A 210,817-nucleotide genomic window follows, 5' to 3' on the forward strand; every position below is an offset into this window, starting at 1 on the left:
GGCGACCGCGCCGCCGTCTGCGGAGCAGCGGCCATCACACACCGAGCAGCGGCCATCACACGCTGAACATCGAGCCCGGGTTGAAGAGGTTCTCCGGGTCCAGCGCGCGCTTGATCTCGCGGTGGACCCGCAGGCCGACCGGCCCGATCTCGCGCGCCAGCCACTCGCGCTTGATCTTGCCGACGCCGTGCTCGCCGGTGATCGTGCCGCCGAGCGCCAGCCCCAGGGCCAGGATCTCGTCGAACGCCCGCCGCGCCCGCGCGAACTCGTCCGCCGACGCCGGGTCGTAGACGATCGTGGGGTGCATGTTGCCGTCGCCCGCGTGCCCGACCACGGCGATCCGCAGCCCCACCGACTCGCTGATCCGCTCGCACCCGGCGATCAGGTCCGCGATCTTCGTCCGCGGCACGCACACGTCGTCGGTCAGCCACGCGCCGTAGACCTCCAGCGCGGTCAGCACGGCCCGCCGCGCGGTCAGCAGGTCGCGGCCCTCGCTGCGGTCGTCGGTGGCGTAGACGAGCTCCGCGCCCGCCGCGACGCACGCCTGCTCGATCGCGGCCAGCTCGTGCCGCCCCGCCTCGCCGCCCGAGTCGGACTGGCACAGCAGCAGCGCCGCGCCGGCGTTCAGGTCGGTCTTGAGGTGCTGCTCGACGGCCCGGATGGACGTGCGGTCCATGATCTCCATCAACGACGGCACGACGCCCTCGGTCACCACGCGGCTCACCGCCACGCCCGCCGCCGCCGTGCTGCCGAACGTGGCCACCAGCGTGGCCGGGGCCTGCGGCAGCGGCCGCAGCGCCAGGGTCGCCCTGGTGATCACGCCGAGCGTGCCCTCGCTGCCGACGAACAGCTTGGTCAGGTCGTACCCGGCCACGCCCTTGACGGTCCGACGGCCGGTGCGCAGCAGCTCGCCGTCGGCCAGCACCACGTCCAGCCCGAGCACGGAGTCCGTGGTCACGCCGTACTTCACGCAGCACAGCCCGCCCGCGTTGGTGGACAGGTTGCCGCCGATCGTGCACCAGTCGTAGCTGGACGGGTCGGGCGGGTAGAACAGCCCGTGCTTCTCGACCGCGCCGCGCAGGTCGAGGTTCACCACGCCCGGCTCGACCACGGCCAGCCGGTTGTCCGGGTCGATCTCCACGATCGCGTTCATCTTCGTCATCGCCAGCACCACGCAGCCCTCGACGGCGTTCGCCGCGCCGGACAGCCCGCTGCCCGCGCCGCGCGGCACGATCGGCGTGCGTGCCGCCGCGCAGGCCCGCACGACCGCCTGCACCTGCGCCGCGGACGTCGGCAGCACCACCGCCAGCGGCTGCCCGTAGGGCGCCAACGGCATCATGTCGCGCTGGTAGGCCGCGGTGACGTCGACGTCGGTCAGCACCGCGTCGGCGCCCGCGGCGGAGCGGAGTTCGGCGAGCAAGGCCTCCATCCGTCCACGCTAGCCCCGGGACGGTGATCACTCCAGCCCGTGTTCGCACCCGTGCGAACGGTGACGACGCCGAGGCTTCGGCAACGCGTTATCCCCATGTCGCCCAGGCCGGGCCGCGGTCCCACGTAGGCTGCATGGCGTGGTCTTGTCCGCAACGTCCGAGACTGTCGCATTCGTTCAGCTCGATTCCGCAGGCCCGCTGGCCGTGTGGCTCATCACGCTGAGCTTCATCTTCTTCGAGTGCGCCTTCATCTTCGGCCTGTTCCTGCCCGGCGACTCGCTGCTGTTCGCCGCCGGTGTGGTGCTCGCGTCGCACGACAGCGAGCTGTCCGCCTGGCTGCTGTCGGGGGTCGCGCTCGCCGTGGCCGTCGTCGGCAACCAGATCGGCTACTACATCGGCCGGCACACCGGCACCCGCCTGCTGGCCCGCCGCGGCGGCAAGGTCCTCAACAAGGAGAACCTCGCCAAGGCCCGCGACTTCCTCGACCGACGAGGCTTCTGGGCGATCGTGCTGGCCCGGTGGATCCCCTGGGTGCGCACGCTGGCGCCGATGATCGCCGGCGCGGCGCGGATGGACCCGAAGCGGTTCATGCTCGCCACGACCATCGGGGCCATCGCGTGGGTGCCCACGCTGGTGCTGGCCGGCTACTACGGCGCGGGCCTGCTGACCGCCGTGCCGTGGCTGGAGACGGTGGCGGTCGTCGTCAGCATCGCGTTCTTCGTCTTCGGCACCGCCTACGGCCTGTTCCGGTACCGGCAGGAGATGAAGAAGCCGGTGGACGAAGAGGTGCCCACGACGACGTCGTGACGGGTCACAGCACCTCGTCGAGCACGAGGTCGGCGGCGGACTTGGACGCGTTCACCATGAGCGCGTTCACGTGGTCGGTGCCGTGCAGCACGCGTTCGCGCGCGTCCTCCGCCGTCCGTCCGTACCGGATGTGCCGGTCGATCAGCCGCGCCACCCGCAGGTCCTCGTCGATCATCAGGAACCACGCCTCGTCCAGCACGACCCGCACGCGCTTCCACTTGTCGTACTGCATCAGCAGGTAGTTGCCCTCGGTGACGACCAGCGGCACGGCGGGGTCGACCGGGACCGCGCACGCGATCGGCTCCTCGATCTCGCGGCGGAACTCCGGCGCGTACACCACGTCGGGCCCGCACGCCTTCAGCCGGCCGAGCAGGTCGACGTAGCCGGGGACGTCGAACGTGTCCGGCGCGCCCTTGCGGTCGGCGATGCCGAGCCGGTCCAGCTCGCGCTGCGCCAGGTGGAAGCCGTCCATGCCGACCAGGGCGGCGTCCTCGCCCAGCGCGTCGACCAGCCGGCGCGCCAACGTCGACTTGCCCGAGCCCGGCGCGCCGCCGATGCCGAGGATCTTGCGCTCGCCGGTGTCCACCAGCAGCCGCGCCCGGTCGACCAGCTCGTCGAACCTCACCCGCTGTCCCGCCACCGTCCCAGCTCCTCCACCCAGTCCCACGCGGTGTGGCGCACCCGCACCGCGGCGACCTCGTTCGCCCACCGGACGGCGTCGGGCACCGCCAGGCCCTCGGCGACCGCGACCGCCAGGGCACCGTGCCACACGTCGCCCGCGCCGTTGGTGTCGCGCGCCTCGACAACTCCTACCGGTTGGGAGCCGGTGGCACCACCACGCGACCAGGTGACGGGACGCGGGCCGTGCGTGCGGATCACCAGCGGCACGCCCCTGGCGTGCACCTCGGCGTCCGACAGCTCGAACGCGGCCGAGCACGCGGCCACGTCCACCAGCGGCAGCAGGTCGTCCAGCACGGGTTTCCAGCTGCCCGCGTCCAGCACCACGGGCACGCCGGCGCGGCGCGCGAGCCGGGCCGCCCGCACCGCGAGCGGACCGAGGTGGCCGTCCACCAGCACCACGTCCGACGCCTCCACCAGCGCCGGGTCCACGGCGCCGGCCGCGTCGAACCCGGCGGTGTCGAACCCGGCCGCGTTGCGCGAGATCACGGTCCGCTCGCCGTCGCGCTCGCGCACCGCGACCATGCTCAGCGCCGGACCACCGGTACCGACCGAGCGCACCTCCACCGGGTGCAGCCGGGCCAGGGCGAAGTCGCCGAGCTCGCCGCCCAGCGCGGTCAGCAGCACGGCCCGGTGCCCCAGCGCGGCCACCGCGCGCGCCGCGTTCGCCGCCGGTCCGCCGGGCGACAGGTGCACGCCGAGCGACTGCACCTTCTGGCCGGGCACGGGGAACTCCGCCACCCGCTGGCTCACGTCGACGGTCGTCAGCCCGACACACAGCACCGAAGCCACGGCACGCCCTCCTAGCAGGTAAAGTCTCCACGCAATCGCTTGCGCCAGCCCGAACGGGGACGAGTCCATGGTCACCATGCGGGAGGTCGCCAGTCTCGCCGGCGTCTCCATCACCACGGTCTCACACGTGATCAACGAGACCAGGTCGGTCGCCGCGGCGACCAGGGACCGGGTGCTCAAGGCCGTCGAGGAGACCGGCTACACCGGCGACGCCATCGCGCGCTCGCTCGTCACCGGCGGCACGAAGTCCCTCGGCCTCGCGGTGTCGCTGGTCTCGCACCCGTACTTCGCCGAGCTGATCGCGGCCATCGAGGGCGAGGCCACCAGGGCGGGCTACACGCTGGTGCTCATCGACACCCGGGACACCGCCGAGTCCGAGCGGGCCGCGGTGCGGATGCTGCGCTCGCGGCGGGTGGACGGGGTGCTGCTCACGCCGACGTCCGGCTCGGCCGCGCTGCCCGAGCTGCGCCGGTTGGGCGTGCCGACGGTGCTGGTGGACCGGCTGACCGTGGCCAACGACGTCGACCAGGTCGGCCCGGAGAACGTGCAGGCCACGTCCACGCTGGTGCGGCACTTGGCGGAGCTGGGCCACCGGCGGATCGGGCTGGTGTCCGGCCCGCCCGGGCTCGCGACCACGGACGAGCGGGTGCTCGGCTACCGGCTCGGCCTCGGCCGGGCGGGGCTGGCGTGGGACGAGGACCTCGTGCGGCCGTCGTTGGACCCGTTGCTGGGGCAGGTCTCGGGCGTGGTGGTGAACGACCACCAGGTGCTGATCGACGTGCTGCACACGGCCCGGGCGCGGGGTGTGCGGATCGGCTCGGAGCTGGCGCTGGTGACCTACGACGAGGTGGAGTGGGCCGAGCTGGTCGACCCGCCGCTGACCGCGATGGCGCAGCCCGTGGAGGAGATCGGGCGCACGGCGGTGCGGCTGCTGCTGTCCCGCATCGAGGACCCGGACCGGGCCCCGGAGACGATCCGGCTGCCGCCCGTGCTGCGGCACCGGCAGTCGTGCGGCTGCCACTGACGGCTCGGTTCAGCTCGACGCGGCTTAGCTCGACTCGGCTCGGTTCAGCTCCGTGACGGCGTGATCCCGTCGCGTTCCAGCAGCGCGGCGGCCTCCAGCGCCATCCACCCGCCGAGCTGGACCGACAGGTCGCGCTCCGGGCCGCTGCCCTTGACCGCGGGCTCCGACCACTCCGGGCCGAACAGCGGCCCGCTCACCACCGCGGTCCGGTTAGCCCACACCGCGTTCGCGGAGTCGAACACGAGGTCCGCCGCGCGGGCCGCCTCGGGCCGGTCGAGCCTCAGCGCGGCCTGCGCCAGGTAGCGGGTGAGGATGCCGCTGAAGAGGCCGCCGTCGCCGCCGCCGTGACCGCGCAGCACCCCGTCGGTGGCCAGGTGCTTGTCCACGGCGTCGATGATCCGGGCCGCTTCGTCCTGGTACCGGCCGCCCAGCTCCACGCACGCGCCGAGCACCACGCCCTGGCAGTAGGTGTAGAGGTTCTTCTCGACCTCGCGGACCGTGCCGTCGGGGTGGACGTGCAGCCCGTCCCACAGCAGCCCGGTCTCCGGGTCCGCCAGGTGGTCCTCGACCCAGTCCACGATGGACCGGGCGCGGCCGAGGTCGGCCCGCGCGCCGAGCCGGGCGAACAGGATCGCCGCCGGGCCGTTGGCCGGGACGTTCTTGAAGTCGTCGTCGCGCCGCCACCAGATGCCGCCGCCGCCGTGGTCGGTCCACCCGGAGCGGAGGCGGTCGGCGATCGTGGCGATGGCCTTCGGCCTGGCGATCCCGACTTCCCGCTCGGCGCGCAGCAGCGCCAGGCCGAGCCACGCCACGTCGTCGTAGTAGTCGTTGGTCCAGCCGACCAGGTTGCGCACCCGGATGCCGCGCACGAGCCGCTGCACCAACGCCACCCGCGCGGCCTTCGGCGAGCGGAGCTGGGCGTCGAGGACGCAGTCGAGCAGGTGCGCCTGCCACCAGTAGCCGAACCGGAGGTGCAGCCGGCCCGACCAGTCGGGCGGCCAGGCGACCGCGCCGAGGGCCGTGCCCGGCACTCCCCAGACCCGACGCAGGTGCCGGGACTCGACCGCGCGTTCGGCGACACCGGCGCGCGCGGCGAGGAGCTTCGGTGGTGACGTCACCTCACCAGCCTGCCTACTGAACCGTTCAAGAAGCTCGCCGGAACAGTTCCCAGTGGTAGAGCCCCATGGCCACGCTCGTGGTCAGGTTGTAGCTGGACACCTTCGGCCGCATGGGCAGCGAGACCACCAGGTCGGCCCGCGCCCGCACCTCGGGCGACAACCCGTGCCGCTCCGAGCCGAAGGCCAGCACGGCGTCGTCGGGGATCCGCGCGTCCCGCAGGTCCCGACCGCCGGCGTCGAACGCGATCACGGCGCCCCGGACGTCCTCGACGCCGGCCAACCGCCCGACGGGCAGCGCGAAGTGCAACCCGGCGCTGCCGCGCAGGACGTTCGGGTGCCACGGGTCGACGTCCCCGATCGACGCGACCCCGCCGGCCCCGAGCCCGGCCGCCACCCGGATCACCGCGCCGAAGTTGCCCAGGTTGCGCGGGTTGTCGAGCAGCACCAGCGGCGCGCCCCGCCCCGCCTGCCCCCACTCGACCGCGGGCCGTTCGGCCACCGCCCCGACCCCGGTCGGGTGCGACCGCCCGATCACCCGCTCGAACTCGGCCCGCCCCACCACCTCGGCCCGCTCGAAGACGTCCACGAGGTCGGGCGCGTGCGACCTCGCCAACCCGACCGCGTCGGCCCGGTCGAGCACCACCACGGTCCCCACGGCTCCCCCGAACCGAACCGCGTGCTTGACCGCGTGAAACCCTTCGAGGACCACTCGCTGGACCACGTCACCCCCGGAGTCGAAAGACGCGGGCGATCGTAGTCGGGCCGATCCTGACGGCGTGTCGAGCTTCCGGTGGCCGTGGTCGAACGCGCCGACGCTGCCCGCGTTCGAATTCGGTCAAGCCGCGGCAGACCTGGTCGGACCGGTTCAGCGACAAGCCTCGGTCTGCGTCGGCGAGGTCTGCTCGACGCGGCGTTTGAGGTAGTAGCCGGTCCACGAGGCCAGCACGACGACCGCCACGAGCACCTGCACCAGTCGGGCCGCGGAGTCCGGGTAGAGGACGCCGTCGATGTAGGTGTCGATGAAGCCGCTCACGAGTCTCGGCTGGCCGGCGGCGGCGCGGAGCTCGTTCTCCAGCCAGGTGAGGGGGCAGGCGAGCGGGAACAGCACGATCAGCAGGCCCCAGGTCGCCATCGCCAGGTGGAAGTACAGCACCCGCGGCCACCTCCAGGCCAGGAACCCCCCGACCACGAGGAAGACCAGGACGGCGAAGTGCACCACCATGACGAGTTCGGCCAATGCGCGCGCGACCATAGCGACCTCCCTGCCTGCCAGAGTAGGCGGCCGAGCGATCACGTGCCGCTCGATTTCACGCGGTGGGCACGCCTGTCGGCCGTGGCCTCAGCCCCGGGGCAGCGCCTGCCACGGCACCCGGCCCGCCACGTCCAGCAGCAGGTCGGTCAGGTGGGCGAGCGGCGCTTGCAGCAGTGGTCCCGGCACGGCGGCGGCGAGGTTGTGCTCGTCGAACGCGATCGCCACCCCGTTCGCCCTCGGGTCCTGCAACAACCCCTGCGTGAGACCGGACGCGAGCAGGGCCGAGGCGAACGCGGGGTTGCGGCGGCGCACCTCGTACCGCCCGTCGAACACCGGGTCGCCCGTCGCCACGAACTGCTCGAACAGGCCCCACACGCTGTCCTCGCGCGGGCTGATCAGCACCCACGGCCCCGGCATCGGGCGCGGCACGACCACCACCGTGTAGGTGCGGTACTCCGACGTGACCACGTTGTCCGCGCGGAACACCACCTCCACGGCCAGCACGGGCACACCGCGCCAGTGGCCGACGAGCTGGAACTTCACCCGGCTCCGGTCGGCCTCCAGCATCCGCCCGATCTGCGGCACGCGTTCCTGGAAGCCCTGGTCCTCGGCGACGAACCGCCACCCCAGGGACGCCTCCAGCGCCCGCATCTGCTGCTCCCACTGGTTCACGAACTGCTGGTTCGTGAACGGGTTCCGCTTCCGGCGCGCCAACCCCACCGCGACCCCGACGCCCAGGATCGCCACGATCACCAGCAGCAGGACCAGGGCGCTGGCCATGTCAGGCCAGGCCCAGGTCGGCCAGGTCCAGCAGGTACCGGTACGGCAGCCCGGCCTCCTCGATCACCTCGCGCGCGCCCGTGCCGCGGTCGACGACCGTCGCGACGCCGACCACCGTGGCGCCGTGCTCGCGCAGGGCCTCGACGGCGGTCAGCACGCTGCCGCCGGTGGTGGAGGTGTCCTCGACCGCCAGCACCCGCTGCCCGGCGACCTCGATGCCCTCGATGCGGCGCTGCATGCCGTGCTGCTTGGCCGCCTTGCGCACGACGAACGCGTCCAGCACCTCGCCCGCGTTCGCGGCGGCGTGCATCATCGCGCACGCCACCGGGTCGGCGCCCAACGTCAACCCGCCCGCGGCCACGTAGTCCCAGTCGGCGGTGAGCTGCCGGAGCAGCCTGCCGATCAGGGGTGACGCGGCGTGGTGCAGCGTCGCCCGCCGCAGGTCGATGTAGTAGTCGGCCTCGGCGCCCGAGGACAGCGTCACCTTGCCGTGCACCACGGCCAACTCGCTCACCAACCGCGCCAGCTCGGCCTTCGCCGCGGCGTCCAGGACCACATCAGTTCGCACGGGTGCCAAGAGTGTCATACCGCGCCGTACGCTGGCACACCGTGACCCTTCCCGGCACCGACACGTTGATCATCGAGCAGCCCTGGGGCGTGCTGCGCCACCTGCTGGGCACCAGGTACCGCAGCGACGTCTACGACGGCGGCGGGACGCTGATCGCATCGGTCTCGGAACGCCGGTTCCTCGGGCCGCTGCGGAAGCTGTTGCGCGCCACCGCGTTCTCCGGCCGGACGACGTTCGACCTGGTCCTGGCCGACCGCGGGCGGCAGCTGCTGCTGATCCGCAAGGGCGCCGGCAAGCCGCCGACCCGCGTGACGTGGCCGAACGGCGCGGTGGCGGGTTCCGTGCGGCACGAGGGGCACGGCGCTTACGGGCTGCTCGACGCGGCCGGGCAGCGGCTGTGCCTGCTGCACGAGGTGGCGTCGTTCAGCCCGGGCGCGATCGTGAAGCGGGACGGGCGGCGCGTGCGGCGGGACGTGCTGACCATCCGGCCGGGCACGCCCGACCCGGTCCGTTCGCTGGCCATCGCGGCGGCCGTGGCGTACGACGTGGTGCGCGGGGTCGGGACGAACCACACCAGCGCCGGCGGGTTCGACTTCCCCACGTTGACCTGAACGACCACCGCCCGGTCGGCTCTCACGCCCAGCGCCGACCGACACGCCGTGCCCGCCACCGCAACCTTCCCCACGGGTCTCGCCCACGGGTCTCGCCCACGGCTCCGGTCGGCCACAGCCGGAGCTGCGCAGGCGTCCCCGCCAAGGGGACCCCTGCTTTTATCCTGCCCCAGAGGTCCGACGGTTCGAGGTGGTCAGGCCCGCACCTGTGGACAACTCGGCGGAGCGCCCGGTGGCCGGGCCTGACCTCACCCTCGACTACCAGGCGTCCTCGGTAAACTTGTTCGGTCCGTCGTCGTCATCGTCGTCGCGCCCACCCGGCCGGGGCGAGCCCGCGGAGATGACGTCCTCCGGGTCGTTGCCCTCCTGGATCGCCGTGTAGGCGCGCTGCAAGTCCGGCACACCGGTCTGCAGGGCGCGCTGCACGCCCTCGTCGTCCACGGCCCGCCCGGACGCGATGTCCTCCCAGGACATCTCGCCCGCGTCGACCCGCCGGGCCAGCTCCTTCAGCTCCCGAGGCGCGCCGGGGCCGTGGGCGAACCGCGAGATCTCGGCGAAGTCCGCCTGCGTCAGCCCGCGCGACCGCAGCTGCACGTGGCTCGCCGCCCGCGCGGTCTCCTCGACGTTCGCCGCCCGCTTCTCGACGTCGGCGACCAGCGCGTCCAACCGTGCCTTGTCGTACGGGAACGTCACTGCCCGTCACCCCCGCCGGAACCGGAACCGGACCCGGCCCCGGAACCGGACCCCGAGCTCGCCCCGGCCGGCGCGGGCGCTGTGGGCGGCGGTTGGTTGTAGCGGCCGTTGGCCGCGTGGCCGGCTTTGCCCAGGCCGTACGCGCCCAGCCCGACGCCGATCGCGCCGGACTTCGCCGCGGCCACGCCGTTGTCGTACTTCTCCTTGCCGTCCTGGTACCCGTCGACCACGTCGAGCAGGTCGCTGACGTCGCGCACGTCCTTCAGCTTGGACAGCGCGGTGCCCATGGCGACGATGCCGTCGATCATGCCCTGGACGCCCTCGATCAACGTCTGGATGGCGATGATGATCTTGCGGATGGCGTCGACGATCTGGATCGCGTCGTAGACCATCCACACCGCGCGGCCCCAGCCGACGACCGGGATCCACGCCGTCATGGCGGCTTCCATCAGCTTGCCGACCAGCATGTCCAGCAGCGTCAGCGCCAGGCCGCACGCGGTGCGGCAGGTGCTGGCCGTCGACCGGAACTGGTTGCCGATGATCCGAGCGACCTGCGAGTCCGCCTCGATGGCGATCACCCACATGGTGCCCATGCGCGTCTCGAACGCCTTCGCCGCGTCACCGTCCCAGTGCGACGACAGCTGCTCCGCGCCCGCGTCCACGTTGTGCCGCACGGAGTCGAGCGCCTTGGCGATCCGGTCCCACGCGTTGGCGTTCTCGTCGATCTTCTCGAAGTCGCCGAGCAGCGGCTTGATCAGCGCGTCGAGCAGGTTCTCACCGGTGACCTTCTCGTAGATCCAGTTGACGCCCTGGATCTTCCAGCCGGCCTTCTCGATGAGCTCCTTGGTCGACTGCCGGCCAGGCCGGTTCTCCGCCGCGGCGCCGAGCGCGACCGACGGGTCTTCGACGTCCGCGTACGCGGTCATCGGCCGCCACCCCCGAGCGACGGGGCCTCGGCCACGGAGTGGAGCTGGGAGAGCACCCGGTCGAGGATGCCCATGACCAGCTCCTCGTTCTTCTCGTACATGTCGGCGGCCTTGTTGATGCTCTCCGCCTCCTTGACCATCATCTGGTTCGCGAAGTCGAGGGTCTCCCCGTACAGGGACGCCACGCCGGTCACGATGGGCTGCAGCAGCGAGAGCAGACCGGTGAACCCCGAGGTGTCGCCACCCTTGGAGATCGCGTGGTCCTTGATCGTCATGAAGTGCTGCGCGTTGCGCGTCAGCAACTCGCCGTAACCGCGGAGCTCCGGCGGCTCCACTCTGAACTGCTCGCCCATGGACGGTTCCTCCCTGTTCCAACTAGTGGAGTGGGACGGACCGGACCGGGTTCGGGTTCCCGGCAGTTCTAAGTGCGTCCTCGCCCACCCGCGATGCGGGAGGCCATCCGCCTGACCAGCGCGCGCGGAACCAGGCGGGCGAACAACGTGATGGCCTTGTACTGCACGCCCGGCACGGACAGCTGCTTGCCCGCGCGCAGGTCGGCGAGGCAGTCGTGCACCACCCGGTCGGCGTCGAGGTAGAGCAGGTCGGGCGTCTTCGACATGTCGATCTTCGCCCGCTGGTGGAACTCGGTGCGCACGAACCCCGGGCACAGCGCCAGCACGCGCACGCCCGTGCCCGCCGTGGCCATCGACATGCCCTCGGAGAACGCGGTCACCCACGCCTTGTCCGCGCTGTAGGTCGTGCCGCGGCCGGGCAGGAAGCCCGCCACGCTGGACACGTTGATCACCGCGCCACGCCCGCGCGCCACCATCCCGGGCAGCGCCGCGCGGGTCAGCCGCAGCACGCTCGTCACGTTCACGTCCAGCTGGGACCGCAGTTCGAGCGGGTCGGCGGTGAGGAACTCCGACGAGATCGCGAAGCCCGCGTTGTTGACCAGGAGGTCGATCTCGCGTTCGGCGAGGAGGTCCGCGACCGCGTCCCGGCCCGCGTCGGTGGCCAGGTCGGCGGGCAGCACCTCGGCGGTGATGCCGTGCGCGGCGCGCAGCTTGGCCGCCGTCTCCTCCAGCCGCCGTTCGCCGCGGGCGACGAGCACCAGGTCGTGGCCCTCGGCGGCGAGCCTGCGGGCGAACGCGGCGCCGATGCCCGAGGACGCGCCCGTGACCAGGGCGGTCGGCGGCGTCACGGCTTGCGCCCGAACTGCGGGCGGTGGACCTCGCCACCGGCGTCGGCCTCGGGGTCGGCCTCGAACGGGTCGATCACGTCGGCCAGTTCGCCGAGGTCGCGCAGCAGCCGTTCCAGGCGGGCGGGGGTGGAGTTGGGCGGCGCGGCGGCGAGCACCCAGTCGTCCTCCAGCCAGACGACGGTGACGTCGCCGCCGATCTCCTCGGCGGCGTCGACCAGGTCGGGGGTGATGAGCTTGCGCGCGGCGGGCAGTTCGCTGACGAACGCGTACCGCGAGCCGACCGGCCCGAGCAGGTCGGGCATCTGGTCGCGCTGGAACGGCACGCTGGGCAGCCACAGCTCGATGACCACGGGCAACGCCCGGCGGCAGCGCACGCCGACGAGCACCGAGTTGACCTTGCCGCTGGTCTCGTGGTCGAGCACGTAGACCTGGCGGCGGCCGTCGGCGGTGAAGGTGGAGCCGGCGACGACGTCCTTGGCCACGCCGACGCCGTAGTAGGCGATCGCGCCGCTCTCCCAGCGGGTGGGCAGCACGTGGTCGGTCTCCTCGAACTGCCAGCCGCGCAGCGCCGCCCAGCGGCGGCGTTCGCGGTTTCGCGCGGTTCGCTGTGCCCGGTCGGTCGCGAGCAGGGCGAACCCCGCGACGCCCGCTACCGCGGCGACGGTGAACCAGACCCACGCCGGTATGCCCACGGTGCGAGAGTAGCGGGCGGCGGTGAACAAACGAAGATCACTTGGGGCGTGGGTCGCGCGAACGGATCAAGCTGTTACCCGGATCGCGGGCCGTTCGCGGCGAGTCCCCAGGCCTGCCCGACGGCGACCAGCCACGACTTATCCACAGGCCACGGCGTTGTCCACAGGCACACCCCGGCCCCTCGCCCGGTGTCGGTCCCGGCCGGCAGAGTAAAAATCGGGGATCCCCCGGACGGGGACCTCTGCGGAGCTTGCCCGGCACGCGGGGGGCGCAGAACGGCGGTCCCGGCGCAGAAGGCAGAAGGCAGAAGGCAGAACGCCGGACTCCCGGACTCCCGGACTCCCGGACTCCCGGACTCCCGGACTGAAGGCTAAGCAGCAACGGCCACGCGAGCGCGGCCAGGCGGTGAGGTCGCGGTGAGCCGACGACCAGGCCCGGACAACCCGGCGCGGAACCGGGCCACCACCGCAGGTCCGGACAACCGGCTCATCCGGTTGTCCGGATCTGGTCCTCGCGCCGCGGGTCAGCCGCCCGTCCATCGGCGACGTCCGATCGGAACGGCCGCGGGCGTCAGGCCTTGCCGACGATCAGGCCCGAGTGGTCGTCCAGCACCTCGACCTTCACCGTGTCACCGTCACGCACCTCGCCCGCCAGCAGCTCCTTCGCCAGCTGGTCGCCGATGGACGACTGCACCAACCGCCGCAGCGGCCGGGCACCGTACACCGGGTCGAAGCCGTTCAGCGCCAGCCACTCGCGCGCGGCGGGGGTGACGTCCAAAGTCAGCCGCCGCTGCGCCAGGCGCCGCGCGAGCCGGTCGACCTGGATGTCCACGATGGACGTCAGCTCCTCGGTCGCCAGCGAGTGGAACACCACGACGTCGTCCAGCCGGTTGAGGAACTCCGGCTTGAAGTGCGCCCGCACGACCGACATGACGGCGTCGTCGCGCTGCCGCTCGTCCAGGGCGGCGTCCGCGATGACGTGCGAGCCGAGGTTCGAGGTCAGCACCAGGATCGTGTTGCGGAAGTCGACCGTGCGGCCCTGGCCGTCGGTGAGGCGGCCGTCGTCGAGCACCTGCAGCAGCACGTCGAACACGTCCGGGTGAGCTTTCTCGACCTCGTCCAGCAGCACGACCGAGTACGGGCGGCGGCGGACCGACTCGGTCAGCTGCCCGCCCTGGTCGTAGCCGACGTAGCCGGGGGGCGCGCCGACCAGGCGGGCCACCGAGTGCTTCTCGGAGTACTCGCTCATGTCGATCCGGATCATCGCCCGCTCGTCGTCGAACAGGAACTCCGCCAGCGCCTTGGCCAGCTCCGTCTTGCCGACGCCGGTCGGACCGAGGAACAGGAACGAGCCGGTCGGCCGGTCCGGGTCCGCCACGCCCGCGCGGGTCCGCCGCACCGCGTCCGACACGACCCGCACCGCCTCGGCCTGGCCGACCACGCGCTTGGCCAGCTCGTCCTCCATGCGCAGCAGCTTCGCCGTCTCGCCCTCGAGCAGCCGGCCCGCCGGGATGCCCGTCCACGCGGAGACCACGTCGGCCACGTCGTCCGGCCCGACCTCCTCCTTCAGCATCACGGCGGCGTCCTGCGTGGTGCGGGTGGCCGTCTCCAGCTCCTTCTCCAACGCCGGGATGCGCCCGTACCGCAGCTCGGCGGCCCGGCCCAGGTCACCGTCGCGCTCGGCCCGCTCCGACTCGCCGCGCAGCTGCTCCAGCTGCTCCTTCAGGTCGCGGACCTTCTCGATCGAGCCCTTCTCGTTCTGCCAGCGCGCGGTCAGCCCGGCCAGGTCCTCGCGCTGCTCGGCCAGCTCGGCGCGCAGCGCGGCCAGGCGTTCCACCGAGGCCGCGTCCGACTCCTTGGCCAGCGCCATCTCCTCGATCTCCAGCCGGCGCACCGCGCGTTCGACCTCGTCGATCTCGACCGGCCGGGAGTCGATCTCCATGCGCAGCCGGGACGCGGACTCGTCCACCAGGTCGATGGCCTTGTCCGGGAGGAAGCGGGCGGTGATGTACCGGTCGGACAGGGTGGCGGCGGCGACCAGGGCGGCGTCGGTGATGCGGACGCCGTGGTGCACCTCGTAGCGGTCCTTGAGGCCGCGCAGGATGCCGATCGTGTCCTCGACCGACGGCTCGCCGACGAAGACCTGCTGGAAGCGGCGCTCCAGGGCGGCGTCCTTCTCGATGTGCTCGCGGTACTCGTCCAACGTGGTCGCGCCGACCATGCGCAGCTCGCCGCGGGCCAGCATGGGCTTGATCATGTTGCCGGCGTCCATGGCGGACTCGCCGGTCGCGCCCGCGCCGACGATCGTGTGCAGCTCGTCGATGAACGTGACGACCTGGCCCGCGGAGTCCGTGATCTCCTTGAGCACGGCCTTCAGCCGCTCCTCGAACTCGCCGCGGTACTTCGCGCCCGCCACCATCGAGCCGAGGTCGAGCGCGACGACCTTCTTGCCGCGCAGGCTCTCGGGCACGTCGCCGGCGATGATCCGCTGGGCCAGGCCCTCCACGATGGCGGTCTTGCCCACGCCTGGCTCACCGATCAGCACCGGGTTGTTCTTCGTGCGGCGCGACAGCACCTGCACCACGCGGCGGATCTCGGTGTTGCGGCCGATGACCGGGTCCAGCTCGCCCTTGCGCGCGCGTTCGGTCAGGTCGACGCCGTACTTCTCCAACGCCTTGTAGGTGCTCTCCGGGTCCGGGCTGGTGACCCGCGCCGAGCCGCGGACCTTGCCGAACGCCTCCTTGAGCGCCTCGGGGTGCGCGCCGTGGCGGCGCAGCAGGTCGGCGACCTGGCCGCCGTGGTGGGCGAGGCCGACCAGCAGGTGCTCGGTCGACACGTACTCGTCACCCATCTCGGTGGCGAGTTCCTGCGCCTTGCTCAGCACGCGGGCCGCGTCGCGGGAGAACTGGGGCGCCGACACGGACGACCCGCTGGCCGCCGGCAGCGCCCTGGTCAGCTGTTCCAGCTCCTTGTGCACCTGCTTCGGGTCCGCGCCGACGGCGGACAGCAGGGGCGCGGTCAGGCCGTCGCCCTGGGCCAGGAGCGCGCCGAGGAGGTGGACCGGGACGACGTCGGGGTTGCCCGCGATGGTCGCCGCCTGCACGGCGGCGGACACGGCCTGTTGCGTCTTCGTGGTCGGGTTGAAAGCGTCCATTCCTCACCTCGGTCGGTGTCGTGCGCAGGGGCCGGCGCGTTCCGCACCGACCATCATTCCTCACAACGTCAGAAAAGTTGAGCCAGTTCCGCTCAACCCGGTGGAAGTCGTGTGGTGTGGGCCACGACCGGCGGACGGCCGGAAACCCGCGTGCGCCGCATCGTCCCCGGCGGCGACCATCAGCGCATGACCTCACTCGTGCGCCACATCACCGTCGACTGCCGGGACCCCTACGAGCTGGCCGGCTTCTGGAGCCAGGTGACCGGGCAGCCGCTCACCGACGAGGACTTCCCGGGCGACCCCGAAGTGCTCATCGCGCTGCCCGACGGCCCCGGGCTGCTGTTCATCCGGGTGCCCGAGCCCAAGTCGGTGAAGAACCGGGTCCACCTCGACCTCCAGCCCGACACCACCCGTGACGCCGAGGTGGAGCGGCTGCTCGGGATCGGGGCCGCGCTCGTGTCCGACATGCGCCGTCCCGACGGCAAGGGGTGGGTCGTGCTGGCCGACCCGGAGGGCAACGAGTTCTGCGTTGAACGCAGCGCAGCCGAGCGGTCCGGGCAGGGCTGACGCCCGTCACCCACATGTCGCAGCCGGTTGTCCACACCGGCGCCTGAGTTGTCCACAATCCGCAGGTGGGAATCCACAGGCGACTGCGGCCCACCGCACCGGTGCGCCCGGCCGGCCGCCACCAGGGTGAAACCTCGGCCCCGAACCGCCGGACGACCACCCTGACGATGTCGTGCGGCCCACGTCCGGTGAGGGGTGGTGCGTCTGGCGGTGGGCCGCAAGCGCTGGATTCGGTATACGTGGAAGGGAATGTCCACCCGTTTGCGGGAACGTTGCGCGACCGTCCGTAACTGCACTGCACTCGAAGGTGGCATCAAGGAGTCGACCGGCCAGTTGGCGGGTTAGTGTCCCCTCGTCGGGGATGGAAGCTTGACGAGGACGTAGCGCCCTTGCTGGCGCCGCCAGAAACGTGGAGACTGCGCCCGGACCATGACTGCGAACGCCGTGTTGAGCCCCATCCCGAGCCCGCCACACCGCGAACCTCCTCCTGGTGTCACCGCTATGGTGCGGATGATCCGGGAGAGCTTCGCGGTGGTGGAGCCGCGCGCCGAAGAGGTTGCCAAGTTCTTCTACGGCATGCTCTTCAGCCTCGCGCCGGCGACCCGTGAGATGTTCCCCGTGAACATGGAGGTCCAGCGCAGCCGACTGCTGCGCGCCCTGGTCCACGTCGTGCAGATGGTGGACAGGCCGGACGACCTGATCCCGTTCCTGCGCCAACTCGGGCGTGACCACCGCAAGTTCGGCGTGGTCAACGTGCACTACGAGTCCGTCGGCACGGCGTTGCTGGCGGCGGTGAAGAAGTTCGCCGGGCCCGCGTGGACGCCGAAGGTCGAGATGGCGTGGGCCGAGGCCTACACGATCATGGCGCGGGCGATGCAGGAGGCGGCGGCGGCCGACGACGGCCCGGCCTACTGGCACGCGACCGTGCTCGACCACCAGCGGGTGAGCTGGGACCTGGCGGTCGTGCGGCTGCAACCGGATCACCCGGTCGGGTACCGCGCCGGGCAGTACGTGAGCGTCGAGACGCCGCAGCGCGCGCGGCTGTGGCGGTACTACTCGCCCGCCAACGCGCCTCGTGACGACGGCATCATCGAGTTCCACATCCGCTCGGTCGAGGGCGGGTGGGTCAGCCGGTCGATCGTCGGCCACACCCAGCCGGGTGACGTCTGGCGCCTCGGTCCGCCGATGGGTCGGCTCAGCGTCGACCGGAAGTCCGGGCGGGACGTGCTGATGGTCGCCGGTGGGACCGGGGTCGCGCCGATGCACGCGATCATCGACGAGATGGCGCAGTGGGGCGAGAACCCGCGCGTGCACCTGTTCATGGGTGGGCGGAGCCGCGAGGACCTGTACGACCTGGACAACCTCCAGCGGTTCGCCATGACCAACCCGTGGCTGACCGTCGTGCCGGTGCTGGAGTCGGACCCCGGTGCGCGCGGCGTCGAGCAGGGCACCCTGGCCGACGTGGTCACGCGCTACGGGGCGTGGGAGGACCGGGACGTGCTGGTGTGCGGCTCGCCGTCCATGATCCGGGCCACCGTGTCCCGGATGCTGGTCGCCGGCACCCCGCTCGACCGGATCAAGTACGACCCGTTCACGCTGGACTGACCCTCTTACTGAAACTTCTTCACGTTCGCCGCCGGGCCGCGCGGAACCTTCGGCGGCCCAGCGCGACCAGACACGCCACGACCGGCTCGCGTCCCGTCACGACCGGATTCCGCGGCACGTCCCCTGCCCATCACGACCGATTCCCGGCACGTCAGGGTCGGGCAGGCCGCGCCGCGCCCAACACGGCCGCCAGCGTCTCCGGTCGGCTGGTCTGCGGGCAGTGGCCGCCGTCGACCTCGATCGCCTCGACCCCGAGCCGATCGCGCGCGGCCCGGCGCATCCACGACGGCCGCAGCGTCCGGTCGTCGCGCGGCAGGACGTAGGTCGACGGCAGGTCCGGCACCTCGTGCACCTCGCGGTATGTCGCCGCGGGGTAGAACAGGCGCAGGGTGCCCAGCCCGGCCCGCACACCGGCCAGGTCGCAGTCGTGGAACAGGAAGTACGAGGCCACCACGGGGTCCGCGGTGGGTGGTTCGGTGAGGGAGCGCCACTCCGGGTTGAACATCTCGCCCGTGTCGGCGGCCAGCTCGTCGGCCAGTGACACGGGGCCCGGGATCACCGCGGCGATCCAGGCCAGGTGCGAGGCGCCGAGGGCCCGGGCGATGGCGGGCATCAGCAGGCCGGCGCCGGAGTGGCCCACCAGGATCGGGGCCAGCGCGTCGCCCGCCTGGGCGCGGGCGATCGCGGCGTAGTCGACGGCCCGCAGCTCCGGCCGGTCGGTCGGCAGGTCCACGGCCACGGTGCGGTGGCCGCGTTGGCGGAGCAGGTCCTCCACCGGTCGCCAGGCTGCCGGCGACTGGGTGGTGCCGTGCACGAAGACGTAGTCCACGGGGTCCAGTCTGGCGCGGGTTCGGCGTTCGCGGTGGTCGAGGAGGCCGAGCAGGTTGCGGTGATCGAGGAGGCCGAGCAGGTTGCGGTGATCGAGGAGGCCAGGGAGGTTGCGGTGGCCGAGGAGGAGGTTGGGGAGGCAGGGGATGCAGTGGGGGTGGGGGTCGCGGGGTTCCTCATGCTTAACCGAGGTACGGGAACAGTGTTTCCGTACACTTTGCCGCGATGATCACCCTATTGGGCGACGCAGCACGCGGTCAGCGCTTCGAGTTCGGCTTCCAGACGACCAGCGCCGTCTCGTGCCGCACCGGCACCAGGTCGCGGCGGTAGGACGCGTGCACCGACGCGGCGGCGTGCTCGGCCGCGGCCATGGCGGAGGCCAGTTCCTCGGTCAGCTCCTGGACCCTGGAGCGCAGCGCGCCGACCTCGTTCTCCAGCTCGATGATCCGCTTCACGCCCGCGAGGTTCACGCCCTCCTCCTGCGACAGGCGTTGCACCTCCCGCAGCAGCACGATGTCGCGCATCGAGTACCGGCGCCCACCGCCGGACGTGCGGCCCGGCGACACCAGGCCGAGCCGGTCGTAGGCACGCAGGGTCTGCGCGTGCAGGCCCGACAGCTGGGCCGCCACGGAGATGACGAAGAACGGGGTGTCCTCGTCGGTGCCGGGCGGGAACGGGAAGCTCACACCGACCTCTTCTCCAACAGGGCGTTGAGCTCAGCGCGCGGGTCGTGCTTCGCCGTCGCCGACGCGTAGTGCTCCAACGCCTCCCGGGCAGCGGCGTCCATGTTGTTCGGCACGGCGACGTTCAGCGTGATGAGCAGGTCGCCGACCTGGCCGTCGCGCTTCGCGATGCCCTTGCCCTTGGCCCGCAGCACCCGGCCGCTGGCCGTGCCCGCGGGAACCTTCAACGTCACCTTGCCCTCGAGCGTCGGCACGGTCAACGTCGTGCCCAGCGCGAGCTCGGGGAAGGTCACCGGCACGGTCACGGTCAGGTCGTTGCCCGACCGGCCGAAGATCGGGTGCGGGTTGACGTGCACCAGCACGAACAGGTCGCCGGCGGGCCCGTTGTTGCGCCCCGGCTCGCCCTGCCCGGCCAGCCTGATCCGCTGGCCGTCGTCGACGCCCGACGGGATCCGGATGGTCAGCGTCCGGGTCTTGGTGCTCACGCCGTCGCCCGCGCACTCCGGGCACGGGTCGTCCACGATCCGCCCGGTGCCCCGGCAGTCGGCGCACGGCTCGGAGAACGCGAACGCGCCCTGGCTGCGGGTGACCAACCCGGCGCCGGCGCAGTTCGTGCACGTCCGCGGCGACGTGCCGGGACGTGCGCCGGAACCCGCGCACGTGCCGCAGGTCGCCGGGCTGGACAGCCGCATGGGCACGGTCGCGCCCTTGACGGCCTCGGTGAAGTCGATCCGGACGTCGGTCTCGACGTCATCGCCGCGCCGCGGTCTGGTGGCCGACGCGGACGTGCCGCCCCGGCGGTTGAACAGGCCGCCGAGCAGGTCGCCGAGCCCGCCCATGCCACCGGGCTGCTGGGCGCCCTGGCGGCTGAACAGGTCGCCGACGTCGAACCCGCCGCCGCCCGTGCCGAACCCGCCGGGGAAGCCGCCGCCTCCGGCGAAGAGGCGGCGGGCCTCGTCGTACTGCTTGCGCTTCGCGGTGTCCGACAGCACGCCGTACGCCTCGGACACCGCCTTGAACCGCGCCTCGGCCTTGGCGTCACCGGGGTTGGCGTCGGGGTGGAGCTCCCGCGCCAACTTCCGGTACGCCTTCTTGATCTCGTCGGCCGAGGCGTCGGAGGCGACGCCCAGCTCGCGGTAGAAGTCCTTCTCGATCCAGTCGCGAGCGCTCAACGGACGCCGCCCCCTTCCTCAGTCCTGCTGCTGCTCTTCTACCGGCTTGTCGACGGTCCCGTCGACGACGGGCTGCTCGGCGGCGGGCTCGTGGTCGGTCACGGCGACCAGCGCGGGCCGCAGCACGCGCTCGCCGAACCGGTAGCCGCGGCGGAGCACGGCGGTGACGGTCGGCCCGCTGACGTCCGGCGAGGTGCCGTGCTGCACGGCCTCGTGGACGGACGGGTCGAACTCCTCGCCCTCGTGCCCGAACGGTTCGAGCCCGGTGCCGTGCAGCGCACCGACCAGCTTGTCGGCCACCGCCTTGAACGCGCCGGTGAGGTCGCCGTGCGTGCCGGCCCGCTCGATGTCGTCGAGCACGCCGAGCAGCTCGCCGGCCACCTGCGCCTTGGCCGTGGTGATCACCAGTTCCCGGTCGCGCTCGACGCGCTTGCGGTAGTTGGCGTACTCCGCGGTCAGCCGCTGGAGGTCGGCGGTCCGCTCGTCGAGCTGGGCCTTCAGCTGGACGGACGGGTCGTCGGCCACGGCCGGCTCGGGCGCGGCGTGCTTGCCGCCCTCCGAACCGACTTCCGGACCTGCCTCGGGCGCGTCGGTCGGGCCGGCCGAACCGGTGTCCGACCCGACCGGGGCGTCGACCCGCGACGCCTCGGTCTGCGCGTTGTCGGTCTGCGCGTTCTCGTCCGCCGCGTTCGGCCGCACCTGGCCCGTCTCCGGGTCGACGCGCCTGCGGTCGTGCACCACCACGTGTGGCTGTTCTTCGGGCTGGGTCACTTCTTCTCGTCCTCGTCGACGATCTCCGCGTCCACCACGTCGTCGGCCTTCGGCGCGTCACCGGCGGTGGTGCCGCCGGTGGCGCCCGCGGCGTCGGCCGTGGGTGCGGAGTTGGCGTACAGGGACTGGCCGATGGACTGGGACTCCGTGGCGAGCTTCTCCACCGCGGTGCGGATCTTGGCGATGTCCTCGCCCTTGAGCGCCTCGGTGGTCTCGGCGAGGGCCGCGGAGACCTTGTCCTTGACCTCGGCCGGGAGCTTGTCCTCGTTCTCCTTGAGGACCTTCTCCGTCTGGTAGACGAGCGTCTCGGCCTGGTTGCGGACCTCGGCCTCGTCGCGGCGGCGCTTGTCCTCTTCGGCGTGCGCCTCGGCGTCCTTGATCATCTGCTCGATGTCGTCCTTCGGCAGCGCGGAGCCGCCGGTGATCGTCATCCGCTGCTCCTTGCCCGTGCCCATGTCCTTCGCGGACACGTGCACGATGCCGTTCGCGTCGATGTCGAAGGTGACCTCGATCTGCGGGACGCCGCGCGGCGCGGGCGGCAGGCCGGTCAGCTCGAACATGCCGAGCTTCTTGTTGTCCCGGGCGAACTCGCGCTCACCCTGGAACACCTGGATCTGCACGGACGGCTGGTTGTCGTCGGCCGTGGTGAAGATCTCCGAGCGCTTGGTCGGGATCGTCGTGTTGCGCTCGATGAGCTTGGTCATCACGCCGCCCTTGGTCTCGATGCCCAGGGACAGCGGGGTGACGTCGAGCAGCAGGACGTCCTTGACCTCGCCCTTCAGCACGCCGGCCTGGAGGGCGGCGCCGATCGCGACGACCTCGTCCGGGTTCACGCCCTTGTTGGGCTCACGGCCGCCGGTCAGCTCCTTGACCAGCTCGGCCACCGCGGGCATGCGGGTGGAGCCGCCGACCAGCACCACGTGGTCGATGTCGCCGACGCTGATGCCGGCGTCCTTGATCACGTTGTTGAACGGGGCGCGGGTGCGCTCCAGCAGGTCGTTGGTGATGCGCTGGAACTCGGCGCGCGACAGCGTCTCGTCCATGAACAGCGGGTTCTTGTCCGAGTCCACGGTGATGTAGGGCAGGTTGATGGAGGCGTTGTTCGAGCTGGACAGCTCGATCTTGGCCTTCTCGGCGGCCTCGCGGATGCGCTGCAACGCCATCTTGTCCTTGGTCAGGTCGATGCCGTTGGTCTGCTTGAACCGCTCGACCAGCCAGTCCATGATGCGCTGGTCCCAGTCGTCACCGCCGAGGTGGTTGTCACCGGAGGTGGCCTTGACCTCGACCACGCCCTCGGCGAGTTCGAGCAGCGAGACGTCGAACGTGCCGCCACCGAGGTCGAAGACCAGGATGGTCTGCTCCTTGTCGCCCTTGTCGAGGCCGTAGGCCAGGGCGGCGGAGGTGGGCTCGTTGACGATGCGCAGCACGTTGAGGCCCGCGATCTGGCCGGCCTCCTTGGTGGCCTGGCGCTGCGCGTCCTCGAAGTAGGCGGGGACGGTGATCACCGCGTCGGTGATCTCCTCGCCCAGGTAGGCCTCGGCGTCGCGCTTGAGCTTCATCAGCACGCGCGCGCTGATCTCCTGCGGCGTGTACTTCTTGCCGTCGACGTCGTCGGTCCGCCAGTCCGTGCCGATGTGCCGCTTCACGGACCGGATCGTCCGGTCGACGTTGGTCACCGCCTGGTTCTTGGCGGGCTGACCGGTGAGCACCTCGCCGTTCTTGGCGAAGGCCACGATGGACGGTGTGGTGCGCGACCCCTCGGAGTTGGCGATCACCGTCGGCTCGCCGCCCTCGAGAACCGCGACGACGGAGTTGGTCGTCCCCAGGTCGATGCCGACCGCTCGCGCCATTGGATTCCTCCTGGTAGTGCGTGTGTGAGAGCCCCGCGTTGAGCGGTGCCGACTCAAGTTTAGCCGGCAGTGGTGGACTTGAGCCCACTCGGCTCAATCTTTCTGCCTGTCCAACGGACGGCGGTGGCGCGGTGTTCCCGGCTCAGGGTGATCCGGGACACTCGTCCACTTCGAGCGGGCGCTGACGAGCGTCGGCCCCGGCCGGGCGACGCGTGAGGCGTCACCCGGCCGGGGCCGACGAGTGGTGGAGCGGGGCTAGGCGGCGGACCGCACCGTCACGTCGCCGCTGCCGGCACGCAGGTGCAGCTCGGCGGCGCCGTTCGGGTCGTTCTCGACGTCGATGGTCTTCTCGCCGCTGTCGGCGTCCACGTCGATCTTGTAGGCGCCCCGCGGGACGGTGACCTCCAGGCTGCCGCTGCCCACGTCGGCGCGTACGGACTTGACCGCGGCGACGGCCACCTCCACGTCGCCGGAGTCGGCGTCGATGGTCACCGAGCCGCCCATGGCCGCCAGCCTGGTGCTGCCCGAGCCGACCCGGCCGACGAAGTCGCCGCCGACCGCGGTCGCGTCCAGGTCGCCCGAGCCGTTGTCGATGGTGACCGCGCCCGCCACCTCGCGGACCGTCGTGCTGCCGGAGCCGACCTCGACGTCGACGCTCGCCACCCGTTCGAGGACGACGTCGCCGGAGCTGTTCCGGCCGGTGATCTTGACGTCCCGGGTGGGGACGGTCACCTCGTAGCTCACCGAGCACCGGCTGCCGCAGCCGTCGAGGACCAGGACGGAGCCTTCCAGGCGATGGGAGACGCCACCGGGCTTGTCCGAGCCCTTCGGGTACTCGACGCGCCGGCGGACCTCGGTCCCGGTCGCGCCTTCCGCGCCGCGGACCGTCACGTCGCCCGAGCCGTTCTGCAACCGCACCTCGGTCACCTGCTCGGACACCGAGTGCCGGTCGTCGAAGCCGTTCTGGACGAGCCGCACGCACGACGTGAGCGCCAGCGCCGCGGCCACCGCCACACCGACCGTCAACGCGATCCGCTTAACCACCGCTGCCCCCATCGTCCACCGTCGAACTTCCCGGCTCCCAAGTTAGGCGTGCGCGGCCGGCCGCCCCACCGGGAAGGCCCCCGAGCGGATGCGGGGGCTGTCCCTACCCCTCGGGTCGGCGCGCGTCAGCGACGCGGCGTGTTCCGAGCGTTCAACTCGGGGGTCCTGAACGTAGGACTCGCGCGTTCTGAACGTAGGACTCTCGCGTTCTGAATGTAGGACTCGCGAGGTTTGCGCTGGTCAGGCCAGGGACTCGACGACGGTGCGCAGGGCCGGCGCGGAGCGGGCCGGGTCGACCAGGAAGCGCTGCGAGGCGATGACGTGCGTGTCCGTCATCCGCTCCCACACCATGCCCTGCACCGGCACCTCGGTGATCACCAGCCGGAACGGCCGCACGTACCGCCCGAGCCTGCTCTCCACCCCGCGCACCACCTCGCCGATCGGCAACGCGCCCCGCGACGTCACGTACCGCTGGTCGTACTCGGCCGCGGCCGGCGCGAGCGCCAGCACCGCCGCCCTCAGCGCGGGCCGGACCTGCAACGACGCGCCGGCCGGGTCGGCGGGCGAGCCGCCGGCCAGCTCGGCGCGGGCGTGGTCGAGCACGTCGGCCCACCAGCCGAGCCACTCCTCCGCCGCACCCGCCCGGTCGACCCCCGGCGGCACCACGACCGGCACCGACGGGTCCAGGCCCGGCAGCTCCGGCACGGTCTCGACCGAGAGCGCGAGCGTGTCACGCACGAACAGCGCGGTGTTGACCGTCTGACTCGTCCCGTGCGACACCTGCCACGACTCACGACCGGCGAACCTCATGCCACCAGTGTCCCGCGTGAAGGTCATCCGCCAAGCATCAGAAGGGACACGACGGGCTCCAAGTCCTCCGCCATTGGGGGGAAATCCGCGATCAACGCCTGGATCAGGAGCCCGTCGAGGCCCGCGAGGACCGCCCGGAGCGCCACCGGGTCGCGCGGGCCGGCCACTTCGGCCATGAGCGAGACCCACCGGCGGGCCGCCGCGCGCAGCTCCGGCCGGCGGGCCGCCAACAGGTACAGCTCGTACTCGGCGAGGGTGCGCCCCCGGTGCGCGCCGGCCGCGTCGGCGATGAACCGCGCCACCGCCGCGGGTGTGAGGGGCACCTGGAGGAAGCTCGCGGCCATCTCGTCGGCCGACCACGTGAGCGTGGCGATCAGCAGCTCGTCCAGCGTCGCGTAGTAGTAGGTCGTCGACGTCGTCGGCACGCCCGCCTCGCGCGCCACGGACCGGTGGCTCACCCCGGCCACGCCGTCCCGCTCCACGACCCGCAGCGTCGCGGCCAGGATCTCCCGCCGGCGCCGGTCGCCGCGGACCCGCCTGCCGTCAGGCCGCGGCGCCACTGCCCACCTCGATGGCCACCACGCCCGCGATCACGAGCAGCAGCCCCACCACCATCGTGGCGTTGACCGGCTCCTTGAACACCAGCACGCCGACGCTCGCGACCGCCGCGATCCCGAAGGCGCACCAGATCGCGTACGCCACCCCGATCGGCATCCCCAGTTGCAGCACCTTGCTCAACGCGCCGAACGCGACCACGTACCCCACGATGACCACGATCGACGGGATCGGCTTCGAGAAGCCCTCGGAGAGCTTGAGGAACACGGTGGCGGTGACCTCGCCGATGATCGCCACGGCCAGCACCAGGTACACGAGCACGTCACGGCCCCCAACAAGTTGAACGTCTGTTCCACTAGTCTACCGACCCTATGTGATCGACCACGTCCAAGTGGTTACCGGCCAGTAATCGGGCGTAGGCTGCCCAGCCAGGAGAACGGACGAGAAAGGCCGCCACCACAATGGGAGCCCTCCAGCTCACCCTCGGCGCCATCGGCGTCGCCGTCAGCGTGTTCGCCTGGGGTCTGTTCGTCGCCGGTGTCGTGCGGATGATCAAGATCATCCGTCTCGGTCAGCCGGACTCGACCCGCAACGGGCCGTTCGGGCCACGCCTGCGCACGCTGATCGTCGAGTTCGTCGCCCACACCCGGATGGCCAAGTTCCGCAAGGTCGCGCCCTGGCACTGGATGGTGATGTGGGGCTTCCTGATCGGCTCCGCGGTGCTGTTCGAGGCCTACGGCGAGGTCTTCTACCCGGGCTTCCACTGGCCGGTCATCGGCACCTGGTCGCTGTGGCTGCTGCTGGTCGAGCTGCTCGGCATCGGCACCGTGGTCGGCGGCGTCGCGCTCGCGGTCATCCGCCAGCTCAACCACCCGCGCCGCGCCGACCGGATCTCCCGGTTCGCGGGCTCGGACTTCAAGTCCGCGTACTTCGTCGAAGCGGTCGTGATCATCGAGGGCCTCGGCATCCTCGGCGTGAAGGCGTTCAAGCAGGCCTCCGGCCTGGAGGACCCGCCGCTGTGGACGTCGTTCGTCACCGCGCCGCTGTCGAACATCCTGCCCGCGAGCCCGGACTGGGTCTCGATCATGGCGGTCACCAAGCTGCTGTCCGGCATGATCTGGCTGATCGTGGTGTCGAAGAACCTCACCATGGGCGTGGCGTGGCACCGGTTCAGCGCGTTCTTCAACATCTACTTCAAGCGCGAGGACGACGGCGGTGTCGCGCTCGGCGCGCTGAAGCCGATGATGAGCGGCGGCCAGGTCCTCGACCTGGAGGAAGCAGACCCCGACAAGGACGTCTTCGGCGTCGGCAAGGTCGAGGACTTCTCCTGGAAGGGCTGGTTGGACTTCAGCACCTGCACCGAGTGCGGTCGCTGCCAGTCCCAGTGCCCCGCGTGGAACACCGGCAAGCCGCTGTCGCCGAAGCTCGTCATCACGCAGCTGCGCGACCACGCGTTCGCCAAGGCGCCGTACCTGCTCGCGGGCGGCAGCAAGGACATGGCGGGCGACGAGGTCGGCCTGACCGAGGACAAGTACGAGGACTACAAGAAGCGCCTGGAGTCCATCGACGTGCTGGCGCTGGCCGAGTCGGAGCGCCCGCTGGTCGGCGGCGCGGACGAGCTCGGCGTGATCGACCCCGAGGTGCTGTGGTCCTGCACCACGTGCGGCGCGTGCGTCGAGCAGTGCCCGGTGGACATCGAGCACGTCGACCACATCGTCGACATGCGCCGCTACCAGGTCCTGATCGAGTCGAACTTCCCGTCCGAGCTCGGCGGCATGTTCAAGAACCTGGAGAACAAGGGCAACCCGTGGGGCCAGAACGCCAAGGACCGCTTGGGCTGGATCGAGGGCCTCGACTTCGACGTGCCGGTGTTCGACGGCGAGCTGGGTGACGCCGAGTACCTGTTCTGGGTCGGCTGCGCGGGCGCGTTCGAGGACCGGGCGAAGAAGACGACGCGGGCGGTGGCCGAGCTGCTGCACACCGCGGACGTCAAGTACACCGTGCTCGGGCCGGAGGAGACCTGCACCGGCGACCCGGCGCGGCGCGCGGGCAACGAGTTCCTGTTCCAGATGCTGGCGCAGCAGAACGTCGAGGTGCTCAACACCGTGTTCGACGGGCGCGGGCCGGGTCAGCGCAAGATCGTCGTGACGTGCGCGCACTGCTTCAACACGCTGGCCAACGAGTACCCGCAGGTCGGCGGCCAGTTCGAGGTCGTGCACCACACGCAGCTGCTCAACCGGCTGGTGCGCGAGCGCAGGCTGGTGCCGGTGGCGGAGGTCGCGGAGGACGTCACCTACCACGACCCGTGCTACCTGGGCCGGCACAACAAGGTCTACGAGGCGCCGCGCGAGCTGGTCGGCGCGTCGGGCGCGACGTTGCGCGAGATGCCCCGGCACGAGGAGCGCTCCATGTGCTGCGGCGCCGGCGGCGCTCGCATGTGGATGGAGGAGCGAATCGGCAAGCGCATCAACCTCGACCGCGTGGACGAGGCGCTGGGCACCGCGCCGTCGAAGATCGCGACGGGCTGCCCGTTCTGCCGCGTGATGCTGACCGACGGCGTGACGGCCCGGCAGAACGAGGGCGCGGCGGGCTCGCACGTCGAGGTCGTGGACGTGGCGCAGCTGCTGCTGACGTCCGTGCGCCGGGGCCAGGCCCTGGAGCGCGGCGACGTCCCGACGGACGAGACCCCGACCGGCACCCCGCTGCCGGACGAGGACAAGAGCTCGTCGAACTAGTCGGGTTGTGGACGAACGCCCCTCGGTCCTGTGCGGATCCGAGGGGCGTTCGTCGTGCCGGGGGTCGGTCGCGGTCGGCGACGAGGTCGGTCGCGGTCAGTCGCGGTCGGCGACGCGGTCGTAGGCGAGGTTCAGCAGCCAGCTCGCGAGGGCCACGATGATCGCGCCCCAGAACGCGGGCCAGAAGCCGGTCACGTCGAACGGCAGGCCCAGCTCGCCGGCCAGCCAGCCGGTGAGCCAGAACAGCAGCGCGTTCACGACCAGGCCGATCAGCCCCAGCGTGACCACGTAGAACAGACAGCCGAAGAACTTCACCAGCGGCTTGACCACGGCGTTGACCAGGCCGAACAGCAGCGCGACGCCGATCAGCGTGCCGATCTTCGCGGGTGTCGACGCGCCCGCCTCCAGGTCGATGCCGGGGATGAGCGTGGCGACCCAGACCGCCACCGCCGTCAGCAGCACGTGCACCAAAATGCCCATGCCGCAGGCTAGCGGCAGCGGTGCTCCGTTCGGGTCAGGCGCGACGGCGCCCGCGTGCCGCCAAGAAGGTCAACGCGCCTGCTCCGAGCAGCAGGCCGCCGATCGCCAACCACGGCAGCGGCGTCGCGCCCGTGTCCGCCAACCCGCTGCCGTCACCGGACACGTCCGCCACGGCCGGAGCGCTGGTGGTCGTGGCGGTGGGGACGGTCGTCGTGACCGGGGGCGTGGTCGTCGTCGGCTGTTCCCCGGTCGTGTACTCCAGCGGCACGACCGCGTGGTTGTCCGCGAAGTTCGTCTCCTTGTGCCCGAGGGCCGAGAACGGCCGGATGAGCAGGTGGAACTGCTCGAACGCGGTGTCGTCCAGCCGGTACGTCAGCCGCACGTCGACGGTCTCGCCGACCGCCATCCGGCTGCTCGTCCGGAACTCCTGGCCGGGCGTGACCACGGAGACCCCGTCACCGGCGCCGACGAACTCCGGCGTCGACCCGAACACCACCATCTCCGGGATGTCCGCCGCCTCGCCCCGGTTGGTCACCGGCACGACCAGCGTGACGACGTCGCCCACCGAGTAGGCGTCCTTCGCGGGCTCCAGGCGGGGCGCGCCGGCCACGAAGTCGGCGTCCAGGTGCGTGTAGCGCACGTCCACGCGGGTCGTCTCGCCCGCGCGGACCACGATCTTCTTGGCGTGCGTGGCGGGGTCGACGTCGTGCTCGGCGACCGCGGGCGCGAGCTTCAGCTCCGGGGCGTCGTCGGCGACGATCGCGACCTGGTCGCCGACCGGCACGTCGGTGAACTCGTACTCGCCGCCCACTCCGCGCGTGGCGGGCTTCACGTCCACGCCACCGCGGACCAGCCGCACGGTCGGAGCGCCCGGCACGTCGTCTTCGAACGCCTGCCGCACGCCGTCGCGGTTGGCGTCCTGGAACGAGGACCCGCGCACCGTGCCGCCGCGGAAGCCGAAGTCGAACGTGCCGCCGCCGCTCACGGGGTTGACCGTCGCGGGCGTCGTGGCCTCGTAGAGCTCGGTGTTGTAGTTGTAGATCGCGAGCGGCACGTCGGGCAGGCCCGCGGCCCGGTACCGGCCGTTCGCGTCGGTGCCGTACTGACCGATCGGGTGGGACTTGTCCCTGACGTCGTAGACGTCCACGCCGCGGCCGTTGGCCAGCGGCGGCTCGCCCGGGTCGACCACGCCGTCGGCGTCGCGGTCGAACCACACCAGGCCCTCCAGCGTGACGGTGTTCTCCTCCGCCACCGCGAGCGGGCTCGAGAGCGCGGCCACGGCCGCGGCCGTGAGAAGGGCCGCGAGACGGCCGGTCAGGTTGCGCACCTGGTATTCCCCCCGGGAAGAAAGACCTTGTCACCTCGACGTCGCGAGGGTGGGCGTGATCGTTTCACGAGAGCGGTCACAACCGGCGGATCCCGCCGGCCCGGCTTAACGTCAGGGCATGGCAGCCGATCAGTCGAAGGGCGGCGAGAGCACGGTCACCGTCCTGCTCGCCCTGGCCGTGAACCTCGCCATCGCCGTGATGAAGGCGATCGCCGGCGTGATCACCGGGTCGGCGGCGATGATGGCGGAGGCGGCGCACTCGGTCGCCGACACGTTCACCGAGGCCCTGCTGCTGACGGCGTTGCGCCGGTCGGCCCGACCCGCGGACCGCAGGCACCCGTTCGGGTACGGCAAGGACCGGTACTTCTGGTCGCTGCTCGCCGCCGTGTCCATCTTCGTGTCCGGCGCGGTGTTCGCGTTCTACGAGGGGTTCCGGACCGTGTTCGGCTCGCCGCAGGAGCAGAACAGCCCGGTCGTCGGGTACGTGGTGCTGGCCATCGCGTTCGCGCTGGAGTCGGTGTCGTGGACGCAGGCGATGCGGCAGGTGCGGCGGGAGGCCAAGGCCGAGCACCGGTCGATGCTCGCGTTCCTGCGGGTGTCGGACGACCCGACGGTGAAGACGGTGTTCCTGGAGGACTCGGCCGCGCTGGTCGGGCTGGTGCTCGCGTTCGGCGGGCTCGGGCTGCACCACCTGACCGGGTCGTCGGTGTGGGACGGCGTGGCGTCGTTGGCGATCGGCGTGCTGCTCGCGTTCGCCGCGTACACGTTGGCCGCGACCAACCGGGGGCTGCTGATCGGCAGGCAGGCCGACCCCGTGCTGGTGCGGGCGGTGTGGGCGCGGCTGCGTGCCGCGCCGGAGGTCGAGCAGGTGGTCGACCTGCTGACGATGGCGGTCGGCACGGACCGCGTGCTGGTGTGCGCGCGGCTCGACTTCGACGACTCGTTGGGCGCGGCCGACCTGGAGCGGGCGTGCGTGCGGATCGACGCCGAGCTGCGTGCCGCGCACCGCGAGCTGGACGAGGTGTTCCTGGAGCCCGTGCCGCGCAACGACCCCGAGCTGAGGTCGCGGGTGCTGGCCCGGTACGGGGACCTGGAGCTCTAGCGCTTGGTGTCGGTGCGGTGGAAGTTCAGGTAGGCGCGTGACGGCGTCGGCCCGCGTTGGCCCTGGTAGCGGGAGCCGGCCTGGGCCGAGCCGTACGGGAACTCGGCCGCGCTGCTGAGCCGGAACAGGCACAGCTGGCCGATCTTCATGCCGGGCCAGAGCGTGATGGGGAGGTTGGCGACGTTCGACAGCTCCAGCGTGATGTGGCCGTCGAAGCCGGGGTCGATGAAGCCCGCCGTCGAGTGCGTGAGCAGGCCGAGCCGGCCCAGCGAGGACTTGCCCTCCAGCCGGCCGGCCAGGTCGTCGGGGAGGGTGACGAGCTCGAAGGTCGAGCCGAGCACGAACTCGCCGGGGTGCAGCACGAACGGCTCGCCGTCGGCGGGCTCGACCAGCGAGGTCAGGTCGTCCTGCCGCATCGCGGGGTCGATGTGCGTGTACCGGGTGTTGTTGAAGACGCGGAAGAACCGGTCGAGTCGGACGTCGATGCTGGACGGCTGCACCATGACGTCGTCGAACGGGTCCAGCACCAACCGGCCGGACTCGACCTCTTTGCGCAGATCGCGGTCACTGAGCAGCACGGGCACAGCCTAGGTGACAGCACCCGCCCACCCGCCCACCGGCTGTGTGTATGATCGGGCACGCACAGCGCGCGGGTGTAGTTCATTGGTAGAACGACAGCTTCCCAAGCTGTAGAGGCGGGTTCGATTCCCGTCACCCGCTCAGACAGACGAAGGCCCAGGTCAGCGCCGGTTCAACCGGACAGCCTGGGCCTTCGTCGTGGTCGCGTCAGAGCTGTGCCGTGCGACCAGCGTGCAACAAGCGCCTTCGCTGCCGAGCTGGCACTTCGCCCCACAAGCAAGGGTCGCCATCCGGTCGGTCTGCCCCGCCACAGCCATGTCCTTGGCTACGGACTCGAAGTCCTACAGATGGCGGAAGTGCGGACAAGGCAGTCGAACCTTGATTCACTTGACTAGGCAGCCCTCTACGCCGCGCTCCCCGCTCCGCCCGGCCTCCCCAAGATGATGGCCAGACTGATAACGAGCAGCGGCAGTATGAACGGCAGCACTGCGGCTAGAACAAAGGACACAAGATCAGGGGCCATGTGACGCTCCATTGACGAAGATTCCGGGGTGCGCGAACTTAGCACACCGATCTCCGGGTACGTCAAATAAGGCCGGGTGCCGGCGAACGGATCAATGTTTACACAGATGGACGCACCCAGTGAGGATTTTTCAGCGAGAAGCCATGACACCGCAGACCCAGCACAAGCTCTACCTGCATAAACGTAGAAGAGTGACAGAGGTAACACTCGAATGGCGGAAAGCATTAACAGCGCAAACGCCGTGATCGCCCCACATTATTGCGGCTATATCTAGTCCACGCGGGGGCGCATCGGAGTACGGATCCATTGGTCGTCGGCTCGCGTCCTCCCAGGGAGGCGCTAATGCGCTGACGACTCTCCTGGGGACTCGGGGACGCGTTCCCTGGTGATCAGATCATCCAATCTGGCCGCCAACTCCCGATCCGCTTCGTCGGTCGCGTGTTGGTAGATCAGCGCTGCACGTGGACTGTCGTGCCCCATCCTGGCCATCAGGTCCTTCGTGCTGACCTTGGTACGAGCAGCCAGGGTGTTGCCTGTATGCCTCAGGTCGTGGAAGTGGAGGTGAGGAACCCCGATGGCAGCCACCGCAGCCTTCCATCCGCACCGAGGGTTGAAGTCACCTCGGCGCAGCGGGTTGCCACGCTTTCCGGTGAACACCCAGGCATCTGGAGCCGAGTCGGTGAACTGGTCGAGGTGGTCCAGCAGCTCACGCCGGATCGTGACAGGCACCGTCACTCTGCGCCGACCGGCCCGGGACTTGGGAGGCCCGTAGACCAGCCCTCGACCAGGCAGCTCCACGAACGCCCCGACCACCTTCACCCAGCTTCCATCAGGGGCAACGTCCTCGCGCCTCAGCGCCGTGATCTCGCCCCACCGCAGCGTGCAGAAGGCAGCGAGCAGCACGAACGCTCGGTAGCGCAGGTCAGCCATCCGTGACGCCAGGTCGAACACCTGAGCCACGGTCAGCACCGGCCGTTCGTCCGGATTCTCCGTACCCGCCCCTGCCACCTGGCACGGGTTGCGCGGGATGATCCGATCTTCGTTGGCGGCTGTCATCAGCACCGCTCGCAGGAGCCGGTACGCCTTCGCCGCCATCGACTCCGACACCCCGTCACGCAGCAGATCGGCCCGCCATTTTCTGATCATCGGCGTGTCCAGGTTGCCGAGCTGGACCGTGCCGAGGTGCGGCGTGACGTACTTCCCGAGCAACCACCCGTAGAGCTGAACCGTGCGCGGACGCAGCTTCGGCCGCTCCCTGATCCACGCCTCGGCGTAATCCTTGAGCTGTACTTTCGCCCATTCGGGGTTGGTCCACTCACGGCGAGCGATGGCGCTTTCGACGTGCACCAACCAGCGCTCCGCATCCCGCGCGGTCGGGAACGTGTCCGGAGCCGGGTGCCGCTTGCCGTCCGGCCCGAGGTAGCTGGCTTGAAAGCGCCCCGAGGGCAGCTTGCGCACATTGCCGAACCGCCGCCGGCCTGCCCTGCCCGCCATCAGGCCGCCCGCCACAGGTCGCGCTGCACCGACTCAGCCGTGATCGCCTCGACCTTGCCCGCTTGAACGAACGCCTCCAGGTCCGCCCGCTTGAACCGGACGTGCCGCCCGACCTTGTAGAAGGTGACGCGCCGATCGGCGACCAGGCGTCGGATGAAGCGGACCGAGGTACCGAGGTAGGCGGCAGCCTCCGTCACCGAGTAGTGCTCACGAGCAGTCATGCTGCGTCCTCCTCTGTGTATTGGCGTTGGCGTTGTGCGCGGAGGCGTTCGGCGATGCCGGAGGCCAGTTCGCGTTCGGCGTCGTTGGCGTAGCCGGAGCCGGCATAGGCCCAGTCGTTGACGACGATCACCTCTTCGGCGTCCAGGCCGAGCCGTTCGAGCGTTTCGGCCGCCCGGAAGGCCCGCCGGTCCTCACGGATGCGCTTGAAGGTGGTCGAGTAGTGCTTGGACTTGGTCAGGAAGTGGCCGCGGAAGGCGAGCATGTGTGCCCACTTCCGCAGGTTCAGTTCGTCGTAGAAGTGCAGGTCGCCGAGGTCCCAGGCGGTCTGGATCATGCGCCGGTGGTGGTCGGAGACCTTCAGGTGGTCGATGTCGAGTTGCGACCGGATCGGCCGGTCAGGGGTGTCACGTGCGCCGGTGCCCTTGGTCGCGTATTTGGCGACGTAGCCCGCGAGCTTGCCGTCACTGACCGCCCCGGCGTCGTCTTCGACCTGGTGCGCCGAGGCAGCCCGGATGGGGCGTACGTCGACCTGTTCGCCCCAGACCAGGTCGATCACCGTGCCGTCTGGCCGGAAGGACTCGACCAGGACGGAGCGAGCCGCAGCCCGAACCGCGTGGTCGACCAACTCCACGGTCGCCCACGAGGGCGCCGGGTCGTGCGAGCCGTCAGGGCCGTCGATGCGGATGACGGCGTGGAAGTGGACCAGGCCGCGCCGTTGGTACTCGGCGACCTTGGCGTACGACAGCCGCGCGTGGTCCTTGAACTCCCTCACCGTCAGCCCGGCCGCACGGGCCAGCGCCCGCCTCAGTGCGATGGTGAACCGGTGCCACAGCTTCCCGGCGTGTGCCTGCCACAGCACCGCGCCGACGTAGTCATAGGTGTCCGGGTCGACCGCGCCACCGATGCGAGGGTCGTCGGGGTGGTGAAAGGCCCCGCACCCCGTGCACGGCCGTACCTTGCCGCTGCCGGTCTCTCGCCGGTTGTGGACCGCGCCGAACGATGGGGCGGTCAGGGTAGCGAACACTCGCGGCTTCTCGGCGACGGTCTCGGGGACGCCTTTGCTGCCGCCGGACAGGCCGGCGCGCATGAGGTGGAAGGCGTCGGCCGCGTACCGGTCGGAGCAGGAGGGGCAGACGGAGGCGCGGCGGTTACCGCAGGGGACCATGACGTCGCCGCCGAGGTGGGCGAGGACTTTGGTGCTGTCGAGGTTGTGGAGTTGCCAGGCTCCGAATAGGCGGATCGGTGCGAGGCATCCGCCAGTGGCGGTGACCTTGTCGCGCCAGTCCCGGTAGTCGGCTCGTTGGACCCGGTCGGCAATGCGATCTTCGAGCGTGAAGACCAAGGCTCCTCCTTTCGGTAGTGGTGGTGAGCACGACGAAGCGGGGCATGGCCGGTCGTTCACGGTCATGCCCTACGAAGTTGGTGGTGATTGGTCAGGCTGCGGCGTTGAGCTGGTCGGCGAGAGTGGCCGCGTAGGCGTCGGGGACGTTCACCGCGGCTTGCACGTCGGCCGGGGTGATGGTGCGGCCCTGCTCGCGCACTTCGGCGGCTTTGCCGGCCAGCGCTGCTTGCAGGTGCGCGGGCAGCTTCAACGGGGTCCGGGGCACTTCCCGGACGGCAGGCGCGACGGGTGTCGCAGAGGGCGTCACGGATGCGGTCAACGGCGACCTGGCGACCACTGAGGACGCGGAGGTCGTGGTTCGCGGTTCGGCGTCGGCCATGACGCGGTCACGGGCGGCGTTGCAGCGGTGCTGGATGACCGGCATGACCTCGGCGATCAGGAAGACGACCAGCGGCACGACGATGTGGAGGAAGACCACGCCGTACTCGACCTGGCCGGACGGTGGGCGCAGTGATGACCACACGTTGGTGATCAGGGTTGCGCCGAGCAGGAGCCGTTTGAGCCAGACGACCGGGGCGGCGTCGACGTCCTGGCCGTGGGTCAGCATCTCGGCTTCCCAGCGCAGGAGCGTGACGAGGATGCCCGCCAACGCCGGTTCGACCAGCCACGCGCCCCACCACAGCGCGGCCAACGGGGTCAGGTGTCCGGCAAGGAATTCGTGTACTCCGGTGGTGGTGAAGCCCAGGCCCAGGGCGAGGAAGAACCACATGGAGCGGGTGACCGAGACGCGGAAGCGCTCCAGGCGGACCGCGTGTAGGAGAGGGTCGGAGGTCAGGTCGTGCAGTTGGTGGGACTCGGCGAGACGGGTGCGCAGCCTCTGAACGGTGCGCGTGTCGCCCTGGTCATCGGTCCTGCGCTTCCGGAGCACGGTTCACCTCCTCAGTGCTCCGCCGCTGGTCGGGGGCGATGTCGAACAGGTCGTGGAACTGCATCGGTGTGAGGGCAAGTAGTGCCCCGGCGATGAACGCGGGTCCGGGCTGCAACTCGCCGCTCAACACGCGAGCCACCGTGGAGCGGTTGACGTCCATCGCCTTGGCGAGGGCGTAGTCCGACCTGAAACCGGCAAGCCGAGCGGCCTTGGTGAACACATCGGTACGAAGCTTGATCGTGTACGGCATCGTCGGATCACCTTTCCTCACGCCGCCGTTGTTCCGGAGGCGATCCGGCGACGGGCAGCCACCGCGCGGCCGAGGTGGACCAGACGGGCGACCTCCTCGAAGGTCGCCGACTCGGTCACCGAAGGCGTCAGGTGGAACGTCCCGGCGAGAACCACCGAGCCGCCACGACCGGGGACTCCGTCGAAGTCGGCGACAGCCGCCAAGGCGGTCAGGTCGAACCTCAAGCCCGCCGCGTTCCGGGCTGTGGCCCTCACGATCAGGGTGTGATCCGCGTGCAGAGACCAGGTGAGCGTCACACCGTCCAGGCGGGTCACCCACAGCAGCAGCGCGCCCAACCGGTCAGGCGCGGTGCCGGAGTCGAACTCGACCTGAACCGAACGGGTCACGGTCGAGATGAACACCCGGTCCGGCCGCGGCAAGCCCGCGGATCGCATGAGCGACCGCAGAGTGCGGATGATCCGGTCCAGCGAACGAGAGTTGTTCGAAGGCATGGAGAAGCTCCGTAAGTCAGTAGGTGATGGGGTCAGGCGACGACGCGCAGGCCCGAACCGGAGTCGGCCGGACCGGCCTTGACGAATTCGACCAACTCGTCGATGTCGTGGTCACTGGTGTAGGCCGCGCGGACGCGGCGGGGCGTGCGGGAGCGCGGGTCGACGCGGTAGCCGATACCGGCGCTGGAGGAGTCGGCCGGGATCTCATCGGCGATCGCCCCGCGCTCACGGGCACCCTCACCGAGGACCATGTCGGGGTGCCGCTCAGAGGTCACCCGCAGGCACACCCGGTGCGGAAGCAGGTCGCGGATTGGGAGGACGTCCTTGGACGGTTCCTGCACGTAGACGTCGAGCACGTCGTTGGTGGTGCGGCCCATGGAGGAGATGACGGCGCAGGCGTTGGTGATCTCGTGCGCGTACTCGGAGTTGTAGGACATCAGGAACCCGACCTCATCGAGGATCAGCCAGTCCACCGGATGCTCACGCGACACCGGAACCGAGCGCTTCCCCTTACGCTGCAACCGCTTCTGCTTACGGCCCATGTTGTCCACGAACCGCTCGATCAACTCCGCGCAGTCCTCCGGGGTATCGGCGTAGCGGCCGTCGAGGATCGGCTTGAGCGCGACGAACTCGAACAGCTTCGGGTCACACACCCACGGCCGCACCAGACCGTCACGGATCAACGGCGCGACGGCCCGGAGCTTGGCCATGACGACCGAGTTCTTGCCCGCACCGGTCGCACCCGCCGTCAGGTGGTGCGTCCCGGTCAGCGGCTCACGCCACTCCCCACCCAGTTCGGTCTCCCCCAGGCACAGCGACCGCAGGTCGACCGCGTCCGAGGACTCAGGCATCGCGGGAGCGGGGATGACCCGGTCGAACGGCTCGTCACGCTGGACGATCAACGCGACCTCGCCGGGGCGGCCCTGCTCGACCGCGACCCGTTCGGCCTTGAGCGTCGCCGCCAGCTCCGGCAGCATCGCCGCGAATGCCCGCAGCGCCTGTCCGGGCACCAGGCGAACCCGCACCACGTCGATGGACGGCGACCAGGACCGCACCCGCAGCACACGCGGCACCAGGACTTCCCCGGTCCGGTGGTGCAGGGTGGTCAACCCGCACGAGCCCATCAGGTTCACCCAACGACGACCGGTGTAGGCACCGGCCCACCGACGCCGCCACGCCCGCACCACCGGCGCAGCCCACGCATCGAACGTGTCCGGATGCCCCCGGTACCAAGCCGCCGTACCTACCACCAGGCCACCGACAACGCCACCGGTGAGCTCAGGCCCGACCTCGACCACCGAGGCCCCGAGTCCACCCGGACCAACCACCGCACCGGGATGGCGAACGAACCACCGCGCCGTACGGAACTCCCAACCGGCACCTCTGCGCGAGGTACCCACAGGCAACTTCGACATTTACGACCTCCTCTGGACACGGCGACGGCCGACCACCAGGAGCAGTGATCGGCCGTCGCCTGAACTTGCTGTGCTGGCGCTACTTGCGCCGCCGACGTGCAGATGCCGGTTCGAGCTGTGAACGCGAGTACGACAACGACGTCCGCAGCGCAGCGACCGACTTCACGAAAGCAGTGTGATCACCCCGGAAACCCGCACTCCGATAGGGAATGTCCCGTAACGCCCGCCGCAACTGCACCATCGACTTGTCGAGGCATTCCAGAGCAGTGGTCAGTTCCTGCGACATATCAGACCTTCCACTCGCGAGTCTTCAACTGAGTCTCGTACCGGATCGCCGCATCCTTCAGTGCGGTCAGATGAGCAAGCGATTTAGCCAGCATCTTCGTCAACTGGTCGGGCGGCGTGACCCGCCACGAACCAGGAGGCGCGGGGTTTTCCCGCATCTTCGCGATCAGCTTCTGCAACGGCCCCAACTGATCCGTCACGAAGTCGATCGAGTTCACCAGGTTTCCGTACCGCTCCTCCGCCCTCTTGGCCCTAGCCACTGTCCTCCTCCACCGCTAGCCGGACTGCTTCAAGGACCACCACGCCTGCATGACGTCGAACCCCACCTCACTGGGCAGCAACAGATTCACGCGGGCACGCACCGCACCCGACCGCAAGATCGACTCTTCCGGCACCAGAAAGATCAAGCCCATGTTCCCCAGTCGGTGAATCGCGGCCGTCTCCCATGCAGAAACCGGACGCATCGCGTCCGGGCCCACAACACGAAACACGCGCCTGGAACGAACCGACAGGACATAACCGTCCCCCCGCGAACAAACGCGCCCCAGCACAGTCATGACCTGTCCAAGCTCGTCACCCTCCGGCCGAACTAGCTCAACCTTGACCGGATAGTCGTCAATATCCATGCCCCACCTCCTCAAACGGAAGCCACGGCAACCCCGGAACCGACAGAAGCGACTCCGGGACCACCGAAACTCCCGGCACGTCACGTGAACGCGCCGGATTCAGGCATGGCTCTACCCACTGTGGAATTGACAAAGAACAAGCAGCCCGAGAAAACGGCTTAGACGACGATCTAATCGGGAAAGGCAGAACCGTTCAGCGTCAGGCCGCGCTGCGAACCAGCCGCGCCACCGGCTTCAACCCCGCCGCCTTGAACCACAGACCGGCCGAGGCGATCTTGCGCGGGTCCACGCGGTCCGGGATCTCGTAGGTGTTCACCACCGCGTTGACCAGCTCCACGTACATGCCCTCCTCGAACCCCTCACCGGGGTCACCGGGCAGGTTGACGCGGATCTCCTCACCCTTGCCCGCCTTCCGACCCTCCACCGGCAACGGCTTGGCGAACAACGTCACCACGTACTGCACCTCACCCGACATGCGGTCGACCACCGGCGTCACCGTGCCGTCCTCCGCCTCCCGCATCTTCGCCACCGGAGCCTCCGTGATCATCAACCGGTAGCCGCCGAGCATCACCGGCAAGTCCTGAAGCGCCATGTCGTTCCTCTCAAGTGCCTGTTACGTACTAGTACAGTAGACACTAACACGTACTAGCACGTCACTACTCCATTCGGGTTGTACTAGTGCGAGCTAGTACGGACTAGATACCCTGCTCTCATGGACCAGGGAGCCCCGACGAGTCACCCGTATCAGCAGGTAGCCGCTGACATAGCGAGCAAGATCGCCAGTGGTGCTCTGAAGCCGGGCGAGCGCCTGAAGTCGGTCAGGACGTTGGCCGAGGAGTACGGCACGACGAGCGCAACCGTCCAACGGGCGCTGGGGCTGCTCGATGACGAAGGTTGGGTCAACCGGGTGCCCAACGTGGGGCTGTTCGTCCGGGATCCAGCCGACTCGGCAGGAAGCGCACCCACGATGCGCGATGTCATGACGGCCCTTGACGAGGTGCAGCAGGCGGTAGCCGACCTTCGTCGTCGGGTGGCGTCTCTTGAAGGGACCGGTGGTCCCGAAGACGGTCGACCTGATCGCTGACCTCTCGGATCTCCTCCCGTAGGAGACGGAGGCGGAAGAGGATGAATTCCAGTTCGCCTGGCGTTGTCATGGGGGTAGCAAACGCCAGGTCAGCGGGTGTGTGGCAGTGTGTTCGCAGGGGTGCATACGAACACGAGGGGGTGCGTGGGGGGTGCTCAGGAGGGTGCACGCACCCGCAGCCGAGGTGGACCCATGGGGGTGACACGCGAGCCCAACCGCCTTCTGGGGGACTTGATGCGGGCGGCAAGCGTGAGCAACAAGGGCTTGGCCGCGCGTGTGCGCGAGCTGGCCGCTCGGGACGGGCAGACGATCGCCGCTGACCACGTGTCCGTGAAGCGGTGGCTTGACGGCACCAACCCGAAGGCAGCGACGCAGCAGTACATCGCCCTGGCGCTGGGCTCCAAGTTGGGGCGCCCGGTATCCCTCGAAGAGATCGGCTTCTCCTCGGCGTTGCAGCCGGTCGGACCGGACGCCACAGCGTCTGCGGCCGACTACCCGGCAAGCTCGTCCACCGCCGTCGATTTGCTGGGCCAGCTCACCGCGGCCGACCTTGAGGATCAACCGGGGTTGGCTCGTTCGGGGTGGACCAGCGCGGCGACTCCGGGCGTCATCACGGGATACCTGTTCGGCGACAGCCTCGAAGTCGGTGACGGTCTTCGCTCAGCCGGACCTGCGGCAGCGGCGATTCGGGCAACAGCGGCACACCTGATGGACCTGGACTTCAAGTTCGGCGGCGGTCACGTCAGGCGGATGCTGCTCTTCTACTTCAAGACGGAGATCGCACCGCTACTGCGCCAGCCGCACCCCGGACCGGTCAAACGAGACCTGTTCAGCGCCGCTGCGGAAGTGGCCCAGCTACTGGGCTGGAGCGCTTACGACGCCGGACGGCACGCGGCAGCTCAACGCTACTTCGTGCAGGGACTGCGCCTGGCGCGCGAAGCGGGCGACTCGATCATCGGTGGCCGGCTGCTGGCCAATCTGAGCCACCAGGCGAACTACCTCGGGCACCACGCCGATGCCGTCAAGCTGGCGCGCGCAGCCCAGGCCGCAACCGGGAACAGGGCAACCCCCGCCGTCCGGTCGATGTTCCTGGCGATGGAGGCACGCGCGCTCGCCGGCAGCGGCCAGGCCAAGGAGTTCGCCCGCGTGCTCACGCAGGCCGAACGGTTCTTCGAGCAGCACTCACCGGACAACGAACCCGACTGGATCAAGTACTTCAACGCCGAGGAGCTGGCCGGCGAGGCAGCGCACGGGTTCCGCGACCTCGGCCGAGCTGAAGAGACGCGGCTCTTCGCCGCCCGAGCGATCGCACCGGAGGCGACGCCGCCCAGGACGCGCGCGTTCATCGGGATGGTCACCGCAGCGGGTGCGCTCACGAACGGCAGTGCGGACGAGGCTGTCGCACTGGCGCTCGATGCCGTCGACCTTGCCGGACCGCTCCAGTCCAGCCGCTACGTGAGGTACTTGACGGACTTCTACGACGCGCTGAACAAGGCGCATCCGAAGAATCCACTCGTGACTCACTTTGCCGAGGGCGTGTTGCGCAATTACCCCAACATCACCCTCGGTTCGGCTGTTATGCTCTCGCGCGTCGCGTGATCACTAGAAAGTGTGCCAGTCCCGCGTAGGCTCGCCCGTGCGCAACGTGTTCATCCGACGTTCGTATTCGCGCGCAATGTCCGGCGACTCGTTCACGTTCTGCATCAACCACGTCGTCATCTTGATCTCATTCGTCTGCCGCAGAACGTCGAACCCTTCCCACTCCGTAATGTCAAAGCCGTAGGAATCAGCGAACAGTCGGTACTGTTCGTCAGTCCACCAACCGGCCGTCACGTACTCGGTTGCCGTGACCGCAAGATCCCACTCCGGTTGCCCCCAGGCGAAACGCTCGAAGTCGATGAGTACCGCTTCACTGTCCCTGATCATCAGGTTCTGCACGTGGGCATCACCGTGGATGGCGGTCGGCTGCAACGGGAAGTCCAACTTCTTAATGGAGACGGCAAGCGAGTCCACATGCGCGGTCAGGAAATCACGATCTTCGTCCGAGATCGGCGCACCCTCGATGCGAGGGAGGACGCGGTCCAGGATCGAGGTCACCGGCAGCCTGAAGTCCTCAGGTGCAGACAGGGCGTGCAGACGACGGAGGACCTTGCCCAGCGCTGCGATGTCGCCAGGCCCGCCGTTCCTGCCGTCGATGTAGAACCAGAAAGTGACTGGGTGCCCGAGCACGGAGATCGGCTGTGGGATGTCCACCGCCTTCGCTGCCGGGATGCCCTGGCCGCTCAACCAGTCCGATACCTCGACCTCTTTGTACGCATCCGGCCAGTAGTCGGGTCCACGCGCGATACGGACGACGACGCCAACGTTCGTCAGGTGGAACAATGCGTTCTCGCCGAGTCGCATCGGACGTGCCGACGCGGCGGGCAATTCCGCCAGTTCGCAAGCCTGCGCAAGAATGTTTTCCGCTTGCTTCAGGCTGAAGGCGGGGGAGTTGACTTCGATGCTCATATCGTCCGTCACGTCTCAAGGCTAGGTGGTGTGACCGCAGGGTGCCAGCGGTCCGGAGTGGCTCGATCCACCGATCCGTTGGTGGTGCGTCGGTGAATACGTTTGAGCGATCGCTGCGGGATACAAGTCACCTTCAATTGCTGACCTTGCACGACCTCTGCAAGCGCATCTGCGCAGGACGTTCACGCCAGCAGCAACGGCGCGATGGTCGGCGATCCTCCTTTGACGTGCCGATCCGCGCAAGGACCAACAGGGCCACGGCCGTGCGTTGCACGCAGGCTGTCCGTCCTGCGTCTCCAGGGAGGAGACGTGACCCTGCTGGCAAACGTAAGGTACAGAGTGTATCTACACACCGTCGATACACCGAAAGTGTGGATGCTACCGCGTGATCACCCCGACTAGGGTTCAGCCGTGACAGCAAGGCAGAGCGGCCCCACCAAGCGCAGAAGGCGACTCGGGCAGCTCCTCCGCACGCTCCGGGACGAGCGGTCCGTCAGCGTCGAGGCCGTGATGGAGCGGTTGCACTGCTCGGACGCCACGGTCAGCAGGTTCGAGACCGGCAAGTCGCTGATCAAGCACAGCGACCTTGAGGTCCTGCTGGACTTCCTCTCCGCCGACGACGACACGCGACGCCAGGCGTTCGAGATGTGGGCCGACGCCTCTCAGACCGGCAGGCAGCCCGAGTACCTCAACGCGCTGCCCCGGAAGTTCCGCGCCTACGTCCGCCTGGAGGCCGAGGCGTCCCGCGGCTTGTTCCTGCAACCCCTGCTCGTACCCGGGCTGCTCCAGACCGAGGACTACGCCCGCGCCATCCACACCGCGGACAAGTTCGTCCCACGCGAGGGCATCGAGAAGTCCGTCGCCGCTCGGGTATCCCGTCAGCGCGTCCTGACCGGCCCCGACCCGCTCCAGGTTCACGCAGTTGTGGACGAAGCCGTGATCCGGCGCGTCATCGGCGGTCCGGCGATCATGCGTGCACAACTGGAGCGGCTGCTGGAGCTGGGCGAGCAGCCCAACGTGACGATCCAGATCCTGCCGTTCGGAGTCGGCGCCATCGGCACGATGAGCGGCCCGGTGACCATCTTGGAGTTCCCCGACCCCGAGGACCCGCCGAACGTCTACCTCGAACACCCCGCAGGCGGTGAGTGGGTCGAAGCCCCGTCAGCCGTAGCGGACTTCATCAGCGTGTTTGATGGAGCCGCATCGATCGCTCTGAGTGCGTCGGAGTCGACCGACCTGATCTCTGCGGCCATCGCAGACCTGGGCAGCAAGTGAGGAGTGTGGCCACGATGGACCTGTCCGACATCGTCTGGCGTAAGTCAAGCCGCAGCGGCGGCAATAACGAGTGTGTAGAGCTGGCAGTCACCGAGACCAGCACGGCGTTCCGTGACAGTAAAGCACCAGACGCCAGCGTCCTGGCGTTCCAAGCTGCCGGATACCGACGTTTCCTATCCGCCATCAGGTCGGGAAACTTGGACGTCTGACCTGCGCCACCCTGTCGGCGTGCAGGTCAGACGTACACGTCCGAACAGGTGAACGTATACACAGACGCCAGGGGATCCAATAGAAGGTGAGTAGGTCTGCCCGCTGTTCGACAGCAGGATCGTACAATCCAGATCACTCGTCGACTCGTAGGCGCTGGCCAGGGGGTATGCTGCACGGCCAGCGTCTAGGTGGCCAGTGCTCAGCATCCGCTCGAAGTCGGTGATGACACCGCCAGATACTGGCCGAGCATCCTCCGGCAGTTGATCAGGCACGAGGACGAACGTCCGCTTCTGCCATGAGCAGAGTAGCTTGAGATCATGCGAACCATCAGTCAAAGCGAAGCGGAAGCTATGCGGGACGCGTTGAAGCAGATCGCATCGCATGGAAACCCGGCAGTCGATCAAACAAGCAGCGGTCAATCCGCTGCGCGTCTAGCACGCCAATTACTTGAAGAACTCGGCCTGTTCTACGACTCCGATGTGCAAGGCAATTGACGTCTCGAACGTGAACATAGCCTGCCGTGCCCTGCCACTGCGAAGGGGTCATGCCGAGATGCGAGTACTCGTAGTGACATAAGAGGTCACCCTTGGACGAGGTGTCAGTCAGTGTCGTTGGACGTACCCCAGGTCAGCCTTGACGATCATCGTGGACGGGAGACAGCGGAATGACGTGCCCTGGATCACTCAAATCCCCAGTGGCGTAGGCCAGGTTGTTGCGCGTGGACAAGGTGTTCGGGTGGTCCGAGCCCAACACCCGCTCGGAGTCGGCAAGAGCTGCTTCGAACATCGAAACCGCCCGATCCAAGTCGCCCGAAGACTTGTACGTGGAGGCCAGATTGTTCCGCACGGCCAGCGTCTGAGGGTGGTCTGACCCCAATACCTGCTCGAAGTCGGCGAGAACGGCCTTGAACATCGGAATCGCCCGCTCCAGGTCGCCCGCGGACTGGTAGGCGAAGGCCAGGTGGCTCCGTGAGTTGAGGGTGTGCGGGTGGTCGAGGCCCAACACCCGCTCGGAGTCGGCGAGAGTGCCCTCGAACATCGGGATCGCCCGCTCTAGGTCACCCGCAGACCGATACACGTTGGCCAAATTGTTGCGCGAGGTCAGGGTCTCCGGATGGTCGGACCCCAACACCCGCTCGCGATCAGCGAGGGTCACTTCGTGCAGCGAGATTGCCCGCTCCAGATCACCCACTACCTCGTAGGCTCCGGCTAGATCGTTCCGCGAACTGAGCGTCTCCGGGTGGTCGACCCCCAGCACACGTTCGTAGTCTGCGAGGGCGAGTTCGTACAAGGGGATGGCCCGCTCTAGATCACCCACCTCGTGGTACGTGCCAGCCAGGTTGTTCCGGGAGTTCAGCGTGCGTGGATCGTCATAGCCCACCACTCGTTCGAAGTCGGCGAGAGTCGCCTCGAACAGCGTAAGTGACCGACTTAGATCCCCAATCTCCCGATAGGCGTAGGCCAGGTTGTTCCGCACGGCCAGCGTGCCTGGGTCGTCGTGACCCAGTACTCGCTCGGAGTCGGCAAGGGTGGACTCGAGCAGCTGGACCGCCTGTCTCAGTTCACCGGCCGCTTGGTAGGTGTTGGCCAGGTTGGACCGCGAGGCCAGTGTGTTGGGGTGGTCGCGGCCGAGGAGTCGTTCGAAATTGGCGGTGGCGCGGGATTGGTAGGCGGCGGCGGTGCCAACATTTCCCTGTTTTTCCAGATAGCGGCCCAGGTCGTTCAGGAGCAGGCTGCTGTGCGTGGTGTCCGTATCGGAGGTGGAGTGGTCCAGTAGGGCGCGGGCGTGGGGCAGAACCAGCCGGTAGAAGGGCCAGCTTGTAGGGGACCACGGGTCCAGATGGCTCACGATGCTCGTGAGAATGGTGGTGGCGGTTTCGCGGGCCAGAGCGATGTCGGTGGGCTGCCGGTGCGGGTCGGTCGGGTCGGGGATGCGCGTGACCGCCTGGACCAGGCGGTGCACGCTCACGGTGTCTGCGGTCAGGGCAATCATGTTGTAGGCCGCCAACCGGCCAAGAACCTCCGACAGCTCCGGTTCCCCGACCGCCCCGGCCAGCAGGGCGCGGGGGATGCCATCGGGGGCGAACCACGCCACCAGCCGCAGCACCCGCCCTGCGGCGGGAGTGTCGGCTAGGCGGTCGAGGGTGACGTGCCAGACCCGGGCCATCGTCCGTTGCGCGTCGCCGCCCTCGACCGTCGCGGTGAACATGCGCGCCGGGAACCTCGCCAGAAGATCAAGGTAAGCCGCGGGCGAGATGCAGGTCTGGGCCAGGTAGGCGCCCGCCTGCTCCACCGCCAACGGCAACCACCCCAACTCCTCACACAACGCCTCCGCGCCGTCCAGGTCGGCCCCCGGCCACTCTGACCGCACGATCCGGCCCAGCAGCTCCACGGCCTCGTCGTCGGCGAGCACGTCCAGCGGCACCGTCTCCACACCCCGCCACCCGGAACGCTGCCGGCTGGTGATCAGAATCGTCCCGGTCCGCACCCGACCCAGAAGCTCCGCCACATCATGCGGGGTGGTCACGTTGTCCAGAACCAGCAACCAGCCCTCATGGGTGGCCAACCACCGCACGCCCAACTCGACACGCTGCTCCGACGGCAACACAGCCGCCTCCGGAGCCACCGCAGCCGCCAACTCCGCCAACCCGGTCTCGATCCCTGCCGCCGAGTCCGCGGTCACCCACCACACCGGCGTAAAGCGCCCCGCGTGCAACTCGGCAAACCGCGCGGCCAGCGCGCTCTTACCCACCCCGCCCAGGCCATGCACGGCCGCCACCACCGCGCGACCACTCGGCCTCGTGATGGCGGCCTCCAAGCGCCCCAACTCACCCGACCGGCCCACGAACACACCCGAGCCCATCGGCACACGACCCACACCCGCAACCGCAGGTACCGACTCCATCCGCGGCACCAACGGCGGAGCCCCGACATTGATGTCCCGCCCCGCCTGGTAGAACCGCGCCTCACCCGAGGCCGTACCGGTCTGGGTCACCGGCACCGGCACCGGCACACCATCAACGCCAGAATCCGCCAACACCCACCTCGCACCTCGGACCTCGACAGCACCACCCGCCCAACCAACCGCCACCACAACCGACCCGCCCCCCGACCACAACGCACAACTGCGGACACCACCGATTCGAGATCAGCCGAACATCCGCTCATGCCGCAGAGCGCGTCACCCACGGCTACTCGACAGCCACGACCATCGGTGCCCATGACTCCGGGCTGCTGCGAACTTAATACCGACCTGCACTGTGCCCAGACAGTGCTGGCTAGCGTGTTCAAAGTTTCTTTTCTTGTTCAAGGCGGCCCCTGCGGGGCCGCTGGCCGTTCGTGTCATCGAAGGCTGTTGCGGGTGGGCTTCGGGGATGTCCCGGTCGCGCCAACGTGGGCCTGGCGGCCCACGGGCGCGACACGCGAGGCACCGAAGCCCACCCGCAACAGCCGGAGGCCACGGCCAGCAGGCCCAGAGGGTCACGAGGACAGGCTCGTTCACTCTGCAACGGCGGTACTTCCGAGTGCCAGACTTGGGACGAGCGCCAGGTGGCTAGATTGGTCCGGCCGGTCCGGGCGCTCGGCTGCCGCGCCTGTGGACAGCTCGACGCCTTGACGGCATCGACCAGCCCACAGGCTTGCCGGCGGCAGGCGTCCTACGTTTGGGTTGAGCAACGCCAACGTGCTCGCGCGTTCACACAACCGACCAGCACGATTCGAACCGACCGTTCGTCCTGGTGCCGAGATCTCGACGGCACCACCTTCAGTGGCGTCCACGTGGCCGATGCCTAACCGCGCACGAACGTGTCAGCTGACCGCAATTTGACGGGTTCGACCTCGCGTCCTCCGAGAGAAGATCGCGATCGACCCTTCACCTAGAAGGTCTAATGGCCACTTGAGACGTTGCGTGCGCGCAACCCACACAGTAAGATCAGCGCCTTAAGTTAAGACCACAAAACGTGGAGGTCCATGTGGCCGTTGACGTCGCCGTGCCTGATACGGAGTATGACATCGGCAGCCCTGGGCAAACGGTGCGAGAACTCGAAAAATTTGCGCCACGACTCTTGATGCTTTACTTGTAAATGGTTCGACTTCTGACGGCATCAAAAATGCGCGTTAAATTAGAGATAAAGAGAGCGCTAATGGAAGAGCAGCAAACTAATGTCATCGCTAACCCGGCCAGGGCGGTTTCAGCGGCGACTTTCGCCCAAACACTGGACCGCCTTCGGAACCGGCCCGATGTCACAGAGAAAGAGTTTGCCACTACATGGCTAGAAGAAATGCGATCGCACGAATCCGTTTCGGCAAACGGATGGTATGACCCTCCGCCAAATGGCATTGCCGTCCTGGGTGGATTGGACAGGATTAGCTTCAACTCTCTCCGTGACGAAGGTAACTGGCCTGGATCCCGCGTGATCGATTTCCACAGTGGTGCACTTTACGCTTACTCATCACAAGTGAATACTGTGGACGCTATGCCTGGCGACTTCGCCGCAACTCTCTATTTCGGTGACGACCCAAAGATTCGGAGCCATTTTCGGCGTACATACGCTGCAACTCAGGAAGTTCTAGAAGTAGCGCTTCGTGAGTCCTCTTCTCGAGTCATCTTCGATAGCTCGGTCGCGATCTTCGAAAAGTATGGACTACAGAATTGTGTAGTGAGCTACACCGACACGGTTCCGCTTGATCTGGGGCACACTTACCCGGTAGTCGACGAAGTGGAACTTGGGGCCAACAAGCAGCTAGTCCCGGTAGATCAGGATCGGATTCGTCACGCACGACTCTTTTTGAATGGCGATTCCGATTGGAGTCTCGATTCATGTGCTCAATTCACCATCGAACCACAACTGATCGACGTTGCAAATCCTGATCTTCCGCAGGTGACTTACCACTACGTTGTCATTCCGGGCGAAAGCTCGGTGTTGCGAGAGCAGGACAGCTTGCTTGAAAGTCTAGGTCTCATGCCGTGATGCCGATTGTTGACACCTATGGCAAAGTGACTGTTTCCCTGGCAGGCATATGCACTCTAGCTTGTAGACACTGTTACACGACGGCATCTCAGTTTGCGCGAGACAAGTCTCGGTCGGTTAAGGAAGTCATCACCTCACTTAACGAGATATCTCAGCCTTTCACGACGGTATGTGTCTCGGGCGATACGGACTGTTTCCTGGATGACGCGGCTGGGCTCAACCTTATAGCGAACATTTCTGAGCACTTTCCGCACGTTGACATTATGTTCACTACGCGGTTGGTACCAAGCGAGGTCGTTACAACGGAACTACTCGCGCTGGGGCGAGAGATGGCTGCGCGTTCGCAGTTACTATTGCCAGGCATATCGTTCGTATCGACTCATGTCCCAAACTTTTCCGAGCGGTCGAAAAACATACCGTCAACTTGGGACCGGCTTGAATTACTGCAAAAGTTCGGAGACGGCGGCCTACCCGTGATGCTTGCGCTCCGTCCGACTTTTCCTTTTCATCTTGTGCCGAAGGACGACGTTAGGCAGATTATTCAGAAGGCTTCCCAAGCAGCCGCCGTAGTGCTAGGTGAGGTCATGATTCTTGATGAGGGCCATCAAATGGCTCAGCGCTTGAATATGCCGATGACCGACGAGAGCGACCGGCGGTCGTCAATGACGTTCTTGGATCAGCCCGCGGTGTGGAAGAAGCGTACGTTCCCAGAAGAAGTTCGCTTCGCTGCAACGACTTCAAACTCCTTTGGATTGCCATACTTCCTACGAAGCGGGCCGGCACGGGAATACATCCGTGACCATTGGGACTGGGAACACCATATGATGACGTCTGGCCGGAAACCGGCCATCTCGGACGTAATGACTTCGCCGGATCCATGAGAAATTTTTCGAGTTGAAGTTCACCTCCCAAGGAGAAACGGTGGAGCGTCAAGCGATCTCGTATCTCGGGTGCGCCGAACCGAGTTGGGCAACGGCAGTTTCAGCACGGCAATTGCGGGGGATGTTGACGCTTTCTGCGCTATTGTCTGAAACAGTATATATTTCCGATGTTCATATCGGTGATAATGCGAACTTTCTCCAATCGTATCTAGCAGACAGTAGGCTTGGTCTACATCGGCACGTTCGAAGCCTGAGCGAGGCCGGTATCGTGCGATTTCTGCTGCGCCGGGAATCGATACGTCCAGATGCGAAGGTGTCATCTTTCCCATGCGATAATTTCGCAGACGTTTATCGGTCGTGGCGTGCCCAGGATCCGGATACAGCGTGGATAATCCCACCCCAAGACGATCTCCGCCTGCGTTTTTTGCAGAGCATAGATGAATGGTCTAGCAATGCTCTTGTCAGATATGATTACGGCGCAGTTAAGCGTCTCTACATGGCTACCGTTCGGAATTTTTTCGATGCTGGCCTTCTTGGCCGCTTTGCGGGCGATTTGATCGCAAGCATTCCGAACCTCGAGACGGAGTATGCCGCAGTTCTTAAGAGAGACTGGTTCTCCCTAAGTAACATGTATGACTTCTTCCAGTCTCGTGGAGTCGCAGCATCGCATCCAGTGATGCTAGTTCATGGCCTCATGAATGAGACCTGCTACAACCATGCTTTGGGTTCGCATCTCGTTGGCGCAGACCTAAATAACGTTCCTCTTGAGGAGACGTTCTGGCCGGACATGCAGGAATCCGGAGTGGCTCGCCCAGGCATAGGTGCAGCCAACACCGCCGAACAACTACTCGCCCAAGCCTCGCACATCATAAAAGCACCCGCACTCTCTATTCTAGGATTGCTTACAGGTGAAGAGATATCGTTCATACGGGATTCTTACTCGCGCGGCTACTTTGATCTTCTTCACCTTATGAACGACCCATCTGTACTCGGGAACACCGAGGTGTTGCTCAAACAGTTCGTTCGTACAACCGCAAAGTATTGGGAGAACATCTGTGACTATCTGGCCGAGAATCACGCCGAGGCCACTCGCAGACCACGCCGACTCGCCCTTCTAGCGGGAGCAACGCCACGATCCGTTAGACGCGCTTCTCATAACACTTTTTCCCTTGCCGTGAATGTTGGGATTCCAGTGGCATCAGAAGCATCCGGTCTTCTGGGGCTCGGTCTTCAGGCCAGCCGTATGATTGCCGAAAAACTGAATTTGCGTTTGATTTTTTTCGCTGAGACCGAAGAACTTGCGCAACTCAGATCCGTTATTCCGGGTTCCGCATGGATGACCAAGAGCGCGCCCGCGCTATTTCCTGCGCAAGAAGGTGGAGGCTGAGTTCTCTGCAGTGAGAATAGGAGTGTTTCCTACCGGTGTTGGAAAGCGTCTACATCGCCGCATCTTGGCGAAGATGGACGGGGTTACAGTAGTGCCTGTGCATTTGCCGCGATTGCGTGCGGACTTAGTTTCCGCTGTGGACTGGCGTCTGCCCGCAGATGAAGCACCTTTAGACCTTTGTATTGTCGGATCGCCGCCATTTTGTCACGTGTCGCACGCTTCTACGCTGATCCGACATGGAATTTCGGTTCTTTGCGAGAAGCCTGTAGGTGTTTCCAGTGAGGAAGCTACGCGCCTCCTTGAACTTAGCAAGCATCTCAGCGTGGAGTGCGCGGTAAACTATCAGCTCAGATTTCACCCTTTAGCGCAAGCAGCGTTACGGCAAATTAGTGCCCACGATGTTCGATCTGTTGAAATAGTTTGCGAGTCACCCGCTCGTACAAGTAGGAAAGGTCTTCCTGCTTGGTATTGGCGTACCGATCTCGGCGGCGGAGTTTGGTTCTCGCTGATGAGCCACCTGATCGACTTATGTCAATTCTTTGGGTTGAAAATCGCTGACGTCAAGGTGAAGTCTGCGTCGCCGTCAGTCGGGCGTCATCGCGGAATCGACGCTCTTACTGTCACCGCCAATTGCGTGCAGGATATTTTGGTGACGATCGTCGCGGGAGGACTTGCGGAAGAAAGCCAATTTTCTGTTCGAGTTACGACTGCTCAAGGGTCCGCTATGTACGATTTTCTAAGTGATGGAGATATTCATTTCACCGACGAGTCGCCGTGGCAAGTAGGGTTTCGATCCTGCATGGAATCGGTGTTGTCGAATAATGGATCACTAATTGAGGCCGGGTGTGCCCCGGTCAGTGATGCAGTTGCAGTGCACCGGGTTATCCAAGCAGTCAGGCTAAGTCTAGCTAGGGGAGGGATTGTCCAAGTTGTGAACTAACAAGAAAGATTGAAGGTAGTGGTGACAAGGGAGAAAGGGTAACGCTGGCCAGGTCGGAGGAGTTTCCGCTCGTCAGTGTCATTCTTCGCGGACGGCCTGGTCCGTCGGTGATCTCGACTTGAAGATCACGCCGCACCTCGGTCTGTGGCTACCGGACGGAACCGCGTTGGCGATCTTCACCTACCTCAAGGAGCCTGCATTGACCCGGGACGCCACCAACGTGGCGTTGAGGATCGTGTAGCGCACCGTTGAGCGCTCCATGCCTGGTGCCGTGCCACTGGTCCTCGACGTCAGGCGAGGCAAAGGGTACGCCGTTCCGTCTCGCGGTGGTCTGGCGCGGCTGGATGCGCTCATCACCGCAGAGGCTGCCGGGTACGTCGTGCACTGGCGAATGGCAGCCTGAGGAGAAGGCTCGGGCCTGCTCTGGTGAGCCTCGCGCGCCCGACGATCGTTTTCGTGGCGACGTACGCCCCGTTGATATAGGCAGCTCTGCCGCGGCGGGTTCGAGCGGCTTCGCGGGCGGTTCAGGTCTGTCCTAAAGGGACTTACCTGGGCCGTGCTGGGGCCGTGAGAGGACGATCGACGGTGACAGCGGACGCAAAACGACGCTGACCAACGGAAAGTGTTTCCGCTGGCCAGCGTCGCGTTGGTGCAGGTGATCAGGCTGCGGCCTTGGTCTCCCAGAAGATCTTGTCGATCTTCCGGGTGTCCACACGGCATGCTCTGCGAGACCATTGTCTGTCAGCTCGATGGTGTCCAGGCGACCTAAATCAGCCGCCAATCTCCCAGACCCAGCCACGGTTCGGGCCGCCGCTGCTGTAGGCGGCTGCGATGGAGGTCACCGACTCTGGCACTTCGACCTCGACCGTGCCGGTGTAGCGGGAGTTGGGAAGGATGGTGTTGGAGAGCCTGGCTTCGTAAGAGGTGCACGAGCCTGGCTGGGCTTCGTGGACGAAGCCGTCTGCTCCGAGACCCTTGAGTGAGTATGGGTTGAAGATCATCGGTGCGGCGGCCTCCCCGTCCGGACTGAGTGCGCCGGTCGTGAGCGATACATGCAGCACCAGGGTCTTCCGGCCGGCCGCTGCCGGAGTGCCGTACTGGCCGCACTGAGGTGACACGTCGATCTTGTCGACCGTGAACTTGATGGCGCAGGACTCGATGTTGTTGGTGCAGTCCAAGCCGCCGACCTGGCCGACCTTCTTGGACAGAAAACCCTGGGGCGTCAGCTCCTGAGACGGCGTAGTCGCGGCAGTGGTCGTAGCGCCAGTGCTGCTCGGGGTGGGCGCAGGCGCGGGACTGGTCGCGGTTGGGCCGGTGCAGGCGCTGAGGGCCAAGGCGAGTGCGACGACACCCGGGATGGCTGCGGTGGGACGGCGTCGGATGGTGATCATGGCGTGTGGCTCCTCAACGGCAACCGGAACGGCTTGCAGGTATGGCATCGACTTCATCGGTTGCCATTGCTGAGCGTTAACACTATTCACCCTAAAGGGTGTATGGCGCGAGGATTCTGCCACTCTGGTGGCCGCATGAAGTGACCGATAGTTATGAGCAGCTGGCGACGCCTTGCCCTTTGTGAGTTAACCTCAGGTTTGCTGCATGCTTCCTGACGACCTTCGCGATGGAGTTACCGCCCTTCGCCACTCCTGACATGTAGACATCCACCGTCTGTGACTATTTGCGATAGTTGCTCACGTTCGAGAACGTGTGGATCAAATCCGACCGACTTCCACACGTCTGACCTGTGCGGGCATGATCATGCAGTTAAGCTGTTTTCATGCCGTCCAAGGGGCGCAGCACCATGGGTGCGGGACTACTGTCACTGGCTGCCGGATCGCAGGTAGCGGCAGGCTTCGGTTCGCTGGAGACATCACATCGCGTGATGTGGTCGGTGTCGGTCGTGTTGACGACCTTTCTCGGCGCACGGCTGTCTGCGACGACCACTCGTCTGCCCGCTCTCTCTTCAAAAAGCCCTGACTGCCCTGCGCCCCGCTGGTTCGACGGGGCGCAGGCACCTGCCTAGGGCAACCAGGCCGTGCAACCAGCGTGCAATAAGTGCAGGTAGATAGGGGTCAGCACGGGACACCCTTGACTGTCTTCCGGTCCTGCTCAGAGGCCCAGGCAGGACCAGCCGATCGGGTTCCCAAGCTGTAGAGGCGGGTTCGATTCCCGTCACCCGCTCTCCGCGCCGAAGGCCCAGGTCACCTCGACCTGGGCCTTCGGCGTTCTTGGCCGGGAACTCCGCCGCGCGTGAGGCGACTCGGTGGCCGGGCCGCAATGGCAGGTTTCCCGATCGGGTGATATGGCCGAACCTGTGGTCGAAGCCTCGAACTGATCGACCTCACCCTTCGAAGGAGGGGCACAGCATGGCCAAGGGCGACATCGAGACCTATCACGAAGACGGCCAGTGGAAGAACAAGGTGGAGGGTGGCGAACGCGCGTCCCACACCGCTTCCACCAAGGCGGAAGCCGAGGCGGAGGGCCGCAGGATGGCGATGGAGCGCGGCGTCGAGCACGTGATCAAGAAGATGGACGGCACGATCGGCGAGAAGAACACCTATCCGCGCAGTCGCGACCCCCAGCCTCCGCTGGGCTGAGGCCGGCACCGCCACGAGCGCCGCGCCAGTCCGGTCAGCCGGGCCGGCACGGCGCTCGGCTGTCACGCCGACGGCAGGCAAGGTCCGGGTCGTCGGCGCCCGGTGGGTGGTCCGGGAGGACCGGAGTCCGGGTGATCGTGGCGCCGCACGGTCAGCGCAGGCGTTCGACCCACTCGTCCAGGCGACCGAGGGCGGTGCGCAGGTCGGACAGCAGTTCCAGGGCGTGGGTGTGTGCCGCGGCACGTTCGGCCGGGGTGACCGGGCGGTGGCCCAGGGCTCGCCACACCATCCACGCCGCGCCTCCCAGGTAGACGCGGAGCAGGCCCGCGAACGACGTCGGTGACGCCGGGGGTCGGCGACCGCCGGCGGCTTCGTAGGACGCGATCACGGTGTCGAAAGCGGCACGGTCTTCACCCAGGTGGCTGAAGTAGATCGCGGCGCGGGTCAACTCCCACTCCGCGTACTCCGGGCCCGCGCCGTCCCAGTCCAGCAGCAACGGGCCGGTGGGGGTTTGCAGGACGTTGTCCGGCTTCACGTCGCGGTGCGTGCCGACGGGGGTGAGCCGATCGGCGGCCGTGGCGATCGACCGGGCCTCGGCGACGTCCGGCAGGTAGGCGCGGACGGCGGCGGTGAAGTCGTTCGGCGCCTCGTCCAGCCACTCGCGCCACTCCTCGACCGGGTGCGGCGCCTGGTCCGGGACCGCGTCGACGGTGCGGTGGTGCAGCGAGGCCAGGGTGGCGCCGACCCACGCCGACACGTCCGCGGTCAACGGCCCGCCGTCGTGCCACTCGTGCACCAGGTAGCTGGCGACCTCGTCGCCCACCCGCACGTCGGCCAGCAGCGGCGCGGCCGGTTCGAGCGGGTGCACCGGGCGCGGCATGGGGAAACCGCGCGCGTAGGCGTCGAGCTGGACCTGGGCGGCGACCAGGTAGTCCCGCATCCACCAGTCCTCGCGCGACCGGTTCAGGCGCTTGACCGCCCACGTGCCCCTCGACGTCCGCAGGCGCCACACCAGGTGCGCGCGCCCGCCCGTCACCGGCGTCCACGGCGCGACCACGTCGCCGAGCCCGAACGCCGCCGCCACCGCCCGCTGCCACTCCACGCCACCGGACGCTAGGGCACCCCGGCGCGAAGTCAGGACCCGTTTTCCGACGAACGCCACACCCGCTCGTAACGCTCTTGGTCCCGCGCCGTCCGCTCCTTGCGCACCGCCGCCGCCGCACCCGCCGGGTAGCCGTACTTCGTCATCCGGTGGTCCGTGCTCTCGATCGCGTACGAGACGCCGAAGTACACGCCGACCACCAGCCCCAGCGACCCGCACGCGATCGCCAGCGGCAACGGCGAGCCGAGACCCAGCACCAGCGCCAGCGTGATCGCCACCGTCAGCGGCAGCACCTGGAGGAACATCCGCACGCCGAACCAGACGAGCCACGTCGGCTTGGTCGCCTGCCGGAACACCCACTCCCGGTGCCGCAGGGGCAGCCGGCCGCCGAGCAGGTACCAGACCCGCAGCGGCGCGGACGGGCCGGTCACGTCCGCTCCGTCACGGCGATCACCTTGGTCAGCACGGCGTGCAGGTCGCGCAGCTCGTCCAGCGACATGCCGAGCCGCGCCACCACCGCCGGCGGGATCGCCAACGCCTGCTCGCGCAGCGCCGCGCCCTCCTCCGTCAGCGTCACGGCGAGCTGCCGCTCGTCCGCCGCGGCCCGCGGCCGCGTCACGTACCCGATCGCCTCCAGCCGCTTGAGCAGCGGCGACAGCGTCGCGGGCTCCAGCGCCAGCAACCGGCTCAGCTCCTTCACCGACAGCGGCGCGCGACCCCAGAGCGCCAGCATCACCAGGTACTGCGGGTGGGTCAGCCCCATGGGTTCCAACAGCGGCCGGTAGACGGCGACCACGTTCCTGGACGCGATGGACAACGCGAAGCAGACCTGCCGTTCCAGGGCCAGCGGGTCCTCGACGTTTTGTGTACTAATCATTAGTGTCCACACTATCTCCGGCCGGTCGGTCCGCGCACCGCGACGAGGACCACACCGGTCGTGCCGCCGACGGTCCGGCAAACCGCTGTGCGGGCGCCACGAGAGCGCCCGCACAGCGGAGATGACCCGTCGCACGAGGCGACATGAGGCGATGCGGCAACACGGAGCCCGCTCAGGCGCGCGTGGGCACCTTCTCCTCGTCGTCGGACTGCAGGGAGTCGACCAGGGCCGACCGCTCCGCCGACGGCTCCGGCTTGATGACCAGGCCGATCAGCAGGTACAGCACCAGCGACACCAGCAGCGGCCAGGACACGATCACCGCCTGGGTGACGAACTCGACCTTGTTCTGCTGCAGCACGTACAGCACGGCCCACGTGCCGAGACCGCCGACCACCGAACTGGTCGCCGCGGTCGGCCCGACCTTCTTGAACCACGGCAGCATGCCCAGCATCAGCGGGATCGCGATCGGGCCCATCGTGGCCGCCACCAGGGCGATCACCACCTTGAGCACGAAGCCCTTGGTGTCCGCGGTCAGCGCGATCGTCATGCTCAGCCCGATGAACGCGAACGTGGTGATCCGCGCCAGTTGCAGCTGCGCGGGCTCGCTGAGCCGCTTCACGCCCTTCCACAGCCTGGGCAGCATGTCCCGGGTGATGACCGCGGAGATCACGTTGGCGTCCGAGGACACCATCGCCATGGTGTGCGAGAAGAAGCCCGCCAGCACCAGGCCGATCATGCCCGCGGGCAGCATGAGCTTGCCCATCTCGACGTACGCCTGCTCGGCGTTGGCCTCCATGCCCGGCACGATCAGCGGCGCGGCCCACATCGGGAAGAACAGCACCAGCGGCCACACCAACCACAGCGCGCTGGACAGCAGCGCGGACCGCTTGGCCGCGGCGCCGGACGGCGCGGCCATGTAGCGCTGCGCCAGGTTCCACATGCCGCCGTTGTACTCCAGCGTCTTGATCAGGAACAGCGCCATGAAGAAGATCAACGTGTAGTTGCCGGACAGCGGCTCGGAGTGCGACTCGGGCAGCTCGTCCCAGATCGTCCACATGAAGTCGATGCCGCCGAAGTGCGCGGCGACCGCGACGAACATGGCGATGCCCGCCGCGCCCTGGATGACGAACTGGCCGAAGTCGGTCAGCGCGTCGGCCCACAGGCCGCCCAGCACCGAGTAGACCATCGTGACGGCGCCGACGATCGTGATGCCGAGCCAGATCGGGACGCCCGCGAAGCCCTGGAGCAGCAACGAGACCGCGACCCACTTGGCCGCGATGTCCACGACCTTCAGCGCCGCGCCCGCCCACGCCATGATCTGCTGGGTCGGCACGTTGTAGCGGCGGGCCAGGTACTCCAGCGGCGACTTGACGTCGTGCTTGGAGCGCAGCCGGTTCCACGTGCCCGCCCACAGGAACGCGCCGATGCCCACACCGACACCGATCGTCAGCGCCCACCAGATGTAGACGGTCAGGCCGAGGCGGTAGGCCTCGGCGGCGAAGGCCACGAACATGACGGCGCTGTAACCGGACATGTGGTGCGAGATGCCGGACAGCCACCAGGGCATCTTGCCGCCCGCGGTGAAGAAGTCGGCGATGTTCTTGATGCGCCCGCGTGACCAGTAGCCGATCGCCACCATCACGAAGAAGTACCCACCGACGACGACCCAGTCGAGGGTTTCCATGAGGCCTCCACGAGTGTTCGGCCCACGGGTGGCAGCGCTTGGTCCAGCGGCGGCGGTGCGCGGCGTCCCACATGGGTGTGTGACGTACGTCTTACGAGGCTGTTGCGTCCGGCGGAAGGCCACGGACCGTCATTGAGTCACATTCGTGACTCTAGTTCACATACATGACACGTCGAGACGGTCTCGTCCGGCCGGAAAGAAGTTCCGCAGAACTGCGTCATGCCTGGTCGCCGGCGTGGTCGCACTGATATGCGAACCGGTGTCAACGTGCGTCCGCTCGTGCCAGGCGGGGACCGGCGCACCCCCGGCCCAGTCCCGGGGCCGGGGGTCGCCCTCGTGGACCCCGTGCCGCTGTTCCGGGAAGGACTGGCCGCCGTGGTCCGGCGCACGCCCGTGATGCACTGGGTGGGCGCCACCGGCCACCTGCACACCGCCGTGCGGCTGCACGAGCGGCTGCGCCCCGACGTGCTGGTGGTGGACTCCGCCCTCGACCCGCAGGGCCACCTGGCCACGCTGCTGACCGGCGGCGACCCGTCGCTGGTCGTGGTCTCCCTGGTGCGCGAGCCGCACCGGACGGCGAAGTTCGTGCGCTCGGCGCTGACCGCGGGCGTGCGCGGGATGGTGCCGCGCGAGGGCGGCGTCGACGACGTGTTGCAGGCCATCGCCCGCGCGCACGCCGACCGCGCGTACCTGGACCCGACGCTGGCGCCCCTGGCCGCCGGTTTCACCCCGACCGCCGAGGCCGGCACGCGCCGGTCGCTGTCCCGCCGCGAGTACGAGGTGCTCCAGCTCGTCGCGGACGGCCTGGAGAACCAGGCGGTCGCGAACGAGCTGTACGTCTCGGTGGAGACCGTGCGCACGCACGTGAAGAACATCCTGCGCAAACTCCGCGCCCGCGACCGGACGCACGCCGTCTCCCTCGCCTACCAGGCCGGTCTGCTCTCCGGCGGCGCCGTCCGCCCGGTCTGACGGCGGCGGTCACCCACGGCCGGTCACCTACCACCGTCACCTGCGGTGGTCACCCCGCGGCGATCCGTCCTTCGACGATGAGCCCGAACCTGCGCAGCCGCTCGGCTTCGACGGTCCGGCCCGCTCGACCAGGATGAACTCCGCCGCACGCGCATCACCGTCGCCAGCCGAGGCGCACCCTCGACGACAGGGAACGGCCCAGCTCAGGCGCGTCTGGTTCGCCACAACCCGATGGTCGGCCTTGCCGGGGTTACCGACAGGTAATACCCTGTTGTTACCGGTCAGTAGGGGGACCGCCCCGACCAGCATGGAGTGAGCGACGAGATGGGTCACTACAAGAGCAACGTCCGGGACCTCGAGTTCAACCTGTTCGAGGTCTTCAACGTGCAGGACCACCTCGGCACGGGGCCGTTCGAGCAGTCCGACGAGGACACCGCGCGCGGCGTGCTTGCCGAGCTCAACAACCTGGCGGTCGGCCCGCTGGCGGAGTCCTTCGCCGACGCCGACCGCAACCCCCCGGTCTTCGACCCGAAGACCCACTCGGCCACGCTGCCGGAGTCGTTCAAGAAGTCCTACCAGGCGGTCTGGGACGGCGAGTGGTACCGCCTGTCGCTGCCGAACGAGCTGGGCGGCTTCGGCATCCCGCCGTCGGTCCAGTGGGCGGCCTCCGAGCTGATCCTCGGCGCCAACCCGGCCGTCTACATGTACCTGGCCGGCCCGAACTTCGCCTCGGTCGTCCACAAGAACGGCACCGAGCGGCAGAAGCGCTGGGCCGAGATCATGATCGAGCGCGGCTGGGGCGCCACCATGGTGCTGACCGAGCCGGACGCCGGCTCCGACGTCGGCGCGGGCCGCACGAAGGCCACGCTCCAGGACGACGGCACCTGGCACATCGACGGCGTGAAGCGGTTCATCACCTCCGCCGACCAGGACATGACCGAGAACATCATGCACCTGGTGCTGGCCCGTCCCGAGGGCCCCGGCATCGAGGCGAGGCCCGGCACCAAGGGCCTGTCGCTGTTCCTGGTGCCGAAGTGGCACTTCGACCCGGAGACCGGCGAGTCGACCGGCGAGCGCAACGGCGCCTTCGTCACCAACGTCGAGCACAAGATGGGCCTCAAGGTCTCGACCACGTGCGAGCTGACGTTCGGCCAGCACGGCGTCCCCGCCAAGGGCTGGCTGCTCGGCGAGGTGCACGACGGCATCGCGCAGATGTTCCAGGTCATCGAGTACGCCCGGATGATGGTCGGCACGAAGGCCATCGGCACCCTGTCGACCGGCTACCTCAACGCCCTGGCCTACGCCAAGGAGCGGGTGCAGAGCGCCGACCTGACCCGGATGACGGACAAGACCGCCCCGCGCGTCACCATCACCAACCACCCGGACGTGCGCCGCAGCCTGATGCTGCAGAAGGCGTACGCCGAGGGCCTGCGCGCGGTCTACCTCTACACCGCGACGCAGCAGGACAAGATCGCCCTGGGCGGCCCGGACAAGGAGCTGGCGGAGAAGGTCAACGACCTGCTGCTGCCGATCGTCAAGGGCGTCGGCTCGGAGCGCGCGTACGAGCAGCTGGCGCAGTCGCTCCAGACGCTCGGCGGCTCCGGCTTCCTCCAGGAGTACCCGATCGAGCAGTACATCCGGGACTCGAAGATCGACTCGCTGTACGAGGGCACCACCGCCATCCAGTCGCTGGACTTCTTCTTCCGCAAGATCATCCGGGACAAGGGCCAGGCGCTGGGCTTCCTCAGCGGCGAGATCCAGGGCTTCCTGGACAACGAGGGCGGCAACGGGCGGCTGAAGGAGGAGCGGGCGCTGCTCAAGCGGGCGCTCGAAGACCTCCAGGGCATGCTCGGCGCGCTGGTCGGCTTCCTGACCAGCTCGCAGGAGGACGTCCGCAACCTCTACAAGGTCGGACAGAACACCGTCCGCCTCCTGATGACCGCGGGCGACGTGCTCGTCGGCTGGCTGCTGCTGCGCCAGGCCGACGTGGCGCTGACCAAGCTGGACGGTCAGGTCTCGGCCAAGGACAAGGCGTTCTACGAGGGCAAGGTCGCGGTGGCGTCGTTCTTCGCCAAGTCCGTGCTGCCGGAGCTCACCGCCCGCCGCAAGATCGCCGAGGCCACCGACAACGCCCTGATGGACGTGGACGAGGCGTCGTTCTGACCCGGTCGACCAGCCGGAATTGTCAGACCCTTCGGGCAGGATAAAAGCAGGGGTCCCCTTGGCGGGGACCCCTGCTTTGCCGTTGTGGGCCGGTTTGCCGTGGCGTTGCGGGCACGCTCGCCCGGGGTGGGCGGGGGATCAGGAAATGCCCTTGCGCCACCTCTCCTGCGCCACGCGGCTCCAGCCGCGCTTGTCCCGTGCGCTGTAGCCGCGTTCCCGAGCGACCTCCTCCTGCCAACGCAGGAGCAACCGCCGCAGGTCGTGCCGAGCCCAGTCGTACGCCGGCGTCGGCGGGAGCGACCGCTCCAACTCCGTGAACAGGTCCCGCGCCTGCACGTTCCGGCCCGTCCACCCCAGGCAGTCGGCCAGGAGGGCGGCTGCGCTGATCGTGTCGGGGTGCGCCGCCCCGAGCAAGGCGCGGCTGAGGCCCAGCAGGTGCCCGAGCACACCGCAGGCCTCGGTCAGCTCACCCGCGTAAGCCGCCGCTTGGCCGAGGTGGCGCTGCACCCGCAGGGTCTCCGGGTGGCCCTCGCCGAGCGCGACGCGGTGCTCCGCGTACTGCTGCCGGTACTCGGGCAGCAGCTCGGCCCACTGCTGGTAGGCGGGCCGCGGGTCGTGCGCCGGGTACACCGGCGCGGGGTTGAGGATCACGTCCTGGCCGGCCTGGAAGACGAAGGAGTGCTCGTGGGCGTACGCCGTCTGGCGGACCCGGCTGCCAAAGGGTTGCATGACCGGATGCTGCCGCTGCCCCGGACGCGGCGGTCCGCCGTTGTGCGGACCCGCGGCAGGAGTACCGGGACGAGCTAAGGGCGGCACCGAGGTGCCGCCCTTAAGCCGTTCGTGGGAACGCCGGTCAGCCCTTGTGGGCCTTCGCGGCGGCGAAGCAGTAGGCGCCGAAGCCCAGGAAGCCGACCGCGATGATCGCGAGCGCGAAGACGCCGTACGGCTGCGCGGCGAGCGTGTGCAGCGCCTTGTCCATCCCGCCGGACTCCGACGGGTCGGCGTTGATCGCGGCGAACGCGACCAGGATGCCGATCAGGACGTACGACGCGCCCTTGCCGATCCAGCCGATCCGGCCGAGCCGCTCGACCCACAGCCTGGTGCCGCTGGGCAGCTCGGACATGTTCAGGTCGTCCTCGAAGGACTTCTTGACGCCCTTGCGCGCCACCATCACGCCGAGGCCGATGACGAACGCCGCCACCAGGCCGACCAGGACCTGCCCGAACGGCAGCGCGAGCACGCGCGCGGTCCACGCCTGGGACTGCTCGGTGCCGCTCTTCTGCGACGTGCCGGTCGCGTAGTTGATCGCGGCGATGCCGATGACGGCGCCGGTGATGGCGCGGCCGACCGAGCCGAAGCGCCGGTAGACGCGCTTGCGCTTCTTGGTCACCCACCCGTACCCGCCGGCGGCCATGCTGAGCTGCCACACCGCGAACGCGAACAGGCCGATGGCCAGGACCCACAGCAGGACCGGGCCCAGGGACGTCTGGGCCAGGGCGGAGACGGCGCCCTTCTGGTCCGTCTTCTCCCCGGTGTCACCCAGGACCACTTGCGCCGTCAACGCCGCCAGGAGCACGTGGACGAGCCCGTAACAGACCATCCCGGCACGCCCGAGGAACTGCACGGCGGGATGTCTTCGCACCTCTTGCCCGGTGGTAGCCACGATCGGGTGATACCCAGTCGTGGCTACCGCGAACCGCGAACCGCGGGCCCGCTCAGCCGCCCGGGGGCGGCGGCTCGCACACGATCTTGAACTGCGGGTCGTACCGGACGGTCCGGCTCTCCTGGCGGGACTGGCCGGTGCGCCGGTCGGTGATGGTGCGGGTGTCGGTGACCGAGAAGCCCGGCGCGCCGCCGCTCGGCTGGCAGTCCGGCTTGGTGACCTTGCGCTCCTGCGGCGGGGTCGGGTTGAACTCGGCGCTGGTCGACCCGGTCACGTCGTAGTTCTTGGTGCCCCACAGCACGATCTTGATCGTGGACGGGGTCCAGATCGTCTGGATCGCCACCCCGGTCTCGTCCGGGTTGGTGAACTTGATGTCGATCAGGCTGTTGCCCGCGCCGTCCATGAACACCGTGGCCTCGCGCCCCTTCGGGTACCGCGAGATCCAGTAGCTGTGCTCCTTGTGGCCCGCGTCCTTCATGCCCGCGTGGTAGGCCGCGTTGTAGAGCGTGGTGGCGAACTGCGAGATGCCGCCGCCGACCGCCTTGCCCGGCACGCCGTTCTCGATGATGCCCGCCTCGACGTAGCCCTGCGCGGTGCCGCGCGGACCGGTGTGGCCGTTGAGACTGAACGTCTCGCCCGGCTTCACGATCGCGCCGTTGACCTTCTCGGCCACGACGCGGATGTTGGTGCCGGACGCGGCCACGAAGCCACCGGTCTGGAACTCGCCGATGACCTCCTTGATGCCCATCTTGTTCGCCTGCTCGGTGGTCACCTTCGCGGGCGTGTGCTTGTACTCGGCCTTGATCGCCCGCTCGTTGTCGCGCTTGAGCACGTCGAGGACCGTGGCCAGGGACTTCTCCCAGTCGATGCCGAGGCCGTCGACCGACTCCTTCACCACGGGCCGGCCGCCCTCGAACACGATCTGGGCGTCCTTGCCCTCCTTCTCCGTGTCCTTCAGCTGCGGCCCGGCGTGCTCGACGACCTTGGCGGGGTCGACCTTCGCGGTCAGGCCGCCGTCGTCGGCGGGCTCGAACACCAGCACGGTGGCCAGCTGCTCGGGCGTGAGCGTCGCGTCCTTGCCCTCGCCCTGGATGATCAGCGGCAGCGCGGTGGCGGGCTTGGCGACCTCGGCCAACGCCTTCGCCACGCCCTCCTTGGTGGTCTTGACCGGGGTGGTGGCCACGGGCAGCTCGACCGTGCCGCCGTCGGCCCAGCCGGCGAGCAGCTTCTCCGACGCGCCGGCCACGTCCAGCTTCTGGCCCTGCTTCGGGTCGACCGCGACCGGGGTGGCGCCCTCGAAGCGGATGGCGCCCTCGGCGGGCTCGTGGTCGGTCTCGGCGCGCAGCGCCTCCAGCGCGGCGGACAGCTTGGCCGGGTCGCTGCGCGTGTCGAAGCCGACCTCGCGGGAGGTGAAGAACGAGGTGACGCGGGTGATCGGGGACAGCGGCTGGCTGCCCGCGCGGTCCAGCGTGGCGGTCCAGTCCAGCTCCAGGCCGGCGGCCTCGGGGTCGACCGCGGTCTCGACGTCGCCCGCGCGCGCCTTCACCGGCGCGGCCAGGCGGGGGCCGATCTCGTCGCGCAGCTTCTGCTCGGCCTCGGGGTGGCTCAGGCCGCCGACGTCCACGCCGGCCACGGTCACGCCGCGCGGCACGTTGCCGCCCGAGACGACCAGGTCCAGGCCGTAGAGGACGACCAGCACGCCGAGCACGGCGGCGGCGATCAGACCGCCCTTGCGCAGGCGCTTGCGACGGGCGTCGGCCTCGTCGGCCGCGGTGTCGCCGTCCACCATCACGGGGCCGTAGACGGTGGCCTCCGGCTCCGGGTCGGGCGGCGTCACCGGCGCGGAGAACACCGTGGTGGCCTCCGACGGCGAGGGCGACGAGGCCGACGGGGACGGCCGGCCGAAGCCGCCGGGCGGCGTGGTGATCATCTGGGTCCGCTCGGCGGAGCCCGGTGGGTCCAGGGCGCGCGTCGGGTCACCGTGCGGCGTGATGGCCTGGGTGGCGTCCAGGCCCCTCGGCGGGGTGTGCTGCGCGTTGCGCGCCGGGTGCTGCTGGGTCACGTCGTGGAAGACGCCCGACGGGCCCGTCGCGTTGTCGTGGCCGTTCGACGGCGGCGTCACGTTGCGGACGGTGGCCGAGGTATCCGGTTCCGCGTCCGGCTCCTCCTGCGGCCACGCGGCCTCCGCGGGCGGGCCCCCGGTGATCTTGGTGGTCCGCTCCGAGGCGGTGCCCGACGGGCGGACGGGCTCCATGGCCCTGGTCCGCTCAGCGTCGTACTCCGGTCGCTGGTTCTCCGGCACCGCTCCCCCTCTTGCCACTCGCAAGGTCCTGGGACTGCTTACCCGAGCGCCGTCACGCGTCGATCACGTTTCGGGTGGCGCACAGGTCTCACCGCACTGGTCACAGGTAAAGCCCGGTCCCGTGGTCCGTCCGCTCGGTCGCGGTCGCGTGCACGTCCCGTTCCCGCATGACGAGGTAGGCGCTGCCCTGCACCTCGACCTCGAACTGGTCGTCCGGGTTGAACAGCACCCGGTCGCCGACCTTGACGTGCCGCACGTTCGTGCCGACCCCGAGCACGTCCCCCCAGGCCAGGCGCTTTGCCACCTGGGCGGTCGCCGGGATCACGATGCCACCGCTGCTGCGGCGTTCGCCGTCCTCCGGCGAGATCCGCACCATCACGCGGTCGTGCAGCATCTGGATCTCGAGCTTGACATCGGGCACCAGCAGAGTCTAGATGCCTTCGTCGAGGCCACCCATCATCAGGGGTAGCCGCCGGGGCCCGTCCTTTACCACGCGGATCGGGACGCCCCAGTCCTGGCGGGCCAATGTGCACACCGGGTGCTCGACGGCCGGGTCGTCCGTGCAGCTCGCGGCCTGTGCGACGACGTGCAGGACGCCTTCGTCGAACCCCTCCGCCACGCGCAGCGTGCGGACCAGGTCCGTGCCGACGCCCGCGCCCTCCACCAGCAGCCCGGGCGGCGAGCTGGTGATCTCCAGGCGGGTGGACGGGCCGAACCGGTCGTCCAGCTTCTGGCCGGTCGGCGGGGTGAACACGACGGCGACCTCGACCTCGCCGGACGCGATCACCGACGGCGGGCGGCGCACCTGGTGCGCCTCGCCGGTGACCAGCTTCGCGCCGGGCGCGACCGGGCGTTCCAGGCGGTGCGCGGCGGAGGCGACGACGACCAGCTCGCCGTCGACCAGGACCGCGTCGGACGGCTCGGCGACGTCCGACGCCAGGGTGGTGACCTCGCCGGTCGACGGGTCGTAGCGGCGGATGGCGCCGTTGTAGGTGTCGGCGACGACGACCTGGCCGCCGGGCAGGACGGTGACGCCGAGCGGGTGCTGGAGCAGCGCCTGGTCGGCCTGGCCGTCGCGGTGGCCGAAGTCGAACAGGCCCTTGCCGATCACGGTGCGCACGGTGAGGTCGGCGTCCAGCCGGCGCAGCGCGGAGGTCTCCGAGTCGACCAGCCACAGCCGGTCGCCGTCGGCGGCCAGGCCCGAGGTCTGGGCGAAGAACGCCTCCGCCGCCGGGCCGTCGTGCAGGCCTTCGACGGTGGTGCCGGCGAGGCGTTCGACGCGGCGTTCGCGCGGCTTGAACAGGCCGAGCGTGTGGTTGCCCGCCATGGCGACGACCACGCCGCCCGCGGGCTCCCACCAGGCGACGTCCCACGGGCTGGTGAGGTCGATCGCGTCGGCCGGGCCGTCGGTGTCGCCGTCGCGCCACTGCCGGCCGGTGCCGGCGACGGTGGTGACCTCGCCGGTGACGAGGTCGAGGCCGCGCAGGAGGTGGTTGACCGTGTCGGCGACGACCGCGTGGTAGCCGACCTCGGCGGCGACGTCGTCGGGCAGGAGCGCGATGCCCGCCGGTTCGGAGAAGGTGGGTTCGAGGCCGTCGCGGCGACCGCGCGCGCCGGTGCCGATGCGCCGGATCACGGTCTCGCCGTCGGCTTCGAGCTCGACCAGGCCGTGGTGCGCGGAGTCGCTGACCAGGAGGGTGTTGTCGCCGGTCAGGACGGCTTTCGCGGGGAAGCGGAGCTCGGTCTCGCGGGGCGGCGGTGCGACGTACGGGCCGTCGCCGCGGTGCAGGGTGCCCTTGGCGTCGTGCTCGGCGACGACCTCGGACACGATCTGGCGCAGCGCGTCCAGGTGGCCCTCGCCGGAGGCGACGTGCACGACGTGGCCCTCGGGGTCCACCAGCACCAGCGTGGGCCACGCCTTCACCGCGTAGGCCTGCCACGTCGTCAGCTCGGGGTCGTCCAGCACGGGGTGCTCCACCTCGTACCGCTCGACGGCCGCCGCGAGCGCCGCGGGCTCCGCCTCGTGGACGAACTTGGGCGAGTGCACGCCGACGGTGACCAGGACGTCGGCGAACTCGGCTTCGAGCGGGCGCAGCTCGTCGAGCACGTGCAGGCAGTTGATGCAGCAGAAGGACCAGAAGTCGAGCAGCACCACCTTGCCGCGCAGGTCGGCCAGCCTGATCTCCCGCCCACCCGTGTTGAGCCAACCGCGGCCCACCAGTTCGGGGGCGCGGACACGGGCACGGCGTCGTTGTGCGGTCGTCACGTCCGGAGTCAACACGAGTCGCACACCGACCTATTTCACCGTCCACCGATTGGGACGGGGGTGACGCCGGCTCCGGGTTGGCTAGCCCGGACGGCGGACGGCGCGGGGGCCGAGGACGGTGGCGCCCAGGGCTTCGACCCGGTGGCGCAGGGCGCGGTCGGCGGTGACCACCGTGCACGGGCGGTCCGGCGGGTTGGCGCGGACCACGTCCACGATCGCGTCGTCACCCGAACCGGTGGCGGAGACGACCCGGACGCCGGGCACCGACTCGACGTGCCGCGCCTTGCCCTCGACCACGAGGACCACTTCCAGCGGGCCGGGCAGGTCCGGCAGTCCGTGCTCGGCCACGTCGACCAGGTCGTCGCGCAGGCGGGCGGCGGCGCCGGCGCGGTCGCGCCACCAGCCGTCCGGGACGGAGCCGACGACGTTGGCCGCGTCCACGACCAGGAGCGGGTGCGTCATCGACCCATGCTCTCAGCAAACACCCATGACTCTGTCGTACCCCGATGGCACCATGGAGTGATCCATTGGGGGATAGACATGAGCACGCAGGGGGACATCGTGATGATCAGGCGCGCCCGCAGGACGCCGGACGACACCTGGAACGGCTCGGCCACGACCAAGTAGCCGGACATGGGAAACCCCGCGGTGCTGCCAGGTCGGGGGTCCGACAGCACCGCGGGGTCATCTGGAACATCGATACACGATCGAGGTCTGTTACATCCACCATCGGGTGTGACGGGAGTCACATTGTGACATGACGAAGCCCTGCCGCGCGGGAGGTGCGGCAGGGCTTCGTCGTTCCCCCTTCGCCGGTGCGCGGACGACGGGGCGGCGCACCCGGTGTCGATCGGGTGGTCGTCACGCGCGCCGGAGGAAGGTCCCGCTCAGCGGAGGGTCGTGCCCTGGGCCTGGGCGATCGCCATCAGCTCGTGGCGCATGGCCGGGGTGGGCGCCATGTCGATCGCACGGGCGACAGCCTTGCGGTTGCGAGCCTCGACACGACGAGCGCGGAGCTTCGCAGTGAAGTTCATCGGGGGTTCATCCCTCTCAAAGGTTCTCTCTCGGTGTGTGCCTCAAGTATGCACCCTGGAGCGCGTCGATGCACCCGTTTATCCGGTGAGGTGCCGCACATACCGATGAATCATCGGCAGTTACGGCATATAACCCGACGATTCGCCTGGAGTACACCTGCTGGGCCGGATGCGTCCTGCCGGTGCCGCGCGACCCGGCGAGCACGGGGCCGCGTTCCGGGCGGCCGTTGGTCGGCACCGGGGCGAACGGGGTCGGCGGCGGTAGCGTCGTGCCATGGCTGAGGTGGTGACGAAGGGCGTCGGCAAGGTCGAGCGGACCGCCGACCGCGCCGAGGTGCAGGTGAGCTTCGAGACGCTGGGTTCGACGCGCGACGAGGCGGTGCGGCTGCTGACCGCGCGGATCGCCGACGTGGAGCCCGCGCTCGGCCGGCCGGGCGTCGAGGTGCGGTCGCGGCAGCTCACCGTGCACGACAACTGGGACGGCAGGCGTCGTTCGGGCAGCCGTGCCATGCAGAACTACGTGGTGCGGGTCGACGACGTCACCGGGCTCGACGGTCTGCTGGGCGCGCTGGTGACCGCCGAGCCGACGTGGCTGAACGGCCCGACGTGGCAGCTCAAGGACGACGTGGAGGCCGTCCGCGAGGCGCAGGGCGAGGCCGTGCGCGACGCGCGCCGGCGTGCCGAGGGCTACGCCGAGGCCCTCGGCGCGCGGCTGGGTCCGCTGCACCGGCTGACCGACGGCGACGCCGAGGCGTGGGCCGCCGAGTCGCACCGGATGATGGCGGCCGGGTACGGCGGCGCGCCGGGCGTGCCGCCGCAGATGGACCAGCTCAACCTGGAGGCGCAGCAGATCGTGGTCACGGTCCGCTGCACGGCCGCGTGGACCCTCCTGGACTGACGCCGCGCCGTGTTCCGAGCGTTGAACTCGGGTGTCCTGAACGTGGGACACGGTCGTCCTGAACGTAGGACACGCTCGTTCTGAACGTAGGACACGCGCGTTCCGAACGTAGGACACGCGCGTTCTGAACGTAGGACTCTCGCGGGGTCAGCTGCTGGACTTCGGTTCGGCCAGCTCGACCACGACGGAGCGGTTGCGGGCGGCGGCGTCGGGGATCAGGTCGCCGGCGTCGTCGAGGTCGACGGCCAGCGGCGAGGTGAAGCCCGCGCCCAGCACCTCGGTGAACGCCGCCCGGCTCACGCCCAGCTCCACCAGCGTCGACACCACCCGCTGGCCGCGCCGCCGGGTCAGGTCCACCGCCGCCTCGGCCGACGCCGAGCTGGCCGTGCGGGCGATGACCCGCGCGGTGGTGCGGCCGTCGAACTTCTTCGCCACCTCGGCCAACGCCTCCCGCGCGCCCGGCGCGAGCTCGTCGCTCCACGCCTTGAACAGCACGGAGTTCGGCAGGTGCACCAACCCGTCCTGGTGCACGACCTGGCCGACGTCCACGACCGGCACGTCGGCCCGGCCGATCGACGCGCCACCGGGCACCGGCTCGGTGTCGTGCGCGCAGCTCTTCGCGCCGAACTTCGCGCAGATCCCGAGCCACACCCCGACCAGCGACTCGCGCGCGGCGGGCGGCAGCGGCGGCTGGTCGCCGGCCACCTGGCCGAGCCCGGAGAAGATCACGTCCTTGCCGGTCAGCTCGGGCAGGGTGTCGTCCGGCACCGACGCCACCGCGGCGGCCACGTCGAGGTCCAGCCCGAGCCGGGTCAGGTCGAGCGGGTCGGTGGTCTGCAACCCGCTGCTCTGCAGCACGAGCACCGCCGGTCCCGCCGTCGAGGCCATGTCCGCCAGCACGGACAGCGGGTCGAGGTCGCCGCTGCTGCCACCGAGCTGGCCGAGCTGACCGGTGAGCCGGTTCAGGTTCTGCTCGAAGCCGAGCTCGCGCAGCGCCGAGTCGCTCTCGACCTCGTTGCCGTCTCGGATGGTGAAGTCCTCGTCCGAGTACGCGCTGCCGGAACCCTCACCCTGCCGGTACACGACGACCCTGGTCGCACCCTGGTCGACGGCCTCCGAGAGCCGCTCGACGACGGTCCTGGTGAGTTCGACCCGGGGCTCGTTGGCCGACGCGGTCACCCCGATGCGCACAGTGGTGGCTTCGCGGGGAGCCTCCCCGCAAGCAGCACAAGCCGCCGCCACCACTACGACTGCGGCGAAGAGTCGTGAGTGGTTCATGCATTGGAAACGGAATGGGAACGCGTTGTGTTACCAATAACACCCGTTCGGCCTAACGAAGGCGCTATCGCTCCACGATCGCCGTAACCCCCTGACCACCCGCCGCGCAGATCGAGATCAGCCCGCGACCCGAGCCGCGCTCCGCCAGGAGCTTCGCCAGCGTGGCCACGATCCGCGCGCCGGTGGCGGCGAACGGGTGCCCGGCGGCCAGCGACGAGCCGTTGACGTTCAGCTTGGACCGGTCGATCGGCCCGAGCGGCGCGTCCAGCCCGAGCCTGCCCTTCGCGAAGTCCGCGTCCTCCCACGCCTTCAAGGTCGCCAGCACCTGCGACGCGAACGCCTCGTGGATCTCGTAGAAGTCGAAGTCCGCCAACGACAGCCCCGCCCGGGCCAGCATCCGCGGCACCGCGTACGCGGGCGCCATCAGCAGTCCCTCGCCACCGTGCACGTAGTCGACCGCCGCCGTCTCGGTGAACGTCAGGTAGGCCAGCACGGGCAGGTTGCGCGCCGCCGCCCACTCCTCCGACGCCAGCAGCACGGTCGACGCGCCGTCGCTGAGCGGCGTGGAGTTGCCCGCGGTCATGGTCGCGCCCTCGCCGCGGCCGAACACCGGCTTGAGCTTCCCCAGCTTCTCCACCGACGAGTCCGGCCGCAGGTTCTGGTCCCTGGTCAGGCCGAGGTGCGGCGTGACCAGGTCGTCGAAGAACCCGCGGTCGTACGCGGCGGCGAGGTTGCGGTGGCTGGCGGCGGCCAGTTCGTCCTGGTCCTCGCGCGAGATGCCCCACTCGCGGGCGGTGATCGCCGCGTGCTCGCCCATGGACAGCCCGGTGCGCGGCTCGCCGTTGCGCGGCACGTCCGGCACCACGTGCCCGGGCCGCAGCTTCAGCGCCGCCTTGAGCTTCGCACCCGCGCTCCGCGCCCGGTTGAACTCCAGCAGCACGCCGCGCAGGTCCTCGTTCACGCCGATCGGCGCGTCGCTGGTGGTGTCCACGCCACCGGCCACGCCGACCTCGATCTGCCCGAGCGCGATCTTGTTCGCCACCGCGATCACGGCCTGCAAGCCGGTGCCGCACGCCTGCTGCACGTCGTAGGCGGGCGTCTCGGCGGACAGCCTGCTGCCGAGCACGGCCTCGCGGACCAGGTTGAAGTCGCGGCTGTGCTTGAGCACCGCGCCCGCGACCACCTCGCCGAGCCGTTCGCCCCGCAGGCCGAACCGGCTGACCAGGCCGTCCAGGGTCGCGGTGAGCATGTCCTGGTTCGACGCCGCGGCGTAGGGGCCGTTCGAGCGGGCGAACGGGATGCGGTTGCCGCCGAGGATGGCTACTCGGGCCATGACGTCCTCCAGGGTGTGGCCGATGGGCACTTGAGGTCAATGTTACCTACTCATCAGTAGACTTACTAGCGAGTAGGGAGTGTGATGTCCGCATGGATCGTTACCAGTCGTTCGCCAGGTCCGGCCTCGGGCGGTTCGTCGTGGGCAAGCTCGGTCTGCCCAACCCTCACCCGTTGCGCCGCCACTCGCCCGGCAAGCCCCCGTTGGACGGGCCCGTGCTGATCGGCGGTGGCGGCCGGCTGGCCGACGCCGTCCGCGCGGCGGTCGAGTCCGCCGGCCTCGACCTGGCGCCCGCCCCCGACGCCGCGGGCGGCGGTGCGGCGGACGGCGGGCGGTACGGCGCGCTGGTGTTCGACGCGTCCGGCATCGACTCGGTCGGGCGGCTGCGCGAGCTGCACGAGTTCTTCCAGCCGGTGATCCGGTCCCTCGGGCCGTGCGGCCGGGTGGTCGTCTTCGGCACGCCGCCCGAGCAGGCCGAGTCGCAGATCGCGCAGCGCGCGCTGGAAGGGTTCACGCGCAGCGTCGGCAAGGAGCTCAAGCGCGGCGGCACGGCCCAGTTGGTGTACGTCGAGCCCGGAGGGGAGACCGCGATCGAGTCGACCGCGCGGTTCCTGCTGTCGGGCCGCTCGGCGTACGTGTCCGGGCAGGTGGTGCGGATCGGACCGGCCGACATCGAGGCGCCGGCGGACCGGGACCGGCCGTTGGCCGGGAAGGTCGCGCTGGTCACGGGCGCGGCACGCGGTATCGGCGCGGCGATCACCGAGGTGCTGGGCCGTGACGGCGCGACGGTGGTGTGCCTGGACGTGCCCGCGCAGGGCGACGAGCTGTCCGCGGTGGCCAACCGGGTCGGCGGCACCACGCTCCAGCTCGACATCACCTCGCCGGACGCGCCCGCGCGGATCGTCGAGCACCTCGTGCAGCGGCACGGCGGCGTGGACGTCGTCGTGCACAACGCGGGCATCACGCGTGACCGCACGCTCGGGCGGATGGACGCGGACCGGTGGGACGCCGTGGTCGCGGTGAACCTGGCGTCGCAGGAACGGCTCAACGAAGCCCTGCTCGCCGTCGACGCGGTGCGGCCCGGCGGTCGGGTCGTCGGCGTGTCGTCCATCGCGGGCATCGCGGGCAACGTCGGCCAGACCAACTACGCCACCACCAAGGCGGGGGTGATCGGCATGGTCGACTCGCTGTCGCGCCGGGTCGCGGGCCGGGCCACGGTGAACGCGGTCGCGCCCGGCTTCATCGAGACCAGGATGACCGCCGCGGTGCCGTTGGTCATCCGCGAGGCCGGGCGGCGGATGAACAGCCTGTCGCAGGGCGGCCTGCCAGTGGACGTCGCCGAGACCATCGCGTGGTTCGCGCACCCCGGTTCGGCCGGGGTGACCGGCAACGTCGTGCGGGTGTGCGGCCAGAGCCTGCTGGGGGCGTGATGGCGAACCTGGCCCTGCTCTACGCCAAGGCCGCGCTGACCGGGTTCACCCGGCGCGGGGACGTGCTGCCGCGGTCCTCCGCGGACGTCGAGGTGACCGTCGACCCCGGGCGCCTGGCCCGGTACGCCGAGGTGTGCGGCTTCGGCGTGCGCGACGAGCTGCCGATCACGTACCCGCACGTGCTGGGGTTCGAGTCGCAGATCAGGCTGATGACCGGCCCCGGCTTCCCGTTCCCGCTGCCCGGCCTCGTGCACGTGGCCAACCGGATCAGGCAGCACCGGCCGCTGCGGGCCGCCGAGCCGCTGTCGTTGCACGTCGCGCTGGCCGACCTGCGGCCCCACGAGCGCGGACGGCAGTTCGACGTGGTGACCACCGTGTCGGTGGACGGCGAAGAGGTGTGGGTCGATGTGTCGACTTATCTCCGCAAGGAGGGCGGGGCGGCGAAGGAGCAGGCGCCACGAGCCGAACCTCCCGCGCCGACGGCCCGGTGGCGGCTGCCGGCCGACCTCGGGCGGCGGTACGCGGACGCGTCCGGCGACCGCAACCCCATTCACCTGCACCCGTTGACCGCCAAGGCGTTCGGCTTCCGCCGGGCCATCGCGCACGGGATGTGGTCGAAGGCGCGGTGCCTGGCCGCGCTCGAAGGCCGGCTACCCGACGCGTACGAGGTCGACGTGCGGTTCAAGGCGCCGATCCTGCTGCCGGGCTGGGTCGACTTCTCCACCGCGCCCACCGACGGCGGCCGGCGGTTCGCGCTGTGGTCGGACCGGCCGCACCTGGAAGGCGTGATCAGCGGCTGACGTTGTCGGCCAACGTGCGCAGGAGGGCGCGCAACCGCGCCGTGTCCTCCTCGCCCAGGTTCATCGCCTCGCCCATCGCGGGCGGCACGCCCTTGGCGCGCTCCCGCAGCTCGTCGCCCTCTTCGGTGAGCACGAGCCGGACCGAGCGCTCGTCGTCGGGACGGCGCTCGCGGCGGATCAGGCCCGCCGCCTCCAGCCGCTTGAGCAGCGGGGAGAGGGTGCCGTAGTCGAGCTGGAGCGCGGCGGCGACGTCCTTGACCGGCACCGGGCCGCGTTCCCACAGCACCAGCAGCACCAGGTACTGCGGGTAGGTGAGGCCGAGGTCGTCCAGCAGCGGCCGGTACCGCGCGGTGACCGCCCGCGAGGCCGCGTAGAGCGCGAAGCAGAGCTGGTCGTCCAGGTCCAGGCTGAAGTCCCGCATGTCCGTCCCTCCACTTGTGAGCGAGACCACGATACACCTGCGCCCATTTAGATTGTGCACGATGTAATCGCGAGCTATGTTTTTCTGGTCAGGTTCGACCGCACGACACCAAGGAGCCCGAGATGACCGTCCTGGAACCGGCCGCCGCCGAGTTCGCCGCCGCGACCGCCAACCCGCCGTACCTGTTCGACCTCGGCCCGGTCGAGGGTCGGCAGGCGGTGGACGGCGTGCAGGCCGGCGACATCGCCAAGCCCGAGGTGGACGAGGAGTGGGTGAGCGTCGGCGAGGTGCCCGTCCGGATCGTCCGACCGGCCGGCGCGACCGGCACGCTGCCCGTCGTCCTCTACGTCCACGGCGCCGGCTGGGTGTTCGGCAACGCGAAGACGCACGACCGGCTGGTGCGCGAACTGGCCGTCGGCGTGGGCGCGGCCGTGGTGTTCCCCGACTACAGCCTCTCGCCCGAGGCGCACTACCCCGTGGCGCTGGAGGAGAGCTACGCCGTCGCGCGGTGGATCGTCGCCGAGGGCTCCGCGCGCGGGCTCGACGCGTCGCGCCTGGCCGTGGCGGGCGACTCGGTCGGCGGGAACATGTCGGCGGCGCTGACGCTGCTGGCCAAGGAGCGCGGCGACGTGGCGTTCAAGCAGCAGGTGCTGTTCTACCCGGTGACCGACGCGTCGTTCGACACGCCGTCGTACCACGAGTTCGCCGAGGGCTACTTCCTGCGGCGCGATGCGATGCAGTGGTTCTGGGACCAGTACACGACGTCCGAGGCGCAGCGCGCGGAGATCACCGCGTCACCGCTGCGGGCCACCGCGGAGCAGCTCACCGGCCTGCCGCCGGCGTTGGTGATCACCGCCGAGGCCGACGTGCTGCGCGACGAGGGCGAGGCTTACGCGAACAAGCTGCGCGAGGCAGGCGTGCCGGTGACTGCGGTGCGCTACCAGGGCGTGATCCACGACTTCGTGATGCTGAACGCGCTGCGCGAGACCCACGCCGCCGAAGCCGCGATCGCGCAGGCCGTGGCCGTGCTCAAGAGCGCGTTGGCCTAACGCGGTGGCCTAGCGCGGTTGACCCGGCGCGTCGGCCTGGGCGTCCCCCTCCGGACCGGACCGCCGTGACGGCGGGTGCCACACGTCGCCCGCCACCAGGTCGCCGAACCCCATCCACACCAGGTTCATGAGCCGGGCGGCGACGACGCCGGCCGGCTCCTGGGGGTTGTCGAGCCACCAGTCGGCCAGCGACTCGCCCGCCCCGACCAGTGCCGCGGCCAGCGACTCGGCCTCCTTGTCGCCCGCTCGCGGCACGGTGGTGAAGTCCGACGAGTGCACCAGCAGCGCCGCCACCAGGCTGATCGCCCGGCCGCGCATGTCGGCCAGCTCCTCGGCGAACGGACCGCCCTGCGAGGACGCCTGCCGGTGCAGGACCTGCCAGCTCGCGCGGTTCTCGCCGACGAACCCGAAGAACGCCCGCAACCCGCTCCACAGCTGGACGTCCGGCGGCTCCCCGGCCTCCACGCCGGTCGCGATCGCCTCCATCATCCGCGTCGCCTCACGGCGGATGCAGGTGGCGAACAGCTCCTCCTTGGAACCCAGGTAGGCGTACAGCATCGGCTTGGAGATGCCCGCGACCTCGGAGATCTCGTCCATGGACGCGGCGTGGAAGCCCAAGCGCGAGAAGACGTCCACCGCGGCGTCCATGATCTGCCGCTCGCGCACCGCGCGCGGCAGTCTCTTGGCCCGACCCGAGCGGACCGGTTGCTCTGCGTGCATCGCACCCCCTGGATGGCTGGGGCAAGATTACTCCGAGGGCCTTGCCGCCTTACCTACTGGCCAGTAGGCTTACCTGCCAGTAGGTAGCGGAGGTGTCACATGACCATCGACCTCACCACCGAGGCGGTCGCGAAGCTCGGCCCGCAGGAGCTGATCTCGACGCTCAGGCAGGTCGATCCGGGCGACCCGGCGCTCAAGGACGTCGACATCGACGTCATCGCGCGGGGGATCGACCCGAAGAAGCTGGGCCGCGACGAGTTCGCCGACCTGCTCGACGCGCTGGGCGCGCTGGCCGACGGCGGGGCCGACCTCGACCTGGCCAAGATGGACCCGCAGAACTTCGCGCGGATCATCTCGCGGGCGTCCAAGGAGCAGATCGAGTCCGTCACGTCCCGGCCCGGCCTGCGCGAACGCGTGCTGGACGAGGTGTTCCGCCGCATGGAGGCGCACTTCCGCAGCGAACGCGCGGGCGCCACGCGCGCCGTCGTGCACTTCCGGCTGACCGGCGGCTTCGACGGCGACGACGTGTACGAGGCGATCATCGAGGACGCCGGGTGCACGATCAACAAGGAAGAGACCCGTGACCCCAGGGCCGTCGTGACGTTGGGACCGGTGGAGTTCCTGAAGCTCGCGACCGGCAACGCGTCGGCGCCGGTGCTGTTCATGACCGGCAAGCTGAAGGTCAAGGGCGACCTGGGCTTCGCGGCCGGGTTCATGAGCTTGTTCAACATTCCGAAGGCGTGAGGGGACCATGGGCGGTTTTTCGCTGGAGCTCAACGAGGACCAGGTCGACCTGCGCGAGTGGGTGCACGGCTTCGCGAAGGACGTGATCCGGCCCGCGGCGTCGGAGTGGGACGAGCGCGAGGAGACGCCGTGGCCGGTGATCCAGGAGGCGGCGAAGATCGGGCTGTACGGGTTCGAGTCGCTGGCCACCTGGTTCGCCGACCCCATCGGCCTGTCGCTGCCGATCGCGACCGAGGAGCTGTTCTGGGGTGACGCCGGCATCGCGCTGGCGTTGATGGGCACCGGGTTGGCGGCGGCGGGGATCTTCGCGTCCGGCGCGCCCGAGCAGCTGGCCGAGTGGGTGCCCGAGTGCTTCGGCACCGAGGACGACCCGAAGCTGGCGGCGTTCTGCGCGTCCGAGCCGCAGGCGGGCTCCGACGTGGCGGGCTACCGGACGCGGGCCGTGTACGACGAGGCCACCGACGAGTGGGTGCTCAACGGGCAGAAGGCGTGGGCGACCAACGGCGGCATCGCCAACGTGCACGTCGTGACGGCGGTCGTCGATCCCGCCCTGGGCGCCCGCGGCCAGGCCGGCTTCGTCGTGCCGCCGGGGACGCGCGGGCTGTCGTCGCCGGGGAAGATCCGGAAGCACGGGATGCGGGCGTCGCACACCGCGGACGTGTTCCTGGACGACGTGCGCGTGCCCGGCCGGTGCCTGCTGGGCGGCAAGGAGAAGCTGGACGCCAGGCTGGCCCGCGCCCGTGAGGGGCAGAAGGCCGGTGGGCAGGCGGCGATGGCGACGTTCGAGACGACCCGACCGACCGTCGGCGCGATGGCGGTGGGCGTCGCGCGTGCGGCGTACGAGTACTCGCTGGAGTACGCGAAGGACCGTTCGGCGTTCGGCCGCAAGATCATCGAGAACCAGTCCATCGCGTTCGACCTGGCGAACATGAAGATGGAGATCGACGCCGCCCGCCTGCTGGTCTGGCGTGCCGCCTGGATGGGCCGCAACAACGTCCCGTTCACCGCGGGCGAGGGTTCGATGTCCAAGCTCAAGGCGGGCGAGGTCTCGGTGTGGGCGACGGAGCGCGCGATCCACATCCTGGGCGGGGCCGGTTACACGCGCGAGCACCCGGTGGAGCGGATGCACCGCGACGCGAAGATCTTCACCATCTTCGAGGGGACGTCGGAGATCCAGCGGTTGGTGGTGGCCAGGGCCATTTCGGGGATGTACATCAAGTGAGTTGATCTCCCCAGGTTCGCCTGGGTCGGGGCGGGGTCTTCAGGACGCGGGAGACCCCGTCCGCTGCTTTTCGGGCACGTTCGTGGCTGGAAAGAATTGGTCGACGTTGCACACCGACGTGATCGTGCTGGGTTCCAGCGCGCCGCCGGGTACGTGGCGCCCGAGTGGTCCGATCCGGGCAAGCCGCAGCAATGTCACCTGGACGTGGGGTGAAGGACCTCGGGGTGGCCAAGGCCGAGGTCCTCCGGTTGGGCGGGACGTTGTCGGACGACTCCCACGACGTCTGGTGGGTGTTCGCCGATCCCGCCGGGCACCCGTTCTGCCTGGTGCGGGACTGACGGTCAGCGGCCGGCTTCGGCCAGCCACGCCCGTTCGGCGGTGGTGTCGGGGACCTGCGTCTCCCAGCCGTTGACCGTGGCGATCAGCTGCCAGTAGCGCTCGGCCCTCGGATCGCCGAACTCCTCCAGGCGACGGGACAGCTCCGGGCCGACCGGGAGGTCCAGGGCGGACGCCCACCGGTCGTTGATCCGGGCGACGATCTCCGCCGCCTCCGGCGAACGCGGGTCGATGCCGGCGTCCACCGCTTCACGCGCCCGGGTGAACGCGTGCTGGAACGCCTCCATCTGCGCCTGCGAGTACGGCGCCAGGTCCGCGCCCTCCGCCCGCATCTCCTGGTGCCGCTGCGACATCCTCCTGATCGACGCCCGGAAGTCCGGGTCACGCACCAGGTTCACCAGCTCGATCCACGCCTCCAGCTGCTCCGGCGACGGGTCGTCCGGCAGGTCTACCCGGACCGACCTCATGCGCTCCAGGAACGCCTGGTCCATGTCGAACCCGCCGAACACCTCGTCGAAGAAGTCGTCCAGGATCGCCTGGCGCTCTTCCGCCGACAGCCGCGCGAACTCGTGCACCATCTCCACCTCCCCGTTCCGAGCCACGACCCGCAGCACGGCCCGGCGCAACCGGAGCGTGCGCATCTGCGCGTCGATGGCTTCCGCGTGCGTCCGGGCCACCTCGGCCACGGACACCTCCCGCGCCAGGACCCGTTGCGTGGTGGGCAGGTCGACGCCCAGTTCACGCAGGGTCCGCACGAGCTTCAGCCGCGCCAGCCCGTCGACGTCGTAGGTGCGGAACCCGCCCGCCGTGCGCCCCGCGACGGGGATCACGCCGGAGTCGGAGTAGAACCGGATCGTCCGCGTGGACAGCCCGGTCAACCGCGCCAGTTCGCCGATCGAGTAGTGCGTCACGGGGACCACCTTGAACCTTCCAGTCACTGGAACCTCAAGCTCTTTATCGGCCGGGCCCCGCATCCGGGCTGTCACGTCGACGGGCACGCGGTGCACCACCGCCGACCATATCGTTGACAGAGGTCTCCCCGCGTCCGCTGGCTTTGGAGCAAGGGAGACAATTCATCCGGACAATATGACGGCAGCGCACCCGTCGAGTTGAACCGTCATATCTCCGTGGCATCCGACGACATATCGAGGGTAGCTCGCGCTGAAGAACGCATTGCGTTTCCCGGGATTGCTCGCCCTCATGCTCACCGCGTTGATCCCGACCGGCGCGGCGGGTGCTTCGGCGGCGGAGGAGGCCGCCACCGACACCGTCTACCAGTGCGCACGGTCGGCACCACCGGTCAGGCGCCGGCGCTGGAGGCCGTGACGGGGACGATCATCCCCTGACGCTCCGCTGAACCGGCGGGCGAAGCCGGGGGATGGACGACACCGACGACGGCGCGGCGGGTGGGGATCCGAGTGAATCCCCACCCGCCGCGCCGTCGTCCGGTCATCGTCAGCACGTCACCGTCAGTAGGTCATCGCCACGCCGGGGTCGGCGAGCAGCGCGCCCACGTCGGCCAGGAACTGCGAGCCCTGCTGGCCGTCGACCACGCGGTGGTCGAAGCTGAGGGCCAGTTGGCACACCTTGCGCGGGACGACTTGGCCGTCCACCACCCACGGCATGTCGCGGATCGCGCCGAAGGCCAGGATCGCCGACTCGCCCGGGTTGATGATGGGGGTGCCCGTGTCGACGCCGAAGACGCCGACGTTGGTGATGGTGATCGTGCCGCCCATCATGTCCGCGGGCGTCGTCTTGCCGTCGCGGGCGGTCGTGGCCAGGTTTTCCAGGGCCACGGCCAGCTCGCGCAGCGACATGCGGTCGGCGTCGCGGACCTTCGGCACCACGAGACCGCGCGGCGTCGCGGCGGCGATGCCCAGGTGCACGTAGTCCTTGTAGACGATCTCCTGCGCCGCCTCGTCCCACGTCGCGTTGACGTCGGGCGTGCGGCGGGCGGCCAGCACTACCGCCTTGGCGGCGAACGCCAGCGGCGTGAGCTTGACGTCGCGGAACTGCGGCGCGTTCTTCAGCCGCGCCCGCAGCTCCATCATCGGCGTCACGTCGATGGTCAGGAACTCCGTGACGTGCGGAGCGGTGAACGCGCTGTCCACCATCGCCTGCGCGGTCGCCCTGCGGACGCCCTTGATCGGCACGCGCCGTTCCCGCGACCCGGTGTCGGCGAGAGCCGGGGCCGGGGTCGGGGCCGCCACGGCCTGCTCGACGTCCTCCCGCGTGATCACGCCACCCGGGCCGGAGCCCGACAGCGCGTACAGGTCGACGCCCAGGTCCTTGGCCAGCTTGCGCACCGGCGGCTTGGCCAGCGGCACGTAGCCACCACGCGGAGCCGCCGGTTCCGCGACCGCCGGAGTGGCCACCGGAGCGGGAACGGGGGCGGGCGCGGGGGTGACAGGAGCCGGAGCGGCGGCGACGGGAGCCGGGGCGTCCTTGCGCGCACGGCGCTTCGCCGCACCGGCCCGCGGGCCGTAGCCCACGAGCGTGGCGATCCGGCCGCCCGGCATCTCCTCGCCGATCTTGCCGTTCGACGCCGACGTCGACGCGGGTGCGGACGCGGGTGTCGGCGCGGGCGCCGAGCCGGACGGGTCCACGTCGATCGTGATGATCGGGACGCCGACCTCGACCGTCTGGCCGACCTCGGCCAGCAACTCGGTCACCACGCCGTCCCACGGGCACGGCAGCTCGACGGCCGCCTTGGCGGTCTCGATCTCCAGGATGATCTGGTTGACCTTCACCGCGTCACCCGGCTTCACGTGCCAGGTGAGGATCTCGGCCTCGGTCAGCCCCTCCGCCGTGTCGGGCATGGGGAACTGCTTGAACTGCGGCACAGCTATCCCCTTACCAGGCCAGCGAGCGGTCGACGGCGTGCAGCACCCGGTCGAGGTCGGGGAGGAACTCCTCCTCCAACTTCGACGGCGGGTACGGGGTGTCGAACCCGGTCACCCGCAGCACGGGGGCCTGCAGGGAGTAGAAGCACTCCTGCTGCACCTTGGCCGCGATCTCGCTGGAGATGGACGACTCGCTCGGCGCCTCGGTCACCACGACCAGCCGGCCGGTGCGCCGCACCGACTCGTACACCGGCGCGAGGTCGAGCGGCGACAACGAGCGCAGGTCGACGACCTCCAGCGAACGCCCCTCCTCCTCGGCCGCCGCCGCGGCTTCCAACGACGTGCGCACCATCGGCCCGTACGTCACCAGGGTGACGTCCGAGCCGGTGCGCAGCGTGCGCGAGGCGAACAGCGGTCCGGGCGCGACGGTCGTGTCGACCTCGCCCTTCTCGTAGTAGCGCCGCTTGGGCTCGAAGAACAGCACCGGGTCGTCGCAGTCGATCGCCTGCTGGATCATCCAGTAGGCGTCGGCCGGGTTCGAGCACGCGACGACCTTGAGGCCGGCGGTGTGCGCGAAGTACGACTCGGGCGACTCGGAGTGGTGCTCGACCGCGCCGATGCCGCCGCCGAACGGCACCCGGATCACCATGGGCACCTTGAGCCGGCCCTGGGTGCGGAAGTGCAGCTTGGCGACCTGCGACACGATCTGGTCGAAGCCGGGGAAGATGAACCCGTCGAACTGGATCTCGCACACCGGCCGGTAGCCGCGGATCGCGAGGCCCACGGCGGTGCCGATGATGCCGGACTCGGCCAGCGGGGTGTCCAGCACGCGCTGCTCGCCGAAGTCCTTCTGCAGGCCGTCGGTGATCCGGAAGACGCCGCCGAGCTTGCCGACGTCCTCACCCATCACGATGACCTTGGGGTTGGCCTCCATCGACGCGCGCAGGCCGTTGTTCAACGCCTTCGCGATGGTCAGCGTCTGCACCGCGGGCACGCCCGTGGCGTCGGTGGCGGGTCGGTCCATGGTCGGAGCGGCCATCAGTGCTCACCTCCCGCGAACCCGGCGTGGTAGGCCAGGAACTCGTCGCGTTGCGCCTCCAGGGCGTGGTTGCCCTCGGCGTAGACCTCGCTGAAGATCCGACCCGCGGGCGGGTCGGGCAGGGTGACGCAGTACTCGCGCAGTTCGACCGCGATCCGCTCGGCCTCGGCCTCGATGGACTCGAAGAACGCCTGGTCGGCCCACTGCTGCTTGACCAGGTGCACCTTGACCCGCTCGATCGGGTCCTTCAGCTTCCACAGCTCCAGCTCGTCGGACAGCCGGTAGCGCGACGGGTCGTCGGAGGTGGTGTGCGCGTCCATCCGGTAGGTGAACGCCTCGATCAGGATCGGGCCGTTGCCCTGGCGGCACTCCTCCAGCGCCCAGCGGGTGACCGCGAGGGTGGCCAGCACGTCGTTGCCGTCGACTCGGATGCCGGGGAAGCCGTAGCCGCGCGCCCGCTGGTAGAGCGGCAGGCGGGACTGGCGCTCGGTCGGCTCGGAGATGGCCCACTGGTTGTTCTGGCAGAAGAACACCAGCGGCGCGTCGTAGACGGCGGCCCACACGAAGCCCTCGTGCACGTCGCCCTGGCTGGTCGCGCCGTCGCCGAAGAAGCAGATGGTGGCCTCGCCGTCGGCGTCGCCCACCTTGCCGTCGAACTTCTGGCCCATGGCGTAGCCGGTGGCGTTGAGCACCTGGTTGCCGATGACGATCGTGTACGGGTGGAACCGGGTCTCGACCGGGTCCCACGTGCCGTTGTCGGTGCCCCGGAAGATGCCGAGCAGGTCGGTCGGCTTGACCCCGCGCGTCCACGCGATGCCGTGCTCGCGGTAGCTGGGGAACGCCATGTCCTCCGGCCGCATCGCCCGGCCCGCGCCGATCTGCGCGGCCTCCTGGCCGAGCAGCGGCACCCAGATGCCCAGCTCGCCCTTGCGCTGCAGCGCGTTGGCCTCGCGGTCGACCCGGCGGACCAGGACCATGTCGCGGTACAGCCCGCGCAGCTCCTCGGCCGTGATGTCGATGTCGAAATCCGGGTGCTGGACGCGCTCGCCCTCGGGGGTGAGCAGCTGCACCAGGTCGGCGCCGCCCTCGTCTGTCGCTCGCAAGCCTGCGATCACCTGTTCCGCTGTCGGTGTGGCAGCAGTGGCCGGAGCGGCATCCGGCCCTGGGTGCGTCCATTCTTCGGGGGACGACATGCGCCTTGTCTCCTCGTCTACGAGACCGCCCGGTCGCTTGTGGCGACCCTCGCGGCTGCACCGCCAGTCGCCGTCGCCCCCTGGGTGTCGGGGGTCGGGCAACCGTCGGCGCTGACGGTGTTCTCATCCACATCCTGACATGGCGTCACCCGAGATGGTGAGCCCCATCCCAGTTCGTGACTTCTCGTGCAGGGTTCTGACGTGCGGTAACGGTTGGACGGCCAATCTTCGGCAGTCCGAGTAGAGCGTCCGACTACCGAACGTCCGCGTCCCGGTTACCGTTCGTTAACCACTGTCCGCGGGGCCTCGGACACGCCGGTTCGACCGAACGGCCCACGTCGGCACGCTCGCGTTGGATGGACTACCGACCATCGGCCGGACAGAGCATTTCCACCACGCGAAACTTGCGCGTGCCGCGTTCCCGAAGGCCCGGGTCCGCGACGCCGTGACAGGATCGGGGCGTGGACCGTTCAGCGCTGACCCGTACCGTTCGCGGGCTCTGGGACGACGACATCCTCCCGAGCCTGTCCGCCTTGGTCGCGGTGCCCGCGATCTCCCCGGCCTTCGACCCCGCGTGGGCCTCGCACGGCCACTTGGCCGCCGCGGTGGAGCACGTGCGCGGCTGGCTCGCCGACCGCGACCTGCCCGGCGCGGCGGTCGAGGTCGTCCAGCTGCCCGACCGCACGCCCGTGCTGCTGGTCGACGTGCCCGGCACCGCGCCGACGTCCGACACGGTGCTGCTCTACGGCCACCTGGACAAGCAGCCGCCGGTCGGCGGCTGGGGCGAGGGGCTCGGGCCGTGGACGCCGGTCGTGCGCGACGGGCGGCTCTACGGTCGCGGCGCGGCGGACGACGGCTACTCGGGCTACGCGGCCATCGCCGCGATCGAGGGCGTCCGGCGGTCCGGCGGCACGCACTCGCGGTGCGTCGTGCTGCTGGAGACCGGCGAGGAGTCCGGCAGCCCGGACCTGCCCGCCTACCTGGAGCACCTCAAGCCGCGGCTCGGCGACGTGTCGCTGGTGGTGTGCCTGGACTCGGGCGGCAACGACTACGACCGGATGTGGCTGACCACGTCGTTGCGCGGGTTGGCGCAGGTCACGCTGACCGTGCGGGTGCTGGAGAGCGGACTGCACTCCGGCATGGCGAGCGGGATCGTGCCGTCGTCGTTCCGGATCGCCCGGCAGCTGGTCGACCGGCTGGAGGACTCCGCGACCGGCGAGGTGCTGGTGCGCGAGATGCACGTCGACATCCCGCCCAACCGGGTGGACGAGGTGCGCGACGCGGTGGCCAGCGTGCCCGGCGTGCTGGTCGGCAGCGTGCCGTGGGCGGCGGGGACGCAGCCGATGGGCACCGACGAGGTCGAGCTGGCGCTGAACTCCGGCTGGCGGCCCACGCTGTCGGTCACCGGCGCGTCCGGGCTGCCCGAGCCGGACGACGCGGGCAACGTGCTGCGGCCGTTCACCACCCTGGTGCTGAGCTTCCGGCTGCCGCCGACGGCCGACTCCGCGGCGTCGGTCGAGGCGGTCCGTCGGACGTTGACGACCGACGTGCCGTACGGGGCGGTGGTGGAGCTGACGCGGGTGGAGCACGCGGACGGGTGGAACGCGCCCGAGCTCGCGCCGTGGCTGCGCGAGTCGTTGGACCGGGTCGGCGCGGAGGTGTTCGACGCGCCGTGGCGGACGGTGGCGCTCGGCGGCTCGATCCCGTTCATGGGGCTGCTGCACGAGGCGTACCCGCGGGCGCAGTTCCTGGTCACCGGCGCGGTCGGGCCGGACTCCAACTGCCACGTGCCCGACGAGTGGCTGCACCTGGCGCAGGCCGCCCGGATCACCGAGGCGGTGGCCGTGGTGCTGGACGCGCACGCGCGGCGTTAGCGGCGCCGTCCCCGGGTGTCCACGGAGCGTGACGACGACACCGCCTGACGGGGACGGCAAACACCGGTCAGGACCGTGACCTAACTCGCGGGTAACCGGTTTACTGAACCGATGCCGCACACTGGCCGAGTGAACGAGCACAGCCGGCAAGCCGAGCGGACGCGGTTGGCGGAGTCCGACTCCCCCACCGCACCCTGGCGTCTTTGGGGCCCCTACCTGGCCGGACGTCAGTGGGGCACGGTTCGCGAGGACTACTCGGCGGGCGGCGACGCGTGGACGTCCTTCCCGTTCGACCACGCCCGCTCGCGCGCCTACCGCTGGGGTGAGGACGGCATCGCCGGCATCTGCGACGTGCACGGCTTCCTCAACCTCGCCGTCGCGCTGTGGAACGGCCGCGACCCGATCCTCAAGGAGCGCTACTTCGGGCTCACCAACAACGAGGGCAACCACGGCGAGGACGTCAAAGAGCACTGGTGGGTGACCGACGGCACGCCGACGCACTCGTGGATGCAGGTCGTCTACCGGTACCCGCAGGCCGAGTTCCCCTACGCCGAGCTGCGCGAGCTGGCCGGGCGCGCCGGCCGCAACGAGCGCGAGCCGGAGCTGTCCGACACCGGCGCGCTGGACGAGAACCGGTTCTTCGACGTCCGGGTGAGCTACGCCAAGTCGGGTCCGAAGGACATCTGCGTCGAGCTGACCGCCACCAACCACGGCCCGGACCCGGCGCCGCTGCACCTGCTGCCCCAGTTCTGGTTCCGCAACACGTGGGCGTGGGGCCGCGACGACCGCAGGCCCAGCCTGCGCGCCAGCACCCGCGACGGCTGGCGCCGGATCACCGCCGAGCACGGCGCGCTGGGCCGGTACACGCTGCACGTCGAGGGCACGCCGACGCTGCTGGTCACCGACAACGAGACCAACGAGGTCGAGCTGTTCGGCACCGGGCGCAACCCGACCCGCCACACCAAGGACGGCGTCGACCGGTACGTCGTCGGCCAGGACGCCACCGCGTGCGAGGTCGTCGGGCCGGACGACACCAGCGCCCCCGGCACCAAGGTCGCCGCCTGGTACTCGTTCGACCCGGTCGAGCCGGGCGAGTCGGTCACCGTGCGGCTGCGCCTGGTGGAGGGCGACGGGCACCTCGACGCGTTCGGGCCGAGCTTCCAGGACACCCTGGACCAGCGCAGGGCCGAGGCCGACGAGTTCCACCACACCGGCCTCGACCTCGACCCCAAGCGCGCCGCCGTCATCAGGCGGGCGCTGGCGGGCCTGATGTGGACCAAGCAGCACTACCGCTTCCGCACCGCCGAGTGGCTGGACGGCGACCCGGCGCAGCCCGCCGCGCCCACCTCGCGCAGGAACATGCACGCCCGCAACGCGCACTGGCGGCACTTCGACGTGGCCGACGTGATCTCCATGCCGGACGAGTGGGAGTACCCCTGGTTCGCCGCGTGGGACCTCGCGTTCCACACCGTGCCGTTCGCGAAGGTCGACCCGGCGTTCGCCAAGGAGCAGCTGCTCCTGCTGTGCCGCGAGTGGCTGATGCACCCGAACGGCCAGCTGCCCGCCTACGAGTGGGAGTTCGGCGACGTCAACCCGCCCGTGCACGCGTGGGCGGCGTTGCAGGTCTACCGGTCCGAGGAGGTCAAGGACCGCAAGTTCCTGGCCAAGGTCTTCCACAAGCTGCTGCTGAACTTCTCCTGGTGGGTCAACCGCAAGGACGCCGACGGCAGCTACCTGTTCGAGGGCGGCTTCCTCGGCATGGACAACATCGGCCCGGTGAACCGGTCGGAGCCGATGCTGGGCCAGTGGCGGCTGGAGCAGTCCGACGCCACGTCGTGGATGGCGGCCTACAGCCTGCACCTGATGCAGATCGCGCTGGAGCTGGCGCGGCACGACGACTCGTACGAGGACGTGGCCACGAAGTTCGTGGAGCACTTCCTGAGCATCGCCGAGGCGTCCACGCAGTTCGGCTCCGGCGGGCGCGGCATCTGGGACGAGACGGACGGCTTCTGCTACGACGTGGTGTCACGGCGCCTGCCGGACGGCCACGTCGAGTCGAAGCCGGTGCGGGTGCGCTCGATGGTGGGCCTGATCCCGCTGCTGGCGTGCGCGGTGCTGGAGCCGTGGGTGTTCGAGGAGCTGCCCGACTTCGCACGGCGACTGGAGCATCTGTTGGCCAAGCGGCCGGAGCTCCAGCAGTTCCTCAGCCGCAGCGGCGGCGGCGCGCTGCTCAGCCTGCTGGACGAGCGCAAGCTGCGCCGCGTGCTGAGCCGGATGCTGGACGAGGGCGAGTTCCTCTCGCCGCACGGCATCCGCAGCCTGTCCGCGGCGCACCGCGAGGGCCTGGAGGTGCAGGTCGCGGACCAGGAGCACCGGATGGGCTACGAGCCGGGCGAGTCGCGCACGCCGATGTTCGGCGGCAACTCCAACTGGCGCGGCCCGGTGTGGTTCCCGACCAACGCCCTGCTCGTGGAGGCCCTGCGCACGATCGAGGAGTTCCACGGCGGAAGGTTCCACGTGGAACTTCCCACTCGCAGCACCCGGCACGTGACGGCAGGCCAGGCGGCGGACGAGCTGGTCAGACGCCTGGTGTCGTTGTTCCTGCCCGATCACGACGGGCGCAGGCCCGCGGACGGCAAGCGGATCGAGTCGACCGATTCACCCCTGTGGCGGGAGCACGTCACCTTCAGCGAGTACTTCGACGGCGACACCGGCGAGGGGCTGGGCGCAACCCACCAGACGGGGTGGACCGCGCTGGTGGCCAGCCTGTTGACGGATCGTCGTCAAACGGACGCTCTGGGTGAATCAATTGTGTGACCAAGGCCAAGTCGCTGAACTATTTGCGGCCGTTCGAGGTCTGTGACGCAAGATTCATGCACACCGAAGTTCTGTAACACGCACGTGCTGTGCACCCTGTCACCCAAGTGGCAGTATGCCGAACACTCGACCGACACAGTTACGAGGAGTGACGCCGTGGCCCGTCGTACCAGGCACGCTGCGCTCGCCCTGTTCCCCGTGCTCGCCTTGGCGACCACGATGACGGCGTGCGCGACCAAGGTTGACACCGGCTCGCAGAGCAGCGGGTCGGACGTCTCCCTGGTCCAGAGCGGCAAGCTGGTCACCTGCACCCACCTGTCCTACAAGCCCTTCCAGTACAGCGAGGGCGACAAGACCGTCGGCTTCGACGTCGACCTGGTCGACCTGGTGGCCAAGGAACTGGGCGTCACGCAGGAAATCTTCGACACCCCGTTCGAGAACATCACCTCGGGCACCGTGTTCGCCACCAACGAGTGCGACGTGGCCGCGGCCGGGATGACGATCACCGACGAGCGCAAGCAGGCGATCGACTTCTCCGACCCGTACTTCGACGCCTCCCAGGCGCTGCTGGTGAAGAAGGACTCCCCGGTCAAGGACCTGCCCGACCTCAAGGGCAAGCGCCTCGGCGTCCAGCAGGACACCACCGGCGAGGAGTACGGCAACAAGAACGCCGAGGCCCACGGCTACACCGTCGTGGAGTTCGAGGACCTGCCGCTGCTGGAGACCGCCGTGCGCACCGGCGCGGTGGACGCGGCGATCAACGACAACGGCGTGCTCTACGACTACGTCAAGGAGTTCCCGGACACCGCTGTCACCAGGGAGTTCGACACCGGTGAGAGCTACGGGATCGGCTTGAAGAAGGGCAACACCGCCCTGCAGGCCAAGGTCAACGAGGTGTTGAAGAAGGCCAAGGACAGCGGCGAGTACGACAAGATCTACGAGAAGTGGTTCGGCAAGAAGCCGGAGAAGAAGTGACCGGTTGACCGCGGGGCCGGTGCTCAAGGGCACCGGCCCCGTCCTTGTCCGAGCCCCTTGCGAGGAGCGCCTCAGTGGCCATGTCCAAACGGCAGCGGGCAACCGCCTTCCGCCGCGCGCAGTACGCACTTCTGATCGTCATCGTCCTCGCGGTGGCGTTCTTCGCCGACTGGGACAACATCAGAAGATCGTTCTTCGATGTCGACACCGCGGCGAAGATGTTCCCGTCCGTCATCACCACCGCGCTGGTGAACACGGTCGTCTACAGCGCCTTCGGCTTCGCGATCGGCTTGGGCCTCGGCCTGCTGCTGGCGCTGATGAAGCTGTCCCCGGTGGCGCCCTGGCGGTGGATCGCCACCATCTACATCGAGTTCTTCCGCGGTGTGCCCGCACTGCTGGTGTTCGTCGCGCTGAGCGTCGCGGTGCCGCTCGCGTTCGGGCTGAAGTTCGACATCAACTCCATCTCGGGCCTCGCGCTCGGCATCGTCGGCAGCGCGTACATCGCCGAGACGATCCGCGCGGGCATCCTGGCCGTGCCGAAGGGCCAGGTCGAGGCGGCGAGGTCGCTGGGCATGTCGTCGGGGCGCACCCTGGTGACCGTGGTGATCCCGCAGGCGTTCCGGATCATCCTGCCGCCGCTGACCAACGAGCTGATCATGCTCGTCAAGGACTCGTCGCTGATCAGCGTCGTCGGCCTGACCGCGGCGAACTACGAGCTGACGAAGTTCGGCCGCGAGACGCTGAGCCGGTCGCCGTCGCTGACGCCGCTGCTCATCGCGGGCCTGTGCTACCTGATCATCACCCTGCCGCTGGGCCACCTGTCGCGGAACCTGGAGCGGCGCACCGGTGGCAAGAAGATCAGCACGCCGGAATCGAAGGGGTTGGGGGTGTCGGCGTGAGCGACGTCGTGGTGGAGGTCACCGGGCTGAAGAAGTCGTTCGGCCCGCTGGAGGTGCTCAAGGGCATCGACCTGTCGGTCAACCGCGGTGACGTGGTGTGCATCATCGGGCCGTCCGGCTCGGGCAAGTCCACGATGCTGCGCTGCGTGAACCTGCTGGAGGAGCCGAGCGGCGGCAAGATCGTGGTCCACGGCGTGGAGCTGACCGACCCGGACGTGGACATCGACCGCGCCCGGACGAAGATCGGCATGGTGTTCCAGTCGTTCAACCTGTTCTCGCACCTGAGCGTGCTGAACAACCTCATGGTGGCGCAGCGCAAGGTGCTCAAGCGGGACGCGAAGCAGGCGCAGGAGGTCGCGTTGCGCAACCTGGAGCGGGTCGGGCTGTCGGACAAGGTGAACGCCATGCCGGCCCAGCTCTCCGGTGGCCAGCAGCAGCGCGTGGCGATCGCGCGGGCGCTGTCGATGGACCCGGACGTGATGCTGTTCGACGAGCCGACCTCGGCGCTGGACCCGGAGCTCGTCGGCGACGTGCTCGGGGTGATGCGGCAGTTGGCCGACGAGGGCATGACGATGCTCGTGGTGACGCACGAGATGCAGTTCGCCCGCGAGGTGGCCGACCGGGTGCTGTTCATGGACGGCGGGTACGTGGTCGAGGAGGGCCCGGCCGAGCAGGTCATCGGCGCACCGCGGCACGAGCGCACGCAGTCGTTCCTGGCGCGCGTGCTCGACCCGACCAACCAGGGACCCCGCAGCACCTGATCCCGGTGGCACCTGATCCCGGTGGCGCCCGGGTTCCGGGCACCTGGGTTCCGGTGTGCCGATCCCGCCACGGGCGTCGGTCGGTGCCCCTATTGTCGGTCGCATGGTCGAGGTGGGGGCGCGGGGGCTGGACGTGTTCGACCCCAGCCCGCCGCGCTCCGCCCGGATGGCCGCGGCCGAGGTGCTGCGCGGCGTCGGCGAGCCGGACGGGACGTGGCGGTTACCCAGGCGGCGGGCCGGGATGCCGCCCGTGGTGCGGGTGGCGGACCGGTACCTGACCGGGACGCTGGACCTGCGCGCGGTGGAGTTCCCGTACCTGCTGGAGTTCGTGCGCTGCCGGTTCGAGGAGCCGCCGGACCTGCGGCAGGCCAAGCTGGCCGGGATCGAGTTCGCCGACTGCCGGCTGCCCGGCCTCTCGGCGCGGAACCTGGGCAGCGCCAACGAGGTCTCGCTGGCCGGCAGCACGGTCGAGGGCCTGGTCGACCTGGTCGACGCGGACGTGGCCGGTTCGCTGTCGTTGCGGGACAGCACGTTGGTCCTGCCCGACGGGATCGCCCTGCACGCCGACCGGTTGACGCTGGCGGGCGGGTTGCTGGCGCAGCGGGTCCGGGTCACGGGCGAGCTGCGGATGGCGGGCGCGCACGTCGGCGGGTACTGCAACTTCAGCGGCGGGCAGCTGACCAACCCGCTCGGTCACTCGTTCAACGGCACCGGGCTGCACGTGGGCGGCAACCTGCTGATGAACGGCTGCGCGCTGCGCGGCACCGTGCTGCTCGCGGGCGCGCGGGTCGACTCGGCGCTGACGCTGCGCGGCTCGACCGCCGCCGAGGGCCGGCCCGACGAGGACGCGTTGGACCCGCACTCCGACCCGAACGCCACGCTCGTGTTCGACCGCATCGCGGTGGACGGCGACGTGCAGCTGGACCGGGGCTTCAGCAGCGCGGGCACCGTGCGCATGGTCAACGCCGCGCTCGGCGGCACGCTGTCGCTGTCCGGCGGGAAGTTCGACGCGATGGGCGAGGCGGTCGGCGAGCCGACCGGCTACGGCCGCGCGCTGGCCACGGACACCGCCGAGCCCACGGGGTTCGGGCGCGCGCTGCACCTGGACGGCACGACGGTCGGCGGCGACATCATCGGCCGCCAGGCGACCGTGCGCGGCCAGCTGCGGATGGTCGACCTCCAGGCCAAGGGCAGCCTCATCCTCGACGGGTCCACGTTGGACAACCCGCGGGCGGACGCCGTGCTGGGCAACCGGTCGCGCATCGGCAGCAACTTCGCCGCGCGGGAGGTCGAGGTGACCGGCGGGCTGGAGCTGCGCGCGGTGCACGTCGGCGCGAACCTCGACCTGCGCGGCAGCCGGATCACCAAGCCGGGCCGGTACCGGCACCAGCCGGCGGGCAAGCCGTCGCTGGACGTCGGCGGCGCGGTGATCGGGCGCGACCTGATCTGCGCGCGCGGGGCCAAGGAGTTCGTCGCGCACGGCGGCGTGCGGGCCAGGCGGGCGCAGGTGGGCCGGATGGCCACGTTCGCCGGCGCGGTGCTCGGCGACAAGCTCGACGCGCACGCGTTGAACCTGCTCGGGATGGCGGTGCAGGAGCTGGAGCTGACGCCGATCAGCCCGCCGCGCGGCGACGTGACGCTGCGGCAGGTGCGCTGCACGGTGCTGGACGACAACGAGTACTTCTGGGGCGCGACCGGGCGGATCGACCTGGAGGAGTTCCGCTACGACTCGCTGCGGCACCCGATCGACCTGCGTGACGACGGCGAGGTCGACCGGCGGCTGCGCTGGCTGCGGCAGGCGATGCGACGCGCGTACCGGCCGGGTCCGTACGACCAGTTCGCCGAGATGCTGCGCGCGGGCGGCAACGACGAGCACGCGGCCACCGTGCTGGTGGAGAAGCAGCGCCTGCGGTACCGGGCGGTCGCCGAGGGCCGCCGCTGGCTCGGGCCGCTGGTGCTGCTGTGGAGCTGGCTGCAACGCGCGATGGTCGGCTACGGCTACCGGCCGGCGCGCGCGTTGGCGTGGTTGGTGGTGGCGTGGTTGCTGGGCAGCACCTGGTTCGCCGCCGGGCCGGAGCTGGCCGAGATCAACGCGGACGACGAGCTGTCGTGGAACGCGTGGCTCTACACCATCGACCTGGTGGTGCCGATCGTGGACTTCGGCAACAAGAACCGGTGGAACCCGCCGGGTGCGTCGCAGTGGATCGCGTCCGGGCTGATCGTGACGGGGTGGGTCCTGGCCACGACGGTCGCGGCGGGCGTCACGCGGCTGTTGAAGCGCTGACGGCCGACCCGGGGCGGCCACCGGCCGCCGTGACCACCGCGGACCGTCCTGGACCGTCCTGCCTGGACGCCTCGCGCGACGAGTCCCGCCCGGCTCGGTGGCCGGGCGGGACTCGTCGGCGCCGTTCGGTTGGTGCTCGGCCGGCGGTGACCGGTGGGGCTAGTGGACGGCGATGGGCTTGACCCGGTCGCTGTCCTCGTCCACGTGGTAGTCGTCGCCCTGCGTCTCGTCGCTGCCGTTGAACCACCGGGCCTTCTTGGCGACCAGCGTCACGATGACGGCGACCAGCAGGTTCGCCAGGACGGCGAGCGCGCCGACGTAGATCTGCACGGCCGACCCGGCGAACGGGTGCCAGCCGAACAGGGACAGCTGGCCCAGCGGCAGCGCGGAGCCGGCGAAGTGCGACTTGCCGACGGCCGGGTTGCCGATGTTGTAGAGCAGCCACATGCCCCAGCCCATGCCCACGACCCAGCCCGCGATGAGGCCCCACAGGTGGAACCACCGCGTGTAGAGCGCGATGGCCACGGCCGGCAGCGTCTGCAGGATCATCACGCCGCCGATGAGCTGGAGGTCGATGGAGAACTGCGGGTCGATGAACACGATGAACGCGACCGCGCCGAACTTCACCACCAGCGACGCCAGCTTGGCCTGCTTGGCCTCCTGGGCGGGCGTGGCGTCCTTCTTCAGGTACTCCTTGTAGATGTTGCGCGTCCACAGGTTCGCCGCCGCGATCGACATGATCGCCGCGGGCACCAGGGCGCCGATCGCGATGGCCGCGAACGCCACGCCCGCGAACCAGCCCGGGAACTCCTGGCCGAACAGCACCGGGATGATCGTGTTGGTGTCCGGGCGGCCGGTGGCCTGGTTGGTGATCGGCTTGGCGCCCGCGCTGATGGCGACGAAGCCGAGCATCGCCAGCAGGCCGAGCAGCAGCGAGTACGCGGGCAGCGCGACCATGTTGCGCTTGATCACGTTGCGGCCCCGCGAGGCCAGGATGCCGGTCAGCGAGTGCGGGTACAGGAACAGCGCCAGCGCCGACCCCAGCGCCAGCGTGGCGTACTGGAGCTGGTTGTTGCCGGTGAGGAGGATCCCGTCGGCCTTGTTCTCGGTCGCGGCGTACTTCGCCTGCGCGGTGTCGAAGATCGCGCTCCAGCCGCCGAACTTGGACGGCAGGTAGATCACGGCCACGAGGATCACGATGTAGATCAGCGTGTCCTTGACGAACGCGATCAGCGCGGGCGCGCGCAGGCCCGACTGGTAGGTGTAGAGCGCCAGGATCACGAACGCGATGAACAGCGGCAGGTGCCCGAGGATGCCGGAGCCGTTGAGGCCCATCGTGCGCAGCACGGCCTCCAGGCCGACGAGCTGCAGCGCGATGTACGGCATCGTCGCGATGATGCCGGTGACGGCGACGATCAGGGCGAGCCAGTGCGACCCGTACCGGCCGCGGACGAAGTCCGCCGGCGTCACGTAACCGTGCACTCGGGACACCGACCACATGCGGACCAGCGGCAGGAACACGATCGGGTACAACACGATCGTGTAAGGCAGGGCGTAGAAGCCCAGCGCGCCGGCGCCGAAGACCAGGGCGGGCACGGCGACGAACGTGTACGCGGTGTAGAGGTCGCCGCCGACCAGGAACCAGGTGATCCAGGAGCCGAACTTGCGACCGCCCAGGCCCCACTCGTCCAGGTGCTCGAGGGTGTCGCCGGCCTTCCACTTCGCCGCGAGGAAGCCCAGGACGGTGACCAGCAGGAACAGGGCGGTGAACACCGCCAACTCGGTCCACTTCATTACTTGGCCCCCTCGTCCAGGTCATCCACGCCGAGCAGGTCCGGCTTGCCCTTGACGACGGGCTCGTCCTTGGTCTTGGCGTAGACCAGGCCCACGCAGACGACGCCCACCGGCACCCAGGCGAACTGGTACCAGTAGAAGAACGGCAGCCCCAGCACCCTCGGTTCGTCGAAGTTGAACCAGGGCGTGACGAGCATGAGCAACGGGATCAGCAGCAGCAGGTTCCAGTTGCTCCAGCGGAGGCTGGATTTTCGAGCGGTCGGCATGTGCCCCTCCGTACGGCGGCCCGGTGACGCGGTGTCGCGCATGGTAGGTCGGAGGAGGGACAGTAGTCACCATGTCGGGTGGGTTACCGACGAATGACGTAGTTGGATCGTGACCAACTGCCTAGCGTTCCGCGCGCAGACCGGTGATCAAGTGCTGCTCAGCCCGGTCGAAGTAGGTGAGCAACGCTTCTTCGGCCTGCCGAACCTCGCCCGCGTCGAGCCGGTCCACGATGGACTGGTTCAACGTCAGGTAGTCGCGGTAGAACTCCTCGTGGTCGCCCATCACGTGGAACGCCAGCCGCAGCTCGGCGAGCAGCCGCTTCACCTCCTCATCCAGCCGGGCGCTGCCGGCCAGCGCGGTGACGGCCTGGTGGAACTTGACGTTCGCGGTGCCCACGCCGGTCCAGTCGTCCTGCTCGCGGCAGGCCAGGCCGAGGGCGACGGCGTCGCGGACGGCCCGCCTCGCGTCGTCGTCCACATGGGGCCAGCGCCGGACCGCGCCGCACTCGATGATCCGGCGCGCGGCGTAGAGGTCCACGACGTCGGGCACGTCGGGGCGGCGGACGAACACGCCCTTGCTGTACTCGTGCACGAGCAGGCGTTCGTGGGTGAGCAGGCGGAACGCCTCGCGCAGCGTGTTGCGCGAGACCCGGAGGGCTTCGCCGAGCGCCTTCTCGTTGAGCTGCTGACCGGGCTTGATGTCGCCGTCGAGCACGCTGGTGCGCAGCTTGTCCGCCACGCGCTCGGCGGTGCTGGAGCGGTCGAGGTCGCCGCGGTCCTTGGCGAGGGCGTTCAGCCAGCCGTCCGCCTGAGCTGTGGTCATGGTGGACGAGTCTAGAGCCCGCCCGGTTCAAATGGAGTATTGAAGGATCGTTGAACAATACCTATACAGCGGCGGGCACGGTGGCGGACCGGATGAGCGCGCGAGGTCAGGCCCGCGCGGGCGGGTGCGCCGGAGCGACACCCATCCGGTCGAGCAGCCCGAGGACCGCGTCGATCGCGTTCAGGGTGTGGCCCGGACCGATCCGCCGGGGCAGCGTGCCGAAGACCAACCCCGCCTCGAAGTGCAGCAGGGAGGGCAGCCCGTGCGCCTGGTCGAGCAGGTACTCGACCACCTCGGGGTCGAACACACCGGACACGGCGGCCGGGTCGCTGGTGAACACGGCGAACCGGGCGTCGAAGGGCCCCGGTGGGAACGCGACCCGGTGCCACCGGCCTCCCTCCGCCGCCACCGTCACCGGGACTTCACCGACCAGTTCGCCACCCTGGGCGGAGATGTTCTCCGCCGGCAGCGGACGACCCCAGAAGTCGGTGCCCCCGTGGTTGCGGCGGCTGATCCTCATCGGCACGAGCCGTGCGGTGGCCACCTCGATCCGGTGCTCGTAGTCCGTGCGAGTGCCGTTCTGGGCGACCTTCCTCACCGACGCCTCGCCCACTCGCACCGCCCACCCACCCCGCCGGAACTCCAGCGCGGTCTCGAAGCGCGGACGTGACACCGTGCCGAGTCGGTTGATCAAGCCGTCGGTCTCGCCCCTCATCGGCGCCAGCAGCCCGGCCGACCAGTCCCTCGACCCGGCGGGATCGACCACCCTCCCCCCGAGGGTCCCGGCGAACGCGGTCAGCGTCTCGGCGTGCGCGCGCTCTTCCTTCCGATCACCGCGCCAACGCCACCAGAGCAGCAGGCCGAACAGGGCCGCGATGATGGCCAGGAGCGGTGCGAGTCGAATCCAGTATTCGCCCATGATCAGATGTCCAGGTACCCCTCGGTCCGCTCTGTCGACTGGTCCTCGCCGGTGCCGTCGTACTGGTTCGCCTTGTCGACGGCGCCGTAGTTCCGGATCGGCTTGTCGACACCGGCGTTCGCCTTGCCTCCGATGCCCAACTGCGCCCGCGCCGCGTCGACGGCCGCGGTTCCCAAGGACTTGCCGAACCCGTTCTGCACCCGGTCGCCGATCATGCCGTTGTTCGCCCACAGCTTCGTCAACGGCGACTTGTCACCGAGGTCCTTGCTGATGTTCGCGAAGTCGCTGTTGATCCGCTTGTCGGCCATGGACCGCTGGAAGGCGGCCTTCACGTTCCCGGCCCGCTTGCTCAGGTTGCGCAGGAAGTCGAGGACCTTGGTCAGGAACTGCTTCAGCTTGGCCACGATCCGGGCGACCTTGCTGCCGGTGGTGGCGACCCGCACGCCGGTCGCCGCGCCCGCCGCCGCGGTCGACGCGCCGAAGCTGGGCACGGCCGCCGCCAGAGCGGGGATCCAGATCATGACCAGCCAGGTGATCAGCTCGGTGAGGATCGCCTTGATGAAGTCCTCGACGATGGTCATGATCATGCTGGAGATCTGGAGCGTCTGCGCGATCTCACCTGCCTGACCGGCGACGCCGTCGATGCCGCCGGCGAACTCGCCGAGCTTCGTGCCCGCCGCCTCCGACGCGGGGCCGCCCCAGCTCGTCACCGAGTTCTTCAGGTCCTCGTCGAACTTCTCCCGCAGCTTGGCCACGCCCTGGCCGATGGCGTTGAAGTTCTCCGCCGCCTGGGCCAGCGCGGGACCGTCACCGCTGACGAAGTGGATCGCGTCCTCCAGCGGCTGCACCACGCTGATCAAGAAGTTCAGGCCCTGCCCGACCAGCCAGCCGATCGGGTCGACCGCGATGCTGTACGCGGACGTGCCGATCGCGCCGACCAGCCCGGCCGCCTCCGAGGTCAGTCCCAGTACCTCGGACTCCCCCTTCTCGCCGACCTTGCTCCAGGCGTCCTTGGTCTTGAGGTAGTTGCCGTAGAAGGGGGCGGCTTCCGCCATCTTCTGGCCGGTGTCCTTCTCGCCGACGGTGATCTCGACGCCGCCGGCCCCGGTCTTCACTTCAGCCATGGTGGATTTCCCCCGTCCTACTGGTCGTCGAGCCGGACTTGCAGGCCGTTCAGCAGTTGCTTCACGGCTTCTTCCTGGTCGGCGTAGTCCTGCGCGGCGCCGGTGAACTTGTCCGCGCCCGACTGCAAGCCGTCCTGAAGTGCCTTGAACAGGTCATCGAGGTCGCCGAGCATGTCCGTGTACTGGCTCTTCACGAACAGGCCGACCACGCCCCACGACTTGTCGCCCACGTCGGCCTTGGCCACGAGGCCCGCGATCTCGGCCGCGGTGCCGCGGTGGCCGTCCAGCTTGCCGGCGAACGCCCGCAGTTCCTGGGGGTTGACGTCGAAGCCGCTCATCGCGCGCTCACCGGTCCTCGTCGTCGTAGAGGTTCAGGAAACGGCCGTCGCCCTGCGCGGGGCCGGAGCTCGGGGGAGGTGGCGGCTGGTCGTCGTCGCGCAGGAACCGGCGCTGGGAGAAGTCGTCCGGTTCCTCGGGCGACGGCCGGCGCGGCGGGGCCGGGCGGGCGGGCGGGCCGGGCGGCGGCATCCGGTTCGGCACGGGGCCCGCGGCGGGAGGCGGCGGCGGTGGTGCGGTGTAGGGCGGTGCGGCGGGCAGCGGGGGTGGCGGCGGGGCGGCCTGCTCGGTCATGGCCTTCAGCTCCTGCGGCGTGACGCCGAACAGCTGGGCCTGGGTCTCCAGCACCTGGTCGGTGAGGTGCATGTCGTCGCCGAGCGCGCTCTCCACGATGCCTGCCTGGCGACGTGCGGCCTCGGCGACGGCCTGGCGCAGCGTGGCCATGATCGCGCCGGCGAGCGCGTGCGGCGGTCGGCGCAGGGCGATGTCGCCCAGCCGGATGTCCTTGATCGCGCCGGACGGGCCGGCGACGACGGTCACCGCCCGGTCGGGCGAGGTGGCCACCACCTCCATCGCGGCCAGCTCCTGCCGCATCCGGTCGATGCCGACGACCTGCTGGTCGACCCGGTGCAGCTTGGACTGGAACTGCTCGAACTGGGCGACGAGCTGGTCGAACTCGGCCGACACGACAAGACCTCCGGAAGGACTCGGCGGCACGCGCGGTGCCGGGGTGAGCGGGACTCATAGTGGCAAGTGGACGGCCCGCTTTATGCCCGAACGGGTGAAAAGACTCCCCGAGCAGCCCTCCGGACGTTCGGCGGGTTCCTCACCCCGGTCGTGGTTGGGCAGCCTCTTCGAGTGATCAGACGACTCCGCGCAGTGATGACACTCACACTCGGTCTGTCCCTCATAGGCCTCCCGGCGGTCGCGCACGCGCAGCCCGCGCCGTGCTTCGACGCGAACGCGCCCCTCACCGTCGAGGAGCAGCGGTTGGACGACCGGCTCACGCCGACCGGCCCCGCGGTGGGGCCCGAACTGGTGCGGTTGGCCGGCTTCGAGGACGACGTCAGCCGGTTCACCACCCGGCTGTGCGAGCCGATGTCCCTGTCCCAGGCCCTCTACCACGCGGCCGGCCGCGGGACGGAGCTGTGGCAGGCCGCCGTCCGGCGTGCGCAGTCGCCACAGGCCTGGGACGCCTACGACGACCGGCCGCTGTACTGGGCCCGGCTGCTCGCGACGAAGGCCCTGCGGCAGTGGCGGCCTCAGGGTTGGCAGCTCGACGCCGCCACCCGGGCGAGGCTGGTCGACGTGTTCGACCGCACCTCGCGGGGCGTGGAGCAGGTGCGGTTCGGTGACGGCGTGCGGCGGATCGCGGTCACCGGGTTCGACCCGTTCCAGCTCTTCGGGACGTCCGTGCGGCGGAGCAACCCGTCCGGCGCGTCGGCGTTGCGGCTCGACGGGAAGGTGATCAGCACGCCGTCCGGGCCGGTGGTGGTGGAGGCCGCGGTGCTGCCGGTGCTGTGGGGCGCGTTCGACCGGGGGGTCGTGGAGCGGTTCTACGGCGCCGCGCTCGGTTCCCGGGCCGATGCCCTGGTCACCGTCAGCCAGGGCCGGGACGGGCGGTTCGACGTCGAGCGGTGGGCCGGGCGGTACCGGGGCGTGTACCCGGACAACAACGACGTGTCCGTGCCCGGCGTGGTCCCGGACGCGGCGGGGTGGCCGCAGCCGGCGCACGAGTTCATCGAGACCACGCTGCCGCACCAGCGCATGGTCGACGCCGGGACCTCGCCGTTCCCCGTGTACTACAACCGGACGTTCTGCGAGTGGCCGCTGGGCACGGTCCCGGCCCCCGGCTCGGGCACGGCGGTCTGCCGCTCCGACGAGCCGACGCCCGGCGCGGCGGCGGCGGAGGGCAGCGGTGGCGACTACCTGTCCAACGAGTCGATGTACCGGGCCAACCGGCTGCGGCTGGGGCTGTCGGCCACCACGACCGCGGGCGGCCACCTGCACACGCCCGTGCTCGGCCAACCCGCCGACCCGGCCGCGCTGACCGACGCGGTGTTCGAACACGACCGTCGGGCGATCGTCGACCAGGTGACGGCGCTGGTGTCGGTAATCTGACCCGCGTGAGGGGCTGGCGGGCGGCGGTCGTGGCACTGGTCGCGCTGTCGCTCGCCGCCTGCACGGCCCGGGTGCCGGGCGTGCCGGACGCCGAGGTCGTCCGCCCGTCCCTGACGCCGACCGTCGACCAGCTGCCCCGGGCCGGTCAGTGCACGGACACCGGCCTGGAAGTGGTCGGCTGCGAGGTCGAGCACGAGGCCGAGGTGACCGGGGTCGGCGTCCTGGAGGGCCTGGGCGACGGGTACCCGAACGACCGCGACCTGCGGCGGGCCGCCCTGCCCGCGTGCCGCGCCGCCCTCACCGAGTACCTCGGGAGCCCCGACCACGACGCCACCCGGCTCCAGGCCCACGCGTTCTGGCCGAGCCGGGACGGCTGGGCGAAGGGCGACCGCTGGCGCTTGTGCGCGGTGGTGGAGCTCGAACCGGACGGTTCGAGGGCGCGGCGCAAGACCGGCGCCAAGGACCTCCTCAAGGCGGCCGGGTTCGGCACGGTGCAGCTGTGCGCGACCGCGTCACCGGGCGAGGCCAAGGACGCCGGGATCACCGCCTGCGACCAGCCGCACAAGGCCGAGGCCGTGCCGGGCGTGCTCGCGCTGGGTGATCACCGGGACCCGACGCCGTCCCTCGACCAAGTGAACGCCAAGGCGGCCGAGCACTGCGCGAAGGCCGTGACGAACTACGTCGGCGCGCCGCGCGAGGACGTCTTCGCGTCCTGGCGGGCGTTCGGCAGCCAGGCGTGGTCCGAGGGCTACACGTCGGCGATCTGCTACGCCGAGGCGACGCGCCCGTTCACCGGACGGCTGTGGGGCCTGGGGAAGAACGCCCTCCCCGGCTGAGCCCGGCCGGGGGTCGGTCGTCCCCAGCTGTCCACACCCACCCACAGGCTGTGCACAGTTCCATCCACAACCTGTGGACAACTAGCGCCGACGCCAGGACAACACCACCAGCAGCACGCCGACCAGAACCGGCGCGCCGCTCTCGAACACCGGCCTGAGCACGGGCAAGAACGGCAGAGTACCCACTTCGTGCAGAACCGAACCCGACAACGCGGCCGACCCGGCGGCCAGGGGCGCGGCTGGGGACAGCTTCCCCAGCGACACCAGACCCACCAGCAGGCCCGCGAGTCCCAACGCCACCAGCCCGCGAAGGCGGACCTCGTCGAACTGGTCCAGCGCGTAGCCCCACGCGACCGCCCCGAGCCCGGCGGCGACCGCGCCGAGCAGGAAGCCGGCCACGTGCCACCACGCCGACACCCGCGTGCGCCGCCGCCCGGCCGCCACCCCGACCGGGTGATACCGCACGACCCCCGGAGCCTGCCCCGCCTCCGCCGCCGGCGGGCGGTCGTAGTGCAGTCCGCCGAGGAAATCGTCCTGCTGGGTCACTCTTCCTTGGTACCTCCGGCCGAGCCGGAAATCACTCGGAGCAACCAAAAAGAGACCCGGTGGACGCCGTTGGCCACCGGGTCTCCCGCCATGGGGGTCTTGGGTCGGCGAGGCTCAGCCGAGGCGGAGCTTCAGCGCCGCCAGCTCGTCACGCAGCGAGGTCGGCACCTTCTCGCCGATCTTGGCGAACCACTCCTCGATCATCGGGATCTCGGCGCGCCACTCGTCGGCGTCGAAGTCCAGCGCGGCCTCGACGTCCTCGCGCGGGGCGTCCAGGCCGTCCAGGTCCAGCTCGGCGGCGGTCGGGACGTGGCCGATCGGGGTCTCCACCGCGGCGGCCTTGCCCTCGATGCGCTCGACGGCCCACTTCAGCACCCGCGAGTTCTCGCCGAACCCGGGCCACAGGAACCGCTTGTCCTCGCCCCGGCGGAACCAGTTGACGTAGAAGATCTTCGGCAGCTTGTCCGCGTCGGCCGACTTGCCGGTGTCGATCCAGTGCTGGAAGTAGTCACCGGCGTGGTAGCCGATGAACGGCAGCATCGCCATCGGGTCGCGGCGCACGACGCCGGTCTTGCCGACGGCCGCGGCGGTCGTCTCGCTGGACAGGGTGGCGCCCATGAACACGCCGTGCTGCCAGTCGCGCGACTCCGTGATCAGCGGGATCGTGGTGGCGCGGCGACCGCCGAAGAAGATCGCCGAGATCGGCACGCCCTTCGGGTCCTCCCACTCGGGCGCCTTGATGTCGCACTGGGCGATCGGCGTGCAGTAGCGGGAGTTCGGGTGCGACGACAGCTCCTCGCCGCCGGGCGTCCAGTCCTGCTTCTTCCACGAGGTCAGGTGCGCGGGCGGCTGCTCGCTCATGCCCTCCCACCACACGTCGCCGTCGTCGGTCAGCGCGACGTTGGTGAACAGCGAGTTCCCCTTCTCGATGGTGCGCATCGCGTTGGGGTTGGTGTGGTAGTCGGTGCCGGGCGCGACGCCGAAGAAGCCGTTCTCCGGGTTGACCGCGTACAGCCGGCCGTCCTCGCCGAACCGCATCCACGCGATGTCGTCGCCCAGGGTCTCGACCTTCCAGCCCGGGATGGTCGGCTCCAGCATGGCGAGGTTGGTCTTGCCGCAGGCGCTGGGGAACGCCGCCGCGATGTAGTAGGACTTCCGCTCCGGCGAGGTGAGCTTGAGGATCAGCATGTGCTCGGCCAGCCAGCCCTCGTCGCGCGCCATCGCCGAGGCGATGCGCAGCGAGTAGCACTTCTTGCCCAGCAGCGCGTTGCCGCCGTAACCCGAGCCGAACGACCAGATCATCCGCTCTTCGGGGAACTGCGTGATGTACTTCGTCTCGTTGCAGGGCCACGGGACGTCGGCCTGGCCCGGCTCCAACGGCGCGCCGATCGAGTGCAGCGCCTGGACGAAGTCGGCGTCGTCACCGAATCGGGTGAGCGCCTTCGTGCCCATGCGGGTCATGATGTGCATCGAGACGACCACGTACTCGGAGTCGGTGATCTCCACGCCCAGCATCGGCTTCTCCGCGTCGAGCGGGCCCATGCAGAACGGGATCACGTACATCGTCCGACCGCGCATGCTGCCGCGGTACAGGTCGGTCATCACCGACTTCATCTCGGCGGGGTCCATCCAGTTGTTCGTGGGGCCCGCGTCCTGGGGGTCCACCGAACAGATGAACGTGCGCTCCTCGACCCGCGCCACATCGGTGGGATCCGACGCCGCCCAGAACGAGTTGGGTTTCTTCTTCAGCGGGACGAACGTCCCCGCGGCCACCAGCTTGGCGGTGAGCCGGTCCCACTCCTGCCGGGAACCGTCGGCCCACACCACTTCATCGGGGCAGGTCAGCTCGGCGACCTCGTGGACCCAGGACACCAGGCGCGCGTGGTTGGTCGGTGCGTGGTCGAGACCGGGAATGGTCACTGCCGTCATCTCGTCTCGTCTCCTAGCTGAGCGCCAGCCCACGGTGGACGCCGTTGTCCTGGTGGGACGTCCTCTGCGAATGGCTCCGCCCGCCCGGTGGAGGGCGTGCCGTTTAAGGGATAGACGGAGGTTAGCCGGGTTAATCCCGGGTAACGCACATCCGACCTGTCGGCTGGCTCACAAAACCGATTCTGGAATCGATTCAGCACCCGATCACCACAAATTCGCCTGTGACCTGGGCTTTAGTCGGCGGAATGCAAGGGCGGCCCGGTGCGTCGATCGCCACACCACCGGGTGACCTGGTGGTGAACTGTGAGAGCGCTCTCATGTTCACATGGAGGAATTACCCCGACGAATTGACCGAATTTCTCGACCGTTTCAGAAAGGTGGCCGCAGGGCGCTTTCAGTTGTCCTGTAAGGGATTCGGTCCGTCCAGCCGGCGGTAGTACCGCACCTGCGGGAACGCGGTGGAGCCCGCCCGTTCGCAGGTGCGGCGGGCGGGCGGGCGCGTGGCCGGGATCGCCGCCGGTGTCCGCGGGCGGCCGGCGTTCCCGGCCCAAGTCGGCCCAGGGGTCAGTTCGGGCTGATCCACTGGCCGGTGGCGGAGTCGATGCGGACCACGCCCGAGACCGTGACCTTCTCCTCGGACCAGGCCTCGTCGCCGTCCGGCGTGTACTTGCCGTCCTCGCCGATGCGGCCGTGCTCGACCTCGGTCCACTCGTCGTCACCGGTGTGCCGGGACACCGTGACCTCGCCGTCCTGGGTGATCTCGGTGGCCAGGTCGGCGTTGCCGTCGCCGTCGGCGTCGGTGAAGAGCCAGGTGTCGCCGTCCTCGTCCTTCACCACCGCGGTGTCGGCGCGGCCGTCGCCGTCGGTGTCCTCGGTGGCCGGTCCGACGTTCTGGTCGGCCCCGCCCTCCATGTCGACCACGATGGCCTTGCCGGCGTTCGTGTTGGTCTGCTCGGTCCGGTCGTCCGACGGCTCGACGGCGACCCACTCGCCGGAGTCCTCGTCGAACTCGGCCTGGGAGGTGAGCTCGCCGTCCGAGTCGAACGTGCTCATCAGGTCGGCGTCGCCGTCACCGTCGGTGTCGCTGAACGCGAGGTGACCGCCGTCGTCGGTCTCCACGACCGCGCTCTCCTCGATCCCGTCCTGGTCGAGGTCGAAGGTCGCCTCGGCGGTGTACTCCTCGTCGCCGACCGTGACCTTCAGCTCGCCGTCGGCCGCGCCTGTCTCGTCGATGTACACCGTTCCCACCCTCCTGCGTCCTGTACCGGGTTGGACTCACGCTATGCCTGTTCGGTTCCGCCGGGGAAGTTCCGACCGCGGGAGCGTGAACGGCGCCCCGTCCGGGTAAGCCGGTAGCCCGCGACCTCCGCCACCACCGACCGGGAGCCTCCGTGAACCGCGTCCTCGTCCAGCCCGCGATCGTGCTCGCCTGCGCCGCGCTGTTAACCCTCTCCGCCTGCACGGCCGGCGAGCCCCAGCCGTTCGGGACGACCGACCAGGCCCCGGCCTCCACCACCGCGACCACGGGCACGACGACCACCGAGTCCTCCGCGACCACGTCGAGGACCACGCCCACCACCACGTCGACGTCGGTGCTCACCGAGGTCGAGGTCGCCGGCGAGATGACGATCACGGGCGACGAGGTGACGTGGGTCGACTCGCTCCTCGACGCGTCGGACCAGCAGCACCTGCGCGTGGTGCCGCGCGCCGGCGCCCAGCCCCGCACCGCGTCGCTCGCGCCCGACGCCACCTTCCTCACCCCCGGCGTCGGCACGCCCAGGGTGACCCCGGACGGCCTCGGCGCGGCGCCGACGTCACGCCAGGAGTTCCTGGCCCTGCCGGACGCCTCCAGGTTCGCGCCGAAGCTCTTCCTCGACGGCGGTGAGATCGTCCGGATCGCGACCCGCTACCGGCCCTGAGTCAGGCGCGGTCGCGGACGGCCCTGATGCGGGCCAGCAGCTCGTCCACCTTCGTGCGGCCGGCGGTCAGCTCGGCCAGGCGGCGCGTGACGGCCTGGAGCGCCTTGGCGCGCTCACCGGCTTCCATGCGCAGGGCCTTGTCGACCTCGCGCAGTTCCGACTCGATCGCGTCGACCCGCCTGCCCAGGGCGTCGTCCAACGCCAGCGACAGCTGCTGCTCGGCCTCGATCAGCTGCTCGGCCACCAGCTGGTCCACGGTGGACCGGGCGTCCGCGATGGCGTCCGACAGCCACTGCTTGAGGTGCTGCTTGTCGGCCGAGTGCTTGCGCGTGCGGGCCATCCACCAGCCCGCGCCCAGCCCCAGCACGATGGTCACCGGCAGCACGATCGGGTTCAGCGCGGCCACCCCGAGCCCGGCCAGCGGCAGCGCGGCCAGCCGGCCCGCGCCCAACCCGCCGGACACGCCCATGAACACCAGCAGCTTGTCCTCCGCCGTCGGCGCGCGCTTCTCCGGTGGCCGCAGCACGACCGGCGGCGTCACGCCGCGCGCGAACTGGCCCCGGATCACGGCCAGCTCCTCGGGCGAGAACAGGTCGGCCAACGCCGAGTCGGCGACCCGGGACAGCCGAACGGCCAACCCGGCGCTGATCCGACCCGACACCACCTGCAACGCCGTGTCGACCTCCTGCGGCAACGCCGCCAGCCGCTCACGGTCGGCCGAGTCGATGGCCGTGCGGAACCACGTCTGCACGTCCCGCACCTGGCGGCTGACCTCGTGCGCACCCTCCACCCGCGCCCGCTGCACCTCGCCGCGCAGCCGCACCTGCCAGCTGCGCGTCGACGAACGGCGTTGGGAGTTCAGCTCGTCACGCCGCCCGCGCAACGTCTCCGCTTCCTCCTCGCCCGACGACAGCGCGCGCTTGTCCGCCTCGTTGCGCGCGATCAGCTCGTCCAGCACGGTGGCCAGCGCGCGCAGCCCGTTGGCCTCGCCGAGCATCGCCGCCCGACCGACCACCAGCTCCTGCAACGCCTCCTGCAACGCGCCGATCCCGGACCGGTCGCGCAGCATCGCCGCCGCGTCCGGGTTCGGGGCCTTGGCCGCCAGCTCGAACATCCGCGAGGACACCGGGTGGAACACCGCGCCGCGGAACCTCGGCGCGTGCTCGGCCAGCAGCGCCTGGTCGGCCTCCAGCACCTGCCGCCAACCCCGGTACTGGTCGACCTTGGCCAGCGCGAAGACCACGGTCTCGACGCGTTCGCCGACCGCGCGGAGGAAGTCCAGCTCACCGCGCGTGAACGGGGCCGAGGCGTCGACCACGAACAGCAGCGCGGTCGCGTTCGCGGCGGCCTCGGCGGCCAGCTCGCCGTGCGCGGAGTCGAGCCCGCCGACACCCGGCGTGTCCACCACCGAGAGGCGTTCCAGCAGCGGGATCGGGGCCTCGACCTCGACGTACCGGGGCGGCAGCATGCCCTCGGGCAGCTCGTGCGCCGCCGACACCCAGTTCACGATCTCGGACCGCTCGAACGGCACCGGCGACATCGACCCGGCGTAGCAGGCGCGGGCCGACCACTCCTGCCCGTGCCGGAACACCAGGTAGGTCGCGGTGGCCACCTCGGCGTCCACCGGCGACAGGTTCGGCGTCGCCAGCAGGGCGTTGACCAGTGAGCTCTTGCCCCGGTTCGTCTCGCCGACGACCACGACCGACGCCGGGCCCGCCCGGCGCGTCTCCACGAACGACGCGGCCGACGGGTCGAGCGCGCGGACCAGGGTGGTCAGCTTCTCCCTGGTCTGCCGGACGACCTGCGGCAGGGTGCTCATCGCGCGGTGTAGACGGTGACGACGGGCGCGCGCAGCGTCCGGCCGCGATCGGCGAAGCCGACCACCTCGGTCTCGGCCACCACGCCGTCCAGCGACGCGTCCGGCGTCGGCACGGTGCCGCCCGCCTCGTGCCGCGACGGGTCGAACCGCTCGCCGTCGGGCCGCAGCGCGGTCACGCCGATGGCCGCCAGGCCCTCCTCCAGCCGTTCCACCACGCCGGCGCTGCGGGCGCGGTCCAGCGCGTACAGGCACAGCTGGACCAGGGCGCGCCGTTCGGCCAACGCCTGGTCGAGCAGCTCGTCGGCGATGGTCTTCTCCAGCGTCGCTCCCGGGTGCGTCTCCACAGCGTGGTCGGACGCCGCGCCGCCCTGTTCCGTTCCGCTCATCGCCGTCCCCGCAGTTGTTGCCAGATCAGGAAGTACGCCCGGTGCACCACGTGCGCCACCCGGCTCTGCGCCGGCGTGGCCCCGAACGACGCGAAGGAACGCCACCAGCCCGCCCGTTCCAGGGCGTAGGCCAGCAGCTCCTGCGGCGGTCTGCCGCGCAGGCCCAGCTGCTCGGCGAGGTCCGGCGAGCTGCCGAACCGCAGCACCTCCTCCACCAGGTCGGCGGGCATCGCCACGGCGCCGGACGCGACCAGCGTCAACGCCTCCAGCAGCCGGAGCTGGTGCGCCTCGGGCTTGGCCAGCAGCACCTCGATCGCGTCGTGCACGCGCTGGCGCTCGTTCGGGTCGCCGGAGGCGGCGGCCAGCGACGTCACCGAGGCCAGCGCGGCGGCGGCCTTGATGCCGTCGGCCCGGGACCGGAACACCGCGTTCAGCTTGGCCCGCACGCCGTCCAGCCCGGAGGCGTCGAGCAGCTTGCGGCGCAGCGCGCCCGCGGTGATGCCCGGCTCGGCGTCCACGGCTTCGAGCGCCTTGCGGACGCCGTAGAGGTCCAGCTTCTCCAGCAGCCGGGTGCGGGTGCCGACCGGCACGTCGCACTCCCAGCTCACGAACAGGTCGGCCGAGATCAGCATGGTCTCGCGGGTCGCGTCGTCCAGCTCGGCCAGCTTGCGCAGCGCGTCCGCGTCGGCCGAGGTGAAGCCGCCGGTCTCGGTGGACTCGGCGACCAGGCCGATCACCGGCAGCACGTCCGCGACGCGCGGCTTGAGGGTGAGGGCCTGCCGCTCGGCGAGCAGCACGGCCGCCTGCCACGTGTCGCCGCCCGAGCCCGCCACGGTCTCGGCGGCGATCGTGTCGGCCTTGTTCAGCACCGCGATCGCGTTGACCGGTCCCGCCTCGCGGCTCGCGGTCGCGGCGGTGAACGCGGCGAGCGCCTGCTGGTCGTCCGCGCGCACGCCCTGCGTGACCACGTACAGCACCGCCTCCGCGCCGGCCACCGCGTTGCGCGACACCGGGTCCAGGCCGTCGGGTTCGGCGACCGCGCCGAGCAGCGCCTCGGTGCGGGCCACCGACGCCGCGTCGAGCGAGCCGAGGCCGGGCGTGTCGATCACGGTCAGGTCCCGCAGCACGGCGTTGGTGAGGTACGCCTCGACGTGCGAGACCCGCTCGACGTCGACGCCAAGGTCGGGCGGGATCGAGCCGTTCGCCTCGAACGGCAGCACCTGCTTGCGGCCGTCGGTGAACACCACCTCGATCCGGTCCACCGTGCCGTACTGGAAGCGGGTGACCAGCCGGGTGCACTCGCCGACGTCCGTCGGCGCGACGCGGCGGCCGATCAGCGCGTTGACCAAGGTCGACTTGCCGGACTTGATCCGGCCCGCGACGGCCACCTGCAACGGCGCGGACAACCGCCGCAGCACCTCGCCCAACCCGGCCGCCGTCGCCGGCGAGACCTGCGGGCGCAGGCCGACGCACAGGTTCGCGACCGCCGCGGAGAGCGGACCGGCGAGCTGCTTGGCCTGCGTCGTCACGCCCGAGATCGTGCCACGTACGGGTGGCGTGCGGTTTGCGAACGCGGCGACGGGGGTATTTCCGCGACCGACGAGGGAGGTCACGCATGGAACAGGGATATGCGGTGTTCCTGCTGCTCGGCGTGGTGCTGGTGCTGATCGACGGCCAACTCATCTACCGCAGCGGGAGGGGGTACATGAGCCGGGCGTACGGCGACCCGGAAGCGGCCAAGTCGATGACCCGCCTGGCGACCGTGCTCTTCCACCTCGTGGTGCTCGGGATGCTGGCCATGGTGTCGATCATCACCGTCGAAACCGGCGACCCGGTGAAGGACGTCGTGGTGAAGCTCGGCGTCATGCTCCTGGTCCTGGCGCTGGTGCACGCGGTGACGATGATGATCCTGGGCCGCATCCGCGACCGGCAGCTCCAGCAGCAGCTGGCCGACGAGATGTCCGAGGAGCACCGCCAGTACGAGCAGCAGCGATCGGTGCCGCCGCAGGCGCGCGTCGAACCGGTGCACGGCGCGCCCGCGCCGCGCGTGCCGGGGGCCGCCGAGGACAGGATCGACCCGACGCAGATCAAGACCACCAGGTAGGACGCGGGTTCATCCGCCTGTGGGACTAGCGGGGGTCAACCCGTGGCGCGACGCGCGGTGCCGCGACCCCTACCTAATCTGGTCACGTGCGGCGGCTGAGCCTGTGGATGCGAGCGCACCCGGTCTTCGGGGATTCCCTGATGGCCGGGTTGCTGCTCGTGTTCGACCTGGGCGTGCTCGGCGCGAACCAGTCCACCGTGCCGGGCTCCACGCTGCTGTTCGTCGGCGCGCTGCTGATCGTGCCGGTGGTGTTCCGCCGCAAGCACCCGCTCGGCTCGTCCTACGTGATCCTGTTCGGCGGGGCGCTCCAACTGCTGACCCACGGCGACCTGGCCACCGGGATGCCGGTGCGGCTCGCGGACTTCTCGCTGGCCATCGCGCTGTACACGATGGTCGCCTACGTCGGCAGGCGGCAGGGCCTGCTGTACGCGGTCTGGCTGGCCACCGGCACGTTCGTGTGGGCCCTGTGGCCCCTGAGCGCGGGCGTCGAGGCCGCGTTCATGGTGTTCGTGATCGCGGCCGTGTTCGGGTTCAGCTGGGCGATGGGCGAGTTCGTCGGCGCCCGCCGCGCCTACAACCGGGAGCTGGAGCAGCGGCTCAAGCTGCTGGAGACCGAACGCGACCAGCAGGCGCGGATCGCGGTCGGCGAGGAGCGGTCCCGGATCGCGCGCGAGCTGCACGACGTGGTCGCGCACGCGGTGAGCGTGATGGTGGTGCAGGCCGACGGCGCGGGCTACGCGATCAAGTCCGACCCGGACCTGGCCGAGGCCGCCGTGCGGACCATCGCCGACACCGGGCGGCAGGCGTTGACCGAGCTGCGGCGGCTGCTGGGCGTGCTGCGGTCGGAGGACCAGTCCGGCACGCAGTGGGCGCCCCAGCCCGGCGCGGGCGACCTGCACGAGCTGGCCGAGAACTGCCGGGCCGCCGGGCTGCCCGTCCGGTTGGAGACGCTGGGCGACCTCTCCGCGCTGCCGGCGGGCCTGGGGCTCGGGATCTACCGGATCGTGCAGGAGGCGTTGACGAACACGTTGAAGCACGCGGGCGCGGGGGCCTCGGCGACCGTCCGCGTCACCCAGGCAGGTGATCAGGTGGAGGTGGAGGTGGCCGACGACGGGTTCGGCACGCCGCACGACCTGGTCGCGGTGTCCGGCGGCAACGGCCTGATCGGCATGCGCGAGCGCGCCGGCGTGCTCGGCGGCGCGCTGGAGGCGGGGCCCAACCCCGGCGGCGGGTGGCGGGTCCGGGCCGTGCTGCCGCTGGTCCCGTCGTAGGGTGCCGGTTTCCGGCTGGGAAAGGTGACTTCGTGATCCGGGTACTGCTCGTGGACGACCAGGAGCTCATGCGCATGGGCTTCCGGATGGTGCTCGGCGCGCAGGAGGACGTCGACGTGGTCGGCGAGGCGGCCAACGGGCTCGACGCCGTGCAGCTGGCGGAGCGGCTGCGGCCGGACGTGGTGCTGATGGACGTGCGCATGCCCGTGCTCGACGGGGTGGAGGCGACCAAGCGGATCGCCGAGGCGGGCACCGCGAAGGTGCTCGTGATGACCACGTTCGACCTGGACGAGTACGCGCTGTCCGCGTTGCGCAACGGCGCGTCCGGCTTCCTGCTGAAGGACACGCCGCCGGGTGACCTGGTGTCGGCGTTGCGCGCAGTGGCCAGCGGCGACGCGGTGGTGTCGCCCTCGGTGACCAAGCGGCTGCTGAGCCGGTTCCTCGGCGAGGGCGGCGGCGAGCTGCGCGACGCGGCGGTGCTGGAGGCGTTGACCGAGCGGGAGCGCGAGGTGCTGGTGCTGATCGCCAAGGGGCTGTCGAACACCGAGATCGCGCGGAAGCTGTTCCTGTCGGAGGCCACGGTGAAGACGCACGTGGGGCGCATCCTGGCGAAGCTCGAACTGCGCGACCGCGTGCAGGCCGTGGTGCTGGCGTACGAGACGGGACTCGTCCGGCCCGGCGACGTCTGACCGGGCCGGACGGGTCCCGCGCGGGTCACCGGTACTTCGACGCGTCCGCCGTCGTCGGGTCGACGCCCGCCTTGAAGACCTCCTCGTACCAGCGGCCCCAGTCCGGCCGCGAGCCGTCCACGTCGGTGAAGCCGTACTCCCGCATGAGGGTCCACGAGGCGAGCGCCTTGCCGGTGAACCGGTGGCGGTCCGGGTCGGCGGCCAGCGCCGCCACGCCGCGGCCCACGTAGCGCGGCGTCTCCGACATCGCGTAGTGCGGCTCCTGGGCGATGGCGTCGCGCCAGTTCTCCTCGGTCACGCCGAAGTGCTCCAGCATCTGCTCCGACCGCAGGAAGCCCGGCGTGACGGCGACCGACGTGCCGCCGAACGCCTCCAGCTCCTTCGCCATCACCGTGCCGATCCGGCGGATCGCGACCTTCACCGAGTCGTAGGCCAGCGACCCGGCGTAGAAGTCGTCGCTGTCGCCGTCGGTCACCTCGACCAGCAACCCGCCCGGCCGGCGGATCAGCAGCGGCAGCAGGCGGTGCAGGGTGACGAAGTGCGCCTCCACGCTGTTGCGCCACATCCGCAGCTGGCGGTCGAGGTCCTGCTCCCAGAACACCTTGAACTCGGTGTCCGCCTCGCCGCCCCACACGTCGTCCACCAGGACGTCCAGCCGACCGTCCCCTTCGGACTCGACGCGGGCCCGGAACGCGTCCACGTCCGCCGGCGCGGTGAAGTCGCACCGCACCGGGATGCCCCGGCCGCCCGCCGCCGTGACGAGCTCCGCCGTCTCCTCGATCGTCTCGTCCCGGCCGATCGGCGACTTGTGCTCGCGCGTCGACCGCCCGCCGACGAACACCGTCGCACCGGCCGCGCCCAGCTCGACCGCGATGGCGCGCCCCGCGCCCCGCGTCGCCCCCGTGACGGCCGCGACCTTGCCCTCCAACGCCGACATCATCTCCCCTTCCACGCGTCCAGCACCGCGTCCACGTCTTCCGCCAGCCGGTCGGCCAGCTCGCCGCGCGGCCGGACCGACCAGTCCATCGACACGCCGTGGAGCAACCCGGTGAGCACCCTCCCCGCGCGGTCCGGCGCCGGAGCGCGCGGGAGGTCCACCGATCGGACGAGTTCCACCACGGTCCGCTCGGTCGCCGCGTACAGCTCGGCGAGCAGCGCCCGCAGCTCCGGGTCGATCAGGTCGACACCGAGCTGGGCCAGGTGGTGCTGCGCCTCGACGGGGTCCACCACGCCCTCGAACCAGGTCAGCAGCGCCGCCCGCAGCCCGTCGGCCGGGTTGTCCGCCGCGGCCGCCGCCGCGTGCATCCGCCGGACGTTCCCGTCCATGGTCTGCCTGGTCAGGGCCTGGAGCAGGCCGCTCTTCGAGCCGAACCGACCGGCCACCGTGCCCACCGAGACGCCCGCCCGCTCGGCGACGTCGGCGATGGTGAACCCCGGCCCCCTGCGGCCGATCACCTGCCCCGCCGCGGCCAGCAGCCGTTCGTCCGTGATCGTCTTCGGTCGTGCCACGGCATTAGTGAACCATGGTTCAGTAATGGTCGCCCAGTAGGGTGACACCAGTGACTTGGAGACCACGCCTCATCGCCTTGGACATCGACGGCACGATCACACCCGTCGGCCGTGAGGACATCGCGCCGGCCGTGCGCGCGGCCATCGGCCGGGCCGTGGACGACGGCGCGCACGTCGTCCTCTCCACCGGCCGCAGCCTCGTCGGCACCCGGCCGATCGTCGACGACCTCGGCCTGCGCGGCACCACCGCGATCTGCTCCAACGGCGCGGTGTGGTGGGACACGACGACCCGCGAGGTGATCCGGAAGGTCGAGTTCGACCCCGGGCCGTCGGTCGAGCACCTGCGCGCCCTGCTGCCCGACGCGGTGTTCGCGGTCGAGCTGACCGGGGTGGGCAACCTGGCGTTCGGCCGGTTCGCGGACGGCGACCTGTGGGGCGAGGTGCGCCAGGTGCCGTACGCAGAACTGGTGGCCACGGCGACGTCCCGGCTGGTCGTGCGCTGGGTCGGCCGCACGCCGGAGGAGCTGGCGCTGCGGATGCTCGACGTCGAGCTGCCCGGCGTGACGGCGTCGTGCGACCACACCCAGGCGTGGTTGACGCTGTCGCCTCCCGGCGTGACGAAGGGCGCGGCGCTCGAGGACCTGCGGGCCGGGCTCGGCGTCTCCGAGCGGGACACGCTGGCCATCGGCGACGGGTCCAACGACGTCGAGATGCTGCGGTGGGCCGCGCACGGCGTCGCGATGGGGCAGGCGCCGGTCGCCGTGCAATCGGTCGCCGACGCGGTCACCGGCACGGTCTTCGACGACGGCGCGGCGGCCGTGCTGGACCGGTACTTCGCCGCGTAGCCGATGACGCCGGTGACCTGAGTGTTGAACTCGGGGGTCCGGAACGGACGACACACGTGTTCTGAACGTAGGACTCGCGCGGTTGGTCTGGTTTGTCCGCTTCGGGGGTGCGGACCCTGAGAACGACCCGGCGAACGCCTAGGGGACAACTCAGGGTGAACACGGATTACTACAACCGAGGTAGCTACCACGATAAGACTGAAGTCGCACTGACGAGTCAACTACAGACCGATGTGCGCGACCCGGTGGACCGGGCAAGGTTCAGCCTAGTCCGGGGGATGTGTCGTCCAGGGGAGAAATCATGATCGAGGCTGTCGGCCTCACCAAGCGCTACGGGAAGACGGTGGCGGTGGACAACCTGTCCTTCACCGTCGAGCCCGGTCGGGTCACCGGGTTCCTCGGCCCCAACGGCGCGGGCAAGTCCACCACCATGCGCATGATCCTCGGCCTCGACCGGCCGAGCGCGGGCCAGGTGCTGATCGGCGGCAAGCCGTACGCGCAGCTCGACCGCCCGCTGCGGACCGTCGGCGCGCTGCTCGACGCCAAGTGGGTGCACCCCAACCGCTCCGCGCGGGCGCACCTGCAGTGGCTGGCCAAGTCCAACGGCCTGCCCGACCGCCGGGTGGACGAGGTGCTGGAGATGGTCGGCCTGACCAAGGTCGCCAAGCGCCGCGCCGGCGGGTTCTCCCTCGGCATGTCCCAGCGGCTCGGCATCGCGGGCGCCCTGCTGGGCGACCCGAAGGTGCTGCTGTTCGACGAGCCGGTCAACGGCCTGGACCCGGAGGGCATCCTCTGGATCCGCAAGTTCATGCAGGGGCTGGCCGCCGAGGGCCGCACCGTGCTGGTGTCGAGCCACCTGCTGTCGGAGATGGCGGTGACCGCCCAGGACCTCGTGGTCATCGGGCGCGGCAAGCTCATCTCGCAGTCCAGCACCACCGAGTTCGTCGAGCGGTCGACCGAGAACACCGTCCGGGTGCGCAGCCCGCACGCGGACAAGCTGGGCGCCATGCTCGTCGACAAGGGCTTCACCGTCCGTGAGGACTCCGACGGTTCGCTCACCGTGACGGGGGCGCTCAGCGACGAGATCGGTGACATCGCGGCGGCAAGCGGCGTGGTGCTGCACGAGCTGAGCCCGCAGCGAGGTTCACTCGAAGAGGCATTCATGCAGCTCACCGGCGATTCTGTCGAGTACCACGCCGAACTCGCCGAGACGGGGAAGTGACCACCGATGACTCTGCTCGCCGTTGAACGGATCAAGCTCTTCTCCACCCGCTCACCGTGGTGGTGCATGCTGCTGGCGCTCGGCCTGACCGTCGGCATCACCGCGATCATCGCGGCGAACTGGGACGGCTCCCCGATGCCCGTGCTGGGCGCGGTGTTCACCCACACGTTCGGCCTCTACGTGGTCATGGTGATGGCCGCCCTCGCGGTCACCACCGAGTACCGCTTCGGCACCATCAAGTCGACGTTCCAGGCGGTGCCGGACCGCATCTCCCCGATGGTCGCCAAGGCGTTCGTCGTGGTGCTGCTGTCGGGACTGGTCGGCCTCGCCTCGGCGTTCGGGTCGTGGGGCCTGAGCTGGGTGCTCGCCGAGGACAACTCGGACCTCGCGCTGACCAGCGCCAACGACTGGCGGCACGTGGCCGGCGTCGGCCTCGTCTACGCGGCGGGCGCCCTGCTCGCCCTGGGCGTCGGCTCGCTGGTGCGGCAGACCGCGGGCGCGGTGTCGATCATCCTGGTGTTCGCGCTGGTGCTGGAGAGCGTGATCGGGTTCATCCCGAACATCGGCGACGACATCCAGAAGTGGATGCCGTTCACCGTGGCCAGCAAGTTCATCTTCGGCGACCCGGACGCGAGCGCGATCCCGGAGGGCGTCGGGCCGCCCGCGATCGGCGAGCTGAGCCCGTGGGGCTCGTTCGGGTACTTCGCCGGCATCTCGCTGGCGGTCTTCATCATCTCGCTCGTGGTCGTGAAGCGGCGGGACGCGTAACGGGTACCCCCGCGTGACCGGCGTTCGGGGGCCGGCCGCGCGGGAACGGGGGAAAGGGGGAGCTCGGGTCACCTTCGGGGGGTGGCCCGGGCTCTTCCGCTCCAGGTTCCGCCACCGGATCGGACGGAGATGCCATGATCGAAGCGACCGGCCTCACCAAGCACTACGGCAGGACCGCGGCCGTGGACGACCTGTCGTTCAGCGTGCAGCCGGGCCGGGTCACCGGTTTCCTCGGGCCCAACGGCGCGGGCAAGTCCACCACCATGCGGATGATCCTGGGCCTCGACAGCCCCACCCGCGGCAAGGTCACCGTGAAGGGCCAGGACTACCGGTCGCTGCGCGAGCCGCTGCGCGTGGTCGGCGCCCTGCTGGACGCGAAGTGGGTGCACCCCAACCGCTCCGCGCGGGCGCACCTGCAGTGGCTCGCCCGGTCCAACCGGATCCCGGACCGGCGCGTGGACGAGGTGCTGGACGCGGTCGGCCTCACCCAGGTCGCCAAGCGCCGGGCCGGCGGCTTCTCGCTGGGCATGTCCCAGCGCCTCGGCATCGCGGGCGCGCTGCTCGGCGACCCCGAGGTGCTGCTGTTCGACGAGCCGGTCAACGGCCTGGACCCGGAGGGCATCCTCTGGATCCGCCAGTTCATGCACCGGCTGGCCGCCGAGGGCCGCACCGTCTTCGTGTCGAGCCACCTGCTGTCGGAGATGGCCCAGACCGCGCAGGACCTGATCGTGATCGGGCGCGGCAAGCTCATCTCGCAGACCAGCACCGAGCAGTTCATCGCCGACGCCACCGAGGACACCGTGCGCGTCCGCTCGCCGCAGCTGGACCGGCTGCGCGAGCTGCTCGACGGGCGGGCCCGCGTCGCCGACGCCGCGGCGGCCGACGGCGCGCTCGTCGTGCACGGGGTGGAACCCGCGTTCATCGGCGAGTTGGCCGCGTCGAACGGCATCACGCTGCACGAGTTGAGCCCGCAACTCGGCTCGCTCGAAGAGGCCTTCATGCAACTCACGAAGGAATCCGTGGAATATCACGCGACCGAGTGACCGGCGCTCCCCTCGGAGTACCGGGAAACCGATTCGCCGACCGCGCTCCGGGTCAGAACCGGTCGTTGCGCCAGAAGTCGTCGGACGGCGGCGGGATTTCGGTGACGACCGGCGCCGGCGCGCGTCGGACGCGGCTGCGCCGGGCCAGCAGCAGGCTCACCGCCGCCACCACGATCCCGACCGCGGTCAGCCCGCCGAACGCCACCAGCAGCCGGGTGCCGCCGTCCGCCTCGGCCGGCGGCACGGCCAGGTCCTCGCCCGTCGTCGGCGGCGGTTCGGCCGACGACGTGCGCGGCGGCGGCGCCAGCGGGTTGCGCTCCACCCGCGGCACCTCGGCGGTCAGCGCGGCGACGGGGTTGACCTGGCCGAACCCGGTCACGTTGTCCCGGCCGGGCGCGAGCAGGTCGGTGGCGGTGGCGACCAGCCGGTTGACCACGTTGCCCGCGTCCAGGTCGGGGTAGCGGGCGCGCACCAGCGCCGCCGCGCCCGAGACCAGCGCCGTCGCCGCGCTCGTGCCGTCCACCTCGGCGTAGCCGGTGTCCACGACCGACACCGGCACGGCGGTGACGATGCGCTGCGCGGGCGCGGCCAGCACGGTCTCCGGGCCGGTGTTGGACTCCGGCCACGGCCCGTTGCCCTCGATCGTGCCGGAGACCGCGATGACGCCCTTGATGTTCGCGGGCGCGCCCACGTGCTCGTCGCCGTCGTTGCCGGTGCCGGCGACCACCACCGCGTCGTTGTCGAACGCGTAGTTGACCGCGCGCAGCAGGTCCGGGGTGAGCGTCGCGAGCGAGGTCAGGGACAGGTTGATGACGTCGGCCCCCTGGTCGACGGCCCAGGTCACGCCCTCGGCGACGGACGCGGTGGTGAACTTGTCGCCGTCCGCGCCGACCGAGACCGGCATGATCATCGCGCCGGGCGCGACGCCGAGCGCGCCGCCGTCCACCGACCGCCCGGCGATCAACGTCGCCATCGCGGTGCCGTGGCCGTCCTTGTCCTCGGTGCCGTCCGTGCCGCTCGCCGAGCCGAAACCGGTGCCCGGCAGCAGCGCGCCCGCCAGGTCCGGGCGGGTGTCGTCCACGCCCGAGTCGACCACCGCGACGACCACGCCGTCACCCCGCGTGACGGCGTGCGCGGCGGACACCTCCAAGGCGGCCAGGTGCCACTGCTGCTCCTCGATCGTCTGCGCCCGGGCGACGCCCGGCGCCAGCATCGCGATCAAGACCGCGGCGACAACCGCTCTCCCCGTCACCAATTCCCCCTGTGGTCGGCATCACATTTATTCCATGTCGACGATGTTTCACACTTCCGGATTCCGGCAGGTGGAGTAAGACGTTCGTTAAGACGTCGTGAACTCCGGCACAGCCCCATGACAAGCGCTTGTGAACCCGGTCAGATGGAAAGCGCGAATCGTGAGGCAGGCACCTGCCCGCACGCGAATTCGGATGTCCCCCGTCAAGGAACCCCCCGGAGGTGAACCCGTGACGGTGCTTGATCCGAACCTGAACGCCGACCACTCGGCAACCGGGTCCAAGAAGCTGCCACGGCAACGCGACCACGCCCTTCGCGTCGAACCGATGTTGGCGTTGGAATGGTCGCACGCGATCGAAGCCGCGGGAGGGGTCGGTCTCGCCGACTCACCCGCACAGACGCGTCGAGCCTGGATACACCGGGCCGACGAGCAGCAAGTGCTCGCCATGTTCCGCGCGGTGGGCCCCGACGCACCGGCACCTTGGTGGCTGAGGGCCCTGGACCGGGGCCGCATCGCCTCGCGCGCGGCGGCGTTCGCCCTGGAGGACGAGGTGACCCGGTTGCTGGGCAGCCGGCCGGGTTGGGTGTTCGTCCCGTGGGCGACCGAGGGCGAGGTCGGTTACTGGGAGTTCGTGCCGTCCGAGAGCGGCGTCTACGGCCCCGCCGAACCGACCACCGTGCAGTTCACGCACCGGCACCCCGGTTTCGTGGACCTGCTCCCCGCGCACCGGGGCCCCGGTCAGCGCCAACCCATCGAGTTCACCCCCGCCGAGCTGCGCGAGCAGATCGAGGACCTGGAGAACATCGCTTAGCGCACCACCTAGGCTGTACGCCCGTGACGTCCAGCCGCCAGCGACCGCCCCACCACCGATCCGTCGTCAGCTACGTCCAACGCGGCGAACGGATGACCGTGGGGCAGCAGCGCGCATGGGACCGCCACTGGGAGCGCTTGGGCCACGAGGTCAAGGCGCTCCCGGCCGGTCCCGTGCACTTCGACGAGTGGTTCGGGCGCGAGGCGCCCGTCGTGCTGGAGATCGGTTCCGGCATGGGTGAGACCACCTCCCTGCTGGTCGCCGCCGCGCCCGACGTGAACTACGTGGCGGTCGAGGTCTACAAGCCCGGCCTCGCGCAGCTGCTGCTGCGCGCCGAGGCGCTCGACGTGACGAACCTGCGGGTCCTGCGCGGTGACGCGGTCGACCTGCTCACCGAGCACGTGGAGCCCGCCTCGCTCGCCGAGGTCCGCATCTACTTCCCGGACCCGTGGCCGAAGAAGAAGCACCACAAGCGGCGGCTCGTGCAGCCGGAGTTCGTGCGGCTCGTGGCGTCGCGCCTGCGTCTCGGCGGCACGCTGCACCTGGCGACCGACTGGGAGGAGTACGCCGAGCAGATGCTCCGGGTGTGCTCGGCCGAGCCGCTGCTGCGCAACCGGTTCGACGGGTGGGCGCCCAGGCCGGGGTGGCGGCCCGTCACCAAGTTCGAGCAGCGGGCGGTCGAGGAGGAGCGGATCAGCCACGACCTGATGTTCGAGCGGGTCGAGCTCACCTGACCGTGGCATAAAGTCACGGTCCCGGACGACCGATGCGGCGACTGCGCGTGGATTCATCACCGGATCGGGTGGAATTTGTCGATCACCCGACGTGCCCCGTCTGGCAGTGACGCGTCACACCGGTCCGCAACTACGGTTGCCGCCCGTGACAGCAGTGGACAACGAACCGGTAACGTTCGACGTGGACGCGGCGGAGGGCTTCCTCCGCATGTTCCACATCGCCCACCCCGAAGCCGGACCCGTCGGACCCCGCCTGGCCCAGGTCCGCGACGAGGTCGCCCGGACCGGCACCTACCGGCACACCGCCCACGAGCTCGCCTACGGCGCGCGGATCGCCCTGCGCGACTCCGGCTGGTGCACCAGCGGCGTGCCGTGGCGCCGGCTCAAGGTCCGCGACCTGCGCGGCCTGCGCAACGCCGCCGCCGTGGCCGGCGAGTGCGTCGAGCACCTGCGCCAGGCGACCAACGGCGGCGAGATCCGCCCGCTGGTCACGGTGTTCGCGCCGGACACGCCGACCGCGCCCGGACCGTGCGTCTGGAACGAGCAGCTGGTCCGGTACGCGGGCCACGACGACGGCTCGGGCGACCTCCGCTACCGGGGGTTCACCGACGCCGTGCGCGCGATGGGCTGGCAGCCGCCCACGCCGCCCGGCCGCTTCGACGTGCTGCCGCTGGTGGTGGAGACCGCGCACGAGGGCGCGCGGCTGTTCACCCTGCCGCCGGACGTGGTGCACGAGGTCGTCCTCGAACACCCCGACCTGCCCTGGTTCGGGCAGCTCGGCCTGCGCTGGCACGCGGTGCCCGTGATCGCCAACACGCGGCTGTCCATCGGCGGCGTCACCTACCCCGCCGCGCCGTTCAACTCGTGGTTCGTCGGCTCCGAGATCGGCGCCAGGAGCCTGGCCGACGAGAACGCCTGCGGCGCCGCCCGGTCCGTCGCCGAGGCCCTCGGCCTGGACACGTCCACCGAGCGCTCGCTGTGGCGCGACCGCGCCGTGGTCGAGCTGAACCGGGCCGTGCTGCACTCCTTCGACCTCGCCGCCGTCACCATCACCGACCACCACGCCGAATCGCGGCACCGGCTGTCGTGGCTGCGCTCGCGGCAACGCCACTCCGGCAACCGGCCCGCGTTCCGGCTCGACCCGGCGGCGGCCCACCGAGCCCGCGCCGGCGGACCCGCCCGCTTCGCCCCCGCCCTCGCGGAAACGACCCGACCCCAGTCACCCGGACGCCTCGCGGAACTGCTCCGGCGACGTGCCGAGGGAGCCGGCGACTGAGCCGCGACACACCCCCGCTCAGCGCTGGGAGTCGATCAACACGCCCGCCAGTGCCATCAGGACCAGCACCAGCAGGCCGAGCACCGCGCCCGCCCAAGTAGCGACCACTCCGAACATGGTGTACCTCCCGTTCCCCGACTCACCGCTCAAGAGTCACCCCGGGATTCGTCATCCGACATCGGCCACTGGTGTGGTTGACCGGGCGTTCGGGTCAGCCTCGCGGTTGACGGGCCACCCGACCGGGGTCGGACGCGTCGCGCGCCGCGACCACCTACCGTGAGGTCCCGTGGAGAGCACTCAGCTCGGGTGGCGGGCCCTGCTCCGCCGCCAGTGGCCGCTGGCGTGCGCCCTGCTCTGCCTCGTCGGCATCGGGTTCCTCGGCGAGGGGGGCTGGTGGCACGTCCCCGGCGCGGTCGTGGCGTGCGCGCTGGCCGTGCTCGCGCCCCGGCGCCCGTTCGACGCCGCGCTGACCGCCGCGACGGCGGTGGGCGCGAGCTCGGTCGTGCTGCGCGTGGTGGGTGTCGCGCCCGTGACCCCGATGATCGGCGGCCTGGTGGTGGCCGAGGTGGCGGCGCTGATGGCGATCGTCGCGGTGGTGGTGCGGCAGGCGCCGCCGGCGCGCGCGGTGGCCGGGGTGGTGCTGCTCGTCGCCGTGACGGCCCTCGCCGCCGCGGTGCGGCCGGAGTACCGGTCGCCGTACTGGCCGGACGACTACAGCGGACCCGGGTTCTGGCCGCAGTCGGTGTTCGGCGGGGTGCTGCTGGCGCTGTCGCTCGGCACCGGGCTGTACTTCCGCGCCCGCGACCGGGAACGCGCCACCGCCGTGCGGGCCGAGGTCGCGGCGGCGCAGCACACCGAGCGGATGGCGCTGGCCCGCGAGCTGCACGACGTGATCGCGCACTACGTGACCGGGATGGTGGTGCACGCGCAGGCGGCGCAGGCGGTGCCCGCGGCGGCGGGCGAGGCGTTGCCGATCATCGTGCGCAGCGGCAACGAGGCGTTGGCCGAGATGCGCCGCCTGGTCGGCGCGCTGCGCGACACCGAGGCCGACGCGCCCACCGCGTCCAGCGACCTGGCCGACGACGTGCGCGGGGTGGTGGAGCGGTCCGGTCAAGCCGTGCGGCTGCACGTCGACCTGCCAGTGTCCGTGCCGCCGTCGTTGGGCCGCTCGGTGCTGCGGTTGGTGCAGGAGTCGTTGACCAACGCGCGCAAGCACGCCGAGGGCGCGTCCTCGGTGGACGTCTCGGTGTCCGTTTCGGACGGTGTGGTGCACGTGCTGGTCGCCGACGACGGGCGGGCGCGGAAGGCGTCGCCGGTCGGCGGGTCGGGTGGCTACGGGTTGGTGGGCATGCGGGAGCGCGTCGAGCTGCTGGGCGGGCGGTTCAGCGCGGGCGCCCGGGCGGGCGGCGGCTGGGAAGTGCGCGCCGCCCTCCCCGTGGTGCGGTGATGCCCCGGTCACCGGGCGGAGCGTTGCGACGCGGGCAGTTCGACGGGCAGCGGGTAGGTGAAGGACCGCGCCGGGTCCTCCCCGGCCGGGTGGTGGTCGGCGAGGTGGCGGTCGACGACGGGACGGCGGCGGGACCCGCGGTCCTGGTCGGGGATCGTCGGCCGGTAGTCGCCGAGCCACGTGGTGACGTCGCCGGAGAGCCTGGCGTTCTCCTCGTGCAACTGGCGCACCTGGTACTCCAGCTCGGCGATCCGCGCCTCCGCGTCGCGGTGCACCCGGACCACCGCCCACAACATCTCGTACGCCCTCGACTCCCGGTCCTGGGAAGACTCCCCGCCGGTCGCGGTGTCCTCGGCCGCCCGGTCCTCGTCGGCCGCCCGGTCCTCGGGGGCGGCCAAGTCCTCGGGGGCGGCCAGGCCGTGCCTGCGGGCCCACTCCGGCCCGCCGATCATCGCCGTGGTGATGTCGTCCACCTCCGGGTCGAGCCAGCTCGGGCGCGGGTCGTCGGTCGCCACGCCGATGACGAGGCCGTGCAGGTAGCGGGCGGTCGCCAGCACGTCCGGCACGAGCGTGGGGTGCACGGCGGCCTGGACCAGGTTCTCGACCTCCTCCCACGGCGGCACGCAGTCGGGTCGGGCCTGCGCGCCGATCCAGCGCGTCACCTCGGCCCGGACCGCGCCGAGCGACCGGCCGTTCGCCCAGTGCCCGGGTGTTCGCGCCGCCCGCCGGAGCACCCGCCGGTACGCGGTGCCCATCCGGCCGTTGTCGTCCACCAGGTGCACCAGCAGGAACAGCGCGAGCCACCGACGTTCCCGGGACAGGCCCGGCTCGGAGAAATCAGCCTCCGAGCGCAGGACCGTCACCGCGGGCTCTCCCCTGCCGCGGCGCTCGCCGGGTTGAGCACTTCCACCGTTACGAGCCACTGTCACTCCTTCGCCGGATCAGCGGGACCACCACCTCTCCCAACGTTTCGGAGGTTACGACCATCCGGCGGGTGAACACCGCCCCAGAAGGTCAAACCCACTGTTCGGGTTACGGGGTGACGCGTGGGCCGCCACGGTGTGTGTCGCTCGATCGAGTGGGGCAGGATCGGGGTATGCCGCTGCGCCTGCACGCCCCCGTCGTCCTGCCCTGCGATCCCTCCTGCACCGTGCTGCGCGACGCCGTGGTCGACGTCGTCGACGGCCGGGTGTCGTACGTGGGCGCGGAGGCCGACGCCCCCGCGTTCGACGGCGAGGTCCGCCGGTTGAGCGGGATCCTGCTGCCCGGTCTGGTGAACGCGCACGCGCACAGCCCGATGGTGGTGCTGCGCGGCCTGGGCGGCGACCTGCCGCTGCTGCGCTGGCTGCGCGAGGCGATGTGGCCGGCCGAGGCGAAGATGAAGCCCGAGGACATCCGGGTCGGCATGCTGCTCGGCGCGGTGGAGATGCTGCGCAACGGCGTGACCACCAGCGCCGAGATGTACTTCCACGGCGAGCAGCTCGCGGACGCCGTGCTGAGCGCCGGGTCGCGCGTGCTGTTCGGTGCGGCGATCATGGACCTGCCCGGGATGCCGTGGCGGCCGATGACCGACGAGATCACCCGGTGGATCGACGCCGACGGGCTGCGGTTCGGCCCGGACGAGCGGGTCGAGCTGAGCTACGGACCGCACTCGGCGTACATCCTGTCGCCGGAGGCGCTCGGCGAGATCGCCGGGCAGGCGCGTGACCGCGGCGCGTTGTTGCAGGTGCACGTGGCCGAGTCGGCGGAGGAGGACCTGGCGCAGCGGGCGTCGCACGGGTCCGTGCCGCGGTTGTTGGAGCAGGCGGGCGTGCTGGGCGGGCGGGTGCTGTCGGCGCACTCCGTGCACCTGTCGCCGGAGGACGTGGCGATCTACGCCGCGCACGGGGTCGGCATCGCGCACTGCCCCGGCTCGAACACCAAGCTGGCGTCGGGCATCGCGCCGCTGCGGTCCTACCTGGACGCGGGCGTCGCGGTCGGGCTGGGCACGGACGGGCCGGCGTCCAACGACGACCTGGACCTGTTCGAGGAGGCCAGGTTGGCGGCGCTGCTGGCGCGTGTGACGACGGGCGACGCGACGGCGATGCGGGCGGCGGACGCGCTGCTGCTGGCCACGCGCGGTGGTGCGGCGGCGTTGGGCCGTGACGACCTCGGCGCGTTGGAGCCCGGCCGGTGGGGCGACGTGGTGCACGTGGACGTGGACGACCCCGCGTTCGCCACCGGCTTGGACGCGCCGGACGAGCAGGTGCTGGCGAACCTGGTGTGGGCGTCGGGCACGCGGCGGGTCAAGGACGTGTGGGTGGCGGGCAGGCAGGTCGTGGCCGACGGCGAGACCACCACCGTGGACCGGCGTGCGGCGCAGGCGGGCGTGCGCGAGGTGGCGGCCCGGCTGCGGTAGGTCAGCGGGGGCGGGGGCGGACCACGACCTCGGTGAAGTGGGCGTCCTCACCCGCGTTCACGGCGGTGGCGACGGCCCGTGCCACGGAGTCCGCGTGCAGGTAGAGGTGCGGCTGGTAGTCGCCGCTCTCCTGCTCGCGGACGCCGCGCTGCATGTCGGTGTCGACGCGTCCGGGGTGGACGGACGTGACGCGGAGGTCTTCTTCTTCGGCGCGCAGGGCGTCGCCGAAGGCCCTGAGCGCGAACTTGCTCGCCGCGTAGACGCCCCAGTCGGGGTTGGCGCGCAGTCCCGCGCCGGAGTTGATCAGCACGACGTGGCCGCGGGCGGCGCGCAGCAGTGGGAGGGTCAGCCGGGTGAGCTCGGCGACGGCGACCACGTTCACGTCGAGGGTGCGGCGCCAGACGTCCGCCGTCGCCTCGGCGAGCGGGCCGAGCTCGGCGACGCCCGCGCTGTGCACGAGGACGTCCAGCCGGGTGAGGCCGGCCGCGGCGGCGGTCAGCGCGTCGGTGTCGGTGAGCTCGACCGGCCACGGGCGGGCGGATTCCAGCGACCCGGCCAGTTCCGCCAGCGCGCCCTCGTCCCGACCGCCCAGCAGCAGGTCGTGCGTCGGCGCGAGCACGCGTGCCACCGCCGCACCGATCCCACGCGACGCACCGGTCACCAGCGCAACGGGTCGACTCATACCCGCACCCTAAACCCCCGCGAGAGTCCTACCTCCAGAGCTCGAGAGTCCTACGTTCACGCACCCCGAATTCAACGCTCGGACCGACCACCCGGTCTGCCGAACGTTGAATTCAGGTGTCCTGAACGTAGGACTCTCGAGGCGTGAACGTAGGACTCGCGAGGTGTGGAGGGCTCGGGCTTGGCGCGAGCCCCCCACCTCGGGTCAGCCGCAGATGCGGCCCTTGTCCTTCTTCCACACGGCGACGACGGACGGGCGCGGCTGGGAGGCGCCGCCGTCCGGCCAGTGCGACAGCGGGTTGGCGGCCGACGCGCCGTCGATCTCGCCGGGGTGCTGCACGGACACGAGCACGAAGTCGTCCTCGACCACCGGGCCGCACGTCTCGGCGCCCTTCGGCACGGTCAGGAACTGCTTCACCCGGCCCCGGTACGGGCCCTCGACCGGCACCGCGAACAGGCCGTCGTTGGACTTCAGGGCGTTGCCGTCGGTGGAGATCCACAGGTTGCCCCGCGCGTCGAACGCCACGTTGTCCGGGCACGAGATCGGCGAGACCTGGGTCTTGTCGTACCCGCCGAAGTACGTGTCGGCCGACGCCGGGTCGCCGCACACCAGCAGCAACTTCCACGAGAACGACGTGGCGGTGTTGTCGCCCCGGCGCTCCTCCAGCTCCAGCACGTGCCCGTGGCGGTTGTTCGGGCGCGGGTTCGGCTCGGTCGGGCCTTCCTTGCCCGCCTTGCCGCGGTCGGTGTTGTTGGTCAGCGCCGCGTACACCCGACGGTTGCGCGGGTTCGGCTCCACGTCCTCGGGGCGGTCCATCTTCGTCGGACCCACGGCGTCCGCGGCGAGCCGCGTGAACACGTAGACCTCCTCGGCGGTGAAGCCGGGCACGAACGAGCGGTTGCCCGCGGCCAGCGGGATCCACTCGCCGGAGCCGTCGAACTCGCCGTCGGCGGGCAGCGCGCCGGAGCCGTCGACCTCGGCGACCGGGCTGTCGCCGGTGAACTTGGCGACGTACAGCGTGCCCTTGTCCAGCAGCTTCTTGTTGTGCTCGCGCGCGTGCTTGCTGTTGCCCGGCTTGACCTTCTCGTCGGACACGAACTTGTACATGTAGTCGAAGCGCTCGTCGTCGCCCATGTACGCGACCACGCGGCCGTCGCGGGCGACGATCACGTTCGCGCCCTCGTGCTTGAAGCGGCCCAGCGCGGTGTGCTTGACCGGGGTCGAGTCCGGGTCGAGCGGGTCGATCTCGACGACCCAGCCGAACCGGTTGACCTCGTTGGGCTCCTGCGCCACGTCGAAGCGCTGGTCGAACCGCTCCCACTTGCGGGTGGACGCCGCGCCGGACAGGCCGTAGCGGGTCAGCCGCGCCTTCGCGACCGGGTCGGTGGTGGCACCCGCGTTGGCGAAGTACTGGTTGAAGTTCTCCTCGCCGGACAGGATCGTGCCCCACGGCGTGACGCCGCCCGCGCAGTTGTTCAACGTGCCCAGGACACGGGTGCCCGTCGGGTCGGCCGACGTCTTGAGCAGCGCCGAACCCGCCGCCGGGCCGGTCACCTTGAACGGCGTGGTGGCGGTGATGCGGCGGTTGTGGCGCCGGTCCGGCTGCGGCACGAGCTTGCCGCTGCGGCGGTCGCGCTCGACCCGCACCACGGACATGCCGTGCGCGGCCCAGGCGATCTCGGTCTGCTCGCGGGTGGGGTTGTTCGCGTCCCAGCCCTTGAACAGGAATTCCTCGGTGGTGTACTCGTGGTTGGCCACGAGCAGCCACTCGTCGTGGCCGCCGAGGGGCACCAGGCCGAGGAAGTCGCAGTTGTAGCCGAACTGCTTCGCCTGCGCCGCCGCGGTCTGGCGGTCGAAGTCGAACGCGGGCGCGCCGGGCACCACCGGGTCGCCCCAGCGCAGCACGACGCCCTGCTCGTAGCCCTCGGGCGTGACGACGCGGTCCTCGGTGTTGGGCGCGACGGCGGCGAAGTTCAGGCCGTCGCGGCGGCGACCGCCGCCCAGGTCGACGTCGACCTCGACCTGGGGCTTGGCGGCGGCGCTGCCGACACCGACCAGCCCGACACCCGCGCCCGCGACGGCGAGCACCGCGCCCGCCTTGAGCAGGCCGCGCCGGCGCACGACCTCGCCGACGACGTCACCGAAGTAGGCGTTGTCGGACGTGTTGGGCGCCTCGTGGGCGCACGCGTCGCCGCAGCGGTACTTGCAGGTGATCGCCGAACGCCCGAGCGGGTGGTTGGGCAGGAGGGGCAGCAGGCGCCGCCCCCGATCGGTGGATGAGGACACACGGGCCTCCGAGATCGCTCAGTGGGAACCGGGCGACCGTAAGAGGGCAAGCCCTCCACCAGCGGACTTCGAGGTGAACGCGAGGCGAACACCTCGATCGTCACCGGACCGGGACCACCGGCTCGCACGCGGGGTGGTCGCCCGGTCGCACCGGGCGACCACCCCGGCGGCCTCACTCGCCGACGCGACGTCCTTCCCGCCACACCGCGACCACCGACGGCCGGGGTTGCGAGTCGCCGCCGTCGGGCCAGTGCGAGGCCGGGTTGTCCGCGCTCGCGCCGTCGACCTCGCCGGGGTGCTGCACGCACACCGTGACGACGCGTTCGCCGATCACCGGGCCGCACGTCTCCGCGCCGCGGGGCACGGTGAGGAACGCCTTGAGGTGACCGCGCTGCGCACCGGACACGGGCACGGCGTAGAGGCCGTCGTTGTGGCCGTTGAGCGCGCCGCCCGAGTCGCTGGAGATCCACAGGTTGCCGTGCCGGTCGAACGCCACGTTGTCGGGGCTGGAGATGGGCGACACCCGGCTCTTGTCGTAGCCCGCGAAGTAGGTGTCCGGCGACGCCGGGTCGCCGCACACCAGCATGAGGTTCCAGGAGAACGCGAGCGCGAGGGCGTCGCCGCCGCGTTCGGTCAGCTCCAGCACCTGGCCGTGCTTGTTGTTCACCCGGGGGTTCGGCTCGGTCGCGCCCTCCTTGCCCGCCTTGCCCCGGTCGACGTTGTTGCTCAGGGCGCAGTAGACGACACCGGTGTGCGGGTGGGTCTGGATGTCCTCGGGGCGGTCCATCCTGGTCGCCCCGACCCGGTCGGCGGCGAGCCGGGTGAAGACGTAGACCTCCTCGGCGGTCATGCCCGGCACGAACGACCGGTCGCCGGACGCGAGCGGCACCCACTCGCCGCGGCCGTCGAACCTCCCGTCGGAGGGCAGGCGGCCCGTGCCGTCGATCTCGGCGGGCGGGCTGTCGCCGGTGAAGCGGGCGACGTAGAGGGTGCCGTCGTCCAGCAGCGTCATGTTGTGCCGGCGGGCGGCCTTGCCCTCGCCCTTGCGGACCTTGCCGGTGGAGACGAACTTGTAGATGTACTCGAACCGCTCGTCGTCACCGGAGTAGGCGACCACTCGTCCGTCGGCGGCGAGGCGGACGTTGGCGCACTCGTGCTTGAAGCGGCCCAGCGCGGTGTGCTTGACCGGGGTGGAGTCGGGGTCGGTCGGGTCGAGTTCGACCACGTAGCCGAACCGGTTGACCTCGTTCGGCTCGCGGGCGAGGTCGAACCGCTCGTCGAACCGCTCCCACTTGCGGGTGGTGGCCGCGCCGGTGACGCCGTAGCGGGTCAGGCGCGGGTCGGCGAGCGCCTCGGCGTTGGCGAAGTACTGGTTGAAGTTCTCCTCGCCGGACAGGATCGTGCCCCACGGCGTGACACCGCCCGCGCAGTTGTTCAACGTGCCCAGGACAAGAGTGCCGGTCGGGTCGGCCGACGTCTTGAGCAGCGCCGATCCCGCCGCCGGGCCGGTCAGCTTGAACGGCGTGGTGGCGGTGATGCGGCGGTTGTGGCGGGAGAACCGGGTGGTGAGGCGGCCGTCGCGGGCCTGCTCGACCCGCACCACGGACAGGCCGTGCGCGGCCCACGCGATCTCGACCTGCTCGCGGGTGGGGTGCTCGGCGTCGTAGCCGCGGAACATGAACGGCTCGCCGGTGTACTCGTGGTTGGTGACCAGCAGGTTCGTCCGGCCGAGCGCGTCCAGCGGCAGCAGCGCGGCGAAGTCGCAGTTGTAGCCGAACTGCCTCGCCTGCGCCGCCGCGGTCTGGTGGTCGAAGTCGAACCGGGGCGCGTCCGGGAAGAGCGGGTCGCCCCAGCGGATCACGACCTCGTGGCGGTAGCCCTCGGGGACGACGACGGCGTCGAGCGTGTTCGGCGCGACGGGGGCGAAGTCCAGGCCGAGGGGGTGCCGCCCCGCCGCGTCGGGTTCGGCCGCGGCGGTGGCGGCGGTGGTGGCGGCTGCGGTGGTGGCGGCTGCGGCCGTTGCGCCGCCGAGCGCTCCGACGACCACGGCCGCCTTGATGGCGGTGCGCCGGTCGACCAGGTCGCCGAAGTACGGGTTGCCCGAGGTGTTGGGCACGTCGTGGAAGCACGCGTCGCCGCAGCGGTACTGGCAGGTGACGGCCGCGCGTCCGGGGGAGTGGTTGGCCAGCAGTGGAAGATGTCTCACCACTAGAACGCCTCCTGTGGTCAGTTGGGGACCAACGGACCGTAGGCCGGCGTTCACCGCTTGTTAACCCACCAGGTCTTCTCCGACCAGGATCGCTTCGGTCGGCACGGCGTGCTCGGACGTGCGGCCGAGGGCCAGCAGCCCGGCGGCGAGGACGCAGCACACCGCGGCGACCACGAACGGCTGGGCCAGGTGGCCGACGAACGTCGCCGCCAGCGCGCCGCCGAGCCAGCGCAGGAAGTTGTAGCCGGCGCTGGCCACCGGGCGCGGCGCGGGGCTGACGCTCATCGCGGCGCTCGTGAACAGGGTGTTGAGCAGGCCGGACACCACACCGCTGACGATCACCGCGACGACCAGCAGCGGCTTGTTCGGCACCGCCATGACCAGCATCAACGCCGCGAACGCGAGCACCGCGGCGACGGTGGCGCGGCGGTCGCCGAAGCGGTCGGCCAAGCGCGGCGCGAGCCAGACGCCGGAGACCGCGACGCACGCGCCCCAGCCGAAGAAGACGAGCCCGATCTGCACCGCGCCCCAGCCGAGGACGAACGGCGACCAGGCCAGCACGGCGAAGAACGCGGCCGTGTAGAGGGCGGAGCCGGTGGCGGTGCGCAGCAGGCCGGGGTGGCGCAGGGCGCGCAGGGGGTCGAGGAGCCGGATTTCGTGCCGCGGCTCGTCGTCGGCGAGGAACACCGAGCACAGCACGAACGCGATCGCCATCAGCACGGCGGTGCCGATGAACGGCCCGCGCCACGAGAAGCTGCCGAGCAGCGCGCCCAGCAGCGGTCCGACGGACAGCCCGAGGCCGAGGGCGGCTTCGTAGAGCAGGATCGCGCCCTTCTGGCCGCCGGTGGCCGCGCCCACGATCACCGACAGCGCGGTGGCGATGAAGAACGCGTTGCCGAGGCCCCACACGGCGCGCAGGCCGACGAGTTGGCCGATGCCGCCGGCGAGCGCGCAGAGGGCCGTGGCGACCACGATCAGGGCCAGGCCGCCGACGAGCGTGCGCTTCGCGCCGAAGCGGGCCGACGCGACGCCGGTGAACAGCATGGCGACGACCTGGACGCCCAGGTAGGAGGAGAACAGGAGGGTGACCTGCGACGGTGTGGCGTGCAGGCCCTCGGCGATCGACAGCAGGATGGGGTCGACGAGCCCGATGCCCATGAACGCGATCACCGCCGCGAACGCCGTGACCCACACCTGACGGGATTGGTCGAGGAAATTCACTTAGCTACCCTAACCGATTTTGATTAGCTTAGCGAAGTAAGGTCGTTCACACTACGGTCAGGGGTGTGGATGCGGTGGTGTTCGACCTCGACGGCGTGCTGGTGGACTCCGAGCGGATGTGGGACGAGGTGCGCCAGGCCTTCGCCGCCCGGCACGGGGGCACGTGGCTGCCCGCGGCGACCAGGGCGATGCAGGGCATGAGCACGCCCGAGTGGGCGACGTACCTGGTGAGCGAGGTCGGCGTGCGGCTGACCCCGGCCGAGGCGGCGGCCGGGGTGATCGGCGAGATGGCCGAGCGCTACGCCGAGGGCCCGCCCGTGCTGCCGGGCGCGGTGGACGTCGTGCGCGTGGTGGCGTCCCGCCACCCCGTCGCCATCGCCAGTTCGTCCCCGCCGGTCCTGATCAAGTCGTTCCTCGCCGCGACCGACCTGACCGACGTCGTCCAGGTGGCCGTCTCCAGCGAGCAGGCGGGCGCGGGCAAGCCGGCCCCGGACGTCTACCTCCTGGCCACGTCGAAGCTGGGCGTCGACCCGGCCCGCAGCGCGGCGGTGGAGGACTCGACCAACGGCCTGCGCGCCGCCCTGGCCGCCGGCATGACCGTCTACGCCGTCCCGAACCCCCACTTCCCGCCGGACCCGGCCGTGTTGACGCACGTCACCGTGTTGCGGCGGCTGTCGGACCTGCCCGGAGCGCTGCCGACGCCCTAGCGTGCCCACCATGGAGCGACGAGTTGCGGTGGTCACCGGTGCGGCGCAGGGCATCGGGGCGCGGGTGGCCGAGGTGTTGCGCGCGGACGGGTACGAGGTGGTCGGGTTCGACCTGACGGAGACCGACGGCGGCGTGGTGGGCGACGTGTCGTCGCCGTACGACGTGGCCAGGGTGGCCGAGCGGGTGGGCGACCGGGTCGACGTGCTGGTCAACAACGCCGGGATCGCGGGGATCGTGCCGTTCGAGGACACGTCCCTGGAGCTGTGGGAGCGGATGGTGGCGGTCAACCTGACCGGGCCGTTCCTGCTGACGCAGGCGCTGGGGCGGGTGATGCTGGCGCGCGGGCGGGGCGCGGTGGTGAACATCGCGTCCGTGGCCGGGCTGCGCGGCGTCGCCGACCGGGCCGTCTACAACACCACGAAGCACGGGCTGATCGGCATGACGCGCACGCTCGCCGTGGAGTGGGGCGGGCGCGGTGTCCGGGTCAACGCGGTCTGCCCGGGGTGGGTGAAGACCGAGATGGACGTCGAGTCGCAGGCGGGCGGGCACTACGACGACACCGACATCACCGACCACGTGCCGATGGGCCGGTTCGCGGCGCCCGACGACATCGCGCAGGCCGTCGCCTTCCTGGCCGACCCGACCCGCAGCGGCTTCGTCAACGGCGTCGCGCTGCCGGTGGACGGCGGCTGGACGGCCGACGGGTCGTGGCAGTCGCTGAGGCTCTCCAAGCGCTGAGCACGGCGGAGCCCCCTGTGCCCGAGGCCGGGCGCAGGGGGCTCCACCGCGGAGGTCAGCGCTCCACGTCGCCGCGGATGAACGCCTCGACCGCCTCGTGCGCCTCGGAGTCCGAGTACTGCACGGGCGGCGACTTCATGAAGTACGACGACGCCGACAGGATCGGGCCGCCGATGCCCCGGTCCAGCGCGATCTTCGCCGCGCGCACCGCGTCGATGATGATGCCCGCCGAGTTGGGCGAGTCCCACACCTCGAGCTTGTACTCCAGGTTCAGTGGCACGTCGCCGAACGCGCGACCCTCCAGCCGCACGTACGCCCACTTGCGGTCGTCCAGCCACGCGACGTAGTCGGACGGGCCGATGTGCACGTTGCGCTTGCCGAGGTCGCGGTCGACCTGGGAGGTCACCGCCTGCGTCTTGGAGACCTTCTTGGACTCCAGCCGCTCCAGCTCCTTCATGTTCAGGAAGTCCATGTTCCCGCCCACGTTGAGCTGCATCGTCCGGTCGAGCTGGACGCCGCGGTCCTCGAACAGCTTGGCCAGCACGCGGTGCGTGATGGTGGCGCCGACCTGCGACTTGATGTCGTCGCCCACGATCGGCACGCCGGCCGCGCGGAACTTCTCCGCCCACTCCGGGTCGGAGGCGATGAACACCGGCAGCGCGTTGACGAACGCCACGCCCGCGTCGATGGCGGCCTGCGCGTAGAAGCGGTCCGCCGCCTCGGAGCCGACCGGCAGGTAGGACACGAGCACGTCGGCCTCGGCGTCGCGCAGCGCCCGAACCACGTCGACCGGCTGCTCGTCGGACTCCTCGATGGTCTCCCGGTAGAACCGGCCGAGCCCGTCGAGGGTGTGACCGCGCTGCACGGTGACGCCGAGCGGCGGCACGTCGGCGATCTTGACCGTGTTGTTCTCGCTCGCCCCGATGGCCTCGGACAGGTCCGTGCCGACCTTCTTGGCGTCCACGTCGAACGCGGCGACGAACTCGATGTCGCGCACGTGGTAGTCGCCGAACCGGACGTGCATCAGACCGGGCACGCGGGTGTTCGGGTCGGCGTCGCGGTAGTAGTGGACGCCCTGCACCAGCGACGCCGCGCAGTTGCCGACCCCGACAATGGCCACTCGAACAGTGCGGCGGTTGTCGCCCATGCCGAGTCCTCCTTAGTTCTTCCGTGCTCTTATTCGGGGTGTTATTGGTCCTGCTCGCGCTGTTCGGCCTGTTCATGGGCGATCAGCTCGTTCAACCACCGCACTTCGCGCTCGGTGCTCTCGAGCCCGAGCCGGTGCAGCTCCCGGGTGTACCGGTCGATGCGTTCGCTGGTAGCCGATAACGAGGTGCGCAGCCCCTCGCGGCGCTCTTCGACGCGGCGCCTGCGGCCTTCGAGGATGCGCATCCTGATCTCGACGGGGGTCCTGGAGAAGAACGCCAGGTGGACGCCGAACGAGTCGTCGTCCCACGTCTGGGGTCCGGCGTTGACCAGCAGTTCGGCGAACCTCTCCTTGCCCTCCGCGGTGAGCTTGTAGACCTTGCGCGCCCGACGGCCCCACCGGGCCGAGTCGTCCTCGGGCACTTCCTCGACGATGAGGCCGGCACGTTGCAGCTTGCGCAACGTGGGGTACAGCGTCCCGTAGGAGAACGCGCGGAACGCACCCAGCAGCTCGTGCAGGCGCTTGCGCAGCTCGTAGCCGTGCATGGGCGCCTCGTGCAGCAGCCCGAGCACCGCGAACTCCAGCACGGGCACCTCCTCGCTCCGGTGAGCGCCGATGGGTGCGGTCAGTATATCGGGGCGATACATCCGCGCACGCCGTCACGGTGTCGCGTGGCACACAGCGACCCCTGCCTTCGGCCTGCTGCCCCGAACGGCCCATCGACGCGGTTGGGGCGGCACGTACTCTGGTCGTCGTGTCGACCCAACGCCAGGTCGTGGACTACGCCTTGCAGCGCCGTGCGCTGCTGGCGGAGGTCTACGCGGGCCGAGTGGGCACGATGGAGGTCTGCGACGCGAGCCCGTACCTGCTGCGAGCCGCGAAGTTCCACGGCCGGCCGAGCGAGGTGACCTGCCCGGTGTGCCGGAAGGAACCGCTCACCCACGTGTCGTGGGTCTACGGCGACGAGCTCAAGCACGCGGCCGGGTCCGCGCGCACCGCCGACGAACTGGCCCGCATGGCGACCCTCTTCGAGGAGTTCACCGTGTACGTGGTCGAAGTTTGCCGCACATGTAGTTGGAACCACCTGGTGCAGTCATACGTCCTGGGAACGCGTGGCCTGAACTCATCCAAGCCACGCAGGAGGACCGCGGCGGAGTGAACGTGCTCCGACCACGGGCGCCGCTCCGGCGAGGAGCAGCGGCGTACGACCACCGAACCGCGTGCAACGGCACGCCGGTCTGGGAGGCCATTTCGTGAACGACCAGCATGACGACAGGCATCGTGGCGCGGAGCCGCAATGGCCGACCGGGGAGGACCCGGACGGCGGCGGGCACCCACCGCGCCACGGCGCCGGGGATCAGCCGGAGCGTCCGAACACCCCGCCAGGTGGTTTCGCGCGCACTCCGGCGGACGGACCCGTCCCCGGGCACGGCACCCCGCCGGGCGGGTTCGTCCGTCCCGGCGCGCCGCCGGCGGGTGGCCCACCGGCGGGTGGCACGCCACCCGGCGGCATCCCGCGCGGTGGTCCGCCGCCGCGCAGGCCGGGCGGACCCGTGCCCCCCGCAAGCGGACCCGTGCCTCCCGCAGGCGGACCCGTGCCCAACGCGGGTGGACCCGTGCCCCACGGCAGGCCGGGCGGTCCGCCGACCGGTCCCGGTGGCCCGGCCGTCGCGGGCAGCGTGCCCGGCGGCCCCGGCCGGCGCCCCACCACGCCTCCCGGCGGCATGCGCGGACCCGGTGGTCCCGTGCCCCCCGGTGGCCGGCCACCGGTCGGCGGTCCGGGCGGTCCGCGCCGACCCGGCGGTCCGGTGGGTCCGGGCGGTCCCGGTCAGGCGGGTCCGGGCGGCCCCCAGCGGCGTCCCGGCGAGGAGCCGACGGACCTGCTGCCGCCCGTCTACCAGACCACGCCGCGCGAGCCCGAGCTCCTCACGCACCGCGAGGACGAGGTCGAGCTGGAGCCGTTCTACGACGACGAGTACGACGAGGAGCTCACCGAGGAGGAAGCCCGCGCCGTGCGTCGCAAGAAGGTCTGGCGCCGCGTGCGCCGCGCCACCTACGTGGCCTTCGGCCTGATGCTCCTGGCGCCGGTCGCCGCGTTCGCCATCGCCTACCAGGTGGTGGAGGTGCCGAACCCGGAGGTCGTCGCGGCCGAGCAGGGCAAGGCGATCACGGTCCTCTACGCCGACGGCACGGAGATGACCAAGATCGCGCCCGGCGAGGCGAACCGGACCCTGGTCAAGTACGAGGACCTGCCGGACTCGATCAAGCACGCGGTGTACGCGGCGGAGGACCCGACGTTCGAGACGAACGTCGGCTTCGACCTCACCGCGATCGCGCGCGCGGGGTACTACCAGCTCAAGGGTGAGCAGAGCGGTGGCTCGGGCCTGACGCAGCAGTACGTCAAGAAGGCCACCGACCAGTCCGACATGACGCTGACCCGCAAGTTCACCGAAGCCGTCACCGCGTACAAGATGTCCGAGCAGCAGGACAAGGAAGACATCCTCACCGCCTACCTGAACACGATCTACTTCGGCAAGGGCGGCTACGGCATCAAGACGGCGGCGAAGGCCTACTTCGGCGTCAACGAGCTGAAGGACCTCACGCCCTCCCAGGCCGCCCTGCTCGCGGGCATGATCCAGAACCCGAGCCGGGACTGGCAGCAGGCGTACATGGAAGAGCGCTGGAACTACGTGATGGACCAGATGCTCAAGTACAACTGGATCGACCCGGCCTACCGGAACACCGAGAAGTTCCCGCAGCCGGTCGAGCAGGTCGACCAGTCGGGGTTGAGCTCCATCCGCCTGCACATCCGCGAGCAGGTCATCCAGGAGATGGCCAAGGTCGAGTGGGACGTCGAGAAGGCGCAGAAGGTCGGCGTCACCGTGCACACCACCATCGAGCCGCCGAAGCAGCAGGCGGCCGAGGACGCGGTGCACGAGGTCCTCGGTCCCCAACCCAAGGAGCTGCGGTCCTCGCTCACCGCGATCGACCCGCAGACCGGCGCGGTGAGGGCGTACTACGCGGGCGAGGACGGCACCGGCCTGGACTACGCGACGAACACCCTCCAGGAGGCGGGCTCGTCGTTCAAGCCCTTCGACCTGGTCGCCGCGCTGAAGGCGGGCAAGGGCCTCGGCTCGACCTACGACGGCCGCTCGCCGAAGACGTTCAACCTCGGCGGCACCAGCATCACGATCCGCAACGCGTCGGACCGGAACAACACCTGCGGCGAGCAGTGCCCCATCCGCAAGGCGATGGAGATGTCGCTGAACACGGTGTTCTACGAGATGGTGATCGACATCGGCACCCAGCCGGTCGCCGACGCCGCCCACGCGGCGGGCATCCCGAAGTCGGTCGAGGTGCAGGGCCAGCAGAAGAAGCTGCTGGCCAACGAGAACGGCGGCCCGCCGAACGTCGGCATCGCGATCGGCGGTGGCGAGGCGCAGGTCCGGCCGTTCGACATGGCCTCGGCCTACGCCACGTTCGCCGCGCGCGGCGTCTACCACGAGCCGTTCTTCATCTCGAAGATCACCAACGCCGAGAACAAGGCGGTCTACCAGCACGTCGACGTGTCGCGGCTGGCGTTCGACCCGGAAGACCCGCAGAAGAACCAGGACATCGCGGACAACGTCACCGAGGCGCTCAAGCCCGTCCTCACGTACTCGAAGATCCCGTGCGCGGGCCGCGAGTGCGCCGGCAAGACCGGCACGCACGAGCTGCCCGACGACGCCAGCCAGAACTCGAAGGCCTGGATGGTCGGCTACACGCCGTCGCTGGCCACGTCGGTGTGGCTGGGTCGCGACGAGGGCAACGTGGCGCTGAAGGACAACAAGAACAACCCGATCTTCGGTGGTGGCCTGCCCGGTCAGATCTGGAAGAAGTTCATGGACAAGTCGCTGGAGGGGACGCCGGCGGAGCCCTTCCCGAAGCCGCGGAAGATCGGTCAGTTCGACGACCCGAAGCCGACGACCACCACGACCCAGCCGACGACCACCACGCCGAAGCGGGAAGAGGAGAACCGGTCGACCACGACCGAGCCCACCACGACCAAGCCGACGACCACCACGCCGACGCGCACCACGCGTCCGTGCGTCGGCCTGGCCTGTCCGCCCACCTCCACCACGACGGAGGAGAACGAGCCCAACCCGATCGGTGGCGGCGGTAGTCCGCCGACGGGTTAGCACCCGCGGTCAGCGCACGTGAGGAGGGGTCCGGCCGAGTGCCGGGCCCCTCTTCGCGTGCCGGGCCCGCGGCGACGGCGCGACGATCACCCCGGGTTCGCGACGACCTCACAACTTCCGTCGACCCCTGCCCGTAGCATCCGTCACCGTGGCCAGCCCCTCGCAGCACTCGCAGGCGACCCCCGACGGCTCGCGGGCGAACGCCGACGACACCGACTCGCTCAGCCCCGGCGAGCGGGTCAACCCGACGTGGACCGAGCCGCTGGCGCGGGCGGCGAGCAAGCCGCTGGGCGGACCGGTCGGCAGGCACGCGTCGGTCGGGCGGCAGTGGTTCTGGACGCCGCTGCGGGTCGTGCTGCTGTTCGCGGTGGTGACGCTGGCGCTGGCGTGGTTCCAGAAGTCGCCGTGCGTGCAGCAGTACGTGGACGACAACGGCGTGGTGCAGCTCGACTGGCGGGGCAGCAAGCAGTTCACCGCGATGTGCTACTCCGACACCGTGCCGCTGTACACGGCGGAGCGCTTGGACAAGCCGGACACGTTCCCCTACAAGACCTCGTGGGTGGACGACGAGGGCAAGCCGACCGCGCACGTGCGGTACATGGAGTACCCCGTGCTGACGGGCATGTTCCAGCTGCTCAACGCGCGCATGGCGCAGGGCTGGACGGTGATCGCCTCGTCCGGGTGGCTGCCCAACCCCATGACCGTGATCGTGTACTTCAACATCACCGCGCTGTGGCTGGCGCTGGCGTGGCTGGTGACCGCGTTCGCGGTGGCGCAACTGGCCAGGCGACGGCCGTACGACGCGGTGCTGGTGGCGGTGTCGCCGTTGGTGGTCGTGCACGCGTTCACCAACTTCGACACGCTGGCCACGGCGTTCGCCACGGCGGGGATGCTCGCGTGGGCGCGCAAGAAGCCGGTGCTGGCGGGCGTGCTGCTCGGGCTGGGCGGCGCGGCGAAGCTGTACCCGCTGTTCCTGCTCGGGCCGTTGCTGCTGCTGTGCTGGCGCGCGGGCAAGCTGCGGGCCGGGTGGACCACGTTCGGCGCGACGCTGGCGACGTGGGGGCTGGTGAACGCGCCGATCGCCTGGCTCTACCCGGACGGCTGGCGCGAGTTCTTCCGGCTCAACACCGAGCGCGGCGTCGACCCGGACTCGCTCTACAACGTGATCGCGCAGTGGACCGGGTGGCCGGGCTTCGACCCGGGGCTGCCGCACGGGCAGGCGCCCGAGGTGCTGAACACGGTCAGCGCGGTGCTGTTCCTGGTGTGCTGCGCGGCGGTCGGGTTCGTGGCCATGTCCGCGCCGCGCCGGCCGAGGTTCGCGCAGCTGGCGTTCCTCGTGGTGGCCGCGTTCCTGCTGACGAACAAGGTGTGGAGCCCGCAGTACTCCCTGTGGCTCGTGCCGCTGGCCGTGCTGGCGCTGCCGAGGTGGAAGCTGCTGCTGGTGTGGATGGCGGTGGACGCGCTGGTCTGGGTGCCGCGGATGTTCTTCTACCTGGGCGTGGACAACAAGGGCCTGCCGATCGACTGGTTCCTCGGCGCGGTGGTGGCGCGCGACGTCGCGGTGCTCGTGCTGTGCGGCCTCATCGTCCGCGAGATCTACCGGCCGGCCCTGGACAAGGTGCGCCAGGCCGGTGACGACGACCCGTGCGGCGGGTTCGTCGACGACGCGCCGGACCGGTTCGCGCTGCGGTTGCGGCGGCGGCGCCCGGACGACGCCCCGGTGCCCGTCGGCGTGGGCGGCTGAGCAGCGCCGGTCGCGGGCGGTCGGGCTGACGGCGGTCGCGGGCGGTCGGGCTACGCGGTGGTCGTGGGCGCCGGCCGGCGTCGGGCCGGCCGGCGGTCGGCGAACGTGACCTCGGAGCGCAGGAAGACGAAGAACAGCGCCACCAGCAGCGCCGCCCGGCCCCACACGCCGATCACCACGGCCTGCGCCGACAACCCGTCGTAGATCCCGGACGGCTCGCCGAACTCGATCGCGTAGAACCAGCGGAAGATGCCGACGCCCATGGCGAGGTCCGCCGCGAAGTACGCCGCCACCCAGCCCCAGTGCACCCTCAGCAGCACGAACATCGGCACCAGCCACAGCGTGTACTGCGGCGAGTGCACCTTGTGCAGCAGCAGGAAACCGCACAGCATCGACGCCGACACGGCCACCCACGGGTAGCTGCCCTCGGCCAGGTACCGCCGCCAGCCGAGCCGGCACGCCAGCGCGAACGACAGCACGATCGCGAGCGGCGACAGCACGGCCACCAGCGACTGCATGGCGTCGTCGGGCATGAAGGGCCGCATCGACCAGAACCAGATCGAGTTCGTGGTGATGTCGACCCGTCGCAGGCCCTGGAACGCGAACGACGCCTGCCAGCCCTCCAGCCCGGCCACCGCGAACGGCAGGTTGACCAGCACGACCGTCACCACGGCCGCCAGCGCCGGCTTCACCGCGCCCGCGAGGTCGTAGCGGGCACCGCGCGGCAACCACCGGCCGCCGGGACCGCCGGTCAGCACGTACAGGCACAGCGGCAGCACGAAGATCGCCGGGTAGACCTTGAACGCGAACCCGAGGCCCAGCAGCACGGACGCGACCACCGCGCGGTCGACCAGCGGCCGCTCGCGCCGTCCCCAGCCCCGGTGCACCACGTACACCGCCGCCACGGCGCAGCACACGACCGGCAGGTCCCAGTTGTGGAACGCGTAGAGCACCACCGGCGGGCCCAGCGCCCAGATCAGCGCGCGCCACCGGCTCAGCTTCCCGAGCAGCCACCCGGCGGCCAACCCGAACGGCGCCATCAGCAGCGCCGAGAACAGCAGGAACGCGGCGTCGGTGCGCGCCGGGATCGCGCCGGCCCAGATCATCAGCCCGGTCAGCACCGGGTACTCGACCACCCCGCCGACCAGCACGCCCTTGCTGTCGATGCTCCCGTTCACGTACGGGAAGACGTGCCGGTCGATGTCGCGGCCGATCCACAGGTGCTGGATGTCGGAGTAGCAGACCTCGGCCTTGTTGCGCCGCTCGTAGTCCGGCCCGCTGCGGCCCCACTGGTCGAACTCCGGCCCGGTGCAGCGGTCCTTGTTGAGGAAGCCGGCGAACATCGTCAGCCCGCACAGGAGGACGACCGCGGCGAGCGCGACCCGGCCGAACCGCGACGGCGGCGACCCGGCGCCCGCGCGCTCCGGCACGGCCACCACCTCCCGGGTCACCCTCAACGACCCAGGTGCTCGCGGAGGAACGCGATGTCCGCCGCCTGCCCTTCGTCCGGGGTCTCGACCAGCACCGGCGAACCGGCGGCGGCGGCCACGGCGACCAGCTGCCCGGGGTCGATGGTGCCGGACGCGATGTTGGCGTGCCGGTCCCGCGAGGAGCCGAACTCGTCGCGCGAGCTGTTCAGGTGGACCAGGTCGACGCGCCCGGTGATGGCCTTCACCCGGTCCACGATGCCGACCAGGTCCTCACCGGAGGCGAACGCGTGGCAGGTGTCCAGGCAGAACCCGGCGCCGAACTCGCCGACCGCGTCCCACAGCCTGCCGAGCATGTCGAACGTCCGCGCCATGGCGTTCTCGCCGCCCGCGGTGTTCTCGATCAGGATCGGGACCGCGAAGCCGCCGCTCTCGGCCTGCCGCTCGAACATCTTGCGCCAGTTGGCGATGCCGTCGTTCGGGTCCTCGCCCTTGGCGACGTGCCCGCCGTGCACGATCAGGCCCTTGGCGCCGACCTTCGCCGCGGCGTCGGCGTGCTGGAGCACCATCTTCCGCGACGGGATGCGGATGCGGTTGTTGAGCGACGCCACGTTGGCCAGGTACGGCGCGTGGACGAAGACGTCCAGGTCGGCGGCCAGCAACCCCTCCGTCTGCGGGTGCGGCTTCGGCGCCTTCCACCCCTGCGGGTCGGCCAGGAAGAACTGCACGACGTCGGCGCCGCGGTCGGCGGCGGCGCCGAGCGGGTCGTCGTCGCGGACGTGAGCCCCGATGCGCATGGGTGTGGAGGGTAGTCGGACGGCGAAACGCGCCGACGGCCGCCGGCGATACGAAATTTGTCATCGAGGGGGATGGCCCACGTCACTATCAGCACCTACGCTCGTTACTTGTAAGTAGGAAACAAGGAACGCAGCCGTCACGCCAGGAGGCCAGACATGCGGATCCGGCTCACTCGACTGGTGGGCGCGGCGGCCGTCGTGCTCGCGGTCGGCACGGCCGGCGCCGCGGCGGGCTCCGGTTCGGCCGCCGCCGCCGAACCCGTCGTGGTGGGCAGCTGCGCGACCACCGTGCAGGGCGCGCCCGGCACCCCGGTGGCGCTGAGCCCGGTCGCGGTGCTCGACCCGATCGTGCAGCTGATCCGGGCGGTCCCGCTGCTCGGGCCACCGCTCGCGGAGCCGTTCCGCCAGGCGTTCTCGGCGCTGCCGCCCATCGCGATCGGCGCGATCCCCACCGGCTCCGGCGTCATCACCGGCGGCGACATCGCGAACAAGGTCAACGCGGAGCTGGTCAAGCTGCCGCTGCTCGGGCCGATCGTCGTGACGCTCGCCAACGGGGTGCGCACCGAGCTGACCAAGCTGTGCGGCGTCACCGTGCAGGGCGTCAACGCCGCCGTCGCGCCCGTCCAGGACGGGTCGAAGGCGCTCGCGGACGCCTCCGGGCAGGCCACCGGCCAACTGCCGGGCCTGCCGAACCTGCCCGGCGGCACGCCGTCGCCCAACCAGCCGCCGCAGACCGGTCAGCCGGGCGCGAACCCCGGCACCGGCAACCCCGGCGCCACCCCGGGCGGCCAGGCGCCGGCGACCAACCCGGTCGGCGGCGTCAGCGGGCTCGACGTGCCGCTGTACGGCGCGAACCCGTGGGGCGGCAACTTCGGCCGCGTGCCGCTGTTCGGCTACGGCGCCCTGCCGTTCGCCGTGCCCGGTCGGTACGCGCCGTCTCCCGGCGTGCGCTACGGCGGCGGGGTGAGCGGCTACCGGCCCGGCTACGGCGTGCCGGGCGCGGACGACCCCGACGGCGTGCAGACCGCGGGCCGCGCCCAGGCGCTGCCCGGCTCGGGCCGGATGGGCGGCGGTGTGGCGGCGCCCGTGCTGCTGGCCGTGCTGCTGCTGTCGTGCGTGACGGGCGCGCTCGTGCGCACCTGGGTCCTGCGCCGGGCCGTCGCCTCCGCCGCGTAGGGAGCCACCTCCCGGGCACCGCCGGCGGGCGCGGCCCGACCGCCTGTTACCCTTCCCGGGTTGCTGACGCGACGACCCTCCTGCCACGGAACGTCCGTGGCCGCCGAGTCCACAGGAGGTGAGTGGTCTTCATGCGTCATTACGAAGTGATGGTCATCCTCGACCCCAGTCTCGACGAGCGCACGATCGCGCCGTCCCTCGACACGTTCCTCAACGTCATCCGCACCACGGGTGGCAACGTGGAGAAGGTCGAGGTGTGGGGCAAGCGCCGGCTGAGCTTCGAGATCAACAAGAGCGCCGAGGGCATCTACGCCGTCCTCGACCTGATCTCGAGCCCCGACGCGGTGAAGGAGCTGGACCGCCAGCTCGGCCTGCAGGAGACGGTGCTCCGGACGAAGGTCATCCGGCGCGATCCCGCCAAGGCCGCGAAGACCGCGGCACGGATCGCCGCCAAGGCCGCGGCCAAGGCCAAGGCCTAGGAGCCCTCGACTATGGCAGGCGAGACGACGATCACGGTGGTCGGCAACCTGACCGCCGATCCCGAACTCCGCTTCACCCAGTCCGGCGCCGCGGTGGCGAGCTTCACCGTGGCATCCACCCCCCGCACGTTCGACAAGAACAGCGGCGAGTGGAAGGACGGCGAAGCGCTGTTCCTGCGGTGCAACGTGTGGCGGCAGGTCGCGGAGAACGTGGCCGAGTCCCTCACCCGCGGTTCGCGCGTGCTCGTTTCCGGGCGGCTGCGCCAGCGTTCCTTCGACACGAAGGAAGGCGAGAAGCGCACCGTCATCGAGCTTGAGGTCGACGAGATCGGCCCCTCGCTGCGCTACGCGACCGCGAAGGTCAACAAGGTGAGCCGTGGAGACGGCGGCGGCGGCTTCGGCGGCGGCGGTCAGTCCCGCGGTGGCGGTGGCGGCGGTTCCGCACCGGCGGACGACCCGTGGGGCTCCGCGCCCCCGGCCGGCTCCGGTGGCTTCGCCGACGAGCCCCCCTTCTAGACCCGGCACCGGTCCACTCCACACTTCACTGCGTAATACCAGGAGTCCACACATGGCCAAGCCGCCTGTGCGCAAGCCCAAGAAGAAGGTCTGCGCGTTCTGCAAGGACAAGAACGCCAACCTGATCGACTACAAGGACACCACCCTGCTCCGGAAGTACATCTCGGACCGGGGCAAGATCCGCGCCCGCCGGGTCACCGGCAACTGCTCCCAGCACCAGCGCGACGTCGCGGTCGCCGTCAAGAACGCCCGCGAGATGGCGCTGCTGCCCTACACCTCGACGGCTCGCTGAGAAAGGGGACGGCATCGTGAAGCTCATCCTCACCGCTGACGTGACCGGCCTCGGCGGCCCCGGCGACATCGTCGAGGTCAAGGACGGCTACGGCCGCAACTACCTGCTGCCGCGCGGCCTGGCGATCATCGCCACCAAGGGCGCGACCAAGCAGGTCGAGGTCATCCGCCGGGCGCAGGACACCCGCCGGGTGCGGGACCTGGACCACGCCAAGGAGATCAAGGCCACGCTTGAGGGCCTCGGCTCCGTGACGCTGAAGGCCAAGTCCGCGACGGGCTCGAAGAAGCTGTTCGGCTCCGTCACCTCGTCCGACGTCGTGTCGGCCGTGCGCGCGGCCGGCGGCCCGACGCTGGACAAGCGGTCCGTCGAGATCGCGGGTCACATCAAGACCCTGGGCAAGCACTCGGTGAACGTCCGGCTCCACCCGGAGGTCACCGTGGCGCTCTCGGTCGAGGTCGCCAGCTCGGTCTGACGTTTCTTTCCGGGAAGCGCCGTTCGACCAGGTGTTCTGGTCGGGCGGCGCTTTCGCACGTCTGGCTGTGGACAACTCTTGTGACACGTCGGTCGCGACACGCCGTGCCGGCGGTTACACGCGACACGCCGACGGTGTGACGCACTACTTTTCCACAAACTTATCCACAGGCCTTGACCTGCGTCGACTTTTGTCTGGGCCCGAGTTGTACCCAGGTTGTCCACAGGTTTCCCCAGCCCTGTGGTCAGCTGGGCGCAACCATCCCCAAGCTGTCCACCGAGTTGTCCACAGGTGGGTTTGCCTACGCCATCCAGGTGGCTCTAGCGTCGCTGGACCACGAGGCGTGGCGTGGCGGACTTTGTCGGACCCACGAGGTACAACATCCGCACGGCAGCAGATTGGGGTGAGCTCACGGTGGCGCTGGTGGACGACCGGGGCATGGCCGAGCCCGGCTTCGAACGGCAGCCGCCGCAGGACCTCGCCGCCGAGCAGTCGGTGCTCGGCGGGATGCTGCTGAGCAAGGACGCGATCGCCGACGTGGTCGAGGTCCTGGCCCCCAACGACTTCTACCGGCCCGCGCACCAGGCCGTGTACGACTGCGTCCTGGACCTGTACGGGCGCGGCGAGCCGGCCGACCCGATCACGGTGTCCGCCGAGCTGGAACGCCGGGGCGAGCTGCTGCGGGTGGGCGGCGCGCCGTACCTGCACACCCTGATCGCCACCGTGCCGACGGCGGCCAACGCCTCCTACTACGCCGAGATCGTGGCGGAGAAGGCCGTGCTGCGGCGGTTGGTCGAGGCGGGCACGCGGATCGTGCAGCTCGGCTACAACGGCGCCGAGGGCGCGGACGTGGACGAGGTGGTCGACCGGGCGCAGGCGGCGATCTACGAGGTCACCGAGCGCCGCACCACCGAGGACTACGTGGTGCTGGAGGAGCTGCTCCAGCCGACCATGGACGAGATCGACGCCATCGCCTCGCGCGGCGGCTCGTCGCTGGGCATCCCCACCGGCTTCGCCGACCTGGACGAGCTGACCAACGGCCTGCACCCGGGTCAGATGATCATCGTCGCGGCCCGACCGGGCGTCGGGAAGTCGACGCTGGGACTGGACTTCGCCAGGTCGTGCTCGGTGAAGCACGGGCTGACCAGCGCGATCTTCTCGCTGGAGATGTCGCGCACGGAGATCGTCATGCGCATGCTCTCCGCCGAGGCGCGCATCCGGCTCGGCGACATGCGCGGTGGGCGGATGAGCGACGACGACTGGACGCGGTTGGCGCGGCGGATGAGCGAGATCAGCGAGGCGCCGCTGTTCGTCGACGACTCGCCGAACCTGACCATGATGGAGATCCGGGCCAAGGCGCGGCGGTTGAAGCAGCGCCACGACCTGCGGCTGGTGGTGGTCGACTACCTCCAGCTGATGTCGTCGGGCAAGCGCACCGAGTCCCGCCAGCAGGAGGTCTCGGAGTTCTCCCGGAACCTGAAGCTGATCGCCAAGGAGCTCGAGGTGCCGGTGATCGCGATCAGCCAGCTCAACCGCGGCCCGGAACAGCGCACCGACAAGCGCCCGCAGCTGTCCGACCTGCGTGAGTCCGGCTCGCTGGAGCAGGACGCCGACATGGTCATCCTGATCAACCGCCCGGACGCCTGGGAACGCGACGACCCGCGCGCCGGCGAGGCCGACCTGATCATCGCCAAGCACCGCGCGGGCCCGACGGCCACCATCACCGTCGCCCACCAGCTCCACTACAGCCGCTTCGCCGACCTCGCCCAGGGCTGACCACCCCGCCGTCAGCCGGGTCGGCAGGAGGCGGGCGGGTCGATCAGCGGTTCGGGCGGACCGCTCGGCGCAGGGCGTCGAGCGTGGTCTCCGGCGAGGTGTTGAAGCAGAACACGACGCCGGGCACGAGCCGGGTGAGCAGGTTCACCAGCCGTTCGAACAGCAGCGTGTGCTCCGGCGCCATCCGCAGGCCCGCGCCGATCATCACGACCCCCACCGGGTGGTCGGCCACGCACTCGCGGACCTTCCGCTCCGCTTCGTCCGGGTCGGTGGAGACCTGGCACGGCACGATGTCGAACCCCGCCTCGCGCAGCGCCGCCTCGCCCGCCGCGATCCGGGCGGTCAGCGCCTCCTCGTCGAGGCCGGGGTACCTGCGGTAGTCGATCGTGCCCGGGTGCAGCCCGAGCGAGAGGATTCCGGTCACCACGGAACGGTCCCATCCCGGTCGAAGAAGCCGCCGGTCGGTCCGTCCGGACCGAGGCCGGCCAGTCGGACGATGGCGTCGGCGCCCTCGACCACGGTCTGGAAGCCCTCGTGGCCGGTGAGGTCGGTCGCCGTGTAACCGGGGTCGACGGCGTTGACCAGGATGCCGTCGAGGGCGCGGGCGTACTGGCTGGTGATCATGTTGAGCGCCGCCTTCGACGCGGGGTAGCCGAGCCGGGGCGGCGCCAGGTCGAACCAGCGCGGGTCGTTCGCCACCGTGAACGACCCCATGCCGCTGGACACCATCACGATCCTGGGCTGCTCGGCGGCGCGCAGCAGCGGCAGGAAGGCGTTCGTCACGCGGACCGCGCCGAACACGTTCACCTCGAACACCTCCCGCAGCGAAGCGGCCGTCGTGTCGGCCGGCGGGCTCGTCGGGCCGCCGACCCCGGCGTTGTTCACGAGCACGTCCAACCGGCCCACCTCCCTGCGCACGGTGTCGACGGCCGTCGCCACCGACTCGTCGGAGGTCACGTCGAGCGCGACGAACCGGACGGCCGGTCCTGCCGCCGCCAGTTCCGCCGCCGCCGCGCCGCCACGTCCGGTGTCCCGGGCCGCGAGGTACACGTCCCACCCCAGGGCCGCGAGCCGGCGCGCCGTCTCCCGCCCCAGTCCCTTGTTCGCCCCGGTGACCAGGGCCGTCGTCGTCATGGCGGCAGCCTGACCGCCGGGTGCGGACCGGCGCCAGGACCACCGGCGCCTGGGATCGCCGGTACCACCCCGGGAGGCCGCCGCTTCGGCAGGATGGTGGTCGTGGACAGAGCTGAACTGGCGGCCGTGCTGCGCACCGCGCGGTCACGCGTCAAACCCGCCGACGTCGGCCTGCCGGCCGGCCCGCGCAGGCAGGTGCCGGGGCTGCGCCGCGAGGAGGTGGCCCAGCTCGCGGGCCTCGGCGTCGACTACGTCGTCCGCCTGGAGCAGGGCCGGGGCCCAAGCCGTCGGCCCAGGTGCTCGGCTCGCTGGCCAGGGCGCTGAGGCTCGGTGACGACGACCGCGACACCCTGTTCCGGCTCGCCGGCGCCCCGCCGCCGCAAGCCGGCCGCGTCCCGACGCTGGTCCGGATGAGCGTGCTGCGGCTGCTGGACCGGATGTCGGACCTGCCCGCCCTGGTGCTGTCGGCGAAGTCCGACGTGCTCGCCTGGAACCCGCTCGCCACCGCGCTGTTCGGCGACTTCTCCGTGCTGCCGCCCGCCCGGCGCAACCTCATCCGGCAGCGGTTCCTCGGTGACGGCACCGGCCGCGTCGCGCTGTCGCCGGAGTCGGACTCGGACTCGGACTCGGCGGCCGGCTGCGTCGGTTGCCTGCGGGCCGCGCAGGCCCGCTACCCGCGCGACCCCGACCTCGCCCGCCTCGTCGCCGACCTGCGCGGCGGCAGCGCGCGGTTCGACGCCCTGTGGCGGGCCGGGCGCTCCGGGCGGTTGCGGGCCGGCGCCGCCACCGTCGAGCACCCCGGGCTCGGCCCGCTCACCCTCGACTGCGACGTCCTCCTGGTGCCGGAGTCGGACCAGGCCCTCCTGGTGTACTCGGCCGCGCCCGGCACCCCGTCGGCGTCGGCCCTGGACCTGCTCCGCGTCACCGGCATCGAGCAGTTCCACCGCTGACGGCCGCCACCGGAGCCATCAGGAATGGAGAAGCGCAGGTCAAGTCGCGTGCTTAGGCTGAACGCCATGGAGATCACGATCAACACGAGCGTCCTGCCGCACGACGACCCGGAGGCGTCCCTCGCCTTCTACCGCGACACCCTCGGCTTCGAGGTCCGCAGCGACGTCGGCCAGGGCCGGATGCGCTGGATCACGGTCGGTCCCGTGGGCCGGCCCGACACGTCCATCCTCCTGGCGCCGCCCGCCGCCGACCCCAACGTCACCGAGCGCGAGCGCGACACCATCACCGAGATGATGGCCAAGGGCACCTACGGCTGGATCCTGCTGGCCACCCCGGACCTCGACGCGACGTTCGAGAAGGTCCAGGCGGGCGACGCCGAGGTGGTCCAGGAGCCGACCTCGCAGCCGTACGGCGTCCGCGACTGCGCCTTCCGCGACCCGGCGGGCAACCTGGTCCGCATCCAAGAGCTCCGCTGACCGGGGAGGCTTCCCACCATGTGCCACCCCGCGTGGGCACGCGCGCGCACCGCTGCGCGACGCCTCGAAGACCTGGCGCGCTTGCGCCGCGTGCGAGACCTGATCGACCGCGACCTCGCGCGACCGCTGGACGTCCTGGCGCTCGCCCGCGCCGCGGACATGCCCGCCCGCCGCCTCAGCCGCGAGTTCCGCGACGCCTACGGCCGGTCCCCGTACTCGTACCTGGTGGCTCGTCGCGCCGAGCGGGCGAGTCACCGGTTGTGCGCTTGGTGAGTCGTTCCCGCACCGCGGGAACTGCGCATACGATCAAAAGATGCCACCCGACGCGGCGCGGCGCAGCGACCGTTCGAGGCGGGCGATCCTCGTGGCCGCGTGGGAGTTGGTCGAGGCGCTCGGCCACTCCCGGTTGACCATCGAGGCGGTGGCGGCGCGGGCCGGGGTCGGCAAGCAGACGATCTACCGGTGGTGGCCGTCGAAGGGGCCGCTGCTGTTCGACGCCTTCGTGGAGTTCGGGCCGGTCGGCGCGGACGAGCTGCCCAGCGGCGTGCTGGCGATCGACCTGAAGCGGGAGCTGCGGGCCGCCGCCGAGGAGCTGGCCGAACGGCGGTTCGACCAGGTGTGCCGGGTGCTGGTGCACGAGTCCCGCACGGACCTGGTGACGTTGCTGCTGATGCCCCGCCGGATCGCGCTGGAGGACCGATTGCACGCGGCCCGGCGAGTGGGCGACGTGCGGGCCGACGTCGACGTGCCGGCGTCGGTGGAGTTGTTGTTGGGACCGGTCTACCAGCGCTGGTTCTTGCGGACGGCGCCGTTGACCGAGGAGTTCGTCGACGCGGTGGTCGATCTCGTGCTCCGCGCGCTGAGCGGGTGACCGTGATCGGTAGGGTTCGCCGATCATGGGGTACGCGGTGGTCGACGTGGAGACGACCGGGTTCTCCGCGCGCGGTTCGGACCGGGTGGTCGAGGTGGCCGTCGTCGGGCTGGACGACGCGGGCCGGGTGACCGACGAGTGGTGCACCCTGCTCAACCCCGGGCGCGACCTCGGACCGCAGCACGTGCACCGCATCCGCGCCGCCGACGTGTGGCACGCGCCGACGTTCGCGCAGGCCGCGGGGGCGCTGACGGCACGCCTCGCCGAACGGGTCGTGGTCGCGCACAACCTGTCGTTCGACGCCCGGTTCCTGACCGCCGAGTTCGCCCGCGCCGGGGTGGACCTGCCGGTGACGGGCCTGTGCACGATGCGCCTGGCCGACCGGTACCTGCCGGACCGGGCCGGGAGGTCGCTGGCCGCGTGCTGCGAGGCGGTCGGGGTGGTGATCGGCTCGGCGCACTCCGCGTTGCACGACGCCCGCGCCACGGCCGGCTTGTTCGCCCACTACCTGGCCTCCGGCGTGCCGGCGGCCGAGCCCGTGCCGCGCCTGCCGTTGGCCGACGACGTGGTCGAGGTGCGTCGTGGCGCGGCCGCACCCGCGGCGCACCGGCCGGAACTGGTGACGCTGGTGCGCGGTGACCGGGTCGTGTTCACGGGCCAGATGCACGCGCCGCGCGAGGAGTGGGTCGACCGGGCCGCGTCGGTCGGGCTGGTCAGCCAGGGGCACGTGACCAGGGCGACCCGCCTGGTCGTGGCCGCCGACCCGTTCACGTTGTCGACCAAGGCGCGCCGGGCGCGGGCGTACCGGGTGCCGATCGTGTCCGAAGAGGACTTCGCCGGGATGCTGGACCTGCTGGGTGTCACCGCGCCGGCCGAAGATCACCGGACCGGGTGGCGCCGGGCCTATTGAAAAGCCCGCTACCCGCGGGGAGGCTCTTCACGGACAGGCCATGCCTCAGCGGAAGGCACCAGTCCTATGAGCACCGTGCAGGCGAGCACCGCGCAGACCACGGCTTCCCGTGCCGTGTGGGACGAGTTCGTCTCGGGACTGCCGGTCGGGGTGCTGCTCCAGGACGAGCACGGCGTGGTGCTCGCCGCGAACCCCATGGCGTCGTCCCTGCTCGGGGACGCCCGCGCCCGTGACGACTCCGGCGCGCCGCTGCCCAGCTGCGCCGAACTCGCCGCGCAGGTGCTGCGCACCGGATCACCGCTGACCATCCCGATGGCGCTGCCGCACGCCAAGGTGTGGGCCGAGTACTTCCCGGTCGAGGCGCGCGGGCAGGTGCTGGTGCTGCTGCGGCCGGTGCAGGCGGACGTGCCGCACAGCGCCGGGCTGCTCGACGCGCTGACCGGGCTGCCGGGCCGGGCGCTGCTGCTCGACCGGCTGGACCAGGCGTTGATCCGGGCGCGCACCAGGGGCACGTTGGCCTCCCTGGTGCTGGCGGACGTGCACCGGATGGCGGCGGTGAACGCGGCCCACGGCTTCGAGCGCGGCGACGAGCTGCTGGCCGTGCTGGGGAAGCGGCTGCGGCAGGGCTTACGGGCCGACTACACGGTGGCGCGGTACGGCGGCGACTCGTTCGCCGTGGTCGCTGAGCACCCGAGCGGCAGCGGCGAGGCGGTCGCGGCCCGGGTGCGCGAGCTGACCGGACGTGCCGTGCGGCTCGGCGGCGAACGCGTGCGCACCGGGGTGCGGGTGTGCTGGGTGACCAGCGACGGCGAAGCGCCGCTGCACTCGGTGATCGCGCACGTCGAGGAGCGCCTGCGCCGCTGACCCACCTCGACGCCGAACCACGTCGACACCGAACCGCGGGACCGCACACGTACGACCGGGCCCCTGGCACGTCGAGTGCCAGGGGCCCGGTCGCGGGGACGGGTCGTGGATCAGATCCGCGGCATCACGGCGGTGTCCTCAAGCGGGTTGAAGACGCTGCGCGCGTCGATGCCCGCCAGGGCGGGAGCCTGGGCCTCGGTGAACCGCGCCGGGCCGACGCCACCCTGCGCCGGGTTGACGTTCATACCGCTCAGGGACAGCGGCGGAACCATCGGGGACTCGGTGCGGGGCTGCGCCACGCCGGGCGTGGGCAGCACGAACGGCAGCCCGGCCGGCGCCGCGACGGGCAGCGACGGCAGGGTGCGGCCCTGGGCCAGGCCCTCCAGCGGCAGACCCTGCAACGGCAGGCCCTGCAACGGCGAACCCTGCAACGGCAGGCCCTGGAGCGGCAGGCTCTCCACGAGCGGGAGACCCAGCGTGGAGGTGAGGTCACCGACCAGCGGCAGGCTGCCGCCGAACGAGCGCTCGTCCGACTCCGACTGCACCGAACGGACCAGCACACCCGCCACGGGCACCGTGCGGAGGGCGGCACGGGTCGCCTGGGCGACCGGCGGCAGCCCGTGCCGGAGCACCTGGTCGACGCTGCCGATGCGCGGCATCTCCTGGGTCGGCAGCTCGGCCTCCGACAGCGCGTCGATCGGCGCGTCGGCCTTGGTCAGCTCCGCCTTGGGCAGCTCGGGCTTGGGCACGGCCAACTCCGGCGCTTCCGGCTTCGGGACGGACCGGGCCAGCAGGCCGCTGCCCGGCAGCTGGACCTGGTCGAGGCGGTCGATCGGCAGACCGCGCAGGTCGTCGATCCCCGGCAGGCCCACCGGCACGGTGAACGGGGACAGCCGGCCCAGGAGGTCCAGGGTCGGCACCTCGGTGACCCGCAGCAGGCTGTCGAGGCTCGCCGGGAGCTGGATGCCCCGGTTCGCGTCGGCGACCGGCGCGGCGTCGCGGTCGTCGCCGGTGCGCACGTCGTTGACGTCGTGCGCGTTCGTGGTGGCCGTGCCCAGCACGTCCACCGGGATGCCGAACATGCGGGCGAACGCCTCGGTCGGCGCCTCCAGGTCGTGCGAGCTGACCGAGCCGCGGCCCGCGGTGGTGGTCACGCCACCGGACTGGCTCTGCGACCGGCTGGCGGTCGCGGCGTCCGCGAGGCCGGCCACGGTCACGGCGTCACCGTGCACCGACGGCGTGAGCGCGGCGGGCGCGGTGAGCAGGTTGCCCGACCACGCGCTGTCCTCGGCGGAGGTCAGGTGCCGGCCGCCGGCGATCAGGCCGGTCCTGTTGTCCGTCCGGGACTCGCCGTTGCCGGCGGCGGTGACGGCGTCGCCGAACACCTGCAACGGGATCGACGGCTGCGCGCCGATGCCGTTGCCCGAGAACGACGCGTCGTCGCCGGAGGTCCGCACGTCGCCGCCGGAGTGCGAGCCGAACTGGTTGCGGCTCTCCGACTCGACGTTGCTGCCCGCGCCGATCGCGCTGCCGAACACCTGCGGCGAGGACGCCTCGGGCAGCGACAGCACGTTGCCCGACAGCGAGCCCTCGTCACCGGTGGTGGTGGCGGTGCCGCCGGAGCGGGAGTCGAGCTTGCTGTCGGTCTCCGACGAGCCGTTGCCGACCGCGACCGCGGAGTCGCCGAAGACCTGGGCCGGGTTCGAGGTGGGCAGGTGCACGATGTTGCCCGAGACGGAGCCGTGCTTGCCGTTGGCCGTCGGCGGGTTGCCGAGGTCGATCTCGGTGTCGCTGTCGGTCTTCGACGTCGGGTTGGCGACCGCGCCGCCCGAGTTGCCGAACACCTGGCCGCCCAGGGCGGTCGGCGCGGACACCACGTTGCTGGACGCGGTGCCGTTGTCGTCGACGCTGGTCGCGACCCGGCCGGAGCGCACGGTCTTGTTCTCGGTGGCCCGGCCGGTCGGCGTGCCCGCCGCGCCGATGCCGTTGCCGAACGCCTCAGCGGGGACGCCGAGCGGAACCTGGCCGACGTTGCCGGAGCCGACCGCGTCGTTGCCGGTCGTGCCGTTGTAGCCGCCGGAGTCCGCCACGACGTCGTTGCCGCAGTCGGCGTCGGCGAGGCCGCCACCGGCCAGGCCGTTGCCGCACAGGTCGGCCGCGCCGGCGGGCGGCAGGTTCGCCGAGTTGGCCGACAGCACGGACCGGTCGCCGTTGGTGTACGTGTCGCCGCCGGAGACCGCGGTGGCCTCGTTCGCGTGCCGGGCCGAGGTGGTGCCCACGCCCGACACCGAGTTGCCCGCGCCGGAGACCGGCAGGGCGACGGGCGCGTCGGCGACGGTGCCGGACAGCACCGAGTCCTGGCCGGCGGTGAAGCTGTTGCCGCCGGCTTCGGCGTCGTGCTCCACGGCGTTGTCGACCTGCGCGTTGCCGGCGCCCGCCAGGGCGTTGTCGCCCGCGGCGACGGGGCCGGCGAACGCGGGCTGGACCACGTTGCCCGCGAGGGTGCCGTCGTTGCCCGAGGTCTGGGACCACATCGGGAGGTCGGTCCGGTCGCGCTGGGTGGTGCCCGCGTCGGCGGACGCCCGGTTCTCGGTGGCGGTGTCCGCGTTGCCCGCGGCGGCGACACCGTTGCCGGTGACCGCGACGACCGGTGCGACCGGCGCGCCGAGGACGTTGCCGCCGCCGGTGCCGCGCTGTCCGCTGGTGCTCAGCGAGCCGACGGCCTGGGCGTCGTTCGAGGACGAGGCCCCGCTGAAGGAGTTGCCGCCGGCGGCGACCGCGTTGTTGGTCACCTGCGCGGGCACCGCGCCCTGGACGGCCGCGATGTTGCCCGACAGCGAGCCGTCCTCGCCCGAGGTCCGGACGCGGTCGCCCGCGACCGCCCGCTGGTGGGACGTGGCGTGGGACTCGGCGTTGGCCAGTGCCGCGACGGCGTTGCCGTTGACCTGGGGCGAGACGGCGGCGGCGGCGTGCGCCACGTTGCCGGCCAGCGTGCCCCGCGACCCGTCGGTCCTGATCTCGCCGGTGCTGGTGGCCGACTGGGCGCACACGCCGTCGGCGTAGGCGTCGCCGGTGGCCGCGATCGCGTTGCCGCAGACGCTGACCGGCACGACCACGTCGGCGTCGGCGGTGTTGCCGCGGGTCAGGCCCGCGGCCTCGACGCCGGCCGTCCGGTCCTGCGCGCCGCGGACCAGCGGGTTGGCCGGCTCGGCGAGGTGGCGGACGGGCAGGCCGGCCGCGCTCGGGGTGCCGATCTCCTGGTGGATGTCCGGCAGGTCGTGGTTGCCGAGCAGGGTGCCCAGGTTGTTGTGGTCGACGTCGACCGGCACGCGAACCTTGGCGTCGAGCGGGTTCGGTTTCGCGTCGGGGTTGACGTTCTCCTGGGCTGAAGCGATGCCCGTGCCGAGCATCAGCAAACCACCAGTGACAAGTGCGGTCTGGAGACCGCGCTTGGCCCAGGTTTGCATGGGTTCTCCTTCTTCCGGTGTCCCTTGCGGGAGGTGAGGGGTGGTCGGACGCGGCGACCGCGTCGAAGAGGACGACCACCCTGGTCTTTTCTTGGGGGGAGCGCGGCATCTCGACCGGTGTGGGAGCGCACGCGAAGCGGCGCGACGGTCGATTACCGGGCCGGCTCGTCGATGAGCCGCCGCGGACCGCGCGCTGTGGTCAGTCGGGGGTGACGCCGGGCTGCTTGCCCTGCGTCGCGGTGTTCCGCTCGGTGGCGGGGAACAGAGCCCGGGCCACCGCGGGGTCGATGTGGTCGGCGAAGACGGCCGTGGACGAGCCGCCGCCGTTGCCGGAGGAACCGGAGCCGTCGCCACCGCACGAGCAGTGCGCCGGCGCGCCGAGCGGCGCGAACGGCATCGACGGCAGGCCGGACGGGTCTCCCGGCAGGGAGGGCACGTTCGCGTCGGACAGCGCGGGAACCGGCTGCCTCGGCGCGTCCAGCCACGACCGGCTGAGCTTGCCGAACACCCCGTGCACCACCGGGGTGCCGGCGGGAACCGGCACGGCGGCGGCGGCCGGGGTGGTCTCGGTGACCTGCCGCGTCACGGCGCCGTCGACGACCACGTCGACGGGCGCCTGCTCGGACGCGCGGTGCCGGAACCAGTCGCCCACGCCTCCGACGGCGCCGCGGAGGTCATCCGCGACGTGGCGTAGGTCGGGGGGGCTCGGCTCGGGCACCCGTGGGCTGCTCAGCGCCGTGTCGAGGTCGTGCACGGCTCGGCCGATCGGGGCCAACGCGGCCTCGACCTGCTCTTCCGCCGCACGGGGCGGCAGCGAGTCGTGCGCGATCTCGGCGATCGGCTCGATGACCGGGACCTGCGCCGACGCCGCGGTCGCGGACAGCGCCCAGGCCGCGGCGGTGCCGGCCAGCGTGCCGCCGACGACCAGCAGGGCACGGGAGAGCAGCCGCCGAACGCGGCTCGCCCCCGTTCCCACTCGCTGGTCAACGCACGACATCGCTGGAACCTCCGCCGAAGAGCACTGGGATTCGCCGGCGACGTGATCCGGGTGATCAAGCCGACGACGAGAGACTGCCAGCAGCCGGTGCCCACGCGCACGCCATCCACACCTGGTTCGCCGGATCGTGTGACGAACACTCTGTGCTTTCAGGCATCACGGTGCGTGATCAGACGCGCTTGAGCACCCGCGCCGCGCCGGCGGCGGCCGTCGACGCGAGGATCCAGCCGACCGCGATCAGGCTGCTGGAAATCCACTGCGAGGCGCCGCTGAACCTCCACTTGCCGTCCTGGCCCAGGTCCACGATCGGGATCAGCAGGTCCATCGACAGCAGCCAGGCGTTCCAGGACGGCGACTCGTCCTCGTTGAGCTTCGGCATCTCGTGGCCCAGGAACCAGCCCGTGCCGGCCAGCCAGAACGCGGTGAGCCAGGCGATGGCGAGCCACGGCCGGTAGCCGTAGCCGACCGTCCAGCGCTGGAGGAAGCCCCAGACCCGGCCCGCGACGCCGAGCTCGGAGTAGCGCCGGCGCTGCTTCTCCAGCTGCACGAGCTGCGCCAGCTCCTCCTCGCCGCCGTCGCGGTACACCGCGGCCAGCTGCTCGTAGGGTCCGGGCGCGAAGTCCGGCTGCACCTCGCGCAGCCAGCGCAGCCGGGTGCGCACGTCCACGTGCGGCGTGGACGAGATCGAGCGGAACGTGAAGTCCTCCACGTCGACGCCGCCGGTGGCGGCCCACAGCCCCGGCCCGTCCAGCACGGTCGCCGCGCCGACCCGCGTCAGCACGACCCGGCCCACCGGGATCCGGTCCTCCGAGAGCCGCAGCACGAGCTGGCTCACCGTGAGCCCGTAGGCGTTCAACGCGATGTCGCTGCCCGGACCGCCCAGGCGCGCGCCCGCGAAGGTCGCCATCTTGCCGACCTCGGCGAGCCTGATCCGCACGCCGCCCGCGGCGGTGAAGCCGTGGCTGCACAGGAAGTCCTTGCCGATGGTGGCCACGCGGGCGTCCAGCGACGGCTTCACCGTGCCGTCGGGGCGGCGGCGCGGCGAGAGCAGGGACGCGCCGGAGCAGTCGAGGGTGGAGCCGATCTCGGCGTTCTGCAGGCGCAGCGAGCCGTGGGCGCGCAGGTCGCGGAGGAACAGCGTGCCGCCGACGCGCAGCCGGTCGGCGAACAGGACGTCGATGCCCGGTCCGTGCAGCTCGACGCCGGACAGCGACGCGCTGCCCCGCACGTGCGCGTCGACCAGGCGCACCTGGCCGTAGGCCGTCAACGCGGCGTCGCGTTCGCCGTCGCCCCGGGTGCCGCCGTTGACCGTGCCGCGCGCCTCCAGGTCGCCGCGCACCTGGATGCCGTCCGCGTGCAGGGCGACCGGGATGCGCTGGACGGTCTCGCCGGTGCGCTCCGCCGGGTCCGCCACCGCGTCGCGGCGGCCGATCACCGCGCCGGACAGCCGCAGGTAGCCGCCGATGTGGGCGCTGGGCAGGCGGACCGTGCCGGAGGAGGTGAAGCCGTCGTCCAGCTCGACGTTGCCCTCCACCCGCATCCGGTCGGCGACCAGCGCGGCGGACTCGTCGGCGGTGCCGCGCGGCATCACCAGGACCGGGCGGTCGACCACGCTGGCGTGCAGCCGGGCGCCGGAGAACACGGCGCTGCCGCCGATCCGCGCGCCGTCGAGCAGGATGCGGCCCTCGGCGGTGAACCGGCCGCCCTCGGCGTCGCAGAACAGGTTGCCCGCGATGGTGACGCCGGTGGCGTCCAGGGCGTTGCGACCGGCGTTGAGCAGGCGCGCGCCGCCGAGGTGCACGTTGCCGCCGACCTCCGCGCCGCGCAGCCGCACCTCGCCGCCCGCGCGCAGCGCGATGGCCTGCAACGAGCCGGACAGCCGGATGCGCGCGGCGAGCAGGGCGTGGTCGCCGCCCCCGTTGCGCAGCACCGCGCCCGCCAGCCGGAACGTGCCGTCGACCGAGGCGTCGGTCAGGTCGACCACGCCGTCGCTGGTGAAACCGGCCTCCAGCACCAGGTCGCTGCCGACGCGCAGGTTGCGGCCCCACAGCCCGGGCACCTTGCAGCCGCGCATCCGCAGGCCGACCAGGCGGGCCATGCGCAGGTCCGGCGGGCGTTCGAAGGAGCAGTCCAGGAAGTCGACCACGTGGTCGACCCGCGCGCCCTCCAGCGCGAACGAGCCGACGACGTTCGCGCCGACCAGCCGCAGCGCGGCGGTCCGCGCGCCGCCGTCGGTGAGCAGTCCGGCCAGCAGCTCGCCGCGGACCGTGCGGTCCCGCTTGGGCGTCCTGGGGTCGAACCGCAGCGGGCGGCCGGCGGCGAACGCGGCGCGGACGGCGTCCTCGGCGGTCTCCTCGGCGGTCACGCCTGCGATCCGATCACCCGCCGCGCCGGTTCCGCCAGGGTTTGCCGCAATCCGAAACGTGGGGTTCGACATGCCGGCGGCGTGGGCGACCGACCCACTCGCGGCGGTGGGCCGGGCTACCGTGATCGGCGTGACGGGGAGTGATGAGATCAGCGAGAGGGTGCCGAAGCTGCTGCGCGTCTCGGCCGCGCTGAGTTGGCGGTTCGTGGCCGTGGTCGCGGCGCTCTACGTGGTGTTCCAGGTGGTCGGCTTCATGGCCACGGTCGTGATCCCGACCGGGGTGGCGCTGCTGCTGGCCGCGCTGCTGTCGCCCGCGGTCTCGCAGCTCAACCGGGCGGGCATCCCGCGCGGCCTGGCCACGGGCGTGGTGCTCGTCGGCGGCATCGCGGTCGTCGGCGGCGTGCTCACGTTCGTGATCACCGAGTTCTCCAAGGGCCTGCCGGACCTCCAGGAGCAGGTCAGCGCGAGCCTGGACACGATCCGCGGCTGGCTCAAGGACGGACCGCTGCACCTGAGCGACCTCCAGCTCCAGCAGTACCTCGACCGCGTGGTGGAGACGGTCAAGGAGAACCAGTCCGAGATCACCTCCGGCGCGCTCACCACGGCGGCCACCGTCGGCGAGCTGCTGACCGGGCTGCTCCTCGCGGTCTTCACGCTCATCTTCTTCCTGCACGACGGCGACGGGATCTGGCGGTTCCTGGTCCGGATCGTGCCGCACGACGTGCGCGGCCGGGCCGACGTGGCGGGGCGGCGGGGTTTCGCCTCGCTCGTGTCGTACGTGCGGGCGACCGCGCTGGTGGCCGTCGTGGACGCGGTCGGCGTCGGCATCGGTCTGTGGATCGTGGACGTGCCGCTGGTGGTGCCCCTGTCGGCGCTGGTCTTCCTCGGCGCGTTCATCCCGATCGTGGGCGCGGTGATCACCGGCGCGGTGGCGGTGATGGTGGCGCTGGTGGCCAACGGGCCCATCCAGGCGTTGATCATCCTGGCCGTGCTCATCGGCGTGATGCAGCTGGAGAGCCACGTGCTGCAACCGCTGCTGCTGGGGCGCGCGGTGAAGCTGCACCCGCTGGCCGTGGTGCTGGCGATCACCACCGGTCTCGTCGTGGGCGGCATCGCGGGCGCGCTGCTGTCCGTGCCGCTGCTGGCGGTGCTGAACTCGGGGATCAGGTCGTTGCTGTCGGAGTCGGACCGGGACGTGGAGCCGCGCCAGGTCGACGTGCTGGAGCCGCAGGAGAGCGGGCCGATCGACACGGGCGGGGACCGGGTCGAGGACCTCGACGACCGCGAGCGCCCGGACGCCGGGCACAGCGGGCGGCAGTAGGTTCCGCGGGTCAGGCCGGTTCTGCGGGTCAGGCCGGTTCTGCGGGTCAGGTGGGTTCCGCGGGTCAGGCCATCTCGACCAGGTTGCGGCCGTAGCCCTTGGCCGCGAGCAGGGCGGCGTCGGCGGCCACCAGCAGGTCCGGCAGCTCGTAGCCGAACCGCCGGCTGGACGCCACGCCGATGCTCACGGTCAGGCCGGTGAGCAGGTGCTCCCGGCCGTCCGTGCCGACGGTGGGCACGGCCAGGTCGGCGACGGCGTGCCGCACGCGCTGGGCCACCGACCGGGCGATGGCGGGCTCCGCGTCCGGCAGGAGCACGACGAACTCCTCGCCGCCGAAGCGGCCGACCAGGTCGCCGCTGCGGACCGTGCTGGTCAGCAGCAGGGCGACCGCGCTGAGCGCCGAGTCGCCCGCCAGGTGGCCGACCTCGTCGTTGACCCGCTTGAAGTGGTCGAGGTCGAGCAGCATCACGGCCATCGGCCGGTCGCGCACCCGCGCCTTGGACAGCTCGTACCTGGCCCGGCCGTCCCAGTGCACGGCGTTGGCCAGGCCGGTCTTCGCGTCGCGCTGGGCGGAGCGCCGCCAGTGCGGCAGCTGCGCCGCCCGTTCCAGCAGGGCCAGCGGCGGTCCGGCCATCAGCGCGTGCACCGGGGTGGCCGCGGCGACGAAGCCCATCAGGCCGCCGGTGCTCACCGCGACGATGCCGAGCACCACGTCGATCGGCTCGCCGATGACCTCCTCGCCCTTGGCCCGCGGGCTGCGCAGCTTCAGGCCGATCGCGATCACGCCGGCGCGCAGCACCAGCAGCACGGTCGCGCCGAGCACCATGACGAGCAGGTCCGTGCGCGGCTCGGCCCAGCCGATGGCGAAGCGGGTGGCGAACACGGCCAGCGCGGTCGCGGACAGGGTGAACACCCAGCGGTGCGACTCGGGGCGCTGCGTCAGCACGCCGTGCAGCGCGGGGCCGAAGAGCAGCAGGACGAGCAGGTTGCACGGCAGGGCGACCAGGCCGGCGGTGAGGTAGCACAGGTGGGCGGCCCAGGGGTTGCGCGCGGCCTCGCCGACCCGGTGGCTGTAGATCGAGCTGCCGATGATCACCGCGCCCGCGGTGCCCGCGATGGCCGCGAACCGGCCGATCTCGTCGGGCGAGGGCTGCGGCGACGTCACGATCGCGTAGACCACGACGGCCAGCCCGAGCAGGTCCACGAGCAGCCAGTAGGCCAGCGCGGAGCGCTTCAGCGTCCACAGTGGCCAGTGGCGCACGCTCGGCCCTCCCTCGCCGCAGCAGTCCACGGACGTGATCTTCACCCGCGGAGGCAACCAGACTCCGCGAGATCACGCTCGGTGACTCCCGTCAGCCTTCCACAGGTGTCGTTATCGGAACAGACGGCCACCTGGGGGTTAGCTGCGCCACTCGGACACGGCAAGATTGGGGGTGAAGGGAGCACACCGTGCACACAAAGCCATCCGACCAGGGGACAGCGGCCATGGAGGACCCGGTCGCCCACCTCTGGCGGGGAACGGTAGCGCTACGCGTAGTGACGTTCCTGTTCGCTTTGGGCAACGCGGTCGTCCAGCGCGACGACTACGAACGCCCGTGGCTCGCATGGGTGACGATCGCGGCGATGGCCCTCTGGTCGGTGTTCACCATCCAGGCCTACAGCCGGCGCAACGGGCGGCGGCCGTGGGTCGTGGCGGCGGACGTCGCGGTCACGTGCGGCCTGATGTCCCTCTCACCGCTGATCATGACGGACGCTCAGTTCCTGTTCGACGTCCCGCTGATCACCACGATCTGGGCGGCCGGACCGCCGGTGGCGGCGGGCGCGCTCGGCGGGCAGGTCGCGGGCGCGGTGTCCGGGTTCGTGGTCGGGCTGAGCACCTACCTCAACCGCGGCGGGCTCACCGTGGACCTGGTGCGGGACGTCGTCCTGCTGGCGGGCGCCGGTTTCGTGGTCGGCATGGCGTCGACCACGGCGCGCCGCTCGGCGGTGCGGCTGGCGCAGGCGTTGCGGACCGAGGCGGCCACGGCGGAGCGCGAGCGGCTGGCGCGGTCGATCCACGACGGTGTGCTGCAAGTGCTGGCGCGCGTGCGCAAGCGCGGCACGGAACTCGGGGGCGAGGCGGCGGAACTGGCGGAGCTGGCCGGCGAGCAGGAGGTCGCGCTGCGGTCGCTGGTGGCCGCCGCGCCGACGGAGTCCACAGTGGATGGTGACGCGGACCTGCGGCCGGCGTTGCAGCTGCTCGCCACCTCCCGGTTCCAGGTGTCCACACCGGCCACGCAGGTGATGCTGCCGGCCGGCACGGCGTTCGAGCTGACCGCCGTGGTGCGCGAGGCGCTGTCCAACGTGGACAAGCACGCGGGACCGGACGCGCGGGCGTGGGTGCTGCTGGAAGACCTCGGCGACGAGGTCGTGATCAGCGTCCGCGACGACGGCCCCGGCATCCCCGAGGGGAGGCTGGCCTCCGCCGAGGCGGAGGGGCGGATGGGCGTCGCCCAGTCCATCCGGGGTCGGGTCGAGGCGTTGCGTGGGACCCTTGAGCTGCAAACGGGGCCGGGGGAGGGCGCCGAATGGGAGGTGCGGGTCTACCGATGAGCGTGTCCGTGATGGTGGTGGACGACCACCCGCTGTGGCGCGACGGTGTCGCGCGTGACCTGGCCGAACGGGGTTTCGAGGTGGTCGCGACCGCGGGCGACGCCGCGTCGGCGGTGCGCATCGCGCGCGCGGTGCGGCCCGACGTGGTGCTGATGGACCTCAACCTCGGCGAGACGACGGGGGTGGAGGCGACCACGCTGATCACCGGGTCGCTGGCGGGCACCAGGGTGCTGGTGCTGTCCGCGAGCGGCGAGCACAGCGACGTGCTGGAGGCGGTGAAGGCGGGCGCGTCCGGCTACCTGGTGAAGTCGGCGTCGGCCGAGGAGCTGGTGGAGGCGGTGAACCGGACCGCGGCCGGCGACGCGGTGTTCACCGCCGGGCTGGCGGGGCTGGTGCTCGGCGAGTACCGGCGGATGGCCGCCACGCCGGACGACGACAAGCCGCAGCTCACCGAGCGCGAGACCGAGGTGCTGCGGCTGGTGGCCAAGGGGCTGACGGCGCGGCAGATCGCGAACCGGCTGGTCATCTCGCACCGCACGGTGGAGAACCACGTGCAGTCCACCCTGCGCAAGCTGCAACTGCACAACCGCGTCGAGCTGGCGCGGTACGCGATCGAGCACGGGCTCGACGTCGAGCCGGAGGGCTGAGCCATGACCGACCCCAAGGACTTCCGGGTGTCCGACGCGGAGCGGGAGCACGTCGTCGGCCTGTTGCAGAAGGCGATCGGCCGCGGCCTGATCACGCTGGACGAGTTCACCGAGCGCACCGACACCGCCCTGGCCGCGCGCACCCGCGGCGACCTGAACGCGGTGCTGCTGGACCTGCCGGGCATGGTGAACGACGAGCAGCTGCTCGCCGTGCCGCAGGACCAGCAGGAGCTCAAGGCCACCATGTCCTCGGTCAACCGCAAGGGCAACTGGACGGTGCCCCGCCGGCTCGTCGTGCGCAGCCGGATGGGGTCGACGGACCTGGACTTCCGCGAGGCGTCCATCCCGCACGCGGTGGTGGACATCGAGCTGGACGTGACCGCCGGTTCGGTGAAGCTGGTGCTGCCGGAGGGCGCCACGGTCAACGCCGAGGGCGTCGAACTGGCCGCGAGCAACCTGAAGGACAAGGTGGGCACCGGCGCGAACGGCCGGCCGCACTTCGTCGTGCACGGCCTCGTGCGCGCGGGCAACGTGGAGATCAAGAAGAGGGCGCGCTGGTTCCGGCACGCGTGACGCCACGCGATCGGGTTGGCCCTTGATCAGACCTTGCACGGCCCTCGACCTGTAGCCATCCGCCGTCTGACGTGCTCCGTCATGCGGGCCGCCCGCCGGGCGACGAGGATCGTGGGGTGCACTGCCTCGTCACCGGCGCGACCGGCTACCTCGGCGGACGGCTCGTGCCCCGGTTGCTCGCGGCGGGCCACCGGGTCAGGTGCCTGGTCCGCGATCCGCGCAAGCTGCGGGACGTGCCGTGGGTCGGGCAGGTCGAGGTCGTGCGCGGCGACGTGCTCGACCGGGCGTCGCTGGAGGCGGCGACGCGCGACGTCGACGTCGTGCACTACCTCGTGCACTCGTTGAGCGACCCGGACTTCGTCGACGCGGATCGACGGGCCGCGGAGAACACGGCGCGCGCTGCGGCGGACGCGGGTGTGCGGCGGATCGTCTACCTGGGCGGGCTGCACCCGCCGGGGGTGCCGTTGTCACCCCACCTCGCCTCGCGCAAGGAGGTCGGGGACGTGTTCCTGCGCGGCCCGGTGCCCGCGGTGGTGCTCCAGGCGGCGGTGGTCATCGGGTCCGGGTCGGCGAGCTTCGAGATGCTGCGCTACCTGGCCGAACGGCTGCCGGTCATGGTCACGCCGCGCTGGGTGCGCAACCGGGTCCAGCCGATCGCGGTGCGGGACGTGCTGCGGTACCTGGTCGACGCGGTGGGGCTGCCGGACGAGGTGAACCGGGCGTTCGACATCGGCGGCCCGGACGTGCTGACCTACCTGGACATGATGCTGCGGTACGCGGAGGTGGCCGGGCTGCGCCGGCGGCGCGTGCTGCCGGTGCCGGTGCTCACGCCGCGCCTGTCCGCCCACTGGGTCAACCTGGTCACGCCCGTGCCGCGCTCGATCGCCGCGCCGTTGATCGAGTCCCTGGTGCACGAGGTGGTGTGCCGGGAGCACGACGTCGAGGAGTTCCTGCCGGGGGAGAACACCGGCTACGACCAGGCGGTGGCGCTCGCGCTGACCAGGATCCGCGACGCGGACGTGGAGACGCGCTGGTCGGGCGCGTCGGTGCCGGGCGCGCCCGCCGACCCGCTGCCGACCGACCCCGACTGGTCCGGCGGCTCGTCCTACGTCGACGTGCGGGAACGGCGGACCGCCGCCTCGCCGCAACGGCTGTGGCAGGTCGTGGAGGGCATCGGCGGCGAGCACGGCTGGTACTCGTTCCCCCTGGCCTGGGCGGTGCGCGGGTGGCTGGACCGGCTGGTCGGCGGGGTCGGGCTGCGGCGCGGTCGGCGCGACCCCCGGCGGCTGCACGTCGGCGAGGCGCTGGACTTCTGGCGGGTGGAGGAGCTCGACCGGGGGCGGCTGCTGCGGCTGCGCGCGGAGATGCGGGTGCCGGGGCTGGCCTGGTTGGAGCTGCGGGTCGCGGCGGCCGACGGCGGCGGGTCGACCTACCGGCAACGGGCGGTGTTCGTGCCGCGCGGGCTGGCCGGGCACGTGTACTGGTGGTTGGTGTGGCCGTTCCACGGGGTGGTGTTCGGCGGCATGGCCCGCAACATCGCCTGTGAAGCTGAACTTACGAGTGAATTCAGAAAGTCCTGATGGACTGCACAAGGCGGCGGGAGCACACTCGCCCGCATGAAGGCACTGGTCAAGGCGACCGCCGGGCCCGGCTTGTCGCTGACCGACGTCCCGGACCCCACCCCCGGCGCGGGTGACGTGGTGGTCCGGGTCCTGCGCACCGGCATCTGCGGCACGGACCTGCACATCGACTCGTGGGACGAGTGGGCCGCGCACAACATCCACGCGCCGCTCGTGCTCGGGCACGAGTTCGTCGGCGAGGTGGTCGAGAAGGGCGCCTCGGTGACCGGGGTACGGGTGGGCGACCTGGTCAGCGGCGAGGGCCACCTGGTCTGCGGCACGTGCCGCAACTGCAAGGCGGGCCGCCGGCACCTGTGCGCCAACACCCGCGGCCTCGGCGTGCACAGCGACGGCGCGTTCGCGCAGTACGTGGTGCTGCCCGAGCAGAACGCCTGGGTGCACCGCGCGCCCGTCGACCTGGACGTGGCGGCGATCTTCGACCCCTTCGGCAACGCCGTGCACACCGCGCTGTCGTTCCCGGTCATCGGCGAGGACGTGCTGATCACCGGCGCCGGCCCGATCGGGATCATGGCGGCGGCCGTGGCCAAGCACGCGGGCGCGCGCAACGTCGTCATCACCGACGTCAGCGAGCACCGGCTCGACCTGGCCCGCGCGGTGGGCGTCGACCTCGCCCTGAACGTCACCGGGCGCACGATCGCCGACGCGCAGGCCGAGCTGGGCATGTCCGAGGGCTTCGACGTCGGCATGGAGATGTCCGGCAAGCCGGTCGCGCTCCAGGAGATGATCGGCAACATGGCGCACGGCGGCCGGGTGGCCGTTCTCGGCCTGCCCGCCGAGGACTTCGCGGTCGACTGGAGCAGCGTCGTGCTGAAGATGCTCCACATCAAGGGCATCTACGGCCGGGAGATGTTCGAGACCTGGTACTCGATGTCCGTGCTGCTGCAACGCGGCCTCGACCTGACGCCGGTGATCACGCACCGGTTCGACTACACGGCGTTCGACGAGGCGTTCGCGACGGCGCGCGGGGGCAAGTGCGGCAAGGTCATCCTCGACTGGACGGGAGCTCACTGATGTACGGCGCGATGCGCGAGGACCTGCGGACCGGGCTGGACGAGATCCGCGCGGCCGGGCTCTACAAGGCGGAACGGGTGATCGGCACGCCGCAGAGCGCCGCCGTCCGGGTCGGCTCCGGCGCCGAGGTGCTGAACTTCTGCGCCAACAACTACCTGGGCCTGGCCGACCACCCGAGGCTGGTCGAGGCCGCGCACGAGGCGTTGGACCGGTGGGGCTTCGGCATGGCGTCGGTGCGGTTCATCTGCGGCACCCAGGAACCGCACAAGGAGCTGGAGCGGCGGCTCTCGGAGTTCCTCGGCACCGAGGACACGATCCTCTACAGCTCGTGCTTCGACGCCAACGGCGGCCTGTTCGAGACCTTGCTCGGCGCGGACGACGCGATCATCTCCGACGAGCTGAACCACGCGTCGATCATCGACGGCGTGCGGCTGTCGAAGGCCCGGCGCCACCGGTACCGCAACCGCGACATGGACGACCTGGAGCGGCAGCTCAAGGACTCCGCCGACGCCCGCTACCGGCTGATCGCGACCGACGGCGTGTTCTCCATGGACGGCTACCTCGCGCCGCTGGACGAGATCTGCGACCTGGCCGATCGGTACGACGCGCTGGTGATGGTGGACGACTCGCACGCGGTCGGCTTCACCGGGCCCAACGGTCGCGGCACGCCCGAGCTGTTCGGCGTGCAGGACCGGGTGGACGTCGTCACCGGCACGCTCGGCAAGGCGTTGGGCGGCGCGTCCGGTGGCTACACCTCCGGGCGGGCGGAGATCGTGGAGATGCTGCGGCAGCGGTCGCGGCCGTACCTGTTCTCCAACTCGCTGGCCCCGTCGATCACCGCCGCCGCCATCGCCGCGCTGGACCTGCTCAGCTCCTCCGGCGAGCTGCTGACCAGGCTCCGCGAGAACACCGCGCTGTTCCGGTCGCGGATGACCGAGGCCGGCTTCGACCTGCTGCCGGGCGAGCACCCGATCATCCCGGTGATGATCGGCGACGCGGCGCGGGCGTCCCGGATGGCCGACCTGCTGCTGGAGCAGGGCATCTACGTGATCGGCTTCTCGTACCCCGTCGTGCCGCACGGCAAGGCGCGGATCCGGACCCAGCTGTCGGCGGCCCACTCGACCGACGACGTGAACCGGGCGGTGGACGCGTTCGTGGCGGCGCGCGGGCGGATGTGAGCTAGCGCTTGCCCCAGATGCCCAGGAACACGAGCAGGATCGCGGGCACGACGAGGGAGAGCAGCACCGCGGTGCCGTTCACCTCGAACCCGCCCGCCCGGACACTGGGCACGATGAAGCCGAACACGACCAGGACGAGCAGGCCGAGTCCCGCGACGACCAGGCTCGGCGTGCGGTTGGAGCGCATGCCACTTGGTACCGCACCCGCACCCGGTCCGCACCTCGTGACGGGTGGGACCGGGTGATCGACCCACGACGGCTGCGGGTGCTGCGCGCGCTCGCCGACCACGGCACCGTGACGGCGGCGGCGCAGGCCCTGCACCTCACGCCGTCCGCGGTGTCGCAGCAGCTGGCCGCGCTGGAGTCCGAGGTGGGGCACGAGCTGCTGCGGCGGCGTGGCCGGCGGGTGTCGATGACCGCCGCCGGGGAGCTGCTGGTCCGGCACGCGAACGCGGTGGCCGCCGAGCTGGAACGGGCGCAGGCGACGCTGGCGGCGTTCACGTCCGGCACGACCGGGCGGGTCGAGATCGGCAGCTTCGCGTCGGCGATCACGCAGGTCGTCGCGCCCGCGCTGGCCGCGCTGCGGGTGTCCGCGCCGGACGTGACGCTGCGGGTGCGCGACGTGGAGGGGCACGCCAGCGTGCCGCTGCTGCTCGACGGCGAGATCGACCTGGCGATCACCGAGGAGTACCGGCTGCGCACCGACGACCGGCGGCTGACCCGGTTCCCGCTCTACACCGAGCCGTTCGACGTGGTGCTGCCGCCGGCGCACCCGCTGGCCGGTCGGGCGGAGGTCGACCTGACCGACCTCGCGGACGATGACTGGGTCGTGACGCTGCCCGGCAACCCGGTGCGGGACGTCGTGCAGCTGGCGTGCGAGCACGCCGGTTTCGCGCCGCGGATCACGCACACGTCCGACGACTTTCGGGCCATCGGCGCGTTGGTGCGGGCGGGCGCGGGGGTGGCCCTGGTGCCGCGCAACGCGGTGCGCGGCGTGCCCGTCCGCGGCACGGCCCCGTTGCGGCGGGTGGTGGCGGCGGTGCGCGCGGGCAGCGAGGACCACCCGTTGGTCGAACTGGTGCGGGACGCCCTGCTGACCGCCGTGGGGTGACCCCTCACCTCGCCGTCCGCGCGGCGGCCGTTCAGTGCGGGGCGCGGGCGGCGAGCTTCGCCGAGGCCGGGTCGGCGGCGGCCACCGCGCCGCGGGCCGCCAGCTGGCACAGGTCGAAGCTGGTCGAACCGAGCTTCGCGCCGACGCCCGCCAGCGCGGTGTGGTTCATCGACAGGCTCGTCACGCCCAGCCCGGTCAGCACGCACGCCAGCAGCGGGTCGGCGGCGGCCTCGCCGCAGACGCCCACCGGCTTGCCCGCGGCCGTGCCCGCGTCGCCGACCAGCTTGACCAGCCGGAGCAGGGCGGGCTGCCACGGGTCGTTGAGCGCGGCCACCGCGCCGACCTGCCGGTCCGCCGCGAACACGTACTGGGCCAGGTCGTTGGTGCCGATGGAGACGAAGTCGACCACGGCCAGCACCTCGTGGGCGCTCAGGGCCGCCGCCGGGACCTCGATCATCACGCCGACGCGCCGGAGGCCGGCCGCGCGCGCCCGTTCCGCGAACCACGCGGCCTCGGCGGCGGTGGCGACCATCGGCGCCATCACCGACACCTCGGCCCCCGTGTCGGCGGCGGCGAGGGCGATCGCCTCTAGTTGGCGTTCCAGCACGTCGGGGCGGTCGAAGGCGACCCGCAGGCCGCGCACGCCCAGCGCCGGGTTCGGCTCCGGCTCGGGCGCCAGGAACGGCAGCGGCTTGTCCGCGCCCGCGTCCAGCGTGCGGACCACCACGGGCTTGCCCGCGAACGGCGCGAGCACCGCCGCGTACGCCTCGCGCTGCTCGGCCACGGACGGCTCGGTCGCGGCGGACAGGAAGCAGAACTCGGTCCGGAACAGGCCGACGCCCTCCGCGCCGCCCGCCGCCGCGGCGACCGCGTCCGCCGGCGAGCCGACGTTGCCGAGCACCTTCACCCGGTGGCCGTCGCGCAGCGCGCCGACGCCGTTCCACTCCGCCCGTCCCGCGACGTGCGCCGCGCGGACCGCGCCGTCGGACGCCTGCACCACGCCGGTGTCGCCGTCCACGAGCAGGGCGGACGCGTCGAGGTCCAGCACGCCGCGGCACGCGACCACGGCCGGGATGCCGAGCGACCGGGCCAGGATCGCGGTGTGCGAGGTGGGTCCGCCCTCCTCGGTGACCAGCGCCAGCACCTTGGCCGGGTCGAGGTCGGCGGTGTCGGCGGGCGCCAGGTCGCGGGCCACCAGCACGGACGGGGAGGACAGCGACGGCACACCGGGCGCGGCCACGCCGAGCAGTTCGGCGACCAGCCGGTCGCGGACGTCGCGGACGTCGCGGGCCCGTTCGGCCATGTACCCGCCCGCCGCTTCGAGCGCCGAGATGAACCCGCCGGCGGCCTGGTGCACGGCCCGCGCGGCGGGCAGGGCGTCGGACGTCACCAGCTGCTCGGCCTGCGACAGCAACGCGGGGTCGGCCGCCATCGCCGCGGTCGTCTCCAGCACGTCCTTCGCGTCGCCGCTCGCGACGGCGGCGCGGTCGCGCAACCGGGCCACGACGACGTCCGCCGCGGGCTTGATCCGCGCCGCTTCGGCCACCGGATCCGTCGGCGGGGGTCCGGCCGGCGGTTCACCCAGGGGCTCGGCGACCCGGACCACCGGCCCCGAAGCCCGCCCGGAACTCACCCCGACACCACTCAGCCGTGCACTCGACATGGTCTAGACCATACTCCCAGGTCGACGGGACGTGAAGGACGAGCCAACGCCACCCGGCCACGACGCGCCACCCCGGCAGCTGCCACGGTGCCGGGTTTCACCTGGTCCTCCGCACCTCGTCCAGGGTCGGGTAGGACGGTTGGGCGCCGGCCGACGTCACCGACAGGGCGGCGACGCGGGCGGCGAACCCGGCGGCCTCCGGCAGCGACGAGCCGGACGACAGGGCGAACGCCAGCGCGCCCGCGAACGCGTCACCGGCGCCCGTCGTGTCCACGACGGACACCTCGGGCGCGCCCACCTCGACCACACCGGACGGCGTGACGACCGCCGCGCCGCGTGCGCCCAGCGTGACCACGGCGGACTTCGGGCCCAGCGCCAACAGCCCTTCGAACGACGTCGCCAGCGACGCGGCCTCGTGCTCGTTCACGATCAGCGGGTCCAGCAGGGCCAGCGTCTCCGCCGGCACCTCGACCACCGGCGACAGGTTCAGCACCGGCCGGACGCCGCGGGACGCCGCCGCCCGCACCGCGTGCGACACCGTCGGCACCGGCACCTCCAGCGAGCACACCAGCACCGACACGTCGTCCCAGGTCACCGCGTCCACATCGGACACGCCCAGGTCGGAGTTCGCGCCGGGGGCGACGACGATCGAGTTCTCGCCGTCCGGCGTCACGGTGATGTAGGCCAGGCCCGTGGGCCGGGACGACGTGCGCACGAGATCGGTCCGCACACCCGACGACGACAACGACTCCAGCAGCAGCTCGCCGTACTGGTCCCCGCCCACCGCGCCGACCAGCGCCACCGGGGCGCCCAGCCGGGCCGCGGCCACGGCGGTGTTCGCGCCCTTCCCGCCGGGCAGGACGACGGTGTCGCCGCCGAGCACCGTCTCACCGCCGACGGGTCGGCGTGGCACCGAGACGACGAGGTCCGCGTTGGCCGAACCGAGCACGAGAACAGTCACGGTGAGACTGTGCCAGGTCCCGGCGTGACCGGTTCGGTACCGGGTTGAGTAGTGGTACGGATTCCGGATACCTCCATTTCGGGCGACCCTGGTCACATGACCGGTACCGGGCAGGATCCGCTGACGCGGCTGGCGGACGAACTGGGGCACCTGGGCCGCCGCTTGGAGGCGGTGGGTCGGGAACTGCACCTGGTCGGCAGCACCCAGGCGGTGGCGACGTCGTCCGCGCCGCCCGCCACCGGCACGGGGGCCGAACCGGCGGCCGGCGCGCCCGTGAGCAGCCCACCCGCGCCCGTGCGCGAACCTGCCGCGCCGCCGACCGAGGCTGCCCGGCCCCTCGCCGCCCAGCCCGCCACCGGCCGGCCGGCCGAGGCCGCTCAACCCACCGCTGGTCACTCCGCCGCCGCCCAGCCCACCACCGCTGGTCAGCCCCCCTCTGGTCAGCCCGCCACCACCCGGCCCACTGCTGGTCAGCCCGCCGTCACCCAGCCCGTCGCCGCAGCGGCCCAGAGCGCGCAGGCCCCGGCTCGGCCGGCCGGCCCGACCGCGCCGGTCCACCGAGCGGCACCCCGGCCGACCTACCCGAACGGCCCGGCGGCCTACACCGCGCCACAACCCGGTTACGCGCCACCGCAGAACCCGCCGCAGGGCGCGCCGGGCTGGGGCCGCCCCGCCACCCACTGGCCGCCCACCCCGCCACCGCCACCCGGACCCACCCTCTTCGACCGCCTCGGCAAGGACGGCGCCGGCAGCAAGTTCCTCGCCTGGGTCGGCGGCGCGGTCACGTTGCTCGGTGTCGTCCTCCTCCTGGTCCTGGCCGTGCAGCGCGGTTACCTCGGTCCCCTGCCCCGCGTCCTCGGCGGCGCCGCGCTCGGCGGTGTGCTGGTCGGCCTCGGCCTGTGGCTGCACCGCACCCCGGCCGGCCGCACCGGCGCGTTCGCCCTCGCCGCCACCGGCATCGCGGTGCTCTACCTGGACGTCATCGCCGCCACCTCGATCTACGAGTACCTGCCCGGAGGCGGCGGGCTGGCCGCGGGCCTGCTCGTCGCGGGCGGCGGGCTGCTGCTCGCGCTGCGCTGGGACTCGGCCGCCCTCGCCATCGGCGTGGTCGCGGCCTGCGCCCTGTGCGCCCCCGTCCTCACCCAGGGGTTCACGCCGCTGCTCGTGGCGTTCCTGCTGGTCCTGAAGATCGCGGCCGGTCCGGTGCACCTCAAGCGCGACTGGCCGTGGCTCGCGGTCACCGCGGGCGTGCCGCCGCTGCTCGCGTCGGTCCTGGTGATCGGTCGCGCCGACGAGCACGTCCTGGCCGGGATCTCCTTGCTGGCCGCCGTGATCGGCGTGGCCGCCGCGGTGCTCACGATCAAGGTGCGACCCGGCGACGTCACCGCGCTCGCCCTCGCCGTCGGCTCGCCGATGCCGGCCCTGCTCACCACCGCCGTCCTCGACCGCACGCTCGGCGCGGGTGTCGCCGGCGCGGTCGCGGTGCTGATGCTCGCGCTGTGGGCGGTCGGTCGGCGTTCGTTGCCGAAGAACTTCACCGCGGCGGTCGGCGCGGTCGGCGTGTTCGCGTTGTTCCAGGCCACGGCCATCGCCCTGGACGGCGGCACGCGTGCCGCCGTGGTGCTGGCCGAGGCGCTGGCGCTGGCGTTCCTGGCCAAGGTGCTCGCGTCGCGCGGTCCGCTGCTCGGGTCGCTCGTGTTCGGCGCCACCGGCTTCCTGCTCGCGGTGGCGCACGCCGTGCCGCCGCGACTGCTGCTCGACGGGCCGTGGCGCGCGGACACCTCGGGCTTCCTGGTGTCCGGCATGCTGACCGCGCTGGTCCTCGGCGTGCTCGCGGTCGTGCTGCCGTGGGTCGCGTCGGGACTGGGCATCCTGGGCAGGCACCCGTTCCCGTGGGTCGTCGCGGGTGTCGTGCTGCTGTACGCGGCGGCCGGTGTCGTGTTGTGCGGCGCGCTGCTGGTGTCGCAGGACGTGACCGGATTCCTCTTCGGTCACTCGATCGTGACGGTGTCGTGGACGGTCGCCGCGCTGGTGCTGCTGGTGCGCGGCATCGACCGGAAGTCCCTGCGGGTGGCCGGATTGGTGCTGGTCGGCGCGGCGGTGGCGAAGCTGCTGCTGTTCGACATGGCCGCGTTGGACGGCATCGCCCGGGTGCTCGCGTTCATCGGCGCCGGCCTCGTCCTCCTGACGGCGGGCACCCGTTACGCCAAGCTGGTGGCAACTCGGCGAATTTCGGCTGATTCGTAGCTCTCGGGATCCAAAACGGCCCGGACTGCGTCAACCTGGTGTAGAGGTCTACGTCGTCGGGGTACGACCACCGGTGCTCCGGCACCGGCAGGGGTCCGGCGTCGGTCGTTTCGCCCCCCGAGCGACCGGCGCCGGGCGCACCGCCGTTGCCGCCCGCCCCGCCGCCGCGGGCGGCAGCCGGACCCGATCACCCGGTCCGGCACGAAAGGACACCCGTCCGTAGGACTGGAGTGGAACCGGACCGCGCGGTGGTGTTCCCATCCAGCCATGTGGGGACGACGAGGCACCGCAGCCCTGGGCACCGCAGCCGTCCTCCTCGCCGCCGCGCTCTCCGCCGCCGGCCAGGAGGGGTCCTACGTCGTCACCGCCGCCGGCACGCCCGCGCCCGAGGCGTACGTGGTCACGCACGACGGCCGGGTGCAGGTGCTCGACACCACCGACGGCCGGGTGGTGGCCACGGCCGACACCAACGCGTGGACGACGGGCGCGGCGGTCGGCTCCGGTGGCCGCCGGGTGTACGTGGTCAACGGCTGGGCCGGCGTGATCACGGCGGTCGACCCGGTGGCGGGCGAGGTCGTCGGCCGCATCGACATCCCCGCGCGGCTGGCGCAGGCGGTGCTGCGCCCGGACGGCGGACGCCTCTACGTCACCGGCGGCGGCGCGGTCGCGGTGGTGGACCCGGTGAGGTTCCGGCTGGTCGCGGCGATCAGGACGGGCGGGCAGCCGGAGGGCATCGCGGTCACGCCGGACGGCCGCCGGCTGTACGTGGCCAACGCGCAGGACGGCACGGTGAGCGTGCTCGACACCGCGAGCGCGAGCCCGCTGACCACCATCGACGTCGAGGGCATGCCGCAGCACGTCGCGGTCAGCCCGGACGGCGACGCGGTCTACGTCAGCTCGCTCGACCTCGGCGAGGGCTCCGGCACGGTGTCCGCGATCGACCCGGACACCGACGCGGTGCGCTGGTCGATGCCGGTCGGCAAGGGCGCGGGCAGCATCGCGGTCACCCCGGACGGCCGCCGCGTCTACGTCGCGCTGGACCGCCGCGTGGTCGTGGTCGACACCACGACCCGCACCGCGAAGGCGTTGCGGCTCAAGGCGAAGGCGCTGGCCATCGCACCCGGCGACCGCCGCGTGTTCCTCTCCAGCGGCAACACCGCGACCGTGCTGGACAGCGCCGACAACCGGGTGCTGTCCACGTTCCAGCTCAGCGGGTTGGACGACGACGGCCGCGGCAACGCGGCCACGGCCATCGCGTTCGAACCGGTCGACGCCTCCTAAGAGGACACCGACTGGACGTGCCGCGGCACATCCTCGTCCTCCGCCGGCGCGTCCTCGTGGATCGCCATCCGCTCCTGGATCCGCCGCAACGGCCCCGGCGCCCACCACGCGGCGTCGCCGAGCATCTTCATCACGGCGGGCACGAGCAGCATCCGCACCACGGTGGCGTCCAGCGCGAGCGCCAGGATCATGCCGACGCCGACGAACCGCATCATCGTGATCTGCGAGAACGCGAACGCGCCCGTCACCACGATCAGCAGCAGCGCCGCCGCGGTGATCACCCGACCGGTCTTGGCCAGACCGGCGGTCACCGCCTCCTCGGTCGACGCGCCGCGACCGCGCGCCTCGACCATCCGGGACAGCAGGAACACCTCGTAGTCCGTGGACAGCCCGAAGACCACGGCCGCCATCAGCACCACGATGCCGGACTCCAGCGGCGCGGGCGTGACGCCGAGCAGCGACGCGCCGTGCCCGTCCTGGAACACCCACACCAGCACGCCGAACGTGGCGGACAGGCTCAGCGCGCTCATCACCACGGCCTTGATCGGCAGCAGCACGGACCCGAACGCCAGGAACATCAGCACGAACGTCGCGCCCACCAGCAGCAGGACCATCAGCGGCAGCTTCTCGCCGATGGCGTCGAGGCTGTCGGTCACCATCGCCGTGCTGCCGCCGACGAGCACCTCGTCACCGGGCCCGGACAGCGCGCGCACGTCCCGCAGCGCCTGCTTGGACTCGTCGCTCAGCGCGTCCTGGTCCAGCCCGGCGTTGAGCAGCCACACGCCGTCGACGGGCTCCGCCGCGATCTGCGCCTCGCCCACACCGGGCACCGCGCCGACGTCGCCGATGAACCGCCGCACCTCGTCGGGTGCCGGGTCACCGGTGATCACGATCTTGAAGCCGGCGTTGGACAGCGCGGCGAAGTCGTCGTTGACCGTCTCGGCGGCGACGCGCGCCGGGTTGCCCTCGGGCAGCACCTTCTCGGTGACCTCGCCGAACTTCACGCCGAGGAACGGCGAGCCGAGCGCGAGCAGCACCAGCACGATCGGCAGCGCGAACAGCACCGGTCGCTTCATCACCCGGCCGGCCAGCCGGCGCCAGCCGCCCTCGGACGACGTCTTGTTCTTGCGCCACGGCATGGCGAGCTTGTCCACGCGGTGGCCGAGGACGGCCAGCAGCGCGGGTAGCAGGGTGAGCGACACGACCGCCGCGATCGCCACCGCGGACATGCCGCCGTAGCTCAGGGACTTCAGGAAGCCCTGCGGGAACAGCAGGAGCCCGGCGAGCGCGATCACCAGCAGCGTCGCGGAGAACAGCACGGTGCGGCCCGCCGACATGACCGTGCGGCGCACGGCGTCCGGCGTGCTGCGGCCCGCGGCCAGCTCCTCCCGGAACCGGCCGACCATGAACAGGCCGTAGTCGATCGCCATGCCCAGGCCGAGCAGGCTGGCCACGTTGACCGCGAACGAGTTCACGTCGGCGACCAGCGACACGGCGTGCAGCACGCCGAGCGAGCCCATGATCGCGAGGCCGCCCACCAGCACCGGGAGCGACGCGGCGACCAGGCCGCCGAAGATGACGATCAACAGGATCAGCACGATCGGCAGCGAGACGGCCTCGGCCTTGGTGAGGTCGGAGGCGGACATGTCGTTGATCGCCTTCTGGGTCGGCACCAGGCCGCCCACCTGCGCGGTCAGCCCGTCGACCTGGAGCTGGTCGGCGATCTGCCCGTACTGCTTGAGCTGGGTGTTGTTGTCACCCGAGGCCAGCGTGATCACGACGAGCGACTTGCCGCTCTCCGGCGACGGGAACGGCGGCTGCACCTTCAGCACGGCGTCGGCGGGGAGGTCGGCCAGCTCGTCGGCGACCTGCCTGAGCTCGGCGGGGTCGGTGGTGTCGTAGACCACCAGCACGTCACCGCCCTGTCGGCCGAACGCGTCCTGCGCCACCTGGTTGGCCCGCGCCGCCTCGCTCGTCGGCGCTTCGTAGCCGCCCTGGCTGAGCCGGTCGAACACGCCGAGGCCCCAGATGCCGCCGACCACCGCGAGGGCCACCGTCGCGATCAACACCACCCACCTGCGGCGGTACGCCAGCGATCCCCACTTCGCGAACACGCGTCCTCCCAGGCAGATGGGTTACCGTTGGGTGAATGGCGTCAACTACGTAAACACTGTTCACTCACCTGCCCCGAAGTTATACCCGGGTGAACAATGCTTACAACCGGATTGGGTGACATATGACCGAGGCCACTCGTCGTGAGCGGCTACGCGCTGAGACAGAGCGTGACATTCGGCGACAGGCTCGTGCCCTACTGGTGGAACACGGCCGGGACGCCGTCACCCTGCGTGCCATCGCACGTGAGGTCGGCATCACCGCGCCGGCGCTGTACCGGTACTACGACTCGCGCGAGGACCTGCTCCGCCGGCTCGCCGAGGACATCTGCACGGACCTGGCCGCGGAGCTCGACGCCGACCTCGGCGGCCTCGACGCCGACGACGTCAGCGCGCAGGTCTACGCGGTGTGCCGGGGCTTCCGGCGCTGGGCGCTCGCGCACCCGCAGGAGTTCACGCTGGTGTTCGCCTCCACCGAGGACGCCCTCGGCCCGTGCGCCCCGGGCGAGGACCGCGGCCAGGTCGGCGACCAGTTCGGCCGGGTGTTCCTGGAGGTCGCGGGCCGGTTGATCGCGAGCCACCCGCTGCCGGACGACCTCGGCGACGACGTGCCGGAGAACCTGCGCGCCGACCTGGCGGCGTTCCAGCGGGTGTTGCTGGACACCGTGGCCGACCACGGCGTCGAAGTGGACGAGAGCGTGCTGCCGCTGCGCGCGGTCTACCACGTCACGCAGTCGTGGGTGCGGATCTACGGTCACGTGGCCCTTGAGGTCTTCGGCCGCTTCCCGTTCGCGGTGTCCAATCCCGAGCCCCTGTTCGACTCGATGCTGGCGCAGATCCTGGGCGAGATGGGTTTTCGTCACCTGACGCGTCCGTGAGCTGCGACTTCCGGGCATACCTGCTGGTCCGTTCGAGGGCTTTTCGCGTTCTCGGCGCAACCGGGGGCACCCGGGCGGGGTTGCATGTGGTGGCCACACGGCGCGAACGTCTCGGGGCGGGGGGATGGTGGCACGGAAGAGTTCCGACAAGGGATCCGGCGGCGTGGCGTTAGTGGCCGCGGTGCTCGTCGTCCTCGCGGGCGCGGGCGGCGCCGGTGGCGCGGCGCTGAACTCGGGCGCGAGCGGTGGTGGCGGAGCGGCGGCTCCGGTGGAGAGCATCGGCGTCCGCAAGTGGGACGCCAAGCGCGCGGCGCGCGGTGGTGACGCCGAGGGCGCGATGGGCCACCTCGGGGTCGGGATCAGCAAGCAGGCGGTCAAGCAGGAGCTCGACTGCCTGGAGAACTCGTTCGGCCAGGTGCGCGACTTCTTCGCCGCCACGCCGTGCACGTCGCTGGACCGCCTCCTGCTCGCCGTCGGCGACCAGGCGGGCAACGCGGCCCTGGTGTCGGTGGTGTGGGTGACGTTCCCGGGCCGCAACCAGGCCAGGCAGTTCGACCGGGTCATCGACGTCGCGGGCTCCGGCGACGTGACACCGCTGGGCGGCGGCGTGGTCGGCCTGCCGGACGTCCACTTCACCGCCGCGCACTACTGGTCGGAGATCAAGGACACCACGATCACCATCGCCGAGTCCGAACCGGCGACCGGGCACGTCGAGCCGGACCTGCTCGACGCGATGACCGAAGTGGCCGCCCAGTTGCCCCGTCCGTGAACCCCGCTGTCCGTGAACCCCGCCGTCCGTGACCGTCCCTACAGCACCACGTTGACCAGCCGGCCCGGCACGACGATCACCTTGCGCGGCGTGCCGCCGTTCAGCAGCTCGGCCACCTTCGCGTCGGCCAGCGCCGCCGCCTCGACCTCGGCCGCCGACGCGGACGCGGACACGACCACCCGGGCCTTGACCTTGCCGTTGACCTGGATCGGGTACTCCACCACGTCCTCGACCAGGTACTCCTCGGCCGCCGCCGGGAACGGGCCGTGCGCCAGCGAGTCGGTGTGGCCCAGCTTGGCCCACAGCTCCTCGGCGACGTGCGGGCTCAGCGGCGCCAGCATCAGCGCCAGCGGCTCGGCCAGGGCGCGCGGCGCGCCGCCCGGGAAGTGCTTGGTGACGTGGTTGTTCAGCTCGATCAGCTTCGCGCCCGCCGTGTTGTAGCGCAGGTTCGCGAAGTCGTCGTGCACGCCCGCGATCGTCTTGTGCAGCAGCCGCAGCGCGTCCTCGCCCGGCTCCTCGTCGGTGACCCGCGGCTCGCCCGTGGTCTCGTCGACCAGGTTGCGCCACAACCGCTGCAAGAACCGCTGCGCGCCGACGACGTCCTTGGTCGCCCACGGCCGCGAGACGTCCATCGGGCCCATCGACATCTCGTACAACCGGAACGTGTCGGCGCCGTACTTCTCGCACATGTCGTCCGGCGTGACGACGTTCTTCAGGCTCTTGCCCATCTTGCCGTACTCGCGGCGCACCTCCGCGCCCTCGAAGAAGTACTTGCCGTCGCGCTCCTCCACCAGCTCGGCGGCCACGTAGGCGCCGCGTGCGTCGGTGTAGGCGTACGCCTCGATGTAGCCCTGGTTGAACAGCCGCCGGTACGGCTCGTCACCGGACACGTGGCCCAGGTCGAACAGCACCTTCTGCCAGAACCGCGCGTACAGCAGGTGCAGCACCGCGTGCTCCACCCCACCGATGTACAGGTCGACGCCGCCGGGGTCGGACGCGCCGTGCTCGGCCGTGCGCGGGCCCAGCCAGTACCGCTCGTTCTCCGCGTTGACGAACCGCTCGGACTCCGTCGGGTCCACGTACCGCAGCTGGTACCAGCACGAACCCGCCCAGTTGGGCATGGTGTTGGTCTCGCGCCGGTACCGCTTGGGCCCGTCGCCCAGGTCCAGCTCGACGGCGACCCAGTCCTCGGCGCGCGACAGCGGCGGCGACGGCTCGGAGTCGGCGTCCTCCGGGTCGAACGTCCGCGGCGAGTAGTCGTCCACGTCGGGCAGCTCGATCGGCAGCATCGACTCCGGCACGGCGATCGGCGTGCCGTCCTCGTCGTACACGATCGGGAACGGCTCGCCCCAGTACCGCTGCCGGGAGAACAGCCAGTCGCGCAGCTTGAACTGCACCGTGCCCTGGCCGCGGCCCTGCTCCTCCAGCCAGGCGATGATCTTCGTCTTCGCCTCGTCGACGTCCAGGCCGTCCAGGCTGACGCTGTCCTCGTGGCTGGAGTTCACGGCCGGGCCGGCGCCCGTGTACGCCTCGCCGTCGAAGTCCTCGGGCGGCTGCACGGTCCGGATGATCGGCAGGTCGAACGCCTTGGCGAAGTCCCAGTCGCGCTGGTCCTGGCCGGGCACCGCCATGATCGCGCCGGTGCCGTAGCCCATCAGCACGTAGTCCGCGACGTACACCGGGATCCGCGCGCCGTTGACCGGGTTCGTCGCGTGCGCGCCGGTGAAGACGCCGGTCTTCTCCTTGTTCTCCTGCCGGTCCAGCTCGGACTTGCGGGACACCTCGGCGCGGTACGCGGCGACCGCGCCGGCCTGCTCCGGCGACGCGATCACGTCCACCAGCGGGTGCTCGGGGGCCAGCACCAGGTACGTCGCGCCGAACAGCGTGTCGGGCCGGGTGGTGAACACCTCGACGTCCACGGTGTCGTGCGGGGCACCCGCGTCCCGGCGCCCGACCGCGAACCTGACCCTGGCGCCGTGCGAGCGCCCGATCCAGTTGCGCTGCATCGCCTTGATCTTGTCCGGCCAGTCCAGCCGGTCCAGGTCGTCGATCAGCCGGTCGGAGTACGCGGTGATCCGCATCATCCACTGGCGCAGCGAGCGCCGGAACACCGGGAAGTTGCCGCGCTCGCTGCGGCCGTCCGCGGTGACCTCCTCGTTCGCCAGCACGGTGCCCAGACCTGGGCACCAGTTCACCGGCGCCTCGGACAGGTACACCAGGCGGTGCTGCCCCAGCAGCTTCTCCCGTTCCACGCGGGACAGCTCGGCCCACGGCTCGTCCGGCGTGGCCCGCTCGCCCGAGGCGAACTGCGCCTCCAGCTCGGCGATCGGCCGCGCCCGGCCCGCCGCCGGGTCGTACCAGGAGTTGAAGATCTGCAGGAAGATCCACTGGGTCCACTTGTAGTAGCCCGGGTCGATGGTGGAGATCCGCCGGCGCTCGTCGTGGCCCAGGCCCAGCCTGCGGATCTGCCGCAGGTAGGTCTGGATGTTGTCCTCGGTGGTCTTGCGCGGGTGCTGCCCGGTCTGCACGGCGTACTGCTCGGCGGGCAGGCCGAACGCGTCGAAGCCCATGGTGTGCAGCACGTTGCGGCCGTTCATCCGGTGGTACCGGGCGAACACGTCGGTGCCGATGAAGCCCAGCGGGTGGCCCACGTGCAGGCCCGCGCCCGACGGGTAGGGGAACATGTCCTGCACGAACAGCTTGTCCGCCGGCACGTCGCCCTTGAGCGGCCCGACCGGGTTCGGCGCGTGGAAGGTGCCCTGCTCCTCCCAGTGCTGCTGCCAGCGCCGCTCGATCTCACCCGCCAGCTCGGCGGTGTAGCGGTAGGCGGGCGTCGCGTCCGCCGCGTCGGTGCTCATCGGGATGTCCCTCTCCATCGGTACCTGCCCCTGACATGACGAAACCCCCCAGCCCGGAAGGGCGTGAGGGGTTGCCGCGCGGACCCGTTGACGAGGTCTGCGCGGCTAGCTAAGGAGCAGGCGGGCCTTGCTCATGCCGTCAACGGTATCAGCGCAGCGCAAGGGCGATGAACCGGGTGAACTCCTCGGCCGCGAAGTTGTCGTCGCTGACCAGCAGCAAGGTGCGCTCGCCGGTGGGCAGGCGCGGACCCCAGGTGAGGCCCTCGACGTTGTCGATCACGGGCAGCGGGAAGTCGTGCAGGTCGGCGAGCTGCTTCTTGCGGACCGGGCGCACGTGGTCGGCGAGGACGTCCTGGTCCCGCACGTCGGTCGCGCCGGCGATGTCGACCTGGAAGAGGCGGACCTTGTAGTCGGCGCCGGGCACCCAGCTGCGTTCGAGGGCGTAGTAGCGGCCGGGCACCTTCGGGTCGGCGAGGATCGCGGGCACGCCGGTGTCCGGGCCCCACGGGCCGGGCTCGGGTGCGGCGAACAGCGGTTCGAGCGGGTACGCGTGCTGGCGCACGACCACGCCGTCGCGGGTCTGCACGGTGAGGCGGGTGAGCGCGCCCCGCTCGGCGGTCGGCAGGTCGCCGTCCTGGAGCAGCGGGCCCTCGACCACGCTGGTCAGGAGCGAGCCGTCGGGGGAGAACGCGATCGCCTCCAGGGCGAGGTTGCGGCGCGGGCCGCGGTCGGTGGTGTACGCGTACTGCGCGGGCAGCGGCAGGCTGCTCACGTAGGCGCCGTCGCGGCGGGCCCGCTGGATGGACGGCTGGACCACGGCGGGCCCCTCGGTCCTGGGCCGCTCGCCCTCCTGGCTCCACCAGTAGTCGCCGGTCACCGGGTCGACCCGGACGTCCTCGGGGTCCACCGTGCGCCCGTCGTCCAGCGGCGGCGGCGAGTAGGTGCCGCCGTCGGCGTGGCGCAGGGCGTGCGTGCCGGTGATCCGGACGTCGTGCACGCCGGAGCCGTCGATCCGCAGGTCGGCGGTGTATAAGCGAGCCGGGTTCGTGTACGAGCGGTCGTCGCTGATCAGCACGTACCCGCCGGTCGCCGGGTCGCGGTCGACGCCGGACAGGCCGCCGACCGTCGTGCCCTGGAACCGCAGGGCGTTCGGCAGGGTGGCCTGGCCGAGGAAGCGGACGCCGGGCGCCGCGGCCGCGGCGGGAGCGGCCGAGACGAGCGCGGCGAGGGCGACCGACCCGGCCAGCCAAGATCGAATTCTCATGGTGATCAGCTTTCCGGCCGGCCGAACCGCCGGTAAGGCCACGATCGAGTGAACCCGGGGCCGGCCCGAGCAAGATCCAGGGACCGGCCTACCCTCGTCAGGGTGAACATCGTGCTGCCTGTGGTGCTGGGTCTGATCGGTGTCGCGTTCGCGACCATCGGCTTCCTCGGCGTGCGTGGCCGACTTCAGCGCAACCGCTTCTTCGGTGTGCGCACCAAGGCCACGCTGCGCGACGACGAGACCTTCGCGCTGGCCAACAAGATCGCCGGCGTGCCGAACGCGGCTGCGGGCGCCATCGCCCTCGTGGCGGCCGTCGCGTCGGCGGTGAACCCGGCGTTGTCGCTGGTCATCGGTCTGGTCGGGCTGGTGGGCAGCGTGGTGGTCGCGAGCGCGGGAGGCGTGCTCGGCCACCGGGCCGCCGAGGCGCTGCCCGAGCAGGCCCCGGCCGGGTGCGGCGGCTGCGCGTGCGCCGGCTCCGGCGGCGGCTGCGGCGTCCTGACCCGCGCCTAGTTCCGGCGGATGTCCGTCGGGAACGTCGCCATCAGCGCCGTCGGCATGCCCTGGCGGCGCAGCACCCGGCCCCACAGGTCGACGTTCGGCGGCGTGAGCACGTCGTCGGGCAGGCCCTTCACGACGATCCAGTCGCCGCGCTCGACCTCGTTGCCCAGCTGGCCCTCGCCCCAGCCGGAGTAGCCGGCGAACACGCGCATCCCGCGCACCTTCGCCACCAGCGCGTCCGGGTCGGCGTCCAGGTCGACCAGCGCGACCGGTCCGTGCACGCCGACCACGCCGTCGAGCGACGCCAGGTCCTCGCCGGTGCGCAGCGCGGCCAGGCACAACGCGGTCTTCTGCTCCACCGGCCCGCCGATGTAGACGGCCTGCGGCCTGGTCACGTGCGGTCCCCACGCGGGCAGCACGTCGTGGACGGCGACCTCGCTCGGGCGGTTCAGCACCACGCCGAGGCTGCCCTCGTCCCGGTGGTCGATGACGTAGACCACCGTCCGGCGGAAGTTGGGGTCGGTCAGAGTCGGTGCCGCGACCAGCAGGGAACCCGGTTCGACGTCGGCATCAGGGCGCACACCACGCATGATCCCAGACGACGGCCGGGCGCCGGGTGACGCAGCACGCACACCGCGCGGACGCGGCGGGTCCACCGGGCCGGAACATCCGGGTTACCGTGTTCGTTGCAGTGAACGTCAGGCGCCATCGAGTCCCCCGGGCCCACTGAAACGCCTACGCGGAATACCGTCCGGCTGGAGCCGCGTAGTGCCACCCGCCGAGAGGCGACCGGGCGCCTGGCGCCAGGGAGGCCGGACCCACCAGGGTCCGGCCTTCGTGGTTCCCGGGTCCGGAGGCATAGGCTCACCACCGTGACCACTGCCGGCACCACCGAGGCGAAGCACCACCTCGGTGTCCGGAACCTCCTCGCGCTGGCGGACTTCCGCAGGTTGCTGGCCTCGCGGCTGGCCGCGCAGTGGGGCGACGGCCTGTTCCAGGCCGGCCTCGCGGGCGCGGTCCTGTTCAACCCCGAGCGCCACGCCGACCCGCTCGCCGTGGCGGCCGGGTTCGCCGTGCTGCTGCTCCCGTACTCGGTCGTCGGCCCGTTCGCGGGCGCCCTGCTGGACCGGTGGGACCGCCGCCGGGTGCTGGTGGTGGCGAACCTCACGCGCGCGGTGTTCGTCGTGCTCACCGCGACCGCCGTCGGGCTGGGCCTCGACGGCGTGCCGCTGTACGCCTCGGCGCTGTTCGTCACGGGGGTGAGCCGGTTCGTCGGCTCCGGCCTGTCCGCGTCCCTGCCGCACGTGGTGGACGGCGACCACCTGGTGGAGGCGAACGCGTTCGTCACCACGCTGGGCGCGTTGACCGCGGTGCTCGGCGCGGGGTGCGCGGTGGGGTTGCGGTCGGTCTTCGGCTCCGGTGACGGCGGCTCGGCGTGGACCACGGCGGTCGCCGTCGCGGGGTCGTTCGGCGCCGCGTTCCTGGCCTCCCGCTTCGCGCGTGGCGCGCTCGGACCCGACGAGGTGGACGAGCCCAGCCGGACGGTCACCGCCGTCGCCCTGGGCCTGCTGGACGGCGCACGGGCCGCGTGGCGCGCGCCCGCCGTCGCCGCCGCTCTGGCGGCGCTGCTCGCACACCGGCTCGCGTTCGGCGCGTCGCTGCTGCTGACGTTGCTGCTGATGCGCAACTCGCTCACCGACTACGGGCCGCTCAAGGCGGGCATGGCGGGGCTCGGCGAGGTCGCCGTCGCCGGTGGCGCGGGCATCCTGCTGGCGGGCGTCGTGACCGACCGGCTGGTGGACCTGCTCGGCCGGCGCGGCACGGTCTGCGGCGCGCTCGCGCTGGCCGCGGCCACCCAGCTCGGCCTCGGCCTGCCCATGCTGCTGCCGACCATCCTGGCCGCGTCGTTCGTGCTGACGTTCGCGGGCCAGGTGGTGAAGCTGTGCGTGGACGCGGCCGTGCAGGGCGACATCGGCGACGAGGTCCGCGGCCGGGTGTTCGCCCTGTACGACACGCTGTTCAACGTCACGCAGGTGGCAGCCGTCACCGCCGCGGCGGCCGTCGTGCCCCTGGACGGGCGGTCGCCGGGTCTCGTGATCGCCGCGACCGCGGCCTACCTGCTCGGCCTGCTGGGCTACCTGCTGCTCACCAAGCGCACGTCGACCACCACCGACTGATCACCCACCCATCCACCCCACCCCACCCACGCCGCCCACCCCGCCCGCGAGGTCGCGTCGATCGTTCGCGGCCCATCCTGCGGCGATCACGCTCTTCGATCGTCGCAGGATCGGTCGCGAACGATCGACTTCCAGGCGACCTCGCCGCCGTCTGCGAAGCAGCGGCAATCAGCGGGGCAGCGGCAAGCGGATGATGCCCGTCTCGTGGGCGTAGACCACCGCCGCCATCCGGTCGCGCAGGTGCAGCGCGCGCAGGATCTCCGACACCACCGCCCCCACCTGGTGCTGGCTCAACGCCAGCACCCGCGCTATCTCGTGGTCCGCGAGCCCCCTGGCCAGGCAGCGGAGCACGGCCCGCTGCCGGTCGGACAGCTCGTCCAACCCCTGTTGTGCCCGGGTGCCCCCCTCGGACAATCCCCAAGCGTTCATACGACACCACCCCCAGTGCGCGTCTGACGCACACAGTCATGGTCCCGCAACGGGCTGTCACTGGCCAAGCCCCCAGCCCGAGATTGGTCACTTGGTGTCAGTCACCAGGAGGCTGGACGCCCTCCGCGCGGGCCCACTCGATCAGCTCCGCGACCGCCTCGTCGTGGTCGAGCGGGCCGCGGTCCAGGCGCAGCTCCTTGAGGAACTTCCACGCCCGGCCGACCATCGGCCCTGGTGGCAGGCCCAGCAGCCGCATGATCTCGTTGCCGTCGAGGTCCGGCCGGACCCGCTTGAGGTCCTCCTCGGCGGCGAGGCGCTCGATGCGGCGCTCCAGGTCGTCGTACGTCCGCTGCAACGCGTTGGCCTTGCGCCGGTTGCGCGTGGTGCAGTCGGCGCGGACCAGCTTGTGCAGGCGGGGGAGCAGGTGCTCGGCGTCGGTGACGTACCGGCGCACCGCCGAGTCGGTCCACTCGCCGCTGCCGTAGCCGTGGAAGCGCAGGTGGAGGTACACGAGCTGGGCGACGTCCTCGACGATCTCCTTCGAGTACTTCAAGGCGCGCAAACGCTTGCGGACCATCTTCGCGCCGACCACCTCGTGGTGGTGGAACGAGACGCCGCCGCCCTCCTCGAACCGCCGGGTGTCCGGCTTGCCGATGTCGTGCAGCAACGCCGCCAGCCGCAGCACGAGGTCCGGCTCCGGGCCGCGTTCCGGGTCCGCCGCCTCCAGGTCGACGGCCTGGTCGAGCACGACCAGCGAGTGGTGGAACACGTCCTTGTGCTGGTGGTGCTCGTCGATCTCCAGCTTCATCGCGGGCAGCTCGGGCAGCACCACGTCGGCGAGCTTCGCCTCGACCATCAGCTCGACGCCCGCCCGCGGGTGCGCGCCCGTGAGCAGCTTCGACACCTCGACCTGCACGCGCTCGGCGGTGATGCGGGTCAGCTCGCCCGCCATGGCCGCCATGGCGTCGAGCACGCGCGGCGCGACGGTGAAGCCGAGCTGGGACACGAACCGGGCCGCGCGCAGCATCCGCAGCGGGTCGTCGGAGAAGGACTCCTGCGGCGTCGCCGGGGTGTCCAGGGTCCTGGCCCGCAGCGCCTCGCGCCCGCCGGTCGGGTCGATGAGCTGCCGGTGCACCACGTCGTAGGCCATCGCGTTGACGGTGAAGTCGCGGCGGACCAGGTCGCCCTCGATGCTGTCGCCGAAGGTCACCTCGGGGTTGCGGGTGACGCCGTCGTAGCTGTCCGCGCGGAACGTGGTCACCTCGACGGTCTGCCCGTGCTTGGTCGCGCCGACCGTGCCGAACGCGATGCCGGTGTCCCAGATCGCGTCCGCCCAGCCCTTGAGCAGCGCCATGATCTGCGGCGGCCGGGCGTCGGTGGTGAAGTCGAGGTCTCCGGACAGCCGCCCGAGCACGGCGTCCCGCACGCTGCCGCCCACCAGGTACAGGCGGTGACCGGCCCCGGCGAAGCGGGCGGCCAGTTCCTCGGCGACGGGGAGGGCGCTCAGCAGTTCCACCACGGCATTGTCCTGCCCAGGAGGAGTGGCGGTGGAGGCGATGGGTCCGGACACGAGCAGCCAGCCTACTGGTCGGCGACCCCGGGGCCGAACGAGTTGCCCGAAGTCGATCACCGGCCGCCACCGGGCGGTCACGTCCGGTACCCGCTGGTCACCACTACCATCAGGGCATGCCCCAGTCGTCCGGTCGCTCCGGCGGTCCCAAGCCGAGGCGCCGCAACCGGCGTCGGGGTCGGCGGCTGAAGACCGTCGACGAGACCTCGGCGGGGGGACTGGTGCTGGACTTCGAGCAGCACGTCGCCGCGATCATCGGGCGGCTCGACCGGCGCGGCAGGCTGTTGTGGTCGTTGCCGAAGGGTCACATCGAGGCCGGTGAGACCGCGGAGCAGACCGCGGTGCGCGAGGTCGCGGAGGAGACCGGTATCCATAGCAAGGTCCTGCGCCCGCTCGGCTCGATCGACTACTGGTTCGTCGCCGAGGACCGGCGGGTGCACAAGACCGTCCACCACTTCCTCCTGGAAGCGCTGGGCGGCGAGCTTTCCGACGAAGACGTGGAGGTCACCGAGGTGGCGTGGGTGCCCCTTGGCGAGCTGGACGACCGGCTCGCCTACGCGGACGAGCGTCGACTCGTGCGCCGAGCCGCCGAACTGCTCTCCGAGTACCAGACGGACGGAGCGGAGTCCGCGTGAAACGGCTGCTGTCCGCACTAGCGGCGGCGGGGGTCCTCCTCGTGACGACGGCGCCCGCGGCGCCCGCCGCGCCCGTCGACACCGGGCGGCTGCCCGTCCGACCGGCGCCCGCCACCCAGGTGTGGGCGACCAGGGCGCTGTCCAGCCAACCGGGCCAGCAGTCGCAGGTGTGGCTGCGCCTGGACGTCGAGGAGATGGTCCCCCGCGTGATCACCGCGGACGGGCTGGACTCGATCACCATCTCCGGCAAGGTGGTCAACGTCGGCGACCGGCCGATCGAGGACATCGAGCTGCGCCTGGAACGCGGTCAGCCGCTGACCGGCGAGGACGAGGTCCGCAAGGCGCTGCGCGAGCCGACCGACGCCGAGGTCGTCCAACCCAGGTTCACCCCGGTCACCGACCGCCTGGAGCAGAACGAGTCGAAGCCGTTCCGGCTGACCGTGCCGCTGCGCGGGGCCGAGCCCACGTCGTTGCAGATCACCGAGCCGGGCATCTACCCGATCCTCGCCAACATCAACGGCGTCCCGGCCTACGGCGGGCGGGCCCGGCTGGCCGCGCTGAGCACCCTGCTGCCGGTGCTCGCGATGCCCGGCGGCCAGGCGCCGACCCCGCCGACCAACCCGGCCAAGATCACCCTGCTCTGGCCGCTGGCCGACCGGCCGCGCGTCGTCACCGACAGCCCGACCGTGCTCACCGACGACGAGCTGGCGGGCTCGCTGGCCATGGGCGGACGGCTGTACGGCCTGCTCACGGCCTACGAGTCGGCGCTGACCGGCCCGCTGGGCACCGGCGTGTGCCTGGCCGTCGACCCCGACCTGCTGCGCACGGTCGAGGCGATGACCCGGGGCTACGAGGTGCGCGGCCAGGGCGCGGGCAAGGGCAGGAGCGCGGCCGAGCTGTGGCACGACCGGTTGCGCCTGGTGGCCGCCGGCCGGTGCGTGATCGCGCTGCCCGACGCGGACGCCGACCTCGTGGCGCTGTCCCGCGCCGAGCTCACCGGTCTCGGCGACCTCGCGCTCGCCGGCGCCGAGGTGGTCCGCGAGGTCCTCGGCGTGCAGCCGGCGCAGGGCCTGGCCTGGCCCGAGGACGGCGTGCTCGACCAGGCGACGCTGGCGGGCCTGACCGGGCGGGGCGTCACGTCCCTGGTGCTCGACCAGTCGGCCGTCGCGGGCACCCCCGGGACGGGGCCGGTCCGGTTCGACGTGGCCGAGGGCAAGTCGGTCACGGCGGTGCGCGTCGACGGCATGGTGTCCGACGCGTTGCAGGGCGCGGCGACGACCCGGCCGGTCGCGGGCGTGACCACGCCGAGCGAGACCCGGCCGGTGTCGGTGCAGAACGCGCTGGCCGCGCTCACGTTCCGTGCCGGGTTCCAGAACACCGGCCAGCACGTGGTCATCGCGCCGCCGCGCCGGTGGAACGCGCCGAGCGGCGAGGTCGACACGCTGCTGCGCACGGCGAAGTCCCTGGTCGCGGACGGGTTCGCGACCCCCGTCGGCCTGGAGGCGCTGCTGGCGTCGCCGCCGGCGCAGACGGCCGCGTTGAGCTACCCGGTCGAGGCGGGCGCCCGCGAGGTGCCGCCGACCGTGACCGCCGCGATCTCCGACTCGTGGCTCCGGTTGCACCACCTGACGGAGTCGATGAGCCAGCCGGACGCGGAGTCCGCCGAGCCCGCCGACCTGACCGCCCCGCTGCGGCTGTCGCTGCTGCGCGCGGTGTCGGGCGCGTGGCGCGGCGACGAGGACGGCGCGCGGGCCGCGCTGGCGGTGGCCCGTGAGCAGATCGACGGGTTGCGCGGCCAGGTCACGGTGACCGAGCCGAACAGCCCGATCCTGCTCGGCTCGGGCGACAGCCCCATCCCGCTGTCCATCAAGAACCGGCTCGACGTGCGGATCACGGTGCGGATCGTGATCGAGGACACACCGGGCATCGTGGCCAAGGGCCTGACCGACATCGAGCTGCCCGCGCGCGGCGACCGGCTGGTGCCGGTGCCGGTCGAGGTGCAGCGGTCCGGGCGCTTCCCGGTGCACATCCGCCTGGTCACCACCAGCGGCGTCGAGCTGGGCGAGCGGGCGCGGCTCGAGGTGTCGTCCTCGGCGTACGGCACGATCACGGTCGTCATCACGGGCCTGGCGGGCGCCGCGCTGGTGCTGCTGTCCGCCCGGCGCATCTACCGTCGGGTGCGCGCCGCCCGGGCCGCCTCCGCACAGGTGCCGAACGACGCGAGTGGGGTCACGCCGCCGGAGAGGTCGAGCACGAGTTGAGTGGAACAACCACGGTGACGCAGGAGCAACCGCAGGGCCCGTCGCTGGCGCGCGCCGGCGGCTCGATGGCCATCGCCACGATCGTCAGCCGCGCCTCCGGACTGCTGTCCAAGCTGCTGCTGATCACGATCCTCGGCGTCGACGCGCTCAACGACTCCTACCAGGTCGCCACCACGCTGCCCACGATGATCAACGAGCTGCTGCTCGGCGGCGTGCTGACCAGCGTGGCCATCCCGCTGCTGGTGCGCGCCGAGAAGGAGGACGGCGACCGCGGCGAGTCCTACGCGCAGTGGATGATCACGATGTCCGCGGTGGTCCTCGGCATCGGCACGGTCATCGCGGTCGCCTGCGCGCCGCTGCTGACGGCGCTGTTCATCGACTCGCCCAACGCCAAGCCCGAGCTGGTCACCGCGTTCGCCTACCTGGTGCTGCCGGGCATCGTCTTCTACGGGCTGTCCGCGCTGATCGGCGCGGTGCTCAACACCCGGCACGTGTTCGGCCTGCCCACGTGGGCGCCGGTGCTGAACAACCTCGTGGTGATCGTGACGCTGGGCGTGTACTGGCTGATGCCGGGCGAGATCTCCCTCGACCCGGTGCGGATGGGCGAGCCGAAGCTGCTGGTCCTCGGCCTGGGCACGATGCTGGGCGTGGCGCTGCAGGCTTCGGTGCTGGTGCCCGCGCTGCGCCGGACCGGGTTCCGGTTCCGCTGGCGGTGGGGCTGGGACCGGCGGCTGTCGGAGTTCGGCGGGCTGGCGTTCTGGGTGCTGCTGTACGTGGCGCTCGGCTTCGCCAGCATGGTGGTGCTGACGAAGGTCGCCACGCACTACGACGGCGCCATCACGGTCTACAACATGCAGTGGCTGATCGCCCAGGTGCCCTACGGGGTGCTCGGCGTGTCGCTGCTGACGGCGCTGATGCCGAAGATGAGCCGCGCGGCGGCGGCGCACGACACCGACGCGCTGGTCGGCGACCTGGCGTTCGGCAACCGGATGTCGTCGATCCTGCTGATGCCGTTCAGCGCGTTGATGACGGTGTCCGGCGTGTCGATCGGCCTGGCCCTGTTCGCGCACGGCAGGTCCGGCGTCGGCGGCGGCGAGTCGATCGGCACGGCGCTCGCGCTGTCGGCGTTCGGGCTGGTGCCGTACGCGATCACGTTGTTGCAGCTGCGGGTCTTCTACGCGTTGAAGGACGCCCGGACGCCGACGATCATCCAGGGGATCATCGTGGTGGCGCGGATCGCGCTGCTGTACGGGTTCCTGGCGATCTCGCCGCCGGACAAGCTGGCGGTCGGCGTGTCGATCGCGATGTCGCTGAGCTTCGTGGTCGGCGCCCTGGTCGGGCAGCTGTGGCTGCGGCTGCGGCTCGGCCGGCTGCGCACCGGTTACACGGCGTGGACGATCTGCCTCACGGTCGTGGCCTCCGCCATCGCGTTCGCGACGGCGACCGGGCTCGCGTGGCTCGCCGTCCGAGTGCTGGGAATCGAGTCCCGCGTGGCGGGCGCCTGGGTCGAGGTGGTGGTCCAGACGATCGTCGGGCTGCCGTTGAGCTTCCTCCTGCTCGCCCTGTTCCGGGTGCCCGAGGTCAGGCCCGCGCTCGCCAAGATCAGTCGTTTGGTGGGTCGCCGATGACACCTGTGACACCACGCGGTCACGTACCCTCGGCCCCGTGAGCAGCGGTCCGATGCACAACACCTCGCTGGTGCCCGGCGGGGTGATCGGCGACGGCCGGTACCGGCTGCTGGCCCGGTCCGGTGTGGACCGGCGGTGCGAGGCGCACCTGTGGCGGGCCAGGGACGGGCAGCTCAACCGGGACGTGGCGCTGACCGTCCTGGTGGGAGACCCGGCCGACCACGCCGCCGCGGCGCGGGCCAAGCGGACCGCCGAACGCGCCATGCACGCCGCCAGCTTCACCCACCCGGGCGTGGCCCGGGTGATCGACGTGCTGACGCCCGGCGCCGGCATCCGGCTCGACGAGGGCATCCTCGGCGTGATCGTCGCCGAGTGGACCCAGGGCACCGACCTGCTGGACCTGGTCGCCGAGGGCCCGCTGCCCGCGGGCGCCGCGACGCGGCTGCTGGAGCCGCTGGGCGCGGCGATCGAGGGCGCGCACCACGCCGGCCTCGTGCTCGGCGCGGACCACCCGCAGCGCATCCGGGTGACGGCGGACGGCAGGCTGCGGCTCGCGTTCCCCGGGCCGCGACCGGACGCGATCGCCCGCGACGACGTCAAGGGCCTGGGCGCGATCCTGTACCTGCTGCTCACCGGCAAGTGGGCGCTGCCGAACGGCCCGGACGGCGTGCCCGCCGCGCCGACTGGCCCGGACGGCTCCGTGCTCGCGCCGAGCGCGCTGCACCCGTACGTGCCGCACGAGCTGTCGTCGGTCGCCGTGCGCAGCCTGGAGGACACCAGCGTCGGCGGCATCCGGACCAGCGCGGCGATCCTCCAGGTGCTCGACCAGATCGCCCGGTCCGAGGCGCAGACCGCGCTGATCCAGCCGGTGCCGGACGACGCGGCGGACGACGGCGCGGTGTGGACCACGCAGCGCCCGGTCCGCGACAAGGACCGCAAGCGGAAGCTGATGATCAGCGTGGCCGTGCTCGCGGTCGCCACGCTGGCCGTGGTCGTCTGGCTCGGCGTGCAGATCGTGAGCTTCTTCAGCGACGAGCCGACCGGCGGCGGCGGGCCGACGGTGGTGATCGGCCAGTCCACCACGCCGGGGCAGAGCGGCCAGCCCGCCCCGCCGGCGACGCCCGCCGGTCCCGTGCAGCCCGCGTCCGTCGGCGTGTACGACGTGACCAACCAGCCCGACAACGCCACCCGGGCCAACCGCGCCGTCGACAACAACCCGACCACGGTGTGGCAGACGGAGAACTACTTCGAGCCGTTCCCCGCGCTGAAGCCGGGCATCGGGCTGATGGCGGGCTTCGCCGAGCCGGTGAAGCTGTCGTCGGTGACGATCACGTCGCCCAGCGAGGGCACGGTGGTGGAGATCCGCGTGGCGGGCGCGCCCGGCGCGCCGCTGTCCGAGACGAAGGTCATCGCGACCGCGACCCTGTCGGCCGGGCAGACCCAGATCCAGCTCGCCGACCACGAGCCGTCGCAGCACCTGCTGGTGTGGATCACGAAGCTCTCGGGCAGCGGCAAGAACAACCGCTCCGAGATCGCGGAACTCGTCTACACCCGCGCGCAGTAGTGCCCGCGGGCATTCACCCGTGCAGGTGAAAAGAGAGAGATTGCCCGAGCCCGCTAGGCTCCCCGCGTGACCGCCGCAGCCAGCTCGGACGCAGACCTCATCACGGCGCACGCCGCGGGTGACCCGCACGCCTTCTCCGAGCTCGTGCGCAGGCACCGGGATCGCATGTGGGCCGTCGCGCTGCGCACGCTGCGCGACCCCGAAGAGGCCGCGGACGCGTTGCAGGAGGCGTTCATCTCGGCCTTCCGGGCGGCCGGGAGCTTCCGGGCCGAGTCCCAGGTCACCACCTGGTTGCACCGAATAGTCGTGAACGCCTGCCTGGACCGGATGCGCAGGCGACAAACCAGGCCGACCGTGCCGCTCCCCGAGGCGGGCCCCGGCGAGCCGGTGGCGCCCAGGGACGCGATGGCCGAGCGGGAGACCCGCCTGGTCGTCCAGGCCGCCCTCAACGAGCTGCCGGAAGAGCAGCGGGCCCCGATCGTGCTGGTCGACGTGGAGGGGTACTCGGTGGCCGAAACGGCGCAGCTGCTGGGTATCGCGGAGGGCACGGTGAAGTCGAGGTGCGCCCGCGGGCGGGCCAAGCTCGCCAAAGTTCTGGGGCACCTCCGGAACCAGGGTGCAGATGCGAACGTCCCAATGAACAACGATGTGCAGGTGCAACAGGGACGTCAGTTGGAGGAACGATGACCGGCAATGCGCGGCGTTCAGGGCCGCCGTGGTCCGTCGACCTGCTGGCTGACCTGCACGCGGGGGCTCTGGACCCGCGGACCGAGGCCGAGTTGCGGCCGCTGGTCGAGAACGACCCCGAGGCCCGCGAGATCCTCGCCGCCCTCGACGCGACGCTCGACGACCTGCACGACCTGCCGCCGATCCCCATGCCGCGCCACGTGGCCGAGCGGATCGACGCGGCCCTCGCCGAGGAGGCGCGCCCGGTCGCGCCGGTCGTCGACCTCGCGCAGGCCAAGGCCCGTCGCGCCAAGCGCCTCGGCTGGGGCGCGGGGCTGCTCGCGGCGGCCGCGGTCGCCGTCGGCGTCGCCGTGGTGGCCATCCCGCGCGACACCACCGCCGGTGACGGCGGCGGTCAGGCCCAGCAGGACAAGACCACGAACGCGCCGGTCACGGGCGGTGCCGACCGGATGCCCGCCGTGCGCGGCGAGAACTTCGGCCCGGTGTTCGGCGACGTGCTCAAGGCGCAGAACTACGGGCCGCTGGAGAACCAGGAGCAGCTGGCCGACTGCCTGCGTGGAGCGAACATCAACGCCGGCAAGCCGCTCGGGGTCAGCCCCATCACGCTGGACGACAAGCCGGCCGTGATGGCGATCCTGCCGGCGGGCACGCCCGGCGCGTACCGCATCGTGGTGGTCGACCCCCAGACCTGCGGTCCGGACAACCCCGACGGCGTCCTGGCGAACAGCACGATCGAGCCGTAGCGGGGCCGTGGCAGGGCCGTGGCCAGGCCATAGCAGGCCGTAGCCGACGCCGCGTAGCCCAACTCACCTCGACGGTGCGGAATTACCACACCCTACGATCCGTTGTGCGAAGTGCCGGGCCGGGTGATCCGGGCCCGAGAGCGACTAACGGAGGTCGAGGGTGTCGGACGTTCGGAACCTGATCGTCGTGGGATCGGGGCCCGCCGGGTACACCGCGGCGGTCTACGCGGCGCGTGCCCAGCTCGAACCGCTGGTGTTCGAGGGCTCGCAGTACGGCGGCGCGCTGATGACCACGACCGAAGTCGAGAACTACCCCGGTTTCCGCGACGGCGTCATGGGCCCCGACCTCATGGAGCAGATGCGGGAGCAGGCCAAGCGCTTCGGCGCCGAGCTGCGCGCGGAGGACGTCGAGGGCGTCGAGCTGGACGGCCCGGTGAAGTACGTCACCGCGAACGGCAAGCGCTACGCCGCCCGCTCGGTGATCCTGGCCATGGGCGCCGCGGCGCGCTACCTGCACGTCCCCGGTGAGCAGGAGCTGCTCGGCCGCGGTGTGTCGTCCTGCGCCACGTGCGACGGCTTCTTCTTCCGCGACCAGGACATCGCGGTGATCGGCGGCGGCGACTCGGCGATGGAGGAGGCGACGTTCCTCACCAAGTTCGCCCGCACCGTCACGATCATCCACCGCCGCGAGGAGTTCCGCGCCTCCAAGATCATGCTGGAGCGCGCGCGGACCAACGAGAAGATCAAGTGGCTGCTGAACGCCGAGGTCGTCGAGGTGCTGGGCCAGGCCGCCGGCTCGGTGTCCGGCGTGAAGACCCGCGACACCCGCACGGGTGAGGTGAGCGAACACCCGTTCACCGGCTTCTTCGTCGCCATCGGCCACGACCCCCGCAGCGAGCTGGTCAAGGGCCAGGTCGAGCTGGACGGCGAGGGCTACGTCCAGGTCCTCGGCCGCACGACTCACACGAACGTGGACGGCGTGTTCGCCGCGGGCGACCTCGTCGACCACACCTACCGCCAGGCGATCACCGCCGCCGGTTCGGGCTGCGCCGCCGCGATCGACGCGGAGCGCTGGCTCGCCGAGCACGGGACCACGGAGGCCGCCGTCACCGCCGAGCACGTCGGCGGCGGCTACGGCGAGCCCGTCTCCACCAGCTGAACCCACCTTTTCCGAGGGAGAAACACGACATGGCAGGCACCCCCGTGGTCACGTCCGCTCAGACGTTCGTCGATGACGTCCTGACCAGCGAGAAGCCCGTTCTGGTCGACTTCTGGGCGACCTGGTGCGGCCCGTGCAAGATGGTCGCCCCGGTGCTCGACGAAATCGCCGCCGAGAACGCCGACAAGATCACCATCGCGAAGCTCGACATCGACGCCCACCCGTCGATCGCGCGGGACTACCAGGTCATGTCGATCCCGACCCTGATCCTGTTCCAGGGCGGCAAGCCGGTGAAGCAGATCGTCGGCGCCAAGCCGAAGGCGGCCCTGCTCAAGGACCTGGCCGACGTGCTCTGAGTGCACCCGAGCGAGTGACCCGTCCGTCTTCAGAGGAGACGGACGGGTCACTCGTTTGTGGACTCGTGACCACTCGCAGTAGCCCCGTCCGTGGCATCGGCGCGCGCAGGGCACAATAGGTCGTCAAGTTCGCGTCGACGGATGTCGGCGCCTTAGTGAGCGAGGGGTGCATGCTGCTACTCCGCCGCGGGGACTTCGGTCCGGACGTCGCCGAGGTCAGGGCAACGCTGACGAAGCTCGGTCTGCTGTCCGATCCGCAGCCGTCCCAGGTGTTCGACCTGCCGGTCGAGCACGCGGTGCGCGCGTTCCAGCAGCAGCGGGGTCTCATCACCGACGGCCTCGTCGGCCCCGCCACCTACCGCGCCCTGCGCGACGCGACGTACCGGCTCGGCGACCGCCCGATCGCGTTCCTCATGGCGCAGCCGGTGACCGGTGACGACGTGTCCGCGTTGCAGGAGCGACTGCTGGAGCTGGGTTACGACGCCGGGCGGGCCAACGGCGAGTTCGGCCAGCAGACCGAGCAGGCGTTGCGGAGCTTCCAACGCGACTACGGCTTGATCGTCGACGGCGTGTGCGGCCCCGGCACGGTCCGCGCGCTGCGCCAGCTGCAGCCCAAGGTCCGGGGCGGTCGACCGGTGTTCCTGCGCGAGCAGGAGCGGGTCCGCCGGGCCGGGCCGAGGCTGTCCGGCAAGCGCATCATCATCGACCCCGGTCACGGGGGCGAGGACCGCGGCGTCGTGGTCGACGGCGTGTCCGAGGCCGACGTCATGCTCGACCTGGCCAGGCTGCTCGAGGGCAAGATGGCCGCCACCGGCATGGAGGCCCTGCTCACGCGCGGGCCGAACCACAACCCGGACGAGGGCGAGCGGGCGCGGTTCGCCAACGAGGCGGGCGCGGACCTGATCCTGTCCCTGCACACCGACCGCAACGCGTCGCCCCTGGCGTCCGGTGTGGCGACGTTCCACTTCGGGACGGGCAACGGCACGTCGTCCACGGTCGGCGAGGCGCTGGCCGGCTTCATCCAGCGCGAGATCGTCGCCCGCACCGGCCTGCTCGACTGCCGCACGCACCCGAAGACGTGGGACATGCTCCGGATGACCCGCTGCACGGCGGTCCGCGTGGAGGTCGGCTACCTGACCAACGCGGGTGACCGGCAGCGGCTGGCCAACCCGTCGTTCCGCGACGTGGTCGCCGAGGGCATCCTGGTCGCGGTGAAGCGCCTGTACCTGCTGGGCAAGGACGACCAGCCGACCGGCACGTTCACCATGGACGACCTGCTGCGGCACGAGGTGGCCACCGGCAAGCTCCGCTGACCGGGCCACGGGTCGACGTGCTGATCGGACGGTGACGGCGGCGCGTCCCGGGTGCCCGGAGGCGGACCGGTGGACGCCTACCAGTCCGCCGGCACGTCCAGCACCTCGGCGACGGCGTCCTCGTCGTCCGCGCGGTTCTGGGCGCAGGTCCAGCATCAGGTCGGTCAGCTCGTCGACCAGCTACCCGGTCGGGACGGCCTCGGCCTGCCACCCGTCGAGCAGTGTGCGAATCTTCACGAAGTCCCGCGAGCCCTCGGTGATCGCGAGTACTTTGCCCTGGATCTCGACACCCACGTCCACGAGTCGATCTTATTGGCCGGCGCCGCCGGTGAGGAGCACGATGGAGTTCTACCGCCTCGAACCCGAGGTCGCCGGCGCGTTGGGCGAAGGAACCGTGATCGACGCCGCGGCCCACCCGCCGCGCATCGAAGCGGTGCACTACGAGATCACCGACTGGGCCGGCGACGACCTGGTCGAGGCGTTCCCGGTCTACCTGGTCACCGACGACCTGGCCGACACGCTGGTCGACAGCGGCTTGGACGCCTTCCGCGTCCGCCGCGCCACGGTGACCGTCTCGGACGAGGCGCAGGAGCTGCTGGAGGGCAAGGAGCTGCCCACCTTCCACTGGCTGGAGGTCACCGGCCAGGCGGGTGTGGACGACCTCGGCGTCACCGACCAGGGACAGCTCGTCGTCAGCGAGCAGGCGCTCGACCTCCTCCAGTCCGGCGCGCTGGAGAACTGCGAGATCGACCGCTTCTGACCACCGACCGCTCCTAACCGGGGTGTGCGGGCGTCTCCCACGCGATGCCCGGCAGCACGTGGCCGGTCTCCAGCAGCGACTTCAGGTTCGACAGCACGGCCGCCCAGCCGGACGCTGCCCGCGCGCGCTCCGCCTCGTCGGCCAGACCCGAGTGCGTCACGGTCAGCCGCACGGTCCCGCCGTGCGCGTCGATGCGGAACGTCACCGTCGACGTCACGGCGGGCTCCGCCGGGTCCGCCCACGCCGTCACCAGGCGGCGCGGCGGGTCGGCCTCGACGACCCGGCCCACCACGTCGTCCACGTCCGAACCGCTCGCACGCCGGTGCGCCCGCCCCGAGCCGACCTGCCGGTCCGGGCTGTCGCGGTGGCCCCGGTACCGGGCCGTCAGGTCCGCGTCGGTCAGGGCCTGCCACACCCGTTCGGGCGTGCTCCCGATGTACGTCACGTACCCGAACTCCGGCTCGACCGGTTCCTCGGCCCGTCGTTCCACGTCACCGAGCGGCCGTTCGAACTTGTCGATCCACCGCTCCCGCACCTCGTGCAGCGGCGCCGGGTTGAGGTAGTGCAGCTTCTCCCGGCCTCGGCGGGTGGTGCCGACCAGGTTCGCCGCCTCCAGCACGGCCAGGTGCTGGGTGACGGACTGCCGGGTCATCCCCAGCCGGGCGCACAGCTCTCCGAGCGTCTGGCCGTTCTCCTCGCGCAGCCGGTCCAGCAGGTAGCGGCGGGTCTCGTCGGCCAGGGCCTTGAACACCTTGTCCACCCGGCAAGTTATGCAGGCAATCGACTGCCCGTCAATCCGCGCCGATAAAACCCCAGCTCATGGGGGTCTCACACGGGCTTGAAACTGGGCTCCGGCGGGGCGGCGGTCACCGTCACGGAGCTGAGCAGGCGCTCCAGTGCCGCCTCCACGTCTTCCTTCCACGACGACGCGCTGCGCAGCTCCAACCGCAACCGCGGCCAACGGGGGTGCGGGCGCACCGTCTTGAAGCCGACCTGGAGCAGGAAGTCGGCCGGCGTGACGCAACCCGGCCCGTCGACCTCCGGCCGGTTGTCGCCGAACGCCTCGATCGCCTTCACCCCACGACGCGTGAGGTCCTTGGCCACCGTCTGCACCAACACCCGCCCGAGCCCGCCACCGCGGAACTCCGGCAACACCTCGAGACCGGTCATCAGCACCGCGTCAGCGCTGGCGGGGGAGGTGGGGAAGGCCAACGACCTGGGCACGGCCGCCGGGGGCGCGTAGAACACCGATCCGGCGGGAATCCCGTCCAGGTAGATGATCCGACCGCAGGAGCCCCACTCCAACAGCACGCTGGAGACCCAGGCCTCCTTCTCGAACTCGGTGTCCCCGAACTCCTCGGCCTGCTCCTTCAAGTGGGGCGCGAGCTCCCAGAACACGCAGGTCCGACTGTGCTTGGACAGGTGTTCCAAGTTGTCCAAGGTGACGCCCAGGACCCGACGCGACACCCCGACCTCCCAGCCCCCGACACTTCCCCCACGAGGATAGGCGGATGTGACCCCCGCCCGGAAGGCACATGCCCCGAACGGGACGGCCGTTACACTCGGGCGGGAACAAACCCGCCGGTAACAGCCACCTACGGAGTTTCCCGTGAACCTACCCGGAGTGCCCCCCAAGCAGGGAGCCAGAAGCCTCGACCCCCACCTGCGCCGGTACGCGGCGCGCACGGCGGGCATGACGGCATCGGAGATCCGGGCGCTCTTCGCGGTGGCGAGCAGGCCTGAGGTGGTGTCCCTGGCGGGAGGGATGCCGCACCTGGCAGCACTGCCGCTGGAGTCCCTCAGCGCGGAGGTGGCCGACGTCGTGGCCACCGAGGGGCTCGTCGCGCTCCAGTACGGCAGCGCGCACGGCGTGCCCGAGCTGCGTGAGCAGATCTGCGACGTGATGGCGCTGGAGGGCATCAACGCCCACCCGGACGACGTGGTGGTGACCGTCGGCTCCCAGATGGGCCTCGACATGGTCACCCGCATCTTCTGCGACCCCGGTGACGTCGTGCTGGCCGAGGGCCCGTCCTACGTGGGCGCGCTGGGCTCGTTCGCCGCCTACCAGGCCCAGGTCGTCCACGTGGGCATGGACGCCGACGGCCTCATGCCGGACGCCCTGCGCGAGGCCATCGCCGCGGTGGAGCGCTCAGGCCGCCGGATCAAGTTCCTCTACACGATCCCCAACTTCCACAACCCGGCCGGCGTCACCCTCGCCGTCCAGCGCCGGGCGGAAGTCCTGGAGATCTGCCGCACGCACGGCATCCTCGTGGTCGAGGACAACCCGTACGGCCTGCTGGGCTTCGACGGCGTCACGTACCCGGCCCTGCGCGCGACCGACCCGGACAACGTCGTCTACCTGGGCTCGTTCTCCAAGACCTTCGCCGCCGGCCTCCGGGTCGGCTGGGTCCTGGCGCCGCACGCCGTCCGCGAGAAGCTCGTCCTGGCGGCCGAGTCGGCCACCCTCTGCCCGCCGACCCTGAACCAGCTGATCGTGTCGCGCTACCTGACGACGCACGACTGGAAGGGTCAGATCAAGACCTACCGCGAGGCCTACCGGGAACGCCGTGACGCGGCGATCTCGGCACTCGAACAGCACATGCCCCTTGGTTCCACGTGGAACAAGCCGAACGGCGGCTTCTACGTCTGGGTGACCGTTCCCGAAGGCATCGACACCAAGGCCATGCTGCCCCGCGCCATCACCCAACGCGTGGCGTACGCGTCGGGCACCGGCTTCTACGCCGACGGCCTGGGCAGCCGGCAGCTGCGCATCTCGTACTGCTACCCGACGCCCGAACGCATCCGCGAGGGTGTGCGACGGCTCGCGAACGTCATCAAGGACGAGATCGAGCTGCACGAGACGTTCGGCCCGACCGTGGGCCGCGCCGTCTCCGGCCCGCACAGCCCCTCGCCCGACACCGCTTGATCAGGAGCACACGTTGTCCAACCGCTGGGTCGCAGTCCTGTCCGGGGGCCTTTCGCACGAGCGGGAGGTGTCCTTGCGATCCGGTCGCAGGCTGTCCGCCGCGCTGCGCTCGGTCGGCCTGGTCGTGGAGGAGTGGGACGCCGACGGCAGCCTGCTCACCCGCCTGAAGGAGCACCGTCCCGACGCCGTCGTGGTGGCACTGCACGGCGGCGAGGGCGAGAACGGTTCCGTGCAGACCATCCTGGAGCTGATGAACGTCCCGTTCGTCGGCACGGACTCCCGCGCCTGCCGCCGTGCCTGGGACAAGCCGACCGCGAAGGCCGAGCTGGCGCGCGCCGGCCTGGCCACCCCGGAGTGGGCGGTCCTGCCCCACGCCACGTTCCGCGAACTGGGCGCCCGACCGGTCCTGGACGCCATGGTCGAACGCCTGGGTCTGCCGCTGATGCTCAAGCCCGACCAAGGCGGCTCGGCCCTGGGCGCCCAGGTGGTCCGCGACGCCGCCGAGCTCCCGACCGCGATGGTCGGCTGCCTGGCGTACGGCGACACGGTCCTGGCCGAGCGCTTCGTGGCGGGCGTCGAGGTCGCCGTCGCGGTGGTGGACGGGCCGGACGGCCCCTACGCCCTGCCGCCGGTGGAGATCGTCCCGGAGAACGGGGTCTACGACTACACCGCCCGGTACACGGCGGGGCTCACCGACTTCCACGCCCCGGCGCGCCTCGACGAGAAGGCCGCCCAGGCGGTCGGCGAGCTGGCCGTCTCCGCCCACCGGCTCCTGGGTCTCCGGGACGTCTCCCGGACCGACGCCATCGTCGCGCCGGACGGCACCGTCAACTTCCTGGAGGTGAACGTCTCGCCCGGCCTGACCGAGACCTCGCTCCTCCCGATGGCGGTCGAGGCGGCCGGCCGGTCGCTGGGGGACATCTACGCGGGTCTCATCGAGCGCGCGGTCGCGCGTTAGACCCTCTCACCACACGATGACGGCCCGTGTCCAGTTGGACACGGGCCGTCATCGTCACCGTGACAAAAGGCCCTTGGGTGATCCCTTGCGCCTCAAACGAATCCTATTTGTCCGTTTTCATCGCACGCCGCGCCGCCTCCGGTGACATGAGCTCGATGATCCGCTCCAAGTCGTCGACGGACCCGAACTCCACCACGATCCGGCCCTTCCGCTGCCCCAGCTCGACCTTCACCCGCGTTTCGAAGTTGTCCGACAGCCGCTCCGCCAACTCCTGCAACCCGGGCGCCTGCATCGGCTTGCGCCGCACGACCTTCGCCCTGGCCGGCTCCGCGCCCTTGGCCAGGGTCACCGCTTCCTCGGTGGCGCGGACCGACATCCCCTCGGCGACGATCCGGGTGGCCAGCTCCTCCTGCACCCCGGGGTCCTCGACCCCCAGCAACGCCCGCGCGTGCCCCGCCGACAACACCCCGGCGGCCACCCGCCGCTGCACCGGCAGCGGCAGCTTCAGCAGCCGGATCGTGTTCGTCACCACCGGCCGGCTCCGGCCGATCCGGTCGGCCAGCTCCTCGTGCGTCACGCCGAACTCCTCCAGCAGCTGCTGGTAGGCCGACGCCTCTTCCAACGGGTTCAGCTGCACGCGGTGGATGTTCTCCAGCAGCGCGTCACGCAGCATGACGTCGTCGGCCGTGTGCCGCACGATCGCCGGGATCGTCTTCAACCCCGCCAGCTGGGTCGCCCGCCACCGCCGCTCGCCCATGACGAGCTCGTAGTGGTCCGGCCCGATCGCCCGCACCACGATGGGCTGCATCAACCCGAACTCGCGGATCGAGTGCTCCAGCTCCCGCAGCGCCTCTTCGTCGAACACCTGCCGCGGCTGCTTCGGGTTCGTGCGGATAGCCGTGACCGGCAGCTCCTGGTACACCGCGCCGGCCACCTCCCCGGTCAGGTCGGGGGAGGGCGCAGGGGTGGACGACCCGTTGGCACCGTGGGAGGCCGCCCGCGACGGCGACGGCGACGGTGTCCCCGGAGGCGGCCCACTGGGGATCAGGGCCGCGAGCCCTCGGCCGAGGCCACCCTTGCGCTGTTCCGTCATGCCGATCCCATCTTCGCGCCGAACTCGGCGATCTCCCGTGCCGCGTCGAGGTAGCTCATCGCGCCCCGTGAGCCGGGATCGTAGGCGAGCACCGTCTGGCCGTAACCCGGAGCCTCGGACACCTTCACGCTGCGCGGGATCACCGTCCTGAGGACCGTGTCGCCGAAGTGGCCGCGCACCTCGCTGGTCACCTGGTCGGCCAGCTTCGTGCGGCCGTCGTACATCGTCAGCAGGATCGTGGACACGTTGAGCGTCGGGTTCAGGTGCGCCTGCACCAGCTCGATGTTGCGCAGCAGCTGCCCCAACCCCTCCAGCGCGTAGTACTCGCACTGGATCGGGATCAGCACCTCCTGCGCGGCGACCATCGCGTTGACGGTCAGCAGGCCGAGCGAGGGCGGGCAGTCGATGAACACGTAGTCCGGCTTGATGGAGTCCAGCGCCTCGGGGCTCAGCGCTTCCTTCAGCCGCGACTCGCGGGCGACCATCGAGACCAACTCGATCTCCGCGCCCGCGAGGTCGATCGTGGCGGGCACGCAGTACAGGTTCGGGGATGCGGTGCTCACCTGGGCGGCCTCGGCGACGGACAGCTCGCCGATCAGCACCTCGTACACCGACGGCGTGCCGGAGCGGTGCTCGACGGCCAGCGCCGTGCTCGCGTTGCCCTGCGGGTCGAGGTCGATGACGAGCACCTTGAGCCCGTGGATGGCGAGCGCGGCGGCCAGGTTCACCGTGCTCGTGGTCTTGCCGACGCCACCCTTCTGGTTCGCGACCACCATGACCCGGCGACGGTCCGGGCGGGGGAGTTGGAGGGAGTCTGGGTGCAGGACGCGGGTGGCGCGTGCCGCTTCTTCCGCGATGGGAGTCCACACGGTGCTGTCTCCTGCCGGTTCCACGTTGTTGGCCAAGTTCGACTCGGATGCGGGGCGGAGCACTTCGCCCGCGCCCATCACGCCTTCGGGTTCGGTTCCACGTGAAACACCGGCTGCTTGGAACACCGGTTGCAGGGGGTCCGGGTACACGTTCACCGATCCTTCCTTCTGCGACGCGCGCCTTCACGGCGGCTCGCCTGCTCATCGCGCTCCACGAGCACGACCGTCGTCGGCAGTTCGAGTACTTCACCACCGCAGGTGATGACGCGTGGTCGGATGCCTCCGGCCCGGCGCACCGCCTCGGCGTCGCGTTCCAGTTCTTCCGCGGCACTCTCGCCCTTGAGGGCGACCAGGAGCCCGCCCGGTCGGAGCAGCGGCAGGCACCACCGCGTCAGCCGTTCCAGCGGAGCGACCGCACGGGCCGTCACGACGTCGCTGTCGGACAGCAGGTTCCGCACCGGTGCTTCCTCGGCCCGACCGCGGACCACGGCGACCTTGAGGTCGAGCGCCTCGACGCACTCGGTCAGCCACGCCACCCGGCGTGCCATCGGCTCCAGGAGCGTGAGGTCGAGGTCGGGGCGGACGATCGCCAGGGGGAGACCCGGCAGGCCCGCGCCCGAGCCGACGTCCACGACCCGCGCGCCTTGGGGGAGCACCTCCGCCACGACGGCCGAGTTGAGGATGTGGCGCTCCCAGAGCCGGTCGACCTCCCGGGGGCCGATGAGCCCGCGTTCGACGCCGTGCTCGGTGAGCAGTGCCGTGAAGGCGACCGCCTTGTCGTAGTGGTCACCGAAGACCTTCTTAGCGCGGTCTTCCACCTCTGCGGCCATGTCTCCGTCCGGGACGTTTCACGTGAAACCACACCGGACGCCGGCGGCGGCCGGGTGTGGGCGATGGGGTTGGGGCGTCTCGCCGAAGAGGCGGTGAGCCCCACGAGATGTGCCGGCCCCCACTATGACGGATCACCCCGGCGACACGCCAAATCCGAGTCGCGTTTCACGTGAAACTTTCGATCCGACCGTCCTTCGGCAGCACGCGCAGGAGTTCCAACGCGTAGTCGACCGACTCGACGTGGTCCAGTCCGGGCACCTCGGCGAGCGGGAACCACGCCGCTCGGTCCGTGCTGCCGCCGACCTCGAACGTCAACTCCCCGCCGACGACGTGCGCCTCGTACAGGATCCGGATGCGGTGGTAGTCGACCTCGACGCCGTCGCGCACCATCGGCCCGTAGACGTTCTGGATGCCGAGCAGCCGGTCCACCTCCGCCCGGTAGCCGGTCTCCTCGAACACCTCGCGGACCACCGCGTCGTACGGGTCCTCACCGTGGTCGAGCCCACCGCCGGGCAGGATCCACCTCGGCCGGTCCGGTCCGAGCCAGCGGGACAGCAGCAACCGGTCGTCTTCGATGATCACGGCGTAGGCGGCGACGCGGAGCTTCCGAATGATCTCAGTCATCCCGCGACCGTTTCACGTGAAACGCGCCGAGGGGAAGAGGAACCGGCCGAGCTCGACCTGACCGCCGAACCCGACGCCGCCCACGCCACCGACCGGCCGGCTGATCCTGGTCGAGGGCCGCTGGTCCACCGGCGCGGGTCTCACCGCCGCCGAGTGCTTGGCGATGGCGGGGGAGGGGGACGTCCACCCGCTCACCGACCCGACCCTGCGGGGCCGGGAGATCGCCGACGAGGGGTACCTGGTCCAGGTCTGACCGCTGGTCGCCGACAGCCGGTCGCCGGTCGACCGGGGAACCGGAACGGCCCCGATCCCATCAGGGACCGGGGCCGTTGCGCGATCGGCTCGAACAACCCGCTCAGGGCTTCGGCAGCACCACCACGCGGCGCTGGGGCTCCTCGCCCTCGCTCTCGCTGTGCACGCCGTCCACGGCAGCGACGGCGTCGTGCACGACCTTCCGCTCGAACGGGGTCATCGGGTGCAGCCGCACCTTCTCGCCCGTCGCCACCACCTTCTCCGCCGTGGTCCGGCCGAGGTCGGCGAGCTCGGCCCGCCGTCCGGCGCGCCAGCCGGCGATGTCCAGCATGAGGCGGCTGCGCACGCCCGTCTCCTGCTGGACCGCGAGCCGGGTCAGCTCCTGCAACGACTCCAGGACCGTGCCGCGGGTACCGACCAGCTTCTCCAGGTCGTCACCGCCGTCGATGCTCACGATCGCCCGACCCGCCTCGACGTCGAGGTCGATGTCGCCGTCGTAGTCGAGGAGGTCCAACAGCCGCTCGAGGTAGTCCCCGGCGATGTCACCCTCCTGGACGAGCAGGTCCTCCGAACTCCCCGAGCGCGCCGGCGGAACCTTGTCGGCCTCCGGTGCGTCCACGTCGGCCGCCTGCAACGTCTCCGACACGATGTCTCCTCTCCAGGGTCAACGACGCTTCTTGTTGCCCTGCTTCTTGCCAGGGGATTGGTCTGGGCTCAGACCGGGAACCTCGGTGGACGGCTTCGCGGTCGGGGTCGACTCGCTCGCGTCCGGAGTGGCCTCGGCCTCCGCGGCGTCCTCGGCGGCGGGCTGGGCGCCCGCCGGCTTGCGCTGCGGCTGCGGCTTCTGGCCGGGCTTGGGCTTGGTCACGGGCTTCACGCCCGGCTTCGGGGCGAGCGCCGACCGCTGCGCGGTGGCCTCGACCTTCTTCGCCTCTTCCTCGCGGTCGATGCGGTGGTACACGACGTACTGCTGACCCAGCGTCCACGCGTTGTTACTCAGCCAGTAGAGCAGGATCGCGATGGGGAAGAAGAGGCCACCGACGAGCACGCCCAGCGGGAAGATGTAGAGCGTCAGCTTGTTCATGATCGCGGTCTGCGGGTTGTCCGTCGCGGCCTGCGTCTGCCGGGCCACCGAGTGGCGCGCGGTGAAGTGGGTCGCGATCGACGCGATGATCATCAACGGGATGGCCACGTACAGCACCGCGCTGCGCTCGGTGGCGAAGTCCGTCAGCGACGGCTGGCTCGGGTCGTCCCACGGCATCGTGATGAACGTCGACAGGTTCGCGCCGAACAGCTTCGCGTTGACGAACGACTCGACGCCCTGGGCGTCGAAGAAGTAGACCTCGCCCCAGCCGGGCTTGAACGAGCGCAGCACGTGGAACAGGCCGATGAACACCGGGATCTGCACCAGCATCGGCAGGCAGCCGCCCAGCGGGTTGACGCCGTGCTCCGACTGGAGCTTCTGCATCTCCTGCGCCTGGCGCTGCTTGTCGTTCGCGTACTTCTTCTTGATCTTCTGCAGCTCGGGCGCGAACTCCTGCATCTTGCGCATCGAGCGGACCTGGCCGACGAACGGCTTGTACAGGATCGCGCGCAGCGAGAAGACGAGGAACACCACGGCCAGCGCCCACGCGAACCCGCTCGACTCGCCGAAGACGTGGCCGAACACCCAGTGCCAACACCACAGGATGAAGGACACCGGGTAGTAGATGAAGTTGAGCACTAGCTACTCCTCGGCAGGAAGGTCGGGGACCGCGTTTCGCCTCGGCGGAACCGGGTCCAGGCCACCAGGGTGCCAGGGTCCGCAGCGACCCAGCCGGCGGAGGGTCAGCCAGGAACCGCGCAGCGCACCGTGGACGGTCAACGCCTCCACCGCGTACGCACTGCAACTCGGGTGGAAACGGCAGGTCGGGGGCAGCGCCGGTGAGATGAACTTCCGGTAGAAGCGCACCGGCAGCAGCAGCACCCGCACGACGGGGCTCACCTGGACGGTCGTCATCGCAGCACCTTGTGCAGCGCCGCGTCGAGGTCACGGCCGAGCTCGGCGCTGTCCGCATCGGCTGACGGTGCCAACGCGCGCACGACCACCGAAGTTCCGGGCGGCAGCGCGGCGAGCCGATCCCGCACCAGGTGCCGGAGCTTGCGGCTCACCCGGTGCCGGACCACGGAGTTGCCCACGGCCTTGCTCACGACGAAGCCCACCTTGGACGGGTCCAAGGTGGGCTGCGCCGAGGTGCGTTGCTCCGCGGAGGCGCCGTTGGACGCCGCCGGGGTGCGTTGCTCCGCCGAAGCGCCATCGGGTGCGGCCGGGGTGCGTTTGCCCGCCGAGTCGCCGTCGGACGGCGTCGGCGTCAGGACGTGCACCACCAGCCGGGACCGGCCGGCCCGGCGGCCTCGGCGGACCACCAGGCCGAAGTCCTGGCTGTGGGTCAGCCGATTGGCCGCGGGTAGCACGGCGCTGCGGCGATCAGGCGGACAGCTGCGTGCGGCCCTTGCCCCGGCGCGCGGCCAGGATGGCGCGACCGGCGCGGGTGCGCATGCGCAGCCGGAACCCGTGCGTCTTCGCACGGCGACGGTTGTTGGGCTGGAAGGTGCGCTTACCCTTGCTCACGGTCGGACTCCCGGTGCTTAACTGCCAAGCAGGTCTGTGGTTGTCCCCAGCGATCGAGCCTTAGGCGCGCGAAAAGCACCCCACGCAAGCGGGAGACGGTTACGAGGGTACGCAGCCCCGGGGGCGCGGTTCAAATCGGGGTCGCACCCGGGGCGCGCCGGACGGCGTTCCAGGCACGGAAAGGGCTTGCGCGACCGCACGTCTTGTGGCAGGGCCCACACCTTGTTAGCGTGCTGCCTTCGCGGGTGATGCGGGTTGACGCGGGCCGGGCCGCACGAGGGAAGACAGCCCCGCCACGCCGGCCGCAGGCGCCCGGGAGCAACGGGGGGATCCGCTGCCGTCCGGGCCTCGTTCGTGCACAGTTGTGGATAACTCTGTGGATGCCTCTATCCTCCGTGTCCACGTCGTGGAAGTTCCCCGGGGACTGCCCGCGGAGACGTCACCGAGGGGAGGGGAGCGCGGAG

203 protein-coding genes and 1 tRNA gene are annotated in these 210,817 nt (G+C 70.9%); 94 read left to right on the forward strand and 110 right to left on the reverse strand.

The features are described 5' to 3' along the window. Positions 1 to 55: 55 nt before the first annotated feature. On the reverse strand, positions 56 to 1,429 hold the full coding sequence (locus ACQPYE_RS39660) for an FAD-binding oxidoreductase (protein WP_498718229.1): 1,374 nt from the start codon (positions 1,427 to 1,429) through the stop codon (positions 56 to 58). Positions 1,430 to 1,568: 139 nt separating this feature from the next. Between ACQPYE_RS39660 and ACQPYE_RS39665 the strand changes: the two genes are divergently transcribed. Beyond that, on the forward strand, positions 1,569 to 2,237 hold the full coding sequence (locus ACQPYE_RS39665; protein WP_498718230.1) for a DedA family protein: 669 nt from the start codon (positions 1,569 to 1,571) through the stop codon (positions 2,235 to 2,237). 4 nt (positions 2,238 to 2,241) lie between these two features. Here the strand turns inward: ACQPYE_RS39665 and ACQPYE_RS39670 are convergent, their stop codons facing one another. Together ACQPYE_RS39670 and ACQPYE_RS39675 are read right to left on the reverse strand one after the other, a co-directional pair. After that, entirely contained in the window at positions 2,242 to 2,877 is a 636-nt protein-coding gene (locus tag ACQPYE_RS39670) for a nucleoside/nucleotide kinase family protein (protein WP_498718231.1), read from the reverse strand. Then, positions 2,859 to 3,698, reverse strand: coding sequence for a PfkB family carbohydrate kinase (locus tag ACQPYE_RS39675; protein WP_498723080.1), 840 nt, complete (start codon positions 3,696 to 3,698; stop codon positions 2,859 to 2,861). Before ACQPYE_RS39675 ends, ACQPYE_RS39670 begins: the two co-directional genes overlap by 19 nt. A 76-nt stretch (positions 3,699 to 3,774) precedes the next feature. Here ACQPYE_RS39675 and ACQPYE_RS39680 point away from each other — a divergent pair, with 76 nt between their 5' ends. Then, positions 3,775 to 4,731, forward strand: a complete 957-nt coding sequence (locus tag ACQPYE_RS39680; protein WP_498718232.1) for a LacI family DNA-binding transcriptional regulator — start codon at positions 3,775 to 3,777, stop codon at positions 4,729 to 4,731. A gap of 44 nt (positions 4,732 to 4,775) precedes the next feature. Here the strand turns inward: ACQPYE_RS39680 and ACQPYE_RS39685 are convergent, their stop codons facing one another. The 5 genes from ACQPYE_RS39685 to pyrE all read right to left on the reverse strand — a co-directional run bounded on the left by ACQPYE_RS39685 (position 4,776) and on the right by pyrE (position 8,437). After that, the gene (locus ACQPYE_RS39685; protein WP_498718233.1) at positions 4,776 to 5,849 is read right to left on the reverse strand and encodes a glycoside hydrolase family 76 protein; all 1,074 of its coding nucleotides are present in this window, start codon (positions 5,847 to 5,849) and stop codon (positions 4,776 to 4,778) included. 25 nt (positions 5,850 to 5,874) lie between these two features. Continuing rightward, positions 5,875 to 6,504: a TrmH family RNA methyltransferase gene (locus tag ACQPYE_RS39690; RefSeq protein ID WP_498718234.1), complete on the reverse strand. Its 630-nt coding sequence runs from the start codon at positions 6,502 to 6,504 to the stop codon at positions 5,875 to 5,877. A 210-nt stretch (positions 6,505 to 6,714) separates the two neighbouring features. Then, positions 6,715 to 7,101 carry a DUF2784 domain-containing protein gene (locus tag ACQPYE_RS39695; RefSeq protein WP_498718235.1) on the reverse strand — a complete coding sequence of 129 codons (387 nt, stop codon included), beginning with the start codon at positions 7,099 to 7,101 and terminating at the stop codon, positions 6,715 to 6,717. Positions 7,102 to 7,188: 87 nt separating this feature from the next. Then, complete coding sequence (locus ACQPYE_RS39700) at positions 7,189 to 7,881, reverse strand: hypothetical protein (RefSeq protein ID WP_498718236.1); 693 nt, start codon at positions 7,879 to 7,881, stop codon at positions 7,189 to 7,191. Between the two features lies 1 nt (position 7,882). Then, positions 7,883 to 8,437 carry an orotate phosphoribosyltransferase gene (gene pyrE / locus ACQPYE_RS39705; protein WP_498723081.1) on the reverse strand — a complete coding sequence of 185 codons (555 nt, stop codon included), beginning with the start codon at positions 8,435 to 8,437 and terminating at the stop codon, positions 7,883 to 7,885. A 53-nt stretch (positions 8,438 to 8,490) separates the two neighbouring features. Here pyrE and ACQPYE_RS39710 point away from each other — a divergent pair, with 53 nt between their 5' ends. Continuing rightward, on the forward strand, positions 8,491 to 9,060 hold the full coding sequence (locus tag ACQPYE_RS39710; RefSeq protein WP_498718237.1) for a hypothetical protein: 570 nt from the start codon (positions 8,491 to 8,493) through the stop codon (positions 9,058 to 9,060). Between the two features lie 258 nt (positions 9,061 to 9,318). Here ACQPYE_RS39710 and ACQPYE_RS39715 read toward each other — a convergent pair whose 3' ends face one another. The 6 genes from ACQPYE_RS39715 to clpB all read right to left on the reverse strand — a co-directional run bounded on the left by ACQPYE_RS39715 (position 9,319) and on the right by clpB (position 15,726). Beyond that, complete coding sequence (locus tag ACQPYE_RS39715) at positions 9,319 to 9,753, reverse strand: hypothetical protein (protein WP_498718238.1); 435 nt, start codon at positions 9,751 to 9,753, stop codon at positions 9,319 to 9,321. Next, the gene (locus tag ACQPYE_RS39720; RefSeq protein WP_498718239.1) at positions 9,750 to 10,679 is read right to left on the reverse strand and encodes a WXG100 family type VII secretion target; all 930 of its coding nucleotides are present in this window, start codon (positions 10,677 to 10,679) and stop codon (positions 9,750 to 9,752) included. The genes ACQPYE_RS39715 and ACQPYE_RS39720 overlap by 4 nt, the downstream gene beginning before the upstream one ends. Then, positions 10,676 to 11,032 (reverse strand): hypothetical protein, encoded by a 357-nt coding sequence (locus tag ACQPYE_RS39725; RefSeq protein ID WP_498718240.1) that lies wholly within the window; start codon positions 11,030 to 11,032, stop codon positions 10,676 to 10,678. The genes ACQPYE_RS39720 and ACQPYE_RS39725 overlap by 4 nt, the downstream gene beginning before the upstream one ends. A 68-nt stretch (positions 11,033 to 11,100) precedes the next feature. Continuing rightward, a complete protein-coding gene (locus ACQPYE_RS39730) occupies positions 11,101 to 11,880 on the reverse strand; it encodes an SDR family NAD(P)-dependent oxidoreductase (protein ID WP_498718241.1) in 780 nt (259 codons plus the stop codon). After that, a complete protein-coding gene (locus ACQPYE_RS39735) occupies positions 11,877 to 12,572 on the reverse strand; it encodes a TtfA family protein (protein ID WP_498718242.1) in 696 nt (231 codons plus the stop codon). Before ACQPYE_RS39735 ends, ACQPYE_RS39730 begins: the two co-directional genes overlap by 4 nt. Before the next feature lie 571 nt (positions 12,573 to 13,143). Continuing rightward, entirely contained in the window at positions 13,144 to 15,726 is a 2,583-nt protein-coding gene (clpB, locus tag ACQPYE_RS39740; RefSeq protein ID WP_498718243.1) for an ATP-dependent chaperone ClpB, read from the reverse strand. Positions 15,727 to 15,912: 186 nt separating this feature from the next. Between clpB and ACQPYE_RS39745 the strand changes: the two genes are divergently transcribed. Together ACQPYE_RS39745 and ACQPYE_RS39750 are read left to right on the forward strand one after the other, a co-directional pair. After that, positions 15,913 to 16,293: a VOC family protein gene (locus tag ACQPYE_RS39745; protein ID WP_498718244.1), complete on the forward strand. Its 381-nt coding sequence runs from the start codon at positions 15,913 to 15,915 to the stop codon at positions 16,291 to 16,293. 501 nt (positions 16,294 to 16,794) lie between these two features. After that, positions 16,795 to 17,898: an FAD-binding oxidoreductase gene (locus tag ACQPYE_RS39750; RefSeq protein ID WP_498718245.1), complete on the forward strand. Its 1,104-nt coding sequence runs from the start codon at positions 16,795 to 16,797 to the stop codon at positions 17,896 to 17,898. Positions 17,899 to 18,049: 151 nt separating this feature from the next. On the opposite strand, the gene ACQPYE_RS39755 is transcribed toward ACQPYE_RS39750, so the two are convergent. After that, complete coding sequence (locus ACQPYE_RS39755; protein ID WP_498718246.1) at positions 18,050 to 18,727, reverse strand: alpha/beta fold hydrolase; 678 nt, start codon at positions 18,725 to 18,727, stop codon at positions 18,050 to 18,052. On the opposite strand from ACQPYE_RS39755, the gene ACQPYE_RS39760 reads away from it, so the two are divergent. Further along, positions 18,707 to 18,955: a hypothetical protein gene (locus tag ACQPYE_RS39760; protein ID WP_498718247.1), complete on the forward strand. Its 249-nt coding sequence runs from the start codon at positions 18,707 to 18,709 to the stop codon at positions 18,953 to 18,955. The two genes, ACQPYE_RS39755 and ACQPYE_RS39760, sit on opposite strands and share 21 nt — an antisense overlap. Before the next feature lie 28 nt (positions 18,956 to 18,983). Here ACQPYE_RS39760 and ACQPYE_RS39765 read toward each other — a convergent pair whose 3' ends face one another. The 8 genes from ACQPYE_RS39765 to ACQPYE_RS39800 all read right to left on the reverse strand — a co-directional run bounded on the left by ACQPYE_RS39765 (position 18,984) and on the right by ACQPYE_RS39800 (position 25,932). Further along, positions 18,984 to 19,412 (reverse strand): heat shock protein transcriptional repressor HspR, encoded by a 429-nt coding sequence (locus ACQPYE_RS39765; RefSeq protein ID WP_498718248.1) that lies wholly within the window; start codon positions 19,410 to 19,412, stop codon positions 18,984 to 18,986. Further along, positions 19,409 to 20,581 carry a molecular chaperone DnaJ gene (gene dnaJ / locus ACQPYE_RS39770; RefSeq protein WP_498718249.1) on the reverse strand — a complete coding sequence of 391 codons (1,173 nt, stop codon included), beginning with the start codon at positions 20,579 to 20,581 and terminating at the stop codon, positions 19,409 to 19,411. The genes ACQPYE_RS39765 and dnaJ overlap by 4 nt, the downstream gene beginning before the upstream one ends. An 18-nt stretch (positions 20,582 to 20,599) precedes the next feature. Then, positions 20,600 to 21,352 (reverse strand): nucleotide exchange factor GrpE, encoded by a 753-nt coding sequence (gene grpE / locus ACQPYE_RS39775; protein WP_498718250.1) that lies wholly within the window; start codon positions 21,350 to 21,352, stop codon positions 20,600 to 20,602. Continuing rightward, positions 21,349 to 23,202, reverse strand: a complete 1,854-nt coding sequence (gene dnaK / locus ACQPYE_RS39780; RefSeq protein ID WP_498718252.1) for a molecular chaperone DnaK — start codon at positions 23,200 to 23,202, stop codon at positions 21,349 to 21,351. Before dnaK ends, grpE (ACQPYE_RS39775) begins: the two co-directional genes overlap by 4 nt. A 255-nt stretch (positions 23,203 to 23,457) precedes the next feature. Continuing rightward, positions 23,458 to 24,246, reverse strand: a complete 789-nt coding sequence (locus ACQPYE_RS39785) for a DUF4097 family beta strand repeat-containing protein (RefSeq protein ID WP_498718253.1) — start codon at positions 24,244 to 24,246, stop codon at positions 23,458 to 23,460. A gap of 240 nt (positions 24,247 to 24,486) precedes the next feature. Beyond that, complete coding sequence (locus tag ACQPYE_RS39790) at positions 24,487 to 25,056, reverse strand: hypothetical protein (RefSeq protein WP_498718254.1); 570 nt, start codon at positions 25,054 to 25,056, stop codon at positions 24,487 to 24,489. Between the two features lie 23 nt (positions 25,057 to 25,079). Beyond that, the gene (locus ACQPYE_RS39795; RefSeq protein ID WP_498718256.1) at positions 25,080 to 25,616 is read right to left on the reverse strand and encodes a TetR/AcrR family transcriptional regulator; all 537 of its coding nucleotides are present in this window, start codon (positions 25,614 to 25,616) and stop codon (positions 25,080 to 25,082) included. Further along, positions 25,600 to 25,932 carry a DMT family transporter gene (locus ACQPYE_RS39800; protein WP_498718258.1) on the reverse strand — a complete coding sequence of 111 codons (333 nt, stop codon included), beginning with the start codon at positions 25,930 to 25,932 and terminating at the stop codon, positions 25,600 to 25,602. Before ACQPYE_RS39800 ends, ACQPYE_RS39795 begins: the two co-directional genes overlap by 17 nt. 140 nt (positions 25,933 to 26,072) lie before the next feature. Here ACQPYE_RS39800 and ACQPYE_RS39805 point away from each other — a divergent pair, with 140 nt between their 5' ends. Beyond that, a complete protein-coding gene (locus tag ACQPYE_RS39805) occupies positions 26,073 to 28,346 on the forward strand; it encodes a (Fe-S)-binding protein (protein ID WP_498718259.1) in 2,274 nt (757 codons plus the stop codon). A gap of 96 nt (positions 28,347 to 28,442) precedes the next feature. Here the strand turns inward: ACQPYE_RS39805 and ACQPYE_RS39810 are convergent, their stop codons facing one another. Both ACQPYE_RS39810 and ACQPYE_RS39815 read right to left on the reverse strand, forming a co-directional pair. Further along, positions 28,443 to 28,826 carry a phage holin family protein gene (locus ACQPYE_RS39810; protein WP_498718260.1) on the reverse strand — a complete coding sequence of 128 codons (384 nt, stop codon included), beginning with the start codon at positions 28,824 to 28,826 and terminating at the stop codon, positions 28,443 to 28,445. A 34-nt stretch (positions 28,827 to 28,860) separates the two neighbouring features. Continuing rightward, positions 28,861 to 30,105, reverse strand: coding sequence for a hypothetical protein (locus ACQPYE_RS39815; protein WP_498718261.1), 1,245 nt, complete (start codon positions 30,103 to 30,105; stop codon positions 28,861 to 28,863). A 166-nt stretch (positions 30,106 to 30,271) separates the two neighbouring features. Here ACQPYE_RS39815 and ACQPYE_RS39820 point away from each other — a divergent pair, with 166 nt between their 5' ends. Then, positions 30,272 to 31,255, forward strand: coding sequence for a cation diffusion facilitator family transporter (locus ACQPYE_RS39820; RefSeq protein WP_498718262.1), 984 nt, complete (start codon positions 30,272 to 30,274; stop codon positions 31,253 to 31,255). On the opposite strand, the gene dcd is transcribed toward ACQPYE_RS39820, so the two are convergent. After that, positions 31,252 to 31,833: a dCTP deaminase gene (dcd, locus tag ACQPYE_RS39825; protein WP_498718263.1), complete on the reverse strand. Its 582-nt coding sequence runs from the start codon at positions 31,831 to 31,833 to the stop codon at positions 31,252 to 31,254. The two genes, ACQPYE_RS39820 and dcd, sit on opposite strands and share 4 nt — an antisense overlap. Positions 31,834 to 31,904: 71 nt before the next feature. On the opposite strand from dcd, the gene ACQPYE_RS39830 reads away from it, so the two are divergent. After that, a tRNA-Gly gene (locus ACQPYE_RS39830) sits at positions 31,905 to 31,975 on the forward strand. A gap of 721 nt (positions 31,976 to 32,696) precedes the next feature. Here the strand turns inward: ACQPYE_RS39830 and ACQPYE_RS39835 are convergent. From ACQPYE_RS39835 to ACQPYE_RS39880, 10 genes are all read right to left on the reverse strand, one after another. Further along, positions 32,697 to 33,866, reverse strand: a complete 1,170-nt coding sequence (locus ACQPYE_RS39835) for a tyrosine-type recombinase/integrase (protein WP_498718264.1) — start codon at positions 33,864 to 33,866, stop codon at positions 32,697 to 32,699. Next, positions 33,851 to 34,072, reverse strand: coding sequence for a helix-turn-helix domain-containing protein (locus ACQPYE_RS39840; RefSeq protein WP_498718265.1), 222 nt, complete (start codon positions 34,070 to 34,072; stop codon positions 33,851 to 33,853). The genes ACQPYE_RS39835 and ACQPYE_RS39840 overlap by 16 nt, the downstream gene beginning before the upstream one ends. Continuing rightward, the gene (locus ACQPYE_RS39845) at positions 34,069 to 35,415 is read right to left on the reverse strand and encodes a replication initiator (RefSeq protein WP_498718266.1); all 1,347 of its coding nucleotides are present in this window, start codon (positions 35,413 to 35,415) and stop codon (positions 34,069 to 34,071) included. The genes ACQPYE_RS39840 and ACQPYE_RS39845 overlap by 4 nt, the downstream gene beginning before the upstream one ends. 91 nt (positions 35,416 to 35,506) lie before the next feature. Beyond that, complete coding sequence (locus ACQPYE_RS39850; RefSeq protein ID WP_498718267.1) at positions 35,507 to 36,343, reverse strand: hypothetical protein; 837 nt, start codon at positions 36,341 to 36,343, stop codon at positions 35,507 to 35,509. After that, positions 36,318 to 36,593: a transcriptional regulator gene (locus ACQPYE_RS39855; RefSeq protein WP_498718268.1), complete on the reverse strand. Its 276-nt coding sequence runs from the start codon at positions 36,591 to 36,593 to the stop codon at positions 36,318 to 36,320. Before ACQPYE_RS39855 ends, ACQPYE_RS39850 begins: the two co-directional genes overlap by 26 nt. A gap of 17 nt (positions 36,594 to 36,610) precedes the next feature. Beyond that, the gene (locus ACQPYE_RS39860) at positions 36,611 to 36,979 is read right to left on the reverse strand and encodes a hypothetical protein (RefSeq protein WP_498718269.1); all 369 of its coding nucleotides are present in this window, start codon (positions 36,977 to 36,979) and stop codon (positions 36,611 to 36,613) included. A 137-nt stretch (positions 36,980 to 37,116) separates the two neighbouring features. Continuing rightward, the gene (locus ACQPYE_RS39865; protein WP_498718271.1) at positions 37,117 to 38,499 is read right to left on the reverse strand and encodes a cell division protein FtsK; all 1,383 of its coding nucleotides are present in this window, start codon (positions 38,497 to 38,499) and stop codon (positions 37,117 to 37,119) included. A gap of 287 nt (positions 38,500 to 38,786) precedes the next feature. Next, positions 38,787 to 39,002, reverse strand: a complete 216-nt coding sequence (locus tag ACQPYE_RS39870; RefSeq protein ID WP_498718272.1) for a hypothetical protein — start codon at positions 39,000 to 39,002, stop codon at positions 38,787 to 38,789. Positions 39,003 to 39,059: 57 nt separating this feature from the next. Continuing rightward, the gene (locus ACQPYE_RS39875) at positions 39,060 to 39,410 is read right to left on the reverse strand and encodes a hypothetical protein (protein ID WP_498718273.1); all 351 of its coding nucleotides are present in this window, start codon (positions 39,408 to 39,410) and stop codon (positions 39,060 to 39,062) included. Positions 39,411 to 39,609: 199 nt separating this feature from the next. Next, on the reverse strand, positions 39,610 to 40,002 hold the full coding sequence (locus tag ACQPYE_RS39880; RefSeq protein WP_498718275.1) for a hypothetical protein: 393 nt from the start codon (positions 40,000 to 40,002) through the stop codon (positions 39,610 to 39,612). Positions 40,003 to 40,122: 120 nt separating this feature from the next. On the opposite strand from ACQPYE_RS39880, the gene ACQPYE_RS39885 reads away from it, so the two are divergent. Both ACQPYE_RS39885 and ACQPYE_RS39890 read left to right on the forward strand, forming a co-directional pair. Next, positions 40,123 to 40,494 carry a GntR family transcriptional regulator gene (locus tag ACQPYE_RS39885; RefSeq protein ID WP_498718276.1) on the forward strand — a complete coding sequence of 124 codons (372 nt, stop codon included), beginning with the start codon at positions 40,123 to 40,125 and terminating at the stop codon, positions 40,492 to 40,494. Positions 40,495 to 40,686: 192 nt separating this feature from the next. After that, positions 40,687 to 42,093 (forward strand): NsdA family TPR-like regulatory protein, encoded by a 1,407-nt coding sequence (locus ACQPYE_RS39890; RefSeq protein WP_498718277.1) that lies wholly within the window; start codon positions 40,687 to 40,689, stop codon positions 42,091 to 42,093. 3 nt (positions 42,094 to 42,096) lie between these two features. Here the strand turns inward: ACQPYE_RS39890 and ACQPYE_RS39895 are convergent, their stop codons facing one another. Further along, positions 42,097 to 43,014, reverse strand: coding sequence for a phosphotransferase enzyme family protein (locus tag ACQPYE_RS39895; RefSeq protein WP_498718278.1), 918 nt, complete (start codon positions 43,012 to 43,014; stop codon positions 42,097 to 42,099). A 399-nt stretch (positions 43,015 to 43,413) separates the two neighbouring features. On the opposite strand from ACQPYE_RS39895, the gene ACQPYE_RS39900 reads away from it, so the two are divergent. The 3 genes from ACQPYE_RS39900 (at position 43,414) to ACQPYE_RS39910 (ending at position 44,981) form a co-directional block, all read left to right on the forward strand. Then, on the forward strand, positions 43,414 to 44,277 hold the full coding sequence (locus tag ACQPYE_RS39900; RefSeq protein ID WP_498718279.1) for a DUF5753 domain-containing protein: 864 nt from the start codon (positions 43,414 to 43,416) through the stop codon (positions 44,275 to 44,277). A 14-nt stretch (positions 44,278 to 44,291) separates the two neighbouring features. After that, positions 44,292 to 44,486, forward strand: coding sequence for a DUF397 domain-containing protein (locus ACQPYE_RS39905; RefSeq protein WP_498718281.1), 195 nt, complete (start codon positions 44,292 to 44,294; stop codon positions 44,484 to 44,486). Positions 44,487 to 44,804: 318 nt separating this feature from the next. Further along, positions 44,805 to 44,981 carry a hypothetical protein gene (locus ACQPYE_RS39910; protein WP_498718282.1) on the forward strand — a complete coding sequence of 59 codons (177 nt, stop codon included), beginning with the start codon at positions 44,805 to 44,807 and terminating at the stop codon, positions 44,979 to 44,981. Positions 44,982 to 45,114: 133 nt separating this feature from the next. On the opposite strand, the gene fxsT is transcribed toward ACQPYE_RS39910, so the two are convergent. Then, entirely contained in the window at positions 45,115 to 47,493 is a 2,379-nt protein-coding gene (gene fxsT / locus ACQPYE_RS39915; RefSeq protein ID WP_498718283.1) for an FxSxx-COOH system tetratricopeptide repeat protein, read from the reverse strand. A 1,135-nt stretch (positions 47,494 to 48,628) separates the two neighbouring features. On the opposite strand from fxsT, the gene ACQPYE_RS39920 reads away from it, so the two are divergent. The 5 genes from ACQPYE_RS39920 to ACQPYE_RS39940 all read left to right on the forward strand — a co-directional run bounded on the left by ACQPYE_RS39920 (position 48,629) and on the right by ACQPYE_RS39940 (position 52,905). After that, a complete protein-coding gene (locus ACQPYE_RS39920; protein WP_498718285.1) occupies positions 48,629 to 49,456 on the forward strand; it encodes a hypothetical protein in 828 nt (275 codons plus the stop codon). A 263-nt stretch (positions 49,457 to 49,719) separates the two neighbouring features. Next, entirely contained in the window at positions 49,720 to 50,337 is a 618-nt protein-coding gene (locus ACQPYE_RS39925) for a hypothetical protein (RefSeq protein ID WP_498718286.1), read from the forward strand. Between the two features lie 40 nt (positions 50,338 to 50,377). Beyond that, entirely contained in the window at positions 50,378 to 51,724 is a 1,347-nt protein-coding gene (locus ACQPYE_RS39930) for a hypothetical protein (RefSeq protein WP_498718288.1), read from the forward strand. Further along, positions 51,714 to 52,664, forward strand: a complete 951-nt coding sequence (locus ACQPYE_RS39935; protein WP_498718289.1) for a Gfo/Idh/MocA family protein — start codon at positions 51,714 to 51,716, stop codon at positions 52,662 to 52,664. The genes ACQPYE_RS39930 and ACQPYE_RS39935 overlap by 11 nt, the downstream gene beginning before the upstream one ends. 118 nt (positions 52,665 to 52,782) lie before the next feature. Further along, positions 52,783 to 52,905, forward strand: a complete 123-nt coding sequence (locus ACQPYE_RS39940) for a hypothetical protein (RefSeq protein ID WP_498718290.1) — start codon at positions 52,783 to 52,785, stop codon at positions 52,903 to 52,905. A 529-nt stretch (positions 52,906 to 53,434) separates the two neighbouring features. Here ACQPYE_RS39940 and ACQPYE_RS39945 read toward each other — a convergent pair. Further along, positions 53,435 to 54,055 carry a hypothetical protein gene (locus tag ACQPYE_RS39945; RefSeq protein ID WP_498718291.1) on the reverse strand — a complete coding sequence of 207 codons (621 nt, stop codon included), beginning with the start codon at positions 54,053 to 54,055 and terminating at the stop codon, positions 53,435 to 53,437. A gap of 972 nt (positions 54,056 to 55,027) precedes the next feature. On the opposite strand from ACQPYE_RS39945, the gene ACQPYE_RS39950 reads away from it, so the two are divergent. Beyond that, the gene (locus ACQPYE_RS39950) at positions 55,028 to 55,258 is read left to right on the forward strand and encodes a DUF2188 domain-containing protein (RefSeq protein WP_498718292.1); all 231 of its coding nucleotides are present in this window, start codon (positions 55,028 to 55,030) and stop codon (positions 55,256 to 55,258) included. A 151-nt stretch (positions 55,259 to 55,409) separates the two neighbouring features. On the opposite strand, the gene ACQPYE_RS39955 is transcribed toward ACQPYE_RS39950, so the two are convergent. From ACQPYE_RS39955 to ACQPYE_RS39970, 4 genes are all read right to left on the reverse strand, one after another. Continuing rightward, positions 55,410 to 56,360: a phosphotransferase family protein gene (locus ACQPYE_RS39955; protein ID WP_498718293.1), complete on the reverse strand. Its 951-nt coding sequence runs from the start codon at positions 56,358 to 56,360 to the stop codon at positions 55,410 to 55,412. A gap of 32 nt (positions 56,361 to 56,392) precedes the next feature. Continuing rightward, positions 56,393 to 56,791, reverse strand: a complete 399-nt coding sequence (locus ACQPYE_RS39960; protein ID WP_498718294.1) for a DUF5313 family protein — start codon at positions 56,789 to 56,791, stop codon at positions 56,393 to 56,395. After that, positions 56,788 to 57,237, reverse strand: coding sequence for a MarR family winged helix-turn-helix transcriptional regulator (locus tag ACQPYE_RS39965; RefSeq protein WP_498718295.1), 450 nt, complete (start codon positions 57,235 to 57,237; stop codon positions 56,788 to 56,790). Before ACQPYE_RS39965 ends, ACQPYE_RS39960 begins: the two co-directional genes overlap by 4 nt. A gap of 172 nt (positions 57,238 to 57,409) precedes the next feature. After that, the gene (locus ACQPYE_RS39970; protein ID WP_498718296.1) at positions 57,410 to 58,921 is read right to left on the reverse strand and encodes a sodium:solute symporter family protein; all 1,512 of its coding nucleotides are present in this window, start codon (positions 58,919 to 58,921) and stop codon (positions 57,410 to 57,412) included. 336 nt (positions 58,922 to 59,257) lie between these two features. Here ACQPYE_RS39970 and ACQPYE_RS39975 point away from each other — a divergent pair, with 336 nt between their 5' ends. Both ACQPYE_RS39975 and ACQPYE_RS39980 read left to right on the forward strand, forming a co-directional pair. Beyond that, positions 59,258 to 59,890 (forward strand): response regulator transcription factor, encoded by a 633-nt coding sequence (locus tag ACQPYE_RS39975; RefSeq protein ID WP_498718297.1) that lies wholly within the window; start codon positions 59,258 to 59,260, stop codon positions 59,888 to 59,890. Between the two features lie 324 nt (positions 59,891 to 60,214). Continuing rightward, entirely contained in the window at positions 60,215 to 62,053 is a 1,839-nt protein-coding gene (locus ACQPYE_RS39980; RefSeq protein WP_498718298.1) for an acyl-CoA dehydrogenase, read from the forward strand. Between the two features lie 138 nt (positions 62,054 to 62,191). On the opposite strand, the gene ACQPYE_RS39985 is transcribed toward ACQPYE_RS39980, so the two are convergent. The 7 genes from ACQPYE_RS39985 to ACQPYE_RS40015 form a co-directional block, all read right to left on the reverse strand. Beyond that, positions 62,192 to 62,782 (reverse strand): hypothetical protein, encoded by a 591-nt coding sequence (locus tag ACQPYE_RS39985; protein WP_498718299.1) that lies wholly within the window; start codon positions 62,780 to 62,782, stop codon positions 62,192 to 62,194. Positions 62,783 to 62,906: 124 nt separating this feature from the next. Further along, the gene (locus tag ACQPYE_RS39990) at positions 62,907 to 63,716 is read right to left on the reverse strand and encodes a DUF1206 domain-containing protein (protein ID WP_498718300.1); all 810 of its coding nucleotides are present in this window, start codon (positions 63,714 to 63,716) and stop codon (positions 62,907 to 62,909) included. Positions 63,717 to 63,768: 52 nt separating this feature from the next. After that, positions 63,769 to 66,018 carry a VanW family protein gene (locus ACQPYE_RS39995; RefSeq protein ID WP_498718301.1) on the reverse strand — a complete coding sequence of 750 codons (2,250 nt, stop codon included), beginning with the start codon at positions 66,016 to 66,018 and terminating at the stop codon, positions 63,769 to 63,771. 100 nt (positions 66,019 to 66,118) lie between these two features. Then, a complete protein-coding gene (locus tag ACQPYE_RS40000) occupies positions 66,119 to 66,412 on the reverse strand; it encodes a GroES family chaperonin (RefSeq protein ID WP_498723082.1) in 294 nt (97 codons plus the stop codon). A 36-nt stretch (positions 66,413 to 66,448) separates the two neighbouring features. After that, a complete protein-coding gene (locus ACQPYE_RS40005) occupies positions 66,449 to 68,284 on the reverse strand; it encodes an NHL domain-containing thioredoxin family protein (RefSeq protein ID WP_498718302.1) in 1,836 nt (611 codons plus the stop codon). Between the two features lie 81 nt (positions 68,285 to 68,365). Next, the gene (locus tag ACQPYE_RS40010) at positions 68,366 to 68,746 is read right to left on the reverse strand and encodes an NYN domain-containing protein (RefSeq protein ID WP_498718303.1); all 381 of its coding nucleotides are present in this window, start codon (positions 68,744 to 68,746) and stop codon (positions 68,366 to 68,368) included. Positions 68,747 to 69,171: 425 nt separating this feature from the next. Continuing rightward, positions 69,172 to 69,318 carry a hypothetical protein gene (locus tag ACQPYE_RS40015; RefSeq protein ID WP_170185182.1) on the reverse strand — a complete coding sequence of 49 codons (147 nt, stop codon included), beginning with the start codon at positions 69,316 to 69,318 and terminating at the stop codon, positions 69,172 to 69,174. A gap of 274 nt (positions 69,319 to 69,592) precedes the next feature. Here ACQPYE_RS40015 and ACQPYE_RS40020 point away from each other — a divergent pair, with 274 nt between their 5' ends. After that, positions 69,593 to 70,216, forward strand: coding sequence for an SIMPL domain-containing protein (locus ACQPYE_RS40020; protein ID WP_498718304.1), 624 nt, complete (start codon positions 69,593 to 69,595; stop codon positions 70,214 to 70,216). A gap of 147 nt (positions 70,217 to 70,363) precedes the next feature. Here ACQPYE_RS40020 and ACQPYE_RS40025 read toward each other — a convergent pair whose 3' ends face one another. Both ACQPYE_RS40025 and ACQPYE_RS40030 read right to left on the reverse strand, forming a co-directional pair. Beyond that, positions 70,364 to 71,494: an OmpA family protein gene (locus ACQPYE_RS40025; RefSeq protein ID WP_498718305.1), complete on the reverse strand. Its 1,131-nt coding sequence runs from the start codon at positions 71,492 to 71,494 to the stop codon at positions 70,364 to 70,366. 64 nt (positions 71,495 to 71,558) lie between these two features. Next, complete coding sequence (locus ACQPYE_RS40030) at positions 71,559 to 72,827, reverse strand: acetyl-CoA C-acetyltransferase (protein ID WP_498723083.1); 1,269 nt, start codon at positions 72,825 to 72,827, stop codon at positions 71,559 to 71,561. Between the two features lie 92 nt (positions 72,828 to 72,919). Between ACQPYE_RS40030 and ACQPYE_RS40035 the strand changes: the two genes are divergently transcribed. Both ACQPYE_RS40035 and ACQPYE_RS40040 read left to right on the forward strand, forming a co-directional pair. Continuing rightward, positions 72,920 to 74,257: a 3-oxoacyl-ACP reductase gene (locus ACQPYE_RS40035; RefSeq protein WP_498718306.1), complete on the forward strand. Its 1,338-nt coding sequence runs from the start codon at positions 72,920 to 72,922 to the stop codon at positions 74,255 to 74,257. After that, a complete protein-coding gene (locus tag ACQPYE_RS40040; RefSeq protein ID WP_498718307.1) occupies positions 74,257 to 75,057 on the forward strand; it encodes a MaoC/PaaZ C-terminal domain-containing protein in 801 nt (266 codons plus the stop codon). Before ACQPYE_RS40035 ends, ACQPYE_RS40040 begins: the two co-directional genes overlap by 1 nt. On the opposite strand, the gene ACQPYE_RS40045 is transcribed toward ACQPYE_RS40040, so the two are convergent. After that, entirely contained in the window at positions 75,047 to 75,478 is a 432-nt protein-coding gene (locus ACQPYE_RS40045; protein WP_498718308.1) for a MarR family winged helix-turn-helix transcriptional regulator, read from the reverse strand. The two genes, ACQPYE_RS40040 and ACQPYE_RS40045, sit on opposite strands and share 11 nt — an antisense overlap. A gap of 122 nt (positions 75,479 to 75,600) precedes the next feature. On the opposite strand from ACQPYE_RS40045, the gene ACQPYE_RS40050 reads away from it, so the two are divergent. Then, the gene (locus ACQPYE_RS40050) at positions 75,601 to 76,527 is read left to right on the forward strand and encodes an alpha/beta hydrolase (RefSeq protein ID WP_498718309.1); all 927 of its coding nucleotides are present in this window, start codon (positions 75,601 to 75,603) and stop codon (positions 76,525 to 76,527) included. A gap of 9 nt (positions 76,528 to 76,536) precedes the next feature. On the opposite strand, the gene ACQPYE_RS40055 is transcribed toward ACQPYE_RS40050, so the two are convergent. Next, a complete protein-coding gene (locus tag ACQPYE_RS40055; protein WP_498718310.1) occupies positions 76,537 to 77,247 on the reverse strand; it encodes a TetR/AcrR family transcriptional regulator in 711 nt (236 codons plus the stop codon). Between the two features lie 99 nt (positions 77,248 to 77,346). On the opposite strand from ACQPYE_RS40055, the gene ACQPYE_RS40060 reads away from it, so the two are divergent. The 3 genes from ACQPYE_RS40060 (at position 77,347) to ACQPYE_RS40070 (ending at position 79,551) form a co-directional block, all read left to right on the forward strand. Next, a complete protein-coding gene (locus ACQPYE_RS40060; RefSeq protein ID WP_498718311.1) occupies positions 77,347 to 77,991 on the forward strand; it encodes an SCP2 sterol-binding domain-containing protein in 645 nt (214 codons plus the stop codon). Positions 77,992 to 77,998: 7 nt separating this feature from the next. After that, positions 77,999 to 79,213 (forward strand): acyl-CoA dehydrogenase family protein, encoded by a 1,215-nt coding sequence (locus ACQPYE_RS40065; protein WP_498718312.1) that lies wholly within the window; start codon positions 77,999 to 78,001, stop codon positions 79,211 to 79,213. 209 nt (positions 79,214 to 79,422) lie between these two features. Next, positions 79,423 to 79,551: a VOC family protein gene (locus ACQPYE_RS40070; protein WP_498718313.1), complete on the forward strand. Its 129-nt coding sequence runs from the start codon at positions 79,423 to 79,425 to the stop codon at positions 79,549 to 79,551. A gap of 3 nt (positions 79,552 to 79,554) precedes the next feature. Here ACQPYE_RS40070 and ACQPYE_RS40075 read toward each other — a convergent pair whose 3' ends face one another. The 4 genes from ACQPYE_RS40075 to pdhA all read right to left on the reverse strand — a co-directional run bounded on the left by ACQPYE_RS40075 (position 79,555) and on the right by pdhA (position 84,624). Beyond that, complete coding sequence (locus ACQPYE_RS40075; RefSeq protein ID WP_498718314.1) at positions 79,555 to 80,460, reverse strand: helix-turn-helix domain-containing protein; 906 nt, start codon at positions 80,458 to 80,460, stop codon at positions 79,555 to 79,557. 558 nt (positions 80,461 to 81,018) lie between these two features. Beyond that, positions 81,019 to 82,392 carry a dihydrolipoamide acetyltransferase family protein gene (locus tag ACQPYE_RS40080; RefSeq protein ID WP_498718315.1) on the reverse strand — a complete coding sequence of 458 codons (1,374 nt, stop codon included), beginning with the start codon at positions 82,390 to 82,392 and terminating at the stop codon, positions 81,019 to 81,021. 10 nt (positions 82,393 to 82,402) lie between these two features. Beyond that, on the reverse strand, positions 82,403 to 83,431 hold the full coding sequence (locus ACQPYE_RS40085) for an alpha-ketoacid dehydrogenase subunit beta (RefSeq protein WP_498718316.1): 1,029 nt from the start codon (positions 83,429 to 83,431) through the stop codon (positions 82,403 to 82,405). Continuing rightward, entirely contained in the window at positions 83,431 to 84,624 is a 1,194-nt protein-coding gene (pdhA, locus tag ACQPYE_RS40090; RefSeq protein ID WP_498718317.1) for a pyruvate dehydrogenase (acetyl-transferring) E1 component subunit alpha, read from the reverse strand. The genes ACQPYE_RS40085 and pdhA overlap by 1 nt, the downstream gene beginning before the upstream one ends. A 461-nt stretch (positions 84,625 to 85,085) precedes the next feature. Here pdhA and ACQPYE_RS40095 point away from each other — a divergent pair, with 461 nt between their 5' ends. From ACQPYE_RS40095 to ACQPYE_RS40120, 6 genes are all read left to right on the forward strand, one after another. Beyond that, on the forward strand, positions 85,086 to 86,498 hold the full coding sequence (locus tag ACQPYE_RS40095) for a M20/M25/M40 family metallo-hydrolase (RefSeq protein WP_498718318.1): 1,413 nt from the start codon (positions 85,086 to 85,088) through the stop codon (positions 86,496 to 86,498). Between the two features lie 129 nt (positions 86,499 to 86,627). Then, complete coding sequence (locus ACQPYE_RS40100; RefSeq protein ID WP_498718319.1) at positions 86,628 to 89,315, forward strand: MGH1-like glycoside hydrolase domain-containing protein; 2,688 nt, start codon at positions 86,628 to 86,630, stop codon at positions 89,313 to 89,315. 156 nt (positions 89,316 to 89,471) lie between these two features. Next, a complete protein-coding gene (locus ACQPYE_RS40105) occupies positions 89,472 to 90,290 on the forward strand; it encodes a transporter substrate-binding domain-containing protein (protein ID WP_498718320.1) in 819 nt (272 codons plus the stop codon). Positions 90,291 to 90,364: 74 nt separating this feature from the next. Further along, positions 90,365 to 91,189, forward strand: a complete 825-nt coding sequence (locus ACQPYE_RS40110; RefSeq protein WP_498718321.1) for an amino acid ABC transporter permease — start codon at positions 90,365 to 90,367, stop codon at positions 91,187 to 91,189. Further along, on the forward strand, positions 91,186 to 91,950 hold the full coding sequence (locus ACQPYE_RS40115; RefSeq protein ID WP_498718323.1) for an amino acid ABC transporter ATP-binding protein: 765 nt from the start codon (positions 91,186 to 91,188) through the stop codon (positions 91,948 to 91,950). The genes ACQPYE_RS40110 and ACQPYE_RS40115 overlap by 4 nt, the downstream gene beginning before the upstream one ends. A gap of 103 nt (positions 91,951 to 92,053) precedes the next feature. Continuing rightward, positions 92,054 to 94,234, forward strand: coding sequence for a hypothetical protein (locus ACQPYE_RS40120; protein WP_498718325.1), 2,181 nt, complete (start codon positions 92,054 to 92,056; stop codon positions 94,232 to 94,234). 159 nt (positions 94,235 to 94,393) lie between these two features. Here the strand turns inward: ACQPYE_RS40120 and mctP are convergent, their stop codons facing one another. From mctP to ACQPYE_RS40155, 7 genes are all read right to left on the reverse strand, one after another. After that, positions 94,394 to 96,028 (reverse strand): monocarboxylate uptake permease MctP, encoded by a 1,635-nt coding sequence (mctP, locus tag ACQPYE_RS40125; protein ID WP_498718327.1) that lies wholly within the window; start codon positions 96,026 to 96,028, stop codon positions 94,394 to 94,396. Further along, entirely contained in the window at positions 96,028 to 96,294 is a 267-nt protein-coding gene (locus tag ACQPYE_RS40130; RefSeq protein ID WP_498718328.1) for a DUF3311 domain-containing protein, read from the reverse strand. The genes mctP and ACQPYE_RS40130 overlap by 1 nt, the downstream gene beginning before the upstream one ends. A 121-nt stretch (positions 96,295 to 96,415) precedes the next feature. Next, the gene (locus ACQPYE_RS40135) at positions 96,416 to 97,117 is read right to left on the reverse strand and encodes a GntR family transcriptional regulator (protein ID WP_498718329.1); all 702 of its coding nucleotides are present in this window, start codon (positions 97,115 to 97,117) and stop codon (positions 96,416 to 96,418) included. Between the two features lie 106 nt (positions 97,118 to 97,223). Beyond that, a complete protein-coding gene (locus ACQPYE_RS40140) occupies positions 97,224 to 98,036 on the reverse strand; it encodes a hypothetical protein (protein WP_498718330.1) in 813 nt (270 codons plus the stop codon). Between the two features lie 2 nt (positions 98,037 to 98,038). Beyond that, a complete protein-coding gene (locus ACQPYE_RS40145; protein ID WP_498718331.1) occupies positions 98,039 to 99,160 on the reverse strand; it encodes a hypothetical protein in 1,122 nt (373 codons plus the stop codon). A 17-nt stretch (positions 99,161 to 99,177) separates the two neighbouring features. Further along, positions 99,178 to 99,498 carry an ESX-1 secretion-associated protein gene (locus ACQPYE_RS40150; protein WP_498718332.1) on the reverse strand — a complete coding sequence of 107 codons (321 nt, stop codon included), beginning with the start codon at positions 99,496 to 99,498 and terminating at the stop codon, positions 99,178 to 99,180. 7 nt (positions 99,499 to 99,505) lie between these two features. Further along, the gene (locus ACQPYE_RS40155; RefSeq protein ID WP_498718333.1) at positions 99,506 to 100,183 is read right to left on the reverse strand and encodes a YbaB/EbfC family nucleoid-associated protein; all 678 of its coding nucleotides are present in this window, start codon (positions 100,181 to 100,183) and stop codon (positions 99,506 to 99,508) included. 195 nt (positions 100,184 to 100,378) lie between these two features. On the opposite strand from ACQPYE_RS40155, the gene ACQPYE_RS40160 reads away from it, so the two are divergent. Both ACQPYE_RS40160 and ACQPYE_RS40165 read left to right on the forward strand, forming a co-directional pair. After that, positions 100,379 to 101,617: a PA0049 family protein gene (locus ACQPYE_RS40160; protein WP_498718334.1), complete on the forward strand. Its 1,239-nt coding sequence runs from the start codon at positions 100,379 to 100,381 to the stop codon at positions 101,615 to 101,617. Positions 101,618 to 101,622: 5 nt separating this feature from the next. After that, complete coding sequence (locus ACQPYE_RS40165) at positions 101,623 to 102,453, forward strand: septum formation family protein (protein WP_498718336.1); 831 nt, start codon at positions 101,623 to 101,625, stop codon at positions 102,451 to 102,453. A gap of 81 nt (positions 102,454 to 102,534) precedes the next feature. Here ACQPYE_RS40165 and ACQPYE_RS40170 read toward each other — a convergent pair whose 3' ends face one another. From ACQPYE_RS40170 to ACQPYE_RS40180, 3 genes are all read right to left on the reverse strand, one after another. Next, the gene (locus ACQPYE_RS40170; protein ID WP_498718337.1) at positions 102,535 to 102,999 is read right to left on the reverse strand and encodes a hypothetical protein; all 465 of its coding nucleotides are present in this window, start codon (positions 102,997 to 102,999) and stop codon (positions 102,535 to 102,537) included. Positions 103,000 to 103,113: 114 nt separating this feature from the next. Then, positions 103,114 to 104,928: a phosphoenolpyruvate carboxykinase (GTP) gene (locus ACQPYE_RS40175; RefSeq protein WP_498718338.1), complete on the reverse strand. Its 1,815-nt coding sequence runs from the start codon at positions 104,926 to 104,928 to the stop codon at positions 103,114 to 103,116. Between the two features lie 564 nt (positions 104,929 to 105,492). Next, positions 105,493 to 106,167 carry a hypothetical protein gene (locus tag ACQPYE_RS40180; protein ID WP_498718339.1) on the reverse strand — a complete coding sequence of 225 codons (675 nt, stop codon included), beginning with the start codon at positions 106,165 to 106,167 and terminating at the stop codon, positions 105,493 to 105,495. A 152-nt stretch (positions 106,168 to 106,319) separates the two neighbouring features. Here ACQPYE_RS40180 and ACQPYE_RS40185 point away from each other — a divergent pair, with 152 nt between their 5' ends. After that, complete coding sequence (locus tag ACQPYE_RS40185; protein ID WP_498718340.1) at positions 106,320 to 106,847, forward strand: hypothetical protein; 528 nt, start codon at positions 106,320 to 106,322, stop codon at positions 106,845 to 106,847. 1 nt (position 106,848) lies between these two features. Here ACQPYE_RS40185 and ACQPYE_RS40190 read toward each other — a convergent pair whose 3' ends face one another. The 3 genes from ACQPYE_RS40190 to ACQPYE_RS40200 are packed head-to-tail and all read right to left on the reverse strand — an operon-like array spanning position 106,849 to position 110,581. Beyond that, positions 106,849 to 108,666, reverse strand: a complete 1,818-nt coding sequence (locus ACQPYE_RS40190; protein ID WP_498718341.1) for a dynamin family protein — start codon at positions 108,664 to 108,666, stop codon at positions 106,849 to 106,851. After that, positions 108,663 to 109,052 carry a nucleotide exchange factor GrpE gene (gene grpE / locus ACQPYE_RS40195; RefSeq protein WP_498718342.1) on the reverse strand — a complete coding sequence of 130 codons (390 nt, stop codon included), beginning with the start codon at positions 109,050 to 109,052 and terminating at the stop codon, positions 108,663 to 108,665. Before grpE (ACQPYE_RS40195) ends, ACQPYE_RS40190 begins: the two co-directional genes overlap by 4 nt. Continuing rightward, complete coding sequence (locus tag ACQPYE_RS40200; protein ID WP_498718343.1) at positions 109,049 to 110,581, reverse strand: dynamin family protein; 1,533 nt, start codon at positions 110,579 to 110,581, stop codon at positions 109,049 to 109,051. The genes grpE (ACQPYE_RS40195) and ACQPYE_RS40200 overlap by 4 nt, the downstream gene beginning before the upstream one ends. Positions 110,582 to 110,667: 86 nt before the next feature. Here ACQPYE_RS40200 and ACQPYE_RS40205 point away from each other — a divergent pair, with 86 nt between their 5' ends. The 3 genes from ACQPYE_RS40205 to ACQPYE_RS40215 all read left to right on the forward strand — a co-directional run bounded on the left by ACQPYE_RS40205 (position 110,668) and on the right by ACQPYE_RS40215 (position 113,116). Further along, complete coding sequence (locus tag ACQPYE_RS40205) at positions 110,668 to 111,156, forward strand: hypothetical protein (RefSeq protein WP_498718344.1); 489 nt, start codon at positions 110,668 to 110,670, stop codon at positions 111,154 to 111,156. An 86-nt stretch (positions 111,157 to 111,242) separates the two neighbouring features. Beyond that, entirely contained in the window at positions 111,243 to 112,427 is a 1,185-nt protein-coding gene (locus ACQPYE_RS40210; RefSeq protein ID WP_498718345.1) for a sensor histidine kinase, read from the forward strand. A 32-nt stretch (positions 112,428 to 112,459) separates the two neighbouring features. Continuing rightward, on the forward strand, positions 112,460 to 113,116 hold the full coding sequence (locus tag ACQPYE_RS40215; RefSeq protein ID WP_053714464.1) for a response regulator: 657 nt from the start codon (positions 112,460 to 112,462) through the stop codon (positions 113,114 to 113,116). Positions 113,117 to 113,141: 25 nt separating this feature from the next. Here ACQPYE_RS40215 and ACQPYE_RS40220 read toward each other — a convergent pair whose 3' ends face one another. Next, positions 113,142 to 114,053, reverse strand: coding sequence for an SDR family oxidoreductase (locus ACQPYE_RS40220; protein ID WP_498723084.1), 912 nt, complete (start codon positions 114,051 to 114,053; stop codon positions 113,142 to 113,144). Next, positions 114,053 to 114,625 carry a TetR/AcrR family transcriptional regulator gene (locus tag ACQPYE_RS40225; RefSeq protein ID WP_498718346.1) on the reverse strand — a complete coding sequence of 191 codons (573 nt, stop codon included), beginning with the start codon at positions 114,623 to 114,625 and terminating at the stop codon, positions 114,053 to 114,055. The genes ACQPYE_RS40220 and ACQPYE_RS40225 overlap by 1 nt, the downstream gene beginning before the upstream one ends. A gap of 50 nt (positions 114,626 to 114,675) precedes the next feature. Between ACQPYE_RS40225 and ACQPYE_RS40230 the strand changes: the two genes are divergently transcribed. From ACQPYE_RS40230 to ACQPYE_RS40245, 4 genes are all read left to right on the forward strand, one after another. Then, a complete protein-coding gene (locus ACQPYE_RS40230; protein ID WP_498718347.1) occupies positions 114,676 to 115,470 on the forward strand; it encodes an HAD family hydrolase in 795 nt (264 codons plus the stop codon). A gap of 301 nt (positions 115,471 to 115,771) precedes the next feature. Continuing rightward, entirely contained in the window at positions 115,772 to 116,692 is a 921-nt protein-coding gene (locus tag ACQPYE_RS40235) for an ABC transporter ATP-binding protein (RefSeq protein ID WP_498718348.1), read from the forward strand. 6 nt (positions 116,693 to 116,698) lie between these two features. Beyond that, a complete protein-coding gene (locus tag ACQPYE_RS40240; protein ID WP_498718350.1) occupies positions 116,699 to 117,460 on the forward strand; it encodes a hypothetical protein in 762 nt (253 codons plus the stop codon). Positions 117,461 to 117,594: 134 nt separating this feature from the next. Continuing rightward, the gene (locus ACQPYE_RS40245) at positions 117,595 to 118,503 is read left to right on the forward strand and encodes an ABC transporter ATP-binding protein (RefSeq protein WP_498718351.1); all 909 of its coding nucleotides are present in this window, start codon (positions 117,595 to 117,597) and stop codon (positions 118,501 to 118,503) included. Between the two features lie 52 nt (positions 118,504 to 118,555). Here the strand turns inward: ACQPYE_RS40245 and ACQPYE_RS40250 are convergent, their stop codons facing one another. Further along, positions 118,556 to 119,755 carry a S8 family serine peptidase gene (locus ACQPYE_RS40250; RefSeq protein ID WP_498718352.1) on the reverse strand — a complete coding sequence of 400 codons (1,200 nt, stop codon included), beginning with the start codon at positions 119,753 to 119,755 and terminating at the stop codon, positions 118,556 to 118,558. Positions 119,756 to 120,191: 436 nt separating this feature from the next. Between ACQPYE_RS40250 and ACQPYE_RS40255 the strand changes: the two genes are divergently transcribed. From ACQPYE_RS40255 to ACQPYE_RS40270, 4 genes are all read left to right on the forward strand, one after another. Then, positions 120,192 to 120,566, forward strand: coding sequence for a hypothetical protein (locus tag ACQPYE_RS40255; RefSeq protein WP_498718353.1), 375 nt, complete (start codon positions 120,192 to 120,194; stop codon positions 120,564 to 120,566). Positions 120,567 to 120,658: 92 nt separating this feature from the next. Next, positions 120,659 to 121,300 (forward strand): tRNA (guanosine(46)-N7)-methyltransferase TrmB, encoded by a 642-nt coding sequence (gene trmB, locus ACQPYE_RS40260; protein ID WP_498723085.1) that lies wholly within the window; start codon positions 120,659 to 120,661, stop codon positions 121,298 to 121,300. Positions 121,301 to 121,445: 145 nt separating this feature from the next. Continuing rightward, positions 121,446 to 122,576 carry a nitric oxide synthase oxygenase gene (locus ACQPYE_RS40265; RefSeq protein WP_498718354.1) on the forward strand — a complete coding sequence of 377 codons (1,131 nt, stop codon included), beginning with the start codon at positions 121,446 to 121,448 and terminating at the stop codon, positions 122,574 to 122,576. A gap of 286 nt (positions 122,577 to 122,862) precedes the next feature. After that, positions 122,863 to 124,023 carry a sensor histidine kinase gene (locus ACQPYE_RS40270; RefSeq protein WP_498718355.1) on the forward strand — a complete coding sequence of 387 codons (1,161 nt, stop codon included), beginning with the start codon at positions 122,863 to 122,865 and terminating at the stop codon, positions 124,021 to 124,023. An 8-nt stretch (positions 124,024 to 124,031) separates the two neighbouring features. On the opposite strand, the gene ACQPYE_RS40275 is transcribed toward ACQPYE_RS40270, so the two are convergent. Beyond that, positions 124,032 to 124,886, reverse strand: coding sequence for a hypothetical protein (locus ACQPYE_RS40275; RefSeq protein ID WP_498718356.1), 855 nt, complete (start codon positions 124,884 to 124,886; stop codon positions 124,032 to 124,034). Between the two features lie 233 nt (positions 124,887 to 125,119). Between ACQPYE_RS40275 and ACQPYE_RS40280 the strand changes: the two genes are divergently transcribed. Continuing rightward, entirely contained in the window at positions 125,120 to 126,421 is a 1,302-nt protein-coding gene (locus ACQPYE_RS40280; protein ID WP_498718357.1) for an amidohydrolase family protein, read from the forward strand. A 1-nt stretch (position 126,422) separates the two neighbouring features. On the opposite strand, the gene ACQPYE_RS40285 is transcribed toward ACQPYE_RS40280, so the two are convergent. From ACQPYE_RS40285 to ACQPYE_RS40300, 4 genes are all read right to left on the reverse strand, one after another. Further along, complete coding sequence (locus ACQPYE_RS40285; RefSeq protein WP_498718358.1) at positions 126,423 to 127,103, reverse strand: SDR family oxidoreductase; 681 nt, start codon at positions 127,101 to 127,103, stop codon at positions 126,423 to 126,425. Positions 127,104 to 127,307: 204 nt separating this feature from the next. Next, positions 127,308 to 129,389, reverse strand: coding sequence for a PhoX family protein (locus tag ACQPYE_RS40290; RefSeq protein WP_498718359.1), 2,082 nt, complete (start codon positions 129,387 to 129,389; stop codon positions 127,308 to 127,310). A gap of 172 nt (positions 129,390 to 129,561) precedes the next feature. Continuing rightward, on the reverse strand, positions 129,562 to 131,595 hold the full coding sequence (locus ACQPYE_RS40295; RefSeq protein WP_498718360.1) for a PhoX family protein: 2,034 nt from the start codon (positions 131,593 to 131,595) through the stop codon (positions 129,562 to 129,564). A 63-nt stretch (positions 131,596 to 131,658) separates the two neighbouring features. Then, the gene (locus ACQPYE_RS40300) at positions 131,659 to 132,819 is read right to left on the reverse strand and encodes an MFS transporter (RefSeq protein WP_498718361.1); all 1,161 of its coding nucleotides are present in this window, start codon (positions 132,817 to 132,819) and stop codon (positions 131,659 to 131,661) included. Between the two features lie 65 nt (positions 132,820 to 132,884). Between ACQPYE_RS40300 and ACQPYE_RS40305 the strand changes: the two genes are divergently transcribed. Together ACQPYE_RS40305 and ACQPYE_RS40310 are read left to right on the forward strand one after the other, a co-directional pair. Beyond that, a complete protein-coding gene (locus ACQPYE_RS40305) occupies positions 132,885 to 133,526 on the forward strand; it encodes an HAD family hydrolase (protein ID WP_498718363.1) in 642 nt (213 codons plus the stop codon). A 10-nt stretch (positions 133,527 to 133,536) separates the two neighbouring features. Further along, on the forward strand, positions 133,537 to 134,265 hold the full coding sequence (locus ACQPYE_RS40310) for an SDR family NAD(P)-dependent oxidoreductase (RefSeq protein WP_498718365.1): 729 nt from the start codon (positions 133,537 to 133,539) through the stop codon (positions 134,263 to 134,265). Positions 134,266 to 134,320: 55 nt separating this feature from the next. Here the strand turns inward: ACQPYE_RS40310 and ACQPYE_RS40315 are convergent, their stop codons facing one another. Together ACQPYE_RS40315 and ACQPYE_RS40320 are read right to left on the reverse strand one after the other, a co-directional pair. Further along, positions 134,321 to 135,412 (reverse strand): inositol-3-phosphate synthase, encoded by a 1,092-nt coding sequence (locus tag ACQPYE_RS40315; RefSeq protein WP_498718367.1) that lies wholly within the window; start codon positions 135,410 to 135,412, stop codon positions 134,321 to 134,323. Positions 135,413 to 135,453: 41 nt separating this feature from the next. Continuing rightward, positions 135,454 to 135,999, reverse strand: coding sequence for a PadR family transcriptional regulator (locus tag ACQPYE_RS40320; RefSeq protein WP_498718368.1), 546 nt, complete (start codon positions 135,997 to 135,999; stop codon positions 135,454 to 135,456). A gap of 167 nt (positions 136,000 to 136,166) precedes the next feature. Here ACQPYE_RS40320 and ACQPYE_RS40325 point away from each other — a divergent pair, with 167 nt between their 5' ends. The 3 genes from ACQPYE_RS40325 to ACQPYE_RS40335 all read left to right on the forward strand — a co-directional run bounded on the left by ACQPYE_RS40325 (position 136,167) and on the right by ACQPYE_RS40335 (position 141,334). Continuing rightward, positions 136,167 to 136,571, forward strand: coding sequence for a DUF5318 domain-containing protein (locus ACQPYE_RS40325; protein WP_498718369.1), 405 nt, complete (start codon positions 136,167 to 136,169; stop codon positions 136,569 to 136,571). Positions 136,572 to 137,028: 457 nt separating this feature from the next. Next, positions 137,029 to 139,590 carry a transglycosylase domain-containing protein gene (locus tag ACQPYE_RS40330; protein ID WP_498718370.1) on the forward strand — a complete coding sequence of 854 codons (2,562 nt, stop codon included), beginning with the start codon at positions 137,029 to 137,031 and terminating at the stop codon, positions 139,588 to 139,590. Between the two features lie 148 nt (positions 139,591 to 139,738). Beyond that, on the forward strand, positions 139,739 to 141,334 hold the full coding sequence (locus ACQPYE_RS40335; protein ID WP_498718371.1) for a glycosyltransferase family 87 protein: 1,596 nt from the start codon (positions 139,739 to 139,741) through the stop codon (positions 141,332 to 141,334). Between the two features lie 50 nt (positions 141,335 to 141,384). Here ACQPYE_RS40335 and ACQPYE_RS40340 read toward each other — a convergent pair whose 3' ends face one another. Beyond that, positions 141,385 to 142,785: a glycosyltransferase family 87 protein gene (locus tag ACQPYE_RS40340; protein ID WP_498718372.1), complete on the reverse strand. Its 1,401-nt coding sequence runs from the start codon at positions 142,783 to 142,785 to the stop codon at positions 141,385 to 141,387. 2 nt (positions 142,786 to 142,787) lie between these two features. Next, a complete protein-coding gene (locus tag ACQPYE_RS40345) occupies positions 142,788 to 143,558 on the reverse strand; it encodes a deoxyribonuclease IV (protein WP_498718373.1) in 771 nt (256 codons plus the stop codon). Positions 143,559 to 143,714: 156 nt separating this feature from the next. Here ACQPYE_RS40345 and ACQPYE_RS40350 point away from each other — a divergent pair, with 156 nt between their 5' ends. From ACQPYE_RS40350 to dnaB, 6 genes are all read left to right on the forward strand, one after another. Continuing rightward, on the forward strand, positions 143,715 to 144,734 hold the full coding sequence (locus ACQPYE_RS40350) for a hypothetical protein (protein ID WP_498718374.1): 1,020 nt from the start codon (positions 143,715 to 143,717) through the stop codon (positions 144,732 to 144,734). 131 nt (positions 144,735 to 144,865) lie between these two features. Continuing rightward, positions 144,866 to 145,213 (forward strand): 30S ribosomal protein S6, encoded by a 348-nt coding sequence (gene rpsF / locus ACQPYE_RS40355; protein ID WP_498718375.1) that lies wholly within the window; start codon positions 144,866 to 144,868, stop codon positions 145,211 to 145,213. A gap of 12 nt (positions 145,214 to 145,225) precedes the next feature. Next, a complete protein-coding gene (locus tag ACQPYE_RS40360) occupies positions 145,226 to 145,729 on the forward strand; it encodes a single-stranded DNA-binding protein (protein WP_498718376.1) in 504 nt (167 codons plus the stop codon). A 52-nt stretch (positions 145,730 to 145,781) separates the two neighbouring features. Continuing rightward, entirely contained in the window at positions 145,782 to 146,021 is a 240-nt protein-coding gene (rpsR, locus tag ACQPYE_RS40365) for a 30S ribosomal protein S18 (RefSeq protein WP_015805710.1), read from the forward strand. A gap of 13 nt (positions 146,022 to 146,034) precedes the next feature. After that, positions 146,035 to 146,493: a 50S ribosomal protein L9 gene (gene rplI, locus ACQPYE_RS40370; protein ID WP_498723086.1), complete on the forward strand. Its 459-nt coding sequence runs from the start codon at positions 146,035 to 146,037 to the stop codon at positions 146,491 to 146,493. 414 nt (positions 146,494 to 146,907) lie between these two features. After that, positions 146,908 to 148,269 carry a replicative DNA helicase gene (dnaB, locus tag ACQPYE_RS40375; RefSeq protein ID WP_498723087.1) on the forward strand — a complete coding sequence of 454 codons (1,362 nt, stop codon included), beginning with the start codon at positions 146,908 to 146,910 and terminating at the stop codon, positions 148,267 to 148,269. 43 nt (positions 148,270 to 148,312) lie between these two features. Here dnaB and ACQPYE_RS40380 read toward each other — a convergent pair whose 3' ends face one another. Then, the gene (locus tag ACQPYE_RS40380; RefSeq protein ID WP_498718377.1) at positions 148,313 to 148,693 is read right to left on the reverse strand and encodes a hypothetical protein; all 381 of its coding nucleotides are present in this window, start codon (positions 148,691 to 148,693) and stop codon (positions 148,313 to 148,315) included. Continuing rightward, positions 148,690 to 149,403: an SDR family oxidoreductase gene (locus tag ACQPYE_RS40385; RefSeq protein ID WP_498718378.1), complete on the reverse strand. Its 714-nt coding sequence runs from the start codon at positions 149,401 to 149,403 to the stop codon at positions 148,690 to 148,692. Before ACQPYE_RS40385 ends, ACQPYE_RS40380 begins: the two co-directional genes overlap by 4 nt. Before the next feature lie 102 nt (positions 149,404 to 149,505). On the opposite strand from ACQPYE_RS40385, the gene ACQPYE_RS40390 reads away from it, so the two are divergent. The 7 genes from ACQPYE_RS40390 (at position 149,506) to ACQPYE_RS40420 (ending at position 153,475) form a co-directional block, all read left to right on the forward strand. Then, positions 149,506 to 149,727: a helix-turn-helix domain-containing protein gene (locus tag ACQPYE_RS40390; RefSeq protein WP_498718379.1), complete on the forward strand. Its 222-nt coding sequence runs from the start codon at positions 149,506 to 149,508 to the stop codon at positions 149,725 to 149,727. Further along, a complete protein-coding gene (locus tag ACQPYE_RS40395; RefSeq protein WP_498718380.1) occupies positions 149,700 to 150,353 on the forward strand; it encodes an MmyB family transcriptional regulator in 654 nt (217 codons plus the stop codon). Before ACQPYE_RS40390 ends, ACQPYE_RS40395 begins: the two co-directional genes overlap by 28 nt. Before the next feature lie 66 nt (positions 150,354 to 150,419). Beyond that, entirely contained in the window at positions 150,420 to 150,830 is a 411-nt protein-coding gene (locus ACQPYE_RS40400; RefSeq protein WP_498718381.1) for a VOC family protein, read from the forward strand. An 18-nt stretch (positions 150,831 to 150,848) separates the two neighbouring features. Continuing rightward, positions 150,849 to 151,103 (forward strand): hypothetical protein, encoded by a 255-nt coding sequence (locus tag ACQPYE_RS40405; RefSeq protein ID WP_498718382.1) that lies wholly within the window; start codon positions 150,849 to 150,851, stop codon positions 151,101 to 151,103. Positions 151,104 to 151,143: 40 nt separating this feature from the next. Further along, a complete protein-coding gene (locus ACQPYE_RS40410) occupies positions 151,144 to 151,701 on the forward strand; it encodes a TetR/AcrR family transcriptional regulator (protein WP_498718383.1) in 558 nt (185 codons plus the stop codon). A gap of 25 nt (positions 151,702 to 151,726) precedes the next feature. Further along, positions 151,727 to 152,611, forward strand: coding sequence for an exonuclease domain-containing protein (locus tag ACQPYE_RS40415; protein ID WP_498718384.1), 885 nt, complete (start codon positions 151,727 to 151,729; stop codon positions 152,609 to 152,611). Positions 152,612 to 152,677: 66 nt separating this feature from the next. Next, a complete protein-coding gene (locus ACQPYE_RS40420) occupies positions 152,678 to 153,475 on the forward strand; it encodes a GGDEF domain-containing protein (protein ID WP_498718385.1) in 798 nt (265 codons plus the stop codon). Between the two features lie 110 nt (positions 153,476 to 153,585). Here the strand turns inward: ACQPYE_RS40420 and ACQPYE_RS40425 are convergent, their stop codons facing one another. From ACQPYE_RS40425 to ACQPYE_RS40435, 3 genes are all read right to left on the reverse strand, one after another. Then, a complete protein-coding gene (locus tag ACQPYE_RS40425) occupies positions 153,586 to 156,942 on the reverse strand; it encodes a beta strand repeat-containing protein (protein ID WP_498718386.1) in 3,357 nt (1,118 codons plus the stop codon). A gap of 199 nt (positions 156,943 to 157,141) precedes the next feature. After that, on the reverse strand, positions 157,142 to 157,939 hold the full coding sequence (locus ACQPYE_RS40430; RefSeq protein WP_498718388.1) for a hypothetical protein: 798 nt from the start codon (positions 157,937 to 157,939) through the stop codon (positions 157,142 to 157,144). 169 nt (positions 157,940 to 158,108) lie between these two features. Beyond that, positions 158,109 to 160,304 (reverse strand): hypothetical protein, encoded by a 2,196-nt coding sequence (locus ACQPYE_RS40435; protein WP_498718389.1) that lies wholly within the window; start codon positions 160,302 to 160,304, stop codon positions 158,109 to 158,111. 130 nt (positions 160,305 to 160,434) lie between these two features. Between ACQPYE_RS40435 and ACQPYE_RS40440 the strand changes: the two genes are divergently transcribed. Continuing rightward, complete coding sequence (locus ACQPYE_RS40440; protein WP_498718390.1) at positions 160,435 to 161,625, forward strand: AI-2E family transporter; 1,191 nt, start codon at positions 160,435 to 160,437, stop codon at positions 161,623 to 161,625. 64 nt (positions 161,626 to 161,689) lie between these two features. Here the strand turns inward: ACQPYE_RS40440 and ACQPYE_RS40445 are convergent, their stop codons facing one another. After that, on the reverse strand, positions 161,690 to 162,886 hold the full coding sequence (locus tag ACQPYE_RS40445) for a GGDEF domain-containing protein (RefSeq protein ID WP_498718391.1): 1,197 nt from the start codon (positions 162,884 to 162,886) through the stop codon (positions 161,690 to 161,692). A 224-nt stretch (positions 162,887 to 163,110) separates the two neighbouring features. Here ACQPYE_RS40445 and macS point away from each other — a divergent pair, with 224 nt between their 5' ends. The 6 genes from macS (at position 163,111) to ACQPYE_RS40475 (ending at position 169,266) form a co-directional block, all read left to right on the forward strand. Further along, positions 163,111 to 164,217, forward strand: coding sequence for a MacS family sensor histidine kinase (gene macS, locus ACQPYE_RS40450; RefSeq protein ID WP_498723088.1), 1,107 nt, complete (start codon positions 163,111 to 163,113; stop codon positions 164,215 to 164,217). Beyond that, positions 164,214 to 164,864, forward strand: a complete 651-nt coding sequence (locus ACQPYE_RS40455; RefSeq protein WP_498718392.1) for a response regulator — start codon at positions 164,214 to 164,216, stop codon at positions 164,862 to 164,864. The genes macS and ACQPYE_RS40455 overlap by 4 nt, the downstream gene beginning before the upstream one ends. A 3-nt stretch (positions 164,865 to 164,867) precedes the next feature. Beyond that, positions 164,868 to 165,437 (forward strand): DUF1707 SHOCT-like domain-containing protein, encoded by a 570-nt coding sequence (locus tag ACQPYE_RS40460; RefSeq protein WP_498718393.1) that lies wholly within the window; start codon positions 164,868 to 164,870, stop codon positions 165,435 to 165,437. Positions 165,438 to 165,553: 116 nt separating this feature from the next. Next, on the forward strand, positions 165,554 to 167,017 hold the full coding sequence (locus ACQPYE_RS40465) for an SDR family oxidoreductase (protein ID WP_498718394.1): 1,464 nt from the start codon (positions 165,554 to 165,556) through the stop codon (positions 167,015 to 167,017). A gap of 36 nt (positions 167,018 to 167,053) precedes the next feature. Beyond that, positions 167,054 to 168,088 (forward strand): L-threonine 3-dehydrogenase, encoded by a 1,035-nt coding sequence (gene tdh, locus ACQPYE_RS40470; protein ID WP_498718395.1) that lies wholly within the window; start codon positions 167,054 to 167,056, stop codon positions 168,086 to 168,088. Beyond that, complete coding sequence (locus ACQPYE_RS40475) at positions 168,088 to 169,266, forward strand: glycine C-acetyltransferase (protein ID WP_498718396.1); 1,179 nt, start codon at positions 168,088 to 168,090, stop codon at positions 169,264 to 169,266. The genes tdh and ACQPYE_RS40475 overlap by 1 nt, the downstream gene beginning before the upstream one ends. 1 nt (position 169,267) lies before the next feature. Here the strand turns inward: ACQPYE_RS40475 and ACQPYE_RS40480 are convergent, their stop codons facing one another. Then, positions 169,268 to 169,453 carry a hypothetical protein gene (locus ACQPYE_RS40480; RefSeq protein WP_498718397.1) on the reverse strand — a complete coding sequence of 62 codons (186 nt, stop codon included), beginning with the start codon at positions 169,451 to 169,453 and terminating at the stop codon, positions 169,268 to 169,270. A gap of 54 nt (positions 169,454 to 169,507) precedes the next feature. Here ACQPYE_RS40480 and ACQPYE_RS40485 point away from each other — a divergent pair, with 54 nt between their 5' ends. After that, on the forward strand, positions 169,508 to 170,377 hold the full coding sequence (locus ACQPYE_RS40485) for a LysR family transcriptional regulator (RefSeq protein WP_498718398.1): 870 nt from the start codon (positions 169,508 to 169,510) through the stop codon (positions 170,375 to 170,377). 31 nt (positions 170,378 to 170,408) lie between these two features. Here the strand turns inward: ACQPYE_RS40485 and ptsP are convergent, their stop codons facing one another. Together ptsP and ACQPYE_RS40495 are read right to left on the reverse strand one after the other, a co-directional pair. After that, entirely contained in the window at positions 170,409 to 172,040 is a 1,632-nt protein-coding gene (gene ptsP, locus ACQPYE_RS40490; RefSeq protein WP_498718399.1) for a phosphoenolpyruvate--protein phosphotransferase, read from the reverse strand. 97 nt (positions 172,041 to 172,137) lie between these two features. Next, positions 172,138 to 173,001, reverse strand: a complete 864-nt coding sequence (locus ACQPYE_RS40495; protein ID WP_498718400.1) for a ribokinase — start codon at positions 172,999 to 173,001, stop codon at positions 172,138 to 172,140. A 96-nt stretch (positions 173,002 to 173,097) separates the two neighbouring features. Between ACQPYE_RS40495 and ACQPYE_RS40500 the strand changes: the two genes are divergently transcribed. After that, complete coding sequence (locus ACQPYE_RS40500; RefSeq protein ID WP_498718401.1) at positions 173,098 to 175,248, forward strand: DUF2339 domain-containing protein; 2,151 nt, start codon at positions 173,098 to 173,100, stop codon at positions 175,246 to 175,248. A 267-nt stretch (positions 175,249 to 175,515) separates the two neighbouring features. Further along, entirely contained in the window at positions 175,516 to 176,529 is a 1,014-nt protein-coding gene (locus ACQPYE_RS40505; RefSeq protein ID WP_498718402.1) for a YncE family protein, read from the forward strand. On the opposite strand, the gene ACQPYE_RS40510 is transcribed toward ACQPYE_RS40505, so the two are convergent. Continuing rightward, a complete protein-coding gene (locus tag ACQPYE_RS40510; RefSeq protein WP_498718403.1) occupies positions 176,526 to 178,643 on the reverse strand; it encodes an MMPL family transporter in 2,118 nt (705 codons plus the stop codon). The genes ACQPYE_RS40505 and ACQPYE_RS40510 overlap by 4 nt on opposite strands. Positions 178,644 to 178,765: 122 nt before the next feature. Here ACQPYE_RS40510 and ACQPYE_RS40515 point away from each other — a divergent pair, with 122 nt between their 5' ends. Together ACQPYE_RS40515 and ACQPYE_RS40520 are read left to right on the forward strand one after the other, a co-directional pair. After that, complete coding sequence (locus ACQPYE_RS40515; protein ID WP_498718404.1) at positions 178,766 to 179,518, forward strand: TetR/AcrR family transcriptional regulator; 753 nt, start codon at positions 178,766 to 178,768, stop codon at positions 179,516 to 179,518. Positions 179,519 to 179,681: 163 nt separating this feature from the next. Beyond that, a complete protein-coding gene (locus tag ACQPYE_RS40520; protein ID WP_498718405.1) occupies positions 179,682 to 180,287 on the forward strand; it encodes a hypothetical protein in 606 nt (201 codons plus the stop codon). Positions 180,288 to 180,325: 38 nt separating this feature from the next. On the opposite strand, the gene leuS is transcribed toward ACQPYE_RS40520, so the two are convergent. Both leuS and ACQPYE_RS40530 read right to left on the reverse strand, forming a co-directional pair. Further along, positions 180,326 to 183,145, reverse strand: a complete 2,820-nt coding sequence (gene leuS, locus ACQPYE_RS40525; protein ID WP_498718406.1) for a leucine--tRNA ligase — start codon at positions 183,143 to 183,145, stop codon at positions 180,326 to 180,328. A 148-nt stretch (positions 183,146 to 183,293) separates the two neighbouring features. Continuing rightward, the gene (locus ACQPYE_RS40530; RefSeq protein ID WP_498718407.1) at positions 183,294 to 184,409 is read right to left on the reverse strand and encodes an esterase-like activity of phytase family protein; all 1,116 of its coding nucleotides are present in this window, start codon (positions 184,407 to 184,409) and stop codon (positions 183,294 to 183,296) included. 102 nt (positions 184,410 to 184,511) lie between these two features. Between ACQPYE_RS40530 and ACQPYE_RS40535 the strand changes: the two genes are divergently transcribed. After that, a complete protein-coding gene (locus ACQPYE_RS40535) occupies positions 184,512 to 184,919 on the forward strand; it encodes an SdpI family protein (protein WP_498718408.1) in 408 nt (135 codons plus the stop codon). Here ACQPYE_RS40535 and ACQPYE_RS40540 read toward each other — a convergent pair. After that, positions 184,916 to 185,497 (reverse strand): YqgE/AlgH family protein, encoded by a 582-nt coding sequence (locus ACQPYE_RS40540; protein ID WP_498718409.1) that lies wholly within the window; start codon positions 185,495 to 185,497, stop codon positions 184,916 to 184,918. The genes ACQPYE_RS40535 and ACQPYE_RS40540 overlap by 4 nt on opposite strands. A gap of 282 nt (positions 185,498 to 185,779) precedes the next feature. Between ACQPYE_RS40540 and ACQPYE_RS40545 the strand changes: the two genes are divergently transcribed. Further along, complete coding sequence (locus ACQPYE_RS40545) at positions 185,780 to 187,084, forward strand: MFS transporter (protein ID WP_498718410.1); 1,305 nt, start codon at positions 185,780 to 185,782, stop codon at positions 187,082 to 187,084. Positions 187,085 to 187,252: 168 nt separating this feature from the next. Here the strand turns inward: ACQPYE_RS40545 and ACQPYE_RS40550 are convergent, their stop codons facing one another. Then, positions 187,253 to 187,498, reverse strand: a complete 246-nt coding sequence (locus ACQPYE_RS40550) for a response regulator transcription factor (protein ID WP_498718411.1) — start codon at positions 187,496 to 187,498, stop codon at positions 187,253 to 187,255. A gap of 112 nt (positions 187,499 to 187,610) precedes the next feature. Beyond that, positions 187,611 to 189,089: a CCA tRNA nucleotidyltransferase gene (locus tag ACQPYE_RS40555; protein WP_498723089.1), complete on the reverse strand. Its 1,479-nt coding sequence runs from the start codon at positions 189,087 to 189,089 to the stop codon at positions 187,611 to 187,613. Positions 189,090 to 189,199: 110 nt separating this feature from the next. On the opposite strand from ACQPYE_RS40555, the gene ACQPYE_RS40560 reads away from it, so the two are divergent. The 10 genes from ACQPYE_RS40560 to ACQPYE_RS40605 all read left to right on the forward strand — a co-directional run bounded on the left by ACQPYE_RS40560 (position 189,200) and on the right by ACQPYE_RS40605 (position 200,189). Then, the gene (locus tag ACQPYE_RS40560) at positions 189,200 to 189,718 is read left to right on the forward strand and encodes an NUDIX hydrolase (RefSeq protein ID WP_123744843.1); all 519 of its coding nucleotides are present in this window, start codon (positions 189,200 to 189,202) and stop codon (positions 189,716 to 189,718) included. After that, positions 189,715 to 191,979 (forward strand): DUF6049 family protein, encoded by a 2,265-nt coding sequence (locus ACQPYE_RS40565; RefSeq protein WP_498718412.1) that lies wholly within the window; start codon positions 189,715 to 189,717, stop codon positions 191,977 to 191,979. The genes ACQPYE_RS40560 and ACQPYE_RS40565 overlap by 4 nt, the downstream gene beginning before the upstream one ends. Positions 191,980 to 191,993: 14 nt before the next feature. Further along, the gene (gene murJ / locus ACQPYE_RS40570; RefSeq protein ID WP_498718413.1) at positions 191,994 to 193,607 is read left to right on the forward strand and encodes a murein biosynthesis integral membrane protein MurJ; all 1,614 of its coding nucleotides are present in this window, start codon (positions 191,994 to 191,996) and stop codon (positions 193,605 to 193,607) included. Between the two features lie 37 nt (positions 193,608 to 193,644). Further along, on the forward strand, positions 193,645 to 195,171 hold the full coding sequence (locus ACQPYE_RS40575; protein ID WP_498718414.1) for a protein kinase family protein: 1,527 nt from the start codon (positions 193,645 to 193,647) through the stop codon (positions 195,169 to 195,171). Positions 195,172 to 195,237: 66 nt separating this feature from the next. Continuing rightward, a complete protein-coding gene (gene sigM / locus ACQPYE_RS40580) occupies positions 195,238 to 195,858 on the forward strand; it encodes an RNA polymerase sigma factor SigM (RefSeq protein WP_498718415.1) in 621 nt (206 codons plus the stop codon). After that, the gene (locus ACQPYE_RS40585; RefSeq protein WP_498718416.1) at positions 195,855 to 196,601 is read left to right on the forward strand and encodes an RsmA family anti-sigma factor; all 747 of its coding nucleotides are present in this window, start codon (positions 195,855 to 195,857) and stop codon (positions 196,599 to 196,601) included. Before sigM ends, ACQPYE_RS40585 begins: the two co-directional genes overlap by 4 nt. 160 nt (positions 196,602 to 196,761) lie before the next feature. Further along, entirely contained in the window at positions 196,762 to 197,760 is a 999-nt protein-coding gene (gene trxB / locus ACQPYE_RS40590; RefSeq protein WP_498718417.1) for a thioredoxin-disulfide reductase, read from the forward strand. Positions 197,761 to 197,789: 29 nt separating this feature from the next. Then, positions 197,790 to 198,116: a thioredoxin gene (gene trxA / locus ACQPYE_RS40595; protein WP_498718418.1), complete on the forward strand. Its 327-nt coding sequence runs from the start codon at positions 197,790 to 197,792 to the stop codon at positions 198,114 to 198,116. Positions 198,117 to 198,286: 170 nt separating this feature from the next. Next, a complete protein-coding gene (locus ACQPYE_RS40600; RefSeq protein ID WP_498718419.1) occupies positions 198,287 to 199,429 on the forward strand; it encodes an N-acetylmuramoyl-L-alanine amidase in 1,143 nt (380 codons plus the stop codon). A gap of 340 nt (positions 199,430 to 199,769) precedes the next feature. Then, positions 199,770 to 200,189 (forward strand): hypothetical protein, encoded by a 420-nt coding sequence (locus tag ACQPYE_RS40605; RefSeq protein WP_498718420.1) that lies wholly within the window; start codon positions 199,770 to 199,772, stop codon positions 200,187 to 200,189. Positions 200,190 to 200,202: 13 nt separating this feature from the next. On the opposite strand, the gene ACQPYE_RS40610 is transcribed toward ACQPYE_RS40605, so the two are convergent. Both ACQPYE_RS40610 and ACQPYE_RS40615 read right to left on the reverse strand, forming a co-directional pair. Beyond that, on the reverse strand, positions 200,203 to 200,949 hold the full coding sequence (locus ACQPYE_RS40610; protein WP_498718421.1) for an ArsR/SmtB family transcription factor: 747 nt from the start codon (positions 200,947 to 200,949) through the stop codon (positions 200,203 to 200,205). Positions 200,950 to 201,017: 68 nt separating this feature from the next. Beyond that, positions 201,018 to 201,656, reverse strand: coding sequence for a GNAT family N-acetyltransferase (locus ACQPYE_RS40615; RefSeq protein WP_498718422.1), 639 nt, complete (start codon positions 201,654 to 201,656; stop codon positions 201,018 to 201,020). 142 nt (positions 201,657 to 201,798) lie between these two features. On the opposite strand from ACQPYE_RS40615, the gene ACQPYE_RS40620 reads away from it, so the two are divergent. After that, positions 201,799 to 203,115 (forward strand): aminotransferase-like domain-containing protein, encoded by a 1,317-nt coding sequence (locus ACQPYE_RS40620; protein WP_498718423.1) that lies wholly within the window; start codon positions 201,799 to 201,801, stop codon positions 203,113 to 203,115. 13 nt (positions 203,116 to 203,128) lie between these two features. Then, entirely contained in the window at positions 203,129 to 204,073 is a 945-nt protein-coding gene (locus tag ACQPYE_RS40625) for a D-alanine--D-alanine ligase family protein (RefSeq protein ID WP_498718425.1), read from the forward strand. A gap of 103 nt (positions 204,074 to 204,176) precedes the next feature. Here ACQPYE_RS40625 and ACQPYE_RS40630 read toward each other — a convergent pair whose 3' ends face one another. The 10 genes from ACQPYE_RS40630 to rpmH all read right to left on the reverse strand — a co-directional run bounded on the left by ACQPYE_RS40630 (position 204,177) and on the right by rpmH (position 210,353). Beyond that, positions 204,177 to 205,166: a ParB/RepB/Spo0J family partition protein gene (locus tag ACQPYE_RS40630; protein WP_498718426.1), complete on the reverse strand. Its 990-nt coding sequence runs from the start codon at positions 205,164 to 205,166 to the stop codon at positions 204,177 to 204,179. After that, entirely contained in the window at positions 205,163 to 206,113 is a 951-nt protein-coding gene (locus ACQPYE_RS40635; protein WP_498723090.1) for a ParA family protein, read from the reverse strand. Before ACQPYE_RS40635 ends, ACQPYE_RS40630 begins: the two co-directional genes overlap by 4 nt. 74 nt (positions 206,114 to 206,187) lie before the next feature. Continuing rightward, entirely contained in the window at positions 206,188 to 206,865 is a 678-nt protein-coding gene (gene rsmG, locus ACQPYE_RS40640) for a 16S rRNA (guanine(527)-N(7))-methyltransferase RsmG (RefSeq protein WP_498718428.1), read from the reverse strand. A gap of 166 nt (positions 206,866 to 207,031) precedes the next feature. After that, complete coding sequence (locus ACQPYE_RS40645) at positions 207,032 to 207,490, reverse strand: NUDIX hydrolase (RefSeq protein ID WP_498718429.1); 459 nt, start codon at positions 207,488 to 207,490, stop codon at positions 207,032 to 207,034. A gap of 12 nt (positions 207,491 to 207,502) precedes the next feature. Continuing rightward, positions 207,503 to 207,685: a hypothetical protein gene (locus tag ACQPYE_RS40650; RefSeq protein ID WP_498718430.1), complete on the reverse strand. Its 183-nt coding sequence runs from the start codon at positions 207,683 to 207,685 to the stop codon at positions 207,503 to 207,505. Between the two features lie 160 nt (positions 207,686 to 207,845). Then, positions 207,846 to 208,388, reverse strand: coding sequence for a Jag family protein (locus tag ACQPYE_RS40655; RefSeq protein ID WP_498718431.1), 543 nt, complete (start codon positions 208,386 to 208,388; stop codon positions 207,846 to 207,848). Between the two features lie 18 nt (positions 208,389 to 208,406). After that, complete coding sequence (gene yidC / locus ACQPYE_RS40660) at positions 208,407 to 209,465, reverse strand: membrane protein insertase YidC (RefSeq protein ID WP_498718432.1); 1,059 nt, start codon at positions 209,463 to 209,465, stop codon at positions 208,407 to 208,409. A gap of 3 nt (positions 209,466 to 209,468) precedes the next feature. Beyond that, a complete protein-coding gene (gene yidD, locus ACQPYE_RS40665) occupies positions 209,469 to 209,741 on the reverse strand; it encodes a membrane protein insertion efficiency factor YidD (protein ID WP_230569489.1) in 273 nt (90 codons plus the stop codon). Next, the gene (gene rnpA / locus ACQPYE_RS40670) at positions 209,738 to 210,196 is read right to left on the reverse strand and encodes a ribonuclease P protein component (RefSeq protein ID WP_498718433.1); all 459 of its coding nucleotides are present in this window, start codon (positions 210,194 to 210,196) and stop codon (positions 209,738 to 209,740) included. The genes yidD and rnpA overlap by 4 nt, the downstream gene beginning before the upstream one ends. Positions 210,197 to 210,209: 13 nt before the next feature. Further along, on the reverse strand, positions 210,210 to 210,353 hold the full coding sequence (rpmH, locus tag ACQPYE_RS40675) for a 50S ribosomal protein L34 (protein ID WP_053714552.1): 144 nt from the start codon (positions 210,351 to 210,353) through the stop codon (positions 210,210 to 210,212). Positions 210,354 to 210,817: the final 464 nt, after the last annotated feature.

The organism is Actinosynnema sp. CA-299493 (assembly GCF_050946825.1).
Classification (GTDB): Bacteria; Actinomycetota; Actinomycetes; order Mycobacteriales; family Pseudonocardiaceae; genus Actinosynnema.

What these genes read in the sequence shown, in the direction of transcription:
- ACQPYE_RS39660 (WP_498718229.1), bottom strand. Translation starts at nt 1,429, where the DNA reads ATGGAGGCCTTGCTCGCCGAACTCCGCTCCGCCGCGGGCGCCGACGCG.
- ACQPYE_RS39680 (WP_498718232.1), top strand. Translation starts at nt 3,775, where the DNA reads ATGGTCACCATGCGGGAGGTCGCCAGTCTCGCCGGCGTCTCCATCACC.
- ACQPYE_RS39695 (WP_498718235.1), bottom strand. Translation starts at nt 7,101, where the DNA reads ATGGTCGCGCGCGCATTGGCCGAACTCGTCATGGTGGTGCACTTCGCC.
- ACQPYE_RS39700 (WP_498718236.1), bottom strand. Translation starts at nt 7,881, where the DNA reads ATGGCCAGCGCCCTGGTCCTGCTGCTGGTGATCGTGGCGATCCTGGGC.
- ACQPYE_RS39720 (WP_498718239.1), bottom strand. Translation starts at nt 10,679, where the DNA reads ATGACCGCGTACGCGGACGTCGAAGACCCGTCGGTCGCGCTCGGCGCC.
- ACQPYE_RS39725 (WP_498718240.1), bottom strand. Translation starts at nt 11,032, where the DNA reads ATGGGCGAGCAGTTCAGAGTGGAGCCGCCGGAGCTCCGCGGTTACGGC.
- clpB (WP_498718243.1), bottom strand. Translation starts at nt 15,726, where the DNA reads ATGGACGCTTTCAACCCGACCACGAAGACGCAACAGGCCGTGTCCGCC.
- ACQPYE_RS39745 (WP_498718244.1), top strand. Translation starts at nt 15,913, where the DNA reads ATGACCTCACTCGTGCGCCACATCACCGTCGACTGCCGGGACCCCTAC.
- ACQPYE_RS39750 (WP_498718245.1), top strand. Translation starts at nt 16,795, where the DNA reads ATGGTGCGGATGATCCGGGAGAGCTTCGCGGTGGTGGAGCCGCGCGCC.
- dnaK (WP_498718252.1), bottom strand. Translation starts at nt 23,202, where the DNA reads ATGGCGCGAGCGGTCGGCATCGACCTGGGGACGACCAACTCCGTCGTC.
- ACQPYE_RS39790 (WP_498718254.1), bottom strand. Translation starts at nt 25,056, where the DNA reads ATGAGGTTCGCCGGTCGTGAGTCGTGGCAGGTGTCGCACGGGACGAGT.
- ACQPYE_RS39805 (WP_498718259.1), top strand. Translation starts at nt 26,073, where the DNA reads ATGGGAGCCCTCCAGCTCACCCTCGGCGCCATCGGCGTCGCCGTCAGC.
- ACQPYE_RS39810 (WP_498718260.1), bottom strand. Translation starts at nt 28,826, where the DNA reads ATGGGCATTTTGGTGCACGTGCTGCTGACGGCGGTGGCGGTCTGGGTC.
- ACQPYE_RS39820 (WP_498718262.1), top strand. Translation starts at nt 30,272, where the DNA reads ATGGCAGCCGATCAGTCGAAGGGCGGCGAGAGCACGGTCACCGTCCTG.
- ACQPYE_RS39840 (WP_498718265.1), bottom strand. Translation starts at nt 34,072, where the DNA reads ATGACTGCTCGTGAGCACTACTCGGTGACGGAGGCTGCCGCCTACCTC.
- ACQPYE_RS39855 (WP_498718268.1), bottom strand. Translation starts at nt 36,593, where the DNA reads ATGCCGTACACGATCAAGCTTCGTACCGATGTGTTCACCAAGGCCGCT.
- ACQPYE_RS39865 (WP_498718271.1), bottom strand. Translation starts at nt 38,499, where the DNA reads ATGTCGAAGTTGCCTGTGGGTACCTCGCGCAGAGGTGCCGGTTGGGAG.
- ACQPYE_RS39875 (WP_498718273.1), bottom strand. Translation starts at nt 39,410, where the DNA reads ATGGATATTGACGACTATCCGGTCAAGGTTGAGCTAGTTCGGCCGGAG.
- ACQPYE_RS39880 (WP_498718275.1), bottom strand. Translation starts at nt 40,002, where the DNA reads ATGGCGCTTCAGGACTTGCCGGTGATGCTCGGCGGCTACCGGTTGATG.
- ACQPYE_RS39885 (WP_498718276.1), top strand. Translation starts at nt 40,123, where the DNA reads ATGGACCAGGGAGCCCCGACGAGTCACCCGTATCAGCAGGTAGCCGCT.
- ACQPYE_RS39890 (WP_498718277.1), top strand. Translation starts at nt 40,687, where the DNA reads ATGGGGGTGACACGCGAGCCCAACCGCCTTCTGGGGGACTTGATGCGG.
- ACQPYE_RS39905 (WP_498718281.1), top strand. Translation starts at nt 44,292, where the DNA reads ATGGACCTGTCCGACATCGTCTGGCGTAAGTCAAGCCGCAGCGGCGGC.
- ACQPYE_RS39910 (WP_498718282.1), top strand. Translation starts at nt 44,805, where the DNA reads ATGCGAACCATCAGTCAAAGCGAAGCGGAAGCTATGCGGGACGCGTTG.
- ACQPYE_RS39920 (WP_498718285.1), top strand. Translation starts at nt 48,629, where the DNA reads ATGGAAGAGCAGCAAACTAATGTCATCGCTAACCCGGCCAGGGCGGTT.
- ACQPYE_RS39925 (WP_498718286.1), top strand. Translation starts at nt 49,720, where the DNA reads ATGTTCACTACGCGGTTGGTACCAAGCGAGGTCGTTACAACGGAACTA.
- ACQPYE_RS39945 (WP_498718291.1), bottom strand. Translation starts at nt 54,055, where the DNA reads ATGATCACCATCCGACGCCGTCCCACCGCAGCCATCCCGGGTGTCGTC.
- ACQPYE_RS39950 (WP_498718292.1), top strand. Translation starts at nt 55,028, where the DNA reads ATGGCCAAGGGCGACATCGAGACCTATCACGAAGACGGCCAGTGGAAG.
- ACQPYE_RS39965 (WP_498718295.1), bottom strand. Translation starts at nt 57,237, where the DNA reads ATGATTAGTACACAAAACGTCGAGGACCCGCTGGCCCTGGAACGGCAG.
- ACQPYE_RS39970 (WP_498718296.1), bottom strand. Translation starts at nt 58,921, where the DNA reads ATGGAAACCCTCGACTGGGTCGTCGTCGGTGGGTACTTCTTCGTGATG.
- ACQPYE_RS39980 (WP_498718298.1), top strand. Translation starts at nt 60,215, where the DNA reads ATGGGTCACTACAAGAGCAACGTCCGGGACCTCGAGTTCAACCTGTTC.
- ACQPYE_RS39985 (WP_498718299.1), bottom strand. Translation starts at nt 62,782, where the DNA reads ATGCAACCCTTTGGCAGCCGGGTCCGCCAGACGGCGTACGCCCACGAG.
- ACQPYE_RS40000 (WP_498723082.1), bottom strand. Translation starts at nt 66,412, where the DNA reads ATGCTGCACGACCGCGTGATGGTGCGGATCTCGCCGGAGGACGGCGAA.
- ACQPYE_RS40010 (WP_498718303.1), bottom strand. Translation starts at nt 68,746, where the DNA reads ATGACGCACCCGCTCCTGGTCGTGGACGCGGCCAACGTCGTCGGCTCC.
- ACQPYE_RS40015 (WP_170185182.1), bottom strand. Translation starts at nt 69,318, where the DNA reads ATGAACTTCACTGCGAAGCTCCGCGCTCGTCGTGTCGAGGCTCGCAAC.
- ACQPYE_RS40020 (WP_498718304.1), top strand. Translation starts at nt 69,593, where the DNA reads ATGGCTGAGGTGGTGACGAAGGGCGTCGGCAAGGTCGAGCGGACCGCC.
- ACQPYE_RS40025 (WP_498718305.1), bottom strand. Translation starts at nt 71,494, where the DNA reads ATGAACCACTCACGACTCTTCGCCGCAGTCGTAGTGGTGGCGGCGGCT.
- ACQPYE_RS40030 (WP_498723083.1), bottom strand. Translation starts at nt 72,827, where the DNA reads ATGGCCCGAGTAGCCATCCTCGGCGGCAACCGCATCCCGTTCGCCCGC.
- ACQPYE_RS40035 (WP_498718306.1), top strand. Translation starts at nt 72,920, where the DNA reads ATGGATCGTTACCAGTCGTTCGCCAGGTCCGGCCTCGGGCGGTTCGTC.
- ACQPYE_RS40040 (WP_498718307.1), top strand. Translation starts at nt 74,257, where the DNA reads ATGGCGAACCTGGCCCTGCTCTACGCCAAGGCCGCGCTGACCGGGTTC.
- ACQPYE_RS40045 (WP_498718308.1), bottom strand. Translation starts at nt 75,478, where the DNA reads ATGCGGGACTTCAGCCTGGACCTGGACGACCAGCTCTGCTTCGCGCTC.
- ACQPYE_RS40050 (WP_498718309.1), top strand. Translation starts at nt 75,601, where the DNA reads ATGACCGTCCTGGAACCGGCCGCCGCCGAGTTCGCCGCCGCGACCGCC.
- ACQPYE_RS40055 (WP_498718310.1), bottom strand. Translation starts at nt 77,247, where the DNA reads ATGCACGCAGAGCAACCGGTCCGCTCGGGTCGGGCCAAGAGACTGCCG.
- ACQPYE_RS40060 (WP_498718311.1), top strand. Translation starts at nt 77,347, where the DNA reads ATGACCATCGACCTCACCACCGAGGCGGTCGCGAAGCTCGGCCCGCAG.
- ACQPYE_RS40065 (WP_498718312.1), top strand. Translation starts at nt 77,999, where the DNA reads ATGGGCGGTTTTTCGCTGGAGCTCAACGAGGACCAGGTCGACCTGCGC.
- ACQPYE_RS40085 (WP_498718316.1), bottom strand. Translation starts at nt 83,431, where the DNA reads ATGGCCGCTCCGACCATGGACCGACCCGCCACCGACGCCACGGGCGTG.
- pdhA (WP_498718317.1), bottom strand. Translation starts at nt 84,624, where the DNA reads ATGTCGTCCCCCGAAGAATGGACGCACCCAGGGCCGGATGCCGCTCCG.
- ACQPYE_RS40120 (WP_498718325.1), top strand. Translation starts at nt 92,054, where the DNA reads ATGGTCGAGGTGGGGGCGCGGGGGCTGGACGTGTTCGACCCCAGCCCG.
- mctP (WP_498718327.1), bottom strand. Translation starts at nt 96,028, where the DNA reads ATGAAGTGGACCGAGTTGGCGGTGTTCACCGCCCTGTTCCTGCTGGTC.
- ACQPYE_RS40130 (WP_498718328.1), bottom strand. Translation starts at nt 96,294, where the DNA reads ATGCCGACCGCTCGAAAATCCAGCCTCCGCTGGAGCAACTGGAACCTG.
- ACQPYE_RS40135 (WP_498718329.1), bottom strand. Translation starts at nt 97,117, where the DNA reads ATGACCACAGCTCAGGCGGACGGCTGGCTGAACGCCCTCGCCAAGGAC.
- ACQPYE_RS40140 (WP_498718330.1), bottom strand. Translation starts at nt 98,036, where the DNA reads ATGGGCGAATACTGGATTCGACTCGCACCGCTCCTGGCCATCATCGCG.
- ACQPYE_RS40145 (WP_498718331.1), bottom strand. Translation starts at nt 99,160, where the DNA reads ATGGCTGAAGTGAAGACCGGGGCCGGCGGCGTCGAGATCACCGTCGGC.
- ACQPYE_RS40150 (WP_498718332.1), bottom strand. Translation starts at nt 99,498, where the DNA reads ATGAGCGGCTTCGACGTCAACCCCCAGGAACTGCGGGCGTTCGCCGGC.
- ACQPYE_RS40160 (WP_498718334.1), top strand. Translation starts at nt 100,379, where the DNA reads ATGACACTCACACTCGGTCTGTCCCTCATAGGCCTCCCGGCGGTCGCG.
- ACQPYE_RS40175 (WP_498718338.1), bottom strand. Translation starts at nt 104,928, where the DNA reads ATGACGGCAGTGACCATTCCCGGTCTCGACCACGCACCGACCAACCAC.
- ACQPYE_RS40190 (WP_498718341.1), bottom strand. Translation starts at nt 108,666, where the DNA reads ATGAGCACCCTGCCGCAGGTCGTCCGGCAGACCAGGGAGAAGCTGACC.
- grpE (WP_498718342.1), bottom strand. Translation starts at nt 109,052, where the DNA reads ATGAGCGGAACGGAACAGGGCGGCGCGGCGTCCGACCACGCTGTGGAG.
- ACQPYE_RS40205 (WP_498718344.1), top strand. Translation starts at nt 110,668, where the DNA reads ATGGAACAGGGATATGCGGTGTTCCTGCTGCTCGGCGTGGTGCTGGTG.
- ACQPYE_RS40220 (WP_498723084.1), bottom strand. Translation starts at nt 114,053, where the DNA reads ATGTCGGCGTTGGAGGGCAAGGTCGCGGCCGTCACGGGGGCGACGCGG.
- ACQPYE_RS40235 (WP_498718348.1), top strand. Translation starts at nt 115,772, where the DNA reads ATGATCGAGGCTGTCGGCCTCACCAAGCGCTACGGGAAGACGGTGGCG.
- ACQPYE_RS40240 (WP_498718350.1), top strand. Translation starts at nt 116,699, where the DNA reads ATGACTCTGCTCGCCGTTGAACGGATCAAGCTCTTCTCCACCCGCTCA.
- ACQPYE_RS40245 (WP_498718351.1), top strand. Translation starts at nt 117,595, where the DNA reads ATGATCGAAGCGACCGGCCTCACCAAGCACTACGGCAGGACCGCGGCC.
- trmB (WP_498723085.1), top strand. Translation starts at nt 120,659, where the DNA reads ATGACCGTGGGGCAGCAGCGCGCATGGGACCGCCACTGGGAGCGCTTG.
- ACQPYE_RS40280 (WP_498718357.1), top strand. Translation starts at nt 125,120, where the DNA reads ATGCCGCTGCGCCTGCACGCCCCCGTCGTCCTGCCCTGCGATCCCTCC.
- ACQPYE_RS40285 (WP_498718358.1), bottom strand. Translation starts at nt 127,103, where the DNA reads ATGAGTCGACCCGTTGCGCTGGTGACCGGTGCGTCGCGTGGGATCGGT.
- ACQPYE_RS40310 (WP_498718365.1), top strand. Translation starts at nt 133,537, where the DNA reads ATGGAGCGACGAGTTGCGGTGGTCACCGGTGCGGCGCAGGGCATCGGG.
- ACQPYE_RS40315 (WP_498718367.1), bottom strand. Translation starts at nt 135,412, where the DNA reads ATGGGCGACAACCGCCGCACTGTTCGAGTGGCCATTGTCGGGGTCGGC.
- ACQPYE_RS40345 (WP_498718373.1), bottom strand. Translation starts at nt 143,558, where the DNA reads ATGCGCATCGGGGCTCACGTCCGCGACGACGACCCGCTCGGCGCCGCC.
- ACQPYE_RS40350 (WP_498718374.1), top strand. Translation starts at nt 143,715, where the DNA reads ATGCGGATCCGGCTCACTCGACTGGTGGGCGCGGCGGCCGTCGTGCTC.
- rpsF (WP_498718375.1), top strand. Translation starts at nt 144,866, where the DNA reads ATGCGTCATTACGAAGTGATGGTCATCCTCGACCCCAGTCTCGACGAG.
- ACQPYE_RS40360 (WP_498718376.1), top strand. Translation starts at nt 145,226, where the DNA reads ATGGCAGGCGAGACGACGATCACGGTGGTCGGCAACCTGACCGCCGAT.
- rpsR (WP_015805710.1), top strand. Translation starts at nt 145,782, where the DNA reads ATGGCCAAGCCGCCTGTGCGCAAGCCCAAGAAGAAGGTCTGCGCGTTC.
- ACQPYE_RS40385 (WP_498718378.1), bottom strand. Translation starts at nt 149,403, where the DNA reads ATGACGACGACGGCCCTGGTCACCGGGGCGAACAAGGGACTGGGGCGG.
- ACQPYE_RS40400 (WP_498718381.1), top strand. Translation starts at nt 150,420, where the DNA reads ATGGAGATCACGATCAACACGAGCGTCCTGCCGCACGACGACCCGGAG.
- ACQPYE_RS40405 (WP_498718382.1), top strand. Translation starts at nt 150,849, where the DNA reads ATGTGCCACCCCGCGTGGGCACGCGCGCGCACCGCTGCGCGACGCCTC.
- ACQPYE_RS40410 (WP_498718383.1), top strand. Translation starts at nt 151,144, where the DNA reads ATGCCACCCGACGCGGCGCGGCGCAGCGACCGTTCGAGGCGGGCGATC.
- ACQPYE_RS40415 (WP_498718384.1), top strand. Translation starts at nt 151,727, where the DNA reads ATGGGGTACGCGGTGGTCGACGTGGAGACGACCGGGTTCTCCGCGCGC.
- ACQPYE_RS40420 (WP_498718385.1), top strand. Translation starts at nt 152,678, where the DNA reads ATGAGCACCGTGCAGGCGAGCACCGCGCAGACCACGGCTTCCCGTGCC.
- ACQPYE_RS40425 (WP_498718386.1), bottom strand. Translation starts at nt 156,942, where the DNA reads ATGCAAACCTGGGCCAAGCGCGGTCTCCAGACCGCACTTGTCACTGGT.
- ACQPYE_RS40430 (WP_498718388.1), bottom strand. Translation starts at nt 157,939, where the DNA reads ATGTCGTGCGTTGACCAGCGAGTGGGAACGGGGGCGAGCCGCGTTCGG.
- macS (WP_498723088.1), top strand. Translation starts at nt 163,111, where the DNA reads ATGGAGGACCCGGTCGCCCACCTCTGGCGGGGAACGGTAGCGCTACGC.
- ACQPYE_RS40455 (WP_498718392.1), top strand. Translation starts at nt 164,214, where the DNA reads ATGAGCGTGTCCGTGATGGTGGTGGACGACCACCCGCTGTGGCGCGAC.
- ACQPYE_RS40460 (WP_498718393.1), top strand. Translation starts at nt 164,868, where the DNA reads ATGACCGACCCCAAGGACTTCCGGGTGTCCGACGCGGAGCGGGAGCAC.
- tdh (WP_498718395.1), top strand. Translation starts at nt 167,054, where the DNA reads ATGAAGGCACTGGTCAAGGCGACCGCCGGGCCCGGCTTGTCGCTGACC.
- ACQPYE_RS40475 (WP_498718396.1), top strand. Translation starts at nt 168,088, where the DNA reads ATGTACGGCGCGATGCGCGAGGACCTGCGGACCGGGCTGGACGAGATC.
- ACQPYE_RS40480 (WP_498718397.1), bottom strand. Translation starts at nt 169,453, where the DNA reads ATGCGCTCCAACCGCACGCCGAGCCTGGTCGTCGCGGGACTCGGCCTG.
- ptsP (WP_498718399.1), bottom strand. Translation starts at nt 172,040, where the DNA reads ATGTCGAGTGCACGGCTGAGTGGTGTCGGGGTGAGTTCCGGGCGGGCT.
- ACQPYE_RS40500 (WP_498718401.1), top strand. Translation starts at nt 173,098, where the DNA reads ATGACCGGTACCGGGCAGGATCCGCTGACGCGGCTGGCGGACGAACTG.
- ACQPYE_RS40505 (WP_498718402.1), top strand. Translation starts at nt 175,516, where the DNA reads ATGTGGGGACGACGAGGCACCGCAGCCCTGGGCACCGCAGCCGTCCTC.
- ACQPYE_RS40515 (WP_498718404.1), top strand. Translation starts at nt 178,766, where the DNA reads ATGACCGAGGCCACTCGTCGTGAGCGGCTACGCGCTGAGACAGAGCGT.
- leuS (WP_498718406.1), bottom strand. Translation starts at nt 183,145, where the DNA reads ATGAGCACCGACGCGGCGGACGCGACGCCCGCCTACCGCTACACCGCC.
- ACQPYE_RS40530 (WP_498718407.1), bottom strand. Translation starts at nt 184,409, where the DNA reads ATGAGAATTCGATCTTGGCTGGCCGGGTCGGTCGCCCTCGCCGCGCTC.
- ACQPYE_RS40540 (WP_498718409.1), bottom strand. Translation starts at nt 185,497, where the DNA reads ATGCGTGGTGTGCGCCCTGATGCCGACGTCGAACCGGGTTCCCTGCTG.
- ACQPYE_RS40560 (WP_123744843.1), top strand. Translation starts at nt 189,200, where the DNA reads ATGCCCCAGTCGTCCGGTCGCTCCGGCGGTCCCAAGCCGAGGCGCCGC.
- ACQPYE_RS40585 (WP_498718416.1), top strand. Translation starts at nt 195,855, where the DNA reads ATGACCGGCAATGCGCGGCGTTCAGGGCCGCCGTGGTCCGTCGACCTG.
- trxA (WP_498718418.1), top strand. Translation starts at nt 197,790, where the DNA reads ATGGCAGGCACCCCCGTGGTCACGTCCGCTCAGACGTTCGTCGATGAC.
- ACQPYE_RS40600 (WP_498718419.1), top strand. Translation starts at nt 198,287, where the DNA reads ATGCTGCTACTCCGCCGCGGGGACTTCGGTCCGGACGTCGCCGAGGTC.
- ACQPYE_RS40605 (WP_498718420.1), top strand. Translation starts at nt 199,770, where the DNA reads ATGGAGTTCTACCGCCTCGAACCCGAGGTCGCCGGCGCGTTGGGCGAA.
- ACQPYE_RS40630 (WP_498718426.1), bottom strand. Translation starts at nt 205,166, where the DNA reads ATGACGGAACAGCGCAAGGGTGGCCTCGGCCGAGGGCTCGCGGCCCTG.
- ACQPYE_RS40635 (WP_498723090.1), bottom strand. Translation starts at nt 206,113, where the DNA reads ATGGGCGCGGGCGAAGTGCTCCGCCCCGCATCCGAGTCGAACTTGGCC.
- rsmG (WP_498718428.1), bottom strand. Translation starts at nt 206,865, where the DNA reads ATGGCCGCAGAGGTGGAAGACCGCGCTAAGAAGGTCTTCGGTGACCAC.
- ACQPYE_RS40645 (WP_498718429.1), bottom strand. Translation starts at nt 207,490, where the DNA reads ATGACTGAGATCATTCGGAAGCTCCGCGTCGCCGCCTACGCCGTGATC.
- yidD (WP_230569489.1), bottom strand. Translation starts at nt 209,741, where the DNA reads ATGACGACCGTCCAGGTGAGCCCCGTCGTGCGGGTGCTGCTGCTGCCG.